This is a genomic window from Sphingomonas sp. OV641, assembly GCF_900109205.1.
Classification (GTDB): domain Bacteria; phylum Pseudomonadota; class Alphaproteobacteria; order Sphingomonadales; family Sphingomonadaceae; genus Sphingomonas.
In genome coordinates, this window is the sequence record NZ_FNZB01000003.1 from 57,672 (window position 1) to 280,485 (window position 222,814).

Below are 222,814 nucleotides of genomic sequence, written 5' to 3' on the forward strand. Positions count from 1 at the left end.
ACCTGAACTTCCGCCGGCTGCTGGCCTTTGTGGCGAGTTGGCAGTTCGCGATCAACTTCGCGACCCCCTTCTTCACCGTGTTCATCGTTCGCCAGCTGGGCTTCGACGTCAGTTTCGTGATGGTGCTCGGCGTAGTCAGCCAGGTCGCCAATATCGGCGCGCTGCGGATGTGGGGAACGCTCAGCGATCGCTATGCCAACAAGTCCGTGCTGGCGGTGTGTGCGCCCACCTATATCATCGCGATCGTGGCGATGATCGGCGCGTCGCAGTTCGGATCGCGCGAGCTGGTCAAGCTATGGCTGGTCGCGCTGCACCTTGTCATGGGTGCGTCGATTGCCGGCGTGACGCTGACCAGCACCAATATCGCGCTGAAGCTGTCGCCCAAGGGATCGGCGACCGCCTATGTCGCGGCGAATGCGATGGTCACCGCGGTTGCGGCGGGCGTGGCGCCGATCGTCGGCGGGCTATTGGCGGAGGTCTTCGCGGCACGGCGCTTCGAGCTGCTGGCGCGCTGGTCGGGGCCGAACGGCGTGCTCTCGCTGCCAATCCTGGTGACCGCTTGGGATTTCTACTTCCTGATCGCCGGGCTGATCGGTCTCTATGCCATTCATCGCCTGTCGCTGGTTGCCGAACATGGCGAGATCGAGCGGCGCGAAATGGTCAATCAGGTGATCAGCGAGACGCGGCGCACGATCCGCAACATATCCTCGGTCGCGGGCCTGCGCGCGGCCACCGACCTGCCGGGCGCGCTGCTGCGTGATGCGCGGCTCGGCGTTCGCCTGCGCCGCGCACGTGCGGGAAAAGCTGCAAGGGATCAGTCGTGATCCATGTTGTTTCGGCAAACGCGCCGAAGGGCCACAACATGCGAGAGGAGATAGCCTGATGGCGGCAGTCGACGAGCGCAAGCAGCAGGACCAGGCGACCGCCGCGGGAGCGCGCATGCGGGGCGCGAGCCTGCACGTCCTTACCCTGCGGGACGAGCTTGCCCGCGGGCTGCGGCAGCTGGGCGCGTTCACGGTCGGCGACTTCGCGGTGGAGGTCGGCGAGGGACACGACTCGATCTGGGCGATCGTGCGCCGGCCGGGGCGCGGCGGGCTGGCGGTGCGCGCCGCCTATGTTCCCGGCGGTTTCGCGCGCGTGCGCCGGGCCAGGCGCCAGCCGGGCGAGGCGCTGCGGCTGGAGGCGGAAAGCGCGATTGGGCGGCATTGCATCACGCTGGAGGGAAGCGGCGCCGACCTGCACCGCCTGCGCGTGCGCAACTGGCTGACCCCGGCCGCGCCGTTGTTGGTGCCGTTTATTCCGCGCGACCTCTACCCGCTCGATGCCGACGACGATCCGCTCGGCGCCACCGGCCTGGTCGAGGCGGCGCAGCGCGGGCCGAATACCGGCCTCATCTATTTCGCGCTGGACGAGCCGGCCTTTGGCCACGTCCTCTACGTGCAGGACCTGACCGGGCTGAACGACTATTTCCGCGCCACGCATACCGCGCCGATGGGCGCGGTAGGCGGCGAGTGGCCGGAGCTGGGCTACCTGCCGCCGACCCCGCCGCAGAGCGGCACGCCGCCGGTCAACCCGCTGCCCGCGGGCGAGGAGGTGATGCTGTCCGATGCGATCCTGGTGCTGCGCGACCTTACCGCCGGCAGCGAGCAGGAGAAGGCGCGCCAGTTCGTCGAGATGCTGGGAGAGGCCTACACCGCGATGCGCCACCCGGCGGTGATCTATCGCGACTGGCACGCGCGGGCGGACAGAACGCTGAAGGACCTGAACCGTGCGCCCGTCGCGACCTGCACCTCCTATGGTCACCGCTACCTGCGACCATATACCGATGCCGAATATCCGGATTCGATGGTGCAGATGACAGTGACGACCGCACTGTACGAATACGGCCGTTGGCGGGGCGAGCCGGTGCCACTTGCCGCCGAGTTCGCGGCCGGCATGGAGAAGTTCTACGACCCCAAGCTGAAGACGCTGCGCCGCTATCTGCCGAACGTGGGCAAGGACAAGGATGCCGATGCGGTCGACAGCTGGTACCTCTACCACCCGCTTCGCAATCTCGCCCAGCTGGCGCTGTTCGGCGAGGAATGGGCCCGCGACCTGTTCCTTCGCTCGGTCGATTACGGCATCCGCGCCGCGCACCATTTCAACTATCTCTGGCCAATCCAGTACAATGTGCGCGACTTCTCGGTCATCACCGCGAAACGCGGAGACGGGACGCACGGGCAGACCGACGTCGGCGGCTTCTATGCCTATGTGATGCTGCTCGGGTTCGAGCTGACCGGCGAGCAGCGCTTCCTGGACGAGGCACGCGCGGCGATCGACGCGGCGAAGGGGATGCGGTTCGACCTCGATTACCAGGCGAACCTCACCGCCTGGGGCGCGGCGGCGTGCATGCGGCTGTGGCGGATCACCGATCGCGGCGACTATCGCGAGCAGGCCTATGTGTATCTCGCGAGCTTCCTGCACAATTGCGAGATCTGGGAATCGCGGATCGGGCATGCCGAGCATTACAGCAACTTCCTCGGCGCGACCGCGCTGCACGACGCCCCGTACATGGCGATGTACGAATGTTTCGACAGCTTCGCCGCATGGGAGCGCTTTCTGCTCGACAGCGGTCCCGAGCTTGACCCCGCAGCGCGGATGCTGGTCAGCGAATATTGCAAATACGTGCTGCACCGCGGCTGGTATTATTATCCCGATGCGGTGCCCGCCGAGATCGTCGCCACCGAATGGCGCAACGGCCATATCGATCACAAGCTTTCCTTCCCGGTGGAGGATCTCTACGCCGACGGGCAGCCGATGGGTCAGGTCGGGCAGGAGATCTACGGCGCCGGCGCGCCCTTTGTGCTCACCGCGCGCGCATTCCACCGCGTCGACGGCGCCGCCTTCGAACTCTATTGCAACCACCTGCTCGTCGCGCAGGACCGGACGGGCGAACGCGCGCGGAGCCTGCAACTGACCGGCGGCGACACCTGCACGGCATTGCTGGCGGTGGTGCGCCGGGGACGCAAGCCGCTGCCCAAGTGCAAGCTGACGCTGGCGGGCGGGGATGGCGTGCGACCGTCGCTGGTGGCCGATGATCGGATCGAGTTCCTGCTGCCGGCGGATGCGCGGGCGGTGCTGACCTGGAGCGACAAGGGGAGCGACGACGCATGACCCTGAAGGACAAGCGGATCCTGCTGACCGGCGGCACCACCGGCATCGGGCGCGCGATGTTGCTGCTTTTCGCGCGCGCCGGCGCACGGGTGCTCACGATGGGGCGCGACGGCGAGGCGCTGGAGGAGGCGCTGAGCGCAGCGCGAGAGCACGGCGGCGCGTTGCACGGCCTGATCGCGGACCTTGGCAAGCGCGAGGACGTCGAACGGATCTTTGCCGCCGTCGACGAGAAGCTGGGCGGGCTCGACATCCTGGTCTCCAATGCCGCGCTCGGTGCCGAACCGATCGACGACATGGCGGATGACGCTTGGCGGTACGTCATCGACGTCAACCTGACCGGCGCGCTCGCCTGCACGCGCGGCGCGCTGGCGCGCTTCCCGAAGGGACAAGGTCAGGTCGTCATCATCGGCTCGATCAGCGCCGATATCCATGCGCCCGGCGAGAGCGTCTATTCCGCGACGAAGGCCGGCCTCCAGGCATTCGCCGAGACGCTGCGCAAGGAAGTGGCGGCACGCGGCGTGCGCGTCAGCCTGGTCGAGCCGGGGTCGGTCGGGTCCGACATGCAGGAGCCCGACGACGACGAGCAACAGGCGATGATCGCGCGCGAGGAGATGCTGCGCGCCGAGGACATCGCGGAGGCCGTCGCGTTCATCCTGACGCGATCGCATCGCGTGGACGTGGTCAGCCTGCGTATCGAGCCGCGTCTCCAGGCGCTGACGTGATCCAGCTGATCGCGGGTGGTTATGATCGCACTCGGCGAGAGAGAACCTCGCCGGCGCGATCGCGATCAATGACGCGGGGGGCCCGCATCTACGTTTCCAATCGCGGGCATGACGGCGTGGGGTGCTGCCAGTCTAACGCGACCCGCACTCTGCACGATGCACGCCGATCTTTGAGGGCAGGGACTTAGCTGGCGAGGATCTGCCACTCTGCCAGGGCGGCAGAGCGGCGTTTCCTGTTGAGTTGGCGGTCGATAAGGTGGCGTTCGAGGCTGAAGTGGTTGTGGATGTTGGCGTGCACCGAGGCGAACTTCTGTAGCGCCTTCATTCGCCTGATGCTGAGCATCGCACGCTCCCTTCGTCGGAACGACAGGTGCTGTTCGCGACCGGTTGTTTGCCCAGCGACCGACCTCCTGCTTCTCCGTGTTGCCCAGCTCTTTCAAAGCTGCACGGCAGGAGCGTAACCCGTCGGTAGTGCTCGCGTCCGGAGAGCCTGGCGCTTCAACGCCTTCTTCATAAAGGTGAGTGCTGCATCCTTGTCGCGGGTTTTCGTCACATGCCCCCGCAGACACGCTGTGGATGCCGTTTGCGGGCAATTTAGAGTATGTTTGCCGGCTGGGCGCCACCATTAAGCCGTGCTGTTTGTCGTTAAGGTCGATATACCATCCATCGATAAGAGAACTCTTCTATGGCCGAACCGCTTGCGTCCGTTCGTGGATTGTACTTCGCGCGCCTAGTCAGAAGCTTGCACGACTCCACGCCCAGCCTCGCATTTCCTTCAAAGGCGAGCGTTGTACAATTTCGTACTCTTCCATCACGCCCCACTATCCAGCCTATGAGAGCCTTTCCGCCCCCTCCATCCCGGACTGGCCCGTGAGAAAAGTCGTCGTTATTGATCCACTCTCTAGGAACCTTCTCCACAAAGCCCCCCGGTGGCGTTGGCGTTGGTTGATTTGGAATGTAACCTATGCGCTTTAGTATGTCAGATGTACAATTATCGATTGCGGCCAGGCCTTTTGTAAATCCTTCCAAGCTAATCTTGTGCCGAGTTTTTCCTGCCAGCGAGACTTCGACATTATTTGTGTTTTGAAGAAACTTGATCTGTCCCGCAGATACTCGCACGCTGTTGTCAAACAGCATTGATTGCGAAGACGGATAGAACTTCGCTTGGATGCTCTCCCCTGATGATTCGCTTCGCAAGACAGCCGTCGCTTCCTTCTTTGGAAGGCCGGATGCTTCAACTAGGACTAAGCTTATCTCTTGCCCTAAAGGCTTCACTTCAACAACAAAGTCTTGCTCATCTGGTCCGCGATTGATTGAATGGAGGTAGCAAAGCATGGGGTCGGCAATGATTTCCCACCGTGCCGTCTTCGATGCAGCCGGTGTTGCAGCGACGGCACTGAACAGCAGCGCGGAAAAAAGCATATTCGCCCCCTCTTTGTTTCGAAGCGCGACCTAGCAAACCTGTGTGCATGATCAAACATAGTCACGCATCGGACCAGCGACGTTGCAGGAAGTACGTGCTTAGCTCGTAAGGGGAGAACAGCGCAGTCTTCTGACAGGCCCTACACGTTGCCCGTATGGACCCGCCCTGATGCGCAAGTTCACCAAGCGACTTTATTCCGCCTACCATAGCTGAAAGGGTGCGGAAGGTGGATCAGAGCGGCAGGGGCAGTTGCGCCTTGTCGTGCACGATCAAAGGACGCTCAAGGCCCCGCGCGATTGTCCGGCGCCATATGCTCCGTTCCCTACTTCGCAAGCAAGAACGGATGCTCGCATACCTTTATTGGGCGCTTTGTGGGGCAAGAAGGCTCGCCTTCGCGAAAACTTCTAACTTTCAACGACTTGAAGCAGCCGGTGGCGGAGCGGGAGGGATTCGAACCCTCGATACGGTTTTGCCGTATACTCACTTTCCAGGCGAGCGCCTTCGACCACTCGGCCACCGCTCCGCATACCTGGGAGTTGCGCGCCCTAAGCTGCTGGCGCGTCCGGCGCAAGCGTTTGCGCGTGTTGTGGTGCAATATGCATGTTTCCGCGTGATCGGCGCCCGCTGCCGAGCCGCGTCACCGCATGTGAGTGCCGATCCGACGCAGCAGCGCGGCGTGAAAGCGCGATCGGCTGCTTCGGACGATGGCGCGCTCCACCAGCCGATCCGCGGCATGAAGGCGATGGCGCCTCAACCACAAGCGCATCTGCCGGAGCCGCACGAACAGCAGCATCGACCCGCTCTGCCCCTCTGCCGCCCGGTGCAGGCTGTGCGCGGCACCGGCAAGGTCACCCGTGATCTCCTGATGGGCGGCATAGGCGATCCGCGCGTGAATGTTGCCGGGCGTGCGCTGCAGGGCGGCGCGGTGCAGCGGCGCGGCGTCCGCCGGTCGCCCCAGGCTGTCGAGGAGCGCGGCCTGGGCGCTCAATATGTGCGACTCAGGCTCGATCGCCGCCGCCCGCTCCAGCAGGCGAAGCGCGGTGGCCGGGCGCCTCGGCGCGCAATGGCGGGCGAGGATGAAATGCTGGTGCTGCGATTGTCGCCGCGCGCGGCGGACTTGCTGGCGCACGGCGGACGGATGGAAGTCGCCGGCGACGATGGCATGGATCGCGCGTTGCAGCGCCCCTGTCTCGACCAGCAGTGGCCCGACGGGATGGCCGCCGAACGGGATGGGGATCGCCGTCGCCGCGCTGCTCGCATCGGCGATCATCGCCGCGTGCCGCGCGTCCAGTGCCTGTCGCGGATCGTAGAACACATAAGCGGTCGGCGCGCCCGCGTAGGGAGGTTCGGCGAAGCGCGTGCGCGCCACATCGGCCTGCCACCGCGTTTCCCACGGTGCGACGCGCGGATCGACGGAGAATTGCGGAGAGAGGGCGATTGCGGTGTCGGCGCCGCACGCAACGGCGTAGCGCAAGGCCGCATAGCCCCCCATGCTGGAGCCATAAGTGATCACCCGGTCATAGCCGCGCGTGGCTACCGCGACGGCGGCAAGGGCGGCCGGCCGCTCGCTATGCTGATACCATCGATTGCGCCGGTTGATGACATGCACGGCGTCCAGCCCGGCCTTGCGGAGGAAGTCCTCGGCAAAGGCCGGGCGGTCGAGCGTGTCTTCGGTGGTGTAGGAGCCGAAGGTGACGATCACCGCGCGGCCCGATGCTCCACTGCGCGGGCCCGGCGTCGCCCCCACGCGCCGGACCAGGAGATTGTCGGAACGGAACAACTCCTCCTGCACTCCGTCCTCGCGCAATCAGCCCTCCGCGCCCGGAGCGTATCGCACCCCGGCGGCATGTCCAGCCGGCGACAGATGGCGCGCGGTCAGTCGTCCTCGTCCTCGAAACCGACCAGCGCCAGCGCGCGCGCCTTGATCTGGCGCATCGCGCACCAATGGATCAGCGCCTCCTCGCGCCCATGCGTCACCCAAACTTCGCGCGGCGCGATCTCCTCGATCGTGTGCGTCAGTTCGTCCCAGTCGGCATGGTCGGACATGATCAGCGGCAGCTCGACCAGCTTCTGCCGTGCGCGCTGGCGCACCCGCATCCAGCCGCTCGCCATGGCGGTGATCGGATCGGGCAGGCGGCGCGACCAGCGATCGTTGAGCGCGCTCGGCGGGCACATCACGACATGGCCCGCCATCGCCGCCTTGGGAACACCGGTCACCGGGATCAGCTCGCCCAGCCGCACGCCATGCTCGGCATAAAGGTCGCACAACCGCTGCAGCGCGCCGTGAAGATAGATCGGCGCCTCATGCCCGCGCTCGCGCAGTTCCGCGATCACGCGCTGCGCCTTGCCAAGCGCATAGGCGCCGACCAGCACGCAGCGTTCCGGGTTGGCGTGCAGCCGCGCGACCAGCTTGTCGATCTCGTCGCCCGTATCCGGGTGGCGGAAGACGGGAAGGCCGAACGTCGCCTCGGTAATGAACACGTCGCAGGCGATCGGCTCGAACGGGGCGCAGGTCGGGTCGGGCCGCCGCTTGTAATCCCCCGAGACCACGATCCGCTCGCCGCGATGCTCCAGCAGGATCTGCGCGGAGCCAAGCACATGGCCCGCCGGCACGAACGTCGCGTCCACCTCACCCAGCCGCACGCTTTCGCCATAAGCCACCGGATGGCCGGCCTGGGCGCCATAGCGCGCGTCCATGATCGCCAGCGTCTCGGGCGTCGCCCATACCGCGCCATGCCCGCCGCGGGCGTGATCGGCATGGCCATGCGTCACCAAAGCGCGCGGCTCGGGCGTGGACGGGTCGATCCAGGCGTCGGCCGGGCGAACATAGATGCCGTGGGGATGAGGTTCGAGCCAGTCGCCAAGCTTGGGCATGCCGGCACTACGCACGAACGGATCGAATCGCCCCACCTCCTCGTTCTGCATTCAAGGAAAAGGAGAGTTCGGCATGGAACATCAGGCAACGGGTGACAGCCTCTGGGCCTTCATCGTCGTCGGCGGGTTCATCATCCTCGGCCTTGCGATCGCCTTTGCGAAGCTGCGCAACAGGGTGTCGCCAGAGCAGGAGCGGCGGACGGAGCAGGCCACGCGCGAGATGTACAAGGAGCAATCGCGAGAGGATGCGGCGCGCGGGTGAGCCGCGCACCTGCGTTCCCGGCGTTACCGTGAATGCGTGCCAGCATAGCGGCGCGCCAGGGAGCAGGCAGAATGGGCGTCTGTTCGCGGCCTCCGATGGTGCCGTCACCCTGAACGCGTTTCAGGGTCCATCTCTCCACGCGGACAGGCGCCGCTTGCGGCACGATGGATGCTGAAACAAGTTCAGCATGACGGCGGCGGGTGGATGGCAGGCCGCGGTCGGGCAGCGCCATTTCACGGCGTCGAGCGCCCCCCTATATCCACCCGTAATGACGCCTGATCTTCCCGCCCCGCTCGCCGCTTGGTTTGCATCCCGGGGCTGGGCGCCGCGCCGTCACCAGCTGGACATGCTGCGCGAGGGGCGCGCCGGCCGTCATGCCTTGCTCGTCGCCGCGACCGGGGCGGGGAAGACGCTGGCGGGCTTTCTCCCGACCCTCGCCGAGTTGATCGATCATCCCGGCGAAGGTCTTCACACCCTGTATGTGTCGCCGCTCAAGGCGCTGGCCGTCGACATCCAACGCAATCTCGTCACCCCGCTCGACGAGATGGGGCTCGACGAATTGGGCGTCGACATCCGCGTGGAGACCCGCACCGGCGACACGCCGTCGGATCGCAAGGCGCGGCAGCGGGCAAAACCACCGCAGATTCTGTTGACGACGCCGGAATCGCTGTCGCTGCTGCTGAGCTATCCGGACAGCTTCACCATGTTTGCCGGCCTCAGGACGATCGTGATCGATGAGGTGCATGCCTTTGCCACCGGCAAGCGCGGGGATCTCCTGTCGCTGTGCATGGCGCGGCTTCAGGCGATCGCGCCCGCCATGCGCCGCGTTGCATTATCCGCCACCGTGGCCGATCCCGACGGCTATCGCGCCTGGCTCGCCCCCGATGGCGACATCGATGCGGTCAGCCTCGTCCAGGGCGAGACCGGCGTCGATCCGAACATCGATATTCTGCTGCCCGAGGATCGCGTCCCTTGGGCGGGCCATTCCGGCCGCTATGCCGCGGCGCAGGTGATGGCGGAGATCGAGACGCACAAGACGACCATCGTCTTTTGCAACACGCGCAGCCTGGCCGAACTGATCTTTCAGGATCTCTGGAAGGAAAATGCCATGCAGCTGCCGATCGGCATCCATCATGGCAGCCTGGAGAAGGAGGCGCGACGCAAGGTGGAGGCGGCAATGGCCGGCGGCCGGCTGCGCGCACTGGTTGCCACCGCCAGCCTCGATCTTGGCGTCGACTGGGGCGATGTGGATTGCGTCATTCAGATGGGCGCGCCCAAGGGCTCCTCGCGCCTGCTTCAGCGGATCGGCCGCAGCAATCACCGGCTGGACGAGCCGTCGGAAGCGATCCTCGTCCCCGGCAACCGCTTCGAATATCTCGAGGCGCGCGCCGCGCTCGATGCGGTGGAGGCGGGTGAGCTGGATACCGACATCTTCCGCATGGGCGCGCTCGACGTGCTGGCGCAGCATGTCATGGCCTGCGCCTGCGCCGCGCCGTTCGATCAGCAGGCGATGCTGGACGAGGTGCGCTCGGCCTTGCCCTATTCGGCGTTGACCGACGAACTGTTCGACAAGGTGCTCGGCTTCATCCGCGACGGCGGCTATTCGCTTCGCGCCTATGACCGCTTCAAGCGGCTGACGCAGGATGCCGACGGATTATGGCGCGTCAGCCACCCCAAATTTGTCGCTCAGCACCGCCTCAACGCCGGCATCATTGTCGAGGCGACCATGCTCAAGGTCCGCTTCCGCAACGGTCGCGCGCTCGGCAAGGTGGAGGAGGCCTTTGCCGCCACGCTGGCGCATGGCGATACCTTCTTCTTCGCCGGCATGAGCCTGGAGGTGGAGAAGATCGACACCGAGGATCTGATCGTCCGCGCTACTGCCCGGCCCGCACGCATCCCGACCTATGGCGGCAGCCGGATGCCCTTGTCGACCAACCTCGCGGATCGCGTGCGCGGCTTTCTCAACACGCCCGCCCAATGGTCGCGCTTTCCCGATGACGTGCGCGAATGGCTGGAGATTCAGGCGCGCCGCTCCGCGCTCCCGCGCCCCGATCAGCTGCTGGTCGAAACCTTCCCGCGCGAAGGGCGCAACTACATGGTCGCCTACAGCTTCGAAGGCTGGAATGCGCACCAGTCGCTCGGCATGCTGATCACGCGGCGCATGGAGACTGCGGGGCTGAAGCCCTTGGGCTTCGTCGCCAATGACTATGCCATTGCGACCTATTCGATCGATCCCGTCACCGATCCGGCCGCGCTGTTCTCGGCCGACATCCTTGAGCATGAGTTTGTCGACTGGGTGCAGCAATCGCACCTTCTGAAACGCGCCTTTCGCGAAGTGGCGGTGATCGGCGGCCTTGTCGAGCGGCAGCACCCCGGCAAGCGAAAGACCGGCAAACAGGTCACTTTCTCGACCGATCTCATCTATGACGTGCTGCGCAAATATGAGCCCGGCCACGTCCTGCTGGAGGCCGCCTGGGCCGACGCCCGCGCCCGCATGACCGATGTCGGCCGCCTCGCCGGGCTGCTCGACCGCGCGGCGGAAACCATGCTGCACGTCGATCTGCCGCGCGTCTCCCCACTCGCCGTGCCGGTGCTGGTCCTGATCGGGCGCGAGCGCGTCGCCACCGGCAGCGCTGACGATGCGCTGCTGATCGAGGCGGAGGCGCTGGCAGGGGAAGCGATGCGGCTGGATGAAACGGAGGCGGTGTAGGCCCCCACAAGTGTCGCCGCCTGTCACCGGTATTTCAGAACGCCCTGATGCGCAGAAGGTCGGTTGGCAGGAGCGTTCGTCAGCCGGGATGACGTGGCAGCGCAAGCTTCCAGACGATGCCGGCGCCGCGCAGCGCGAAGCCGATTGCAGCGGAAACGACGGACGCCCAGCCCTGCGGCACGCCGGCATGGAGAAGAACGACGAAGATCAGGCCCGCCGCCAGCGCCGCCGTGACATACAGTTCGTTGCGCAGCATGATCGAAGGGATCCCTGCCACCATGTCGCGGATGATGCCGCCCAGGCATGCCGTGACGACGCCCATCGCGACCGCCGAAAGCGGTGACGCTCCGTTTCCCAGTGCCTTGGCCGTGCCATAGACGGCGAACGCGGCCAGGCCGGCCGCGTCGAACCAGTCGAGCGCCCTGGTCGGCCAGCGGGTGAGCGGAACCAGCCACACCGCTCCAGCCACCATGATGCAGATGACGATCGGCACTGCATCCTTCATCCAGAACACGGGCGCCGCGATCAGAAGGTCGCGAACCGTCCCGCCGCCCGTCGCGGTCACGACCGCAAAAAAGCCGGCGGCAATGATATCCAGCCGCTGGCGTGCCGCGGCGAGCGCCCCCGAAATCGCAAAAACGGTGATCCCCGCTAGACTGAGAAGGTGAAGCACGGGGGCAGCGGTATGCGGATCCATGGTGATCATGCCGGCAGGCCTAACACAGCCGATCCGGCCTGTGCGCTGATTAGAGGCTGTTCCCGTCCTCTCCGGTTGCGCGCGCCAGCTCTGTCCGCCGCAAAAACCCGGTCTTTGCACGCCCTCTGTGAAGCCTCCTTCGTCACGCCGGGCCCACCGCGCGGCAAACCGCTAGGGTTTGATCCAGGCTCCGGGGAGGAGGATCAATCTGGCTGGATCAAACCCTAAGCTGTTAGGTCACGAAGCAGTGGAGGCAGGGGGCCGTCCTGAGCAATCTCGCAGGCGACCTCGAAAGTGCCGGGCTGACGCGCTCCTTGGTTGAGCAAGCAGGTTCGCAGAGGCCTCGCATCCGACGGAGAGCCGGATCAGGTCGGGTGATCAAGCTCTGCGGTGTTTGACGTAGCGAACCGGCGATGGGGGGGAGACACCCGCCTGTCGGCTTATGGTCATCTGGTCAGCCAACCATTGCCGAACCTCGCGCTATTGTCAGTTCCCTCGCACGCATTGCGCGGCTGCTCGCACGCTTGCGTCGCGCAAAACAAGCTTGGCGATATTCGTTTGACAAAGGTCCGGATCGGGCGCTTCCTGCCGGTATGCGCCGCTGGTTCGCTTTGCCACTCCTCGCGCTGCTCGCCAACATGGAGCCGCAGCAGCCGGTCAATGCGCCGGCCACGGCGAACCTGCCGGTCACGCCAAATCTGCCGATCACGGACGTCGCCGAGCCCAGCCTGGCCGAACAGCTCGCCTTCGGGGACGAAGGGCCGCGGATGACCGTGCCGGTGCAGATTGCCGGCGCCGGGCCGTTCGAGTTCATCATCGACACGGGCGCCCAGCGCACGGTGATCAGCCGCGAACTTGCCGGAAAGCTGAACCTGCCGGGCGGCCGCATGGTGCGGCTGACCGGGATGACGGGCACGCAGGACGTGGGCACCGTCGTCATCCCCTCCATTTCCGTCAGCACGCTGGGCGGCGAGCGGATCGAGGCACCGGCGCTGTCCGCCGCGCATCTCGGCGCGCCCGGCATGCTTGGGATCGATGCCTTGCAGGGCCATGCGCTCGCCATCGATTTCGACAATCAGCGCATGACCGTCACGCCGGCCCGAAAGCGCGGGGAACGGGTCCGCCGCGCGCCGGACGAGATCGTCATCCAGGCGCGCAGCCTGTTCGGCCAATTGGTCGTGACGGACGCCAGGGTAGGCGGCGAGCGGGTGCGCGTGATCCTCGATACCGGCAGCGCGGTGTCGATGGGCAACATGGCGTTGCGCAAGCGGCTGGCGAAGCGCGGCAAGGTCACGCCGATTACGCTCATCAGCGTCACCGGCGGTCAGCTCGTCGCCGATTACGGCACGGTCGGCCTCGTGAAGATCGGCGATGCCGAGATCCATGACATGCCGGTCGCCTTTGCCGATGCGCCGCCGTTCCGCGCCTTCGGCCTCGAAAAGAAACCGGCGATCATGCTTGGCATGGATGTGCTGAAGCTGTTCACCCGCGTCCAGATCGATTTCGCCAACCGCGAATTGCGCCTGCTGCTGCCGCGCGGCGCCTCCCGCCGGGGGTGAGGCCGAGCACCGACTAGGGATGGCCGATTAGTGCCGCCGGGCGGCCGTACCAAGGCTGGCCGGACTGCGTTCACGGCCAGTCGAACATGAAAAGAGGCCCGGTACTTTCGTACCGGGCCTGAGTGTGTCCGCAGGAGGAACATGGTTTGGGTGCCGGCCGCAGCCGGCCCCCAATCTCGTCAATAATTGTAGGCGCGCTCGCCATGCTCGCCGAGGTCGAGGCCTTCGCGCTCCACCTCTTCGCTGACGCGCAGGCCCGTCGCCGCCTTGGCGATGGTGAAGGCGATGCCCGATCCGACCGCTGCCCAGACCACGGAGATCACCACCGCGATGACCTGGGTCATCAGCTGCGGCGCCAGTGCATAATCGGCAGCGCCCGGCCCGCCGAGGCCCGGCAGCATGGTGAAAGCGGTGCCGATCGAGCCGACGATGCCGCCCAGCCCATGGATACCGAAAGCATCAAGCGAGTCGTCCAGGTTCAGCTTCGGCTTCACCGACACCACGAAGAAGGCGCAGACGATCGCCGCGATCGCACCCAGCAGGATGGCGCCGAACGGACCGGAATTGCCGGCCGCCGGGGTGACCGCAACGAGGCCGGCGATCGCACCCGAGCAGGCGCCCAGCAGCGAGCCCTTGTGGCCAAGCGCACGCTCGGTCAGCATCCAGAACAGGACGCCAGCGGCCGTGGCGACGAAGGTGTTGATCATCGCCAGCGCGGCCGAGCCGTTGGCTTCCAGCGCGGAGCCGGCGTTGAAGCCGAACCAGCCCACCCAGAGCAGGCCAGTGCCGATCAGCGTCATGACCAGCGAATGCGGGGCCATGATGTCCTTCTTGTAGCCCAGGCGCGGGCCGAGGATGATCGCACCGACCAGCGCCGAGATACCGGCGTTGATGTGCACCACCGTGCCACCGGCGAAGTCGAGCGCTGCCGGCTCCCAGTTGAAGAGCAGGCCATTGCCCGCCCACACCATGTGCGCGATCGGAAAATAGACGATCGTCAGCCAGATGAGGGCGAACACCATCAGGCCGGCGAACTTCATCCGCTCCACCAAGCCGCCGATCACGAGGCTGACGGTGATGGCGGCGAACGTCATCTGGAAGGCGATGAAGACGAATTCCGGGATCACGACGCCGTCGGTGAAGGTTGCGGCGGTCGAATCCGCGGTCACGCCGGCGAGGAACAGCTTGCCGAAGCCGGAGATGAAGGCATTGCCGCCGTCACCAAACGCCATGGTATAGCCGTAGATCACCCAGATGATCATCGCGAAGCTGGCCACCGCCAGGATCTGCGTCAGCACCGACAACATGTTCTTGGTGCGCACCAGGCCGCCGTAGAACAGCGCCAGTCCCGGCACGATCATGGTCATGACGAGAACGGTGGAAATCATCATCCACGCCGTGTCGCCCTTGTCCGGCACGGGTGTGGCAGCGGTCGCTTCCTGTGCCCAGGCAGGCAGCGCCGCGCATGCGGCGGCGCCAAGTCCGAGGGCGCCGGCAATCTTCAATGCTTGCTTCATGCTCATCCCCCCTCAGAGCGCCGTGTCGTCGGTCTCGCCGGTGCGGATGCGCACGGCCTGCCCGACATCGAGGACGAAGATCTTGCCGTCGCCAATGGCGCCGGTGTTGGCCGAGGATTGGATCGCCTCCACGACCCGGTCCGCCAGATTGGCGGCGCAGACGACCTCGATCTTGATCTTGGGCACCATGTTGGTGCTGTATTCGGCCCCGCGGTAGATTTCGGTCTGGCCCTTCTGCCGCCCAAAACCCTTGACCTCGGTGACCGTCATCCCCGCCACCCCGATCGTGGTGAGCGCTTCTCTCACCTCGTCCAGTTTGAACGGCTTGATGATGGCTATGACCAGTTTCATCGCGCCCCCTTCCCGTTGTCCCGGGAAAGAGCATCGCAACCCCCGTGCCAAATGCCTGACGGACGAGAACAGGGCGCCGACGGGTTAAGGTATGTGTCAGTTTTTGTGCAGATGCGAGCGGCTGCTCAATTATTAGGCAGAATTTGCCACATCCCGGGCGCGATCGAGGTCATCCTCATCCACCATCACCCGCACGGGGATGAGCAGCCAGCTTCCGTCCGCAATCGATGCGCCAGCGTCGAAGGCAAGCGCGGGAATGCCTTCGCTCTTCAATCGCCCGACCAGGATATTGGCGAGGTTGCGATCGTAGCGGCCGAGTTCCACGAGGCTCATGATCATGCAACGTGCCGGCGCGTGGTTCGTGCCGCCGATAGATCAGCCGGGCAGGGCATCGGGCAGGCGCGTCGGCAGGCCATCGATGCTCTTGCCGTCCACCGCGCGCCAATAATCCAGCCGATCCTCGTCGCTATATTTGGCGTTGTACTTGTTCAGCGTCTCGCGCGGATGCTCCAGCGTCATCTGCGGCACGCCCCATCCGCACGATGTCTGCACCTGATCGATCGCGATGACGAAGATCTGGCGCGTGCCCGGCAACGGCGTGAACTGCGCGTGCAGCGCAGTCCATTCGGCATCCTGCGGCAGCACGGCGCGCCCTTTGCCATAGATGCGGAAGATCAGCGCCGGCTGATCGAAGGCGCAGAACATGATGGTGATGCGCCCATCCGCCAGCAGGTGCGCATTGGTTTCATTGCCCGATCCGACCACGTCCAGATAGGCAACGGTGCGATCGTCCAGCACGCGGAAGCTGTCCATGCCCTTGGGACTGAGATTGATCCGCGATCCTTCCGCGGCGGTGGCGACGAAGAAGACGGGTTGGCGTTCGACGAACAGGCGGTGCGCATCGGAGAGGGCGGGGAAGAACTCGGCCATGGTGAATGCTCCTCGCGTTGACGCGTGTCTCTCATGCGTAAATTTCAGGCGCATGAAGCGTGACCCCATCGCCTCCGGAAAGCGGAAGCCGGTCAACATGTCGATCGATACCGGTATCGTCGCCTTCGCGCGAGAGGCGGGCGTCAACCTTTCGCAGGTTAGCGAGCCGGCGATCCGCAAGGCGGCCGAAGCCGTTCGCGCGCGGCGGTGGCAAGAGGAACATCGCGAGTGGATTGATGCGCATAACCGTTGGATCGACGAGAACGGGATTCCGTTGTCGACCCTGCGCGTGCTTTGATGGCGCCATTTGACGTCTACCGGATCAAGGACCACGGCTTCGTTCTCGACTGCCAGAGCGATCTGCTCAGCGGCCTCAGGTCGCGCGTGGTCGCACCCTTGCGCAACGCGGGAGAAGAATGGGCTGGCCCGAGCGCTTGAACCCGCGTTTTGAAATCGACGGGCAGGAACTGCGCATGGCCACCCAGTTCATGAGGGCGGTGGAACGGTCCCAGCTAAGGGACAAGGTTGCTTCACTCGCGGACCGCGATCATGTCATAAAATCTGCGATCGACGGGCTGATCTCCGGATTCTGATCGCCGCCGTCAGGCCGCCGTCCCACCCACGGTCAGACCGCCAACCAGCAGCGTCGGCTGGCCCACGCCGGCGGGTACGCTTTGCCCGCCCTTGCCGCACATGCCCACGCCCTCGTCCAGCGCGAAGTCGTTGCCGACGCCCAGCACCTTGGTCAGAACGGTCGGGCCGTCGCCGATCAGCGTCGCGCCCTTGATCGGAGCGCCGATCTTTCCGTTCTCCACCTTGTACGCCTCGGTGCAGGAAAAGACGAACTTGCCCGATACGATATCGACCTGACCGCCGCCGAAAGATTTGGCGAAAATGCCATTCTTCACGCGGCTGAGCAGCTCGGCAGGATCGTCGTTGCCCGCTTTCATGAAAGTGTTGGTCATGCGCGGCATCGGCGCGTGCGCGAAGCTTTCGCGCCGGCCGTTGCCGGTCGGCTCGACACCCATCAGGCGCGCGTTCAGGCGATCCTGCATATAGCCCTTGAGGAAGCCGTCCTCGATCAGGATCGTCTCGCGCGTCGGCGTGCCCTCGTCGTCAATGGTCAGAGAGCCGCGGCGATCGCGGATCGACCCGTCGTCCACCACCGTCACGCCGCGCGCCGCCACCTGCTCGCCAATCCGGCCGGAGAAGGCGCTGGTGCCCTTGCGGTTGAAATCGCCCTCCAGTCCGTGGCCGATCGCCTCATGAAGCAGCACGCCCGGCCAGCCCGGCCCGAGCAGCACGGTGAACTCGCCCGCCGGCGCGGCAACCGAATCGAGATTGACCAGCGCCTGCGCCAGCGCCTCGTCGATCGCGCGGTTCCAGGTCTTCTCATCGAAAAGGGAGTCGTAAAGGTAGCGCCCGCCGATCCCGAACGTGCCCGTTTCGCGCCGACCATTCTGTTCCACCACGATCGACACGTTCAGCCGCACCAGCGGGCGAACGTCGGTCGCGACAAAGCCATCCGGCCGGACAATCTCGACCACGCTCCAGGTGCCCGACAGACCGACCGAGACCTGCGCCACGCGCGGATCGCGCGCGCGGGCGGTGGCGTCGATCGTCTGGCAGAGGTTCACCTTATCGGCGAACGGCACCAGGTCGAGCGGATCGCCATCGGTATAGAGCCGCTGGTTGGTGCCGGTGGGCGGGCCCGCCTTGGGGCCGCTCGACGGGTCGATCAGCTGCATCGTTTCCGCAGCGCGCTTGATCGCCGCTTCCGAAAGCTCGCTCGCATGCGCAAAGGCGGTCATCTCGCCCGACACCGCGCGCAGGCCGAAGCCGGAATGCGTATCGTAGCTCGCCGTCTTCAGCCGCCCGTCATCGAAGCCGAACGCCTCGGACTTCTTGTACTGAAGGTACAATTCGCCGTCATCGGCACGGCCGAGCGCGTCGGCGGTGAGGACCTTCGCGGCGTCGGGGTCGAGCGAGTCGCGGTACAGGAACGAGCGGGGGTCGGTGGCGGTCATGTCCCTGATGTAGGGTGTTGCAGCGGGATGGCAAAGGCTGCGCCGCCAACAACAAGATCCGTCATTCCCGACCTGATCCGGGATCAATCGCGCGGCGAGCGCTGCCACCCGACTTCCAGGCGCAGCGCGGGCGGAGGATTGGACCCCGGATCAAGTGCGGGGTGACGGCGAAACCTGGATCAACGGCCCGCGCCGTCTCCATGATCCGGCAGGCTCGCCTGGTCCGCACCGTCGGCCGGGCTACCGATCAGCACGAAGCGCCGGTCGCAATAGCCGCAATCGACATAGCCCGTTTCATCGATCTCCAGCCACACGCGCGGATGGCCAAGCGCGGCGGGAATACCGTCATGCGCGCCGTCGCAGGCGACGCGGTGGTGCGAAACTCGGGTGATCTGGGGCGGCGGCAACATGGAACGCGCGTTAGCAAGGCGCAGCGCCGCTAGCAATCATCCCCGCACCCGCCTAATTCGCGAGGCATGACCGACGCAGCGATCGCCATCCAGAACCTCTGCAAGACCTATCAGGGCGGCAAGCGCGCGCTCGACGGGGTGACATTTGATGTGCCGCGCGGCCAGATCTTCGGCCTGCTCGGGCCAAATGGCGCGGGCAAGTCGACGCTGATCAACATCCTGGCCGGCCTCGTCAACAAGACCAGCGGCACGGCGTCGATCTGGGGCTTCGACATCGATGCGCATCCCCGCAATGCCAAGGCGTCGATCGGCATCGTCAATCAGGAGATCCTGTTCGATCCGTTCTTCACGCCGATCGAGACGCTGGAGATCCAGGCCGGCCTCTACGGCATTCCCAAGTCGCAGCGCCGATCGATGGAGCTGCTACGGGCCGTTCACCTCGCCGATAAGGCGGATGCTTATGCCCGCACGTTGTCGGGCGGCATGAAGCGGCGGCTGATGGTGGCCAAGGCGATGGTCCATTCGCCGCCCGTGCTGGTGCTGGACGAGCCTACCGCCGGTGTGGACATTGAGCTTCGCCAGCAGCTCTGGGCCTATGTGCGCGAACTGAACGCTGGCGGGGTCACCGTCGTGCTGACCACCCATTATCTCGAGGAAGCCGAGGAGCTGTGTGATCGCATCGCGATCATCAATCACGGCACGGTGGTGGCGAACGAGCCAACCCGCCAGCTGTTGAGCCGCGCGCAGGAGAAGGTGGTCGAAGTCACGGTGGAGCGCGATGTTTCCACGCTGCCGCAGGCGCCATGCTTCCAGAAGATCGCGCTGAAGGGCGAGCGCACGCTGGAGATCACTTATTCCAAGGATCAGGTGAATGCCGGCGAGGTGCTCGCGGCGGTACAGGGGGCCGGCTTCGCAATCGCGGACGTGTCCACGCGCGAGGCCGATCTGGAGGACGTCTTCCTCAGCCTGACGCGTAGCGCCGCGTAAGGACCCGCATCACCCGCTCCGGCCGCGCGTGGAAGTGGAAGCGCGCGGATAACGAGGCCGCAGGTGACGCCTCAATGCTTCTTCGGCTTGAGGTGAAGCAGCCCGGCGATCACGCCGCCGATCACGAAGCCGAAGACCGCCGACAGCCCCGCATTGACGACCCAAGCCGCCATGCCGCCGATCCCCGGCACTGCATGGCGCGCGGCTTCGGCGGCATGCTCGATCCATTCGGGCAAGGGCGTCAGGTGAAATTCATGCAGGCCGTGGACGATGATCTGCCCGCCCACCCACAGCATTGCCGCCGTGCCGATCGTGCCCAGCGCCTTCAGCACCACCGGCATGGCGGAAACCAGCCCGCGCCCGAGCGCCTGTGTCCCCGCGCCGGGCCGCCGCGCGAGCGACAGGCCGATGTCGTCCATCTTCACGATCAGCGCCACCGCGCCATAGACGCCCGCGGTGATCGCCAGGCCGACCAGCGCCAGCGCGATCGCCTGGTTGACGATGCTCTGGTCCGCCAGTTCCGCCAGCGCGATTGCCATGATCTCGCCCGACAGGATCAGGTCGGTGCGAATCGCCCCCGCGACCTGCCGGTCCTCCAGCTGCTTGGGATCGGTGATCTCGACCGCTTCCTCGCCGTGATGCTCGCCGCTGAGCGCCTCGATGATCTTCTCCGCGCCTTCGAAGCAGAGGAAGGCGCCGCCCGCCATCAGGATCGGGGTGATCGCCCAGGGCGCAAAGGCAGACAGGATCAGCGCGGCGGGCAGCAGGAACAGCAGCTTGTTGCGCAGGCTGCCGAGCGCGATCTTCCAGATGATCGGTAGCTCGCGCGTCGGCGACAGCCCCGTGACGTAGCGCGGGGTGACCGCCGTGTCGTCGATGACGACGCCGACCGCCTTGGATCCGGCCTTGGCCGAGGCGCCGGCTACATCGTCCAGGCTGGCCGCGGCCAGCTTTGCGAGTGCGGCAATGTCGTCGAGCAATGCGACGAGGCCACCGGCCATGTTGTAATCCCCCCTGTGTGACGGTCCCGCCCGCCATTGCCCAGGCTCAGCGCACAGGCAAGCCACTCGTTCCGGCGTTCATGGCACAAAAAAAGGGCCGACCCGCGAGGGATCGGCCATGAAAGTTTTTAGGAGAGGATGCCTGAAAGGCCCGATCCTTGTGCACCGCAACACAACATTCCGCAAGTGCAAAAGGTTTTTGCTCGATTGCAATTACTGCAATCGGCTCAGGTCGACAGAACCGTTGCTGATCGCCACAAAGGAGGAATGACGCTTCCAAAGCCCCCCGTCGCCGCCACTCGCCCCCATCAGTTCACGGCCCATGCCGTCACCATCGATGATCCCTGGGCGTGGCTGAAAGACCCGAACTATCCCGATGTGAACGACAGCGACGTCCTCGACTATCTGAAGGAGGAGAACGCCTATTTCGAGGCCGCCATGGCGCCGCACCGCCCCCTGGTCGACCGGCTCTATGAAGAGATGAAGGCGCGCATCAAGGAAGACGAGTCGTCCGTGCCGCAAAAGGACGGCGACTGGCTGTACTGGACCGCGTTCGAGACCGGCGGCCAGTATCGCAAATGGTGGCGCAAGCCCGTCGCCGGCGGGCCGGGCGAGCTGCTGCTGGACGAGCCGGCGCTGGCGGAGGGCAAGGAATATTTCCGCCTCGGCGCGTTCGCCGTGTCGAACGACGGGATGAAGCTGGCCTATGCCATCGACGATAACGGCTCCGAACGCTTCACCATCCATGTGAAGGATCTCGCCACCGGCACGCTGCTTCCCGATACGATCCCGGGCATGCTGTCCGATATCGTGTGGACCGCGGATGACAGTGGCTTCCTTTACGGCCTCGCCAACAAGGAATGGCGCACGGACAATGCCCGGCTCCACCGGCTCGGCACCGATCCTGCGCAAGATATCGAGCTCTATCACGAGGAAGATGAGGGCTATCGCGTCGCAGTGGCTGAAACCAGCGATCGCCGCTGGATCGTGATCGGGACGGGCGATCACGTGACCAGCGAGGTCCGCCTGCTCCCCGCCACCGATCCGCTGGCCGATCCGATCCTTGTCGCGCCGCGCCAGCCTGGCCGCGAATATGACGTGGACACGCACGGCGACACGTTGTTCATCCACACCAATGACGTGAACTCGATGTGGCGGCTCGTCACGGCGCCGATCAGCGCGCCGGGTGAATGGACCGAACTGATCGGCCCCTCGGCGCATTTCTACATGACGGGCGTCGAATGCTACCGTGACTTCTTCGTCGTGGAGGGGCGCGAGGACGGCCTCGATCAGGTGGCGATCCACCGCTACGACGCGCCGGCGGAGGGCGAACGGATCGCCTTTCCGGAGGCGAGCTATGCCGCTGGCCTCGGCGACAATCCCGAACATGACCAGACCGTCCTGCGCGTCGGCTACGAATCGATGGTCACGCCGGGCACCGTTTATGATTACGACACCGCCACGCGCACCCTGGCGACGCTGAAGGTGCAGGAGATCCCCTGCGGCTATGATGCCGGCCGCTATCGTACCGAGCGGCTGCACATCACTGCGCGCGATGGCACGCAAGTGCCCGTGTCGATTGTCTATCCGGCAGAATTCCCGAAGGACGGCAGCCGTCCGCTGTTCCTTTATGCTTATGGCGCCTACGGCCACGCCATCCCGCCGGGCTTTTCGACCGGGCGGCTGTCGCTGCTCGATCGCGGCTTCGCTTATGCCATCGCGCATATCCGGGGCGGTGATGATCTGGGCCAGCAATGGTATCACGACGGCAAGCTCGAAAAGCGCACCAACACGTTCAACGACTTCGTGGACGTGGCGCGCGGGCTGATCGATCAGCGCTGGACCAGCGAGGGCCGCATCGCCATCGCGGGCCGGTCCGCCGGCGGCGAGCTGATGGGCGCGGTGGTGAATTCCGATCCGGAGCTGTGGGGCGCGGTGATCGCCGACGTTCCGTTCGTCGACGTGCTGAACACGATGATGGACGAAAGCCTGCCGCTCACGCCCGGCGAATGGCCCGAATGGGGCAATCCGATCTCCGATCCCGCCGCCTTCCAGCTGATCCGCAGCTACAGCCCCTATGATAACGTCCGCGCGCAGGCCTATCCGCCGCTGTTCATTTCAGGCGGCCTCAACGATCCGCGCGTCACCTATTGGGAGCCGGCCAAATGGGCCGCGAAGCTGCGCGCGACCAAGACGGACGACAACATCCTGTTGCTGAAGACCAACATGGGCGCCGGTCACGGCGGCAAGTCCGGCCGGTTCGAAAGCCTGCGTGAAGCGGCCGAGGAACATGCCTTTGTCCTGTGGCAACTCGGCGTGGAGGCGTGAGGGGAGCGCCGGCCATGGGCCTCAGGTCCACGTCATGACCATCGAGGCGATCATCGCCCGCTGGGGTGTCGCCGCGGTGTTCGCCGGTACCATGCTGGAGGGGGAGACCGCGGTGATCGCCGGCGGGCTGATCGCGCATCAGGGGCTGATCGCCTGGCCGCTGGCGCTTGCCGCCGGGGCGTTGGGATCGTTCCTGGCGGACCAGTTCTTCTTCGCCGCCGGACGCCGCTACCGCGATCGGCCGTTCGTGCAGCGATGGATGCAGAAGCGCGCTTTTGCCAAGGCGTTGCGGCTGCTGGAGCGTTACCCCGTCGGCTTCATCTTCGCCTTCCGCTTTCTGTACGGCTTCCGCACCGTCAGCCCGCTGGCGATTGGCACCAGCCGCGTACCCGCGACGACCTTTGTCACCATCAACGCGCTTGCCGCGCTGATCTGGGCCAGCCTGTTCACGGCGCTTGGCTATTGGTTCGGTGAAGCGGTGACGGAGCTTGCCGGCCGGCTGCGCCCCAGCCGCCAGACGTTGTTGATGGGCGTGGCCGTGCTCAGCGGCGGATTCGCGATCTTTCAGTTCGTGCGGTGGTGGAAGGAACGATGAGCTTCACGAAGAGCTTCACGGCGCAGGCGGCGGACATCGATGAGCTGGGCCATGTGAACAATGCCGTCTGGGTCCGCTGGATACAGGATCTGGCGGTCGCCCATTGGGAGGCGGTTGCCCCGGCGGACCATCGCACCGCCTACGTCTGGGTCGTGACCCGGCATGAGATCGACTATCGCGGCAATCTGGCGGAGGGCGGCTTCGCCACCGGGGAGACATGGGTGCCCGATCCGCCACGCGGTGCCCGCTTCAACCGCCACTTTCGCTTCGCCGATGGCGCCGGCCGGGTGCTGGTGGAGGGGATCACCACCTGGGCGTTGCTGGACCGCGCGAGCGGGCGGCTGGTGCGCGTCCGGCCGGAGATTGCGGCACCGTTTCTGGCGCCTTGATCGCCAGCTTGGGGAGAGCTTTGCCGATCGAGGCGTTGGGCCTGTCTCATCCGGTGTGAAAGCGAGGGTCGGTGCAGGGCGCGTTGGTGGCAGGGTTCTGGGGGCTGCTGGGCGGGTCCGCGCTTGTGCTGGGTGCCGCCATCGCCTGGGTCGCAACCCTGCCGCAGCGCCTCATCGCCGCGATCATGGCGGTCGGCGCCGGCGTTCTCATCTCCGCCGTGGCCTTTGATCTGATGGACGAGGCCTATCGGCAGGGAGGCTTTACCGCCACCGCGACCGGTTTTCTGGGCGGCGCCCTGGCCTATACGATTGCCAATATCATCGTCTCGCGCCGCGGTGCGCGGCATCGCAAGCGATCCGGCTCCAATCCCGACGAGCGCCAGCATGGCGCGGTGGAAAGCTCCGGCGCGGCGATCGCGATCGGCGCTCTGCTGGACGGGATTCCCGAATCGGTGGTGATCGGGATCAGCCTGCTGGACGGGCGCGGCGTCGATGCGGTGACGGTCGCGGCGGTGTTCCTGTCGAACGTGCCGGAGGGGCTGTCGAGCGCCGCCGGCATGAAGCGCGCAGGGCGAAGCGCGCGCTACGTCTTCGGCGTGTGGGGCGGGATTGCGCTTGCGTCCGGCGTGGCGGCGATGATCGGCAATGTCGCGCTCGCCGGTGCCACGCCCGGAATGATCGCGGCCATCACCGCGCTGGCTGCCGGCGCCATTCTGGCGATGCTGGTCGATACGATGATCCCGGAAGCGACCGAAGCGACACACGATTATTCCGGCCTGATCGCCGTCAGCGGATTCCTGCTGGCCTTTGTCCTGTCGAAGTCTGGCGGCTGACGGCGCAAGGCTTGAATTCACCCTGCGCTTGCGACTAGACCAAGACCACTCGCAAGGACCCGGTGCAACTCCGGGTGGCTATCCCGGCCGCCGATCCGCCGGGCAACTCGCACATGCCCCCATCAGCCCGGCCCTGCATCAGGTGGGGCGGCGTGCGTTGTTCACCACAGGCCCATGACCCTTTTCTCCCGTGTCCGAACCGAATGGTTCGCCAGCGCCGCAGAGGCGCGCCGCGATGTCCTGGCGGGGATCGTTGTCGCCCTCGCGCTGATTCCGGAGGCGATCGGTTTCTCGATCATCGCCGGGGTTGATCCGCGCGTCGGCCTCTACGCCTCGGTGGCGATCGCCATCGTGATCTCGTTCCTTGGCGGGCGGCCTGCCATGATCTCCGCCGCCACCGCCGCCGTTGCCGTCGTGGTGACGCCGCTCGTGCGCGATCATGGCGTCGATTATCTGTTCGCCGCCACCATCCTGATGGCCGCGCTTCAGGTCGCCGCCGGCTTGCTGCGCCTCCACCTCGTCATGCAATTCGTGTCGCGCTCGGTGATCACCGGCTTCGTCAATGCGCTGGCGATCCTGATCTTCATGGCGCAGCTGCCGCAGTTCACCGGCGTCACCTGGCACACCTATGCGATGGTCGCGGCGGGGCTCGCCATCATCTATCTCCTGCCGCGGCTGACCCGCGCGGTGCCGTCGCCGCTGGTTGCAATCCTGGTGCTCGCCGGGGCCGGTGTCGCGCTTGGCCTGCCGGTCCGTACCGTCGGCGACATGGGCCAGCTGCCCCAGGGGTTCCCCAGCCTGACGCTGCCGCAGGTGCCGCTCACGCTGGAAACGCTGCGCATCATCCTCCCTTACTCACTGACCATGGCGGCCGTCGGCCTGCTCGAATCGCTGCTGACCGCGCAGATCGTGGACGACATGACCGATACGGACAGCGACAAGCGCCGCGAATGCATGGGGCAGGGCGGGGCGAATCTCGCCGCCGCGCTGGTCGGCGGCATGGGCGGCTGCGCGATGATCGGCCAATCGGTGATCAACGTCACTTCCGGCGGTCGCAAGCGGCTGTCGACCTTCGTTGCCGGCGCCTTTTTGCTGTTCCTGCTCGCGGTGCTCGGTCCTGTCGTGGGGCAGATCCCGATGCCGGCGCTGGTGGCGGTGATGATCATGGTGTCGATCGGTACCTTCAGCTGGAATTCGATTCCCAACCTGCGCCGACACCCGCCCACCTCCTCGATCGTCATGCTGGTGACGGTCGCGGTGGTCGTCACCACCCGCGATCTGGCGCAGGGGGTGCTGGCCGGTGTGCTGCTGTCGGGCATCTTCTTCGCCGGCAAGGTGCAGCGCATGTTCGCCGTGGTGCGCGAGCCGGACGGCGCGGGCACCACCTACCGGGTGGAGGGGGAGATCTTCTTCGCCTCCGTCGACCGCTTCGCGCGCGCTTTCCGTTCGGAGGAGGGGCGGCCAGTGACGATCGATGTCACCGCCGCGCATTTCTGGGACATTTCCGCCGTCGGTGCGCTCGACAAGATTGTCGCCCGCCTCCGCCGCGAAGGCTCCATCGTGTCCATCATCGGCTACAACAAGGCCAGCGCCGATCTGGTCGATCGCTTCGCCCTGCACGACAAGACTGGGGTGGAGCTGGGTGCCGTGCCGCACTGAGGGAGGGGAAGGGGAGCAACGCAATGTTCCCTTCCATTCGTCGCAAAGTTGATCTGTTATATCACGAAGCCAATTGATCCGACAGCATGGCTGACCTAACCATGGCCATGCCGTATGATGTGATTATGGCCGATCCGGTCCGGCCCCGTGGAGGCGAAAGCCCGCGCTCCTATCCGGAGGCTGATCCGCTGGCGCAGCACCTGCCGGTCCCCATCGTCTATGACGAGGCGGATCCGCTGCCGCTGACCAGGCCAGCTCGTCCGTTGCGGGGCGATACGCCGATCTTCTTCGCCGCTGCGATCATCGATCCTGCGGAACGTCAGCTGCTGCGCCCGTTCCGCTAGGCCTGACACCGCGCCCACCGTCGAGTTTCATCCCGCCGGTGGCGCAGCCGTGCCTCGATCAGCGCATTCGCGCGTGGAACAGCTCTCCGCCTTCCACCACCCAGATGATGCCCAGCACGACAAGGCCGATCGCCAGATAGCCGATCGCCAGCGGGGTGGTCGTCCCGGCATAGGATTGCCCGATCGCCGATCCCACGACGACCGCGCCGATGCTGGTGATGAAGCCCTGCAATGACGAAGCGGTGCCGGCGATATGCCCCACCGGCTCCATCGCCATTGCGCCGAAGTTCGCGCCGCACAGGCCGATGCACGTCATGCTGAGCGCCTGGAAGAAGATGTAGCTCCATAGCGTTTCCACGCCGGTCACCGTCACCGCGACATGCACGATCGACAGCGCGATCAGCCCCAGCACCGCCGTCTGCGAGATCAGGCGCGTGCCAAGCCGTTCGACCAGCTTGGCATTCATGAAGGACGCCGCGCCCATCGCGCAGGCGCAAATGGCGAACAGCAGGGTGAAGCGGTCGCCCGCGCCGAATTCATCGACGAAGATCTGCTGTGACAGCGATACGAAGGCGATGATCCCGCCAAAGGTCAGCGACGCTGCAATGGCATAGCCCAGCGAATATCGGTTGGTGAGCGTCAGCCGGTAGTTGGCGCTGAGCGTCGCCAGCGAGATCGGCACGCGCCGTGCCACCGGCAGCGTTTCCGGCAGGCGCACCAGCGTCCAGGCGAGCACCAGGGCCGCAAAGCCGCCCAACGCGTAGAAGATGAAGCGCCACGGCCCGAACGCCAGCAGCAGCTGCCCCAGCGAGGGCGCCAGGATCGGCACCAGGAAGAAGATCATCTGCGCCACCGACATGGTTCGCGCCATTTGTCGCCCGGATGAACCGTCACGAACGATGGCAACCGCCAGCACCCGTGTCGATGCCGACATCAGCCCCTGCAGCAGCCGCGCGCCCAGCAGCGCGGCGAAGCTCGCCGATCCCGCGGCAAAGATGCTCGCTCCGACGAATCCCGCCAGCGTCAGCGTCAGCACTGGCCGCCGGCCATAACGATCGGCCAGCGGGCCATAGAGCAGCTGCCCGGCGCCAAAGCCGACCATATAGACGGTGATGATCCATTGGCGGTGATTGGCCTGGGTCACGCCCAGTTCGTGCCCGATGTCGGCCAGCGACGGCAGCATCAGGTCCACGCCGAACGCATTCACCGCCATGACGGCGGCGACAAAGGCGACGAATTCGCGGGGATGCATGCCGGGCGGTGCGGGATGGGAAGTCATGCGCCTGCCTATCGGGACAGGAACGCCGCGGCACAAGCGCCGCTTTGCCCGTTGTCAGCCTTCCTCGACCGGCGCGACATCGACGGAGACGCTCATCTCCTGTGCGCCCGACCCCAGGACGACGCCATCAACCGGGGCAATTTCGGCATAGTCGCGGCCCACCGCCACCACGATATGGTCGCTCGCCATCCAGATGCCGTTGGTGGGATCCAGCCCGATCCAGCCGCGCGACGGCCCGCACCACAGCAGGACCCAGGCATGGGTCGCATCGGCGCCGACCAGCCGCTCCTGCCCGGGTGGCGGAATGGTGCGGATATAACCCGAGGCATAGGCCGCCGGCAGCCCGGCGGCGCGCAGCCCGGTGATCATGATCTGCGCGAAATCCTGGCAGACGCCGCGGCGCTTGGCGAAGGCTTCGTGCGGCGGCGTATCCACTAGCGTCGCCGCCGGATCGAACTCGAAATCGCGCTGGATGCGGCGGGCAAGGGCGATGCCCGCATCCAGCGCGTTGCGCCCCGGCTCCAGATCGGGCGCGCAATAAGCGGCAATTTCCCGGTCGAGCGGGATCAGGGGGGAGGGGAACAGATAGCTGGAGGGGCCCGCGGCGGTAAGGTCGCGGCTGTCGCGCGCCATTACCGCTACTTCGCCCAGCGTCGGATCGCCTGTTTCGGGGTTGGGCACCAGCCGGTCCACAGCGATGCGCGCGATGCTTTCGATCGTCAGCCGGCGCACCGGTTCGTCCACCGTCAGCCGCGTGACATTGGCCAGCCCCGCCTCGGCCCGCGCCGGCGTGGTCCGCCCGGCCGGCGACACGCGCAGCATATAGGAGTCCAGCCGTTGGCCGGGCCAGTCGATCGGCTCCAGCCGCAGGTTGCACCGGGCGAACTTGACGTGCGCGCCATAATCGAAGCGCGTGATATGAGCGATGTCGTAGATCATGTTGTCCGGAAAATCGGTGTCGCTCACGCCAGCGTCAGCCCGCCCGCGCGAAGCGGCTCGGCGCCTTGCAGAAAATAGCGCCGCGCGATGGCGTCGGACAGGGTGGAAAGGCGGCGCTCGGTCGTGTTCAGCATGTCGGCGTTGATTGTGGCGGCGCGCGCCACCGACACCATCGCCTTCAGCTCTGTCGCTTCCGCCTGTTGCTCCTCTGCCATGCCATCGTCCTGCAGCACGGGTAGCTCACACAGATGCTCCCAGATCCGCTCGACCTGGAATGCCAGCGCGCGCGGGTTGCCGGGATCGAGCGCGACCAGATCGAGCACCGGCACGCGCGCCAGCCCCGTCAGGTAACGCTGGCGATAGCTGATCTGGCTGTTGGCGAGGTCCAGCAGCGTGGACAGGTCGTCCAGCGATGCGCCGGGCAGGCCAAAGGTGCGGGTCGCGCGAACGATCGCCAGCGCGCGCTCGATCCGCCGGCCCAGATCGTGGAACCGCCAGGCCGCCGTCCGGCTCATATGCTCGGCCGACAGGCCGGCGATCGCGGCATAGCGGCGCTGCAGCGAGCCGGTCCGGTCCAGCATGCCGCGATGCGTGGGGAAGGGCGCATCCAGCAGCCGCACCATGTCCGCCGACAGGCGATCGCGCGAGACATTGCCGATGCGCCGCGCCTGCACGTTCATCTCGGCCACGGACTGCCAGCCAGCACCCACCGATTCCATCGCGGTGCGCGCCATCTGCGTCAGGTCCGGCCGTTTCAGCGCGGTCGGCAGTGGTGCGGCGCCGGCGGCGGCCAGCATCCCGACCAGCCGGCTGACCGTGTCGGGCCCGAGCGCCGCGCCGCCGTCGGCATCGATCGAATTGCCCAGCATCACGCGAATGATCGCCAGCAGTGCTTCGCCGCGCTCGAGATAGCGGCCCAGCCAGAAGAAATTGTCCGCCACCCGGCTCGGCAGCGTGCCGGGGTTGCGGCGCACATGATGCGAATCGGGCGCCGGCAGCAGCGACACCGGGTCGACGGGATCGCGGCCGTAGATCACCACGTCGGCGGACCAATTGCCCTCGCCCATTACCGCCGCGCGCGGATCGGCATGCTCGCCGATCCGGCAGAAGCCGCCCGGGAGCACCGCCCATCGCCCGTCGGGGCCGCGCGCGGCGAACACGCGCAGCGTGAAGGGCCGCGCGACCAGCGCCTCGTCACCCACCACCGGCATGGTCGACAGCCGCACGATCTCCTGCCCGACATAATCCTGCGGGCGCCGCTCCAGATCGGCAAGCAAGGTGGCGCGCTGCGCATCGGTCAGGTCGCCGCCCGAAACCGGGGCGTCGCCCGGCAGGCCAAGGGTGCCGCCGCCGAAGGCGGGGCTGATCAGCAGATTGGCGAGGTCCTCCTCCACGCGCGCGCGCTCGGTCGGCTGGCCGCACCACCAGGTGGCGATATTGGGCAGGCTGAGCCCGGCGCCCGTCAGCCGCGTGCACAATTGCGGCAGAAAGGCATTCCACGCCGGCGCCTCCAGCACGCCCACGCCCGGCGCATTGGCGAGCAGCACGTTGCCGGTGGCATAGGCATCGATCAGGCCCGGAACGCCGATCTTGGAGTGGGTGTCGAACGCCAGCGGATCGAGAAAGCGGGGGTCGAGCCGGCGCCACAGCGCGTCTATCCTCTTCAGCCCGCCGATGGTGCGGACATAGACCCGGTCTTCCAAGGCCGCGAGATCCGCGCCTTCCACCAGCAACAGCCCCAGATATCGCGCGAGATGCGCCTGTTCGGGATAGCTCGGATTGTAGCGCCCCGGCGTCAGCAGCCCGATGCGCGGGTCGGTGCGTGCGCAGGCGGCGGCGAGCCCGTCGCGGAATGCGGCAAAGAAGGGTGCGTGCCGGGCGACGTTGAGCCGCGCCTGCAATCCGCCCAGTGTCCGGCTCACGGCCAGCCGGTTCTCCAGCGCATATCCCGCACCCGTTGGGGATCGCAGGTGGTCGGCCAGGACACGCCATTCGCCGGTGGGGCCGCGCCCCAGGTCCACCGCCACGAAATGCAGATGGTGTCCTCCCGGCGGTGTCAGGCCGACGAGCTGGCGCAGGAAGAAGGGGCTGCCCGTCACCAATGCGGCCGGAACAAGGCCGCGGGCGACAAGCTTCGCCTCGCCATAGAGATCCGCCAGAATCGCCTCGAACAGGTCGGCGCGCTGCACGACGCCGCGCTCGATGTGGCGCCATTCGTCCCCGTCGATCAGCAGCGGCACCGGGGAGAGCGGCCAGGATCGCTCCTCCGTCTCGCCGATGATGCGAAAGCCGGTGCCGATGTCGGCGGCATGGCGTTGGACCCGCTCGCGCGCATGGCCCAGATCGTCGCCGACCAGCGCGGCAAGCTCCTCGAACATCGCCAGCCATGGCGCGTCCTCCGCCGCGCACAGCACGTCGCCGCCGGCGCCCGCATGGGCCCGGTAATCGTCCACCCAGCGACGCGCATGCGTCGCGGCACCGAAAAGGGCCTGTTGTGTTGCCAAGCCGGGCTCCTAAGCGGCGCGGACCCTAGCGGTGCCCGCTGCACGCGCAATATGAAACTGCTTGGCCCGCGCATGTGCTGGCCGCTTGGTGATGGCCCGGGTCAAAGATCGGGCAGAACCTGATCCGCGACGCCCCAGCCGGCGAGTGCCCGGCTGCCCGCGCGCTCGATCAATTCCTGAGTGGCCGAAACGCTCCAGTTTGCGGCCGTTTCGATCTGGCGCAGCTCCGTCCAAGATACGGGCGCGGCCACCGGTGCCCCGGCGCGGGCGCGCGCCGAATATGGCATGATCGCGGTCGCGCCGCGCTGGTTGCGCAGCCAGTCGATGAAGATACGCCCCTTGCGCTTGGCCTTGCTCATGGTCGCGACGAACCGGTCAGGCTCTGCTTGCGCCAGCGCCCGCGCGAACCGGTCGGCGAAGCTTTTCACCGCCGGCCATTCCGCCTCCGGGGTCAGCGGCACGACGACATGCACGCCCTTACCCCCTGAAAGCATGGGGAAACTGGTGAGGCCAAGCTCGGCGAGCTGGTTCTTCAAATGCTCGGCCGCCTTCTTCGTGTCGTCGAAATCCAGTCCCTCGTCGGGGTCGAGATCGAACACCAGCCGGTCCGGCCGTTCGGGATGGTCGACGTTCGATCCCCAGCCGTGGAACTCGATGGTCCCCATCTGGACGCAGGCGACCAGCCCGTCGGCATTATCCACCCACAGGTAATCTTCTGTACTTCCGTCCTTTTCCTTGATCGGCACCTGGTGAACATGCTCGCCGAACGACCCCGCATCATGCTTTTGGAAGAAGCATTTTCGCGCGCGTCCCTGCGGGCAGCGGACCAGGCTGACCGGCCGCCGCGCGACCCACGGCAGCATAATTCCGGAAACGGCTGCATAATAGTCCGCAAGGTCGCCCTTGGTGACGCTGGACTCGGGAAAGATCAGACGGTCGCGGTTGCTGATCTTGATGCTGGTGATCGCCGGCGCGGGCGCCGGCTGCGGCGTCTCGACCACCACATCCTTCGCGCTCTTGTCACCGCGCAGCCCGAGAAAGCTGGGATGCCTCAAGAGCTTGTCGGGTGTCGTCTCCGTAAAGGCGATCTCCGCCACCAGCTTCGGGCTCACCCATCGGGCATTGCGGACGGCCGCGCGCCCGAGGTTCTTGGGCACTTCCACCGTTGGTGTCTTGCGCTCCAGCTTGGCAAGCTTCTCGCCAAGTTCCAGCATGAGCTGGTTCGAAAATCCGGTCCCGACCTTGCCGGCATAGCGCAGCTTGCCATCCTCATGCACGCCCAGCAGCAGGGAGCGAAAGCCGCGCGCCTTGTCCGATGTCGTCCAGCCGACGATCACGAATTCCTGCCGGCGAGTGCATTTGATCTTGAGCCACGCTTTGGTGCGTGACGCGCGATAGGGCGCATCCACCTGTTTGGACACGACACCTTCCAGCCCCTCCTGGCACATGCGCTCCAGCAGCGTTTCACCCGCACCGATCACATGCTCGCTGAACTGCAGGCGGTCGGAACCGGGAACAAGCGCGCGCAGCCGCTCCTTGCGTTGCACGTTGGGGAGGGTGCGGAGGTCCTCACCGTCGAGCTCCAGCAGGTCGAAGGCGAAGAAGGTCATGTCTCCGCCCGCCGAGATGGCGTTCTTCAGGGTGGAAAAGTCCGGCCGGCCGTCCTTGAAGGCGACGATCTCCCCGTCGACCAGGGCGTTGCCGACATCAAGCTGTGCGGCGGCTGCCGCGATCGCGGCGAACTTGTCGGTCCAGTCTAGGCCATTGCGGGTATATACTTTGGCCGTTCCGCCGCCCACCGCGATGAGCGCGCGATAGCCGTCATACTTCATTTCGTGCATCCATCCGGAACCGGATGGCACGGCATCCACCAGGGTGCAGAGCTGGGGCTCCGAGAAGGCCGAAGGCTTCAGCTTGGCGCCGGCACGCCGCTTTCGAGCGGGCGCCGGCGTGGGCGCGCTGGTGTCGACGGCTTTCTTCCCCTTGGCGATCCGCTTTGCGGCTGGTGCCCGCGCGGGCTTGCCCTCGGCGATCTCCTGCATCGTGCGGCCGGTGGAAACACTGGTGAGGCCCGTCTCCACCAACGTGTCAGTCCCGCCGGCCTGCGCATCGTCGATCTTGCGAAGCAGCCAGTTCTCCCGCTTTTCCTTGCCGCGCGGCTTCAATCGGATCAGCAGCCATTCGCCCTTCATCCGTTCGCCATCGAGCACGAAGTGAAGATGGCCTTTTTCCAGATCCTTGGCCGACTTTCCCTTGATGACGGACCAGGTTCCCCGATCCCACAGCATAACGGTGCCGCCGCCATATTCGCCCTTCGGAATGGTGCCTTCGAAGGTCCCGTAGCTGAGCGGATGATCCTCCGTGCGAACCGCCAAGCGTTTTTCATTGGGATCAAGGCTCGGCCCGCGCGTCACGGCCCAGCTCTTCAGCACGCCATCCAGTTCCAGGCGGAAATCCCAGTGCAAACGAGTGGCATCATGCTTCTGGACGATGAAGCTGTTGCCATTTCCGGGCGCCAAGTTGCCGGCAGGCTCGGCCGTCTTCGCGAAATCACGCTTGGCGTTGTACAGCGCGAGGGGATCGGTGCTCATCGTGCGGCTCCGGTGCCATGATGGCGGTCATCAGCGCTTCGGCCCGCGCATGCGGTCCGGCGTGCATCGATGCTGTGGCCCCGCTCAGGCACGTTTTCTCGCGGGCGGCTTCTTGGCCGCGGCTGGCTTGGCGGGCGCTTTCTTGGCAGCGGATTTTTTGGCAGCCGGCTTCTCCGTAGCGGCAGCACTGCCCGACTTTTCCATCGACTTCTTCAAGGCAGCCATCAGGTCGACGACGTTGGATGCCGATCGGCCGCCGCCCTCGTCTTCCTCGATAATCTTGCGGTTCGACTTCTGCTTGCGCTTCCGATCGATTAGGTTTTTCAGCGCATCGACGTAGCGATCGTGAAATTCCTGCGGATCAAACGCCGAGCTTTTTTTCTCGATCAGCGCTTCCGCAAGCTCGAGCAGCTCGGTGTCGGGCTTTTCGTCAGGAATGTCGCGGAAATAGCTCTGGGCGCGGTTGACCTCGTCGGCATAGCGCAGCGTTTCCAGGACCATGCCGCGCCCGCACGGCTTCAGGCTGACCACATATTCGCGCCCGCGCATGGCAAGCTGGCCAAGCCCGACCTTCTTGGTGCGTTTCAGCGCCTCCCGAAGAACGATGAACGCTTCCTCGGCGAGATCGTCGGCGGGCACGACGAAATAGGGCTTTTCGTAATAAAGGACGTCGATGTCGCTCGCATCGACGAACTGGGTAAGCTCAAGCGTCTTCTTGGACTCCAGCTTGACCGAGTCGATCTCATCCTGATCGAGCAGGACGTACTCGTTCTTCTCGATCTCGAACCCCTTCATGATGTCGTCGGGATCGACCGGACCGACCCCCTCCGCCACCTTTTCGTAGTGGATCGGCTTGCCGGTCGGTTCGTGAATCTGACGAAATTTCACGGCGGCGCCGGATTTGGTGGCGGAGTAGATCTCCACCGGGATCGAGACGAGCGCGAGGCGGATCTGTCCCTGCCAGTAAGCGCGAGCGGGCATGGTCGAGCCTTTGTCGTTGCGAGGCCGATTCAAATCCCGGCGCGGGGAGTCGTTCCGCGATTTGTACGGTGCTAAGGGCCGGGCATGACCACAGACCCCTTCACCTTGTTCGACAGCTGGTTCTCCGAGGCCCGGGCGAGCGAGCCGAACGATCCCAATGCCATGGCGCTGGCGACCGCCAATGCGGGTGGACGGCCGGCCGTGCGAATGGTGCTGCTAAAGGGGCACGGGCCCGACGGATTCGTCTTCTATACCAACCGCGGAAGTCGGAAGGCGGAGGATCTGGCGGCGAACGCGCAGGCCGCGCTGCTTTTCCACTGGAAGTCGCTGCGTCGTCAGGTGCGCATCGAAGGCACCGTCAGCCGGGTGTCCGATGCGGAGAGCGACGCGTATTTCGCCTCGCGCGGGCGCGACTCGCAATTGGGCGCCTGGGCATCTGAACAGTCACGGCCACTGGCGGCGCGCTCGATCTTCGAGGCGCGGTTCGAGGCGATGCAATTCCGCTTCGAGGGCGGGGACGTGCCGCGACCCCCGCATTGGGGCGGCTACCGCGTGGTGCCCGACCGGATCGAATTTTGGCAGGACCGCGCACATCGGTTACATGAGCGTCGATTGTTCACGCGCGCCGACGACGATGGCGGCGCAAGCTGGATCGAAGGCCTGTTATATCCATGACGCGGGAAGAACGTCGCCGTTTCGTTCCGTTCGCCATGCGCGCCGCGCTGGCGAGCGTCGCGACGGCCACCTTTCTGTTGGCGCTGAAGGGCTATGCGGCATGGCACACCGGGTCGGTGGCGATGCTGGGCAGCCTGGCGGACACCGGGCTCGACCTGCTCGCCAGCGTCGTCACGCTTTATGGCGTGAAGGTCGCGGCCGAGCCGGCGGATCATGATCATCGCTTCGGCCACGGCAAGGCCGAGGCGCTCGCCGCCTTGTTTCAGGTGGTGCTGATCACGGCCTCAGCCATCGGCATCGCGGCGCGCGCGATCGAGCGCTTCTCCCATCCGCGGGTGAATGAGGATGCCTCGCTCGGCATCGGAGTATCGCTGATCGCGATCGTCGCGACCTTTGCGCTGCTTGCTTATCAACGCAGCATCATCCGCCAGACCGGGTCCGTCGCGATCCTGGCCGATAATGTCCATTATCAATCCGACGTGCTGCTGAACGTGGCCGTTGTCGCCGCGTTGATCCTCGATCAGTTCATGGGCGTGGCCGGGGCAGATCCGGTGTTCGGCATCGCCATCGCGCTTTGGCTCGTCTGGGGCGCGTTCAAGGCGTCGAGTCAGGCGATCGACATGCTGATGGACAAGGAATGGCCCGACGAGCAGCGCGCCGCCTTTATCGAGATCGCGGCGCGCCAGCCGGGCATTCGCGGGATCCATGATTTCCGCACCAGACGGGCCGGCACGCACGATTTCGCGCAATTCCACATGGAGGTGGATCGCAATCTGACGGTCGCGGCGGCGCATGACATCGTAGAGAGCGTGGAGCGGCGCCTGCGGGATGTCTTCCCCCGCGTCGAGGTGCTCATCCACCTAGATCCTGAAGGACATGTGGACACGGACAATCCGCTGGTAGAGGCGGACGTGACACCCCACTGGTTCGGAAAGCGCGTATGAGAATCCCCTTCGCCCAGATTGACGCCTTCGCGGATGCACCGTTCACCGGAAATCCGGCGGCGGTGATGCCTTTGTCGTCGTGGCTGGACGATACGACGCTCCAGGCGATTGCTGCCGAAAACAACCTATCCGAGACCGCTTTTCTGGTACCGGCAGAGGGAGTTGCCGATTTCGAGCTGCGGTGGTTCACGCCTGCGGCAGAAGTTGCGCTGTGCGGCCATGCGACGCTGGCGAGCGGCCATTTCGTGCTGTCATCGGAGCCGAGCCGACACGCCGTCCGCTTCGCCACACGGCAGGCGGGCGTTCTGGAAGTGGCGCGCCATGCAGCGGGCTATGAGATGACATTGCCCGCTTGGGCGCCACAGCCGCGGCCGCTGGACGACATTGTCGCAGCGCTTGGCGTCGAGGCGCGCCAGACCCTGTGGCACGACAAGGGCTATGCACTGGTCATCGTGGACGATGAGGCAGCCGTCCGGGCGGCGGCGCCTGATGCGCGAGCGGTGCGAGCGCTGGGCCCCATCGTCCATATAGTCGCAGCGCAGGGTGAAACGGCGCAGGTGGTGAGCCGCGTGTTCACCGAATATTTCGACATCCCGGAGGACCCGGTGACCGGATCGGCGCACGCGGTCATGGTGCCTTTCTGGGCCCAAGTCCTTGGCACCGACATGTTTTCGGCGTTCCAGGCAAGCGCGAGAGGGGGGCGGATCGGCTGCCGCCTGGATGGCGAGCGCGTGCTGCTGACCGGTTCGTGCGTGACGACGATCGAGGGAATGTTCCTGCTTCCCTGAAGGCTCGCCGGCCTTATGCCGCCAGTGCCGCGCTTTCCGTGTCGGCAATCCATCCACCGCCGAGCACGCGGTCCCCGTCGTACAGCACTGCCGCCTGCCCAGGCGCGACGCCATATTCCGGCGATTCGAACATGAGGCGGTCGCCGTGCAATCGTGCGGGGACCGGCCGCGCCATGGAGCGGACCTTGGCAGTGAGCGGGCCATCCAGCGGGCCTAAGATGTTGAGGTCGGCGAGCCGAGCGACACTGACCGCAAGCGCGGCGCGCGGGCCGACGATCACCCGACGGGACTTCGGCTCCAGCCTGATAACGTACAGTGGCTCCGGCTGGCCGCCGATGTCGAGCCCACGGCGCTGCCCCACGGTGTAGTGGATGATCCCTTCATGGTGGCCGAGAACTCTTCCCGCCAAATCAACGATTTCACCGCCGTCTACAGCCGCCGGGCGCAACTTGCGGACCAGCCCGGCATAGTCGCCATCGGGCACGAAGCAGATGTCCTGGCTGTCCGGCTTGGCAGCGACGCCCAGGCCCATCTCCGCGGCGACCGCCCGCACCCGATCCTTCGGCATGCCGCCGAGCGGGAAGCGGAGGAAATCCAGTTGCGTTCGCGTGGTGGCGAACAGGAAATAGCTCTGGTCACGCGCCGGATCGATCGCCCGATGCAGTTCCGGGCCGTCTTCACCGGCCATTCGGCGAACATAATGGCCAGTTGCGAGACAATCGGCGCCAAGATCGGCCGCAAGGCGGAACAAATCGGTGAATTTCGGCCCCATGTTGCACTGGACACATGGGATCGGCGTCCGGCCAGCCAGATATTCATCCGCGAAGCGGTCGACGACCTGCGTTCGGAAGCTGCTTTCGTGGTCAAAAACGTAATGCGCGATGCCCAACTGATCGCACACGGCGCGGGCATCACGAATGTCTCGCCCGGCACAGCAGGCGCCGGGGCGAGCGGTCGCCTCGCCATGATCGTACAGCTGCAGCGTGACGCCGATCGTCTCGGCGCCGCTCGCCTTGGCAAGCGCGGCAACAACCGAGCTGTCGACTCCGCCCGACATGGCAACGACAATGCGTCGCCCGGCAGCGCTGCCGGGCATCTGGAAATCACCGATATCGATCACGCTGCGGCCATTAGCATGATTTCCGAGACGCGTGAACGCGCGCTTTCGTCGCGGGCTTTACGGACCCTTCACTTCATGGCGCATAAAAGGGTGCTTCCGATGACGAAGCATGATGGACCAGCCAAGGCGTGGATCTGAGTTTTGCCCTTTTTGACCGGCGCGCGCCGCTTGTTGAGCTGCCCAGCGATTTGGCAGTATTGCTTGTGGAGATGACGGCGCGGCAGGCGGCGTCGCCCACGGCCACCATCTATGCGCGTTCGGCCCGTGTGCGGCTCGACTCTCCACTGTTTGCTCCGGTCGATGGCGCGTTCAATGGCCCTGTTGCGAAGGTGATGATGCAGTGGAAGGATGAGTGAACACCTGTTTGCCGCGCGCGTATCATGCGCTTTCAGGCGGTCACCGCACCGTTTTTTGTGAAGTGGAGAGGGGGCGCCCGCCCCGAACCGAGGTTAAACCATGATCGAGAACCAGAAAATTCGTCCGGCCCGCGTGATCGGACCGCTCGGCGAGCCTTTGACGCTCGATACCCTGCCGCCGCCCACCACGACCCGCTGGGTCGTCCGCCGCAAGGCCGAAGTTGTGGCTGCGGTGAACGGTGGTTTGCTGACCGTGGACGAGGTGTGCAACCGCTATGGCCTGACGGTGGAGGAGTTCGCCGGCTGGCAGCGTGCGATCGATCGTTCCGGCATGCCGGGATTACGCGTTACACGTATCCAGCACTACAAGTCCCTGTACGAGCGGCAACAGAAGTTCTGAAGGGACGGGTTACGGCCCCGGAACAAATCCGAGGTGTCAAGAGTCTTTTCCCCAGCGCCCGGCCGTTCGGGCCGTTAACGCAGGGGAGTGAGTCATGGGTATTATTCTCTGGTTGATCGTCGGCGGCGTGATTGGCTGGCTGGCCAGCATCATCATGCGTACCGATGCTCAGCAAGGTATCTTTCTCAATATTGTCGTGGGCATCATTGGCGCGTTCATTGGCGGCCTGATCATTACAGGCGGTTCGATCAACAGCGCGCCGCTGACGCTGACGTCGTTCCTGGTGTCGCTGCTTGGTGCAGTGATCCTGCTTGCGATTGTGAACCTCTTCCGTCGCGGTCGCGTTCGTTAATCGAACGAGTAGGAAATGGAACAGCGGCCGCCCGGTGACGGGCGGCCGTTTTCTATTGGGCCATTTCTATCGCGGCGCGGGCCCACGCCGTCCTATTTCAGCAGGAAGCGAACGGAGACGGTGGCGCTGATCGGCACCTCGCCCGGCAGAACACGGGTCGGTGCGTCCGACGCCATTTCCGCGCGCGCATAAAGCACCGGCGGCCGCGGACCATTGCCACGATCCTCGCCTGCCTCGCCGATCGCGACGATACGATCGACTCGCAGGCCCGCCGCTTCAGCGTAGCGCGCAGCGCGCGCCCGTGCCTGCTTGATCGCCTCGATCCGGGCGGCATCAAGCGCAGCTTCGGGCTTGTCGACCGACATTTCGGGCCCGTTGATCTGATTGGCGCCCGCTTTCACAAGGGCATCAAGCACCGTGCCGCTCTTGGCGACATCACGAAACTTGACCGAGATCGTGTTCGTCGCCTGATACCCGGTGATCACAGGCGGCTGATTTTCGACGTAGCGATGCTGCGGCGAGAGGTTGACGTTCGCTGTCATGATGTCGCGCGGCGCAACGCCAGCCGCGCGCAGCGAGGCGATCACCCGGTCCATCTTTGCGGCATTGTCCGCCAAAGCAGCGGCCGCGGTGGCGGATTGCGTCACCACGCCGGCGCGAATGGTGGCGATATCCGGAACGCGGGACACTTCGCCCGTCGCGACAACATCCAGCACGGCAGCGTCTGGGAGGATCGGCACCGGGGCGGCGGATTGCGCGGCAGCAGGCGCAGCCGTCATCGTGAGCGCGGCCATCGCCAGTGTGGCAATCGTGTAACGCATGATCCGAAATCTCCATTGTGGAACGCTTTGGCGCCTGTGGGGCTCGGTTGATCAACACAGGCTGAACGGCTCGCCGCTTGCTGCGACTCCGCGAATCTGTCATGCGGCATTGGGGCAAAACCGGCGCTTGAGCCCGGTGACTTATTCATATAACACAGCTGCAGATCAATGTAGTGCCGGTCGCCGCAAGCCGCCGGAGCGGGATGTAGGGCGCATGAATTATCAAGTCGGCGGGTTGAGTGGGGACACCGTGCTGATCGAGGGGCCGGAGGATGATGGCGCGCGTCGGCGCCGCCGAATGCTGGTGTTCGCCCTGGTCGCGATCGCTTTGCTCGCCATCGGTGCCTTTTTCCTGACGCGTGGAGGCGAGGCGCCGCAGCAGGCGGGCGCCGCGTCCGATCAGGCGCCGCGTGTCACCGTTGTGGTTCCTGGCCGGGCGGCGCTCGGTCGCACGATCAACGCGAACGGCACGCTGGCCGCCCGGCGCGAAATGCCCGTAGGCGTCGCCGGCGAGGGGGGCATGGTCACGCGCGTGCTCGTAGAGCCGGGGCAGTGGGTGCAGGCCGGTCAGGTGCTGGCGCTGGTCGACCGCTCGGTACAGACGCAAACCGCTCAGAGCCTGGCTGCCCAAGTGAATGTTGCCCAAGCGGATCTGACGCTTGCCCAAGCGGAATTGCAGCGCGCCCAGCAGCTTGTCGACCGCGGCTTCATCAGCCAGGCGGATGTTCAGCGACGGATCGCCACCCGCGATGCGGCCGCGGCCCGCCTCAAGGTCGCGGGAGCGTCTGCGGCGGAGCAGCGCGCGCGCAACCAGCGTCTGGATATTCGTGCGCCCGCCGCCGGCCTGGTGCTTACCCGGCAGGTCGAGCCTGGCCAGATCATCAGTTCAGCGTCCGGCACGCTGTTCCGCATGGCCAAGGGAGGCGAGCTGGAGATGCGCGCGCAGTTGCCGGAGGACGATCTTGCCGCCCTGCCGGTGGGCGCGCGCGCCATGGTGAAGCCGGTCGGCAGCGATCGCGCGTTCGAAGGGCAGATCTGGCAGATCTCTCCGGTGATCGATACGCAGACCCGGCAGGGCATCGCGCGCATCGCGCTGCGCTATGATCCTGCGCTTCGCCCCGGCGGCTTTGCCTCGGCAGTTATCACCAGCGGCGGGGTCAGCATGCCCGGCCTGCCGCAATCCGCGATCCTCAGCGACGAGAAGGGTAATTTCGTCTATGTCGCGGACAAGGACAACATCGTGCGCCGTCGCGATGTGCGGCTTGGCAGCGTGAGCGACGATTCGGTGGCGATCGCATCGGGGCTCGACGGAAGCGAGCGCGTGGTGGTGTCCGCAGGCGCGTTCCTGAATCCGGGGCAGAAGATCGCCCCGGTTCTGGGCAAGCCGGGAGAGTGACGGCATGAACTTCCGCAACATATCGGCATGGTCGATCCGCAATCCGGTCCCGGTCATCGTCCTGTTCGTGATCCTGACGGTCGCCGGCGTCGTCAGCTTCATCCGTATGGACATCAACCGCGAGCCGGATATCGACTTTCCGGCCGTTGCGGTGGAGATCACGCAGCCGGGCGCGGCGCCCAGCGAGCTGGAAACGCAGGTGACGCAGCGCGTCGAAGCTGCGGTGCGGACGGTGGAAGGCGTCGACGAACTGCAGTCCTTCGTCAGCGAAGGCAATTCCACGACCATGGTGCAGCTCGACATCGGCACACCGGTTGACCGCGCCGTCAACGAAGTGCGCGACGCCGTCACGCAGATCCGCTCGAACCTGCCCGAGGGCATTCTCGAGCCGCAGATCAGCCGCGTGAAGATCAACGACGATGATCTCGGCAGCTATTCGGCCATCGCCACCGACATGACGGTGGAACAGCTCAGCTGGTACATCGACAATACGGTCACCAAGGAATTGCTCTCGATCGAGGGCATGGGCGGCGTTGAGCGGAACGGCGGGGTCGATCGCGAGATCCGCGTCATTCTCGATCCGGCGAAGCTTGCAGCCTACGACCTGACGGCGACGCAGATCAACCAGCAGCTGCGACAGGTGAACCTGAATGCGGCGGGTGGCCGTGCCGAAGTGGCCGGTGCCGAACAGTCGGTGCGCGTGCTGGGCAATGCGAGCGACGCTTATGAGCTGGGCGAGACCCAGATCATCGCAGGCAATGGTCGCACCATCAAGCTGAGCGCCGTTGCGACGGTGCGCGATCTTTATGCCGAGCAGCGGACGGCGGCAGGGGTGGATGGCAAGCCGGTCATCACCTTCGATTTCAAGCGCGCCAAGGGCTATTCGGAAGTCACCGTCTTCCGCGAGGCGCAGAAGAAGCTGGCGGAGCTTGAGAAGCGCAATCCGGCAGTCAAGTTTCAGCTGCGCATCGACGGCTCCAAATATGCCGTGGAGCAATATGAGAGCGCGATCCACGCGATGATCGAGGGCGCGGTGCTCGCCGTGTTCATCGTGTTCCTGTTCCTGCGTGACAAGCGCGCGACCTTCATCTCGGCGCTTGCCATCCCGCTGTCGGCGATCCCGGCCTTCTGGTTCATGGACCTGATGGGCTTCACGCTGAACAGCATGACGCTACTCGCGCTCAGCCTTGTGGCGGGCGTGCTGGTCGACGATGCGATCGTGGAGATCGAGAATATCGTTCGCCACATGCGCATGGGCAAATCGGCCTATCAGGCATCGATCGACGCGGCTGACGAGATTGGCCTTGCGGTGCTGGCGACCACCATGGCGATCGTTGCAGTGTTCCTGCCGGTCGGCCTGATGCCGGGCGTGTCGGGGCAGTTCTTCAAGAATTTCGGCCTGACCGTCGTCGTCGCCGTGCTGATGAGCCTGGCGGTGGCGCGCATGATCACGCCGATGATCGCGGCCTATTTCCTCAAGTCCGCAGGCCCCGAATCGCACGGTGAGGGCCGCCTCATGGACCTTTACATGGTCGTGCTGCGCTGGACGCTGGACCCAGGCAAGTCGATGGCCGTGCGCGCGCGCGGCGGGTTTCGGCGGATCACCGGCTATATCTATGATCACCGCATCTGGACGATCGGGATCGGCGGGCTCGCCTTTGTCCTGACTGTGCTGGGCTTTTCCAGCCTGCCCATGCAGTTCCAGCCGTCGGTCGATCAGGAACGTTCCACCGTCACCATCACCATGGCACCGGGCGCGACCCTCAACCAGACGCAGACGGTGGTGAACCAGGTCTATGAGCTGCTGAGCCGTCAGCCCGAAGTGGATACGACCTATACGCGCACCTTTGTCGGCAATGGCCGGGTGACGGTGCAGTTCAAGGAAAAGCCGAGCCTCAACGATCGGATCGCCGCCCTGTTCGGCGGAGACATCAGCGACAAGCGCACCAAGACGTCGACCGAGTTCGAGCGCGCGCTGGCTCCGCAGCTCGCCCGGATTCCGGACGCGCGCGTCAACTTCCAGTCGCAGTTCGGCTGGGGCGACAACAATCGCGACGTGTCGGTCACCCTGGGCAGCGACGATCCCGTCCTGCTGCGCCAGACGGCGGACAAGATCGTCAGTGACATGGCGAAGATCCCTGGCTTCCTGGCGCCCCGCATCGCAGGCGATCTCAATCGGCCGGAAATCGTGATCAAGCCGCGGCTCGATCTGGCGGCCGACCTGGGAGTGACGACGAGCGCGCTGTCCAACGCGATCCGTATCGCGACATTGGGCGACATCGACCAGAACAGCGCACGCTTTTCGCTGAACGATCGCCAGATCCCCATCCGCGTCGCCTTTGACCAATCCTCGCGCACGCGGATGGCGACGATCCGGAACCTGCCGGTGCCGACGCAGAACGGCGGTTCGGTGCCGCTGTCGGTGGTGGCGGAAATCGGCTTCGGTTCAGGCCCGACCAAGATCAACCGGCTGAATCAACAGCGTCAGCTGACCATCGGCGCGGATCTGTCGCCCGGCCTCATCCTGTCCAACGCGATGACGCAGGTGAATGCGCTCCCGTCGATGCAGAACCTGCCGCTCGGTGTGCAGAAGATGAGCGTTGGTCAGGCCAAGTGGCAAATGGAGATGCTGATCAACTTCGTGATCGCTGTGATCGCGGGTGTCTTCCTGGTCTTCTCGGTGCTGGTCCTGCTGTACCGCCGCCTGCTGCCGCCGCTGGTGAACATGGGTTCGTTGCTGCTCGCGCCGCTGGGCGGCGTCCTGGCGCTGATCATCACCGGGCACCCGTTGTCGATGCCGGTGTTCATCGGCCTGCTCATGCTGCTGGGTATCGTCGCCAAGAACTCGATCCTGCTGATCGACTTCGCGCTGGAGGAGATGCACGCGGGCGTGCCGATCTATGACGCGGTGGTCGACGCGGGGCACAAGCGAGCGCAGCCGATCGTGATGACCACGGTGGCGATGGTGGCCGGTATGGTGCCGACCGCGCTGGCGCTGACCGGCGACGGGGCGTGGCGTGCGCCGATGGGTATCGTGGTGATCGGCGGGCTGATCGTGTCCACCCTGCTGACGCTCCTCATCGTTCCGGCCTCATTCAGCCTGTCGATCGGCATCGAGCGGCGCGTGGGTCCGTGGCTTGGCCGCAAGCTGCTGACCTACCAGCCCGGCGACGACGAAGCGCCGGCGATCGATCATGCGGCGACCGGCGGCACGCTGTCGCCGCCACGTGGGCGCATCGGCTATCGCGACGGCGACGTTCCTGCGGAATGACGCTTGAACAAACCCCCGTCTGGGGGATTGTTCGGGCATGATCCCAGTTACGCTGCGGCGCCCATCGGAGACACGTGCGCCGGCCGGTCTGGTGCGGATGCGCGTGATCGCGACCGGGATGCTGGTCGCCATGGCACTGGCATTCCTGCTGGCGCGCGCGCTTGATGAAGTTCACCCGGCGTGGGGCTTCGTGCGAGCGTTCGCCGAAGCGGCGATGGTCGGCGGCCTCGCCGACTGGTTTGCCGTCACCGCTCTGTTCCGCCATCCGCTCGGGCTGCCAATCCCGCACACTGCCATTATTCCGCGCAACAAGGACCGGATCGGCGATCAGCTCGCCACATTCCTGCGCGATTATTTTCTGATCCCCGTCGTGGTGGCGCGCCGGATGCGACGCATGGACGTGGCAAGCGCCGCCGGGCGCTGGCTGGCGAGCCCGTCCGCCGGGAGCCGACGCGTTACCCGCGGCGCCTCTCGGCTGGCGGTCGAGGTGCTCCAGGCGCTCGATCAGGAGCGGCTGGGCGGCATGGTGCGCGGCGCCATGGTCCAGCAGGTGCGCCGGATCGAATTGTCTCCCCTGCTCGGCCGCGCGCTTGAGGCTGCGATGGCGGAGAACCGGCACCAGCCGATCATTGATGGCATCGTTCGCTGGGCCGGCCGCGTGCTGGAGGCGAACCAGCAGGTCGTGCGCAACATGGTGCATGAACGGGCCGGCACGATCCTTCGCTGGACCGGCCTTGATGAGACCATCGCGAACAAGATCATCGACGGGCTGGACAAGATGCTGGTCGACATGGCCGAGCAGCCGGATCACCCCCTGCGCACAAAGGCCGAGGAGGGCCTGGCTACGCTCGCCCGCGATCTTCAGCACAAGCCGGAGATGCAGGAGCGGGTCGAGGCCCTGAAGCTCGCCCTGCTCGAGAACCCTGCGATGCAAGGCTGGATCAACGGCCTTTGGGAGCAGGCGCGCCACGCCATGCTGCGCGCGGCGCGCGATCCGGAGCGGCTGTTGTCGGGCGGCATTGGCGAGATGCTGCGCCAGTTGGGCCAGACGCTGGAGAGCGACGTCCGGCTTCGCAACACGCTGAACCGCTATGTCCGCCGGGTGGCCGTCGGCACGGCTGCGGATTATGGCGACGTGATCGTCGGCCTCGTTTCCGAGACGGTGCGCGGCTGGGACGCGCAGACCATCACCCAGCGCCTAGAGCATTCCGTGGGCAAGGATCTGCAGTTCATCCGCATCAACGGCACGCTGGTGGGCGGGGCGGTGGGGCTTGTGATCCATGCTTTGGATGTCCTGCTCTGAACCGCGACACCGCAGACGGGCGATCCTCGGGCGAGCTCAAGGGCGCCGTTCAGGGTTGTAACAATGCCGCACATGCAACAACCGGACGAACTGTACGTTCATCTTGATGATCTGCGGAGTTTTCCGCAAAGGGTGGGGGATGGGCGCATTGGCCGAATTCAGCGAGGACGGGGGCAGGCTGCGCGTCACCGGCGACCTGCTGCTCTCCCGCTTGGGTGATCTGCCCACGCGTCTCGATTCCCATTCGGGTTCGATCTCGGAGGTTGATCTCTCCGGCATCGGGCGCATGGATACGATCGGTGCGTGGGTGGTGCACCGCTTCGCCAAAAGAAAGGGCGTGCCGGTCACCGGGCTGAAGCCCGAGCTTCAGCATCTGCTCGAGCAGGTGGGAAGCGCCGATCAGCCGGTTTCAACCCGGCCGAACTATGTCAGCCCGTTCAACCGCGTGCTTGGTGAAGTGGGCGAAGCGGTGGTCATGTCCGGCCGCACGTTGCTGGGCCTGCTCGGCTTCTTGGGCGCGACCGTCCTCGCCTTCGTGAATGTCATTCGCCACCCACGACGCTTTCGCTTCAATGCGACCGTTCAGCGGTTCGAGGTGGTGGGCGTATCGGCGCTCGGCATTGTCGGGCTGATGAGCTTTCTGATTGGCATCGTTATCGCACAGCAGGGCGCCGTGCAGCTTCGACAGTTCGGCGCGGAGGTGTTCACGATCAACCTGATCGGCCGCATCACCCTGCGTGAGCTTGGCGTGCTGATGACGGCGATCATGGTGGCGGGGCGATCCGGCTCTGCGTTCGCCGCGCAGCTCGGAACGATGAAGCTGACGGAGGAAGTGGATGCCATGCGAACCATCGGCGTATCGCCGATGGAGGCATTGGTGCTGCCGCGTACCCTTGCCGCCGTCATGCTGATGCCGCTGCTTGGTTTTTATTCCTCGCTCATCGCCATCATCGGGGGTGGGCTGCTGTGCTGGCTGCAGCTCGAGATCCCACCGGTCACCTATGTCGCGCGGCTGCGCGAAGTGGTGCCGATTACCGATCTTTACGTCGGGCTGATCAAGGCGCCGGTCTTTGGCGCGATCATCGCGATCGCAGGGTGCTTTCAGGGCATGCAGGTGGAGGGCGATGCCGAGCAGGTCGGCACCCGGACCACCGCCGCGGTCGTTCAGGCAATCTTCCTTGTCATCGTGCTCGACGCTTTCTTCGCGGTGTTCTTTGAACGGATCGGCTGGATTTGATGAGCAGTTCCGAGAACATCATCGAAGTCCGTGGTCTCAAGAACGCGTTCGGCGACCAGGTCGTCCATGAAAAGCTGGACCTCGACGTACGGCGCGGCGAAATCCTTGGTGTGGTTGGCGGTTCCGGCACGGGCAAATCGGTGCTGATGCGCTCGATCATCGGGCTTCAAAGCCCCGTGGCCGGCGACGTCACAGTGTTCGGCGAGCCCACGATCGGGCGCGAAGAGACGGAAGCGGTCGAGATCCGCAAGCGCTGGGGCGTGCTGTTCCAGGGGGGCGCGCTCTTCTCCACGCTGACCGTGGCGGAGAATGTGCAGGTTCCGCTGCGCGAATTTTACCCGAACCTCGAGCTGACTTTGCTGGACGAAATCGCCTCGTTCAAGGTGATGATGACGGGCCTGCCGGCAGAGGCGGGCCCCAAATATCCGGCCGAGCTTTCCGGCGGCATGAAGAAGCGGGCCGGTCTGGCGCGGGCCTTGGCACTCGATCCCGAGCTCCTCTTTCTGGACGAGCCGACCGCCGGGCTGGACCCGATTGGCGCCGCGGCCTTCGATGATCTGACCAAGTCGCTCCAGAAGACGCTGGGGCTGACGGTCTTCCTCATCACGCATGATCTCGATACGCTTTACGCCATCTGTGATCGGGTTGCCGTGCTGGCGGACAAGCGCGTCATCGCCGTGGGAACGATCGACGAGCTGCTCGCGCTGGATCACCCATGGATTCAAGAATATTTCCGTGGACCCCGGGGACGAGCCGCGGTGGCAACACGAGACGCTGCGGCAGAAGCAACAGCAAAGTCAGGGGCTAAGTGATGGAAACCCGTTCCAACCATGTGCTGGTCGGCGCCGTCGTGCTGATCCTGCTGGCAGTGCTGGCGCTGTTCACCGTCTGGATCGCGCGGCTGGGCGGCGCCACCCAGAACGAATATGATATCTTCTTCAAGCAATCCGTGGATGGGCTCGCGCGTGGCTCGCAGGTCACCTATTCCGGGGTTCCTTCGGGTCAGGTGAAGTCGATCCAGCTGTGGCGCAACGATCCGCAGTTCGTGCGCGTGCGCATCGAGGTGAGCCAGGAAACGCCGATCCTGCAGGGCACGGCGGCGACCATCCAGGGCAGTTTCACGGGGACCAGCACGGTCAGCCTGGATGGCGCTCGCAAGGGCGCACCGCCGATCGTCTGTCCGGAAAACGACAATGGCCAGCAATGTCCCTATGGCGTGCCTGTCATTCCGACGCGTACCGGTGGTCTTGGCGCGATCCTGAATTCCGCACCCCAGCTGCTGGAGCGGCTGTCCACGTTGACGGAGCGCCTGACCGGGCTGCTGACCGACAAGAACCAGGCATCGATCGCCGGCATTCTGGAGAATACCAATCGCCTGACCGATGCGCTGGCCGATCGCGGACCCGAGATCGCCGCCACGCTGGCGCAGACCCGTATCGCCATTCAGCAGGCTGGCAATGCCGCGCAGCAGATCGGCGAACTGGCGGCAACCACCAATGGCGTGCTGGCGGAGGATATTCGGCCAACGATCGTCAACCTGAACGACACGATTCGCTCGGCGAAGCAGAGCGCGGAAACGCTGAATGGCGCGATCCAGGATGCGCGGCCGGGGTTGCAAACATTCTCCAAGCGCACCGTGCCGGAGATCAACCAGCTGGTTCTTGATCTGCGGCAGATGTCGGCGGCGCTGGCGTCGGTGGCGGAGAAGGTAGACCGGCAAGGGGCCGGATCGTTGATCGGGCAGCAGAAGCTGCCGGACTATAAGGGCAAGTGAGGACGGATATGAAGAAGCTCCTGATCAGTCTTGCCCTTCTGCCGCTTGCCGGCTGTGTCAGCTTCGGTGCCAAGCCGCCGGAGTCACTGCTCAGCCTGACGGCGACGGAGCAGGTGCCGGTAGGCCAGGCGCAATCCTCCGCCGGCGCGCGCACGGTTTCGATCCAGGTGCCCGCAGTGCCGCAAGCGCTGGCGAACAATCGCATCCCCGTGCAGGCCAGCGCGACCGACATCGCTTATGTAAAGGATGCGCAATGGGTCGAGCCCCCGGCGCGGCAGTTTGCGCGTCTGCTGTCGGACACCGTGACGGCCCGAACCGGCCGGGTTGTCCTATCCGGCGCGCAGTCGCTGGCTGATCCCGGTGCGCGGCTTGCGGGTGAGTTGCGGATGTTCGGGGTCGATGCCGCCACTTCGGCCGCTGTCGTTACGTACGACGCCGCCTTGGTGCGCGACGAGGGCGGTGCACTGGAGAAGCGTCGCTTCGAGGCGCGGGTACCGGTGTCCGCGGTCGAGCCGGCGCCGGTGGGCGCCGCACTCAACCAGGCTGCCAATCAAGTGGCCAGCGAAGTGGCGGACTGGATCGGCCGGTAAGGGGCCCGTGTGAGGAATGCCGGCAAGGCGCCCTCAATAACGGCAAGTTGATCATTGGTGCAGAGCGATCGTCCTTCCGCCGGAAGGAAGGCTTGCCCGCGAACTCCCCGGCGAGAGACCCGCGGGCATGGCGCTTGCGGCGCTATTGCGCCAGTGTCTTTGCGAGGTCGAAGAGATAGTCGCGTCCTTCATAAAGGGACGTGACACGAATGCGCTCGTTCAGCCCGTGCGTCCCGTTCAGGTCGGGCTCCAGGAAGAGGCCGGGCACGCCGTAAACGGGCATGTTCAGCCTGCCGAAGAAGACGCCATCCGTCGCCCCAGTAGACATCATCGGCACGACCGGAACGCCCGGGAAGTGCTTGGCGGCGAGTGACTGCACCGGGCCCATGATCTTGGGGTCGAGCGGAGGCGGCACTGCAACCGGGCGGACAGGCTGGTTGGCGGTGACCGTCACCTTTGGTCCGGCAAGTTCCTTCAGCTTCGCCAAGGTGCCCTCGACGCTTTCGCCCGGGAAGATGCGGCAATTCACATTCGCCGTCGCCCGCTGCGGCAGGGCATTTTCGGCATGACCCGCGTTGACGAGCGTGGCGACGCAGGTCGTGCGAAGGGTGGAATGCAGCACCTTGTCCCGGCTGACGATCGCGTCGGCACTCTGGTCGGTCGGATCGGCCAGCAGGCGCTGGATGGCGGCTGACGTGGGTGACGGAAGCGCCTTGGCGCTGGCGGCGAAAAAGGCGCGGGTCGTATCCGAAAACTTGATCGGGAACTCATACCCTTGCACTCGCTTGATCGCGTCCGCCAGATCGTAGATCGCGTTCTCCGGTGTCGGAGCGGAACTGTGCCCGCCCGGGTTGGTGGCAACGAACGTGAAGTTCTGCGCGGCCTTCTCCCCGACCTGGATGGCAAGTGCCTGTCGCTTTCCGCGCGCGTCCAGCCGCCCGCCACCACCTTCGTTGAGGACGAAATCGGCGCGAACCAAGTCCGGTCGGTTCTTCGTGAGCCAGTCCGCGCCGTTGAACGCGTAAGTGGTCTCCTCCCCACAGGTGAGCGCCAACCTGATTGTTCGCTTCGGCCGGAAGCTCTGCTGCCTGAAGCGGATCATCGCATCGGCCCAGATCGACGACATGGCCTTGTCGTCGACTGAGCCGCGCGCATAGTAGAAGCCGCCTTCTTCGACGAGCTTGAACGGATCGCGCTGCCAATCCTCGCGCTTGGCAGCGACAACGTCCAGATGGCCGAGCAGCAGCATGGCGCCGAGCGTCGGATCGGACCCGGGGAGCGTGGCGACTAGTCCGCCGTCCTCTGGGTGATCCGGCGTGGAAAAGAGGACCAGGTCGCTGTCCGCATAACCCGCCGCCTTCATCCGGTCTGCAATCTGCCGAGCGGCGCGGGTGCAGCTTCCCTGATCGACCACCGTGTTGGTTTCGACCAGTTCCTTGTAGAGTTCGAAGAATGCTTTCTCGTCCGGTCGCTGCTGCGCGCTGACCGTCGTCGGTACCAGGGCTGAACCAGCCAATCCTGCTGCTATGATCCGCCAGTGACCCTGCATTCTTCTCTCCCGCTTATGTAAGCGGCAATGCTTGCAGGGAAACTTTGCTGAGGCAACGCTGCATTGTGCACGGCGCCCAGTACCGGAGGGAATGCGCCGGCTTCGTCGTCAGCCTTGGGAGTTTTCGGGTGCTGGCGGCACGGGAGCGGGCGGCGACGGCATGGTTTCGGCCGGCTGAGCCGCCTGCGCCGCGCCAGAGACGGTGCCGACGATGGCTGCCGTCTCTAGAATCTCGAGGGCGCGATCGGCGGCGACATAGCGGCGGGCGGCGCTGGTCCAACGCACGGCTTGCGGACCACCGGGAAGCCGCTCCACCTCCTCCAGCGCGGCATCCACCCTGCCGATGTCCACCAGCCGCCGAGCCCGCGTCAGCCGCTCGGATGGGATTGCCGAAGGCATGTTGGCGTCGCGCAGAACCACCAGGTGCCGCAACTCATCGATCAGGCCGTCAAACCAATGCTCAGTTCCCGGATTCAGCAACATGGAGGAGTTCGCCTCCAGTGCTTCACGAAGCCCCTCCAGCGTGACAGGATCACGGCCTACCTGAACGATCGTCTCCACGGCCTGCTGGTGGGTGCCGCCGAACCTTCTACGCAGCTGCTCCTCCAGATAGCCGAGTGGCTTGCCACGTTCGATCGACCGCCGCGCAGCGAAAGCGATAAGTATCGCTTCGGCACGGCCGGCGCGGTCGGCCGAGGCCGTCACGTCCAGCTGCATGCCCGCGGCACGAGCCTCAAGCGCCGCAAGCTGCGCGGCAAGCGCGCTTTCGCGCGTAGCGAGAGTCACCGGATCAAAAGGGCCGAGAACCGGGGCGCCGGCCGGCGCTGGCACCGCTTGGCCGCCAACGGTTGTCGTTGATGACGCACCCGGCGCCGAGCTCTGCTGCCACCAACCCTGGCGGTCACGCACGGACAGCCACATCAGCCCCAGGCCCACGAGGAGCGCGAGCACCACGAGCAAGGTGATAAGGCCAACTCGCGACCGGCGCGGAGCGGGATCGAGCGGCACAGCTTCGTCCATGAGGCCTTATCCCCAGTGGATGGTTAGTGGTCAATCGCGAGCGTGCATGCAGCCTGCACGAGCGCCGCATCGTTCGGCTCCGCGGCAATCAGGCTGCGATCCCAGCCCTTGCCTGCCGCTTGCGCGACGGCATCGCTGATGGCGGCGATCCGCACCGAGGCGAGGGAGGTGTGATCCCGTTCCAGAAGGCGACGAAACAGGGTGGCCGCGCGGGGCGAGTGAAGCAGGGTGACGGCGCTTTTTGCCAGACGCATCGTGCCAGGGGCGGGAATGCGCGGCTCGCTGGCATAAACGGGGATGTCCTCCACACCCGGCAGGGATATTCTGTCGCGCGCCGCAAGGCGAAGGATGCGATGCCAACCATTCCGATGTGCCAGCGAGAGGGCCTGCGCACCGTCACCCTGGCCCACCGCGGCGATCCTGAGGCCCGCGTCCTCGGCGGCGGCGGCCGTGCCAGCTCCAACGGCAATCACGGGCAGATGCCGCAGCACAGCCAGACCGGGCCCGGCGAGACGCGCGGCGTTGGCGCTGGTCAGCAGCAATGCGTCATAGGGATCGTCCGGCGGGGTCCATTCGATTGCAACGATGCCGAAGAGCGGCAGCCGCGCGACGGTCAGCCCCGCCGCTTCCAAACGTCTGGCGGTCGCGGCATTGCCAGGTTCCGGCCGCAGAACCAGCGCCGGCCGGGTCACCCCGCAAACAGCCGCCGGATCGACCCGGGCGCCCGCTCCAGCAGATCCGCCGCGAGCGCCTGGCCCAGCGCTTCGCCGCCATCGCCGCTCATGCTCCCAGAGATATGAGCAGTCCCATCCTCATCCAGCAGCTCGGCCGCCAAGGTCATCTGACCATCCTGCCAGGATGCAAGGGCTGCCACCGGCGAGTGGCACGTGGCGCCTAGGGCTGCCAGCAGCGCGCGTTCAGTCAGCACGCAGCGGTGGGTGTCCGAACAATCGATCGCGCTTACGAGATCGCGCGCAGGCCCCGTGGAAAGCGTTTCCACCCCCACCGCACCCTGGGATGGCGCTGGCAGCGTTGTGTCGAGCGGAAGCGGCGTGCCGGTACCGGGGCGCTCCAGACGCTCAAGGCCCGCCGCAGCGAGCAAGGTCGCATCCACCTCGCCCGCTGCCAGCTTGCCCAGTCGGGAATCCACATTTCCGCGCAGCAGGACAATCTGCAGGTCAGGCCGGCGGCGCAGGAGCTGGGCCCGCCGACGTGGCGAGCTTGTCCCCACCACGGCGCCCTGCGGGAGCGCTTCGATCGATTCCGCGCCAATCAGCCGGTCGCGAACGTCCGCGCGCGGCAGCATGGCCGCCACGACGATCTCCGCAGGCCGGATCGTCTCCACATCCTTCATGGAATGAACGCAGGCATCCACCTCGCCGGCCAGAAGTGCCCGGTCCAGCTCCTTCGTCCACAAAGCTTTGCCGCCGATTTCCGCTAGGGCACGATCCTGTATCCGGTCCCCCGTCGTCCGAACGACAACGATCTCGACATCGTCCCAGCCATGCACGGCCATCAGCGCGTCGCGGACCATGCCCGCCTGCGTGAGCGCAAGCGGGGAGCCGCGCGTGCCGAGCCTGAAGGTGTTTGCCATTGAAACTTCGTACCACTCCGTTCGGGGACGGCTTTATCAGCCCTGGACTGCCCTTCGACAAGCATCCGGCGAGCGGATAAGGGGGACAGATGCTCATTCTTGGCCTGGAATCCTCCTGCGACGAAACGGCGGCAGCGATCGTCACTGGTGATCGGCGAGTGCTGTCCCATCGGCTTGCGGGACAGGAAAGCGACCATCGACCGTTCGGCGGAGTCGTGCCGGAAATCGCCGCGCGGGCGCATGTTGAGGCGCTCGAACCGCTGGTGCAGGCGGCGCTGGCCGACGCTGGCGTCACGCTGGCGGACGTGGACGCGGTGGCGGCGACGGCCGGGCCTGGGCTGATCGGCGGCGTGATGGTGGGACTGGTGACCGGAAAGGCGCTCGCCCACGCGGCCGGCAAGCCGCTGGTCGCCGTCAACCATCTGGAGGGCCATGCCTTGAGCCCAAGGCTGGCCGACCCGGATCTGGAGTTTCCATATCTGCTGCTGCTGGTATCCGGCGGGCATTGTCAGTTGCTGCTGGTCGAGGGGGTGGGCCGCTACCGGCGCCTTGCGACGACCATTGATGATGCTGCGGGAGAGGCATTCGACAAGACGGCGAAGCTGCTGGGGCTGGGCTTTCCGGGCGGGCCGGCCGTGGAACGTGCCGCCCTGAAGGGAAGTCCCGCCGCCGTGCCGCTGCCCCGGCCGTTGCTGCGCTCGCCGGAGCCGCATTTCTCCTTTGCGGGGCTGAAAGCGGCCGTTGCACGCGTGATCCATGACTATTCGCCTGAGGACATCGCCGCGTCCTTCCAGGCGGCGGTGGTGGATTGCCTGCTTGATCGGACGCGCCGGGCGATGGCGCAGGCGAGCGGCGCAACCGCATTGGTGGTGGCCGGTGGTGTCGCGGCGAACGCCGCGGTGCGCGACGCTTTGTCCCGGCTGGCAAGCGAGAGCGATATGCGCTTTGTCGCGCCGCCGCTTTGGCTCTGCACCGATAACGCCGCCATGATCGCTTGGGCGGGCGCCGAGCGTTTTGCCGCCGGGCTGACCGATCCGTTGGATATCCCGGCGCGTGCGCGCTGGCCACTCGACCCCACCGCAGCAGCGGTACGCGGGGCGGGAGTGAAGGCGTGAGGATCGGCGTGATCGGCGGTGGCGCCTGGGGCACGGCCCTGGCGCAAGTGGCGGCGCGTGGCGGCGAGGTGCTGCTCTGGGCACGCGAACCTGAGGTCGTGGAAAGCATCAACGCCCGGCACGAAAACACGACCTTCCTGCCGGGCGTACCGCTCTCGACGCGGATTCGGGCGACTGGCCTTCTGGCCGATCTCGCCGGCAATGACGCGCTGCTGGTGGTCGCGCCGGCGCAGCATGTCGGCGCCGTGCTGGAGGCGACACCGGTCGGCGACACGCCGCTGGTGCTGTGCGCGAAGGGGATCGAGGCGGGGTCGCGTCGGCTGGTGGGCGAAATCGCACAGGCGGTGCATCCTGCCGCGCCGATCGCGGTCCTTTCCGGCCCCACGTTCGCGCATGAGGTAGCGGCAGGCCTGCCGACGGCCGTGACCCTCGCCTGCGCCGATGAAGCGCTTCAGGCGAAGCTTGCCGCCCGGCTCGCCAGCCCGAGTTTTCGCCCCTACGCCTCCGCCGACGTGACCGGCGCGGAGATAGGCGGGGCGGTGAAGAACGTACTCGCCATCGCGTGTGGCGTGGTGGAGGGGGCAGGTTTGGGCCAGAATGCCCGTGCTGCGCTGATCGCCCGCGGTTTTGCCGAAATGACGCGCTTCGGACTGGCGCGCGGCGCACGGGCAGAGACTCTGGCGGGGCTTTCCGGACTGGGCGATCTGGTGCTGACCTGCTCATCCACCAGCAGCCGCAACTTTTCGCTTGGCCTGGGTCTTGGAGGCGGCGCGAGCGCTGCCGACTTGCTTGCGGATCGCCGCACCGTGGCCGAAGGAGCGTTCACCGCGCCCGTTCTGGCCGAAGCGGCGGATGAAGCCGGCATCGATATGCCGATCACAACGGCGGTCTGCCGCCTGCTTCAAGGCGTGTCGGCGCGAGCGGTGATCGAGGATTTGCTCGCACGACCGCTGCGCGAGGAGGGCTGATGCGTCTGGCGGTGCTTGCGCGCGCGATCAACGCGGGCAAGCCGCTGGCGATGGCTGATCTGCGCGCGCTGCTCGAAAGGCAGGGGCTGGGGGATGTCCGCACCATCCTGGCATCCGGCAATGCGGTGTTTTCGTCAAATGAGGATGCAGCGCTCGTCGAGAAGCGTCTGGAACAGGCGGCCCAAAGGGAGCTTAATCTCGAGACTGCGTGGTTTGTCCGCAGCCATGATGAGCTAAGCGCGATCGTTGCTGCAGCGCCCTTCCCGGAGGCGGTCGCCACGCGCCCAAATCATGTCCAAATATTCTTCCACCATGAACCTGTAGATGGCGGTAGGTTGCAGGACCTGACCACGGTGTATGACGGCCCGGAGCGGCTGCTGGCGATCGGGCGCGAACTGTACGTCGACTATCCGGATGGGATCGGCCGCTCCAAGCTGCCGGGACTGTTTGCCAAAGCCGAGCTGCCGCTGTCGACGGGCCGAAACTGGAATACGCTGCTGAAGCTGGTGGAGGCGACGCGCTGAACCGCGGTCAGGCGGCGATGATCATCGCAGCACCTGGCTGCTCAGCGCCTGACAGTCGGCATCCTGCGCAATGGGCTCCTGTCGGCCGCTGATGGCTCGGCCAAGCGCCTTCAACACGTTGCCAACCGACTTCACCTCGCGCGGCACGACCACGTCTGGCTCACTGATCGTTCCGGTCATTGTTGCCGAACCGGGCAGCTTCAGGACGGCATCGTGCTTTGGTGCGCCGGTCAGCCGGATGGCCAGCCGCTCGTCCGGGAAGGAAATCGTGCCCTGGCCGTCCAGGCGGCTTTGCGACGTGTCGACAATGAAGGGACCGGCTTGTCCAACGCCATTGCGCATCGTCAGGCCAACGATCACGCAGCGCAATACCGCGCGATCCTCTCTCCCAGCGAGCAATGTCCCGCCGGCGTCAAAGCCGAGCGCCTCCGCAACCTCTTTCGGGAGCGCCCCGTTGCGGGCGGCCAGACCGATGCGACCACTGGCGTTGCCGACGGCTTCGCGGATCGTGCTCCCACGACCCTCGAGCACCGCACGCGCATCGACCCGCCCGGTTACCGATCCGCCGCCGCCAGCGAGGGCAGGAATGCTGCTGCCAATCAGCCGAAGATCCAGCTTCACCAGCGGAACCGGGCCGTTGTTGCCCTGATCGACCACGGCTGTTCCCGCGATCCGGCCCTGCCTGAGCCCGATTACCATGGGAGAGACCGTCAACACCCGATGATCGAGGGTCAGCGTGCCCGCCATGGAGGTGAGGGAGGAGGGGCCGTGTCGGCTGACGATCCGTGCGACCCGGAAGGTGAGGCGGCCGTCCGTGCGGCCGATCTTGGCAAGATTCACTCGCGTGTCGGGCACGATTCGCGGCCCGATCGCCTGTTTCCGGGCTGCAGCCCGCCTTAAGCCTGCGTCGGAAGACAGGTCATCGAAGTCCAGCTGGCGAGACGAGAATGAGCCTTGCAGCTTGGTTCGATCGCCATCCTTGATGACGGTCAGTTCGCCGGTGAGATCCGATCGGCCGATCCGGCCATTGAGCCGGTCGATCAGCCAGCGGCCTGGCTCACGGCGAACCTTCGCAGACAGCACGACCGGCTGGGTGTGGAACAGACCAGCTTCGATCACAGCGTCGATCAGCTTCAGGTCCCGCGCCCGCGCGGACACCTCAAGCGACATATGCTCCGTGTCGAGCGGGGCTGCCATAGCTCCTTTGGCGTGCATCGACAGGTCGGTTCCGGTCAGCCGGGCATCAAAGGGCCATTTGCCCCTGTGCTCCCCGGAAACCGCCGGTGCGCTGACGGCGATGCGAACCGGAACGTCGCGTATCTCGCCCCTGCCACTCACACGCAGGCCGGCAGATTGATTGGAGAGGAAGTTCAGCGCGAACCAGCGGTCGCGCTTCTCATCCCGATAGGTCAGGCGCGAGTTGCTGACACTGAGCTGATCGAGGCCGCCGCCGCCGGTGCCGCCGCGCCCCGTCGTGCCACGCCAGCTTTCGCGCCCGTCGGCGGCTCGTACGAGATTGAGTTCGGCGCCGGAAATCGTCACGTCGCCGAGCGCCAGCCTGCCGGTCAGAAGCGACAGGGCGCTGAAGCTCACTTCCATTTGGGCAACGCGGGCAAGATCGTGCGGGCCAGCCCATTGTGGGCCTGGAATGCGGACATCGCGCAGCCGGACGGAGGTCGTGAACCCGAAGTGGTCGACCCGTTCCATGGTGCCGATCGTTACCGGTCGGCCGAACCGGGCGGTCATCCGGCTTTCCAGAACTCCCTTCAGCAACCCCCAGGGGAACGCCGCTATCGCAATCGCAACGATGGCGACGATCAGCGTGATGACGGTTGCCGCGATCCGGATACGGGGACGGGACAGCGAACGGAACATTGAAGGTGAGACGCCTGAAATCAGCGTTCGTTCCGGATACGAAAGGAGTGATGCGGCGGCGCTCGGCGCCCCTTCTACTTAGCGCTCCGTGAAACGAGCGCGACCAAGCGTGCCGATCAGAAATCGATCGCGACGCCCTTCTTTTCCCAATCGCCATATCGCACTGGATCGCGGCCGAGCGGATCTTCCGCCGGTCGCTCCATGGGCGCAGGCTGTGGCACGGGCTTGTTGGGGGACAGGTAAGCCGGCGGCTTAACATGAGGAGGGCGTTTTGACATCGGCTCTTCCGGTTGCGTCGTTAAGCCGCCACATGGGCCCGATGCCTTCTCCCGCCAAGCCCCGTTCGTCTTCTGGCCGTCGCCCGGCCGATCCTCCCGGTACCGCGCCGCGCCGCGCGGCCCTGCGCCTGCTGGACGCCGTTCTGCGCCGGGGCGAGCCGCTGGAGGCAGCGCTGCCCAATGCGACCCGTGGTCTGGAAGGCGCTGATCGGGGCCTTGCCCATGCCATCGCGGCCGAAACGCTGCGCCGTTTGCCCGATCTTGATGCCCTGATCGATTCGGCGACGCGCCAACGCCTGCCCGACGATGCGAAGGCGCGAATGGCGCTGCGCGTCGCGCTGGTCCAGACACTGGCGCTTGGCACCCCGCCGCATGCCGCGATCGCCACGGTTCTTCCGCTTGTCGACGGTGGACCGCGCAAGCTGGTTCATGGGGTGTTCGGCGCGTTGAACCGTGGCGGCGCAGAGTTGCCGGAACAGCCGTCGCTTCCGCCGGAGATAGCGGAACGCTGGGGCAGCTACTGGGGCGAGGGCGTGGTCAACGCGGCCGCAAGCGCCATTGCCGCGCCACCGCCGCTCGACCTGACGCTGGCCAAGGCGGACGGACTCGCGCCGGAAGGGGCAAGCTTGGCGCCCGACCACCGCCGTATCGTGGAGGCAGCCCCCGTCACGACGCTTGCCGGCTATGACGAAGGCGCGTGGTGGGTACAGGATGTGGCGGCTTCGCTGCCCGCCCGTCTGCTTGGAGCTGGCGAGGGGCACGTGCTGGACCTGTGCGCTGCTCCTGGCGGGAAAACGATGCAGCTTGCCGCCGCGGGGTGGAATGTCACCGCGCTGGAGATTGCACCATCGCGCGCCGCCCGTTTGCATGAAAACCTGGCCCGGACCGGCCTGCCTGCCCAGGTGGTGATCGCGGACGCGCTGGACTGGGCCCCCGCGGAGCCGCTCGACGCCATCCTGCTTGATGCGCCCTGTAGCGCCACCGGCATCTTCCGGCGGCACCCGGATGTGCTGTACCGTGCACACCCTGGCATCATCGCGGAAATGGCGGCGCTGCAGGCACGCCTGCTTGACCGTGCAGCGGCGTGGGTGCGACCGGGCGGAAGGCTGGTCTACGCCACCTGCTCGCTTGAACCCGCCGAAGGGGAGGAGCAGCTTGCGCGGTTCCTATCCGCTCACCCGGAATATGCCGTGTCGCCGCCGTCCCCCGGGGAGCTCCCGACCGGCATAGCGGCGAACGAAGCCGGCTATGTACGCACGCTGCCGGGCACGCTGGCCGATGTCGGCGGCTGCGACGGCTTTTTCATCGTGCGGCTTGTGCGTGCTTCCGCCTGACCGGATGGAAGGTTAAGGCATTGCCGTTACCCACACCGTTCGGGTCACGCCGATCAGCCATGTTTTCGTCCCTGTGAAGAGACGCAGAATGATCCGGCGCGGCAGAACGAACGAAGTTTGAGCGAGTTATCCGTTGAAGCCAGTCCGTATCGCCCCGTCGATCCTTTCCGCCGATTTTGCCAAGCTGGGCGAGGAGGTCCGCGCCATTGACGCTGCTGGCGCGGACTGGATCCATATCGACGTGATGGACGGCCATTTCGTGCCGAATATCACAATCGGCCCGGCGGTGGTGAAGGCACTACGCCCGCACACGTCCAAGCCCTTCGACGTGCATCTGATGATCTCGCCGATCGACGCCTATCTGGACGCTTTCGCCGAAGCTGGCGCGGACACGATCACCGTTCACCCCGAGGCCGGCCCGCACATCCACCGCTCGCTCCAGCACATCAAATCGCTGGGCAAGCGCGCCGGCGTCGTCCTGAATCCGGCCACGCCGGCCAAGATGCTGGATTACATCATCGATATGGTCGACCTGGTCCTGGTGATGAGCGTGAACCCGGGCTTTGGTGGGCAGAGCTTCATCGACAGCCAGCTGCGCAAGATCGCCGCCATCCGGAAGATGATCGAAGCGAGCGGGCGGGACATCGATCTTGAGGTGGACGGCGGGATCGATCCCGGCACGGCGCGACTGGCGATCGATGCGGGCGCGGACGCTTTGGTGGCAGGAACGGCCACGTTCCGGGGCGGACCGGCTGCGTACGCGGACAACATCCGTGCGTTAAGGGGCGCATGAGCGAACGGACGGACGATCTTCCCACTGCCGACGGGATCGACGAGGGCAAGCGGCTGGTGCGCGTTGGCGGCGACAAGGGATTGTCGCTCGCCGAGCGGCTGACCGACCGCTTTCACCGCCTGACCTGGCGCACGCCGATCCATGGTCTTCGACTGAAGGGTCGCCATCCGCTGAAGCTGATCGCGGTGCCGGAGGATCCGCTGTTCGGGGACGTGCCACGCGGACAGGCGCTGCTTGAGGGGCACATCCTGTTCCGCGGCGAAAGCCACCAGATCACCGGGCTGGACTTGCGCAGCTTCGCGCCATCGCCCGCCTTTGCAGAATTTCTCCATAGCTTTGCGTGGCTTCGCGACCTGTCGAGCGTCGCGACGCGGGCCGAAGGCGCACCGGTCGCCGAGGATCTGATGGAGCGCTGGCTGGCGGCGCACGGGGAACGGATCACCGCGCTGGCCTGGCGGCCGGATCTGTGGGGCCGGCGTATCCTGTTCTGGACGGCGCATGCGCCGCTGATCCTGTCTTCCACGGATTTGGTCTATCGTTCCAAGGTGTTGAACGCGCTGGCGAGGGGCGCGCGGCATCTGGACAGCAGCGCGGACAAAGCGCCGCCGGGGCCTCACCGGGTGGCGGCGTGGTGCGGGGTGATCGCCGCCGGGCTGCTGATCCCGGGTGGTGATCCGCGCAAGAGCTTCGGCGAAGCCGGCCTTTCCAGAGCGCTCGACGGCGCACTTTGGCCTGATGGCGGCCTTGTCAGCCGCTCGCCCGAGTCACTTCTGGAGATTATCGGCCTGCTCGTCATGCTGCGGGAAAATTATGCCGCGCGCCGGCAGGACCTGCCCGAGTTCGCACAGGATGCGCTGGCCCGGATGGTGCCGGCGCTGCTTGGCGCCTGCCACGCGGATCGTGCGCTGGCGAGCTGGCAAGGCGGCGGTCCCGTGCCGGCGGAGCAGGTGGCGCAGATCATCGCGGCGAGCGGCGTGCGCGCACGACCGCTGAAACAGGCGCGGGACTGGGGCTATCAGCGGATGACGGCGGGAACCACGGTGCTGCTGGTCGACGCAGCCCCGCCGCCGATCGCGCGCGTCGTGGAAGGCGGCTGTGCCTCCACCCTGGCGTTCGAGTTTTCGGACGGACCCGCGCGGATCATCGTCAATTGCGGCGGCGCGCGCGCCGCGGTGGCGGCATTGCCGAAAAGCCTGGTGCAGGGGCTGCGGACGACTGCGGCCCATTCCACCCTGACGCTGGCCGACACCAACTCGACCGCAGTCCATCCGGACGGGACGCTGGGCCGCGGCGTCGCCGAGGTAGAAGTCACGCGGCAGGAGTCGGAAAATGCCAGCCGGATCGAGGCAAGCCATGACGGCTATGTCCGTCGCCATGGCTTTGTTCATCGCCGGCAGCTGATCCTCACCGCGGACGGCAGGGAACTGCGCGGTGAGGATGTGCTGCTGCCCCAGGGGCGCCGCCGCCGGGCGGGGGCCGCAGCCTTCGCCATCCGCTTTCACCTGGGTCAGGGGGTGGAAGCCTCGCCCACGGCCGACGGGCTTGGCGCGGTGCTGCGCGTACCCGGCGGCGCGATGTGGCAGTTCCGCACGCGCGGCGACTCGCTGGCGATCGAGGAAAGCCTGTGGATCGACGGCGAGGGACGGCCGATCGCGACTCAGCAGCTGGTGATCGGCGGCGCGGCCGAGGCGGGCGGTGCGACGGTCGGCTGGGCATTGAAGCGCGCGCGCTGATTAAGGCTCCCCTCGCGGCGAGCGAGGGGGTAGGGGAGGCGCGAGCCCGTGCCATGCCCGGCCCCGCCGGCCGTGTCTCACGCAACCTCCACCCACAGCCCTTCCTTGCCGCAACGCAAAAAAGGGCAGCAGGATTATCATGACCGCCATCACCATCCGCCGCGCCCTTCTTTCCGTTTCCGACAAGACGGGGATCGTCGACCTTGCCACCACGCTGGCCGCCAAGGGCGTGGAGCTCGTTTCCACCGGCGGCACGGCCAAGGCGCTGCGTGAAGCGGGGCTGGACGTGCGCGACGTATCCGACCTGACCGGCTTTCCGGAGATGATGGACGGGCGCGTGAAGACGCTGCACCCGATGGTGCACGGCGGGCTGCTGGCGGTGCGCGACGATGCCGCCCATGCCGCCGCGATGCAGGAACATGGCATCGGCGCGATCGACCTGGTCGTGGTGAACCTTTATCCCTTCGCGCAGACGGTGGCGAAGGGCGCAGACCGGCCGGAGGTGATCGAGAATATCGACATCGGGGGCCCGAGCATGGTGCGCTCGGCCGCGAAGAACCATGCCTATGTCGCGATCGTCACCGACCCTGCCGACTATTCCATCGTCGCGCGCGGCGAGACAACGCTGGACGAGCGCAAGCGGCTGGCCGCCAAGGCCTTTGCCGCGACGGCGACCTATGACGGCATGATCGCGAGCTGGTTCGGCCTTTCCGACCAGAACGAGCAGTTCCCGGCGACCCTGCCCTTCACGCTCGAGACACCGACGGTGCTGCGTTACGGCGAAAACCCGCATCAGCAGGCAGCCTTTTACCGCCACGCCGGCCCGTCGACGCCGGGCATCGGCCAGGCGCGCCAAGTGCAGGGCAAGGAACTGAGCTACAACAATCTGAACGATGCCGACGCGGCGCTGGAACTGGTGAGCGAATTTCGCGATGCCGAGCCGACCTGCGTGATCGTGAAGCACGCCAATCCGTGCGGCGTCGCGACCGGCGCCACGCTGGCCGAAGCGTATGAGGCGGCGTTCGCCTGCGACACGGTGTCGGCGTTCGGCGGCATCATCGCACTCAACCGCCCGCTCGACGCCGCGACGGCCAAGGCCATCACCGGCATCTTCACCGAAGTGGTCGTCGCGCCCGATGCCGACGAGGACGCGATCGCGCTGTTCGCGGCGAAGAAGAATTTGCGCCTGCTGCTGACCGGCGCGCTGCCGAATCCGGCGCGTGGCGGTCTGACGGCGAAGACGATCGCTGGTGGCTGGCTGGTGCAGTCGCGCGACAATGGCGTGCTCACCGACGACATGCTGAAGGTGGTGACCAAGCGCCAGCCGACGCCGCAGGAACTGGCGGACTGCCGCTTTGCCTGGACGGTGGCGAAGCACGTGAAGTCCAACGCGATCGTCTATGCCAAGGACGGCAGCACGGCGGGCGTGGGCGCGGGGCAGATGAACCGGCTGGAGTCGGCGCGCATCGCGGCGTGGAAGGCGAAGGATGCCGCGGACAAGGCGGGCTGGACCACGCCGCGCACGATCGGCTCAGCGGTGGCGTCGGATGCGTTCTTCCCGTTTGCGGATGGGCTGCTGGCGGCGGTGGAAGCCGGGGCGACGGCGGTGATCCAGCCGGGCGGCTCGATCCGCGATGCCGAGGTGATTGCGGCGGCCGACGAGGCCGGCCTCGCCATGGTGTTCACGGGGATGCGGCACTTCCGGCATTGAGGGTGCGATCCGCCGCTCGCTGGGGCGGGCGGCGGTACGCTGCGTTAATATTATTACTAGCTTAGACGATCCCTGAATCCGCACGTGGCGTACGCCCCGCTTCGCTGCCGAAATCATCGCCGCAGCAGCTCAGTTTACGCGCCAACCTTTCTTATCTGAAATTGACGGGCGATAAGTGACTCACATCGCGACCGGACGATATTTCCCGGTTGGCGAACATTTCTAACGAGCGTTCCTTGTAGTTGTGTTCCACATCAAGCAGCGCTCGACATTCGTAAGCGTTTGGCTGATCAGTGACACTACAGGGTGCGGAGCATCGGAGGTTGCATGAGAACTCTTGAGCTTGCTTTGATATTGGTCGCGGCTCAAGGCCAGGGCGAGAGCGAGCCGCTCCGCGCACCAACAAACGTCAATCCACCTGTGCTAGTTTCGGGATCAATCGGCCCTGACGATTATCCAAAGGGATCTGATCGTCCATCGGGCACGACGAAGGTGAGTGTCGAAGTCGGTACCGACGGCACAGTGACCGATTGTCAAATTGCGTCCACTAGCGGATCCAAGATCTTGGACGATAAGACCTGTTCCATCTTCAAAGAGCGCATGCGCTACAAACCGGCGACAATGATGGACGGGAAATCAATTCCCTATCGCATCGAGCATAACGTTGGCTGGAGCCTTCCTGGCCCGCCAGAACCTCTCGCGACCATGAAGCCGTTCTGGAATGAGCTGGAATTAATCATTTCACCTGACGGAAAGGTAAAGTCATGCAAAGTTATAAAGGATCAAAAACCATATCCGCATCCGGGTAGTACCCCATGCCTCTGGGCCACTCAAAGTGGAGACTTCAAACCGTTTGAAGGGCCAAGTAACCGCAAGCTGCACTTCCGGTTCTCTTTGGAAGTGGAGGATGTTGCACGGTAGACGCTTAGTTTACGAGGACAGAGCTGATACGGTGACAGTTTTTGCGAGGCTTCCATCTTCAGTGGCGAGCCCCCTTTTCCAGAGCCGCGTTTGCAAAAGAGCGACTGCAATCGCTACTCAGGAGGCCTGAAAACCTCCAAGGCTGCTCGCTACGCTGCGTTGCCGTAAGCCCGAATGATCTTATGCGATTGCACGGCCTAAACCGTGCGAATCGTCGACTTCAAGCCCGCGAGAACCACCAGACGCCGTCGCGCTCCTCGCGGACGGCGCGGCCTTCGAGCTCCAGCCGGCGTAGGTGCGCCAGCGCCTCGCCCGTAGCCATGCCGATGACGTCGAGGCCGATCGGGCGGCGGAAGAGGACCTTGAAGCAATCGACGGCGCGGACGGGGCCGGCGGCCATCAGGTCGACAATCGCGTCCAGGCGGTCGAGGTGTTCGTCGCGCAGCGCGTCGAGGCGGGTGTGGAGGCCGTAGAAGGGGTCGCCGTGGCCGGGCAGGACGAGCAGGTCGTCGGGCAATTGCTTGAACCGCTCGATCGAGCGCAGCCAGTCGCCCAGCGGATCCTCGTTCGTCTGGCTGACGTGCATGGAGACGTTGGAGCTGATCTTGGGCAGCACCTGATCGCCGGCGACCAGCACACGCCGGTCGTAGTCCACCAGACAGGCATGTTCCGGGCTATGGCCGCTGCCGGTGACGACATGCCATTCGCTGCCGCCGATGCGCATCACCTCGCCATCCTGGATGCGGGTGTAGCAGACGGGCATGCGCGAGATCGACTTGCCGAAGCTGGACCAGCCGCGCGCCTTGCCATGCGCCACTTGCTCCTCATTCCACCCGGCGCCTTGCCAGAAGGCGACCTGTTCCTCGGGCACCTCGGGCTGGGCATCGGCGGAGAGCATGCGGACCATCAGCCATTCGGTGCGCGTCATGACGATCGCGGCGTCATCGAACTTGCGCGAGAGCCAGCCGGCGAGCCCGACATGGTCCGGGTGCATATGGGTGCACAGGATGCGACCGATGCGGTTGCCGGCGAGTGGACCGTCGAGGATCGTGCGCCATGCCTCCGTGCACCGTGGGCTCGCGGTGCCGGTGTCGATCGCCAGGAGATCGGGCCCGTCGTCCAGGATCAGGCCGTTGACGTGCTTCAGTGGCCCGGACATCGGCACGCGCCACCAGCGGATGCCGTCCATCAGGCTGAGCAGCTCGCCCGGCTGCGGCCCGCGATCGCCAAAGGGGAAGGTGAGACCGGCGGAGCTGGTGGGTGTCAGCCCCTCATCCCCGATCAGCGTGTGTAGATATGCCGTCGCCATTCCGTGACGGTATCAGCATAACATTCGTTACGTCGAGAGCTTAGTTGCGGGCGGACGCAGCCGAAGCGCGATCCCGGCGGCGAGAAGCGGGAAAAACACGCCAGCCGCCTGCATCCACAAGGGATGCGGGATCATGGTGTAGGACCAGATCGCGCCGGCAATCACCACCGCAGCGACGATCCAGGCCGCCGCCGTCCAACGCGCGACGGTGATGCCGGCCAGCGCCCCGGCCAGCGATCCCAGGAACCACGCCAGCGTCACCCAGATCTTCGCCGGCAACGGGATCAGCGAGACGATCCGGGCGACCTGCGCGGGATCGCGCATGTCGGTGCCCGGTGGGGGCGGGAAGATCAGGTGGCCGATCATCTCGACAATGGTGATGGTGACCATCGCCACCGCCACCCCGACGATCACCCCAAGCACCTTGCGCATGCCCGCCTCTTCCCTGAATTCAGGTCCGAAGCGAGACTATCATGGCGCGCGGCGCACCACCAGCGTCAGCGTCAGCGGCGGAACGGATCGTCGAACAGCGGGCGGTCCTCGCCACCCTCATGCCCGGCAAGCTCCGCACCGCGTGCCGCCTGCTCGCGCTCGGCACGAAGCTGCTCGATCAGCGCGGCCCGATCGCCATCAAGGCGCGTATCGGTCGGCTGCGGCTCGGTGCCCGCGGTCTTGGCGGCCTTGGAGACGGCGGCGTCAAGCTCACGCTGCGTGGTCAGGCCGAGCGTCACCGGATCCTTGGGCGTGATGTTGCCGATGTTCCAATGCGTCCGGTCGCGGATCGCGGCGATCGTCGTGCGGGTGGTGCCGATCAGGTTGGAGATGGCGCCGTCGCTGATTTCCGGGTGATTGCGGATGATCCAGGCGATGCCGTCCGGCTTGTCCTGGCGCTTGGACACCGGCGTGTAGCGCGGGCCCTTCGTGCGGCGGACCTGCTCAGGACCCTTGGTCATCTTCAGGCTGTAGTTGGAATCGGCCTGACCCTTGTCGATTTCGGCCTGCGTCAGCTCGTGCGCGCGCACCGGATCGCGGCCGGTGAGCTTGGTCGCCGCCGTATCATCGGCGATGGCCTGTACCTCAAGGACATGAAGGCCGCAGAATTCAGCGATCTGCTCAAAGGTGAGCGAGGTATTGTCGACCAGCCAGGAAGCGGTCGCGTGGGGCATGAGCGGCTGGGCCATGCGGAGATGCCTTTCGGTATAAACAAATAGGGCCGCCCCTTACCGGAGCGGCCGCTTAACCTGTTGTGACTTAATGTGCCCGGGCGGCTAGGGCAAGCACTGTCCGCCCGGCAGCGTCAGCTTGGCCGTTCGCGGCTGGCGGTGAGCAGGTCGATGAGGTTGTCCAGCACCGGGATATTGTCATCGGCGTGCCAGTGCGCGCGAAGCCGGAAGTCGGCGCGCGCATCGGCAAGCGGCCGGACCACAAGCGACGCCATGCTGGCATCGACCTGGCTCTGGCAGAACAAAGCGACGCCTTCGCCCGCCGCCACCCGCTCCAGCAGCCGATCGTTGCGGGGATCCGCGATGATGCGGGCCGGCGGGGTGCAGGCGAACAGGCGTTCGACCAGAAAACGGTGAAGCTGCGCCCGATTGCGATCGCGGGAGATCAGAAGCACCTGCTCGCGCAGCAGGCCGGCATGGATGGCGGGGGCGGCGGCGAGCGGATGATCCGGGCTCATCGCGACCACCGCATGGTCGATCCAAAGATTGGTGTGCGCCAGCCCCGCCACCGGATCGCACGGACCGATCGCAACGGCGATCCGCCGCGAGCCGGCGGCCGGCAGAAGCTCCCCCAGGCTCATGTCATGAACGCCGACCGCCACCTCCGGATGAGCGGAGGTGAACGCCACCAGCGGCTCGGCCAGCCGGTCCCGACAGAGCGAGGCGAAGCAACCGATCGCCAGCGTGTTGGAGGTATGATCGTGAGCCAGCGAAGAGAACAGAGGGTGCATCGCTGCAAATACTGCCTGAAGGCAGCAGCTTACATGTGCCCGCTGCGACGAGTGCGACGAAATCTCGACCAAAGCGCCAATGGGGGCGCCGGACCGGCTGCGCCCCTATGCGCATTTCGACAAAGTGGTGCTAGGTTGCTGAAAAGCAAAAGGGCGGCGGGGTTCAGGAAAGGGCGGGATGCATGCGGCATGAGATCTTCTTCCGCCATGTTGCCGACGCGATCCGCGATGAAACCGATCCGGCGGCAATACTAGCCACCGTTTCGGACATGCTGCGCCGCCACCTTGGCGTCGCCCGCGTCATCTATAGCGAAAGCGAGCCGGGGCCCGATGGTCCTTTGTTCGACGTGCGCCGGGATCAGGCGGATGGCCTACCCGATGCCACCGGCCGGCATCTGTTTCCGCCCGCGTTCGATGCGCTGTTCGCCCGCTTCGCCGCCGGGGAGACGGTGGTGAGCGACGATTTCGCGGTGATCACTGGACCGATCACGGCCGGATTTCGCGACTACATGGCCGGAATCGGCGTGAATTCCGGACTGGCCGTGCCGCTGGTGAAGGGTGGGCAGCTGCAAGGTGTGCTGACCGTGCAGCACGATGCGCCGCGACGCTGGATGCGGGACGAGATCGCGCTGGTGGAGGCACTGGCGGAGCGTACCTGGGCCACGCTGACCCGCGCCCGCGCCGAGGAAAAGCTGCGCACGCGCGAGCGCGACCAGCAATTCCTGCTGCGCTGGACCGATCGGGTGCGAACGGCCGAGGAGCCGGCGGCGATCATGAACATGACGCTGGCAATGCTGGGCGAGCATCTGCGGGCCACCCGCACCTCCTGCGCCACGATCGAGATCGATCCGGACAAGGCGGACATGGCCGATGCCGGAAGCTATATCATTGTCGCCGAATGGGCGGCCCGAACGCCGGCCGGCGTGGGGCGCACGTTTCCGGCAAGCAACATCCCTGATGTGGTGCGACGCGCCTATCTAGCCGGCGAGATGCTGGTCAGTGCGGATCTGGCGCATGACGAACGGTTCAGCGCCGACGCCCGGCAGCGCTACGCCGAGAATCACATCGGTGCCCGGATCGGCGTGCCGCTGACGCGGGGCGGGGTGGTGCAGGCGATCCTGACGATCGAGCAGGACCGGGAGCGGCATTGGCGCCGCGCGGAAGTAGCGCTGATCGGCGAAGTGGCGGATCGGATGTGGGGGCTGCTGGAACGCGCGCGCACCGAGCAGGCGCTGAAAGCGCGGGAGCGGGACCAGGCCTTTCTGGTGGAATGGTCGGACGCGCTCAGGTCGCTCACCGCTCCCGAAGACATCATGCCGGTGACGATGGAGCGGCTTGGCCGCCATCTCAGCGCCACCCGCGTCACTTATGCCGAGGCGGACGATATCAAGCGAGTGTTCGAGACCTGCTGGGACTGGTGCGACGGCTGCCCCAGCCTGATCGGCACGCGGGTGTCGCTCGACACGATCGGAGAGCAGGCGCAGCGCGAATGGCTGGCGGGCGAAATCGTCCGTTATGATGATGTCACCGCCGACCCGCGCACCGACGCGGGCGACCTGGCCGTCTACGCCACAAGGCAGATCGGCGCGTTCGTCAGCATTCCCCTGATCCGCGATGGCAGGGTGGCCGCGATCCTTTCCGTTCAGTCGCGCGCACCGCGGCACTGGCGCGACCGCGAAATCGCGCTGATCCGCGACATGGGGGATCGCACCTGGAACGCGCTGGAACGCGCCCGGACCCAGGCCGAGCTTGCCAAGCGCGAACGCGACCAGGCCTTTGTGATCGCATGGAGCGACCGGCTGCGCGCCGAAACGTCGGTCGAGGTGATCGTGTCTACCACGCTTGCCGCGCTGGCGACCCACCTTGGCACGGCGCGTGCCAATTTCGCCGAGCCGGTCGCGGGAAGCGGCTTCACCGTTCTTCACGAATGGCGCGACGTGACCGGGAGCACCAGCACGGTGGCGCGCCCTGCCGTCAGCGATGCGGTGGAGACAGCCTATCTGGCGGGAGAGCCGGTGGTGGCCAGGGATGTGGATGCCGACCCCCGCTTCGACATTGACGCGCGCGAACGATATCGCGCGGTGGACGCCGTCACTTTCGCCGCGGTGCCGATGGTGCGCGGCGGAGCGACCCGGGGGCTGCTATCCGTGCAGGATCGGCAGCCGAGGGACTGGTCCGACCGCGAAGTGCAGCTGCTGCGCGAAGTGGCGGACCGGCTATGGACCATGCTGGAACGCGCGCGGGCGGAAGCTTCGCTGCTTCATCGCGAGCGCAATCAGGCGTTTCTGGTGGAATGGAGCGACCAGCTACGCCAGTTGACGACCGCCGATCAGGTGATGGCCGTCACGCTGGAGCGACTGACCGATTATCTCGGCGCGACGCGGACGACCTATTCGGTGGCGTCGGGCGCGGATCGCGAATTCGTCGTGGTGGCGAACTGGTGCGTCGGAGTGAACAGCGTCGTCGGCAGGCGCTTCTCCGTTGCCCAAGTGTCCGAGGCGGTGGCTGCGGAATGGGATGCGGGGCGCATCGTCCGGTACGATGACGTGGTCGGCGACCCGCGCGTTCTGCCGGGCCGCGAAGCCTATTATGATGAAATCGAGGTGCGCGCCTTTGTCACCGTGCCGCTGGTGGTGGAAGGCGAGATGCGAGCCTCTTTATCCGTTCAGTCAGTGCAGCCGCGGCGATGGCGCGACGCGGAGATCCAGCTGATCCGCGACGTATCGGAGCGATTGTGGATCGCGCTGGACCGCGCGCATGCGTTGGCGGAGCTGCGGCAGCGCGAGCGCGACCAGGCGTTCCTGATCGGATGGAGCGACCTGGTACGCGACGAGGGGCGTGCATCGGCGATCCTCTCGATGACGCTGGAGCGGGTGGGCCGATATCTGAATGCATTCCGAGCCAATTACACCGAGAGCGACGAGGCCGGCAGCGCGCTGCACGTGATCCGGGAGTGGACGCAGCAGGGCGTCCCGGCGCTTCTGGGCACGCATTTCCCGCTGTCGGTGCTGGGCGATCGCCTGATGCAAAGCCACCTATCCGGTTCGCCGGTGGTGGTGAGCGACGTCGCCAGTGACGACCGGTTCGACGATCGCAGCCGTCTCCTGTTTGAAAAGCTGGGGATCGGCGCGCTGATCAGCATGCCGCTGGTGCGTGGCGGCCGGGTCGCTGGTGCCCTGTCGTTGCAACAGGCGGAGGCGCGCGAGTGGCGGGCGAGCGAGATCCGGCTGCTGCGCGAGATCGGAGATCGCACCTGGGCCACGCTGGAGCGGGCCCGATCGGAGGAGCGGCTGAACGAAAGCGAGGCGCAGCTTTCGGCGTTCATGGAAAATGCGCCCGTGGCCATGCACCTGAAGGACGGGGAAGGGCGCTATATTCGCGTGAATCCGGAACTGGCGCGCGCGTCCGGGCTGCCGGCGGAACAACTGATCGGCCTGACCGCGGCGGATGTCTTTACCCCCACTCTGGCGCGCGAAGTCAGCAGGCTGGAGCAGCGCGCGCGGGCTGGCGAGACGGCAAGTGCCGAACTGGAGACCGGCCTGTCCGAAGGCTATGCCTCCGTCCTTACCATCAGCTTTCCGGTGCCCGGCGTCAGCGGAACGGCGCGCACCGGCGGCTTCACCATCGACCTGACGCAGCGCAAGCGCGCGGAGGAGGCGCTCGCGCGCAGTCGGGAGGCGCTGTACCAGACCGAGAAGCTGACCGCGCTCGGCTCACTGCTCGCCGGAGTGAGCCATGAGCTCAACAATCCGCTGTCAATCGTCGTGGCGCAGGCGGTGATGATGGAGCGGCAGGCCAAGGGCACCGAACTGGCCGAGCGCGCCTTCAAGATCCGCAAGGCGGCGGACCGATGCGCCCGGATCGTGCAGACATTCCTGGCCATGGCCCGCGCCAAGGAGCCGGAGCGTCGGCCGGTGGACCTGAACCAGGTTGCGATGGCGGCACTCGACCTGGCGGAATATGGCCTGAAAACCGAGGGCGTCCGGGTGGAACGCGGGTTCGATGAGGCCCTGCCGCAGATCGCGGCGGATGCGGACCAGCTGCACCAGATCATCATCAACCTTTTGATCAATGCGCAACATGCTTTGGCCGATCAGGCCGGTGAAAGGGTGGTTCGGATCACGACGGCGCCCGGCCCCGAGCCGATGACGGTCGTTCTGGATGTGGCGGACAATGGCCCAGGCGTACCCGAAGCGATGCGCCGGCGGATCTTCGAACCATTCTTCACGACCAAGACGCAGGGCGAGGGCACTGGCGTCGGGCTTTCCTTCTCCCAAGGGCTGGCAGAAGCGCATGGCGGGCGATTGTCGCTGCTATCCACCAGAAGCGGCGCGACGTTTCGGCTGACGCTGCCCGTCGATCCGCAGCAGACGCTGGGACGGGTGGAGCCCGAGATAACGCGATTGCCGACCGGATTGCCGCGACGCGCGCTGGTCGTGGACGACGAGGCGGAGATTGCGGAATCGCTGGCGGACTTCCTGTCGCTGGAAGGCTTTACCTGTGAAGTCGCCATTGGCGGGCGCGCCGCGCAGGCCCGATTGGCAGCAGGCGATTTCGACCTGATCGTCAGCGACCTGCGGATGCCTGACATGGACGGGCCGGCGCTTTACGCATTTGTACGCGAAACCCGGCCGGACCTTGCCACCCGCATGGCCTTTTCGACCGGCGACACGCTGGGCGTCTCGGCAGCGCGCTTCATCGCCGATGCGCAGCGGCCCGTGCTGGAAAAGCCGTTCGTTCCCGAGGCTGTCCGGCGCTTCCTGAACCAGATGGAGCTGGCATGACCGAAGCAATTCCGCACATCGTGCTGGTTGATGACGAAGAGGATCTGCGCGAGCCGACCGCCGCCTATCTTGCCGATCAGGGGCTGATGGTGTCCGAAGCGAGCGGCGGGCGAGCGCTTGACGTTATCCTGTCGGAGCAGCCCGTGGACCTCGTCGTGCTGGACGTGACCATGCCGGAAGAGGACGGCTTTTCCATCGCGCGGCGGCTGCGGGCGACGGGGCAGCCGCTGGGCATCGTCATGCTGACGGCGCGGCGCGACGTGATCGACCGGGTGGTCGGGCTGGAACTGGGCGCCGACGATTATCTGATGAAGCCGTTTGAACCGCGCGAGCTGCTGGCGCGGATCCGTTCGGTGCTGCGGCGTGCGGGCGCGATGCCGACGTCGGCGCAGGACACGCAAACGGCGCCGGTGAGCGTGCCGGGCGGCGGATACCAGACGGAATTCTGGATCCCCACGGGTCGCGGGCAGGTTCGCGTGGCGGTGGAAGCGATCGAATGGATCGAGGCCGCAAAGGATTACGCGCTGCTCCACACACCGGAGCGAAGCTACATGATCCGCGTGACGATGGGCGCGCTGGAGACGGCGCTGGACCCCGCGCAGCTGATGCGCGTCCACCGCTCCGCCTTTGTGCGGCCCGATGCCGTGCAGGCGATCAATCAGCTTGGCCGGCACACCACATTGGTGCTGAAATCAGGGGCAAGCGTGCGGGTCGGGCCGCAGCATGTGGGCGAGGTGCGACACCGCCTCAAGCGGTGATCAGCGCACCTGCGCGACCGGCGCGCCGGTGACCGGATCCGTCGCCGGAGTGAGGGTGAACAAGCCGATCGCGCCGAGCATGAACCCGCCGGCGAACTGCCACAGGAAGCTGGACTTGAAGAGGCGGGTCATAAGCGTACTCTGTATCTCTTTGCTGGTGGAGCGGACCTAGCCGCTCCGGCCTGAACCAGGGCTTGGCCGGTCGTTCATCGGTCGTTCGGCATGTAGGGCTGGCCGGAAGCCCATTGAATGACCAAGGCGGAAAGCAATCGTTTCCGCCAGGAAACCATTCATGTTCAGCGTTCCCGGTTCCGAACGTCTCGGCGCCCGGACCGGGTGATCGCATCCGACCGGCGCGGACGGTCAGCGCAAGGCGCTACACGCCTGCTGGATGCGGATGCATGCCTCGCGCAGCACTTCGTCGCTGGTCGCATAGCTGATGCGCATGGCGGGCGAGAGGCCGAAGGCCACGCCCTGGACGGCGGCGACACGGGCATCTTCCAGCAGATAGCCGACGAAATCGCTGTCCGTCGCGATCGTCTGTCCCTTGGGAGTCGTCTTGCCGATCAGGCCGGACACTTCGGGATAAACGTAAAAGGCGCCTTCGGGCGTCGGGCAGGTGATGCCCTCCACCGCGTTCAACATGCTGACCACCAGATCGCGGCGCACCTTGAAGGCGGCGTTGCGTTCGGCGAGGAACGACTGGTCGCCGTTCAGCGCCGCGGTCGCTGCCGCCTGCGCGATCGAGCAGGGGTTGCTGGTCGATTGCGACTGAAGCTTTGCCATCGCCTTGATCAGCCATTGCGCGCCACCGGCGAAACCGATGCGCCAGCCGGTCATGGCATAGGCCTTCGAGCAGCCGTTCACCGTCAGCGTCCGCTCGTAGAGCGAGGGGCACACCTGGGCGATCGTGGCGAACTGGAAATCGTCATACACGATATGCTCGTACATATCGTCGGCGAAGATCCACACGTGGGGATGACGCTCCAGCACCTCGCCAAGCGCCTTCAGCTCGGTGGCGGTATAAGCCGCACCGGTCGGGTTGGAGGGCGAGTTCAGGATCAGCCACTTGGTGCGCGGGGTGATCGCCGCCTCCAACATCGCCGGCGTCAGCTTGTAGCCATGTTCCGGGCCGGCCGCGACGACGACGGGCGTGCCGCCGGCGAACTGGACGACATCGGGATAGCTGACCCAGTAAGGCGCCGGCACGATCACCTCGTCGCCAGCCTCCACCGTGGCCACCAGCGCGTTGAACAAGGTGTGCTTGCCACCGACGTTCACGCTGATCTGCGCGGGCGAATAATCGAGGCCATTGTCACGCTTGAACTTCGCGACGATCGCGTCCTTCAGCTCGGGCGTGCCATCGACGTTGGTATATTTGGTCTGGCCGCGGCGGATCGCCTCGATCGCTGCTTCCTTGACGAAGTCGGGCGTGTCGAAGTCGGGTTCGCCGGCACCAAGGCCGATGACGTCAATGCCGGCGCGCTTCAGTTCCTGCACCTTGGTGGTGATCGCCAGCGTGGGCGAGGGGCTGATGCGGTCGAGCGCGGCAGAAGTCTTCATCGGGCGGTTCCTTTCGGCGCCGCGGGCTATAGCTATGCCGTTCCCGCTTTCGCAACCGCAACGAAGGCCGGAATGAGCCCGCGGAGCGCATTTCCGACCAGGAAACCACCTGTGAGGTCCCGCGGCGACAGATCCTGCTCCACCGCCCGGCCGGTTTCGAGCAATTCCGCGCGGAGCACGCCGGGCAGCAGCCCGCGCGCAAGCGGCGGCGTGAGCAGCTTTCCGCCCCGCTCCACGAAAACGCTGGTGAAGCTCCCTTCCGTTATCATGCCGGCGGCGTCCACGAAGACGGCCTCGTCGGCGCCGCTTTGGCGTCGTGCCTCATCATAGAAGGTCCGATTGCTGGTCTTGTGACGCAGCCGAAAGTCCGAGGACGCGACGGGCAATGGCACCAGTGACACGCGGAGCGGCTGCACCAGGGCAGGCGGCAGCGGCGCAATCTCGATCGAGATCCGGCCCAACCGGCTGGCGAGCAAACGGATCCGCGCAGGCTTGCGCAGGCGGAAGGTAGCCGCCTGCAATTCATTGCGCGCGTCATGCCGGTCGAAGATGAAGCCGAAGGCCGCCGCACTCGCCTTCATGCGCGCAAGGTGCCGCTCGAGCAGCGCAATGCCGGCCTCCGGATCGAAGTGCATGGTTTCGATCAGGTCAGGGTCCCGCTGTCCGTGGGTGAGGAAGGCGCCCTTTGCCAGCGCCTCATCCCATTCGCCGTCTGCCTGGCTGTCGGCCACGATCCCGCCGCCCAGGCCGATCACGGCCTGTTCGCCGCCACCTGAGAGATGCAAAGTGCGAATCGCCACGTTGAACTGCGCATCGCCGTCGGGCGCGATATGGCCGATCGCGCCCGTATAGGGGCCGCGGGGCGCGCCTTCGACCTCGCCGATCACCTGCATGGCGCGTACCTTGGGCGCACCGGTGATCGAGCCGCAGGGAAACAGCGCGGACAGGACGTCGATCGCGTCAGCGCCGGGCGACAGCTCGGCCGTGACGGTGGAGGTCATCTGGTGGACCGTGGGATAGGGCTCCACCGCAAAAAGCTCCGGCACGCGGACGCTGCCGGGCACCGCGACGCGCGACAGATCGTTGCGCATCAGATCGACGATCATCAGATTTTCGGCGCGCTGCTTCTCGTCAGCGGCTAGGTCGCGGGCGACCTGAGCGTCGCGACGCGCGTCCTCGTCGCGGCGCGCGGTGCCCTTCATCGGCCGGCAGCGCAGCGCGCGTCCAGCGAGGCTGAAGAACAATTCGGGTGAAAAGGACAGCAACGTATCGGTGCCCGTGGCAACGATCGCACCCCAGCCGGCCTCGGCTCGTTCGCGCACCGCGGCATAGAGCGCGAGCGGATCGCCCAGCAGCCGCGCCGTGGCCCGAATGGTGAGATTGGCCTGGTAGATGTCGCCGGCCGCAATCAGCGAAAGCACCTGCTGTAGCATGCCATCATATTCGTCCCGCGATATCTGAGGGCGAACTTCGCCGATCCAGGCGCCGGCCGCTGGCGGGAGGAGTGCCGGCACGGACGGCACTGGCTCACAACGGTCGAACAGTCCGAACCAGAGCAGCGGCGTCGGGCAGTCGCCGTGCCGGCCGGCGCGCGGTTCGAAGGCGGAGCCCGCCTCATAGGAAAGGAACCCCGCCGCATGCTGCCCTGCCGCGACCGCGGCGCGGATCGACTCCAAGGCCGGCGAGACCTGATCCGGCGTCGTCGCCTGAACAATCCGCACAGGATCCCGGTACAGCCGCGCGGGCGCGCCGCCGGCACGGGCATCGTCGAGCAGCACGAATGGCGCAGCGAGCGGCATACAATCGGCCATGCCTTTCCCTCGGCCTGCGGGCAACCCCGCGCATCCGCCTTGCGGGCCGGGCGAATGGCGCGCTAGCACAGATGCGACGGTGAACAGCCGGGCGGGGCCGGTGCAACAACAGCGCCGCGACCCGATCTGAACAAAGGAACAAGTCAGTGACCGATGCCGCGACCGAACCCGCCCTGCGCGCGATGATCGTGCCGGTCACGCCGATCGAGCAGAATTGCACGATCATCTGGTGCACGAAGACGAAGAAGGGTGCCGTGATCGATCCCGGCGGCGATCTGCCGAAGATCAAGGCCGCGATCGCGCAGGCGGGCATCACCGTGGAAAAGATCCTGCTGACCCATGGCCATATCGATCATGCGGGCGAGGCGAAGCCGCTGGCAGACGACCTGGGGGTCAAGATCGAAGGACCGCAGGAGGAAGATCGCTTCTGGCTGGCGCGGCTGGGCGACGATGGTCGCAACTGGGGCATCCGGGGCGTGCCGTTCGAGCCCGACCGGTGGCTGGTCGACGGCGACACCGTAACGGTCGGCGAGCTGACGCTGGACGTTTATCACACCCCCGGCCACACGGCGGGCCATGTGATCTTTCACCACGCCCCGTCCAAGTTCGCGCAGGTTGGCGATGTGCTGTTCCAGGGATCAGTGGGGCGGACCGACCTTCCGCAGGGCAATCACCAGACGCTGATCAATTCCATCGTCACCAAATTGTGGCCGCTGGGCAACGAGACGGCGTTCATCCCCGGTCATGGCAAGCCTTCCACCTTTGCGCATGAGCGGCAGTGGAACATGTTCGTCAGCGACGAGGCGCTGGAGGCCTGAAGGCGCGGCGTGTTGTCGCAGGGCGCCGAGGGGCAGACGGGATCAACGTCGCCGGTCGGCATAGGGGAGCCAGTCGTTTGACCGAAGCCGAGTTCATCGCGGCGCTGCGCCGCCTGCCGCTGCACAAGGGCGCGCTTGGCCTTGGCGACGATGCCGCGCGGCTCGGCAACCTTGTCGTCACCACGGATACGCTGGTGGAAGGTATCCACTTCCTGTCCGATGATCCGGCCGGCGACGTCGCCTGGAAGCTGGTGGTCGTCAGCCTATCCGACCTGGCGGCCAAGGGGGCGGTGCCCGAGGGGGTGATGCTCAACTACCCGCTGTCCGAAACGGCGTGGGACCGGGCCTTTCTGGCTGGGCTTAATACCTGCCTTGCCGTTTTCGATTGCCCGCTGATCGGCGGGGATACCGTGTCCATGCCAAAGGGCGCGCCGCGCGTCCTGACGGTGACGGCATTCGGGCGCGATGCCGCAGCACCTCCGCGCAGCGGCGCCAGGGCGGGTGATCGCCTGTGGGTGACGGGAACGATCGGCGATGGCGGCGCGGGCCTTGCCGTCGCCCGGGCGGGCAGCGGGCCAGAGGCACTGCTCGCCGCCTATCGTCGCCCCCGTCCGCGTCTTGCCGAGGGTCGCGCCCTTGCGCCGATTGCCCATGCGATGATGGACGTGTCGGACGGTTTGCTGATCGACAGCTGGCGAATGGCGGCCGCGAGTGGGCTTGCCGTATCGATCGCGCTGGATGCCGTGCCGCTGTCCGCCGCGTATCGCGCGTATGCGGGGGACGATCCGATGCCGGCGGTGACCGCGGGGGACGATTACCAGCTGCTCTGTGCCCTGCCGCCCGACCAGCGCCCCACCGGACACGCCACGTGCATCGGCACGTTCGCGCCCGGCGCGGGGCTCTCGCTGACGCGTGCCGGCGTCCCCATTCCCCTGCCCGACCGGCTTGGCTTCGAGCATCGCGCCTGAGCAGAGCCGAGTTGGTTGCGCGGGCGCTGAACCCGGTGAACATCGCAGACTTGCTGCGTCCAGCGCCAAGTGCACGACAAGTTGTCGTAGGAAAGCCGCCGCGCAATACTTGCGCTTTCCCGGGACGTGCGTAGGCTCCCGTTCCAGAACGATAATCATAGGAGACCGGCGGTTACCGCCCGAAGGCGGGGCCGACCGGCCACGTTAGGGGAAGGAACGCGATGACCACGGTCTATATCGCCATCCTCTGCGGCCTGTTGGCCGTGGTCTATGGCATCGTCACCAGCCAGCAAGTTCTACGAGCGTCACCCGGCAATGAGCGGATGCAGGACATCGCTTCCGCTATTCAGGAGGGTGCCAAAGCCTATTTGGGGCGGCAATATACCACCATCGCGATCGTCGGCGTGATCGTCGCAGTGATCCTGTTCGCGACGCTGGGAACATTGTCGACCGCCGGTTTCCTGATCGGCGCGACCCTTTCCGGCGTGGCCGGCTATGTCGGCATGAACATCTCAGTACGCGCGAACGTGCGCACGGCCGAGGCGGCACGCGGCACCTTGCAGGGCGGCCTGACGATGGCCTTCCGCTCCGGCGCGGTGACGGGCATGCTGGTGGCGGGGCTGGGGCTGCTCGCGATTGCAGGGTTCTTCTGGTACCTGACCGGGCCGGCGGGCTATGCGCCCAATGCCCGCGAGATCATCGAGGCGCTGACGGCGCTGGCCTTCGGCGCGTCGCTGATCTCGATCTTCGCCCGGCTTGGCGGCGGCATCTTCACCAAGGCGGCGGACGTGGGCGCGGATCTCGTCGGCAAGGTCGAGGCCGGCATCCCGGAGGACGACCCCCGCAACCCGGCGGTGATCGCGGACAATGTGGGTGACAATGTCGGCGACTGTGCAGGCATGGCCGCCGATCTGTTCGAAACCTATGTCGTGACGCTGGGCGTGACGATGATCTCCATTGCGCTGCTGATCCAGGCGTCGGGCGCGGAGCTGATGAACCTGATGAGCCTGCCGCTGATCGTTGGCGGCGTGTGCATCGTCACCTCCATCATCGGCACGTACATGGTGCGGCTGGGATCCAACGGGTCGATCATGGGCGCGCTCTACAAGGGTTTCTGGACCTCGGCGCTGCTCGCCATCCCGGCGATCTATGTGGCGACGCAGATGACGCTGGGCGATCTCAATGCGCCAATTGGCGCGGCGGGCTTTCTCGACGCGCCGGCCGACGCCGTGACGAGCGGGCTTGGCGATCTGGCCGCCACTGGCGTGACCGGCGCGCCGGCAGCCGACGCCTTTACGGGCATGGACCTGTTCTGGTGCATGCTGATCGGCCTGGCCGTGACCGGCCTGATCGTGTGGATCACCGAATATTATACCGGGACCAACTATCGCCCGGTGAAGTCGATCGCGCGGGCGAGCGAAACCGGCCATGGCACCAACGTGATCCAGGGGCTGGCGATCAGCCTGGAGGCGACCGCGCTGCCAACATTGGTCATCGTCGTCGCAGTGGTGGCGGCGTACAAGCTGGCGGGCATCATCGGCATCGCCTTCGCCGCCACGTCGATGCTGGCGCTTGCCGGCATGGTGGTCGCGCTGGACGCCTATGGGCCCGTCACCGACAATGCCGGCGGCATCGCGGAGATGGCGGGGCTGGAGGATGAGGTCCGGCACAAGACGGATGCGCTGGACGCGGTAGGCAACACAACCAAGGCCGTGACCAAGGGCTATGCCATTGGATCCGCGGGGCTTGCCGCGCTGGTCCTGTTCGGCGCCTATACGACTGATCTGCAGACCTATTTCCCGAACATCCAGGTCGATTTCAGCCTGTCCAACCCCTATGTCATCGTCGGGCTGCTGCTTGGCGCCTTGCTGCCGTACCTCTTTGGCGCGTTCGGCATGACCGCCGTCGGGCGGGCTGCGGGCAGCGTCGTTGAGGAGGTTCGCGGCCAGTTTCGCGACAATCCCGGCATCATGGCGGGTACAAGCCGGCCCAATTACGGCCGCACCGTCGACCTGGTCACCCGCGCCGCGATCCGGGAGATGATCGTGCCCTCGCTGCTCCCCGTCCTGTCGCCGATCGTGCTGTATTTCGTGGTGACGGCCGTGGATGGCCAGGCATCGGGCTTTGCGGCGCTTGGCGCGATGCTGCTGGGCGTGATCGTTTCCGGCCTGTTCGTTGCCTTGTCCATGACGAGCGGGGGCGGCGCCTGGGACAATGCCAAGAAGTTCATCGAGGACGGCAATCACGGCGGCAAGGGATCGGAGGCGCACAAAGCGGCCGTTACCGGTGACACTGTCGGTGATCCTTACAAGGACACCGCCGGCCCGGCGGTGAACCCGATGATCAAGATCACCAACATCGTCGCGCTGCTGCTGCTCGCCGCGCTCGCCGGGGCAGGGTCAGGCGTCGGCTAGCCGCGGGCGCGATATTGCGTCAGGCTGCTGCGCTGCCTATCCCGTGATCAAACAGGAGCAATGCAGCAGCCATGACGACCTTTGACGATCGCGAGCGCGCCTTTGAAACCAAGTTCGCACGGGACGAGGAAATGGCGTTCCGCATCATTGCGCGGCGCAACCGCCTGCTCGGACAATGGGCCGCCGAGCTGATGAAGCTGACGCCGGAAGAGGCGGACGCTTATGCCAAGACGGTGGTTCACGCCGATCTGGAAGAAGCCGGCGACGCCGACGTGGTGCGCAAGCTGGTCGGCGACCTGACCGCGGCGGGCGTGGACATGAGCGAGGCGGAAGTTCGCACCGCACTGGACGAACAGACCGTCGAGGCGCGCCGCCAGTTGCTGGAAGCGCAATAACATGCCGATGGCGGCAGACGAGATCGCGGCATTGATCCGCGAAGGCATCCCCGATGCCGAGGTGGAGATCACCGACCTGGCGGGCGATGGCGACCATTATGCCGCGCGTGTGACTGCGGCTTCCTTTGCGGGCATGCCGCGGGTGAAGCAGCATCAGGCAGTCTATGCCGCGCTGGGCGGCCGGATGGGCGGGGTGCTCCACGCCTTGCAGTTGACCACGGGCGTGCCGAAATAACGCCCAGGCTGCTTTCACGCGAGGACCGACAATGACCGAAGATACCAACGCCCGCATCGACGCGGTGGTGAAGAACAACCCCGTCGTTCTGTTCATGAAGGGCAGCCCGCTATTCCCGCAATGCGGCTTTTCGAGCCGGGCGGTGGCGATCCTCCAGCATCTGAATGCGGAGTTCGAGAGCGTCGACGTGCTGCAGGATCAGGGCATTCGCCAGGGCATCAAGGCCTATTCGGACTGGCCCACCATCCCGCAGCTCTACGTCAACGGCGAGTTCGTCGGCGGATCGGACATCATGATGGAAATGTATGAGAGCGGCGAACTGGCCGAGCTGCTGAAAGATACCGTCAAGGCTGCCTGAAGCCGGCGAAGATCGGGTGCGGGCGGGGTGTCGCGAGATCGAAGAAGCGACACACCCGCCCGACTGAAGCGCATCACTGCGCGATGTCTGTTGTTATGCAGCGCCTATGCCAGACGCGGAGAAGCGCGGATTTGCTCGCGTGTGGAGGTTAACGCACCGAGCAGTGACGGCGCCGCTGTAAAGCGGGCCGACACTTTGATGGCGTTACAGGGATCAGCTCTCGTCCGGCCGGGATCCCTTTGCTTGCGCCTCGTACTTGGAATGTTTTCGTACGACCCTAATCAATCCGTTCTGAGCTTCGCCGGAAGGCGTGTTCAGGGTCCGTCTTTTGACGTGCTAAGTACGGACGGAGTTGATGGACGAGCGCTCCTGGCGGCCCCGCGTGATCTGGAGCACGTTCGCGCCGAAGCCGTAACCTATGCACATCCCACCTCGTCATGCCGGGCTTGTCCCCGCATTCAGGATGGCGAGGAGCCTCAAGCTATCGAGTTTGGGGAATTCCGGACCTCAGCACAGGGCGGGAGTGACGACGCTTTCTGCGGCTTGATACGAGTTCGCCGAAGCCCGACTCTGTTGGGGAGAAAGTCGGCTGGTGCGATCCGCGCGCGCCGTCGTCTGCGGATCTCGGGGGTGGTCCGTCTCGATACTGTTGGACGGCTTGTTGAGCGCACTTTCGAAAAGCGCTCAATACCGGCGCTGATGTTGGATCAACCCATGTGACGGCGAAGCGCGTCGAGGTCGGCAGGCGTGTCGATGTCGGCGAGTTCCGCCGGTGACGCGTCGACCTGGCGGCCAGCGCGGATGAGGTCGCGGGCGCCGTGATCGCCGGTTAGCGTCAGCAAGCGGCCGAACAGATCGCGTCCGAACAGGGCGGGCGGGCGCGGGGGACGGCCGGTGCTGGCTGAGGCGACGACAGCGTCACCTCCCTCGGCAGCGTCGAGCAAGCGGCGGACATGCGCCGCGGTGATGCAGGGCATGTCGGCGAGCGCGACCAATAACGCACCCGCGCCTTGCGCCCGGGCCCACGCCACGCCCAGGCGGAGCGAGGAGGCCATGTCCGCCACCACATCGCGATTTTCGATCACGGCAAAGCCGTGCGCCGCATAGTCGATGCGGCAGCGGCGGACGATCGCGGCACGGGCGCGAAACGGGATGCCGGCCAGTGTCTCCGCCGGGTGCAGCCCCAATGGCCGGCCGGCGAGGGGCTCGTCCAGCTTGCTGCGCTCTCCCCCGAACCGCTGCGACTGGCCGGCGGCGAGCAGGATGAGCGCGGTGTTCTCAGCCGCGATCATGAAAAGCCTTCACCATCGCGCCGGCGATGGAGAGGGCGATTTCAGCCGGGCCGATCGCGCCGATATCGAGGCCGACCGGGCCGTCGATCCGTTCCAGATCGGCGGGCGTGATGCCCGCGGCGGCGAGGCGTTCAAGGCGGGCGGCGTGGCTCCTGCGGCTGCCGAGCGCACCGACATAGCCGGCGTTGGTGGACAGAGCGGCGATCAGCGCCGGATCGTCAATCTTGGTATCGTGGCTGAGCGTCACCACCGCTGTCGAAGGGCCGGGCTTGTAGGCCGTCACGGCTTCGTCAGGCCAGCGATCGTCCAGCACCGTATCAGGGAACCGTTCATCGGTAAGGAAGCGGCCGCGCGGATCGACCACCACCGTCTCAATGCCCAAGGTACGGGCGAGGCCGACCAGCGACTGGGCGATCTGCACCGCACCGACCACGATCAGCCGCCGCGGCGGATCGTAGCGGTTGGCGAAGATCTCTCCCGTCTCGATCGGCCTGAGGTCGCTGTGACCGCTCTCCAGATCGGTGGTGACGGTGAGCGCCTGGCCATCGGCGCGCGCCTCGATGATGCGGTCAAACAATTCGGGGTCGAAGCCTTCGGCCGATACCGGCTGCACCATCACGCTGATCTCGCCGCCGCACGGCAGGCCGACCTCCCAGGCGCTGGCATCGGCGACTCCATATTTCTTGACCGCGAATGGGGCGCCGGCGATGACCTGCGCCGCTGTATCGAGGATGTCGCCCTCGACACAGCCGCCCGAGACGGAGCCTTCAAACCGGCCGTCCTCATGCACCAGCATGTGGCTGCCGCGGGGGCGGGGCGCCGAGCCCCAGGTGGAGACCACCGTGGCAAGGGCCATGCGGTCGCCCTTCCACGTCTGAGCCGCGGAAAGGACGCTGTCGTTATCAGCCATGAATTACACCGGTGGAAGATGAGGGAGAAGTTTGTCGAGCGTCACCGGCATGTCGTAGATGCGCACGCCGGTGGCATTGTGGATGGCGTTGACCACCGCCGCGCCCGAGCCGGCGATGCCAAGCTCGCCCACGCCCTTCGCGCCAACAGGATTGGCCGAATCGTCGATCTCCTCGACGAAATAGGCCTCGATCTGCGGCACGTCGGCATTCACGGCGACATGATATTCGCCGAAATCGGGGTTCACGAAGCGGCCGTTGCGCGGATCGACCACGCCATCTTCGCTCAAGGCATAAGCGAGGCCCCAGACCATGCCGCCGATGATCTGGTTCTTCGCGGTCTTTTCATTGAGCACGCGGCCAATGTCGAACACGCCTAGCATGCGGCGCACGCGCACTTCGCCCGTGACGGCGTTGACCGCGACCTCGGCGAATTGCGCGCCATGGCTCGCCTGGCTGGTCGCCTGAGATTCCTTGCCCGGCGAGGTCTTGCCCCGGGCGCTGATCGGGGAGCCGCGAACGAGATCGGCGAGCGGGTTGCTGCGACCGCCAGCGGTAACCACGCCGTTCTCCAGCTGAAGATCCTCGGGCGCGGCATTCATGCGACGGCCGAGCTCGGCGAGGATGTCCTCGCAGGCGAGCGCGGCGGCGGCGCAGGCGCTGCCCGCCCCGAACGAGCCGCCCGATCCGGCGCTGGGCGGCAGATCGCTGTCGCCGATCACCACATCGATCGCCTCGATCGGCAGGCCGAGCATGTCGCCGACCGTCTGCGCCAGGATCGTGTAAGTGCCGGTGCCGATGTCGGTCATGTCGGTGCGCACGGTCGCGCGGCCGTCATCGGACAGGGTCACCTCCGCCTCAGCGTTGACGGTGAAATTGCCGCGCAAGGCCGCGGCCATGCCCATGCCGATCAGCCATTCGCCTTCTCGCCGGCTGCCGGGCGTCGTCTCGCGCCGATCCCAGCCGAAGCGCCGAGCGCCCTCGTCGTAGCAATCGAGCAGGCGGCGAGTGGAGAAGCGCTTGCCGGTGGTTGGATCCTTCGCCGGTTCGTTGCGGCGGCGAAGCTCGATCGGGTCGAGGCCAAGCTGCTCGGCCAATTCGTCCATCGCGCATTCGACCGCGAAGGTGCCGATCGCCTCGCCCGGCGCGCGCACCGCACCCGTCGCCGGCAGGTCGATCCGCGCGAGATCGGTGCGAAAACGGCGCGCCTCGCCGGCGTAGAGCGGCAATGTGCCGAAGGGTACCGGCTCCAGAAAAGCGCTGTCGTCATTCTGGTAGGCGACGCTTTCGTGGCCGATGGCGCTGATCCGCCCGTCGTGGTCGGCGCCGATGCGCAGGCGCTGCGTCGTGGGGGAGCGATGGTGGACCATATAGGCGGTCTGGCGGCGGGTGAGGGCGACCTTCACCGGGCGGCCAATCCTCTCAGCAGCGATGGCAGCGAAGATCACCTCCGGGCCAACGCCGGTCTTCCCGCCGAAGCCGCCGCCGACATAAGGCGCGAGCACGCGGACGCGATCCGCCTCGATACCGAGCGCGCTGGCGATCGTGCCCTTCGCGCCGCCGATCACCTGATTGCTGGTGCGCACGACAAGCCGGTCACCCTCCCACCAGGCGAGCGTGGCATGCGGCTCGAGCGCGGCGGGGAAGTGGATCGGGGTGGTGTAGGTGCGATCGATCACCACCTCCGCCGCGGCGAGCGCCGTATCCAGATCGCCGCGGTTCACCGGAGGGAGAAAGCCGAGCTTGTGATCGCGCTGGATCTCCACCGCGGCGGCGTCGAAGCGGCCGGGCGCTTCGTCATAGCTGACCCGGACGAGGCGCGCGGCGGCGCGGGCGGCTTCCTGTGTTTCCGCGACGACGATCGCCACGCCCTGGCCGTAGTGGAACACCTCATCCTTGCCGATGGTGGACATGGCGCGCGAATTGCCCTCGCCCGTCGGCATGCGAGGGTCGCCGTGGATCACCGCGATGACGCCGGGCGCAGCCTCCGCCTCGGCCGCATCGATGCCCGTGACGCGCCCACGACCAATGCTTGCCTGAACGATGGCGAGATAGGCGGTGTTTTCCGGGGCCTGCTCAAAGGCGTAGGGCGCGGCGCCGCTGACCTTCTCGCGCGCCTCGTAGCGGTCGAGCGGCTTGCCGAGCAGGCCCTGCCGGGCGCGGTCGAGCGCCGCCGGACGATAGGGCGCGTCCATCGCGAGATCGTTCATGCTGGCTCCGCGGTCAGATCGCGCAGCGCGGCGACGAGCACGCGCCGTGCGAGCGGGATCTTGAAATCATTGTGGCCGAAGCCGCGTGCGTCGCGGAGCAGCGCATCGGCGGCGGCATCGAAGGCTGCCTGCCCTGCCGGCTTGCCGATCAGCGCGGCCTCAACGGCGGGATCGCGCCATGGCTGGTGGGCGAGGCCGCCGAAGGCGAGCGCAGCATGAGTGATCGTGCCGTCCTCAACCGTCACGACCCCCGCGACCGAGACGAGCGCGAAGGCGTAGGAGGCGCGATCGCGTACCTTTCGGTAGAGCTGCCGCGCGCCGGCTGGCGGGGCGGGAAGCGCAATGTGGGTGATCAGCTCGCCCGGCTCCAGCAACGTCTCGATCTGCGGCGTGTCACCGGGCAGGCGGTAAAATTCGCCGAGCGGGATGCGGCGGCGGTCGCCATCGGGCTTCAACGTCACCACTGTCGCGTCGAGCGCCCGCATCGCCACCGGCATGTCGCCCGGGTGGGTGGCGATGCACTGATCGCTGGTGCCGAGGATCGCGTGGATGCGGTTGAACCCGCCCAGCGCGTCGCAACCGCTGCCGGGCAGGCGTTTGTTGCAGGCGGCGTGGGTGTCGTAGAAGAAATAGCAGCGGGTGCGCTGGAGCAGATTGCCGCCGGTCGTCGCCTTGTTGCGCAGCTGGCCCGAGGCGCCGGCGAGCAGCGCACGGCTGAGCGCCGGATAGAGCGCGATGACGCGCGGGTCGGCGGCAAGGTCGCTGTTGGAAACGAGCGCGCCGATCAGCAGGCCGCCATCCTGTTCCTCGATCGTGTTCAGATCGAGCCGGCTGATGTCGACCAGCTTTTCCGGCGTCTCGACCTGCAATTTCATCAGGTCGAGCAAATTGGTGCCGCCGGCGATGAAGCGGCCGCCGGCGCGCACCGCTTCCTCCGGGCTGTGGGCGCGGGCATAATCGAAGGTCTTCATGCCTCCTGCCCCTTCGCGTGAACCTCTCGAATGGCATCGACGATGTTCGGATAAGCGGAGCAGCGGCAGAGATTGCCGCTCATCCGCTCGCTGATTTCGGCCTCGTCGAACACAGGGGCGGAGAGATCATCGCTGACGTGGCTCGGCCAGCCCTTCGCCATTTCATCGAGCATACCGACCGCGGAGCAAATCTGGCCCGGCGTGCAATAACCGCATTGATAACCGTCGTGCCGAACGAACGCCGCTTGCATGGGATGAAGCGTATCGCTGCTGCCAAGACCCTCGATCGTCACGATGTCATCATCCTGATGCATCACCGCGAGCGTGAGACACGCATTGATCCGCCGCCCGTTCACCAGCACCGTACAGGCACCGCACTGGCCATGATCGCAGCCCTTCTTGGTGCCCGTCAGGGCGAACTCCTCACGGAGAACGTCGAGGAGCGAGGCTCGGATATCGGGATCAGCCTCGCGCTTGCTGCCGTTGATGGTGAAGCGCATGGAGGCAATATGCGCCGTTCGTTCATTCGATCCAAGTATGCCGCGATATTTCTTGTTATGGCGCTGGCGGGCGGATGCGCTTCACGGCAAGCAGCGCCGATGCAACCGGCCGATCCGCACTCCGCCCCGCTTTCCGCGCCGATCGTCATCGCGCATCGTGGCGCTTCGGGAGAACGACCGGAGCACACGATCGGGGCGTATGAACTGGCGATCGCGCAGGGCGCTGACGTGATCGAGCCGGATCTGGTGCCGACCAGCGACGGGGTGCTGGTCGCGCGGCACGAAAACGAGATTGGCGAGACAACCGACGTTGCGGCTCATCCCGAGTTCGCCGGCCGGCACACGACCAAGATGATCGACGGCCGCGCGGTGACGGGCTGGTTCACCGAGGATTTCACCCTGGCCGAGTTGAAGACGCTGCGCGCGAGGGAGCGGCTGCCGCAGCTGCGGCCGGGCAATCGCGCGTTCGACGGCCAGGAGACGATCCCGACGCTGGACGAGGTGATCGCGCTGGCCAAGCAGCACAAGGTCGCGATCTATCCGGAAACCAAGCACCCGACCTATTTCGCCGCAATTGGAAAGGGGACCGATGCGCCGCTCGTGGCTGCGCTGCGGCGTGCCGGATGGGACGATGCTCAAGCGCCCGTGTTCATCCAGTCCTTTGAGGTCAAGAACCTCCAGCGGCTGAAATCAATGACGCAGGTGCGGCTGATCCAGTTGATCGATGGCGCCGCCGGGCCTGCCGATGGCGCGGCGCAAAGCTATGCCGACATGGTGACGCCGGAGGGCCTGAAAGCAATTTCGGCCTATGCCTGGGGGATCGGGCCGAGCAAGGCGATGCTTTGGCAAGACGGCGTGCCCAGCGGGATCGTGCGTGATGCCCATGCAGCGGGACTGCGCGTCCACCCCTGGACCTACCGGGCCGAGAACCAGTTCCTGCCCCCTGCTTATCGGCGGGCCGACGATCCTAGGGGACAGGGCGATCTCCATGCCGAGATTTCGGCCGCCCTTGGCCTTGGTATCGACGGATTCTTCACTGATTTCCCTGCTATAGGCGTGCGGGCGCGCAATGGCGCGCGGGGAGCTCAGTGATGCGTAAAGTGCTTGTGATTTCAGCTGCCGCCCTGCTTCCGCTGATTGCGGGCGGGTGCGTGCGAACGGCAGCCAGCGTTGTGACCGCACCGTTCAAGGCAGCAGGGCAGGTCGTCGATTGGACCACGACCAGCCAGGACGAGGCCGATCGCAACTACGGCCGGGAAATGCGCAAGAAGGAAGCGCGCGAGGGCCGCGAGCGGCGCGACTGGGAAAAGCGCTGCCGCAAGGATCCGGAGACTTGTGGTCGGTACGATGGCTATGTTGCCAGCCAGGACAATTGAGGCCTGATCCGGCGACCGTGATCCGCTTCCCCGGTGTTCGCCGGGGAGGTGCTTTGCAACAAAGACAGGGGTTTACGGCAGGCTTTGCTCACCTGTGCCGTTCGTCCCGTGCTTGTCGCCAGGCGTGTTTCGGCCCCTGCGTCGACAAGCTCAGTATGAACGATGATCGTGGTACGAGCCGACGCGTGAGCCTCCGCATGCACCAGTCTGCTTACCTGAGCCGAGCGCCAGCGCCGACGGCGGCGCTTATGCCGCGCGCCGCTGGCCCATTGCGAGGATCGCGCGTGCCGCACGCTGGGCGGTGGCGATTTCGCGTGCCGACATGTCGTCCGCAATTTCCGCCCGCGCGGCCTGAGCGGCAGCGTTGCCGGCGACTGCGGCCAGGTTGAACCATTTGTGCGCTTCAACGAGATCGTAATCGGCACCGTCCGTGCCGGTAGAATAAGCGACGCCCAGATCGTAGCAGGCGTGTCCGTCGCCGCGCATCGCATCCGGCAGCCGGCTGTCAATCAGCAGCTGCGCACCTTTCAGGCTGGTCCCCATGTCGATTGCCCCTGGTTCAAGTTCCCCCAGGCGCAACGTGCAGCGATTCGCGTCACCAAATCGTTAATGGTTAATCCAGCGGTATCGCTATGTTGTCGATAAGCCGGGTCTGCCCCATTCGTGCCGCGGCAAGCAGGCGTCGCGGGCGGTCTGCTGCCGGCGCCTCCGTCAGCGTTTCAGCATCCACCAGCGCGACGTAATCGACCACGAAGCCGGCGGTGACCAGGCTGGCTTGCGCCTCCGCCAGCACGTCGGCGGGTGATGTGCCACGCGCGATTTCCCGCGCCGCGACGCCAAGCGCACGGGGCAGCGCTACCGCCTTGGCCCGTTCCTCCTCGTCGAGGTAGATATTGCGGGAGGACAGGGCGAGGCCGTCATCGTCGCGTTGAGTCGGCACGCCGACAACCTCGATCGGGAAGTTCAGGTCCGTCACCAGGCGACGGATCACCTGCAACTGCTGAAAATCCTTTTCACCGAAATAGGCGGCATCGGGGCCGACCTGATTGAACAGCTTGGCGACAACAGTGGCGACCCCGTCGAAGTGCCCAGGCCGCGCGGCGCCGTCCAGCCCCTCGGTCACGCCGGTAATGCCGATGCTCGTGGCGAAACCGTCCGGGTACATCGCCTCGACCGGCGGCAACCAGAGGAGATCGCACCCGGCCTCCACCAGCATGCGCGAATCCGCCGCCTCGCGCCGCGGGTAGCGCGCGAGATCCTCATTCGGCCCGAACTGCTTGGGATTGACGAAGATGGAGGCGACCACCTTCGTGCCCGGGCGCTTCGCCGCCTCGACCAGTGCGATATGGCCGGCGTGAAGCGCGCCCATGGTGGGGACAAGGGCGACGCGCGCGCCATCCGCGCGGAAGGCAGCGATCGCTGCGCGCAGGTCGTTCAAATCACGCACGGTCTGCACGCGGGCGAAACTCCACTCGAAACCTAACCGGCGGGCATCTATGGGGATCGCTGCACGCGATCAACAAAGGATGCGACGATTTGCCGACCGGTCCCGACAATACCCATGTGATCGTTTTCGCCAATGAGAAGGGCGGGACGGGCAAGTCGACGACGGCGGTGCATGTCGCCATCGCCCTGGCGGTTCGCGGCGCCCGCGTGGCCTGCCTCGATTTGGATCATCGCCAGCGGACCATGGGGCGCTATCTCGACAATCGTACGGAATCGGTACGCCGCACCGGATCGGAACTCGCGATTCCGCGCTATCGCACTGCGCATGAGGATTTCGAGGACGCTTATGCGGAGATGCTGCAGGGCGCGGACTTCCTGGTGATCGATACGCCCGGCCGCGATGATCCCTATGCCCGCGCGGCGGCCACCCGGGCCGACACCTTGGTCACGCCGATGAATGACAGCTTCGTCGATTTCGATCTGATCGGGCAGGTTCACCCTGAAACCTTCAAGGTGACGCGGCCGAGCTTCTATTCCGAGCTGATCTGGGACGCCCGCAAGGCTCGGGCCAAGGCCGACGGATCGACGATCGACTGGGTGGTGCTGCGCAATCGCCTGCAGCATATCGAGGCGCGCAACATGCGGCGCGTGTCGGACGCGCTGGATCAGCTGGCGAAGCGGGTGGGCTTTCGTGTCATCCCCGGGCTTGGCGAGCGCGTGATCTATCGCGAACTCTTCCCTTCAGGCCTTACCATGCTGGATGCCAAGGAGTTCGGCGCAATGGGGCTGGGGCATGTCGCGGCGCGGCAGGAACTGCGCGAAATGATGGCCGGGCTGTCGCTGCCCGAGCCAGCGCTGACCTCAGTCGCATGATGTTCAAGCTGCTGATCGCGCTGCTGGTGGCCTATGCCGGCTGGCGATTGTGGAAGGACGGTATGGGCGGGCGAAAGGTGCGCCAGCGCGCCGTGCCGCAGGAGCCTGGCGATGCGGCCGCCGCACGGCGCCTCCTGGGCGTGGACCGTGCCGCGGACGAAGCGACCATCCGCGCCGCGCATCGGCGGCTGATGGCTGAGGCGCATCCCGATCGTGGCGGCTCGGCGGAAGAGGCGCGGGCGCTGAACGCGGCCCGCGACCTGTTGCTAGATCGGGCGGGATAGGGCCGGAGCGATCCGGCACCCGGCCGCCTCGTGTGTCAGGCCGGCGGCGCCGGATCCTGCTGCGCACGCTCCTGATAGAAACGCTGAACGACCGCCCAGCCCTCAGCAGCGCTTTCGACATAGGTGAAGATGTCGAGATCGCGCTCTGCGATCACGCCCTCCTCCACAAGCGCTTCGAAGTTCACCACCTTTTCCCAGAATTCGCGGCCGAACAGCAGCACCGGGATGGGGGCGACCTTGCCAGTCTGGATCAGCGTGAGCAGTTCGAACAGCTCGTCGAACGTGCCGAAGCCGCCGGGGAACGCGGCGAGCGCACGGGCGCGCAGCAGGAAGTGCATCTTCCTGAGCGCGAAATAGTGGAACTGCATCGACAGCGACGGCGTCACATAGGGATTGGGCGCCTGTTCGTGCGGCAGGACGATGTTCAACCCGATCGATTCGGCATGAACGTCCGCCGCGCCGCGGTTCGCGGCTTCCATGATCGACGGGCCGCCGCCCGAGCAGACCACAAAATGCCGCTTCCCCTGCTCATCACGGGGAAAGTTGCTGGCGAGACGGGCGAGTTCGCGCGCCATGTCGTAATATTTCGACTTGGCGACCAGCTTCTCGGCAATGTGGCGGTGTTCCGGATCCGCCATGTCGAGCATCGCCTGCGCCTTGGCCGGCTCCGGAATGCGGGCCGAGCCATAGACGACAAAGGTGGAGCCGATATGCGCTTCCTCCAGCAGCAGCTCGGGCTTCAATAGCTCGAGCTGGAAGCGGACGGGGCGCAGATCCTCGCGCAGGAGGAAATCCATGTCCTGAAAGGCGAGCTTGTAGGCGGGATTTTCGGTCTGGGGCGTCGAGATGTTGCCCTTGGCCGATTCGGCATCCTGGCGAGCGCGCGGAAAGGTGCGGCTCGGTACGCGAGTTTCTGTCATTTCGTGGGCCTTTAGCGGCAGAAATCGGCCTTGTCGTCCTCCAGATGGAAGTGATTACGGTGCGCGCTGTTATAGTCGGGGCTCAGCACCGTACCGAAGCGCTTGCAGGCGGAGCGATGGATGACCTGCATGAAGCGGCGCACATCGGGATCGGGCGAGTTCCAATCGTTCAGGATCGTGATCCGCCGGCCGTCCTTCAGCTGGAAGCCGCCGATATCCAGCGCATTGGCGATCGAATGGCCCGAGCGGCGCGCGGTGCCGGCGACGTTGCGACAATTGTAGGTGCCCATGCTTTCGACCTTGGCAAGCTCGCTACCGAGGATCTGATATGCGGCAGGAGCGACCGCGTTGCGCGCCCATTGCGCATAGGTGCGCGCCGCGCCGCAGCGGATCGCGCCGAGGTTCGTCGTGGGCACGCCGATGTCGAGCAGCTTCACCGTTCCCACGATGCCACAGCCGGGAGCGAACTGGCGGTCGGGCAGCGCTTCGAATGCGACGCCGAGCGCGCGAAGGTCGCGGTGGCATTGCGCGGTTTCGCGCGACATCGGCCCGTCGATGCGCCGAACGGGCGTGCGCGAATCGGAGCGCGCCGGCGGCTCCGACCGGCCGCACGCGGCAAGCAACGTTGCGAGCGCCAGAAGAAAAAACGAACGCACCAAGCCCCCCCGTTCGCGCCGCGATCGATGACGCGCCCCCTTTTTTACACGATTTCCCACAAGGAAAGCACGGGCGGCGGCAGCCGGGCCGAATGGAGCGTGCGGAAGGCTGAGTCGAGTCGGTGGCACCGTCAGGCGGTTGCCACGTTAGCTCCGGTTGATTAGAGCCGTCGGCGGGCCACGCGGTCCCAACGCCGCGCGTGCTCTCTGTAAGGAGAGTCTTAAATGACTGATACGACGCTCGCCGACGCCACTCTTGCGCCTGCGAAACCCGCCGCAAAGCCGGCGCGACCCTATTTTTCCTCTGGTCCCTGCGCCAAGCCTCCCGGCTGGGATGCCGCCAAGCTGTCCGACGTCTCGCTCGGCCGCTCGCACCGCTCCAAGATCGGCAAGCAGCGCCTCGCTTATTGCATCGATCTGATGCGCGAGCTGCTGAAGCTCCCCGACACGCACCGCATCGGTATCGTTCCCGGTTCGGATACCGGCGCGTTCGAGATGGCGATGTGGACGATGCTGGGCGCCCGCCCAGTCACCGCGCTCGCCTGGGAAAGCTTCGGCGAAGGCTGGGTGACCGATGCGGTCAAGCAGCTCAAGATCGACCCTACCGTGATCCGCGCCGATTACGGCCAGCTGCCCGATCTTGGCGAAGTCGACTGGTCGAACGACGTGCTGTTCACCTGGAACGGCACCACCAGCGGCGTACGCGTCCCGAATGGCGACTGGATCGCGGACGATCGCGAGGGGCTGAGCTTCGCCGACGCAACCAGCGGCGTGTTCGCTTACGACCTGCCGTGGGACAAGATCGATGTCGCCACCTTCTCCTGGCAGAAGGTACTGGGCGGCGAGGGCGCGCATGGCGTGCTGATCCTGGGCCCTCGCGCTGTCGAGCGGCTGGAGTCGTACACCCCGGCGTGGCCGCTGCCGAAGGTGTTCCGCCTCGTTTCCAAGGGCAAGCTCGCCGAGGGCGTGTTCAAGGGCGAGACGATCAATACGCCGTCGATGCTGGCGGTGGAGGACGCGATCTTCAGCCTCGAATGGGCGAAGTCGCTGGGCGCTGGCGGGCTGATCGCGCGCTCCGATGCGAACGCCAAGGCCCTGGACGAGATCGTGCAGGCGCGCGACTGGCTCGGGCATCTGGCGGCTGATCCGGCGTCGCGCTCGACCACCAGCGTGTGCCTGACGGTGGATGCCGACGAAGCGGTGATCAAGAAGATGGTCGCGCTGCTGGAGGCGGAAGGCGCGGCGCTCGACATCGGCGGGTATCGCGATGCACCGCCGGGCTTGCGCATCTGGTGCGGCGCCACGGTGGATACCGCAGATATCGTGGCGCTCGGCCCCTGGCTGGACTGGGCCTACGCGACGGCCAAAGCGGCCGCCTGATTTCTCTCTCTCCCCAGTTTGGGGGAGAGGGCCGGGGAGAGGGGCAGTCCCTCTCCGCTTTTCACAACAATCTTTAGGGTCGGATGCGGGGCTTTTGACTGCCCCTCTCCCCGACCCTCTCCCCGCAAGCGGGGAGAGGGAGACTTCAAAATGCCAAAAGTTCTCATCAGCGACAAAATGGACCCCAAGGCCGCGCAGATCTTCCGCGAGCGCGGCGTGGAAGTGGACGAGATCACCGGCAAGACGCCGGACGAGCTGAAAGCGATCATCGGCCAGTATGACGGCCTCGCCATCCGCAGCTCCACCAAGGTGACCAAGGAGATCCTCGAGCACGCGACCAACCTCAAGGTCGTCGGCCGCGCCGGCATCGGCGTCGACAATGTCGACATCCCCGCGGCCAGCGCGAAGGGCGTGGTCGTCATGAACACCCCGTTCGGCAATTCGATCACCACCGCCGAACATGCCATCGCACTGATGTTCGCGCTGGCACGGGATCTGCCGGAGGCGGATCGCTCCACCCAGGCGGGCAAGTGGGAAAAGAACCGCTTCATGGGCGTCGAGGTCACCGGCAAGACGCTCGGCCTGATCGGCGCGGGCAACATCGGCTCGATCGTCGCCGATCGCGCGCTGGGTCTGAAGATGAAGGTGGTCGCGTTTGATCCGTTCCTCACCGAGGAGCGCGCGATTGAACTGGGCGTGCAGAAGGTGACTCTGGACGAGCTGCTGGCGCGCGCCGATTTCATCACCTTGCACACGCCGCTGACCGACCAGACGCGCAACATCCTGTCGGCCGAGAATCTCGCCAAGACGAAGAAGGGCGTGCGGATCATCAATTGCGCCCGTGGTGGCCTGATCGACGAGGCGGCGCTGAAGCAGGGCCTCGACAGCGGCCATATCGGCGGGGCGGCGCTCGACGTGTTCGTGACCGAGCCGGCCAAGGAAAGCCCGCTGTTCAACACGCCGAACTTCATCTCCACGCCGCACCTCGGCGCATCCACCACCGAGGCGCAGGTCAACGTGGCGATCCAGGTGGCCGAGCAGATGGCCGATTATCTGGTCTCCGGCGGCGTCACCAACGCGCTCAACATGCCAAGCCTCAGCGCCGAGGAAGCCCCCAAGCTGAAGCCGTACATGGGCCTTGCCGAGAAGCTCGGCAGCCTCGTCGGCCAGCTGGCGCATGGCGCGATCGACCGCGTGTCGATCCACTCGGAAGGCGCCGCGGCGGAGCTGAACCCCAAGCCGCTGACCAGCGCGGTGCTGAAGGGCTTCCTCGGCACGCAGACCGACACGGTCAACATGGTCAACGCGCCGGTGCTGGCGCGCGATCGCGGCATGGAAGTGCGCGAGATCCGCACCGAGCGCGAGGGCGATTACCACACGCTGCTGCGCGTATCGGTACGCACCGCGGACGGCGAGCGCTCGGTCGCAGGCACGCTCTTCGGCGATCAGGCGCCGCGCCTGGTGGAGCTGTTCGGCATCAAGGTCGAGGCCGATCTGACCGGCGCGATGCTGTATGTCGTGAACGAGGATGCGCCGGGGTTCATTGGCCGGCTCGGCACGACGCTGGGCGAGGCAGGCGTCAACATCGGGACGTTCCACCTCGGTCGGCGCCAGGCCGGCGGGGAGGCAGTGCTGCTGCTGTCGGTCGACGAGCCGGTGACCGCGGAACTGCTGGCCAAGGTGAAGGCGCTGCCGGGCGTGAAGACCGCCATGGGGCTGCGGTTCTGAGGTGATGCCGATGCTTGTGCCGCTTGCGGGAGGCGAGCGGGACGGGCACCTCTTGTCCCTCTCCCCGCTGGCGGGGAGAGGGCAGGGGAGAGGGGCAGTGGCGAGAACCGATGTTGACCTGCTGAAGCGCGCGAAGGCGATGCGCAGCGAGATGACGTCGGCCGAGGCGCGGCTCTGGTATCACCTGCGCGGCAAAAGGTTCGGCGACGTCAAGTTCAGCCGCCAGGTCGTGATCGGCCGCTATATCGCCGACTTTTGTGCCCGATCGCGCAAGCTGATCATCGAGGTTGACGGCGACACCCACGCAAGCAACGAAGCGCGCGATGCGCAGCGGACGGCTGTGCTGGAACGTGAAGGATATCGTGTGCTGCGTTTCACCAACGCTGACGTCATGCGGAACGAGGCCGGTGTGCTGCAGGCAATCGCTGCTGCGCTTGTGACTGCCCCTCTCCTCGGCCCTCTCCCCGGAGGGGAGAGGGAGATTTTCGCATGACCACGCTGCTTCCCGAAGGGTTTCGTGATCGGCTGCCGCCGCATGCCGATGGGGCCGCAAGCGTCGAGGCACGCGTGCTCGGCCTGGCGCATTCCCATGGCTATGAGCGGGTCGATCCGCCGCTGGCTGAATTCGCCGAGGGGCTTGGCTCGCGATTGAAGGATGGCGGGCTGGCCGATGCGGTGCGCTTCGTCGATCCGGTGAGCCAGCGTACCATGGCGATCCGCCCCGACATCACCGCGCAGGTCGCCCGCATCGCCGCGACCCGCATGGCGCACCATCCGCGCCCCGTTCGCCTGAGCTATGCCGGTTCGGTGCTGAAGCTGCGTGGCGGCGCGCTGCAGCCGGAGCGCGAGGCGCGGCAGATCGGGTGCGAGCTGATCGGTCTCGATACCGTCGCGGCGGCGCGCGAGGTGGTGACGGTGGCGGTCGAGGCACTGGCCGCGGCTGGCGCGACGGGCGTGTCGGTCGACTTCACGCTCCCTGACCTGGTCGATACGCTCGCCGCCGGGCCGCTGCCGGTCGAAGATGTTGATCGTCTGCGCGATCGGCTGGACGCCAAGGATGCCGGCGCGGTTGCAGAGCTCGCGCCAGCCTATCTGCCGCTGATCGAGGCGGCCGGGCCGTTCGAGGCTGCGGTGAAGCGGTTGCGCGCCTTCGATACGAGCAACGTCCTGGCGACGCGGCTTGACGGGCTGGAAGCTATTGCGGCGGCGCTGGGGTCGCGTGCGACGCTGACGCTTGATCCTACCGAGCGGCATGGCTTCGAATATCAGACGTGGCTGGGCTTCTCGCTGTTTGCGCAAGGCGCGACCCGCGAAGTCGGACGCGGCGGCACTTATACGCTGATGCACGAAAACGGCGCGGAGGAGGCGGCGACCGGCTTTTCGCTGTTCGCCGCGGCTGTCGCGGGCAATGACGCAAGCGAGCGCCGCCGCCTGTTCCTGCCGGTCGGCACGCCCGAAGCAGCGGGCGCGGCCATGCGCCGGGACGGCTGGGTGACCGTTGCCGCGCTGGAGCCGGGCGATACGCCGGAGAAACAATTGTGCACGCATCTGCTGGTCGACGGCGAGGCCCGGCCGCTCTGAAAGCGCGCAGGGGTTTGACAGCCACCATCATGCCCCGCTAACCGCGCGGCGCAATTTCTGGCCCTTCCTTGCCGCCGAGTCCTGTCGAAGGGCGGCGAGGATCATCCCGGCAGGGGGAGTATTGTACCCATGGCGAATGTAGCGGTGATCGGTGCCCAGTGGGGCGACGAGGGCAAGGGCAAGATCGTCGACTGGCTGGCCGAGCGCGCCGACATGGTGGTGCGCTTCCAGGGCGGCCACAATGCCGGCCACACGCTGGTGGTGGGCGAGCAGGTGTACAAGCTGTCGCTGCTGCCGTCGGGGATCGTGCGCGGCACGCCCTCCGTCATCGGCAACGGCGTGGTGCTCGATCCCTGGGCCCTGCGCGCGGAAGTGGAGAAACTGTCGGCACAGGGCGTGAAGGTCTCGCCTGACACGCTGCGCATCGCCGACACTTGCGCGCTCATCCTGCCGTTCCATCGCGACCTGGACGGGCTGCGCGAGGATGCGAGCGGCGCGGGGAAGATCGGAACCACGCGGCGCGGCATCGGGCCCGCCTATGAGGACAAGGTCGGCCGTCGCGCCATCCGCGTCTGCGACCTAGCGCATCTGGACGATCTGGATCCGCAACTTGATCGACTGACCGCGCACCATGATGCGCTGCGCGCCGGTTTCGGCGAGCCGCCGATCGATCGTGCGCGGCTGCTGGCCGACCTGCGCGAGATCGCCGATTTCGTTCTGTCCTTTGCCAAGCCGGTGTGGCGCGACCTGAACGACGCGCGCAGCCGTGGTCGCCGCATTCTGTTCGAGGGCGCGCAAGGCGTGCTGCTCGACATCGATCACGGCACCTATCCGTTCGTCACTTCCTCCAACACGATCGCCGGGACGGCGGCGGGTGGTTCCGGCCTCGGACCGGGCGCCGTCGGGTTCGTATTGGGCATTGCCAAGGCGTACACGACGCGTGTCGGCTCCGGCCCGTTCCCGACCGAGCTGGAGGATGAGACCGGCGAGCGGCTGGGCACGCGCGGGCATGAATTCGGCACCGTCACCGGGCGCAAGCGCCGCTGCGGCTGGTTCGATGCCGTGCTGGTGCGCCAGTCCGCCGCTGTCAGCGGTATCACCGGCATCGCGCTGACCAAGCTGGACGTGCTCGACGGCTTCGAGACGATCTCCATCTGCACCGGCTACAAGCTGCGCGGCGAGACGCTTGACTATTTCCCGTCGCATGCGGCGGATCAGGCGGCGGTGGAGCCGATCTACGAAGTAATGGAAGGCTGGTCGCAATCGACCGCCGGTGCGCGCAGCTGGGCCGACCTGCCGGCGCAGGCGATCAAATACATCCGCCGTATCGAGGAACTGATCAACTGCCCGGTCGCGCTGGTTTCCACCAGCCCCGAACGGGAGGACACGATCCTGGTGCGCGACCCGTTCGCTGATTGATCGGATGCCCCCTCCCGGAAGCGGGAGGGGTGAAGCTTGCCTCCGTGTTCAATCCGTCTACCCTCTTCCGAAACATCGGGAGAGGGCGGATGGCCAAAATCGTGCGCATCGGCGGCGCGGGCGGGTTCCTGGGCGATAGCTCGGTCGCAGCGCCGCAGCTGCTGGCTAGCGGCAAGCTTGACTATATGATCCTCGACTACCTGGCCGAGGCGACCATGGCGCCGCTCGGCCAGCTGAAACAGGTCCGCCCCGACCAGGGCTATGCGCGCGATTTCACCGAATGGGTGTGGAAGGACAATCTGCGCGAGTTCAAGGAACAGGGCGTGTGCGTCGTGACCAATGCGGGCGGCGTGAACCCGGAGGCGTGCCGGGCGCGGATGGAGGAAATCGCCGCCGAGGCCGGCATCTCGTTCCGCATCGCGATCATCACCGGCGACGACCTGATCGATCGCGTGCCCGACTTTGCCGCCAATGGCATACTCGAGATGTTCAGTGACCTGCCCTTTCCCGATCCGAAGAAGGTGTGGACCGCCAATGCCTATCTCGGCGGCGGGCCGATCGCGGCGGCGCTCGCTGCCGGCGCGGATGTGGTCATCACCGGCCGGGTGGTGGACAGCGCGCTGACGCTGGGGCCGCTGATGCATGAATTCGGCTGGCAAGCGGACGATCATGACCGGCTTTCCGCCGGATCGCTCGCCGGCCATGTCATCGAATGCGGCGCGCAAGCGACCGGCGGCCTCTTCACCGATTGGGAAAAGGTGCCGGACTGGGCGCACATCGGCTATCCGATCATCGAATGCCACGCCGACGGCGACTTCGTCGTCACCAAGCCGGAGGGGACCGGCGGGCTCGTCTCCCCGGCGGCCGTTTCCGAGCAAATCCTCTACGAGGTCGGTGATCCGCAGGCCTATGCGTTACCGGACGTGGTGTGCGACTTTTCCCAGCTGAGCGTCACCGAGGACGGCGAGGGACGGGTGCGCGTTTCAAATGCGAAGGGATATCCGCCGACGGGCAAGCTCAAGACCTGCGTGACCTTCGAGAACGGGCATCGCTTCATCGGCATCATGCCCGTGGTGGGGCGCGATGCGGCGAGAAAGGCGCAGGCGCAGGCTGAGGCCGTGCTGACCCGAGTGGGCGAAATGCTACGCGGGCGGAACCTGCCGCCGCTGCGCGACATGCGCGTCGAGCTGTTGGGGACGGAGGCGAGCTATGGCGCTCAGGCCAGCCAGGCGCTCTCCGCCACCCGCGAGGTGATCGCCCGCATCGGTGCGGAGCATGAGGATGCCGATGCGCTGAACATCATGATGCGCGAATTCGATTCGCCGACCACGTCGATGAGCGTGGGATCGACCGGCTGGTTCGGGGCGCGGCCGACGATCTCGCCGGTATCGCAGGTCTTCTCGTTCCTGGTCGACGGCGGATCCGTCTCCGCCAAAATTTCGCTGGGAGGGGAGACGATCACCGTGGAAAACCCGGCGCCGGCCACCTCGTTCGACGCGACGATGATCGTCCGGCCGCTAGCGGAGGAGGACGCTGACGCCGCCGAGCATCTGGTGGAGGTGCCGCTGATCCAAGTCGCCTGGGCGCGCTCCGGCGACAAGGGGAACGCCTTCAACGTCGGGGTGATTGCGCGTCGGCCGGAGTTCCTTCCCTGGATCCGCACCGCCCTGACCGAAGACGCGGTGAAGGCGTTCTTCGCCCATGAATTTGAAGGCGCGTCACACCCGGAGGTCCGACGATACGATCTGCCGGGGATGAATGCGATCAACCTCCACTGCATTCAATCCTTGGGCGGGGGGCAATTCGCCAGCCTGCGCCTAGATGCGCTGGCCAAGGGCAAGGGACAGCAGTTGCTGGACATGATGGTGAAAGTGCCACGGGCGCTGCTGGGGTAAGGCGCTCGTTCGCGACGCTCCTCATGTCGGGTGTAACGGCAATGAGGAGCGTTCCGCGAAGGCTGGCGCCGACGAGGAGCGGGCGCTCTCCATAACAGCCATGCCGGCGTTCAGCAGGCATCCGGCCCGCCGCCGACCCGATGGCATGGCGCGCGCGGCACCCTGATTGTCGGCCAAGGGCGGGATTACGGTGGAGGATAGGTCGACGTGACTGTTCGGCAATAGTGCTCGCTGCGCCACGAACCCCGGACGTAGCTCGGGATGGCGGCTGGTGGTGGGCGGTCTACCCGCCGCCCAGCGCGCGCTGACGCCGGCGTTGCACGGAGCTGCCGATCCCCATCGCCTCGCGATATTTCGCGACCGTGCGGCGTGCGATGTCGAAGCCCTTGGCGTTGAGCAGCTCGACCAGCGTGTCGTCGCTCAGGATCTTGGCGCCCTCGTTCGCAATCAGGCCCTTGATGGCGCTCTTCACCGCTTCTGCGGATACTGCGTCGCCGCCGTCGGCCGCTTGAATGGCGGAGGTGAAAAAGTACTTCAGTTCAAAGAGCCCGCGCGCGCAGCTCAGATATTTGTTCGAGGTGACACGGCTGACCGTGGATTCGTGCATCTCGATCGCGTCCGCCACCTGACGCAGCGTCAGCGGGCGCAGGTGCGACACGCCGTGCAGAAAGAACGCCTCCTGCTGCCGCACGATCTCGGTCGCGACGCGGATGATGGTCTTTTGACGTTGGTCGAGCGCCTTCACCAGCCAGTTGGCGCTCGCCAGCATGTCGCCAAGCCACGCCTTTGACGCCTTGTCCTGCGGCCCGGCGGCGAGCTGCGCATGATAGCGGCGATCGACGAGCACGCGCGGCAGCGTCGAACTATCGATCTCCACCACCCAGCCGCCCCGGGTCCGGCGCACGTGGAGATCGGGCGTGACGGCCTGCATCGGCTCGCCGCCGAAGCGGGCGCCGGGCTTGGGATCATAATTGCGCAGCTCGCGGATCATGTCTGCCATGTCCTCGTCATCGACCTGGCAGATGCGCTTGAGACGAGGCAGATCGCCGCGCGCGACGAGATCAAGATGGGCGATCAGCTTGGCCATCGCGGGATCATAGCGATCCGCTTCCCTGGCCTGCAGCGCGATACATTCGGCCAGATCGCGAGCGCCGACGCCTGTCGGATCAAATGTCTGAATAACGCCAAGAACACGCTCGGCCTGCGCGAGTGGTACGCCGAGCCTGGAGGACACCTCCAGCAGATTGGCAGTCAGATAGCCCGCCTCGTCGATCAGGTCGATCAGATGCTGTGCCACGAACAGATCCGCGCCCGTCAGCACCTCGCCGGCCTGTTGCGACAGATGATCGGCCAGCGACGGGGCGGCTGCCGCGAAGGCATCAAGGTCTGGAGCGTCCTCGCCGGGGCCACTGGCCGTACCGTTCAGGCCAAGCCCGTCACCAACGCTGCTGCCGCTGTCCGACGGGGCATCATCGAACCGCTCAGCGGCGATGTCGACGTCCAGTGTTTCGCCAGCGGCCTCTCCGGCAAGGACGAGTTCGTCGGCCGGCGCGGGTTCATCGCGAAGAACCTCGCGCTCACGTTCGGCGAACGGCTCGTCCTCACCGGGCGACACCGCTTCCAGCAGCGGATTCTTCTCCAGCTCCTCCGCAATGACTCCCTCGATCTCGAGGTTCGACAGCGCAAGCAACTTGATCGCCTGCTGCAATTGCGGCGTCATCACCAGCGATTGCGACTGGCGAAGGTCGAGGCGAGGCGCGAGGCTCATCCGGCGAGCATCGGCTTGGCAAGTGGCATGTGGCCAGGCGCGATCCCATCTGTCGCCGGAAAGACGATGATGGTCACCATAGCCATCAACTCAGAGCGAGAACTCTTCGCCGAGATACAGGCGACGCACATTGGGATCGGCAACGAGATCCGCGGGCGCGCCGGTGAACAGCACCCGGCCATCGTAGATGATGTAGCCGCGATCCACGATGTCCAGCGTTTCGCGCACATTGTGATCGGTGATCAGAACGCCGATGCCGCGTTGCTTCAACTGCTTCACCAACGCGCGAATATCCGCGATCGATAGCGGATCGATGCCGGCGAACGGCTCGTCGAGCAGGATGATCGTTGGATCGGCGGCCAAGGCACGGGCAATTTCGGCGCGGCGGCGTTCACCGCCCGAAAGCGCCATTGCGGGGGCATCGCGCAGGCGGGTCAGGCCGAACTCGTCCAGCAAAGTATCAAGCTTGCGCTGCCGTGCGGCGGGATCGGGCTCCGCCAGTTCGAGCACGGTCAGAATGTTCTTCTCGATCGTCAGGCCACGGAAGATCGAGGTTTCCTGCGGCAGATAGCCAAGGCCCAATATGGCGCGCCGGTACATTGGAAGGCCCGTGATGTCCTCTCCGTCCAGCATGATCCGGCCGGCATCCGGCTTCACCAGGCCCATGACGGAGTAGAAGCAGGTCGTCTTGCCGGCGCCGTTCGGGCCGAGCAGGCCGACCACCTCGCCCCGCGCCACCGACACGGAAACGTCGCTCAGCACCACCCTTTTGTCATAGGACTTGGCGATGGAAACGACCTGAAGGCCGCTCAGGATCGGCGCTTCGTGGATCGGCTCCGCATGGGAGAGGGTGGTCGTATCGTCCATCGTTCGTCTGCAGCCTTGCGCTTGCCTGCCGGTACGCTGACGCGATCCGACTTTGGCAGGATTCATGCATGAGCTTGCGGCGCGGCGAAAGCCCCCTTGCGATCAGTTGCGCTTCGGAACGGAGAAGGTGCCCGTCACGCGGCCCGACGGCGCCGTTGTCACATTCCCGCCGCCTGCCGATCCGCCAGCGACCGACGAGCCATCGATCACCGCCCGGCCCGTATCAAGATTGATCGTCAGGCGGCCGCCGTTCACCGTATTGGCGCCCTGTGTCAGGCTGACCGCGCCCACCATGGTGATCACGCGCCGGTTCAGGTCATAAACCGCATATTGGCTGCGCGCCGTCTGATCCGGCCGACGCACGACGACGCCGCCCGCCGCATCCAGACGAGAGACCTGCGGATTTCCGCCGACCACCTGGCCGGTGTAGTTCACTGTCATGCGCGCCGCGTTGAGCGACATTTCCGCCTGACGCACCGCCACGTTGCCCGACAACACCGCGCGGTTGGCGCGATCCTGCAGCTCAATCGTGTCCGCGCCGAAATCAATCGGCGCGTTGGTGTTATGGCGCGTCTGGGCGATCGCGCCGGATGCGAACAGAAGGGCGAGGAGGGCCGCGCGTTTCATGGCGCGCTATCTCGCCCCTCGCGGGTTTACGCGCAAGCGGGCATTGCCGCGTAAAGTAACGGTTCGGGCCTCAAGATCCGCATCAAGCCGATCCGCGCTGAAGTTTCCCTGCGAAACCGTGCCCGTCACGCTGTTCGACGAGCGCAGCGTGCGCGTCTTGAGATCCACCGTCGCATCCTGCGTATCGAGGCTGTAGTTGTTGGGACCGCGGAATGCGATCGGCCCGTCGACCTTCACCCGCTCGCTTTCCATGTCATACCGGCCGGTAGGCGCGGTCAGCGTGGCTGGGCCGTCCTGCAACCGGATCTGCGCCGCCAGCTTGTTGATTTCGACCACCGGCTCCGCCGAGCTGCGCTGTACCGCGGAGCCAGCATTGAGCGTGAATGGCTGTCCCTTCGCATCCGAGCCGCGATATTGTGCGCGCTGAATCTTCAGCCGTTCCTTGGCCACTTCGACCTTGTTCTTGTCGAGCACGAACGACACGTCGCCCGCCGTGGTCAGCGGGGCCATGACCAGAAACGCGGCAAGCACGCCGATCAGCACCGGTAAAAGCCAGTGCGTGGTCGCGATGATGCGGTCATGCCGGCTGCCGGGCGCGGCCCAATGCTGGCGCCGGGATCGTTCCCGGACGGCGATGTCAGACATGGGCGCGCTTTCCTGTGAGTCTGATCGGATGGGCAGACCAGGAGAAACGAGGAAGACGCCAAAAGTTTCGCCCGCCCCGCGCGCGATTCACGTCCGTGACCCGGCCGGGCACGGTCGCGCACAGGACGGCGAAACCCGCATCAGGCATGCGCAAAGATGTCCGTTTCAGCCCAGCCGGCCAGATCCAGTTCGGCACGATGCGGTAGAAAGTCGAAGCAGGCCTGAGCAATCTGCGTGCGCCCTTCGCGTGCCAGCCGCCGATCGAGCTCCTCACGCAGGCGATGGAGATAGCGAACGTCGGAAGCGGCATATTCGCGCTGCGCGTCGCTCAATTCCGGTCCACCCCAATCCGAGGATTGCTGCTGCTTGGAGATTTCCTGCCCGAGCAGTTCGCGCACCAGTTCCTTCAGACCATGACGATCAGTGTACGTGCGGATCAGGCGCGAGGCGATCTTGGTGCAGTAAACCGGAGCGGCAACGATCCCCATGTAATGGCGGATCGCGGCAATATCGAAACGACCAAAATGGTACAGTTTCAGCCTGGCAGGATCAGCCAGCGCGGCGCGCAGATACGGCGCGGCATAATCCGACCCGGGACTGAACCGCACGAGATGTTCGTCGCCAAGCCCGTCCGAGATCTGCACCAGGCAAAGCCGGTCACGCGGGGTGATGAGCCCCATGGTCTCCGTATCGACGGCGAGCGGGGCACCGGGTGCGAACACATCACCCGGAAGATCTTCTTCATGGAAATAAACGGCCATGGGGCACGCCGTAGCGCGCGGCGCCGTCCGGCTCAACAACCGGTGAAAATCAGGTGGGACAAGCGCCCTGACAGCGGTAAGCTGTGCTTTAAGCGCGACAGTTGCGCAATGTTCGTTGCGTAATACTTGCTTTGCGCGACGAATCTGTTCGCAGCAGACGCGCCGATGCGCTATGACGACTCCTGTGGCGCACCAGCTTCCGCGTCACAAAGCCCTGCGCCGGCCGTCCATCGCGCGGGTCTTGAAACTGATTTGCGGGCGGAGCGGGAAGACGAACAGGGTTTATGGGTTACGAAAAAGGTGGCCGCGGCAATCGTGGCGGACGCGGGCGCGACAAGCGTGACGGCTTTGGTGGCGACGATTTCGGCGGCGGAGATTTCGGCGGCGGCGGCTTCAACAGCGGTGGCTTTGGTGGCGGCGGCTTCGGCGGCGGCGGCTTTGGCGGTGACCGCGGCGGCTTCGGCGGCGGCGGCGGCTTCCGTGGCGGCGGCAGTGGCGGCTTCGGCGGCGGCGGCGGCGGGTTCCGCGGCGGCGGCGGTGGTGGCGGCTTTGGCGGTGGTAACCGCATGCCCCCGCAGGTCGTCGGTGAAGGCACCGGCGTTGTAAAGTTCTTCAACGGACAGAAGGGCTTTGGCTTCATCGTTCGCGATGACGGCGGCGAAGACGTGTTCGTGCACATCTCCGCTGTCGAGCAGGCTGGCCTCGCCGGTCTCGCCGAGGGTCAGCCGCTCGGCTTCACGCTGGTTGACCGTGGTGGTCGTATCTCGGCAACCGAGCTGAAGATCGACGGTGAGCCGATGCCGGTTACCGACCGTGCACCGCCGCGCGAAGGCGGCTTCGGTGGCGATCGCGCACCGCGCGGCGCTGGTGCCGGCGCAGGCGCAGGTGGCCCGCAGCGTCAGCTGACCGGCGAAAAGGCGACCGGTACGGTCAAGTTCTTCAACGCGATGAAGGGCTTTGGCTTTATCCAGCGTGACGATGGTCAGCCCGACGCGTTCGTGCACATTTCGGCTGTTGAGCGCGCCGGCATGTCGAGCCTGAACGAGGGCGATCGCCTGTCGTTCGAGCTCGAGGTCGATCGTCGCGGCAAGTACGCTGCCGTGAACCTGTCTTCGTCCAGCTAATTCTCCCCGCTTCGACATAGGAGAGGGAAGGGCCGTCCGGGACAACCGGGCGGCCCAATTTCTTTGCGGGTCTGGCGGTTGCTCCAGCCACTGTGACCCGCTTCATTGTAGAAGGCTGGGCGGAGAAGGACCGAACCAAGCGGAACGGCAATGCCAGCCCGGTCGGTCGGTCATCCGTCAATACTGACGGCGCACTGCAACATCGGCGGGTCAGGCGGCAGTTCAACAAGGTTGAACGCGCCGCGACCATTCGCCCCAGTTCGCGTCGCCGTCCGGCTATCGTGGTGTGACTGGCGGCTTCAGGCCCGTCTTCTGGCAAGCGGCTCTTGAACTGTCTCGGTTAAGCCGGCGCCTCTCACGTTCAAACTTCGGTTGCGCTCACCGAAAGGTGATTTCGCAGCAGCAACGCATTTCAAAACAGGCGCATTGCTGGCATTTGGCGGCTCGCTCCCGATCCGCGGGCAGCTCATTTGAAAGATCCTTCCTTGCGCGCCCTTCTCCCGCTTCTCTTGTCCGCCGCCGCAACGACGCTTTCCGCTGCCAGCGCCACTGCCCAGGTCGCTGCCGCTGCGTCTGCACCTTCCGTCCCTGCCGGTGACACGGCCGTGGAGGGAGCGAAGCTGCGCCAGATCTTCAGTGACAGCGACGAGGCGAGGCTGCGGCGCAATCCGGTGGAGGCGATCTTTCGAGGTGATCTTCGCTATGCCGATCGGCTCGGAGATTACCTCACCCCCGCTTACGAACGGGCGGAGCGGCAGGCGCTGGTGGATGACCTGAAAGCGCTGCAGCGGGTTGACCGTGCCCGCCTCTCCCCGGTGGATCGGATCGCCTTTGACGTATTCAAATCCGATCGCGAGCGCGACTTAAAGGGCTATGCGCCGGAGGTCCTGCGGATCAGCGAAGTGTTGCCGATCAATCATTTTGCCGGCTTGCAGACCTTTTATCCGGAGTTCGCCTCCAGCCAGGGTGCAGCGCCGTTCAAATCGGTGCTCGACTATGAGAACAATCTGAAGCGCAATGCGCAATACGCCCAGGTAGTGGATCGGATGATCGCCCGTGCGCGTGAGGGGATGAAGCGCGGCATCATGCCCCCGCGCCTGGTCGTGCAGAACGTGATCGGCCAGCTGGACAATATTCTGGCAGGCGCATCGGAAGCTTCGCTTTTCTATCAGCCGGTCACCAAATTTCCCGCGGCGGTGGGCGCGGCCGATCGCACGCGCCTGGCAAAGGCCTATGCGCAGCAGGTGCGTGACGTCCTGAACCCGGCGCATCGGCGCCTGCGCGACTTCCTCCAGAGCGAGTATCTGCCCAAAGCGCGCGAGACGGTTGGTTTGTCGGCGCTGCCCGGCGGCCGTGCGCTCTATGACTATCAAATCGAAGCCAGCACGACCCTGCCGCTGAAGGCGGATGCCGTGCACGAACTGGGTCTGAGCGAAGTCGCGCGTATCCTTGCCGAGATGGAAGCGCAGAAGGAGCGTGCCGGCTTCAAGGGGACGTTGCCGGAGTTCTTCCAGCACCTGCGCACCGACCCGCGGTTCCAGCCCAAGTCGGCGGAAGAGATCGCGGCCGGCTATGCCGAAATCGGCAAGAAGGTGGACGCCCGGGTGCGCGAGCAGTTCAGCCTGATCCCCAAGACCCCGCTCGAAATCCGCCCGGTCCCTGCATTTCGCGAGAAGACGGCGGCGGCGGGATCCTATCAGTCGGGAACGCCGGACGGTTCGCGGCCGGGCGTCTTCTACTATAACACCTACGATCTGCCGAACCGGTACCTCTGGGGCATGGAGACGCTGTACCTCCACGAAGCCGTGCCGGGCCACCATTTCCAGATCAGCCTGGCGCAGGAGAATGACAGCCTGCCCGCCTTCATGCGCTTCGGCGGCAACACCGCTTTTTCGGAAGGGTGGGGGCTTTATGCCGAGACGCTCTATCCGGAACTGGGTTTGGAAACCGATCCTTATCAGCGCATGGGCGGTCTGAACGATGAAATGCTGCGCGCCATGCGCCTTGTTGTCGATACCGGCATTCACGCCAAGGGTTGGACCCGCGACCAGGCCGTCCGCTACATGCTCGACAATTCGCCGATGCCGGAAAGCGATGCGGCGGCGGAAGTGGAGCGCTATATCGCCATCCCGGGGCAGGCGCTTGCGTACAAGATCGGACAGCTGACGATCCTGCGGTTGAAGGCAGAGGCGCGCCAGGCGCTCGGCGCTCGTTTCGACCCGCGCGCCTTCCATGCCACCGTTCTGGATACTGGCGCTCTGCCGATGCCGGTGCTCGAGCGGAAGGTGGCCGACTGGATAGCGGGCCAGAGGTAAGCGAACATGGCGCCTGTCTTCCGTGCAGTGCTGGCCGGCGGATCGCTGCGCGATCGGATGATCGCCAGCGCCGGCGGGCTGGCCGGAATCGTCATCACGGCGGCGACGAGCTTTCTGCTGCTGAAGACCACGGCGCCGCTGCCGATGATCGTCGCGCCGATGGGGGCATCCGCCGTCCTGATCTTCGCGGTGCCGGCCAGTCCGCTGGCGCAACCGTGGCCGGTGATCGGCGGCAACATCATATCAGCACTCGTGGGTATCACCGTCGCGCGCCTGGTGCCGGAGGTGGCGCTGGCAGCAGGACTGGCCGTTGGCGCCGCGATCCTGGTCATGTCGCTGCTGCGCTGCCTGCACCCACCCGGCGGCGCGGCGGCACTGACCGCCGTTGTCGGGGGCACGGCGGTCACGTCGGCGGGATATATGTTCGCGCTGGTGCCGGTGGGCATCAACGCCGCGCTTCTCACCCTGGCCGGCTTGTTGTTTCACCGCTTCTCCGGCCATTCCTACCCCCACCGGGCCGGGCCGCTCCCGAAGCCGGCCGATCGCTCGTCCGATCCGCAACCGGAGGACATTGACCGTGCCCTCGATGACCTTGGCGAAACGTTCGACATCAGTCGGGAGGATCTGGCGCTTCTTGTCGCGCGGGTATCGCATCATGCCAAAGCCAGGTCTGCCAAGAGGCCCGAAGCTCGCGTGAAGTAAGCGGCAAGAGCGAAGGAATGGCGTCAGCTGAACCGCAGCGCAGTTGATCAAGCGCTGTGTTCACGCCGCAGGCGGCACGCCCTGTGATCTGTCGCGCGCCGGTGTTTGTGATGAGATTCAGTTTCGGAGAATGGTGCCCCGTAGAGGACAAAGCTGGGCACTCAGATCATTGGGACATTTCCATGCTTCGCTGAACGATCGGCCGGGCCGCGACCTAAAGGTCGTAATCCGGCGCGTCGTCCTCGGGGGGCCAGGGCGGATATACGATCGGCTTCTCGCCGAAGTGTCGCCGAACCGCCCGTGCGCGCCGCTCCACAAGATCCTCTTCGGCATCGATTTCGTCGGGATAGATATAGACTATTTCGAACTTACCGTCGCGAAGCAGATATTCCATTTCCGCCCACCGATCCTCGCCCTCCTGTGCTTCCCACAGGTCAAGCAGCGCGTAAGGCAATCCCTCTATCACCGGCCGCCGATAAAGGATCTGGTTGCCGAGTTCCTTGAAGATCGATTCGCCGACCATGTTCCGATCGAGCTGGGCGTAGAGCAGCGTTGGTTCGACCGGATATTTACGATCCTCCATCAGCAATTGCCCGATCTCGTTGAGCAGCTTCTCGGCCTCATCGTTTGCCACGGTTTCGCTCCGATCGTTCGTTGGGAAATTTCAGGCTCTTCTCGTCGCCTCGACCGTTCACCACACGTCGATCACCGATGGTCGCACGGAATTGCCGCTGAACTGCGGCACAATCCTGACCGTAACAGTCTTTCCGCCTCGCTTCTTTCTCGCCCACTCATCCTCGAGCAAGCGATAGCCGCCCCGATTGAAGTTGGCATCCTGCGCGAAGTGATTGAACGCCTCGGTCGGCCCGTTGAAGCGCGCCGCGATGTAATGGCCGCCATCGTCGCTCGCCCGACGTTCTGCGCCGCCCGCCTGCGCTTGCGAAGCGCGAGAACGGATCGGAACATTGGTAACCGTCAGCGCACCAGAAACGCGCCGCGTGCGCTCGCGCGCGTCGATTTGATAGGTATAGCCGTTGCGCAGATCGTGCGGAATTCTGCGCTGGACGCGCTTGCGGGTCGTGTGGCAGTTTTGTTCGTCTCGGAAGCGCGATCTGAAGACGCAACGGCAGTTACCGCACCCGGTGAATTCTTTGTACGACGGTTTGGATCAGGTGATCCCCACGTACCTGACGCTCCCGCTCCGCCGAAGGTACCGCCGCCGCCTCCCGTGCATCCGCCACCAGTCCATGCGCGTTGAGCGGACGGCTTGTGAGCGGATGACTTTGGAGCCGCGGCATGGTTGCCCTGGGAGGTGCGCGTCCGGTCATTGGAAACGGCGCGGTTTGCCGAATTTTGCGATCTTGGCCGGGATGACCGGGCCGACCAATCTCCTGAACCGGTCGCGCCGCCACCGCCACTCTTACCGCCTCCGCCACCAGGAAACCCACCCGCGCCCCACTGGCCATAATGCCGTCCGGCACCGACGAAGGTGAAACATCCGGTTTCTGGATCATGCCAGGGATTGAGCTTGAGTTCGATCCACTCCGCATTTCTCAAGGAGGGCAACCTGCCTGTCCGCAGCCATATTGAAAAGGCGCGCCGTCGCTCATTGTCCGGTATCGATCATGATGCCCGGCTATCCACGCGGCGAGAACATTTCAGCAACATTTACCAACATGTCAAGCCGAAGTCGGCCGCCGTCTTGCTAGGCACCGCGATGGCGTGCCCATGCTCGTCCTCTATGAGGTGCGATTTCACGAGTGTAGTGCCCCTCAAAGGCCAAAGATGGGCACTCAGATCATTGGAGAATATCGGTTCTGCGTCGAGCGTCCGGAAAGACGTAACTTACAAACCATAGCTTTGAAGTTCGTCTTCCGTGGGTAGAGGCGGGTAGACAATCGGCTTGTCTCCAAAATGCCGCTGCAGCGCACGCTCGCGTCGCTCGGTCACGTCTTCCTGCGGATCGATCTCATCCGGATAGAAGTAGGCGACGTCGAATTTGCCGTCGCGGAGCACATATTCCAGCTCCGACCACCGATTTTGCCCGTCCTGCGCTTCCCACAATTCGAGTAGCGCGTAGGGCAAGCGCTGATTTATCGGCCATCTAAAAAGTAACTGGTTACCAAGTTCCTTGAAGATCGATTCTCCGATCATGTTGTGATCAAGTTGGGCATAGAGCAGCGTAGGCTCAGACGAATATTCACCATCCTCCATCAGCAATCGGCCAATCTCGTTCAACAGCTGCTCTGATTCAGTTTCCGCCACGGCGCTTCTCCGATCGCTCATTGGGAAATCCTAAACTCTTCGTTTTGCCATCAACCGTCCACCACACATTGATCGTCGATGGTCGCACGGAATTGCCGCTGAACTGCGGAACGATCTTCACTGTTACCGCCCGTCCGGCACGCTTGTCCCTGGCCCATTCATCCTCGAGCAGACGGTAGCCACCCCGGTTGAAATTGGCATTCTGCGCGAAGTGGTTGAACGCCTCGGTCGGCCCGTTGAAGCGCGCCGCGATATAGTGGCCACCGTCGTCGCTCGCGCGGCGTTCTGCGCCACCCGCCTGCGCTTGCGAAGCGCGAGAACGGATCGGAACATTGGTACCGTCAGCGCACCAGAAACGCGCCGCGTGCGCTCGCGCGCGTCGATTTGATAGGTATAGCCATTGCGCACGATCGTGCGGAATTCTGCGCTGGACGCGCTTGCGGGTCGTGTGGCAGTTTTGTTCGTCTCGGAAGCGCGATCGGAAGACGCAACGGCAGTTACCGCACCCGGTAAATTCTTTGTACGACGGTTTGGATCAGGTGATCCCCACGTACCTGACGCTCCCGCTCCGCCGAAGCTACCGCCGCCGCCTCCCGTAAATCCGCCACCAGTCCATGCGCGTTGAGCGGACGGCTTGTGAGCGGATGACTTTGGAGCCGCGGCATGGTTGCCCTGGGAGGTGCGCGTCCGGTCATTGGAAACGGCGCGGTTTGCCGAATTTTGCGATCTTGGCCGGGATGACCGGGCCGACCAATCTCCTGAACCCGTCGCGCCGCCACCGCCACTCTTACCGCCTCCGCCACCAGGAAACCCACCCGCGCCCCACTGGCCATAATGCCGTCCGGCACCGACGAAGGTGAAACATCCGGTTTCTGGATCATGCCAGGGATTGAACTTGAGTTCGATCCCCTCCGCATTTCTCAAGGAGGGGAACCTGCCTGTCCGCAGCCATATTGAAAAGGCGCGCCGTCGCTCATTGTCCGGTATATCGATCATGATGCCCCGCTATCCACGCGGCGAGAACATTTGAGCAACATCTGCCAACATGTTAAGTCAAAGTTGGCCGCCGTCTTGCTCGGCACCGCGATGGCGGGCCCATGCTCGTCCTCTATGAGATGCGATTTAACGAGAATGGTGCCGCTTACAGGACTCGAACCTGTGACCCCCGCATTACGAATGCGATGCTCTACCAGCTGAGCTAAAGCGGCATTGGCGCTCTGGTGAGCGCGCTGGAGCGGGGCGCCTAGCAGCCTGTGCGGGCGAGCGCAAGCGGGTCTCGAATTTACGGGCCCTTTACCATGCGGATCGCAGAAGCGGATCAGGGCATGGGCTCAGAGGACGAACATCATGGATATCCGCGGCTTCGATGAGGCGCGTGCCGGGCGGGGCAGTGATCCCACGGAAGGGGGGATCGGCGAAGCGACCAAGGTCATTGGTGGCGATGAGCGGCGCATGCACGTGCGCGCGTACAACCATTGGGTTTCCCTGCTGAAAGGCCGATCCTATCCGGCGATCGAGGATCTGGAGACGGCGGGGCCGACCGACTTCCAGGCTCATGGCGTGCTCCTCGACTTCACGGGCGGCATGGATGATCCCGCGATCAGCGCCATCGGCGAGGCGCTGAGCGAAGAATGCGGCGTGCATCAGGAGATCAGTCGGATCTCGCAGGTGCCTGCCCGATCCTTGCTGTCGCGGCTGACCGATCAATATCTGCAGATCATCGCGAACCGCGCGCCGATCGGCTTCGAGGCGGAGTTTGTCGGCACTCGCGGCCACAACACCCTGTATCGCGGCATATTGATGCCCTTCTCCTCGGACGGGGAGATGATCGACCATGTCTATGGGGTGATCAACTGGAAGGAGATCGTGGGCGCGGCAGAGCAGGCGCAACTTGATGCGGAGCTTGCCGCTGCGGTGCGCAGCCAACCGCGAATGGAGGCCGCGCCCGCCATCTGGGCCGATGGCCCAAGCGCCTCGCGCGACGAGGGACGTCGCCTTGATGATGTCCAGCGTGCCCCATTGGCGACGCTGGCGCTGGATGTGCCGGCGGGCGCGGAGCAACTGGTGGTTCTCCTCGCGCGGGCACGGGGCGACGGCATGTTCGATGTCGTGGGCGCTATCCCCGACGATCAGGATCTCGCGGATCGAGCCGCTGCGGCGCTTTCCTGAGATAGTTGCATCCGAAACAAGGGTTGAGCCGCGCGCGACTCGGGCGCATAGGCTCGCCCATGTCGAAAACCTCGATGAAGGCGCTGACACAGGCGCTCGCTGACCGGCTGACCAAAGGCGCTCTGCCGGGTGAACTAAACGGGTTCGGACCACAGGAGCAGGTTGACGCCGCCGCCTTCCTGGCAGGGACCGCTCAGGTGCGGGCGCCGGGCACCGCTGCGGTCGCGTTGGAGACGCTGCCCGGCGATGGGCCGCAGCGTCGCATGCGGCTGGCGATCGTCAACGATGACATGCCGTTCCTGGTTGATTCGATCGCCGGCGCAATCGGCGATCATGACATCGCCATCGATCGCATCATCCACCCGGTGGTGCCGGTGCGGCGGGACGCGGACGGCGTTCTTGAGGGAGTAGACGACGGCGGCTCACCCGAATCGATGATCTACATCGAAACGGAGCGCGCCGACGCGCGCGATCGGCGCGAGTTGATCGACGCATTGGTCAGTGATCTTGCCAATGTCCGCGCCGCGGTGGCCGACTGGCGCCGGATGCAGGCAACGCTGGCGGCCGATGCGGCAACGATCGAGGATACGGGCGGCGACCATGAGGGCGCGGCGCTGATGCGGTGGTTCCTCGACCGGCATTTCACGCTGCTCGGCCATGAGCGCTGGATGGCGGACGGCGCCGTCGATGGCGAGCCGTTGGGCATCGCGCGCAGCGCGCATGAGCCGCCGCTGCTTGCCGAACGCTCCCGCCGGCTGGCCATTGATTATTTCGCCAGTGGCAAGGCAGCTCCGCTGCTCCTGAAATCCAGCCTCATCTCTCCCGTCCACCGCCGTGTGCCGCTGGACCTGGTTGTGGCGCCGATCCATCGCGGGGCAAAGATTGCCGGCCTGTCGATCCATGCGGGGCTGTGGACATCGGCCGCGCTGAAGGCTCCGCCGCGCAGCGTGCCCGTGCTGCGGCAGCGATTGGCTGATCTGGAGGCGAAGCTGGACTTCGATCCGACCGGCCACACCGGCAAGGCGCTGACCCATGCGATGGCGACACTGCCGCATGACCTGGTGACGGCCGTCTCTGCGGACGCCGTAGAGGAATTGGCGCTGACGGCGATGAGCCTCGCGGATCGGCCCCGGCCGAAGCTGGTGCTGGTCCGATCGGCCCTGGGTCGCCATCTGTTTGCGTTCGTCTGGCTGCCGCGTGATGACGTTTCCACCACCCGGCGCGTCGCGATCGGCGACATGCTGGCGGAGGCGGCGAATGGCAGCATCCTGAACTGGTCGATCGCGCTGGAGGACGGCCGGGTCGCGCTGATCCGCTATACCATCGATCTGCGCCAATCGGGCGTGATGCCCGAAGTAGAGCCGCTGGACGCGCGGCTCGAGAAGATGGTGCGCGGCTGGGAGCGCGAGGTCGAGGCGGCACTGGCGGATCGTATCGCGCCATCGCGTGCGGCACGGCTCGCAATCCGCTGGGCGGGTGCATTCCCGCTCAATTATCGCAACATCTCGACTGCGGAGGAAGCGGCCGAGGACGTGCTTCGGGTGTCCGAGCTCGCCGACGAGAGCGACCGCGCGGTGCACATCTATCCGCCTGCTCCGGGCGCCGATCATCGGCTGAAGATTTACAAATCGCATGGCGCGCTCGCGCTCTCCGAAGCAGTCCCTGTGCTGGAGAATTTCGGTTATCGCGTGATTGGCGAGCTGCCGACGCGACTTCGCGAGGACAGCGACAGCTTCGTTCACGATTTCATCGTTCAGCCGCAAGGTGACGTCGCGAACATCGATCGCGACGTACTGGAAGGCGCCATCACCGCCGTTCTGAAGGGGGCGGCAGAGAACGATTCGCTGAACCGTCTCATGCTGATGGCCGGCCTAACGCCGTCCGCCGTGCTGCTGTATCGGGCCTGGTTCCGTTACTTGCGACAGGCAGGGCTGACCTATGGCCTGACCACTGTTGCGGAGGCGCTTGGCCGCGCACCCATGCTGGCCAAGGCTCTGATCAACCGCTTCACGTTGGCGCACGATCCCAACGCCACGGGCGATGTGGACGCGATCGATGCGGAGATCGCCACCGGGCTCGATGCCGTGACGGCGATCGATGATGATCGTATTCTGCGCGCGTTCAAGGCGGTGATTGGCGCGACTCTGCGGACCAACGCCTTTGCGCCGGCAGCGGCGGAGGCGCTGGCCTTCAAGCTCGACAGCAGCCGCATCCCGGGTCTGCCGGCGCCGCTGCCATGGCGCGAAGTGTGGGTCTATTCGCCGCGCGTGGAAGGTATCCACCTGCGCGCCGGACCGGTCGCGCGCGGGGGCCTGCGCTGGTCCGACCGCAGGGACGATTTCCGGACGGAGATCCTTGGCCTGATGAAGGCTCAGCGCGTCAAAAACGCCGTGATCGTGCCAACCGGTGCCAAGGGCGGGTTCTACCCGAAGCAGCTGCCCAATCCTGCAAGCGATCGCGATGCATGGATGGCGGAGGGAACGGAGAGCTATCGCATCTTCATCCGCACCTTGCTGTCGATCACCGACAATATCGTTGCCGGCAAGGTCGTGCATCCGGAGGGCGTGCGCGTTCACGATGGCGAGGATCCGTATTTCGTCGTGGCGGCGGACAAGGGAACCGCGACGTTCAGCGACGTCGCCAATGCCATCGCGCTGGATCGCGGCTTCTGGCTGGGCGACGCCTTCGCCAGCGGCGGCAGCCAGGGCTATGACCATAAGGCGATGGGCATTACCGCCAAGGGCGCCTGGGTATCCGTGCAGCGTCACTTTGCCGAGCGCGGCGTGGACGTGCAGAAGGACGTCATCCGCGTGGTCGGCTGCGGCGACATGTCGGGCGACGTATTCGGCAACGGCATGCTCCTGTCTCAGACGCTAAAGATCGTCGCAGCGTTTGATCACCGTCACATCTTCCTCGATCCCGATCCCGATCCGTCGAAGAGCTGGACGGAGCGCGCGCGGCTGTTCAGCCTGCCGCGATCGAGCTGGGAAGAATACGACAAGGGCCTGATCTCGGCCGGCGGCGGCGTTTTCCCGCGCAGCGCCAAGACGATCCGTCTGACCCCAGAGGTGAAGGCGGCGCTGGGCGTGAGCGCGGACGAGATGGAGCCGGCGGCGCTGATCTCCGGGATACTCAAGGCACCGGTAGACCTGATCTGGTTCGGTGGCATCGGCACCTATGTGAAGGCGGCGTCGGAGAACAATGCCGCGGTGGGCGATCCGGCCAACGACCGTCTGCGCGTCGATGCGGAGGATGTTCGCGCCACGGCGATCGGCGAGGGCGCGAACCTGGGTGTCACGCAGGCCGCTCGCATCGCGTTCGCGGCACAGGGCGGCCGGATCAACACCGACTTTATCGACAATTCGGCCGGCGTGGATTGTTCAGACAATGAAGTGAACATCAAGATCGCGCTCAATCGCGAAATGGCGGAGGGGCGGCTGTCGTTCGATGATCGCAACGTGCTGCTGGGTGCGATGACGGACGATGTGGCACATCTGGTACTGGAGGATAACCGCCTCCAGACGCTGGCCTTGTCGATTGCCGAGCGTGGCGGTGTGCGTGCCGTGCCCAGCTTCGTGCGGGCGATCGAGATCTTCGAGGCGGCGGGTCGCCTCGATCGCCGTGTCGAGGGGCTGGCGGGCAACGAGGATCTGCTGCGCCGCGCTGCCGAGGGCAAGGGGCTGACCCGGCCCGAACTCGCTGTGCTGCTGTCCACCGCCAAGCTTGCGCTGCAGGATGCGATCGAAGCGGCAGGGCTGGGGGCGGATCCGCTGCTCCAGCCGGATCTTCGCGCCGCTTTCCCGGGCGAAATGCAAGAGCGGTTTGGCAATGCCATCGACCATCACCAGCTGCGCGGCGAGATCGTCGCCACCAAGCTTGCCAACCGTATCGTCAACCGGATCGGTATCCTGAACCCGTTCGAACTGGCCGAAGAGGAAGGCGCGGCGCTGGGCGACGTTGCCGCCATGTTCGTGGTGGTCGAACGGCTGTTCGATCTCGGCACGCTGTGGCGCGACATCGAAACGGGGAGCATGTCCGAGGACGGCCGTATCGCCCTGTTCGACGGTGTGGCGCGCGCCGTACGATCGCAAGTCGCCGACCTGCTGCGCGTGGTCGCGCCCGGCACCTTGCCCAGCGAGGTTCTGGAGCGGATCGGAAAGGGCGTCGCCCGGCTGCAGGGGCAGGCAAGTGAGCTGCTGTTGCAGGAGGCGCGGGCGGAAAGCGCGCGCATGGCCGACAAGCTGGCGGCGGCAGGCGCGCCTGAGTCTCTGGCGGTACGCGTCGTCCGCTTGCACGAGATGGACGGTGCGATCGGTCTGGTCGATCTCAGCGCAAAGTCGCGGACGGACGAGACCGAGCTGACGCGCGCTTATACACGGCTGGGCGAAGCTTTGGGGCTGGACTGGGCGCAGGCGGCGGCGGCGCGGCTGGAGCCGTCCGATCCATGGGAGCGGCTGCTCGTGGCGGGGCTGGTGCGGGACTTCGAGCAGATGCGGCTCGACTTCCTGACGCGCGAAAAACCGCGCGATTCCAGCGCCGCGATCGACGCCTGGCTGGCCGAGAACGAGGCGCCGGTGGCGCGGTTTGCGGCGGTCATCAGCCGGGCGCGGCAGGCGAGCAGCCCGACGGCTGCCATGCTGGCGCAGGTCGCGGGGCAGGCGCGGATGTTGCTGGGACGGTAATCGGGGATCGGCCTCTCTCCGGGCGGGAGGGGCCGATTTGCTCGGCCGCTCGCGATAGCGGCGCGGCCTCTTGTTGGCGACGATTGGCCTGTATGCGGAGGTGATTGGCCTCGGCAGACCGGCGTGCGGCCATGCAGAGGAGAAAGCTGCCGGACCGTCCGGGATGCCGCAGCGATCATGTGGCGACGCCGACGACGATTGCGCCCCTGGTTCCAGCGGCCATGAGCGAGAGCGCCGCGGGCGTCTGTCGGTATCGATCGGCCTGTATGCGGAGAGAAACGGCCTAGAGCGCGAGGCGGCTGGCCTCCGCGCAACTAGGGTTTGAGCCAGCCGGACGGATCCGCCTCCCCGGCCGAGGGCGAAGTCCGGCTGCGCAACAAAGTTGGCAGGCACACCCGCTTTTTCCAATGCCTTCCCACCTGGACCCCGGCCTTCGCCGGGGAGGTGCTTCAAGGAGCCTGGGTCAACTCTCGGAGGTGCCGGGAGCGGCCCGGCACCCTTCCGATCAGTCGGCGACCCGCACGACCAATTTGCCGATCGCGCCGCGACCCTCCATCTTGGCGATCGCCTCGCCGCCCTTTTCGAACGGAAACACTTCCGTCACGCGCGGCGCGATCTTGCCGTCGCGCCACAGATCGAACAGCCGGCGGATATTGGCGCGGTTATGCTCCGGCTCGCGCGCAGCATGAGCGCCCCAGAAGACGCCGCGGATGTCGCAGCTCTTGAGCAGGGTGAGGTTCAGCGCGATCTTCGGGATGCCGGCGGGGAAGCCGATCACCAGATAGCGACCCTCCCAGGCCATGGAGCGGAGCGCCGGCTCGGCATAATCGCCTCCGACCGCGTCATAGACGAGGTCGAAGCCGTTCTTGCCCGCCTTTTCCTTGAACGTGTCGGCCAGTGCCTTGCTCTCGTCCTTCGAAAAGGGCGCGCGGCCGTAGATGATGACGTCGTCGGCGCCGGCATCGCGCACCGCCTGCGCCTTTTCCTCGCTCGACACCGCGCCGACGACGTGCGCGCCGAAGGCCTTGCCGAGTTCGACCGCGGCGAGGCCGACGCCGCCCGCAGCGCCGAGCACCAGCAGCGTCTCGCCCTCCTTGATGTTGCCGCGATCGACCAGCGCGTGAATGGTCGTGCCATAGGTCAGCAGCATGGACGCGCCTTCCTCGAACGATCGCTCGTCAGGAATGGCGTAGATATTGTCGGCCTTCACCGCCAGCCTTTCGACCAGCGCGCCATTGCCGGTGTTGCCCATCACGCGATCGCCCGGCTTCCACGCCGTCACGCCTTCGCCGACGCTCTCGACCACGCCCGACATTTCGCCGCCCGGCGCAAAGGGGCGGGGCGGCTTGAACTGATATTTGTCCTGGATGATCAGCACGTCGGGAAAGTTGATCGCGCAGGCCTTCACGGCGACGATCACTTCGCCGGGCTTCGCGACGGGATCGGGGAGCTCCCCGATCTCCAGCGTTTCAGGTCCGCCCGGCGCCTTCGACAACAGTCCTCGCATCAGTCTCTCCCGCGATCCACGGCCGATGCTCGTCCAGCATCGCCTCGTATTTCGAAATCGCGGTATCCCTTGCCAGCGTCAGCCCGACCTCGTCCAGCCCCTCCATCAGGCATTGGCGACGGAACGGGTCCAACGCGAAGGTGAAGCGATCTTGAAAGGGCGTGGTGACCGTCATCGTCTCGAGGTCGATGGTGATCTCGTCCGTTTTGGCGACCTCGATCAGGCGGTCCACCGCCTCCTGCGGCAGAACAACGGGTACGATCCCGTTCTTGAACGCGTTACCGGAGAAAATGTCGGAGAAGCTGGGCGCGATCACTGCCTTGATGCCCAGATCGCCAAGCGCCCAGGCGGCGTGTTCACGGCTGGAGCCGCAGCCGAAATTGTCACCCGCGATGAGGATCGGGCTGCCGGCATAAGCGGGATCGTCGAAGATATTGCCGGGCTGCGCCCGCACCGTCTCGAACGCACCGCGCCCGAGGCCGGCGCGCGTAATGGTCTTCAGCCAATGCGCCGGGATGATGACATCGGTGTCGATGTTCTTGGCGCCCCAGGGATAAGCCTTGCCCGAGACAGTGCGAACCGGCTCCATCAGCGCTGCCGCACCTTTGCCAGCACGGCCGGCTTGGCAATGGCGGCATAAGCAGCGACACCGCTCAGCAGCGAGCCTGCGATCAGCAGGACGAATACTTTCTTCATGACGCTTTCCCCTTACTTCACTTCGCCTCCCCGGCGAAGGCCGGGGCCCAGCTGCGAAGGCCTAGTAACCTCCCGCAACGCCCATCACCATCGTCTCCCTACTGGACCCCGGCCTTCGCCGGGGAAGTAGGGAAAGGAGCGGTTCATCCTACCCCATCAACTCACGAACATCGGCGAGGTGCCCTGTCACCGCTGCCGCCGCGGCCATCGCGGGGGAGAGCAGGTGGGTGCGTGCGCCAGGACCCTGCCGGCCGACGAAATTGCGGTTCGAGGTGGAGGCGCAGCGTTCGCCCGGCGGTACCTTGTCCGGGTTCATCGCCAGGCACATCGAACAGCCGGGCTCACGCCATTCGAAGCCCGCCGAGGTAAAGATGCGGTCGAGGCCCTCGGCCTCCGCCTGGCGCTTCACCAGGCCGGATCCGGGCACCACCATGGCACGCACGCCAGCGGCGACATGCCGGCCCTCCGCCACGGCAGCCGCTGCCCGCAGATCCTCGATGCGGCTGTTGGTGCACGAGCCGATGAAGACATGCTGCACGGGCACGTCCTGCAATCGCGTGCCCGGCGTCAGGCCCATGTAATCGAGCGACTTGCGCGCGGCTTCCCGCTTGGAGGCGTCGGCGAAGCTTTCCGGTTCGGGCACGGTGCCGGTGATCGACACCACATCCTCCGGGCTGGTGCCCCAGGTGAGCGCGGGGGCGATCTCCGAGGCGTCGATCAGCACGGTGCGGTCATAGGTCGCGCCAGGATCGGTGGCGAGCGTGCGCCACCAGGCGACGGCCTTGTCCCAATCCGCGCCCTTGGGCGCCATCGGCCGACCCTTGATGTATTCGAACGTGGTGTCGTCAGGCGCGATCATGCCGGCGCGCGCGCCAGCCTCGATCGACATGTTGGCGACGGTCAGCCGCCCCTCCAGCGACATTTCGCGAATGACGTTGCCGGTATATTCGATGACATAGCCGGTCCCGCCCGCCGCGCCGATGCGGCCGATGATGGCGAGGATCACGTCCTTTGGCGTGACGCCGAAGCCGAGCGTGCCCTCGACCCGCACTTCCATCGTCTTCGACGGGCTGAGCAGCAGCGTCTGCGTGGCGAGCACATGCTCGACCTCGCTGGTGCCGATCCCGAACGCCAGCGCGCCGAGCGCGCCATGCGCCGAAGTGTGACTGTCACCGCAGACCACGGTTGTGCCGGGCAGGGTGAAGCCCTGTTCCGGGCCGACAACATGAACGATCCCCTGCTCGGCGGCGAGCGCATCGATATAGGGCACGCCGAACGCGGCGACATTCTGGCGCAGCGCCGACAATTGGGTCGCGCTTTCCGGATCGGCGATCGGCAGTTCGCGGCCCTCCGCGTCGACGCGGGGCGTGGTCGGCAGATTGTGGTCCGGGACGGCGAGCGTCAGGTCGGGGCGGCGAACCCGGCGGCCGGCGGCGCGAAGCCCCTCAAACGCTTGCGGGCTGGTAACCTCATGAACGAGGTGGCGATCGATGTAGATCAGGCACGTCCCATCGTCGCGACGTTCGACGACATGGGCGGCCCAGACCTTTTCATACAAAGTAAGCGGACGACTGGCCATAACGAGGCGCGCCTTAGACGAAGTTGCGCAACAAATGGAAGAGTAGAAGCTGTTCGCCGGCACAAAGATTGCGTGGGGTGTCCGTGATTTGGGTGCTTGGGTGAAGCAAGGGGCAGGGGCGCGCTGCGATCGTCCGGCCGGGCTTGTGCCGGCATCCGGCTGACCCGCGAGTCTCACGCTGATCGGAGTTTGCGGCGGTCTGGATGCCGGCACGGAGCCGGCATGACGGGTTGAGGTGGTTGGTGTGCTCTTCGGGTGTCAGCGTTCGCGGGACCTTGGACCCCGGCGCGGGGCCGGGGTGACGGGGTGGTGGTGTATCGGGCTGGGCATTGCTCGTCATGACGGGCTTGTGCCGGCGGTCAGCTGGCCCGCGCTTCTCACGGTGGTCGGAGTGTGCGGAGGTCTGGATGCCGGCACGGGGCCGGCATGACGGGGCGGGGAGGTTGGTGTGCCCCTCGGGTGTCAGCGTTCGCGGGACGTTGGACCCCGGCGCGGCACCGGGGTGACGGGTGGTGGTGTATCGGGTTGGGCATTGCTCGTCATGACGGGCTTGTGCTGGCGGTCAGCTGGCCCGCGCGTCTCACGTTGGTTGGCGTGTGCGGCGGTCTGGATGCCGGCACGGGGCCGGCATGACGGGTTGAGGCGGCTGGTGTGCTCCTGGGGTGTCAGCGTTCGCGGGACCTTGGACCCCGGCGCGGGGCCGGGGTGACGGGGTGGTGGTGTATCGGGCTGCGCATTGCTTGTCATGACGGGCTTGTGCCGGCGGTCAGCTGGCCCGCGCTTCTCACGTTGGTTGGCGTGTGCGGAGGTCTGGATGCCGGCACGGGGCCGGCATGACGGGTTGAGGCGGTTGGTGTGCTCCTCGGGTGTCAGCGTTCGCGGGACGTTGGACCCCGGCGCGGGGCCGGGGTGACGGGGGCGCCGGGGCTCGGAATGTGGCGGTTTTTGCGCGTGATCTATCCAGTTTGATCCACTGCCCGGGCGACGGGCGGAGGCCAGTTGGGGAGCAAGGCTGGCAGCCGTACGGGCCGTTGCCGACGCCTTCCCACCTGGGCCCCGGCCTTCGCCGGGGAGGCGCTTTTCGGAGCGTTGATCAGATCTAGAGCGCGACTTCGTAGGAGGCTGTCGTCTTTGCAGCGATCTCGTCTGCGCTGACGCCGGGGGCCAGCTCCACGAGGCGGAACGCGCTCTGGTGATCCGGGCGCTGGAACACCGCCAGGTCCGTCACGATCATGTCGACCACATTCTTGCCGGTCAGCGGCAGGGTGCAGGCGGGGATGAACTTGGGGCTGCCGTCCTTCGCCACATGCTCCATGACGACGATGATCTTCTTGACGCCGGCGACGAGATCCATCGCGCCGCCCATTCCCTTGATCATCTTGCCAGGGATCATCCAGTTGGCGATGTCGCCATTCTCGGCGACCTCCATTGCGCCCAGCACGGTCAGGTCGATGTGGCCGCCGCGGATCATCGCGAAACTCTGGTCGGAGCCGAAATAGACGCTGCTCGGCAGTTCGCTGATCGTCTGCTTGCCGGCGTTGATGAGATCGGGATCCTCTTCGCCCTCATAGGGGAAGGGGCCGATGCCGAGCATGCCATTCTCGCTTTGCAGCGTGACGGTGATCCCGGCGGGGATGTTGTTCGCCACCAGCGTCGGAATGCCGATGCCGAGGTTGACATAATAGCCGTCGCGCAGCTCCTTCGCGGCGCGCGCCGCCATCTGGTTGCGGTCCCAGCCCCTGGTCTGCCCGGTCATCATGCGTTCTCCCGCGCCCGCGTGGTGCGGAACTCGATCTTCTTGTCATAAGGCGCGCCGACGATCATGCGTTTCACATAGATGCCGGGCAGGTGGATCGAATCCGGGTCAAGGCTGCCGACCGGGACCACCTCCTCGACCTCCGCAACGCAGACCCGGCCGGCAGTGGCCATCGGCTGGTTGAAGTTACGCGCCGTCTTGCGGAACACGAGGTTGCCCGCCTCATCGGCCTTCCAGCCCTTGATGATGCTGAGATCGGCGCGGATGCCGCGTTCGAGGATATATTCCTCTCCGTCGAACAGCTTCACTTCCTTGCCCTCGGCCACCAGGGTGCCGACGCCTGTCTTGGTGTAGAAACCGGGGATGCCCGCGCCACCCGCACGGCAACGCTCGGCAAGCGTGCCCTGGGGGCAGAATTCGACGTCCAGTTCGCCCGACAGATACTGGCGTTCGAATTCCTTGTTCTCGCCCACGTAGGAGGAGATCATCTTCTTCACCTGACGCGTGCGCAGCAGCTTGCCGAGCCCTTCGCCGTCGATGCCGGCATTGTTGCTGGCGATCGTCAGATCCTTCACGCCGGCGGCCTGGATCGCGTCGATCAGCCGCTCGGGGATGCCGCACAGGCCGAAGCCGCCGGCGCAGATCGTCATGCCGTCATGCAGCAGGCCGTCGAGCGCCGAAGCGGCGTCCGGATAGAGCTTGTTCATGCGTGCGCCTTTCGTATCGAACGATACGAGTTAGCGCCCGGGCACGGCAGGGGCAACCGATCTGCCGGAAGCCGGATCTGGTCCGTCAGCCGATCATGCCCGGGGACAGGCGGCAGGATCAGAAGGTGCCGCGTTCCACGCCGAGCGCATCGGCGAGATCGTCCAGCGCCTGCGCCTCGCCCGTCACCTTGATCGCATGCATGCCGAGCGCGGCGGCCGGCTTGCAGTTGATGCCGAGGTCATCGAGGTAGACGCAATTCGCCGCCGGCTTGCCGAGCGTGGTCAGCATCAGTTCGTAGATGCGCGGATCGGGCTTGCGGATGCCGATCTTGCTCGATTCGATCACATAATGGAAGCGGGCCATCACCTCTGCCACCTTGGCGGCCTTTTCGGCGCTGCGCGACATGCCCGCGCCCTCGCCCGCTGGCACGTTGTTGGTGATGCAGCCGATGTGATAGCCGTTGGTCTTCAGCCAATCGAGCGCGTGCACCATGCGCGGACGGATGTCGCCGGAGAGGAGCGAAAGCACGTCCTCGCCGCGCAGCTCATGGCCGAGCACCATGGCTTCCTCGGCGAACTTGGTATCAAAGCCGGCCGCATCGATCTCGGCTCGCTCGAACAGCGCCCAGGCATTGTCGTCCGGGTTGCTGGCATTGATCCGGCGGATCAGGTCATGCGGCAGCCCGCGCTCCCGCTCCAGGCGGTTGAACGCTTCAAACGGCGAGGAGGTGACCACGCCACCAAAATCGAAAATCACGGTATCGCGCATGAAGCGTCCTTAGCGGGGCGAAACGGGATGGCAAATGGATGCCGGCACGATGGCCGGCATGACGGGACGGGAGCGTCAATAAGCGAGCTTCAGGCCCGGTCGGTTCCAGCGGGTCTTCACCAGGCGACCAGTGCCGGAAAGCGTGAGATAGGCATCGCGCATATCCTCGCCGCCGAAGCAGATGTTGGTGGTGAAGACATCGTCCGTCGCGACGAACTCGACCAGCTCGCCCGCAGGCGAGATCACGCTGATGCCGCATTCGCCGATGGTCGCGACGCAGATGTTGCCCGAAGCCTCCACGGCGAGCGAATCGAAGAACTTCCAGCCGGCAGGGCGATAGACCGGCGTTCCCGCACCGCCGACCCCGGCCGACTGATCGACCTTGCCCGGCGCCGTCACGTCGAACCTCATCAGGCGGCACGTATAGGTCTCCGCCGCGTAAAGCGCCTTGCCGTCGGGTGAGAGGCCGCAGCCGTTGGGATTGTTGGACGGGAAGACGACTTCCTCCAGATGGCTGCCGTCCGCCTTGGCATAGAAGATGCCGACGACATCGTGGATGCGCTTCTTGTGATCCATCTTGCCGTGATCGGTGAACCAGAAGCCGCCGTGCGCATCGAACACCAGATCGTTGGGCCCGCGCAGCACGCAGCCGAAATCACCCGATTTGTAGAGCACTTCAACCGTGCCGGTTGCCGGGTCGATCCGCTCGATGCGGCCACCGGAATAGTTGCTGGCAATGCCGCCGGGCGCGAGCATTCCCTGGTTTTCGTGCCAGTCGAAGCCGCCGTTGTTGCAGCAATAGAGCATTCCGTCCGGGCCGAGTGCCAGGCCGTTCGGACCGCCGCCGGGCATGGCGATGACGCTCTTGGCACCGTCCGGCGTAACGCGGGTGATGCGGCCGGGCTCGATCTCGACCAGCACGATGCTGCCATCGGGCATGAACACGGGGCCCTCCGGAAAGCGCAGTCCATCCGTCACCAGCGCGAAGTCGGCCATGATCCTCTCCCTATCGATTTTGCGGCGCAGGATTGTCTAAGGCGATCGACTTATCAACTCTCTTCGATCTTTCGGGGGGTGAAGGAAGGCGCGGGTGCGCGCTGGGGGGGCCATGTCCCTCGACTTCGCTCGGGACGGACGGGGAGGGCGGGTCGCCAGAGACGGTCGGAGAGGGGGGTGCGCGGGTTGAACGGGACGCGCTATCGAAGGGAAGGGTAGTTTCCCCGCCTTCCGCTTCGCTCTACACTCCCGCTCATGAACTCCCCCATCCGCACCGGCGGCCGCATTCTGGTCGATCAACTCGTCGCACAAGGTTGCGACCGGATCTTCACCGTCCCCGGCGAAAGCTTCCTCGCCGTGCTCGACGCGCTGGTGGATACGCCGGAGATCGATGTCGTCACCTGCCGGCAGGAAGGCGGCGTTACCTTCATGGCCTGTGCCGATGGCGCCTTGACGCACCGGCCGGGCGTCGCGTTCGTCACGCGCGGGCCGGGGGCAACCAACGCCGCAATCGGCGTGCACGTGGCGATGCAGGATTCGCAGCCGATGATCCTCTTCATCGGCGATGTGGATCGCGGAACGCGCGACCGGGAAGCGTTTCAGGAAATCGACTTCGCTGCGATGTTCGGGCCGATCGCCAAATGGGCGGCGCGGATCGATGATGCGCGGCGCATCCCGGAATATGTCGCCCGCGCTTATGCGACGGCGATGAACGGACGGCCCGGCCCGGTGGTGCTGGCGCTGCCGGAGGACATGCTGCTGGACGAAATCGAGGCGATCGATCGCCCGCGCGTCGAGCGGGTGGGGCAAGCGCCCGATCCTGACGCAATGGAGCAACTGGCGGACCTGCTGGCGACGGCGGAACGGCCAGTCGCGATTATCGGCGGCGCGGGCTGGGATGCCACTGCCGGTCAGAATGTCGCGGCCTGGGGTGACCGCGCGGGAGTGCCGTTGATCGCGGCATTCCGCCGGCAGGATGCCGTGCCCAACGATTGCCCCGCTTATGCCGGCAACCTGGGCTATGGCCCCAATCCGGCGCTGGTCGACCGGGTCAAGGCGGTCGACCTGCTGCTGGTGATCGGTGCCCGGCTGGGGGAGGCGACGACCGACGGCTATACGCTGATCACCCCCGAGCATCCGGGGCAGCGGCTGGTTCACGTCCACCCCGACCCCGCCGAGCTCGGCATGGCCTATCGCACCGATCTTGCGATCTGCGCCTCCATGACGGCGTTCGGCGAGGCGCTGACGCTGGTGGATGGCCCGAGCCGCTCCCACGATCTGGAAGCGCATGACGATTATTGCGCCTGGTCGACGGCCAGCGAGCGCGAGGGCGTTGCGCTGGACCTTGGGCCATGCGTGATGACGATGCGCGCGGCGTTGCCGGCGGACACGATCATCTGCAACGGCGCGGGCAACTTTTCCGGCTGGTGGCACCGCTTCTGGCGCTACGCCGGACCGGGCACCCAGCTGGCGCCGACCGCGGGGGCGATGGGCTATGGCGTGCCGGCCGCGGTCGCCGCGTCACTGCGCCGTCCGGAGCGGATGGTGGTTGCGGTGGCGGGCGACGGCGATTTCCTGATGAACGGTCAGGAACTGGCCACCGCCATCCAGCATCATTGCGACATGCTGGTCATCGTGGTCGACAACGGCACCTATGGCACGATCCGGATGCACCAGGAGCGGGAGTTTCCCGCACGGCAATCCGCCACGCGCCTGATCAACCCCGATTTCGCACTGCTGGCCCGCGCCTATGGCGCCTGGTCGGAGACGGTGGAGCGAACGGATGATTTCGCCCCGGCGCTGGCGCGCGCCATGGAGGAGAAGGGGGTTCGCCTCCTCCACCTGAAGACGGACGTGGAGCAGATCACCGCCGGCACCACGCTGAGCGCGATACGGGCAAGCAGCAGGCGTCCGGCGTAGCGGGCGGCGCTTGGCGCCTGATCCCCGTGCGCTTTCCCGCGAGGGCTGGAGCCCTAACCGGAACGATATAGTCGCTGCCGGTGCGCCTGGCCGTTTCGTCCTCCACCTGGGCCCCGGCCTTCGCCGGGGAGGTGCTTTCGGGCCGGAGCCTGAAGCATCCCCTAGTCGGACGGAGAGGGGCGCCGTGCGGCGTGGAAGGGCAATCGGGTCAGAGCGAGGCGGCGCCATCAGGCACCACTCAGCCTTTCCCCTTCAGCTTGTCCTTGAGCGCAGCAAGAGCGCCGAACGGGCCGGCCTCCCCCTCGCTCAGCACGCCGGCTTCCTTCAGCGCGGCTTCCGCATTGGGGCCGCGGGGGAAGGGATCGAGCGCGAGCGCCAGCGTTTCGGCCGCGACCTCGCCCAGGTCGATCGCGGCGCCTTCGAGCGGCAGAATGTCAATATCGGTGTCGTCGAGTTCGACCTCCTCGCCCTCGCCGAGATCATCGACGAAGCGCAGACGGGCCTGCTCATCCACCTTCGCGGGGAGCGGCTCGCCGGTGATCGAGCAGGCCTGGGTCGCCGTGGCCGCGACTTGGCCGGTGACGGCGATGCCAGATGCCTCCCGGCGCAGGACAAACGTGCCGGTCAGCCGCTCGATCGCGACCAGGCCGAAGCGCTGGGCAAGGGCGGCGCGCTCCGCCTCGTTGGCCTCGATCGTCTCGCTGCGGTCGCCTTCACCGATCGTGTCGATGCGCACGGGGCGCGAAAACTCGGGCGTCATGCCAGCCGTCCTTCCCGCAATGCTGACAAGGGCACATCGCGCAGCCCGGCGTGGAGACGCTGCAACTGTGTGCTGACATAGGTTGAAGCCGCAGGGGCGGGCGCATCGCCGCGCCACAGATTGCGGATCAGCGGCTCGCTCAGATCGCCGGTGGCCATAGCCGCGCGATAGGCGCCCAGCCGGCCGCCAAGCATTCCCATCATCCGCCCGACATGCTTGCCGACGACGATGTCGCCGAAGCCGATCTGGCGCACCTGGGCATCCATGTCGTCGACGAACCGCTCGGTCACGTCCGTCGAGAGCGCCGCGGCCGCCATGTCGCCCGGCGGCTCGGCCTCGATGCGCAGCATGACCATGGCGAGCACCGCCGCCACCATGTCGAACCGCCCGTCCAATGTGTCGGGCGCGCCACCTTCGAGATACCAGTGCGGCTCGCGCGCCTTTGCGACCACCGCGGCATAGAGCGGGGCCGCCGCATCGCGATCGCGCCGGCGGAATCGGTCAAGAAGTCCCAAGATCGTGTTTGCCTGTCGTGCTTGTGTCGAATGTCTGCCCCGCATATTGAGGGGATTGGCCGGCGGCGCAACGGCGCGCCGCATGCGCCCATGCCTTTTGCCCCCACGCTGTTTGCGGAGTAGCCATGCGTTTTCCCCTCCTGATCGCTGCGGCCATGGCGGTTGCCGCGTCGGCCTGCGCGCCGCTGCGCTCGCATCAGGGCTATGTCGTCGATGCGGACCTGCTGAATGCGGTGCAGCCCGGGGTCGATACGCGCCAGTCGGTGCTGGCCACGCTGGGCCAGCCGAGCTTCGCCAGCCAGTTCAACCAGGGCGACTGGTATTATGTGTCGCGTGACAGCCGCAACTATGCCTTCAACACGCCCAAGGTGCGTGAGCAGGTGACGGTGCAGATCAGCTTCGACCAGAGCGGCAACGTCTCCACGATCCGCAAATGGGGCGCGGAGCAGGTGGCGTCGATCAGCCCGGCGAAGCGCACCACGCCGACGCTGGGGCGTGAGCGCGGCTTCTTCGCCGACCTGTTCGGCAACATCGGCACGGTGGGCGCAGCGGGCGCCGGCGGCGGCGGCGCGGGCGGCACCCGCCCCTGATCCGCGACGTTGCCGCGAGCGGACGTGACGACCGCGTCACGATCCTTTCTGATGGCTGACTGACGCATTCCCCGGCGGTTCAGGCGAATCGCCGCATATCTCCAACCACGGTGTGGTTCCCGGCTCGGGGCCGCGCCCAAGGATGGAGGATTGTATCGTGCGTAAGTTGATCGTTTCCGCGTTGATGGCGGCGACCATTATCCCCGGTGTCGCCGCGGCCCAGTCCTATGGCGAGCTGCAGCGCGGCCGGCAGGAGATCCGCGAGGAGCGGCGCGACCTGCGTGATGCGCAGCGCCGCGGCGACTGGCGCGAGGTGGAGGACGCACGAGGCGATCTGCGCGATGCCCGCCGGGACTATCGCGATGACCTGCGCGATCGTGACCGCCGCTGGGGCCGCGATGACTGGCGTTCCTATCGCTCCAGCCACCGGTCGCTCTATTCGCGCGGCAACTGGCGGGCGCCGTTCCGCTACAACGCCTGGCGACCGGGCGTGCGGATCGCGCCGGTCTATTTCGGCCAGCGTTACTGGATCAATGATCCGTGGCGCTACCGCCTGCCGCCGGCCCGTGCGAACGCGCGCTGGGTTCGCCATTACAACGACGTGATCCTGGTTGATTACCGCCGCGGCATCGTCCTCGACGTGATGCGCAACTTCTACTGGTAAGCGGGAAAAGAAGCGGGCCGGGTGAGTGATCACCCGGCCCGTTTTCGTGCCGACCAGAGCGGCCGCGCCGCAGCTACGCCGGACGCGGCCGGTGCCTGGCTTGGGATCCGGCACTAGTCCCGAAAGGGGGGTGGGACTGGAATCGCGAACGCGCATGTCCAGATTTGGTTCGGCCGCTTGCACCGAAATGGGCCAGGCCGAAAAAATATAGTTAACTGGCCCTTGTGCCGCCCCTTGCAATGGGGAAGATTTGCCCTGCCAGGTCGGGGGGCTGGGGCAATGGGGGAACTCGTCTTGACGGGGCTCGACGCAATCGTGCGCGAGCTTACGCTGTTTGCGGCTGTCGGCTTTCTTGTCGGCGGGATCGACGATCTGTTCGTCGATTGCGCGTGGCTGATCCACCGGCTGCGCCATGGCAGCACGCGGCGGCCGATCGGCAGCCTGCCGGCGCGGGCGCAGCCCGCGGGCCTTGCGATCTTCGTGCCTGCCTGGGACGAGGCGCTGGTCATCGGCGCCATGCTGCGCACCGCGCTCGCGCGATATGTGCATCCGGATTACCGCATCTATGTCGGCTGCTATCCCAACGATCGCGCGACGATCGATGCGGTGGCGGCGGTTGCGGAGCGGGACCCGCGCGTGCGTCTGGTGATCGGCGCGAGGCCCGGTCCGACGACCAAGGCGGACAATCTCAACGCGATGTGGCGCGCGATGCGGCGGGATGTCGCGCAGGGCGAGAAGATCCGCGCGGTGGTGCTTCACGATGCCGAGGACGTGGTCCACGCGGCCGAATTGCGCGTGTTCGACGCCCTGATCGAGCGCCACCCGCTGGTGCAGATCCCCGTGCTGCCGCTGATCGATCCCGACGCCCGGCTGGTATCGGGGCATTACGCCGACGAGTTCGCCGACTCGCACGGGCGCCAGATGGTGCTGCGCGCGGCAGTGGGCGCGGGGCTGCCGCTGTCGGGGGTCGGCTGCGCGATTGCCGTGGAGGTGCTGGACGCGCTGGCGCAGGCGCATGGCGCTCCGTTCGACCAGACCAGCCTGACGGAAGATTACGAGCTTGGCCTGCGGGCAGGGGCGCTTGGCTATCGCGCCTGCTTCGCGCGGGTGGAGGATGACGGCGGCGACCTGGTGGCGGTGCGCGCGTTCTTCCCCTCCACCGTGACGGCCGCGGTGCGCCAGAAAGGGCGGTGGATGACCGGCATCGCCCTTGCCGGCTGGGACCGGATCGGCTGGGCCCGCGCCACGCACCTGGCGGATCACTGGATGCGCATGCGCGACCGTCGCGCGCCGCTGGCGGTGATCGTGCTGGCCGCCGCGTATCTGGCGGCGGTCGGCTGGGGCATGGCGGCGGTGCTGCATGTCATTACCGGCCAGCCACCGATACCGATCGATCCCGGGCTTCGCATCATCCTGTCCATCAACACGGCCCTTCTGGCGTGGCGACTGGCGTGGCGTGCGGCGTCCACGGGGCGCAGCTATGGCTGGCGCGAGGCGCTCTGGTCGCTGCCGCGCGCGGTGGTGGGCAATCTGATCGCGATGTTCGCGGCGATCCGGGCGGCCGGCCAATATGCCCGCCTGCTTGCCGGCGCGCCGCCACGCTGGGACAAGACGACGCATGTCTTTCCCGGCGAGGCGACGTTGCTGTGACCGGGAGTGGACGGCCCCTTCGCTTCCTGGTGGGCCTGCTTGCCCTGTGGGTGGGCCTGCGCGTCGTTCAGCTGTGGCCGGCCGCGCACGAAGTCCGGGTCGCAAGCATTCCGGGGGCCCCGTCGCCAGCGATGGGCGTGCTTCGTGCCACGGAGGCGATTGCGAGCGGGCGTGACGCGGACGGGCTGGTGCCGCAGATGGCGGCAAAGGCGATACGCGTGTCGCAGGGCGTGACGCGATCCTGGGAACGACCGGAGGCGATGGCGGGCGCCGCGCGTCTTTCGGCCGGCGCGATGCTCGCGGCGATCGCCACGCCTGCGATCCTGCCGAAGACGACGTGGTCCAGCGCAAGTCCCGTACCGGCTGCCGGACAGGATAGGCCGGATCCTCGGACGATGTCGCCTCTGCTGATTGCCGGGGCGCCCCTTGCCGGGCCGTCTACCAGGGCAAGGCTGCGCGGGAGCGGGTGGATAATCGTCCGCAACGGCCAGGCAGAACCGTTCGTGCCGCAGCTGGGCGGGAGCCAGGCTGGCGTGCGGCTGACCTATCTGATCGAACGGGCGGCTCGGCTGTCGCTTGCCGGACGCCTCTCCACGGCGCTTGGCGGTCGCCAGCGGGAAGCGGCGATCGGGCTGGACTGGCAGCCGACGCGCCTGCCGGTACATGTGGTGGCCGAACAGCGGATCGGCATCGAACAGGCGCGTGGCGGCCCGTCGCTGGGGCTGGTAGGTGGCTTCGGGCCGGTTGGGATCGCAGAAAAGGTGAGGCTGGACGGCTACGGCCAAGGGGGGGTGATCGCACGCGATGGTGCGGAGGCCTTTGCCGATGGCGCATTGCGCGTGTCGCGCCCGATGAGCCGGATCGGCCCAGCGGTGCTGGAGCTCGGTGTCGGTGCCTGGGGAGCGGCGCAGCGCGGCGCGGCGCGATTCGACGTAGGGCCGTTCGCCAGCGCCGTTCTCCCGGTGGGCGGCGCGAACCTGCGGCTGGCGATCGAGTGGCGCGAGCGACTGGCGGGCGATGCGATGCCTGAGTCGGGTCCAGCAGTGTCGATCGGGACGGATTTCTGATCGCAGATGCTTCCGCCCCGCGCCCGAACGGCATATCGGCAGCGGCATGGATCTCTACCTTCCGATCGCGAACCTTTCGGTCAACGCGCTCGTGATCATCGCCCTTGGCGGTGGCGTGGGGCTTCTGTCGGGCATGTTCGGCGTCGGGGGCGGGTTTCTCACCACGCCGCTGCTGATCGTGTACGGTATTCCGCCGACCGTGGCGGCCGCCAGCGCGGCGAGCCAGGTGACGGGCGCCAGCGTGTCGGGCGTCTCGGCCTATTTCCGGCGCGGCGGCGTGGACGTGAAGATGGGCGGCGTGCTGGTGATCGGGGGAATCCTGGGTTCGCTGTCCGGGGCCTGGCTGTTCCGCCTGCTGCAAGCGTCCGGGCAGATCGATACGGCGATCGCGATCACCTATGTCCTGCTGCTCGCATCGATTGGCGGCCTGATGCTGAAGGAATCGCTGGAGGCGATCGCCGTCAGCCGCGGACGACGGGCTGCGCCGCCGCGTCGGCGACGGCACCACCCGCTGGTCGCGTCGCTGCCGTTCCGCATGCGTTTCTATCGATCGGGGCTGTACATTTCCCCGCTCGCGCCGCTGCTGCTCGGTTTCGGAACCGGCATTCTCACCATCCTGCTGGGTGTGGGCGGCGGCTTCGTGCTGGTGCCGGCGATGATCTATCTGCTGGGCATGGCGACCCAGGTCGTGGTCGGCACGTCGCTGTTCCAGATCCTGTTCGTCACGGCGACGGCGACCATGGTCCATGCGATGACCACCAAGGCGGTGGACATCGTGCTGGCGGGACTGCTGCTGATCGGATCGGTGATCGGCGCGCAGGTCGGCGCACGCTTCGCGGCAAAGGCACGGCCGGAATATCTGCGCCTCGCGCTCGCCCTGATGGTGCTGCTCGTCGCCGGGCGCATCGCGCTGGGGCTGGGATGGCGGCCGGACGAAATCTATTCGATCGAATTGTCGTGAAGCGGATCGCGCTGCTCCTCGCCGCGCCGCTGCTGCTCGCCCAGGCGAAGCCGGTGCTGGTGCCCGACGTGTCGCAGCGCGAGATCCGCATCGCCTATAGCTTCACCGGCGCCGAGCTGCTGCTGTTCGGTGCGATCCTCTACCCCGGCGGCAAGGTGCCGGATGATGAGCATGCCACCGATCTCGTGGTGGTGGTGAAGGGGCCGGTGCAATCGATCACCGTGCGCGAGAAGGAGAAGCTGGCGGGCGTGTGGGTCAATGCCGAGGCGCTGCGCTATCGTTCCGCCCCGAGCTTCTACGCCATCGCATCATCGCGGCCGATCGACCGGATCGTCGATGATCGCACCCGCGCGATCTACGAACTGGGCCTGGACAGCCTGCAACTGTCGCCCGCCTCATCGGCAGCGCCCACGGTGCAGGACCGCTTCGCGCGTGGCCTCGTGGACCTGCGGCGTCGCGCCGGCCTGTATGTCGAGGCGCCGGGTGCGGTGGAGATCACCGAAGGCGTGCTCTATCGCGCACGGGTCAGCATACCGGCGCGCGTACCGGTGGGACAGTTCACCGCCGAGACGTTCCTGATCCGCGACGGCAAGGTGCTGGCGGCAGCGGTGCGCGACATCACCGTCGAGAAGGCCGGTTTCGAACGCTATGTCGCACAGGCGGCGGATCGCAACGCTGTGCCCTATGGCCTGATCGCCGTGGCGATGTCCGTATTGCTGGGCTGGGGCGCAGGGCGGCTGGCGCAGCGCGTGTAAACTATTGCCGGATCGGCAGAATTGTCGATCACGCTCTGTTTACGCTTACGACCTACACCCGCCTCTAATGGTACAAGCCGCGGGAAGCCGACAATGAGTGAAATGCCGACGCAGCAGGCGTTCGAGCAGGCGATCGCCGCTGCCGCAGCAACGCCCAGCCTGGCCGGCCTGGAGCCGATCGGCCTGGTCATGGAGATCGCCGGGTCCTCCAGCCAGGTGATCTTCGATTCCGCGGCCATCGCCGCTTTGTCCAGCCATTCGGACCCTGTCGTCGCCGCGGGCGGCCAGGTCGGCGGGCAGATCAAGGTTCGGGTCGGCCCATCCTGGCTGATCGCGAACGTCCGCTCGCTGCGCATGGAAGACTTGAACACCGGCCGGATCATCGCCTCGATCGACTTCCTCGGGGAAGGAAGCGAAGAAAAGCTGACGGGCAAATTGTACCAGTTCCGGCGCGGCGTGACCCGTTACCCCAGCCCTGGGGCGGAGGTGTATCCGATTTCCACCGCTGACCTGCGCCAGGTCTATGCCGCCGAGGGACGTGCCCATGTGGAGATCGGCAGCGTCTATCCGACGACCGACATTCGCGCCGCGCTGTATGTCGATGCCATGCTGGGCAAGCATTTCGCGCTGCTCGGCTCCACCGGCACCGGCAAGTCGACTTCGGCCGCGCTGATCCTTCACCGGATCTGCGAACTGGCGCCGCAGGGCCATGTGGTGATGATCGACCCGCACGGCGAATATGCCGCCGCGTTCCGTGCTAATGGCGCGATCTACGACGTGTCGAACCTGCAAATGCCGTATTGGCTGATGAATTTCGAGGAACATTGCGAAGTGTTCCTGACCACCGAAGGCGCGGAGCGGCAGGTCGACGCGGACATTCTGGCGAAATGCCTGCTCGCGGCGCGCGCCAAGAGCCGTGTCGGCAGCGAGATTCCGAAGCTGACCGTGGACGCGCCGGTCCCCTATCTGCTCAGCGACCTGACCAACCTGATCCAGCTCGAGATGGGCAAGATGGACAAGGCGTCCAACACCGCCCCCTATCTGCGGCTGAAGGCCAAGATCGACGAGATCCGCGCCGACCCCCGCTACAGTTTCATGTTTTCCGGCATGCTGGTGGCGGACACGATGGGGGACTTCATCCGCCGTGTCTTTCGCCTGCCGGGCGACGGGCGGCCGATCTCGATCATCGACGTGTCGGGCGTTCCGAACGAGATCACGTCGGTGGTGGTCGCGGTGCTCAGCCGGATGGTGTTCGACTTCGCGATCTGGTCCCGCAACGAGCCGCAGCGCCCCATCCTGCTCGTCTGCGAGGAAGCCCACCGTTATATCCCGCGCAACGACGATGGCTCTTCCGTGGGTCGCATCCTGAGCCGGATCGCCAAGGAAGGGCGCAAATACGGCGTGTCGCTAGGCCTCATCACGCAGCGGCCGTCCGATCTGGCGGAGGGCGTGCTGTCGCAATGCGGCACGATCATCGCCATGCGCCTCAACAACGATCGCGACCAGGCGTTCGTGCGCGCCGCCATGCCGGAGGGCGCGCGCGGCTTCCTCGATTCGATCCCGGCGCTGCGCAACCAGGAGTGCATCATCTGCGGCGAGGGCGTGGCGATCCCGATCCGCGTCGCCTTTGACCGGCTGGAGGAGATCAAGCGGCCGGCATCGGCCGATCCGATCTTCTCGCAATTGTGGCGCGACGTGGGGCAGGAGGAGGATATCATCCAGCGCACCATCCAGAAATGGCGGGCGCAGGGCCGGTAAGGTCGCTCGCTTACCGTAATCCGCGTCGCCATCCTGGCCGGGTGTCGAAAGCGATGCTGGAAGAAGGAAGGGTGGCCGCTAGCCCGCCCGATCCTTGCCCGCGACCATCGAGGCGATCGCCAGGTCACCGGTGACGTTGAGCGCGGTGCGGCACATGTCGAGCAGCCGATCCACGCCCAGCACCAGCCCGATGGCGGTCGGCGGCACGCCCACCATGCCAAGGATGATCGCCACCACCGGCAACGAGCCCGCAGGGACGCCGGCCGTGCCGATGCCGCCGAGGATGCAGACCAGCATCACCGTTAGCTGCTGCAGGATGCTGAGTTCCACGCCGAAGAATTGCGCGAGGAAGATCACCGTCACGCCTTCGAAGATGGCGGTGCCGTTCTGGTTCGCGGTGGCGCCGATCGTCAGGACGAAGCGGGCGACCTTGCGCGGCAGCTTCAGCTCGCTTTCGGCGATGCGCAGGCTGGTCGGCAGGGTGGCGTTGGACGAGGCGGTGGAGAAGGCCATCACCATCGCCTCCTGACTGCCACGGAAGAAGGCGAGCGGGCTCATGCCGGCGGCGAGCCAAACGCCGAGCGAATAGACGATCAGCAGCTGGATCAGCAATGCGCCGAGCACCGTCGCCATATAGGCCCCGAGGCGCACCAGAATGTCGGCGCCGAACAGCGCCGCGAGATTGAACATGAAGCAGGCAACCGCGATCGGCGCGAGACGGATGACATAGCCGATCAGCGTCATCGCGACTTCAAGCACGCCCTCGATCGCGCTCTGCAACGTGGCGGTCTTCTCCGAGCCGGTCAGCACGATGCCGACGCCGAAGGCGAGGGCGAAAAACATGACGGCGAGGATGTCGTCGTCCGCCGCAGCGCGGATCACATTGGCGGGAATGATGCCGAGCGCCGAGTCGAGCGCGCCGGGTGCCTCGCGCGATTTCTGCACAATGGAGGCGGCCCCTTGCCCTGCCTGCGCCAGCAGCTCGCGCGCCATCGCCGGATCGACACCTGCGCCCGGGCGCAGCAGATTGACCAGCACCAAGCCGATGGCGACCGACAGGCCGGAAAGGAGAACGGTGAAGATCAGCGTCCGCACGCCGACCCGGCGCAGCGCGGCAATGTCGCCCATCTCCGCGACGCCGGTCACCAGCGCGGCGAACAGCAGGGGGATGACCAACATGAAGAGCAGGCGAAGAAAGATCTGGCCGATCGGCCCGGTGACATAGGTGGTGACGTCCTGCACCCAGCCGGCGTCGCCGGCGGTGAACTTCACCAGCAAGCCGCCGATCAGCCCGATGACGAAGCCGGCCAACATCTGGAGGTGCAGGGGAAATCGTGCCGGTGCCGTATCGTTCATCCCAGTTGAACGCGGCGCAGCGGTATGTGGATGCGCCCCTTCTTCTGCTTCGTCATTCCGGCCTTGATGCGGGGTGACAAACGAGGGGGAAAGCCGAACGCGATTACGGGAGTTATCGCAGGCGGTCGGGTGACGAAGGGATTTACTCTTCGCCCGGACCCAGCGTCGGATCGAGGTCACGCGGGCGGATGAAGCGGGTCAGCGTGCCCGATGCCGGCGCAAGATCCGCCCAATCCGCCACGTCAAAGGTCAGCTCGGCGACCGTGGCGGTGGGATATTTCAGCTCCGCCTCGCGCACGAGCGAAGGATCGCCGCTGCCCATCATCAGCAGCACGAAATCCTCCAGCCCCGGATTGTGCCCGATCATCAGCAGCCGATCGGCATCCGCGGGCGATTCGCGGGCGACATCAAGCAGGGTGGCGGAGGAGGCGAGATACAGGCGCTTGTCCCAAGCCGGCTCGATCGGGGCGCGAAAGCCGGCCGCGACCTCCGCGATGGTCTGCACGACCCGCTCCGCAGGCGACGCGACGATGTGGTCGAAGCTGAGGCCGAGCCGGCGCAGATGCGCGCCTACGACCTGCGCCGCCTTGCGCCCCTTGGCATTCAGCGGGCGATCGAAATCGCGCGCGACCGTATCATCCCAGCCCGATTTGGCGTGGCGCAGCAGCGTCAACGTCTTCAAGCTTGATCTCCGTCAGGGTGCAGGCGCCGCCTCATGCCCCAATGCCGCGTGCGAGGAAAGCCGGGATGCAACCCGGGCGATCGCCTCGTCCAGCGGGACGCGCGCGATCGGCACGCCGGGCGGGAAGGCGTCGAGCAGGCGCGAGGGCGTCGCCGCGGAAAGCAAAACGAACACGCCGCGATCGTCGGCGGAGCGGATGAGGCGGCCGAACGCCTGCGCCATACGGGCGCGCACGATGCGGTCGTCATAGGCGCTGCCCCCGCCGGCGAGCCGGCGCGCGGCATGGAGCACGGTCGGCTTGGGCCAGGGCACGCCCTCCATCACCACCAGCCGCAGCGAATGACCGGGCACGTCCACACCATCCCGAAGGGCGTCGGTGCCGAGCAGGGAGGCGTGCGGATCGTCGCGGAAGATGTCGACCAATGTACCCGTGTCGATCGGATCCACATGCTGCGCCATCAGCGGCAGGCCGGCGCGCGCCAGGCGATCGGCGATGCGCGCATGGACCCCGCGCAGGCGCCGGATGGCGGTGAATAGCCCGAGCGTCCCGCCGCCCGCCGCCTCGATCAGCCGGCCGTAGGCGTTGCTGAGCGCGGGAATGTCGCCGCGCTTCACGTCGGTGACGACCAGCACTTCGGCGCGCGCCGCATAGTCGAACGGGCTTTCCGCCTGGAAGCGCACCGGCGGGCGCAGCAGGTGCGGCGCGCCGACCCGCGCCTCCGCCGTTTCCCATGTGCCGCCCGCCGTCAGCGTCGCCGACGTGACCAGCGCGCCATGCGCGGGCTTAAGGACGATCTCCGCAAAAGGACGGGTCGGATCGAGCCAGTGGCGGTGGAGGCCGATGTCGAACTCGCGCCCCTCGACCCGGTCAACCGCGAGCCAGTCGACGAAATCGGCGCTTGCGGGCCCCCCGACCCGCGCGATCAGCGACAGCCACGCCGCCACCGTCTCTGCGCGCCAGCCAAGCGAGGCGATCGCCCCTTCGACGCGCGCGCGTGCCGGACCATCGAGCCAGTCGGGCGCGTCGGTCAGCACCGCCTCCAGCCTTTTGCCCAATGCGACGAGCGGGCGGTAGAGCGAGTCGAGCGCCTCGGCGGCGGGCGCGGCGGCCTCGATCAGCTCGGGCGAGGGCTCGGCGAGTTCGGTCTCCAGCCCATAGCCGGCATCCTCCGCCCCTTCCGCACGCGCGTAGGTCAGCCCCCGCACGCTGGCGAGCAACGTCTCGATCGGCCCGAACGGCGTGCCTTCCGCGACGCGCTGCAGCCACCCGTCCGAGGCCAGCCCCTGTGCGGCCCGAACCGCATCGGCGATGGCCTGCGCGCCGCCCTCGTCATAGCTCGCGACGTCCGACAGGCGCGCGGCGAGGCCCCGCCGGCGCCCGCGGCTGCCCGCCTCCGGGCCGACGATCCAGCGGCGAAGCTCGATCGTTTCCTGCCCGGTCAGTGCCGTCGCGAACATCGAATCCGCCGCGTCGAACAGGTGATGGCCTTCGTCGAACACATAGCGCGTCGGGCGCGTCGCTAGCTCGCGGCCACGGGCGGCATTGACCATCACCAAGGCGTGATTGGCGATGACGATGTCCGCCTCCGCCGACGCGCGCGCCGCGCGCTCAATGAAGCATTTGCGGTAATGCGGGCAGCCGGCATAGACGCACTCGCCCCGCCGGTCGGTCAGCGCGGTGGAGCCGTTGCGGCGGAACAGGGTGGGGAGCCAGCCGGGCAGATCGCCGCCGACCATGTCGCCATCTGCGGTATAGGCCGCCCAGCGCGCGACCAATTGCGCCAACACCGCCGCGCGGCCGGCGAAGCCGCCCTGCAGCGCATCCTCCAGATTGAGCAGGCACAGATAGTTTTCGCGGCCCTTGCGCGTGACGACCTTTTCCCGCCGCACCGCCTCGTCGGGATAGACGCGCCGCGTCTCATGGCCGAGCTGGCGTTGCAGCGCCTTGGTATAGGTGGAAACCCACACCGGCCCGCCCGCCGCGTGCGACCACAGGCTGGCCGGGGCGAGATAGCCGAGCGTCTTGCCGATCCCGGTGCCCGCCTCCGCCAAAACCAAATTGGGCATCTCGCGCCCGGTGCGCGGGGCAAAGGCGTCCGCGGCGGCGGCGGCGTAGGCGCGCTGCCCCGGCCTGGCCTCCGCTGCGTCACCCACGAGATGGGCGAGCTGCGCCTGAGTCTCGGCCGGATCGAGCGTGATCGTGCGCGGGGCGGGGCGGGGGGCGGCCTCGTCCCATTCGGGCAGCTTGGAGAACAGCCAGCGTTCGTTCTGCGCCGGCTTCTTGAGGCGATCGACCAGCAACGGCGCCCAAGACCAGCGCAGCCGGAACAGCGATTGCGCCGCCGTCCACGCGCCCTCCCGCTCGGGCCAGTCCGCGTCTGGAGTCGCCAGCAGGCGTTCGGCGGCGGCGAGCAGGAACGGGGCGACGCCGGCATCGTCGGCCGGCAGATCCAGCCCGGTGACGGTCGCCAGCCCCTTGGGCGTCGGCACCATGAAGCGCGCGGGGCGCAGAAAGGCGTAGAGCTCCAGCAGGTCGAGCCCGGAGAGGTCGGCATAGCCGAGCCGCTGCCCGACCAAAGGCGCGTTCATCACGATCATCGGCGTGTCCGCCGCCGCCCGGATCGCCTCCCCGCGCGACACCGCGCGCACCTCGCCATCTCGCGCGATCCAGATGCCGGTGTGGCTGGCGTGCAGGGCGGGATAGGGGAGCGGCACGGGGGTCGTATTAGAACAAACGGAAAACTCTATCCAGTCTCCCTCTCCCCGCTGGCGGGGAGAGGGTCGGGGAGAGGGGAAGTCAAAAGCGAGGAGAGCGCCGGTCACGATTGCCCGATCACTGCCCCTCTCCCGACCTCGCCTGCGGCTCGGCCACCCTCTCCCCGCAAGCGGGGAGAGGGAGAGGTCGGCGGCCCGCCATTCCTTGCAGGAGAAGGAGAGGGTCGCCGACGGCGACGGCGCGACCTGCTTACTCGCTTCCCTCGCGTGATCCGGCGTATATGGATCCCCGCCCTCGCGGGGATGACGGATGGACCTGAGGGCAGACGTAACCCGCACGTCCGTCACCCTGAACTCGTTTCAGAGTCCACTTCTCCTCACGCGCGGCGGGCGTTCATGGCGTGGTGGATGCTGAAATAAGTTCAGCATGACGGCACGTATTATATGGCAGCTCTCGCCCCACTTTCGGACATCTCGATCTGTCGCCATCATGGCTCGCATGATACCCGGATCGATCAACACCGCACTGACTTGGGCTGTCTTGCTGTTGATCCCGCCAATCACGGGTTATTTGCTTGCGAAAATTAGATCGCCGCTGGTGCGCGAGCTTCTGCTGGCGCTGTTTCTGCCGACCCCCATCATCATTCTGACGACAGCAATGATCCTTCTGCCATCAGCGCCGCCGAGCGACTTCGGCTGGTGGATGACAGGTATGATCATGATTAGCCCTGCCATCGTAATCTGGGCAATGCTCGGCGGGACCGGATACGTCGTCGGCCGAAGGAACGTCCGCTAACCACCCAAAGCGGCCATGCGTTGGAGAAGCTAACTAGGAGGTGAGTCGAGCTGCCCCGCACGTCTTGTCCGCAAAACTGTTAAAGCTATTGCGAACCACTTGCGTCAGTCGATCGGCCGCAATCATGCCCGATCCCCCGATCAAGGCTGGATTCCCCCGGCCCCCTGTGCTTAAGGCTCCCTGTTTTCGGTTATGGTAAGGCGAGCCAAGGCATGAACATTCACGAATATCAGGCCAAGGAACTGCTGGCGAAGTTCGGCGTCCCTGTCCCTGCGGGCTTTGCGGCGCTCAGCGTCGAGGAAGCGGTGGAAGCGTCGAAGAAGCTTCCCGGGCCGCTGTATGTCGTGAAGGCGCAGATCCACGCCGGCGGCCGCGGCAAGGGCAAGTTCAAGGAACTCGCTCCCGAGGCGAAGGGCGGTGTCCGCCTCGCCAAGACCGAGGACGAGGTTCGCCACGCCGCAACCGAGATGCTCGGCAACACGCTGGTGACGATCCAGACGGGCGATGCGGGCAAGCAGGTCAACCGCCTCTACGTCACCGATGGCGTCGACATCGCCAAGGAATATTACCTCGCGCTGCTGGTCGATCGCGCAACGGGCCGCGTCGCCTTCGTCGTGTCGACCGAGGGTGGCATGGACATCGAGACGGTGGCGCACGACACGCCCGAGAAGATCCACACCTTCTCCGTCGATCCGGCGACCGGTTTCCAGCCGCACCACGGCCGCGCCGTTGCGAACGCGCTCGGCCTCACCGGCGATCTGGCCAAGCAGGCGCAGAGCCTCGCGTCGAAGGTGTATGACGCCTTCCTCGGCACGGACGCCGCGCAGATCGAGATCAACCCGCTCGCCGTGACGGACGACAACAAGCTGATGGTGCTTGACGCCAAGGTCGGCTTCGATGGCAACGCCATGTTCCGCCACAAGGACCTCGCCGAGCTGCGCGACGAGACCGAGGAGGATCCGGCCGAGCTGGAAGCCTCCAAGTACGACCTCGCCTATATCAAACTCGACGGCGACATCGGTTGCATGGTCAACGGCGCCGGCCTCGCCATGGCGACGATGGACATCATCAAGCTGAACGGCATGTTCCCGGCCAACTTCCTCGACGTCGGCGGCGGCGCCTCGAAGGAGAAGGTGACCGCGGCGTTCAAGATCATCCTTGCCGATCCGAACGTGAAGGGCATCCTGGTCAACATCTTCGGCGGCATCATGAAGTGCGACATCATCGCCGACGGCATCGTCGCCGCGGCGAAGGAAGTTAATCTGTCGGTGCCGCTTGTGGTTCGCCTCGAGGGCACCAATGTCGAGAAGGGCAAGGAGATCCTCGCGAACTCCGGCCTCGCCATTGTGCCGGCGAACGACCTGGGCGATGCTGCACAGAAGATCGTCGCCGAGGTGAAGAAGGCGGCGTAACAAGGAGCGACATGGCCGAGTCTGTCGAACATCCGGTTCACGAGCACCTGAGGCAATTTCAGGCCACGCTCGATGACATGGAACGGCAGCTCGGCGACGTGTCGGATCGGAGGGCGGCGATCGACGCCGAGGTCGCTGCCGCCAGCCGACACTTCGGCCAGCTTGCCGCCGCTCGCATGGTTCGACAGAAAGCGTTCGACAACCTCAACAGACGGCTGGACCGGATCGAGCAACGGCTCGGATTGTCCAGCTAGGACGGGAAACGCCCCTCCCCAGGGAAGCGGATCCAAGACTTGGAGAGTGGAATGAAGGTGCTGGTGCCGGTCAAGCGCGTGCTTGACTATAACGTGAAGCCCCGCGTGAAGGCGGACGGGACGGGGGTCGATCTGGCCAACGTCAAGATGAGCATGAACCCGTTCGACGAGATCGCGGTCGAGGAAGCCATCCGCCTGAAGGAAAAGGGCGTGGCGACCGAGATCGTCGTGGTGTCGATCGGCGAGCAGAAGGCGCAGGAAACGCTCCGCACCGCGCTCGCGATGGGTGCCGACCGCGCGATCCTGGTGACCGCGGACGACAAGGTCGAGCCGCTGGCGGTGGCCAAGATCCTGAAGGCCGTTGCCGCCGAGGAACAGCCGCAGCTCGTCATCCTGGGCAAGCAGGCGATCGACGACGACAACAACCAGACCGGCCAGATGCTCGCCGGCCTGCTCGGCTGGGGTCAGGGCACGTTCGCGTCCAAGGTCGAAGTGGCTGGCGAGACGGTGAAGGTCACGCGCGAAGTGGACGGCGGTCTCGAGACCGACACGTTCAAGCTGCCGGCGATCATCACCACCGACCTGCGCCTCAACGAGCCGCGCTACGCCTCGCTGCCGAACATCATGAAGGCGAAGTCCAAGCCGCTCGCGACCAAGACGGCCGCCGATTACGGCGTCGACACCGCGCCGCGCGTGAAGACCGTGAAGGTCGTCGAGCCCGGCAAGCGCCAGGCGGGCGTCAAGGTTGCCGACGTTGATGAGCTGGTGATGAAGCTCAAGGCGATGGGCGTCGCGAAGTAAGGATCGAGCGATCCATTCGCGTTGAACGTGTCGAAGCACGGGTGCCGGGCACGCCCTTCGACAAGCTCAGGGCGAACGGACTGAGAGGATTGGGAATATGAAGACTCTGGTTTGGGTCGAACATGACGGATCGACCGTCAAGGATGCCACGCTCGCCGCGGTGACCGCCGCGTCGAAGCTGGGCGAAGTTCACCTGCTCGTCGCCGGCAAGGGCGTCGATCCGGTGGCGCAGGAAGCCGCCAAGATCGCCGGTGTGGGCAAGGTCCATGTCGCCGACGACGACGCCTTTGCGCATGCGCTGGCGGAGAATGTCGCGCCGCTGGTCGTCGAGCTGATGGGCCATCACGACGCGTTCGTCGCGCCGGCTACCACCTCGGCGAAGAACATCGCGCCGCGCGTCGCCGCGCTGCTCGACGTGATGCAGATCTCCGAAGTGCTGTCGGTCGAGAGCGAGGACACGTTCACGCGCCCGATCTACGCCGGCAACGCCATCGCGACCGTGCAGACGTCGGATGCGAAGAAGGTCCTCACCATCCGCACCACCGCCTTCGAGAAGGCGGCTGCCGAGGGTGGCTCGGGCACCGTCGAGGCGGTCGCGTCGACCGGCGACAAGGGTCTGTCGACCTTCGATGGCCAGGAAATCGCCAAGAGCGAGCGTCCGGAGCTGACCAGCGCGAAGATCATCGTGTCGGGCGGCCGTGCGCTGCAGAATGGTGAGAACTTCACCAAGATCATCGAGCCGCTCGCCGACAAGCTGGGCGCCGGCGTTGGCGCGAGCCGCGCCGCGGTGGACGCCGGCTTCGTGCCGAACGACTATCAGGTCGGCCAGACCGGCAAGATCGTCGCCCCGGAAGTCTATATCGCCGTCGGCATTTCCGGTGCGATCCAGCACCTTGCCGGCATGAAGGACTCCAAGACCATCATCGCCATCAACAAGGACGAGGATGCGCCGATCTTCCAGGTCGCGGACATCGGCCTGGTGGGTGACCTGTTCAAGGTGGTGCCGGAGCTGACCGAAAAGCTCTGACCGGCTGAGGCGAATGGTCCGGTGCCGGTGGTGCCGGCACCATGGCCGCCCGCCAGAAAGTGGTTAGCGTAGCTGGTTCTGCCATCTGCGCGAAGAAAAGGGGCGGCGCTGATGGCAGCGTCGCCCCTTTTTCGTGACCGATGACCGGCGACCAGCGCGCCGGCGAATGTGTGGTGGTCATGAGGCTGACGGGCCGGCCACAAGCCACGGTCCCGGATCAATGCTTGCGGCTGGTCCACAAATCCGCGCGGTGCCAGGCAAGGGCCTGGGCAAGCTCATGCTGTTGCGCCAGCCCCAGATGAGCGGCCTGGGCACGCGTGTCACGGGCACGCAGCGCCGCCCGGCGTTCCGCCACTGCTCGCTCACGGTGATACAGATCCGAGCCATATTCTCCTGACATCTTTGCCGCTCCTTAACGTCTCCCGCTTATGCCTCTCTTGAGGAGACTCCGCAGGGCTCTCGGCATGATGATCGACGGGAAGGTGTAAACGTCTTATCGCGTCGATTTCGATGTTGTTGCCGCAATTTGCGCTGTCCTCGATTGCGCGCTGATCCCTCCGCGTTCGTTAAGTACGTGGCGGTTCGCGCTGCTGGCGCGACAGGATCGTGAACGTCGAGGGCGGGACGGACGAAGCGGTTCCGCAATCGGCGTACAGCCGCTACCACGCCGGCATGATCAACTCTGGCACCAGCCGCGCCCGGGCGGCCGCGCTGGCGACTGTCGCGCTCGCGCTCGCCGGCTGCAGCACCACCCGGTACAGACCCGTCAGCGACACGCCCGTCGTGATCGGCAAGCCTTACACGATAAGGGGCACCACCTATCGCCCTGCCGCGGACGCGAACTTCGACGTTCTTGGCTATGCGAGCTGGTATGGCTCGGAAAGCGGCAATCGCGTGGCGCTCGGAGAGCGGTTTCGGCCCGAGTGGATCACCGCGGCGCATACGACGCTGCCCCTGCCGACCTATGTGGAAGTGACCGCATTGGAGACCGGGCGGACGATCCTGGTGCGGATCAACGATCGTGGGCCGTTCGCACGCGGGCGGATCCTAGATCTCTCGCGGGGCGCGGCAGAACAGCTTGGCATCCGGCGGACCGGCGTGGCGGCAGTGCGTGTGCGGCGCGTGGACCCGCCGGAGAAGGAACGCGCGCGCCTGCGCAAGGGCAGGCAGGTGGCCGAGCGGCCGAGGCTCAGCGACGCCGCGCTGGCCTCCCTGCGCGCGCAATTGGCCGCAGGGGTGCGGCAGGGGCTGGTCCAGGCGCCATGAGCGGCTGATCGGGCGCCGTGCGGTCGGGATCGTCTGCCGCCCTTCGGGAACGGGCGAGGGGCGGGGGGTGACCGAGCGGAGAGCCGATCAGATGCTAGCGGTGCGGAGTGGCAAGCCGCCTTCGGCGCTGTTCTTGCGGTGATAATCGGGCCAGAAATCAAAAACCCCGCCGTCCAACGAACGGCGGGGTTTTAGATGGTGGGCGTGGCAAGGATTGAACTTGCGACCCCTGCGATGTCAACACAGTGCTCTACCACTGAGCTACACGCCCTCCGGGAGCGGCGCCATTAGCCGGGCTGTGACATGGGCGCAAGCCCCGTCATTGCAATTCCTGAAATTCTCCAATCTCGAACATCCGATCGACCTCCATCACGAGGTCGCGCAGGTGGAACGGCTTGGAGAGAACCCGGGCCTGGGGCATGGCCTTGCCCGCCTTCAGCGTCACGGCCGCAAAGCCGGTGATGAACATGACGCGAAGCTTCGGACGGATCTCACCGGCCCGCTGCGCCAGCTCGATCCCATCCATTTCGGGCATCACGATATCCGTCAGCAGGAGATCAAACTCTTCTGCTTCAATCAGGGGCAGCGCAGCTGTCCCGCGGTCAACGGCAGTCACCGCATAGCCGGACTTTTCCAATGCGCGCGCGAGATATTCGCGCATCACCTGGTCGTCCTCAGCCAGCAAGATTCGGATCATTCGTGGTGGGTCCTTGCGATCAGCCGCCAGCATATGTGGAATCCTTTAACGTTTTCCAGCCGATGACGGTGATGGCTGTATCGTATTGCGACAGGTAGACTTACTCCATAGGCTGGAGAGCGATGCAATTGTCCTTCGATGTGGTCGGCCAGCTGCCCCCGGCGAGCCCTGTGGTGCTGTCCGTCCCGCATGCCGGAAGGATCTATCCGCCGTCTCTGCAAGACGCCCTGCGCGTCCCCCTGGCGGCGCTGACGGCGCTTGAGGATCGATACGTCGACGCCGTCGCCCTGGCGGCGCGTCGTGACGAGGCGACCATCATCCAGCGCACCGCGCGCGCGTGGATCGACCTCAATCGTGCAGAGCATGATCGTGATCCGCGGCTCGACGATGGCGCGGCGGCGGGGCACCTCAGCGCCAAGGTGCGTAGCGGGCTTGGCCTGGTGCCGCGCCGCACCAGCGCATCGGGCGAGCTTTGGCGACGGCGCCTTGGCGGTGACGAAGTGATCGCGCGCATCGCAACGACTCACCGTCCGTATCATGAGGCAGTGGCGGTGGCCCTGTCCCAGGCACGGGCGCGCTTCGGCGTCGCGGTGCTGCTCGATATCCATTCGATGCCGCCCATCGCCGGGAGCCGCACCCGCATCGTCCTCGGCGACCGTTTCGGCCGATCCGCAGCGGCGCGTTTCGTGCGGCGCATGGAGATGGTGGCTGCGGGCGGGCAGCAGGAATACAGCCTCAATGTGCCCTATGCCGGCGGCTATATTCTAGAGCGGCACGGTGATCCGATCGGCAACGTCCATGCCATTCAGCTGGAGCTTGATCGCTCGCTTTACCTCGATGCGCGACTGGATCGGCCCGGCAGCGGGTTCGACCGAACGGTCGCGCTGGTGCGCGAGATGATCGATGCGCTGGAGGAAGAGGCGCTCGACCTGCCGACAGCGCTGGCCGCTGAATAAAAAAACCACCTCGGGCGAAGCCCGAGGTGGCCAAGGTTCAGGGAGGAGACACACCCAAGGGTGTGTCATACGGCTCCGCGAAAGGGGGGACACGGAAACCGTACCTGCACAACGTAATGTACGGGCAAGTGGTTTCAACCCTCGGAAGAGGAATAGAGAAAATTCATCGGTGAATGGCCGCAGCGGGCGGGGGGCCGGGCATCTGGCCCCGTGAACCGGGCTCGGCGGAAGGTTGGCGCACAAAAGCAAAGGCGCCACCCCGAACCGATCCGGGATGGCGCCTTTTTCGAACTGCAATGCCGTGGAGGCTGATCAGCCGGCCATGTTCGGCTGCGGCATCTTGCCGAGCCGCACCTGACGCGCGAAAACCTCACGCATCAGCGACAGCGAGAAAAGGTGCGCATAGAGCAGCGGGAGCATGCCGCTCTTGGTCATCTTGCGCAGCTGATCGCCGCGGAGATCCTGCAGCTTCTCTTCGTTGATCATCTGGAAGCCGCGATACACGAAGGGCTGGTCATAGCCTTCGTGCTGGATCGACACTTCGCCGTCCATGAGAAGCTCCGTCTCGCGCAGCTCGTTCATGAATTGCGCGGTGCGGGCGCCGGCCTGCTCGAACTGCTCGTTGAAGGCGAGGATGTTCTTGGTCACTTCGCTCGGCTGGCCGTTCTCGAACAGGGCCTGGCCTTCATCGAACTGACCGATCGTGTCCGAGGTCGGATCGAAGCAGAGCGAAAGTTCCTGCGCGTCCGGGCGCAGGCGGGCGAGGAGATAGGGATAGCGACGGATATAAGCCGGGACGTAGAAGGTGTCGTCGACCAGCTTGCCATCGGCGTCAACGAAGACGTTCACGCCCTCGTTCAGGCCCATCAGCGCGATCGGCACCGAATCTTCGCCGGCGGAGAAGACGATCGGCATGTACCGCTGCACCAGCGCGAACTCGTCGATGGTGATCGGGATCGCATGCTGCAACGCCAGGAACGGCGCGGTCTGCGCGGGACGGATCTTGTAATCGGCGTGCAACTCGCTCGAGAGCGGCTCAAGACCGTTGTAAAAGAGCGGAAGCTGCTGCTGCGGCGCGCTGGCCATCAAATCTCTCCAGATACGGACAAGGAGCGGCGCCGGCCGCCCGAACCCGCGCGCCCTATTCGTCCGCGCGGCTTGGTGCAAGCGTGACGAGCTTGCCCGGATTGAAGATGCCGGCGGGATCGAGCGCCTGTTTAATCGCGCGCAATGCGGCCATGCGCGGCGGGGGCGACAATCTTTCGAGCTCGTGCAGCTTCATCTGCCCGATCCCGTGCTCGGCAGAAATGGAGCCGCCGGCCGCGACCACCAGATCGTCAACGAAGCGCGTCACCAGCGGTGCGTCCTCGGCAAGCCAGCGGCTGCGATCCGCTCCGGCTGGGGCGCGAACGTGGAAATGGACGTTGCCGTCGCCCAGATGGCCAAAGCCGCTCGCGCGTGTGCCGGGGAAGCGAGCGTCGCAGGCGGCGGCAGCTTCGATCAGGAAGCGCGGCATGGCTTCGACCGGCACGGAGATGTCGTGCTGCGCAGCGGGTCCGGTGGCGCGTTCCGCGTCCGAGATCGAATCGCGGATGCGCCAGAAAGCGTCGGCTTGGGCCTCACTGGCGGCAATGACGGCGTCCGCGACGATGCCGTCCGCCATGGCAGGGCCGAGCACCCGTTCCACGAACCCTGTCGGATGCGGCGCCTCGGCATCGCTCGTCACCGCTTCGATCAGGACATGCCAGGAATGCTCGCCGGAGAGGGGCGGGCGGGTGCCGGGTATGTGCGTCAACACGGCATGGAGCGATTCGGCCGGGAGAAGCTCGAAGCTTTCCACGGCGTTGCCGGCGGCCTCGAACCGGCGGAGCAATCGCAGCGCCGCATCGGGCGTGGCGAGGCCGATCCAGGCCACCGCTCGTGCGCTGATCGCCGGGGCGAGGCGCAGCGTTGCTGCCGTGACGATCCCCAGCGTGCCTTCCGCCCCGATCAGCAACTGGTTCAGATCATAGCCGCGATTGTCCTTCTTCAGCGCGGCCAACCCATCATAAAGGCTGCCGTCGGCAAGCACCGCCTCCACACCGACGACGAGGCCGCGCATCGTTCCCCAGCGCAAGACCTGCGTTCCACCAGCGTTGGTGGACACCAGCCCGCCGATCGTCGCGGAGCCACGGCTGCCCAGAGTCAGCGGGAAGCGCCGCGAATCGGCCAGCGCCGCTTCGTGGAGATCGGCAAGGATCACGCCCGCCTCGGCAATCGCCAGCCCGGCGGACGCGTCCAGCGATCGTATGCGGTTGAGCCGCCGCAGCGAAAGGATGGCGGCGGCGCCGGACGCGGGCGGTGTTGCGCCGCCCACCATGGACGTGTTGCCGCCCTGCGGCACCAGTGGCACCTGTTCCCGCGCAGCGACGGCAACGATTTCCTGCACTTGGCCCACCGTAACCGGCTCGAACAGGATAGGAGCATGGCCATGCCAGCGCCCGCGCCAGTCCGTTTCCCAAGGCGCGATCGCCTCCCGATCGGTAACGATTGCACGGGTGGGAAGCCGGGGCGCCAGCGCGTCCAGCATGCGGGTCTGCTGCGGAGTCATTGCCACATGATTGCCGCAATTCATCAAGGGTTCAAACTGTTCGGGGCAGCGCGGGGCTGTTCCACGATGCAGATACGCGCCCGCCCCATCCTTCCGCTGTTGCTTGCCGCGCCGCTTGCGATCTCCGCCAGCGAGCCGGAGGTGCGCTATGCGCAGCTCGCCGTTCGCGAGCGGATCGTGATCCGTATTCCGCGGCTGGCACCGACGCCGCGCCGCTACAGCGTGGCCCCGACCGAATGGGAGGAGAAGAAGGCGGCGAAATGCGTGCCGGCGGACGTGCTCGCGAGCGCCGTTATCTCCAGGGATGGGGACGTGGATCTGATCACCACCGACGGGCGCCGGTTGCGGGCAAAACTGGACGATGATTGCCCGTCGCTGAACTTCTACAGCGGCTTCTACGTCAAGCGTGCGAAGGATGGCATGATTTGCGCCCGCCGTGATGCGCTGCGCACGCGATCCGGCGGACGGTGCGAAATATCGCGGTTTCGCACCCTGAGAGAGAAGAAATAGGCGTAAAAAGCAGCTTGGGGCGCCGTTTACCTTGACAACAAAGGCGTAATCGCGTCTCGCCCGGCTCGTAAAAGGGCGGCATCGACGCGCCTTCTTTTCAGGATTGCCATGAGCTTCGCCGACCTCGGCCTTTCAGAAGAGCTTCTCCGCGCCGTTGGCGACACCGGCTATACGGATCCGACGCCGATCCAAGCCTCGGCGATCCCGAGCGTGCTGATGATGCGCGACATCATCGGCATCGCGCAGACCGGGACGGGCAAGACGGCATCGTTCGTGCTGCCGATGATCGACATCCTTGCGCACGGTCGCGCCCGCGCGCTGATGCCGCGGAGCCTGATCCTGGAGCCGACGCGCGAGCTGGCCGCCCAGGTCGCCGAGAACTTCGAAATTTACGGCAAGTATCACAAGCTTTCCATGGCGCTGCTGATCGGCGGCGTGCAGATGGGCGATCAGGTGAAGGCGCTGGAAAAGGGCGTCGACGTGCTGATCGCCACGCCAGGCCGGCTCATGGACCTGTTCCAGCGGGGCAAGATCCTGCTGAACGGTTGCAGCATGCTGGTGATCGACGAGGCCGACCGCATGCTCGACATGGGGTTCATTCCCGACATCGAGGAAATCTGCACCAAGCTGCCCAAGCAACGGCAGACACTGCTTTTTTCGGCGACCATGCCGCCACCGATCAAGAAGCTGGCCGACAAGTTCCTGGAAAATCCCAAGACGATCGAAGTCGCCCGGCCAGCCACCACCAACACCAACATCACCCAGTGGGTGGTACCGGTGAAGGGCCAGGCTTTCGAGAAGCGGCGGACGCTGCGCCATCTGCTGCGCGAAGAGGGCGTCAGCACGGCGATCATCTTCTGCAACCGCAAGACAACGGTGCGGGAGCTGAACAAGAGCTTGAAGAAGCACGGTTTTGCGGCTGGCGAGATCCATGGCGACATGGAGCAGCCGGCGCGCCTCGCCGAGCTGGACCGGTTCAAGAAGGGCGATATCAACATCCTGGTCGCATCCGACGTTGCGGCGCGTGGGCTCGACATCAAGGGTGTGAGCCACGTGTTCAACTTCGATGCGCCCTGGCATCCGGACGATTATGTGCACCGGATCGGCCGCACGGGCCGTGGCGGGGCGACGGGCGTCGCCTTCACCCTCGTCGCGCCGGACGACGCCGAGAATATCGATAACATCGAAAAGCTTACCGGCCAGAAGATCGACCGCCGCGAAGTGACGGTGGCGGAAGAGGCGAAGCCGGAGCGGCCCAAGCGTGCGCGAGCCGACGAGGAGCGCGCGCCGCGGCGCGAGCACGGGCGCGAGCGTGAGCGTGAGCATGGGCGCGAGCGGGATGCCGAGCGCGAGCGCGGCCGCGGACGGGATGAGTATCGTCGGCGGCGCGATCCGGTCGACGACGGCCCGGATGATGGCTGGAACGGGCCGGTTCCGGCCTTCCTGAGCGTTTCCATCGGCGCCTGACCGTGGTGGCGTGGCGCTACCGGATCGCCGGGCGTGCCATGCGGCTTTACTGGAAGGTCGTTCGACCGCGCACGTTCGGCGTGCGCGCGCTGCTGGTCGATGATGCCGGTCGGATCGCGCTGGTACGGCATCAATATGTCGCCGGATGGTACCTGCCGGGCGGCGGCGTCGACAAGGGCGAGAGCGCGGAGACGGCGATCAGGCGTGAGCTGCGGGAGGAAGTGGGCCTCTCTGAGGTAATCGTCCGCCGGGTGCAGGGCGTCTATCACAATCGCGGGGAGGGAAAGGACGATCATGTCGTCGTTTTCCTTTGCGGGGTGACCGATCCGGCATCCATCGTGATTGCCGACCCGCGCGAGATCGCGGAGGTCGGCTGGTTCGCGCCGGACCAACTGCCAGAGGCCGCCACGCCGGCAACGCGGCGGCGGATCGCCGAACATGCGAAAGGGGCGCAGGGCTGGGGAAACTGGTGAGGTTGCTTACCAGCTTCGCACGCGGCGCTTGCGGGGCGTTTCCACCACGTCCACGCTGTCTGCCTCCACCTCCCAGGTGTGATTTTCGACGATCCACGACCTGACCGGCCGTCCGCGTCCATCGCGGGAAGGGCGGAAGCGGAAGCGCTCGCGGATCAGACGGCAGGTCGTGTCATCCACGGCCGCGTTCCCGCTGGAGCGCGTCACCTCACAGATTGGCACCCGGCCGTCGGTCGCCACCATGTAGCGGACGCCCACGGTGCCGGTGAAGCCGGTGACGAACAGCGCCTCTGGCAGATCGGACGTCCGCATCCGGCCACGAAGGAATTCCGGCCCGGTTTCCTCTCCGCCCCTGCCGCCTGCACCGTCGCCATCGCCGCTGCCGCCGCTGCCGAAGCCGTCGCCAACCCCGCCGGCGCCCGTACCGGGGCCGCGTACCGGCGCAGAACCCGATGTGGGGTCATGGGCGATATAGGGCTTTGGCGCGGCGATTACGGGCGGGGGTGGCGGCGGCGTGACCACGATCGGCTCTGGCGCGGCCACCGCAGTCGCACGGCTGCGGATGTTGCGGGCCGAGGCGCGGCCCTCCGCGCGGCTCTTGGCGGCCTGCGGCTCGGGTATGGTGCGCGGCTGCGCGGGTGGGGGCGGCGGCTCTGCGGAGAAGAGCGTCAGTGTTTCCTCCACGGTGCGGGGAAATGACACGGTGAGTCCGGTGATGAGCGCATAGCCGAGCAGCGCCTGGACCACGATCGCTGCCAGCGCCGCGAGCGCACGCTCGCGCGTCCAGCGGGGGCGGATCGTCGCAGCATAGGCCATGTGCGGCTAAACGCACGGGAGCCATGAAGGGGTGCTGGTGGGCGTTGGCGGGGCGATCGCCTTGCCTTGTTTGTCGTGAGCGCTGGGTTCGCCGTGAGCGCTGCCGGACGCGGTCGTGTTCGGGGCACGTCCTTCGACAAGCTCGATACGGCCGGTGTTGGTAGGCTCAGGCTACAGCCAGGCCTCAGCGGAACCCTCGCTGCTCACTGAGTCGCGTCATTCCGGCTTGGGTCGGGATCCACTGTTCCGCGGAACGCAACAGCTTGAAGTTTGCGGCTTAGTGGAAGCCGGCATGACGAAAGGCGTTCCCCAAGGCTCTCGCCTCAGTCGAAGCGGTTCTATGGAGCTTCAGCTACCGTTGCCGGAGATCAACGCGTCGTCGATCTCGCGGGCGCGGATGGCAGCGGGGCGATCCATGATGCGGGCGAGGTAGCGATCGAATTCGTCCGAGGCAGGAAACGCGCCGAATTGCAGACCCCAGGCGATATGGCTGCCAACATAGACGTCCGCGGCGGTGAATCGCTCGCCGGCGATATAGGTGCTTGCGGTTACAGCGCCTTTCAGCGCGTCCACGACCCGGTCGAGGGTGCCGTAGCCGACCATGCCCTGCTGTTCGGCGGTGGGCGCGACGCCGAGTGCGCGATCGGTGGTGGCCGCCTCCAGCGGGCCCGCGGCAAAGAACATCCAGCGATAAAAGGACGCGCGTTCCTCCGCGCGCGGGGCGAGACCCGCCGCGGGGAAAGTTTCGGCAAGATAGGTGATGATCGCGCCGGCCTCGGTTACCACTTGCCCGCGGTGGATGATGGTGGGCACCTTGGCCATTGGATTGGCGGCGAGGAAATCATCAGGCTTGGCCGTCCAGTCGACCAGCCGGGTGTCATAGGGCTCGCCGACTTCCTCCAGCATCCAGCGCGCGATCCGGCCGCGGGACATGGGGTTCGTGTAGAAGATCAAGTCGCTCATCGTGCCTCTCCCGAGATGTTGCGGATGATTCCAGCGAAGTTCAGCCTCACGCGTCGAGGTGACCGTGGAGGAAGGTGGTGGTGCGTTCCCAGGCGAGATCGGCGGCGGGCTTGTTGTAGCGCGCGGCGGAGGTGTCGTTGTTGAAGGCGTGGTCGACGCCGGAATAGGTGAACGCCTCCACCGGCTTTCCGGCTGCCTTCAGCGCGGCCACCCAGGGCTCGCCCGTCTGGGCGACACGCGTGTCGGTGCCGGCATAATGCAGCATCAGCGGCACGCCTATCTTTGCCGCCTCCGACGGCGCGGGCGCGGGGCCATAATAAGATACGCCGGCGTCGATACCGCCGGCCACCGCCATGCGGTTCACAAAGGCGCCGCCCCAGCAGAAGCCGACGACGCCGACCTTCCCCGAGGCGCGTGACATCCCCCGCGCCTCATCCGCAAAGGCACGCGCCTGGGCGAGTGCGAGATCATAGTTGACCGCGTTGATCAGCTCGCGCGCCTTGTCCTCGTCGGTTGGCGTGCCGCCCTGCGGGGCGAGCAGATCGGGCGCGATCGCCAGAAAGCCGGCAAGCGCGATGCGGCGCGCGACATCCTGAATATGCGGGGTGAGGCCGCGGTTTTCATGAATGACGAGGACGGCCCCGAGCCGCGCCGCGGCCGCTTCCTTCCCCTTGGGCGCGGCGTAATAGGCGCGCGACGGCTGGCCCGCCGCCGTGCCGCTGCGCATCCCGGCATCCAGGCGCTTGTCCGCCGGATCGACGATCGCCGCAGCGGCGGGGGAGGCGGCGATCCCCGCGATCAGCGCTTCCGCCGCCACCACCGAGCCGGCCAGCGCCGTCATCTGGCGAAGCAAGGTCCGCCGATCGCGATGGTCATGGGTGAAGGCGTCATAGAGCTGAACGGCGCGGTCGCGCAGCGAGGGGTCAGTCACCTGTCTCTCCCGAGTCGCCCCAAGGGCATCGGGCGGGAGGCTAGTGCGTGCATTCCCGCGCGGCTAGCGTTCGACCCAGCCGGCCGATCCGCTTCCGAAAGAGGGGGCGAGGTCCAGCTGGAGCGACACCGCTGGCTTAGCGGCTCTCACCCTCGCCTTGCCAACTGTTCGCCAACCTTTGCCGGAGAGGTGTTTCAAAGGACGTGAATCAGACTTCAGCCGCTGCGGAAGGCAGTAGGGATCAGTCGCGACAGTGGCGCCAGCGGCGGAAATGAGGCATAAGGAATCACGGCGAAAATCCGCCAAAGGCGGACCGTCGGCAGACAGGTTGTGGGGGGCACATGGAGGCTTGCCATGACACAGATGAACACTGCGACAATGAGAAACCAGACGGCCGCCGACGAGGCGCACCGGCTGATTTCATCCAACCGGATCGAGGGAACGCCGGTCTATGATCGACGGGCCGAGAAGATCGGCTCCATCCACTCGCTGATGATCGACAAGCACAGCGGGCAGGTGGAACATGCGGTGCTTACCTTCGGCGGGTTCCTCGGCTTCGGCTCGCGCGCCTATCCCTTGCCCTGGTCGATGCTGACCTATGCGCCGGATCTGCGCGGCTTTTACCTGGAACTGACGCGGGAGGACATCGAGGCCGCACCGTATATGACCCTGGACGAGGCGGACCGGCCGCAATTGTCCAAGGAACCGGTGTACCGGCACTGGGACGAGTATCTTTGATGCCGCGTGATGCGCCGCGCTACAGGGCGAGCGTCATGAAGCGGTTGTGCGGGCTTTCGGGATAGCCGCCGAACACGGGGCCATCGACGAAGCCCGCCGCTTCGTACATCCGGTTGGCCGGCTCGAACATCGGCGCGGTGCCGGTTTCCAGGCTGACCCGGCGATAGCCACGCGTGCGGGCAAGCGAGACGAGCTGCGCCAGGATCTGACGCGCAACCCCGCGGCGCAGGTGGCCGGGCGCCGTCCGCATGGACTTTACCTCACCATGATCAGGCGACAGCTCGCGCAGCGCGCCGATGCCGAGTAGCTCCTCCCCCTCCCATGCGCACCAGAAGCTGATGTCGGCCCGGCGCAGACCCTCCGTGCCCATCGCATGGGCATTGTCCTGCGGCGTGGTCGCGCGCGCCTCTGCCTGGTGATGCGCGACGAGGGCGATCACCCGTGGATCATCAAGACCGCCCTCGCGCAATTCCATCACAGGTCCCCGATCATCTCGCTGAGCACTTCCAGGCAGGCGACGCCGAGCTTCGCAGACCGCTCCGGCGACCAGGCAAAGGCCGCATCGGGATTCGCATCATGGTCCTTGAACGGCATTTCCAACGTCACGCTGACCGCGCCGAACCGCTCGGCCAGCTGGTTGGTGGACATGGACAGGTTCGCCCGGCCGGGCTGCGACTTTTCATAGCCAAGTTCCGTCTGGAAATCGGGCGTGTGCGCGGCGAGCCGGCGGCCGAATTCGACGAAGAGGCTGCCACGCTTCTCCGTCCAGGATGGGACGCCTTCGAAGCCGGCAATGAAGTTCGCGGCGATCGCCTCGTCGCCATGAACGTCCATGGCGAAGGCGACACCGGTTTCATCCATCGCATTGCGGACGTGGAGCACCTCCGGGCTGCGATCGGGCGTTGGACTGTGCCATTCGCGGTTGAGGTTCACGCCGGCGGCATTGGTGCGCAAATGGCCCCGGCGCGTGCCATCCGGATTCATGTTGGGCACCACATGGACGGTTGCGGCCTGGAGCAACGAAGCGGCGGCCGTGCTGGTAAGCCAGTCGAGCGCGCCTTCCATCCACCATTCGGCCATGGATTCGCCCGGATGCTGGCGCGCGTAGAGCCAGACCGACTTGGGACCGGTGCCGATGTCGAAACAGTCGATCGCCTGGCCGTCGAGCGTGGTGCCGAGCTCGCGATGGCGCACACCGGGCCGCGCGGCAATCCGCGCGACCAGATCGGCATGCTGCTCCATGGTGTACGGCGCGAAATAGGCGAACCAGACGATTTGCGCGTCACCAACGGCGGCGGCGTCACCCTGCCAGTCGAATTCCAGCACGCCATCGGCGTAGCGCGTCTCCACGGTGCGCCATGCCTTGCGATCGGTCGACGCACGGGTGCGATAGCCGGGCCAGCCGAACGGATAGGCCGAGCCGCCGGCGTTCAGGATGCGGAACGTCAGCCGGCGCCCCGCGACGCCGGCCACCCGGAAATAGAACCATTGGTAGAAATCGGATTGGTAATCCTTGACGATCTCCAGATCGACACGGTCTCCCTCGATCGCGATCAGGCGGATGTTGCCGCTGTCAAAGGCGGCGTTGATGCTGAGATTCATGGCACCTCGATAGTGCGACCGCTTTCCCCGGGAAAGCCGTTGAACAGTGCGCGGGCGAGTCGGGCGGCGACCGCGCCGGTATCTGCATCGGGGGCGCTGAGATCGGTCAACGACTGGGCCTGTCCTTCCCACACAGCATCGGCGCCCTTGCGGATGCGGACGGACAATTCGGTGACGACGCCGGCGCCGGCGCCCGATCCGCCGACCGGGAAGCTGACCCCGCCGCCAAGCCCGACACCGCCGCCGCCACCGCCGCCGCTGAACCCGCCGCCGCCAACGCCGATCGACACGGGCGAGCGGCGCTGCGGCAGCGGCCGGGTGGCGCGGCTGAAGGAAACGGTTGCGAGGAAATCGGGCGCGGCGCCGGGCGCCGGGTTGGTGTAGCCAAGCCGCAGCAATTCCGTCTGAACCGCGGCGGCATAAGTCTTGTATTCAAGGCTTGCGGTGCCGGTGCCGGTCAGCGGTTCCACCGCGATCGTGCCGCGATCCGTCATGGCGTTGAAGTGATAGCGCGTGGTCTGCACCGGGAAGCGCGATGGCCCGGTGGCGCAGCCCGCAAGCGCCGCCGCCAAGCCGACGACGATCAAAAAGCGGCCCATGACTTATCTCCCAGCGTTCGTTACGGTGATTCAACGCTTGTCTCTGTTGGCGGCTCCGTCTTGACTTGCAAGAGCCCTGCCACTAGGCGCGCACCCTTTCCGATCACGCATAAAAGTAGAAGCGAATCCGCCATGAAGATCCGCAACAGCCTCAAGTCGCTCAAGGACCGCCACCGCGACAACCGCGTCATCCGTCGTCGCGGCCGGACCTATGTCATCAACAAGACGAACCGTCGCTTCAAGGCCCGCCAGGGCTGATCTTGATGCGGCCGATTGCCGTTGTCTTCGACATCGGCAACGTCCTGTACGATTGGGACCCTCGGGTCCTCTAGCGGCGCCTCATCACCGATGATGAGGCGTTGGACGTTTTCCTGCGCGATGTCTGCTCCAAGGAGTGGCATTTCCAGCATGACGCCGGCCGTCCCTTCGCGGAGACGTCGGCGGAGCTTTGCGCACGCTTTCCGCAGCATGCGGACCTGATCGCCCAATGGGGCCCACGGTTCTCGGAACAGATTCCAGGGCCGGTGACAGGCATGCCCGAACTGGTGGCCGAGCTGGACGAGGCCGGCGTACCGCTGTTCGCGATCACCAATTTCAGCGACGAATTCTTCGTGCCGTTCCGCACGCAGGAAGCGGCGATGTTCGACCGGTTTCGCGACATCGTGGTGTCCGGGGCGGAGCGACTGGTGAAGCCGGATGCCGCCATTTACCGCCTGGCGCTTGAGCGATTCGGGTTGCAGCCGCACGAGGCGCTGTTCATCGACGACCGGCACGACAATGTGGCCGGCGCAAAAAAGGTGGGGATGCACGCCGTGCCGTTCAGCGACGCCGCGACGCTGCGCGCCGACCTCACCCGATTCGGCCTGCTGGGCTGAAGGGGGCGCGCCGCGCGTCGCGGGCGGCCCCCCTCATGATCAGCCGAAGCCCTTCAGTTCATCGCCGATGATGCCGACCACGTGAAGCACGTTGGTGGCGCCCGGCGTGCGGAAGGGGATGCCGGCCATGATGATCACCCGGTCGCCCGCCTTCACCACGCCCTGACGCAGGGCCATGCGCTTCGCCTTGGCGACCATCTCCTCAAAGGAATCGACATCGCGCGTGTGCACGGCATGGGTGCCCCATAGAAGCCCCAGGCGACGCGCGGTGGAAAGCTTCGGCGTCAGTACCAGCAGCGGTACCGACGGGCGCTCCCGCGCGACGCGGCGCGCGGTGGAGCCGGACGTCGTGAAGCAGATGATCGCCTTGGCGGAGATGGTTGCGGCGATGTTCTTGGCTGCTTCCGCCAGCGCGTCTGCGGTCGTGGGATCGGGGCGGGTGACGGTGAAGCGGACGCGATCCTCGTACATCGGATCACGCTCCACCGATTCGCCGATGGCGTTCATCATCGCCACCGATTCGATCGGCCAATCCCCTGCCGCGCTCTCGGCCGACAGCATGATCGCATCCGCCCCGTCGTAAACGGCAGTGGCGACATCCGAGACCTCCGCGCGGGTGGGCGAGGGAGACTTGATCATCGATTCAAGCATCTGGGTCGCGACCACCACCGGACGGCCGAGCCGGCGCGACGTTTCCACGATCCGCTTCTGCAACGGGGGCACCGTCTGCGGCGGCAGCTCCACGCCAAGATCGCCGCGCGCAACCATGACGCCGTCGCACATCTCCACGATCTCCTCCAGCCGGTCGATCGCGGCGGGTTTTTCGATCTTCGCGAGCAAGGCCGCCTTGCCGCCGATGAGCTTGCGCGCTTCGGCCAGATCCTCCGGACGTTGCACGAAGGACAGCGCGATCCAGTCGACGCCCGCCTCGATGGCGAAGGCGAGGTCGGAACGGTCCTTGTCGGTGAGCGCCGCCATGGGCACCACCACGTCCGGCACGTTCAGCCCCTTGTTGTTGCTGAGTGGGCCGCCGACCTCGACAATGGTGACGATCCGGTCCGCCTCATGCTCGGTGACGCGCAGGACCAGCTTGCCATCGTCCAGCAGCAGCCGGGCGCCCGGCGTGATCGCCTCGAAGATCTCACGATGCGGCAGTTCGACACGGGTCGCATCGCCGGGCGCGGGATCGCGATCGAGCACGAAGGTGGCGCCATGGGCGAGCTGAATCCGCCCTTCGGCGAAGCGCCCGACGCGAAGCTTGGGGCCCTGAAGATCCGCCAGAATGGTGGTGGGGCGGCCGTGGCTCTTCTCCAGCGCGCGGATCGCCTGGATGACCGCGACCTTCGAGGCCTGGTCGCCGTGGCTCATGTTGATGCGAAACGCATCGGCGCCTGCCTCGAACAGCCGGGAGATCATATCCGGCGTGCTGCTGGCCGGGCCCAATGTGGCGAGCACGCGCACCTTGCGGCTGCGGGGGGTGATCGCTCGTGCCATGTAATCGGTTTCCTCGCTTTGCCCGCGCACGCCTACTGCCTATCTGCCAGTGATCAACCTCTGGAGACGATGATGGACCCGATCGATGCGATCGACGACGCGACGGCGGCTGCTGCATTCCGCCGGCTGGTGCACCACCTGCGGCACCGGACCGACGCGCAGAACGTCGATTTGATGGGGCTGGCTGGGTTCTGTCGCAACTGCCTGTCCGATTGGGTGAGCGAAGCGGGCGGCGTGCCGAAGGATGCGGCGCGCGAGGCGATCTACGGCATGCCCTATGCCGAGTGGAAGGCGGAGCATCAGGGCGAGGCGACTCCCGAGCAGCTGAGGCGCATGGAGGAAAGTGTCGCGAAAAACGCGCGCTGATTTCCTGTCGGGCCGCTTGTCCTGGGTGCGGCCCATCTTCTACTCACCTCCCACAACGAAAAGAGCGCGGCGAACGTCGCCGGCGCGATCACGGGGGGTAGGCGATGAAGAAGACGATCCTGGCTGCAGCGATGATGGCGGCGGCCACGCCTGCTCTTGCGCAAACGGCACCGGCAGCCACTGCGGCTGCCGTCACCTATATTCACGCCGGCGCGCTGCTCGACCGACCGGGGCAGGCGCCGCGCGGCAACAGCACGATTATCGTGCGCGACGGCAAGATCGCCGAGGTGCGGGACGGCTTCGTGCGGCCGGAAGCCGGCGCGAAGCTGGTGGCGCTGAACGACAAGTTCGTCCTGCCGGGGCTGATTGACCTGCACGTCCATCTGCTGGGCATCGGCGGCGACCCGATGCGGGCGCGCCTGACCGCGCTGAACACCGAAGTGGCGGATGACGTGCTGTACGGCGCGGGCAATGCGAAGGCGACGCTGAACGCCGGATTCACCACCGTGCGCGACCTTGGCGGCGAGCCGCGCAGCATTCGGGCATTGCGCGACGCGGTGGAGCGCGGCGATGTGATGGGCCCGACGATCGTGAATGCGGGCACGGCAATCTCCGTCACGGGCGGGCATGGCGATCCACTGAACGGCCTGGCGGAGCCTTATGCCCATGCCGTGGCGCAGACGGTGGACAATACCTGCGACGGGCCGGCGGATTGCGTGCGCGCGACGCGGCGGCAGGTTGGCCTGGGCGCGCAGGTGATCAAGATCACCGCGACCGGCGGCGTCCTGTCCAACGTGTCGGGCGGGCTGGGCCGCGCCTTCACGCCGGAGGAGATGAAGGCGATCGTCGACGCGGCACACGGGCTGGGCCGCAAGGTGGCCGCGCACAGCCATGCCGCGGAAGGGACCAAGGCCGCGCTGACGGCGGGTGTCGACACGATCGAGCATGGCAGCTTCATCGACGACGAGACCATCGCGATGTTCAAGAAGACGGGCGCCTATCTGGTACCGACCGAGATCGCGCCAGTCGCCGCGGTTGCGCAGGCGCGCGCGGGCATGCTGCCGCCGGCGGTGCTGCCCAAGGCGGAGGCTGCTGCGGCCGCCATGCAGGAAAGCCATCGCAAGGCCTATAAGGCGGGCGTGAAATTCGCCTTCGGCACCGACAGCGGCGTTTCCAAACATGGCGACAATGGGCAGGAATTCGCGTTGCTGGTGGAAAAGGTGGGCATGACGCCGGCCGAGGCGATCCGAATCGCCACGGTGACGGCGGCCGAGGTGCTGGGGCAGGGCAATGCGATCGGCACGATCGAACCGGGCAAAACGGCGGACATCATCGCGGTGGATTCCTCGCCGCTCGCCGACGTGCGCCAGCTCGAGCGGGTGCGCTTCGTGATGCACAAGGGCGCGGTGGCCAAGCCGCTCGCCGAATAAGGTTTGATCGCTCCGGCGGCTTCCCATAGGAGCCGCCGCCGCAACTGATTTTCCAGTAACCGCGCCGCCCTCCTCGCAGCTGAGTCGGGCGGTGCTTCACATTTGGGGTTGAAACGATGGCTGAGGAACGCGGCGAGGGCATGGGTGGCGGTCAGGTGGCGGCAGAGGAACTGCGCCTGCTGATCGAACGCGCCGAGCGCCTGGAAGAAGAGAAGAAGGGCATCGCCGACGACATCAAGGACGTGATGGCCGAAGCGAAGTCGCGCGGATACGATCCCAAGGCGATCCGCAAGATCATGTCGATCCGCAAGAAGAAGCGGGAAGAATATCAGGAAGAGGAAATGATCCTCGAGACGTACATGCAGGCGCTGGGGATGCTGTGAGCATCGATCCGCAACTGTAACAATTCCGCCTTACGGCAGGTCGCATGAAGCTTCTTCTCCCGCTCGCTCTCCTGCTCCTGCCGACTGCGGCCGCGCACGCCGATGAGGTCGCGCCCGGCAGTTTCTGCAGCCGCATGGCGGCCCAGTTCGACATGAAACCGGTGAAGTCGGCCACCGGCAAGCCGGCCTATGAGGCGCGTGCGCTCAAGGGGCTGGGCATGGCGCTGTTCGGCGGGTCGGCAATGGTCACCATGATGATGAAGCCACCGGCCAGCGGAGACATCGGCGATCCGGCGCGCTACGGCACTGCCTGCGCCATGCAGGCCAATCGCCTCGCCTGCGCCCTGACCGGCCCAGCGGTGTTCGAGATGGCCGTTCGCGACCAGACCGCCAGCACCGAGATCCTCGCCGGAGAGGCGGCGGAGGTGAGCATGGCGAAGAACCGCATCCGCTGCGAGGATCGCTGACCCTCATCGCACTTCGTTCGGCGAGGTCGCAGCGGCAGAGGCGTCAGGTCGCCTCAGCCGCTGCCGTGGTCCAGCCGAGCCGCGCAATGGTGATCGACCGCTTGCCCGACAGATCGGTGCGCGTGACGATCAGGTCGCGGCTTTCGATATAGCCCATCAGACGCCGTACGCGGCCGAGCGAGGACGTGCCGTAGGTTTCCGCCAACGCGGCATCGCTGGGGCAGGGCGCACCCTCCTTGGCGGCCTTGGCGACGAGCAGGAACGGGCCGACCATCTCGTCGGGCAGCGCGCCCGCCAAAGCGACCGCCTCGGCCCATTCGGGATCGGCGGTGTCGAAGATGCCGGCGCGGGCCGACGACAGCCGGCGGGTGAAATCGCTAAGTTCGATGCCGGAACGCGACAGACCCTGCATCCGGCAGCGGACCTGAAAGTCCTGAAACAGCACGGACGCCGGGCGGCCAGCGGATTCGGGATCCTCGACGATCGCGCGCAGCACGTCGGCGATGATCGTGGACACCTCTTCATCCGATCGCTCTGGCTCGGGCGGGAGCGGCGCTGGCCGGGCCATTTCCGAGATGAGCTCCTCCGCCGGCACGCGGCGCGGGCGGGCCTCGAAGGCCATCGGCAGCTGCGGCGCCGCCTCCGGCTCGGGCGCGGCGAAGATCAGGTCCTGAAGATCGGCCGGCGGCGCGGAGGGGAGCGGCGTGAGCTTGGGGCTGCCGGAGCGCGCGCTGGTCTCAACCGCGCCGATCTTTACCGTTTGCGGGCGCCGGCAGACCGCGGGGCCGAGCGCCAGGAACGTGCCGCGCGGGAGATCGCGGATCGTTTCCGCCTGGCGGCGCTCCATGCCGAGCAAATCGGCGGCGCGCGCCATGTCGATGTCGAGAAAGGTGCGGCCCATCAGGAAGTTCGAAGCCTCGGCCGCGACATTCTTGGCGAGCTTCGCCAGCCGCTGCGTCGCGATGACGCCGGCGAGGCCTCGCTTTCGGCCGCGGCACATGAGGTTGGTCATGGCCGACAGCGAGGCACGGCGCACGTCCTCCGCCACTTCGCCGCCGGTTGTGGGCGCGAACAGCTGCGCCTCGTCCACCACGACCAGCGCGGGATACCAATGTTCGCGTGGGGCATCGAACATCGCCGAAAGGAAGGTGGCGGCACAGCGCATCTGCCCCTCCGCCTCCAGCCCCTCGAGGCTCAGCACCACCGAGGCCCGGTGCTCGCGCAGCCGGCCGGCGATTCGCGCGATCTCGCGCTCCGAATAGTCGGTCGCCTCGACCACGACATGGCCGTACGCCGGGCCGAGCGTAACGAAGTCGCCCTCCGGATCGATCACCACCTGTTGCACCTGCCCGGCCGACCGTTCGAGCAGTCGGCGCAGCAGATGCGATTTTCCCGAGCCCGAATTGCCCTGCACGAGCAAGCGGGTGGCGAGCAGTTCCTCAAGGTCGATCAGGACCGGCGCGCCCGAGGTGTCGGCGCCCATGTCCACGGCTATCGTCATGCGGCCGCGTTTGGCCGATGTGCGGGAGTCGGCGCAAGGCTTGATGAAGCGGGGGCCGCGCGCGTATGGCCGCGCGCATGGCAGGTCATTCCAAATTCAAGAACATCATGCACCGCAAGGGTGCGCAGGATAAGAAGCGTTCGGGCATGTTCTCGAAGCTGAGCCGCGAAATCACCGTCGCGGCGAAGATGGGGCTTCCCGATCCCGACATGAACCCGCGCCTGCGCGCGGCGGTGAACGCCGCCAAGGCGCAGTCGATGCCCAAGGACAATATCCAGCGCGCGATCGACAAGGCGAGCCGGGGCGACGCGGAGAATTACGAGGAAATCCGCTACGAGGGCTTTGGCCCCGGCGGTGTGAGCCTGATCATCGAGGCGCTGAGCGACAATCGCAACCGCACCGCCACCAATGTGCGCACCGCGGTGAGCAAGAACGGCGGCAATCTGGGCGCATCCGGATCGGTCAGCCATGGCTTCGATCGACTGGGGCTGATCAACTATCCGGCGAGCGTCGGTGACAGCGAAAAGGTGTTCGAGGCCGCGCTGGAGGCGGGCGCCGAGGATGTGACGTCGAGCGAGGACGGGCACGAGATCTGGACCGCGCAGGCCGACCTCCACGAAGTCGCCAAGGCGCTGGAGCCGGTGCTGGGCGAGGCGGAAAGCGCAAAGCTCGCCTGGCGGCCGCAGACGATGGTCGCGGTGGACGAGAGCGACGCGGCGACGCTGTTCAAGCTGATCGATGCGCTGGACGATGACGACGACGTCCAGCAGGTGTGGGGCAACTACGAAGTGTCGGACGAGGTGATGGCGAAGCTGGGGTAACCTCGGGCTATAAGCTCCTATCCTTCAGGGAAGGGTTGGGTGGGGCAGTGACGAGCGAACGTGAACTGCTCGATCGGGCGAAGGCGATGCGCGGCGATTCCGGTCGTGGGAGAAACGGCCTTGGCGGCACCTCTCCAACAGCGGCGTAGGTGAGAATATCGAGGGTGTGGTGCTGACGATTGTGAACGTCTTGAAGGATCAGCCCGATCGCTGGTCCGGCCCCCACCCCAACTCCTCCCCTGAAGGGGAGGAGCTTTCGTCGTCATGATTATTCTTGGCCTTGATCCGGGACTTGGCACGACCGGCTGGGGGGTGATCGCGGCGGAGGGCAACCGGCTGCGGCATGTCGCCAACGGGCAGATCAAGACTGATACGACCGCACCGCTGCCGCGGCGGCTGGCCAATCTTTACAGCGCATTGATCGACGTAATCCGTGCCGAGCGGCCGGACAGCGCGGCGGTGGAAGAGGTGTTGGGCAACACCAATGCGCAATCGACGCTGAAGCTGGGGCAGGCGCGCGGCGTCGTGCTGCTCGCGGGTGCCGGAGCGGGTCTGACCATCGGCGAATATCACCCCTCGACCGTGAAGAAGGCGGTGGTCGGCACTGGCGGCGCGGAAAAGCGGCAGATCCAGGCGATGATCGGCGTGCTGCTGCCGGGCGCCAAGGTTGCCGGGCCGGACGCTGCGGACGCGCTGGCGGTGGCGATCTGCCATGCGCATCATCAGGCGAGCGCAGCCGGCATGATGCGGCGCGCACAATTATAGACACGCACAACTGGCGGGCGGGGTGATGTCGTTCGCGGAACCTGAACCCCGGGGCATCATCAGGGATGATATTCACTCCGGGGCGACCTGTTGGCTGCGGATCCAAGTCCGGGGTGACGAAGGGGGAAGGGACCTGCTAACGCCGCTCGCATGACGGGGGCCGCACGATGATCGCCTATCTCAAGGGCGTGCTTGCCAGCACCACCGCGGACCATGCGGTGATCGAGGTGAGCGGTGTCGGCTATCTCGTCGGCGCGTCCTCTCGCACCCTGACGGCGCTGGGGCCGGTGGGCGAAGCGGTAATGGTGCACACCGAGATGCTGGTGGGCGAGGATTTCCAGCGACTTGTGGGCTTTGCCAGCGCGGACGAGCGCGACTGGTTCCGACTGCTCACCGGCGTGCAGGGCGTTGGTGCGCGGGTGGCGCTGGCGATCCTGTCCGCGCTGGAGCCGGCCGAACTGAACCGAGCGGTCGCCGCGCAGGACAAGGCGATGGTGGCGCGCGCCAATGGCGTCGGGCCCAAGCTTGCCGAGCGGATCGTGCGCGAACTTAAGGACAAGGCGGGCGGGATCATCCTGGGGCCGGCCGCGGCGGCGCAGGTTGCACCGGTAGGGGCGGGCGCGGACGCGGTCTCGGCGATGCTCAATCTGGGCTTCCGCCCGGCTGAGGCGAGCGCGGCGGTAGCGGCTGCGGAAGAGGAGCTTGGGCCTGGCGCGACGCTGGACGCGCTGGTCCGGCTGGCCTTGCGAAAAGCGGCAAAATGATGCGCCGCGCGACTTCCCGATGCGGGCAGATCGCGCTCACATGTCCGGGCGAACCGGCGCGGATGGTCGTTTGCCGCCGTCCTGATTGCCGGTGCCGCGGCGGCGCGCCGTTCATCGCGCGAGCGGGTGCCTGTGCCGCGACCACCGGCGAGGAGATCGAGCATCATGGCTGAGCGCGCGACGAGCGGGCGAACGACGGCAGTCTACAGCCTGAAAGGCGGCGTGGGAAAGACGACGCTGGCGGTGAACCTGGCCTGGGCGTCCGCAACCTTGTCCGCGCGGCGCACCCTGCTGTGGGATCTCGACGGGCAGGCGGCGTCGACCTGGATCCTTGGTCACGATCCGCATGGGCGCGAGGCGGGAGCGGCGATCCGGCGTGAGGTGAACCCACGTCGCCTGGTGCGCAGCACCGCGATCGAGCGGCTGGACCTGCTGCCCGCGGATGCCTCGCTGCGCGAACTGGATGTCGCCTTTCGCGTGCTGGACAAGAAGAACCGGCTGGCGAGGCTGGTCGAGGAACTGGCGGGCGAATACGACCGTATCGTGATCGACTGCCCGCCCGGCCTGACCGACACGTCCGACCAGATCATGCGCGCGGCGGATCTGGTCGCGGTGCCGGTGATCCCATCCGCCTTGTCGCGCCGCGCACTGGACGAGATCGCGGCGCATGTCGGACGCAAAAAGGGGCCGAAGGTGACGCTGGCGCCCGTCTTCTCGATGGTCGACCGTCGCCGCGCGGTGCATCGCGAGGCGCTGGACCAGCATCCCGACTGGCCGGTGATCCCGATGGCGAGCGCCTTTGAAGCGATGGCCGAGCGCCGCGCGCCGCTGGGCGCCTTCACCTCGCGCCAGGCGCCGGGCGTCGAGGCGGTGGCCGCCTTGTGGCAGCGGATCGAGGCGGCGCTGGCCGGCATGAAGAAGAGCGGCGGCGATTGAGCGGGCAGGGTCAAAGGCATAGGCGGCGCGCCCGTGCGGAGCTAATGGCACATCAGCCATGACCGATACCGACCGACTGATCACCCCGGCCCGCCGCGCCGAAGATGCCGATGCTGCGCTGCGCCCCAAGCGGCTGGACGAATTCGTCGGCCAGGCGGCGGCACGCGACAATCTGCGCGTGTTCATTGAAGCCGCGCGCACGCGCGGCGACGCGCTGGATCATGTGCTGTTCTTCGGTCCGCCGGGGCTTGGCAAGACCACGCTGGCGCAGATCGTGGCGCGCGAGATGGGCGTCGGCTTTCGCGCCACATCGGGGCCGGTGATCGCCAAATCGGGCGATCTGGCGGCGCTGCTCACCAATCTCGAGGACGGCGACGTGCTGTTCATCGACGAGATTCATCGGTTGCAGCCAGCGGTGGAGGAGGTGCTGTACCCGGCGATGGAGGATCGCGCGCTTGATCTGATGATCGGCGAGGGTCCTTCGGCGCGCAGCGTGCGGATCGATCTTCCGCGCTTCACGCTGGTTGGCGCGACGACGCGGCAGGGGCTGCTGACGACGCCGCTGCGCGACCGGTTCGGCATCCCGATCCGGCTGCAATTCTACACCGTCGAGGAACTGACCAGCGTGGTTACGCGTGCGGCGTCGCTGCTCGACCTGCATATCGCGCCGGACGGGGCGGCGGAGATCGCGCGCCGGTCGCGTGGAACGCCGCGTATCGCCGGGCGCCTGCTGCGGCGCGTGCGGGATTTCGCCAATGTCGCCGGTGTGGTGGAGGTGGACGCGGGCGCGGCCGACCGCGCGCTCAACCGGCTGGAGGTGGACAATCTGGGCCTGGACGCGATGGACCGCCGCTACCTGACAATGATCGCAGACATCTACCGCGGCGGGCCGGTGGGCGTGGAGACGCTGGCGGCGGGCCTATCCGAGCCGCGCGACACGATCGAGGAAGTGATCGAGCCGTATCTGATCCAGCTCGGCCTGGTCGCGCGCACGGCGCGGGGACGGATGCTGAACGCCGGCGGGTGGAAGCATCTGGGCCTCAATCCGCCGGCGGGCAGCCAGGATGGGCTGTTCGACTGATCGCTACAGGATGATGCGGGCGGCGATGTCGTCCGGGATAGTGGCGTAGAAAAGCAGGGTCAGATCCGACTGACCGTCGCCGTTCACATCGGCCCGGATCTGCCCATGGGAATCCATTGGCTGAGTAATGACGAGTTCACCGGCCGCGCCGGTGAAGGCATCGACGATACGGAAGGCCTGATCGCCTGCCACACTGGCATCGGCATCGATGGCCGACACATCGATCCGGTCCTCGCCGAGGCCGAAATCCATGATCCAGTCGCCCGTGCCGATCGCATCATAGACGAACAGGTCAGCGCCGGCCCCGCCCTCCAACGTGTCAAGACCGCCGCGACCGATCAGGACATCATCGCCGTCCCGGCCACGCAGGTAATTGCCGTCTGTGCTGTCGCTGCCGATCAGCTTGTCATCATGCGCGGAGCCGAAGAGGAACTCGAAGTCCCAGATCGTGTCCATGCCGGCGCCGCCGGTATCCTGCGCCGCGCCGTTCACGGACAGGTCAACGCGAACGCCGGCCGCCGCGTGACCATAATCGAGTGTATCGGTGCCAGCGCCGCCGCGCATGCGATCACTGCCGCCCGCGCCCTCGATCGTGTCGTCGCCGTCGCCGCCGATGAGCAGATCGTCAAATTGGGAGCCGCGAAGTCCCCTGATCTGATCAAGCGTATCGATCCCCGCGCCGAGCGTGTTCTGCGCGCCGCTGACGGCGAGGCTGACGCGAACCCAGCGGGCCGCATGTTCGTAGCTCGCTAGCCCGGTCCCGTAGGTGCCGGTGAGCAGGTCGTCGCCAAGACCGCCTTCCAGTTCACCCCGCCCGGTCAGATGGTTGTCGCCGGCATTGCCCCGCACGACCCAGGAAGAGGGGGCGAATGCGTCAATGTCGGCCCGACCGCTCAGCTCGACCTGGCCCACGCCGCTTGAGCCCCCGCCTTCCGAATAGCTGACGCTGCTGATGACCCGGTCCGCCTCTTCGGCATCCATGATCCGATCGCCGGCATTGTTGAGGATGAACGTGTCCGCCCCTTCGCCGCCGTAGTAAGTGTCGGGGCCGCGGCCGCCGTCCAGCACGTCATCCCCGGCCAGGCCGTATAGCGTGTCCTTGCCGTCTGTGGGCGTGCGCCCGTAGCGATCGGCCTGCCCGGGCCCGATCCAATCGGCGCCGTCGGTGCCGACACGATAAGCGACCAGCAGATCGGCCATCGAAACGGCGGTCTTGCCGAACTGCACCGTTTCCACGCCGGCGAGATGATATTCCTCATCATAGGAGCCGAAGTCGCGGTAGAGGACCGTACGACCCTCCGACGTGAGGAATACCTTGTAGCTGCCGCGACTGCCGAGCACCTGAACCAGATCCTGGCCATCCCCGCCGTCCACGTCCTTGAAGCCGGAATAGCCCTTCGCCCGCAGATCGATCACGTCGTCGCCCGCGCCGCCGAGCAGCGTGTCGCGCCCCAGGCCGGAAACCAGGCGATCATTGCCGTCGCCGCCCTGCAAACGATCGGCGAAGTCGCTGCCGAACAGCTGATCATCGCCAGCGCCGCCTGCGAGGCGATAGGAGCCGCCAACGATCACGTCGCCGCCGGAGGAGCCGTTGCCGGGTGCGCTGCCCAGCGCGCGGCCGTCGATCACGTCATTGCCGTCGCCGCCATCGACATGATCGCCCAGCGTCGCGCCCGTTGCGAGATTTCCGAGGCGCACGACATCGTCAAAGGCGCTGCCAAAGATCGAGCCGACCCGCTCGAAACCGGCGATGCGACCGGTGCCGAGGCGCGCGGACCCACCTGACGATTGAGTGGCGAAGTTGAGCGTCACGCCCTGATCCGCGGCTGTCAGATCAAGAAACAACGTGTCGACGCCCTCTCCGCCAAGCAGAATGTCGTTATAGCCGCCACCGATGACGTCATCGCCGATGCCGCCGTCCACGCGATCCTGATCCGCGGCGGCATCGAACCGCGCCGGGAGAAAGGCACCGAAGAAATCGACCAGCGCCATGCCGCTGGTGAGAATGTCGGTTCCCGATCCGCCGTAGATTCGATCGGCGCCCAACCCGCCGAACAGTCGATCATTGCCGTCTTCGCCGTTGATTACGTCAATGTCGTCAGTGCCCGAATAATAATCGGCCGCCGAAGTACCGCTGAACAATGCCATGCTGATCCGCCCCCAAGATTATCGATGCGTTGCCGAAATGCCGTGGAGCGTCAAGGCGTTGAACTGCTGATCACAGATGGGGCACCGCCCAGCGACGGGACAGGGAACGGCCTTGGCAGCGCGGCGCTATTTTGCTGAAGCGATGCCCAATGGGACCCGGTGACAGCGGCCGGCGTTCTTCTGTCGCCAACAAGAGGATCAAGATGACGCAGACGCCCCCGGTGCCGCCCGCCAATACCTCGCCTTATCCAATCCAGGAGCCGCCGCACCCGCCAAGCCCGCCTGCGCCACCGCAGAAGTCGGAGGAGGAATGGGCCGAGCCGCGGCGTGGATGGTCCGTGGGACGGATCGTGGGAGCGGCGGCCGGCGTCGGTGCGATCGCGATCGGCGTCGCGGCCGTGCTGTTTCCGCGCGATGGCAAGCCCCAGCCGCCGGCGAAGAAAAAGAAACGCAAGAACTGACATTTCGCTGCAATGCCGCGCAACAAAATGTTGCGTGGCACCCAGCCTGTTCGCCTGCTAGCGACACCTGATGCTGTCCGCTGCCGCCTCTGCCCGCGAAATACTGGTCAACCTTCACGATGTCATGGCGGCCCGCTCCAATGCGCAAGCCAAGCTGAACCAGGTGGTCGAGATCATCGGCGAGGCGCTGAACAGCGAAGTCTGTTCTATATACCTGCTGCGGGAAGGCGTGCTGGAACTGTTCGCGACGCGCGGGCTTTCGGCGGACGCGGTTCATGTCACCAAGCTTGCCATGGGCGAGGGGCTAGTCGGCACCATTGCCGAGAATGGCGAAGTGCTGAACCTGGATGAGGCCGCGAGCCACCCGGATTTCGCCTATAAGCCCGAGACGGGCGAGGATCGGTTCCATAGTTTTGCCGGCGTGCCGATCATCCGGCGCGAGCGTTCGGTGGGCGTTCTGGCAGTGCAGCATGCCGATCCGCGCCGTTATGCCGATATCGAGATCGAGGCGTTGCAGACCGTGGCGATGGTGCTCAGCGAGCTGATCGCCAATGCCGGGCTGATCGACCCTGCAGGGCCGCGCAATCGACCGCAGCAGCCCACCGCCAGCATCCGCCTGACCGGGCAGAAGCTGGTGGAGGGCATGGCGGCAGGTGCCGCGGTGTTCCACCAGCCACGCATTCATATCGAACATACGGTGGCCGAGGACACGGAAGCCGAGCGGCACCGCGTCTATGCCGCATTCGACAAGATGCGCGAGCAGATCGACCGCATGACTCGAGAGGCGGAGTTCGGCGTCGGCGGCGAGCATGAGGAAGTGCTCGAGACCTACAAGATGTTCGCCTATGACGAGGGTTGGGCGCGCCGCATCAACGAGGCGATCGACAGCGGGCTGACCGCGGAAGCGGCGATCGAGCGGGTGCAGCAGCGCACGCGCCAGCGGATGCGGCAGATCGACGACCCGCTGCTGGCCGACCGGATGCACGACCTGGAGGACCTGTCCAACCGGCTGCTGCGCATCGTTTCCGGGCAGATGGGCACGGCGGCGCAGCTTGGCCTGAGGCAGGACACGATCCTGATCGCGCGCAACCTGGGGCCGGCGGAACTGCTGGAATATGATCGCCGGCGGCTGAAGGGCGTGATCCTGGAGGAAGGATCGCTGACCGCGCATGTCACCATCGTGGCGCGCGCCATGGGCGTGCCGGTGCTGGGCCGGGTGCGCGACGTGCGCCGGCAGATCGCCGAGGGCGACATGCTGCTGCTGGACGTGGGCGAGGGATCGGTGGTGGTGCGCCCGTCCAGCTCGATGGAAGAAGCGTTCGAGGCCAAGCTGGCGCTGAGGCAGAAGCGTCGAGCCGCCTATGCGCGGCTGCGCGATGTCGCGCCGGAAACGAAGGACGGCCATCGTGTGACCGTGATGGTCAATGCCGGCCTGCGCGATGACGTGGCGGCACTGGACGTGACCGGCGCGGACGGCATCGGCCTGTTCCGCACCGAATTCCAGTTCCTCGTGTCGGCAACGTTGCCGCAGCGCGAGCGCCAGCAGCGGCTGTACCGCGAAGTGCTGGACGTCGCCGGCGACCGGCCGGTGATTTTTCGCACGGTGGATATCGGCGGGGATAAGGCGCTGCCCTACCTGGCGCAGCATGACGGCGACGAGGAAAACCCGGCCATGGGCTGGCGCGCGCTGAGGCTGGCGCTGGAGCGCAACGGGTTGATGAAGGCGCAAGCCCGTGCCCTGCTGGATGCCGCGGCGGGGCGCACGCTGAACGTGATGTTCCCGATGGTCAGCGAGGCGTGGGAGTTTGCCGAAGCGCGGGCGCTGTTCGAGCAGCAGCGCACCTGGTTGGACTCGCGCAATCGGCGGATGCCGATCGAGATCCGATATGGCGCCATGCTGGAGGTGCCGAGCCTCGCCTATCAGCTGGACCTGTTGCTGCCGCAGGTGGATTTCCTGTCGATCGGCACCAATGATCTGACCCAGTTCCTGTTCGCCGCCGACCGCGCCAATCCGAAGCTGGCGGAGCGGTACGACTGGCTTTCGGCGTCCATCCTGCGCTTCATCGCCAGCGTGCTGGAGCCGTCGCGGGCGGCAGGCGTGCCGGTGGCGATCTGTGGCGAGATGGGCGGACGGCCGCTCGAGGCGCTGGCGCTGATCGGCATCGGTATCGATCGGCTGTCGATCACGCCGGCGGCGGTGGGGCCGATCAAGGCCATGGTGCAATCGCTGAACTATGCGGCAGTACGCGCGGAAATGTCCCGACTCCTGGCCGATCCCCCCCGCGACATGCGTGCGGCACTGGGCACATGGGCGCAGACGAATGGGGTGGAGCTGGGATGAGGACCGGCGACGCCCCGGCAAAGCGAGGGGCGTCGCGGACCAAAAGCGGTGTGGCTCGATTGACACAGATGGCTCGCTCTGGGAGACGTGCCACCGAGGGCGGACGGGGTCGGTTCGCCCGAAGCGGAGAAGCGAATGACTGAGGCCGAGCGCGGCGACAACGCGACGCTCTTCCCGCAACCTGTTGGCGAGAGGCTGCGCGCCGCGCGCGAGCGACACGGCATGTCGCTGGCCGAGATCGGCGCTCGCACCCGCGTGCCGCTGCGTCATCTGGAGGCGATCGAGGCGTCCAATTACGGCGCCCTGCCGTCGCCCACCTATGCCGTCGGGTTCGTGCGCGCTTATGCGCGTGCGGTCGGCGAGGACGAGGTGACGCTGGCGCGGGATGTGCGCGCCGAGGCGAATGACGCGCCGCGCGTGACGCCCAAATACCAGCCCTATGAGGTTGCCGATCCGACGCGTGTGCCCAGCCGCGGGCTGGTGATCGCGGCCGCCGGCGTCGCGCTGGCGATCGTGGTGCTCGCCGTCCTCTGGCTCGGCAGCAGCCTGTTCCGCGGCGGTGACGGAACCCCGGCGCCGGCAGCGCCGTCCGTGGCGGTAGCGGTGCCGGCGGCACAGCCGACAGCTGCGCCCAAGGCAGCGCCGCAGGTGACGTTGACGGCGACGGACGAAGTGTGGCTGCGTGTCTATGACGCAGCGGACAAGACGCTTTACATCGGCACCATGAAGGCGGGTGAGCGGTTCGACGTGCCCGCCGATGCGAACGATCCGATGATCAACGTGGGGCGGCCGGACAAGCTGCGCGTGACGCTGAACGGATCGGTGCTGCCGCCGCTGGGCGATGGCCGGCGTGCGATCAAGGACGTGCGGGTGAGCGCCGACGCGCTGAGCGCGCGGGCTGGCGGCCAGGCCGCGCCTGCCGCTGCTTCTCCTGCCGCTGCCGCGCCCGGCACCACGCCTGCGGCTGCGTCATCCGTTCCGCCTGCGTTTGCCGGGGAATCGACAGCTCCGGTGCGCTGATCGCTGGCCCTTCAGGCTGGCGACAGGCGGGAAGGTGCAGCTATAGCATGGTTGTTAACCCAATCCGGGGGCTGTTGATCAATGCGTAGGTTCCTCATTGCCGTGATTCTCGCCGGGGCGGCGACGCCTGCTGTTGCACAGTCCGGGCTGGAGGGCCGCGTCGGCAAGCTGGAAAGCGAGATGCGCGCGGTGCAACGCAAGGTCTTTCCAGGCGGCGCGGGAGCTTATGTCGAGCCGCAAGTGCGCGCCGCCCCCCAAACGCCGGAAGAGATTGGCGCGCCCGCGTCTAGCGCGATTTATGACCTGACGCAGCGCGTGTCGTCGCTTGAATCCCAGATCGCGTCGATGACGGGGCAGATCGAGCAGACGCAATATCGCATGCGTCAGCTGGAGGATCAGTTCGCCGCCTACAAAAAGGCGACCGACGCGCGCCTGGGCAGCGGTGAGACGCCGGCGGTGGGGAGTGATCTGGGCGCTGGCGAAGGTGGCCCGGTGGTTCCGCCACCGCCGCGCGCCGTCGCGACCCGGCCGGCCCCTGCTTCCGCCGCAGCCGCCCCGGGCGGGCGCGCGGCGCAGGTTGCGGCCGTGGTCAGGCCGGCGACGGGCCAGCCTGACGAGGACGAATATCTCTACGGTTACCGTTTGTGGGACGCCAAATTGTACCCGGAGGCGGCCGAGCAGCTGAAGAAGGTGGTGGCGACATATCCCAAGTCGCGGCGCGCGAGCTTTGCGCAGAACCTGCTTGGGCGGGCGTACCTCGACGATGGCAAGCCAAGCCTCGCGTCCATCGCTTTCTACGACAATTACAAGAAGATGCCGGACGGTGAGCGGGCCGCCGACAGCCTGTATTATCTTGGTCAGTCGCTGATGAAGCTGAACAAGCCGGCCGATGCCTGCAAGGTCTATGGCGAGTTGCTTGACGTCTATGGCGACAAGATCGGCCAGGGCATGAAGGACGACGTCGCGCGGGCGCGCACCTCCGCCAAGTGCAAGTAAGGGCGTGGCCGAGCCGGCCGATGTTGCGCGTTTCCGGCGCGACCTGATCGCGCTGACCCGCGAGGCGCCGTCACGCGAGCGGCCGATCGCGGTTGCGGTTTCCGGCGGTCCTGACAGCATGGCACTGCTGGCGCTGGCAGCCGCGGCGTTTCCCGACGCGGTGATCGCCGCCACCGTGGACCACGGGCTGCGCGAGGCCGCCGCAGAAGAAGCACGGATGGTAGCGCGGGAAGCCGAGACGCTTGGCGTGCCGCATGCCGTGCTGACGGTCGCCGGGCCGATCGCAGGGGCGAGCCTGCAGGCGCGGGCGCGTGACGCGCGCTACGCCCTGCTCGCCGACTGGGCCGAGCAAAGCCGCGCCATGGCAGTGGCGACCGCCCATCATGCCGATGATCAGGCGGAGACGTTCTTGATGCGCGCCTCCCGCGGATCGGGCGTGTCGGGTCTCGCGTCGATCCGGGCGACCACCGTGGTGGCGGGCGCGCCGGTGGTGCGCCCGCTGCTTGCCTGGCGCAGGGCGGCGTTGCGCGCCATCGTGCGGCGGGCCGGGCTGCCTTTCGTGAATGATCCGGCGAACAGCGATCCGCGCCACGACCGGACACGATTTCGCCAGTTGCTGGATGGCAACGAATGGCTTGATCCACCGGCGCTGGCGCGGACGGCGGCGGCCGTCGCGGAGGCGGAGCGCGATCTGGTGGAAATCGCACTGCTGCTGTGGCGCGAGCGGGTGGAGATGACCGGCGACAGCGTGACCCTAGATCCCGCCGGCCTGCCACGCGATCCGCTGCGCCGCATGGTGCGACGCGCGATCGCGACCGTCCGCGCCGCGCATGACATCGTCTCCCCGGCCTTTGACGAATCGGCGAATATCGAGCCGCTGCTGGACACCCTGTTGGCCGGGCGACGGGCGACGCACGGGGGCGTGCTGGCCAGTCCGCGACGCGGCCGCTGGCACTTCAAGGTTGCGCCGTCGCGTCGATCACTCTGAGCGACGAAAATCGGCGGCCGTTCCGTTGCGATTAACGTCAGCTAGCCTACATTGTGGCTGTTGAAAGGTATCGCATGAACGACAACGACAAGCAGTCCGGCGACAATGGCGGCAATGGCCCCAATCCGTGGATGAAGAGCCTCCTGATCTGGGTGGGCATTCTCCTGTCGCTGGCAATCGTCGTGACGATGTTCGACGGCCGCACTGGCGCCGCAACAGGCAATTCGATTGCCTATTCCGCCTTCCTCGACAAGGTGGACGAGGGCACGGTGAAGGACGTGACGATCTCGCGCGAGCAGATCACCGGCACGCTTTCCAGTGGTGACAAATTCCGGACCGATCCGGTTTCCGATCCGCAGCTGACCGATCGCCTGCGCAAGGCCGGCGTGGAGATTTCGGGCAAGCGCGACGAGGGGCCGTCGATCTGGCAATATATGCTCGTCCAGGCGCTGCCGTTCCTGTTGTTCCTGGGCATTGCCTTTTTCGTCGTGCGCCAGATGCAGAAGGGCGGCGGCGCGGGCGGTGCGATGGGCTTCGGCAAGAGCCGCGCGAAGATGCTGACGCAAAAGGAAGGCAAGGTCACCTTTGCCGACGTCGCGGGCATTGACGAAGCGCGCGAGGAGCTGGAGGAAATCGTCGAGTTCCTAAAGGACCCGTCGAAGTTCGCGCGCCTTGGCGGCAAGATCCCGAAGGGCGCGCTGCTGGTCGGTTCGCCGGGCACCGGCAAGACTTTGCTCGCCCGCGCGATCGCAGGTGAGGCTGGCGTGCCGTTCTTCACCATTTCGGGTTCGGACTTCGTGGAGATGTTCGTCGGCGTCGGCGCGAGCCGTGTGCGCGACATGTTCGAGCAGGCCAAGAAGAGCGCGCCGTGCATCGTCTTTATCGACGAGATCGACGCCGTCGGCCGGCATCGCGGCGCGGGCCTTGGCAACGGCAATGACGAGCGCGAGCAGACGCTGAACCAGCTGCTGGTCGAGATGGACGGTTTTGAGGCCAACGAGGGCATCATCATCATCGCGGCAACCAACCGCCCCGACGTGCTTGACCCCGCGTTGTTGCGTCCGGGCCGCTTCGACCGCCAGGTCGTCGTGCCGCGGCCGGACATCGAGGGTCGGGTGAAGATCCTCGAAGTCCACATGAAGAAGGTGCCGCTGGCGCCCGACGTCGACAGCCGCACCATTGCGCGTGGAACCCCGGGCTTCTCGGGCGCCGATCTCGCCAATCTCGTCAACGAGGCGGCGCTGATGGCGGCGCGCAAGTCCAAGCGGCTTGTCGCAATGGCGGAGTTTGAAGAGGCGAAGGACAAGGTCATGATGGGCGCCGAGCGGCGCTCCATGGTGATGACCGAGGACGAGAAGCGGATGACCGCTTATCATGAGGCTGGTCACGCGATCGTCGCGCTGCACGAGCCGGCGTCCGACCCGATCCACAAGGCGACGATCATCCCGCGCGGACGTGCGCTGGGCATGGTGATGCGCCTGCCGGAGCGCGACAGCTACAGCTATCACCGCGACAAGATGTACGCGAACCTGGCGGTGGCGATGGGTGGGCGCGTCGCGGAAGAGATCATCTTCGGCTACGACAAGGTCTCATCGGGCGCGAGCGGCGACATCCAATATGCCACGGGTCTGGCCCGCGACATGGTGACGAAATGGGGCATGTCGGACAAGGTGGGTCCGGTGGACTATGCCCAGCCCGAGGGGGAAAGCTTCCTTGGCTATTCCTCGTCGCAGCCGACGCACATGTCGAACGAGACGGCGCAGCTGATCGATCATGAGATCAAGACGATCGTCGAGGGTGGCTTGGCGCGCGCCAAGACGGTGCTGACCGAGCATAACGACCAGCTTCACCTGCTCGCCGAGGCGCTGCTTGAATATGAGACGCTGTCGGGTGATGAGATTAAGAAGCTGATCGCTGGTGAAGGTATCGGCCGGACTGACCAGCCGAAGAAGGTGTCGATCCCCACGGTGGGCACGTCGATCCCGAAGACGCGGCGTCCGCAGGGCCCGTTCGGCAACCCCTCGCCTGCGGGGGCGTAAACCCCCTTACACATTGGTAGGTCTGCAAAGCGGGATCCCGACGTAAAGTCGGGGTCCCGCTCTTGTTTGTGACGGGCCCGTCTGGACCTTGGGTCGACATAGTCGGCTTAGTGGTGGCCGCGGTTTCCCGAAGCGTGATGCCCTCACCAGCCGTCCAGCCTTAGGCCTTGGTCGTCGATCGTGATGCTTGTCATGTCGAAGGACAAGCTGTCGCCCGTGCCGCCGGATGGCTACGATAGCCTGCGGCTACCGTTCAGGCTTGCCTTCTTGAGCCCGGTTTTCACGTCCCGTGCGTTCAAGCCGCCGGTCAGGTGAGCCGTGACTTGCTCAGGCAAGGCCGAGGTACAGGAGGATCAGGGCGAAGGCGGGGATGATGGCGCTGTGGATCAGCGTGACCAACAGCCCGGTACGGATCAGCGCGCTGGTGCGCCCGAGCATGTAGGTGCCCTTCAACTGGCGATAGATGTGGAACGGCGGGATGATCAGCGCCGCGGTGATCACGACCAAGATCGGCAGACCCAGCGCGTGCAACACCGCCAGAACGATCGTCAGCAGCGACATGAAGGTCAGCGAATAGGTGGTGAACACCGCGTGATCGTAGAGCCCGAAGCGCCGGTTGAACGGGAACAGCAGCCACAGGAACGGGATCGAGATTGGAATCAGCGCCCAGCTATATTTGTACGCTGAGGTCTTGAGCTTGTAGAGCAGGAGCTTCGGGTTCTCCTTGGCCTGCCGGAACTTGGCATCGAGCCAGTTGGTGCTGCTCGCGGACGGCGCGCCGGCCACGTCGAAGGTAGAGGGCACGGGCAGCATCCGTTCGGCCTCCGCGAGATCGGATCGCGCCTTGCTCGCGACCGTTAGTCGCTTCTCCAGCCGTGTGATGCGTTTGGCGTCTGGGTCCGGATCGCGGCGTTCTTCCGCCAGTTCGCGGGTGTAATTGGCCACCTGCGCATCGGCGCGAACCCGTTCCTCGGTCAACTTCGCGCGCGCTTCGGCCATGCCGCCGGTGATGCCCGACTTGAGGAAATCCCCATCGCCGAAGCCCCAGCCGGGCAGGTTTGCGACGATCGCGAACATCAGAAAGACGGTGAACAGGAAGATGGCGAGCGGCGAAACGAAGCGGGCGCGCTCGCCATCGATGTAGCGGCGCGTGAGGTCGCCGGGGCGCGTCACCAGCATGGGGAAGGTGCGCCAGGCCTTGCCCTCGAAATGGAATACCGCGTGGCCAATATCGTGCAGGATCGCGCCGGCCGTGCCATGCACATGGCCGGCCTGGCCGCAGGCATGACAATGCGAGCCGATCAGTTGCGTGCCGCAATTGAGGCAAGCGGTGGGATGATCGTGCGCGGCATGAGTCTCACCCGCGCCCTTCTCGGCCGCGCGGCCGAACAGCCCGCCCGTGACAATATCGGCGCTCGCCTCGATTCCGTCCGCCATTCCGCCCTCCGCCACGGAGCATAGGAGCGTCGCATTTCACGTGGCAAGACGTGTTCGGCGCACCGTTCAGTAGCGGCTGAGCTCCACCGGCAGCTTGCGATAACCATGGACGAAGCAGGCCGACACTCGTTCGGGCGCGCCGACCACGTTCACCCGCATCCGGCGCTTCGCCATTTCTTCCAGCAATATGCCGATCTGAAGTTCGGCCAAGCGGGCGCCGACGCAGCGATGGATACCGTGGCCGAAGGCGAGGTGGCGGCGGGCGTTGGGCCGGTCGACAATCAGCTTATCCGCATCGTCGCCGAACACGCTCTCGTCGCGATTGCCGGAAATGTACCACATGGCCAGCTTGTCACCGGCCCTGATCTGCTGACCCATCAACTCGGTATCCTGCGTCGCGGTGCGGCGCATATGGGCGAGCGGCGTCTGCCAGCGGATGATTTCGCTGACCGCGTTCGGGATGAGCGATGTATCCGCCTCCAGCTTCGCGCGCTGATCGGGATATTTGTCCAGACCATAGGCCAGCCCGGACATGGTGTTACGGGTCGTATCGTTGCCGCCGACGATCAGCAGGATGAGGTTCCCGAGGAACTCATTGTCGTCCATCTCCCGCATGGCATCGGAGTGGATCATCATGCTGATCAGGTCGGGCTGCAGAGGCTTGTCCAGCTTTTCATTCCAAAGCCGGCGGAAATAGGATCCGCATTCATACATGTGCATCAGGCGCTGCTGACGCAGATCCTCGTTCTTGATGATCTCGATATCGCCGGCCCAGTCGGACCAGAAGGTGAGCTTGCGACGATCCTCCCACGGGAAGTCGAACAGGATGGCCAGCATCTGCGTGGTCAATTCGATTGAAACGGTATCGACCCAGTCGAACTGCTCCCCCCAGGGAAGCGTGTCGAGCACCTCCTCCGTCCGGCGGCGGATGTCGGACGACAGACGCGTCATTTCCGATGGCGTGAACGCGGGCGCGACCGTGCGCCGCTGCGCGGTGTGCACCGGGCGATCACGCGCGATGAACATCGGCATCCGCACGGCATTGGGATCATCCACGTCGAAATTGGCGATCGTGATCCCGCCCGCCTCGGAGGAGTAAAGATCGGGCAGCGATTCCACTTCGACGATCGGCTTGTACGACGAGACCGACCAATAGGGGCCGAATTCGGAATCCGGCACATAGTGAACAGGCGCCTCGGCCCGCAGCCGGGCGAACGGCTCTCGCCATGTGTCATCCCGATAGAGTTCGGGCCTGCTGACATCAAAGGGGTCAACCGCTTCGGACACATCCCTGGCAAGGGTCGCCATCATCTCTCTCCCGAGTCTTATGGGACAAGGAAGAACTTCACTGACAATCTTGTCAATACGGCAGTGCGCGGCCCGCCTTGCCTATGCGCCCGAACAGCTTCTTCCAGGCCCCGGCCGGGCTGCCCGACTGGAGGACGCCGCGGCGGAAGAGGCGAGCGCCTACGGCAATGAAGATCGCCACCCACAATATCTGCCATGCCAGCGCAGCGAGATGCGGCCAAAGCACCGACGAATTCGCAGCCCGGCCGGCCATGGCGAACGGAGACGAAAGCGGAAAGATCTCGGCGACCAGCGCCAACGTGCTGCCCGGGTTCGATGCGGCGGCAGAGGCGAGGCCAAACATCGCCACCTGGAGGATCGTGATAGGAAGCGAGAGCATCTGGATTTCACGCATGGTGGATGCTTGCGCACCGACGCCGAGGAAGACCGAGCCCAGCAGCAGGTAAGCGGTCGTGAAATAACAGGCGAAGAGCAGCGCGAAGGGGCCGAATCCGACCGCTGGCGCCAGGCCGGCCAGCCCGCTGTTGGCGGGCAGGAAAAGGCCGATCTGGCTGACCACCAATCCCCAGAAGCCGACGAACAGCACGGCTACGCCGAACATGCCGAGCAGCTTGCCAAGGAAAACGCTTTCCAGCGGCACCGCCGCGGCAAGCACCTCGATCACCTTGTTGTTCCGTTCTTCCGCCATGGTGCCGACCACCTGACCGGACAGGAAGAGGGTCAGGAAGAAGATGCCGAAGACCGCCGCGAAGGCGGCCGTGTTGCGGCCGCCCAGGCTGGGCGCCTCCCGCGCCGTGCGCGTGAAGAGTGGACGGCCGGGCGGCAGCGGCCCCGCCGCGGTGATGCGCATCGCTTGATCGGACAAAGCGGCAAGGTAGCGGGCGTCCCTCCGGCTCTGGCCGAAAAGGATGTGCGGAGCCTGCAATGGGCCGACCATCACCGCCACCACGTCCACGTCGGACGTGTTCAATGCGGCGCGCGCCTGCCCGGCCGGGTCTCCGTGCGGCGCTCGCACCTCCAGCGCGGGCGGCTGAATCTCGCCGGGGAACAACGCGCGAAGCTGCCGGTCGGCGGCGATCAGCGCCTCGGCCTCGCGGGGCGGGGCGATGGCGACGAGCCGCTCACGCTCCGCCGAGCCGGCCGACACGGATGCGGCGCCAAGCCCGCCGATCGCGCCGAACGAACCCATGATCACCGGCGCAAACAGGAAAAGAAGAAAAATGGGGGTGAACACCGTGGCGGTGAAGTCCCGCCGCGCGATGGTGAATGTCTGGCGAAGGCGTCGCCGCAGATTGCCAGCGCTGGTGCTCATGCCGTGCGCTCCAGCGCTGCCTGGCCGACGATGCGGACGAATGCCTCGTGCAAGCCGGGGCGCTCGATCGACAGGCCCGAAATGCCGAAGCCCGCGTCGATCAATCGTTTCAGCAGCGCCTCGATCCCATCACGCGGCAATTCGAAGCGCCATCCGCCGCCTTCTTCGCGGGCGTCGGGCGGGAGGTGATCGCGCAAGCCGGGTTGCGGAAAGTGCGGCACGTAATGAACCTGCTGCGGCAAGGTGCCGCGCGCCTCCGCAACCGTGCCCTCAAAGCGGCGCTTGCCGCCCGCAATGATCGCCAGCCGATCGCACAGGCGCTGAGCATGGGCCATGACATGGGTGGAAAAGAGCACGGTCGCACCACGATCCCGCTCCGCCAGGATGAGCGCTTCGAGCCGTTCCTGATTGACCGGGTCCAGGCCGGAGAACGGCTCGTCCAGCACCAGGAGATCAGGCCGATGGACCACTGAGCCGAGGAGCTGGACGAGCTGTGCCATCCCCTTCGACAGCTTACGGATCTTGTCGTCGGCGGCATGGCCGAGCCCGGCTTGAGTGAGCAACGTGTCGGCGCGGGCGCGCCCTTCCTTCCATGGCAAGCCGCGAAGTGCGCCCATGAAGGCGATCGCCTCGCGTGCCTTCATCGCAGGATACAGCCCGCGCTCTTCCGGCAGGTAGCCGACGCGGTCGCTGGCGCCGCGAGGATGCTGCGAGCCGAGGAGCATGCGTTCGCCCGCGTCCGGCTCGATGATGCCCAGCAACATGCGCAGCGTGGTCGTCTTGCCGGCGCCGTTCGGGCCGAGCACGCCATAGATCATGCCATGCGGCACAATGAGGTCTATCCCGTCAACCACCCGCCTGCCGCCGAAGCGTTTCACCAGACCGCTGGCGACAATGACGGGATCTGCGCTGCTCGCCACGTCCGTTGCCCTGTGATGCGCCGGTGGGCGGCTGCCCCTGGCAAGTGAAGGCGACCACATCGCTTCGCCGCGGCCTTTCGTCACCTGCTACTGGCTCGCTGGCGCACAACACAAGTGTTTTGCGGAGCATGGCCGGGCAGGATCCGGCCTTCGTTCACACTGCTGTCACACTGCTGCAACGCAGCAAAGATTGCTTACATTCCGCATACGCCAGGACATAATCCGCTCCATATATGCTTACCCTCAATCAGAGGAGCCATGTAGATGAGCCAAGAGCCAAAGAAGTCTGAAGGGTCCACTGAAGAACCGATCTGGGCGTCCGTGTTCTTGCTGGCGTTTGGATGTGCCTTGTTGTTGTTCCTGATCGCAATCGAGCACCAGAATTGGTTCGAGCTGAAGCCGGCGACGGGTACGGCCGAGGCGATGACTTATGCCTCATCGGATCGTGGCCATAGAAGCTGACGAAATACTTGGTGGCGCCGGCGCTGGCGCGTTACTTTCCGCCTTCACGCCGGGTCAGCGCGGACACGCAGCTCGCACGATCGATCGCCCGGCCATCGGGCTGGCGCGCATCAACATAAGTGACGCGCGGCTCGGCAGTTCCCTTGGTGTACAGATAAGTGTCGAGCACGCAGATCTGGCTCTGGAACTGCAGCTTGCGCGCATTGCCTTCGCGCACGTCGGCGTCCGGCTCCCCGAACAGCCGCACCAGTCCGTTCGCATTCTGACCAATCACGCGCTCCAGCCCGACGCCGCTATAGGGGATCGGGACGGGCGCGGCGCGCTCCGGTGCGGAGCCGACCGCCGTGGCGCAGCCTGACAGGAGAATGATCGAGAACGGGGCGGCAAGGCGAATCATGAACGGCTCCGGTGGTAAACGTGCGTGGCCAATGCGGCACCGATCACCGGCGCCAGGATGTTGGCAAAGGGCGCCAGGAAGAGGATGGTGACCGCAAGGCCAAGGAGAAATCGGCGCGCCGCCGTTGCCTGACGCCAGTCGCGCATGGCTTCTGGCGGAAGATGTCGCGCCGACACCATGTCGCCCAGATCGCGACCAAGCAGCCAGGCATTGGCGGCCAGGAACAGGGCGGCGGTGCCGATGCCCGTTGCCAAAAGCACCAGGTACAAAGGCGCGAGCATCAGGTTGACGGCGATGAAGCGTCCCGCCGACGCAAGTGCCATGCGCAAGGACCGGCCGAACGGAACATCCCGCGCGGTGGAAAGGGCGGCGGGATAGTGTTCGCGCTCCACCGCGACGACGATCGTATCCGCAAACAGGCCGACGACGGCGACCGCGACAGCCCGGAACAGCAGCCACAGCGCCAGTATCGTGACAACCAGCGATGCCGCAGACGCAAGGGCACCGTGATAGGTCCAGGTGGCGAGCAGCGCATTCACGCCCCACCACACGCCCGCACCAAGAAGCACGAAAAGCGCGAACGTCACGGCCAGGCTTTTCGCCAGCACGCCCAGAACCGCGCGATCCCCGAGTTGTGCGATGCTGAGGACAAACGCAGTAAACATCGCGCGGCGGAATGCGCGCGTGCGCGCAGTTGCGCAAGGCGGGCGTGGCAATTACGGCCGCGCGCAACCCTCACCCTGTCCGGGATCGGAGCCTTTTCGTTTGACCCAGCCCAGCTATGACGTCGTCGCCATCGGCAATGCCATTGTCGACATCCTTTCCCCCGCCACCGACGACTTCGTCGCCGACAACGGCATGACCAAGGGCGCCATGGCGCTGGTCTTCTCGCCGGAGGAAGCCGACGCGCTTTATGCGAAGATGGGTCCGGGGCAGGAAGTGTCCGGCGGCTCGGCGGCGAACACGATTGCCGGCATGGCAGCGCTTGGCAGCAAGTGCGCCTTTATCGGCCAGGTGGCGGACGACCAGCTCGGCACCGTTTTCGCGCATGACATCCGCGCCGCGGGCATCCGTTTCGACACGGAGGCGCGCGCTGGCAGTCCGACCACGGGTCGCTGCCTGATTTTCGTGACGCCGGACGGCCAGCGCACGATGAACACCTTCCTTGGCGCGTCGCACTATCTGCCGGCCGAGGCGCTGGACCGGGACCTGATCGCGGGAGCAAAATATCTGTACCTCGAAGGGTATCTCTGGGATCCCGAAGAGCCCCGCGCGGCAATGCGCGCCGCGATCGAGGTGGCGCGCGCTGCCGGCCGCAAGGTGGCTTTCACGCTTTCTGCGGAATTCGTGATCGACCGGCATCGCGACGCCTTCCACCAACTGATCGATGCCGGCCTGATCGACGTGCTCTTCGCCAACGAAGCGGAGATCGTGTCGCTGACGGAAGCGGCCGATACGGAAGCGGCGATCGCCGCGGTAAAGGCCAAGGTGCCGCTGCTGGTGGTGACCATGAGCGAGCAGGGCGCCTGCGCGATCGCCGGTGACGAGCGAGTCACCGTGCCCGCAGCGCCGGTCGACAAGGTGGTCGATACCACGGGGGCGGGCGATCTGTTCGCCGCTGGCTTCCTGCACGGGCAGGCGCAGGGCTGGGGACTGGAGCGCTCGCTTCGCCTGGGCGCGGTCTGCGCCGCCGAAGTCATCAGCCACTTTGGCGCGCGGCCGATCGCCGACTTGAAGGCGCTGGCGGCCGAAGTCTGAAACTCACTCCGCCATCCCGGCCTCGGCCGGGATGGCGGCGGTTGTGGCGCAATCGAAGCGTCTCGCGGAGGGCGGGCCAACTGTGGTCCCGCAATGAATGAAGGCGGTTGGTGAAGCGGTCGGTGCTGCCGCCTCATCACCCCCGCCAGAGCCGCGCTCCGGATGACGTGAACGAGACGGCCCAGGATCGCGCGGGCAGGAAAGGCGGCGTCAGTCGCCGCAATTGGCCTGCCACTGCGCGTCCATCGCGGCATCAGTATCGAGCTGCGAGGCGAGGGTTACCTTGCCGCCTTTGACGATGAAGCGTTCATAGCCGGTCCGCCCCATGCCGACACTGGCGTTCACTTCGCCGCAGACTGCTTCCCCATGCGCCGCCACGCCCTTGAACTGGGCGGTTTCGGGAAGCTTCAGCTGTTGCCGCACGGTTTCCGTCCCGGCACGCACGCGTTCGACCTCCACCGGATCGGGGCCGACGTCGCAGCCGGCGAGCGCCAGCGCGGCCAGTATCACCCGCCGCTTCATTCCGCGGCACCCGGCTTTAGCAGCTCCAGCGCCGCCGCGGTCATCGCGGTCGCGCCAGTGACGACCACCGGTTCCGGCGTGATCTTGAATAGCGGCGAGTGATGCGAGGCAACTGCAGGGCCGCCGTTACGCGCGGCATCAAGCGCCGCCTTGGGCGTGCCGCCGACGGCGAAGTAATAGCCTTTCACGCCCGTGTCTGGCTGTACGAAATAGGCGAAATCCTCGGCGCCCATGCCCATCTGTTCAAACGGCACGACGTTCGCCGTGCCAAGCGTATTCACCATCACGGCGTTCAGCCGTCGGGCGAGCGGCGTATTGTTGATCGTCGTCGGCGTGCCTTCGATCACCGTCACCTTGGGCATCTTGTCCTTTGGCATGCCGTTCATCACGCCGACGCCTTCGGCCACGCGCTTGATCCCGTTGACGAGCTGCGCCCGCGTGCCTTCATCATTGGCGCGCACAGTGACCTGAAGCTTCGCCTCGTCGGTGATGATGTTGTGCTTCAGCCCGGAATGAAACGAGCCGACGGTGATAACGCCGGGTAGCAGCGGCGCGCGCTCGCGGCTAATCAGGCCCTGCAGCGCGATCACGATCTGCGAGCCCATGTAGACGGGATCCTTGCCGGTGTTCGGGCTGGCACCATGCGCACCGACGCCCGGCACCACGATGTCGATCGAATCGGATGAGGAATATTGGATGGTTTCGCTCGCCGCGACCTTGCCGGCCTCCATGCTGGCATCGACGTGATAGGCAAGCGCGTAATCGGGCTTGGGAAAGCGCGTGAAGAGACCGTCGGCGATCATCGCCTTTGCGCCGCCGATCCGCTCCTCCGCAGGTTGCCCGATGAAGACGATCGTGCCCTGCCACCGGTCCTTCATCGCCGCCAGCCGCCGTGCCGTGGCAATCAGGCCGACAATGTGGGTGTCGTGCCCGCAGGCGTGCATCACCGGCGCTTCCACTCCATCCACGCCGACCTGACGCACCGTGGAGGCATTCGGCAGGCCGGACTTTTCCTGGACCGGCAGGCCATCCATATCGGCGCGGATCAGCACGGTGGGGCCAGCGCCATTCTTCAGCACGCCAACGATGCCGGTCTGGCCGACCTTCTCCGTCACCTGCATGCCGGGGATCTTGCGCAGCTCCGCGGCGATGGCGGCGGCGGTCTTCACCTCACGAAACGACAGTTCGGGATTGCGGTGGAACTGATCCCACAATTTCCCGAGATCGCGGTCCCAATCGGTCTGGATCTGCGCCTGATAGTCAGGCGCCGCCGCCACGGGCGTGGCGACGGCGGCGAGAAGTGCGGCAACAACGATACGGCGCATGCGAATCCCCCTTTGTTGCGCGCAGCATAGCTGGCGAGACGCCGGGGTGAAGGGTGATCGCGTGGTCATGCGCGATGCAGCCAACTCGGCGCAGGCCGGGGCCCAGGCGGGGAGGCGATGGTGGCGAATGCTGTGCGCCGTAAGCTTCGCCTTCCCAACTGGGCCCCGGGCTTCGCCGGAGTGGTCAGGATCAGTCGACGAAGGCGCGCTCAATCACGAACTGGCCGGGGTTGGCGTTGGAGCCTTCGACCAGGCCGGCGGCTTCCAGCAGACCGGCCGTCTCGCGGATCATCGCGGTGGAGCCGCAGAGCATCACGCGGTCGGTTTCCGGATCGAACTTGGCCGGGCCGGTGACGGGGGCGGCGAACAGGCGGCCGTCGGCGATCAGATCGGTGATGCGGCCCTTGCGCTCGAAATCCTCGCGCGTCACGGTCGGGATATAGTGAAGCTGCTCCTGCGCATGTTCGCCGACCAGCGGATCGTCGGCGAGGCGGGCGGTCAGCTCCTCGCGGAAGGCGAGGTCGTCGACACGGCGGGTGCCGTGGACGACAATCACTTGGTTGAAGCGTTCATACACTTCCGGATCGCGCGCCAGGCTGAGGAACGGCGCGAGGCCGGTGCCGGTGGACAGCAGCCACAGCCGCTCACCGCCAAGCAACGCGTCGCACACCAGCGTGCCGGTCGGCTTCTTGCCCATGTAAAGCTGGTCGCCGGGCTGAATCGCCTGCAGACGGCCGGTCAATGGGCCGTCCTGCACCTTGATCGACAGGAATTCGAGCTCGTCGGAATAGGAGGGACTGGCGATCGAATAAGCGCGCATCACCGGCTTGGGATCGTCATTCTCGCCCGGCAGACCGATCATGATGAACTCGCCCGAGCGGAAGCGCAGCGCGGCGGGACGATCCACCGCGAAACTGAACAGATGTTCATTCCAGTGGCGCACCCATTTCACGTTGACCGTCAGAAAGGCCTTGTGGTCAGGGATCAACTTCGGTTCTGCAAGCACGGTCAACGATCTCGCTCCTCGATGACGTTCTGCGCAAGATGCAGCGCCACCCATTCAACGGCAGTCGTCAAACCCGCGACCGCCTCTTCGGTTACCAATGTCGCCGCTATGCGCCGCACCCGATCGGGCGCGCCGGACAGTGCAACCTCGAACAAAGCCAACACGCGAGCCTCGTCCTCAAGCACAGCCAGCCCACCGCGCTGCCCGAAGCGTAGCGTGGTGAGCGCATGGCGATCCAGCGTGCCCATCGCGACGGCAAAGTCCCGCAGCGCGCCTTCGACGTGCAGGTAGGTGAAGCCGGGCGCGAGTGCAACGCACGGGCACTGACCGGCCCGGCTTCGCTGCACCCACAGCCGCATCGACGCGACGACGAATCGATACGGCTCGTCAATCTCCCACAAGGCGCGGTCGAGGAAGCGGTACATGGAGCTTCTCCTGTGCGAATGCCTCGCAATAGCGGTGAAAGCCAGGATAGGTCAACGCCCTTCCGCCGGGCACCGGCGCGCCCCATATCGGAGGCATGGCGATCCAGATCCGCACCACGCTTGCTGAGCCCGAGACGGGCGAGAACTTTGTTCCCCACCGCCCGCAGCGCCCTGAGAAAGTAGAGGGTGGGCGGCCGTTCAAGCTGGTGTCCGACTATCAACCGGCCGGCGATCAGCCGACCGCTATTGCGGAGCTTGTCGCGGCGGCGAAAGCGGGCGAGAAAGATCAGGTGCTGCTCGGCGTCACGGGCTCGGGCAAGACCTTCACCATGGCCAAAGTGATCGAGGAAATGCAGCGCCCGGCGTTGATCCTGGCGCCAAACAAGATCCTCGCGGCGCAGCTCTACGGCGAGTTCAAGTCATTCTTTCCCGAGAATGCCGTAGAATATTTTGTCAGCTATTATGACTATTATCAGCCCGAGGCGTACGTCCCCCGGTCGGACACGTACATCGAAAAGGAAAGCTCGGTGAACGAGGCGATCGACCGGATGCGCCACTCGGCCACCCGCTCGCTGCTGGAGCGCGACGACGTGCTGATCGTCGCCTCGGTGTCGTGCCTCTACGGCATCGGATCGGTCGAGACGTACTCGGCGATGATCTTCGACCTGAAGAAAGGCCAGAGCGTCGACCAGCGCGAGATCGTCCGCAAGCTCGTGGCGCTGCAATACAAGCGCAACGACGCGGCGTTCGCGCGCGGCAATTTCCGGGTGAAGGGGGACAATCTGGAGATCTTCCCGTCCCACCTCGAGGATGCGGCGTGGCGGATCAGCTTCTTCGGCGACGATATCGAGGAGATCGTCGAGTTCGATCCGCTGACCGGCAAGAAGGCGGCGAGCATGAACTCGGTGCGCATCTACGCCAACTCGCACTATGTCACGCCCGGGCCGACGATGAAGCAGGCGACCGAGGCGATCCGCCACGAGCTGACCGAACGGCTCAAGGAGCTGGAGGCGGAGGGCAAGCTGCTGGAGCATCAGCGGCTGGAGCAGCGTACCAATTTCGACCTGGAGATGATCGCGGCGACGGGCAGCTGCAACGGCATCGAGAATTACAGCCGCTTCCTCACCGGCCGCCTGCCGGGCGAACCGCCGCCCACCTTGTTCGAGTATCTGCCCGAGAACGCTTTGCTGTTCGTCGACGAGAGCCACCAGACGGTGCCGCAGATTGGCGCGATGGCGCGCGGCGACCATCGGCGGAAGATCACGCTGGCCGAATATGGCTTCCGCCTGCCGAGCTGCATCGACAATCGCCCGCTGCGCTTCAACGAATGGGATGCGATGCGCCCGCAGACCGTCAGCGTCTCGGCGACGCCGGGCGGCTGGGAGATGGAGCAGACCGGCGGCGTCTTCTCCGAACAGGTGATCCGCCCCACTGGCCTCATCGACCCGCCCGTCGAGATCAAGCCGGTCGAGGAACAGGTGCAGGATTGCATTGTCGAGTGCCGCAAGACCGCTGAGCTTGGTTATCGCACGCTCGTCACCACGCTGACCAAGCGGATGGCGGAGGATCTGACCGAATATATGCACGAGGCGGGCGTGAAGGTCCGCTACATGCACTCCGACGTTGAGACGCTGGAGCGCATCGAGCTGATCCGCGACCTGCGGCTAGGCGTGTACGACGTGCTGATCGGCATCAACCTGCTGCGCGAGGGGCTGGATATCCCCGAATGCGGGCTGGTGTGCATCATGGACGCGGACAAGGAGGGCTTCCTGCGCTCCGAGACGTCGCTGATCCAGACGATCGGCCGCGCCGCGCGCAACGTGGACGGGCGGGTGATCCTCTACGCCGATCGCATCACCGGCTCGATGGAGCGGGCGATGAACGAGACCGCGCGCCGCCGCGAGAAGCAGGAGGAATATAACCGCGAGCACGGCATCACGCCGATGACGGTGCGCAAGAACATCGGCGACATCATTGCGCATGTCTCCTCGCAGGATCAGGTCACCGTGCCGATCGATGACGAGCGCCCGCACATGGTCGGCCACAATCTGCGCGCGTATATCGAGGAGTTGGAGAAGAAGATGCGCAAGGCCGCGTCCGATCTCGAATTCGAGGAAGCCGGCCGCCTGCGCGACGAGATCCGCAATCTGGAGCAAGAGGAGCTTGGCTTGCCCGTGCACGAGCAGAAGGCGCCGCTGATGGGCCGCAGCAACGAGGGCAAGCCGGGCACGCGAAAGACGCGCTTCGGGAAACAGCAGCAGATGCGGATGGGGAAGCGGCGGTAAGCACCGCTTACCGGTTCCGCATCGCCAACAAGCGGCCGGGGAGGCCGTATGCACTCTCCCGGCGATGCGGACGCTCTATCGCAGCGTCAGATCCTCGCCGCCGACGCCGTAGTAACTAGCCACGCGATCGGCATAGGCCTGATCGAAGTGGGGCGCATTGTTGGCCCAGCTCGGACCCCCTTCCAGCATGCGGCGATCGATCGTCACGACATAAAGGTCGCGAACTGAATCGAACTGCAGGAGCGAGAAGGGCAGCGGGTAATAACTTTTGCCCATTCCCAGGAAGCCGCCGAGGCTGAGCACCGCGTGCGTCGCCCGGCCACTGACCTTGTGCACGAGGAAGGCGTGAACCGTGCCGATCTTGTCGCCGTCGCGGCTTTCGAGCCTGACAGTAGCCGACAAGGCGGCTTCGATCAGCGCCAAGGTGGTCTGGGTTTCGTTGCTGGTCATCTCTGTCTCCCTGCCACGCTGAACCGCTCTTGCCGTGCGCTGGTTCCGGTTGAGCCGTGCGGCACAGAGGGGCTAGAACTTGCCCGATGCGCCATTCGCTTTCCCCCGCCGCCCTGCTTGCGCCTGCCCTGCTGGCCCTGACCGTCGGGGGGTGCGTGCCGCCCGCCGCTGCTCCCGCTCCGCCACCTCCGCCGCCGCGCCCGGCACCAGCCCCGGCGCCGACGCCGGCCCCGCTTGCGGGAGACTGGCGCGATTGGCCGCTGACGCCGGGCACATGGCGCTATGGTCGGGACGGGCGCGGAAGCAGGGCGACGTTCGGCGCGGACGGCGGTGGGGCGCGGCTGACCCTCCGCTGCGACACCGCCTCACGCGCCATGCTGCTGTCACGCTCCGGCCAATCGCGGCAACCGCTGACCGTGCGAACGACCAGCACCACTCGCGCGGTGCCCGTGCGGCAGAGCGCCGGGCAGGCAGCCGAGGTCGAGGCGAGCCTGCCGGCGCGGGATCCCTTGCTTGATGCCATGGCGTTCAGCCGCGGACGGTTCGTGATCGAACAGCCGGGCGCCCCAACCCTCGTGGTGCCCGCTTATGCCGAGATCGGAAGGGTGATCGAGGATTGCCGCGCCTGATCGGCGGCAAGGCGGAAGAGAATCGTTCAAAACCGGTCATAAAACAAGGCTTGTTTCGCGATCGCACTACACGCACATTGCTCTCGTGGCCGGTCAGGCCACGCTCGTTATCAACCAGCGAAAGGAGGTGATCCGATGTCTCATGGTTCAGCAATGGGGTCGGTTCAGTTCGTTCGGGGGACGCGCTTCTGAAGATGTAGTGGTTCGGCGGGAGGTATCCTCCTCCAGTCAACGCCGAACCCTGTAGATTTCAGAGGCCCGCATGGTCTCCCGGGCTGGAGCTCTCCGGCCGCTGACCATGTTTAGGGGTTGTCGGACGGTCCTGCAGGATCGTTCGGCAACCTCTTCTCATATCTGGCGCATAACAAGCGCCTTCAGGCGACGTTGCGCGCCGCCGGCTTGGCAGGGCCCTTTCAGGGAGTGGCGCGGCGCTGACGAGCAGGGTAATTTGCCGTGCGATGCCTTTGCTCTTCTTGATTGCCGCCCTGCTTGCAGCCCTCCCCGTCCAGGCCCAGCGCGCGGATCGACCGACACCCGGCTATGTTCGCGTTCGTCTGGAGACCGCGCTTGGCGTGATCGTGCTGGCGCTGGATGCGAAGCGGGCGCCCGCCACCACGGCCAATTTCATGAAATATGTCGACGACGGTCGTTTTGACGGGATTAGCTTTTACCGGGTCGCCCGCCAGAAGCAGGCGCCGCAATTCGGGTTTGTTCAATCCGGCATCCGCACGGACGCGCGGCGCTTCCTTGACATGATCCCGCACGAATCGACGAAGAAGACCGGGATCAAGCATCTCGATATGACGATCTCCATGGCGCGCCGCGGACCGCCGGGCTCAGCCAATGGCAATTGGTTCATCGCGGTCGGGCCGATGCCGTGGATGGACTGGAAGCCCGACAATCCCGGCTATGCCGCTTTTGGCAGGGTGGTTGCAGGGCAGGCCGTGGTGAAGCGCATTCTGGCGCAGCCGACCGGCGGCGCGATGAACGGGACGCTGTTGCTGAAGCCGGTGTACGTCAAGCGGGCGATACGGCTGAACGGCAAGTCCAAACCAACCGGCCGTCCGCGACCATGGCTGCTCGAAGGTCGCAAGGACGGCTGATCGCGCCGCGCAGTGCCGTACCGCGGATTGCCGGCCAGCGGCGCCGTGCGCGGCCCGTCAGAACGCGGGCGAATCAATCAGCGGCATATGCGCGCGAGAGATGATCTGACGGCAGATGCGGCGGAAAGGCCGGGCGGCGATGACGAAGCGAGGGCGGCGGCGGTCACGTGATTGACGGGGAAGTGGCGTTCGCCTCGTCATTGTACACCTTGTCGAGGTAATAACCGGCCAAGGTGTAATGCGCCTTCACCGCTTCGGGCACCTCGGTACGCTGGGCCATTTCAAGCTCGGACTCGGCGCGCTTATAGTAATATTCCTTATCGTCGTTCACCGAAATCACTCCATCTCCCGTCCCGATGCATAGGCGCCGGGCAGAAGTCATCAAATCAACTGGATTAACTCTTCAAGATCCGATGCTTGCGAGCAGCGATAGACTGCACTTCGCGCGCGATATACCCAATCCGTATCGCTCTTTTTGCCTCCCCAAAACAATTCGGCCCCGGCGCGACAAACGACGGGGCTCGGTTGACGCTTGCGCCCGCAACGGGTTTGCAAGACGTTCATGTTGCTCGGTTTCACGCGAGCTTGGATCACAACCCGCGGTTTGCCGGTAAGTTCCTCGGCGCGCCGTGCCTCCCGGAGCTGCCATGTCATTGTTCGCCGTCCTGCTTGCCGCCCAGGCTGCCGCTGCGCCTGCACCCGTCGTTCCTGCGCGCATCACGCGACTGCTGGAGCGGACGCCGGTGATCGACGGACACAATGACCTCGCCTGGGAGATCCGCGAGCGGCACGACGGAAAGGTGGAGGACGTCGATCTGACGCGGGATACGGCGGCGCTTCCCTATCCCCTGCAGACGGATATCCCACGGCTTCGGCAAGGCGGCGTGGGTGGGCAATTCTGGTCCGTCTGGATCCCCGCCGCCGTGACGGGTCCGCGCGCCGTGGAAATGACGCTTGAGCAGATCGACGTCGTCCGCCGGGTCGTGGCGGCCAATCCGGGCAGTTTCACGCTGGTGAAGACCGCCGCCGATGTGCGGAGGGCGCAACAGGCGGGCAAGATCGCGTCAATGATCGGGATCGAGGGCGGGCATCAGATCGATGGCCGATTGTCCGTGCTGCGCCAGATGAAGGAGCTGGGCGTCGGTTACATGACGCTGACGCATGGCAAGAGCATCGATTGGGCAGACTCCTCCACCGATGCACCGCGCGCCAACGGGCTGAGCGCTTTCGGCCGCGACGTGGTCGCCGAGATGAACCGCATCGGCATGATCATCGATGTCAGCCACGTGGCGGATACGACCATGGCTGCGGTGCTTGACCTGTCGAAGGCGCCGGTGATCGCCTCCCATTCCTCCGCGCGGGCGATCGCGAATGTGCCGCGCAACATTCCGGACGATCTGCTGCGGCGGATCGGCGCAGCGGGCGGGGTGGTGATGGTGAACGTCTACCCGGCCTTCCTGTCGACCGAATGGCGCGCGTGGGATCAGGCGCGTACTGCGTTCGGCAAGGCGCAGGGGCTGGCGACCGACGTCTACGGCGCCAAGGCACCCGCGCCGCTGATCGCCTGGGACGCAGCGCACCCAATGCCGCGCGTGACGGCAGCCACGGTGGCGGATCACGTCGAGCATATCGCCCGGATCGCGGGTAAGGGCGCCGTGGGTATCGGCGGCGACTATGACGGCATTGGCGGTACCGCGCCGGAGGACATGGGCGGCGTCGATGGCTATCCGCGGCTGTTCGCAGAGCTGGCGCGGCGCGGATGGAGCGATGGCGACTTGGCCAAGCTGGCGCAGGGCAATGTCCTGCGTGTGATGGAGCAGGTCGAGGCGGTAGCAGCCAACCAGCGCAACCTGCGGCCGGTCGACGCGATCGAACCCGACTGATCAGGAGCGCGGGATCCGGACTGCGGCTGGCGACGCAGTCCGGATGTGAGGAGCGGGTCGCCTTGGCGCCCGGCCTGCGGCGTGCCCCGGTTCAGAAACCGCTCAGCAGGCTGGCGACATTGGCGCCCAGCGCGTCCACCGCGTAGCCGCCCTCCATGACGATAATGGTTGGTAGCCCGAGGCCCGCGATGTCGCGCGCGAGCGTGGCATAATCCGGCGTTCTCAGGGCAAAGTGGCTGATCGGGTCACCCTCCCAAGTGTCGGCGCCGAAGCTCAGCACCAGGAGCGTCGCCCCAAACGTGGTGATCGCATCCAGCGCCTGCGCCTGGGCGGCGCGAAACGCATCGATTGTTGTTCCGTGGGGCAGTGGCAGGTTCAGCGTGGCGCCTGTGCCGTCGCCTTCGCCGGCCTCATCGGCGTGACCCCAGTAGAAGGGATAATCGGTCGCCGGATCGGCATGGACGCTGGCGTAGAACACGTCGCCGCGTTCCCAGAAGATGTCCTGCGTGCCGTTGCCGTGGTGATAGTCGATGTCGAGGATCGCGACGCGCGCGTGCCCGGCGTCCCGCGCCGCCTGAGCGGCGATCGCCGCGACGTTGAGGTGGCAATAGCCCCCGCAATAATCGGCCCCGGCATGGTGGCCAGGCGGCCGACACAGGGCAAAGGCAGCACGTTCCCCGGCCAGCACCGCATGGGTCGCGGCCAGCGCGGACTGTGCGCTTCCATAAGCGCTGTTCCAGGTCGCCGGCGTAATCGGTGTGGTCGCGTCGAAGGCGTAACGGCCCATCAGCGCGTCGATCCGCTCCAGCCGCAAGGGACGGCGTCCGACGATCGGAAAGGCATAAGGGATCGGATCACTCGGTCGCCCGGCCGCAGCCCAGGCAGCAGGCGCTTCCTTCAGAAAGCGAACGTAATCCGTGTCGTGCACCGCGTGAATTGGCGCTTCGCCGTGGTCCGGCGGTGTGTCCGCGCCGCCGATCGCATGAAGGATCCTTTCGGCGCGTGCGGGTATCTCGGCATAGGGCGTGAAGGCACCGTTGTGCAGCTCCAGGGCAGGGGCATGCGCCAGTTGATCGGGAGAGAAGAAGCGCTTCATCAAACCTTGTCCTCGCGTAGAAGATCAGCGTGAGTGCCGAGGTGCGGCGGTGTTGATCACACGGCATGCCGTGTCGCGTAGGCCATTGCCACGGACCTACGCATGGCTGGCTATCGCGCCGGCTCCACCATTAAACTGCCGGCGGGCAGCGGCCGGCACAGATCGCGTGACGGGATGTCGGGATCGAGCCAGGCGGCCCAGTCGCTGCGCCCAAGCACCACCACCTGCCGCGAGTGATAGGGCTGAATATCCGGCCCGGGCTCGCACGTCAGCATGGTGAACGCCTCGCCCACCTCCGCATCCCTGCGCCACAGGCCCGCAATGCAGAACCAGCCATGGTCGACCAGACGGAACGCCCATTTATCCTTGCGCTTCGCCTTTGGATCGGCAGGCCTGGTGAACTCGTAAAAGGCGTCAACGGGTATCAGGCATCGCCCGCGGCGCAGATCACGGCCGTCCGAACGATAATTGTAGATCGGTCGACCGCCGGTTCCGGGCCAGCTCCAGCGCCGGGTGACGCACTCCGCCTGATCTCCCCGCTCATCGACCCCGCGAATGATGATGGTGGGATCGGTGATCCGAAAGCCGTCGAGCGGCGCCATGTTGGGCACGCCTTCGGGGAAGACGAGCGGGATTCGCGTCTCGCCCCAATCGTTGCGCAATTCACCGATGGCGATGCGGCGGGCGGCCTCGTTGCACATGCGCCGGAGGGTAACCGATCGGCATGACTGGCGCCAACCTCCCGCGAGGGAAGTGGCGCCAGCTCTCCACCGCTACTGTGCGGCGAGCGCCTCGGCGATCAGACGGCGGGTGTTCGCCACGCCATACAGCCTGATGAAGCTTCCCATGCGCGGACCCTGGCTGGAGCCCAGCAGGGTTTCGTACAACGCCTTGAACCAGTCGCGCAGCTCGCCGAAGCCGCCGGTCTTGCCGATCTCGTATACCGCGTTCTGGATGTCCTCGGCCGTTGCCTCCTCGCCCAGCGAGGCGAGATCCGCGTCCAGCCGCTGCAACGCTTCCACCTCAACTCCCTCCGGTGCACGGCGCCTCAGCGTGGGGGCGATGAAATCGCGGTGATAAGCAAGGGCATAGCCGATCATGCGATCAAGCTCCGGGTGCGCGGCCGCGCTCGCATCGGGGAGGTAGTTGCCGAGATACCCCCAGACCTGCTCCTTGGAGGCACCTTCGCCCATCACGCCGACGAGGTTCAGCAACAGGCCGAAGGTAACGGGCAGCGTTTCTGGCGGCACCTTTCCGCCGTGGATGTGGTGGACGGGGTTGCCGAGCCGCTCCTTCCAGCCCTGCGCCGGGTAGTTCGCGCGGAACTGCCAGTAATCGTCCACCGCACGCGGGATAAGGCCGAGGTGAAGCGACTTCGCCTTCTTGGGCTCGCGATAGATGTAGAATGCGAGGCTCTCGTCGGGGCCGTAGGTCAGCCATTCCTCGATCGAAAGCCCGTTGCCCTTCGACTTGGAGATCTTCTCGCCCTTGGCGTCCAGGAACAGCTCGTAGATCAGCCCCTCCGGTCGCCGACCGCCGAGCACCTGCGCGATCTTGCCGCCGAGCACGCCTGAATCAATCAGGTCCTTGCCGTACATCTCATAATCGACGCCAAGCGCGGCCCAGCGCATGCCCCAATCGGGCTTCCACTGCAGCTTGGCCTTGCCGCCCAGTATCGACTGTTCGACCGTCTGGCCTTCATCGACGAAGCGAATGATCCCCGCCTCGGCGTCGACGACCTCGACCGGCACCTGGAGAACGATGCCGGATGTCGGGCTGATCGGCAGGACCGGGGAGTAGGTAGCCTGCCGCTCGGCGCGGAGCGTCGGCAGCATGACGGCCATGATCTTGTCGTAGTTGCGCAGGACGTCGCGCAGCTGCTCGTCGAAACGGCCCGAGGTGTAGTATTCGGTCGACGACGCGAATTCATATTCGAAGCCGAAGCGGTCGAGGAAGTCGCGCAGCATCGCATTGTTGTGCGCCGCGAAGCTGTCGAACTTGCCGAACGGATCGGGGATGCGCGACAAGGGCTTGCCGAGATGCTGCGCCAGCATCTCCTTGTTGGGCACGTTGTCGGGCACCTTGCGCAGCCCGTCCATGTCGTCGCTGAACGCGACGAGTCGGGTGGGGCGGCCGGTCATTTCCTCATACGCGCGGCGGACCATGGTGGTGCGCAGCACTTCCTGGAAGGTGCCGATATGCGGCAGACCCGACGGGCCATAGCCTGTTTCGAACAGCATCGGTGCCCCATCCGGCTTGCCATCCGGCCACCGCTTGAGGAGCTTGCGGGCCTCCTCATACGGCCAGGCCTTGGACTCGAGGGCGGCGGAGCGAAGTTCGTCGGTCATGATGGAGTGCGCCGTAGCGATGCGCTTGCCGGATGGCTATATGCGCAGGCCATGTCGTTCTGGACCGGCCTTTTCCTGCTTCTCCTTACCGTCGCCGGTATGGAGGGCTTCGCCTATGTCATGCACCGTTGGGTCATGCATGGGCCGGGCTGGTTCCTGCACGAGAGCCATCATCGGCCGCGGACCGGTCGGTTCGAGCTGAACGATTTATATGGCGTGATCTTCGCCATCCCATCCATCGTGCTGATCTGGGGCGCGGTGCAGGGCGGCTGGTGGGAAGGCTGGGCGTGGATTGGTGCGGGGATAGCGGCCTATGGCGCGATCTACTTCGGCTTTCACGACGTGATCGTGCATGAGCGAGTGCGTACGCGCTATCTGCCCAAGTCCAGCTACATGAAGCGCATCGTCCAGGCACACCGGCTTCATCATGTGGTGAACACGAAGGAGGGCACCGTCAGCTTCGGGTTCCTCATCGCGCCGCGGCCGGAGGAACTAAAGGCCGAGCTGAAGCGACGAGGGCGGGCTGGGGTCCGTGCGCCGGCGCGTCCAAGCGAGATGTTTGCCGAAAAGTAACCTTTCAGCGCGGATAAGGCCGGGCATGGATCACGCCATTCCGCTCCCGAGCCCGGCTGACACGGACGAAAACCGCCGCGCATTGCGCAAGGCGGTGAAGATGCGCGCTCATTTGCGCGACCGTGGCACGACCCGGTTCGAGATCGAAGTGGTCGACCTCTCGACCACGGGTTTCCGGGCGCAGACCAGCTTCACGCTCTGGCCGGGCACGACCGTGTGGCTGACGCTTCCCGGTTTGGCGGGGCTGGAGGCGGTGGTCGCGTGGCGCGACAAATATCGCTACGGCTGCGCCTTCACCAAGCCGCTGCACCCTGCCGTGTTCGACCATATCGTGGCGCTGGGCAACAGCTGACGCTCGGTCCCGATCCGCTTGCACGAAGCTTGTCGACGGGTGCGCCGATTGCCTGATTGCAGTTAGCGCGGGAGGGAAGTCAATCTTTTCGAGAGGACGACACCGCCCTCCCGCAAAACCTCAATCGAACAGCGAAGACACGCTCGACTCGTCCGCGATGCGCCGGATCGCCTCGGCGAGCAGCGGGGCGATCGTCAGGTGGCGGATGCGTCCGGCGCTGCCGATCGCTTCCTGATTGCCGATGGAATCAGTGATGACCAGTTCCCGCAGGGAAGACCCCTCGACACGCGCCACCGCGCCGCCGGACAGGACGCCATGGCTGACATAGGCGACAACGTCCTCCGCGCCCGCTTCACGCAACGCCGCCGCGGCGTTGCAGAGCGTTCCGGCGGAGTCGACGATATCGTCGATGAGGATGCAGAAGCGCCCCTCAACGTCGCCGATGATGTTCATCACTTCCGATTCGCCGGCGCGCTCGCGGCGCTTGTCGACGATCGCGAGCGGCGCATTGTGCAGGCGCTTGGCTAACGCACGGGCGCGGACCACGCCGCCGACGTCCGGCGAGACGACCATCAGGTTCTTGGAGCCGAAACGGGCCAGAATGTCCGCTGACATGACCGGTGCGGCGAACAGATTGTCCGTCGGGATGTCGAAAAAGCCCTGGATCTGGCCGGCGTGCAGGTCGACCGACAAGACGCGATCGGCGCCTGCGGTGGTGATCAGATTGGCGACGAGCTTGGCTGAAATCGGCGTGCGCGGCCCGGGCTTTCGATCCTGACGGGCGTAGCCGAAGTACGGGATCACGGCGGTGATCCGCTTTGCCGAGGCGCGCTTCAGCGCATCGATGCAGATCAGCAGCTCCATCAGATTGTCGTTGACGGGGTAGCTGGTGGACTGAAGCAGGAACACGTCCTCGCCGCGGACATTCTCCATGATCTCGACAAAGATCTCCTCGTCGGCGAATCGCCGGACGAGCGCCTCCGTCAGGGGAATCTCGAGATAGGAGGCGATGTCGCGCGCCAGCGGCAGGTTCGAGTTGCCGGTCATCAATTTCATGGTCGTCGCGCCCTTTCTGCGCGGCCCCCTTAGCGCGAACGGTCCATGTTGCAATCGTGCGACATGGATTGATGAGACAGTTTGCGGATCACGCGAGGCAAGCCTAACCGGCGCTGCATGACCGTGGTTACCCGCTTCGCCCCCTCGCCGACCGGCCGCCTGCACGTCGGAAATATTCGTGCCGCGCTCCACAATTGGATGTTCGCACGATCGCAGGGCGGGCGGTTCCTGCTGCGCATCGACGATACGGATGCCGAGCGCAGCGAGGAGCGATTCGTGGCCGCAATCCGCGATGATCTGGCTTGGCTTGGCCTGCAGCCGGATCAAAGCGTGCGACAGTCGGAGCGTTTTGGCCTGTACGAAAAGCGCTTCGATGAATTGCGCGCGGCCGGGCGAATTTATCCGGCATATGAGACCAGCCAGGAGTTGGACCTCAAGCGCAAGATCCAGCTCGGACGGGGCATGCCCCCCGTTTACGACCGCGCCGCGCTTCAGCTGACCGACGCCGATCGCAATCGCCTGGAGCAGGAGGGCGTCCGGCCGCATTGGCGCTTTCACCTGGATCATGATGCGCCGGTGGAATGGGACGATTTGGTGCGCGGCCACCAAAGGTTCGACCCGCGCACCATGAGCGATCCGGTGATCCGCCGTGCGGATGGATCATGGCTCTATATGTTGCCGTCGGCGATCGACGACATGGACATGGGCATCAGCCATGTGGTGCGCGGCGAGGATCATGTGGCCAATACCGCGTTGCAGATCCAGATGTTCGCGGCGCTCGGCAGCGCGCCGCCCAGCTTCGCGCACACCGCCCTGCTGACCGGAAGCGAGGGCAAGCTTTCCAAGCGGCTGGGCAGCCTTGGCGTCGACCAGTTGCGAGAGGCCGGGATCGAACCGCAGGCGATCCGCGCTTTGCTTGCGCGGCTGGGGACGAGCGATCCCGTCGAGCCCGTCGGCGACATGACGCCCTTGCTCGCGACCTTTGACTTCGGCCGGTTCGGACGTGCGCCGGCGCGATTCGATGAAGCCGAACTGGCGCAGCTGAGCGCGCGAATCATTCACCAGCTTCCTTATGCGGCGGTGGCGGATCGCCTGCCGGCCGGGATGACGGCCGACGCATGGGATGCGGTGAAGCCGAATCTGACGACAGTTGCCGAGGCGGCCGATTGGTGGCGCGTGATCGAGGGACCGGTGGACGCTGCCATCCCCGACGAAGACCGAGCGTTTCTGGTCGAGGCGGCCGATGCGGCGCAGGCGATCACCTGGGAGGGCGATCCCTGGCACCAGCTTGTCGGCGTGCTGAAGGAAAGGACCGGGCGGAAGGGCAAGGCGCTGTTCCTGCCGCTTCGCCTGGCGCTGACCGGGCGCGATCACGGGCCGGACATGGCGGCGCTGCTGCCGCTGATCGGCCGCGACCGGGCCATCTCGCGCCTCCAAAGCGCTTAGCGCGAAGCGGTACAACAGCGCCACGCAATCGCTTGCTCGGCAAAAGGTATGTGGTAACATCACAATACGGACTGAAGCCTTTGAAAGCTTGGGTCCGGAAGGAGAAGCATAAAACGGGAGAGGGTAGATGTACGCGAACCAGCAATATCGATCCGGCATCAATGCAGGCAGCCTGGCCGCTGCCGTCGCCGTCAATGCCGGAGTGATCGGCGCCCTGCTGTTGTCGGCTCCGGTCATCGAGGCGATCCGGCAGCGGACGGTGTTACGCGTCGAAAACATTCCGCTGGCGCCGCCCCCTCCTGAGATCATCAAGCCGGAGACGCCGCGGACGGCGGCGGAGAACAGCGTGGTGACGCCGCCAGAGCGGCCGGATACGTCCATGGCGGTGACAAGCACGGCGTCGTCCGAATTCGCGCTCCCGCCGCTTCCGCTTCCCCCGTTGCCGCCCATCGCCCCAGGCGGTGAGACAGCCACTGCCAGCGAGCCGCCTTTGCCGCCCGTGCTAGTGGACGCGCGCCCGGATCCTCGCTTTGCACGCGACATGCAGCCGGCCTATCCCGCCGGGGAGCGCCGCGCCGAGCGGGAGGGGATGGCAACCGTCCGCATCACCATCGGCACGGATGGCAGAATTGTCGCCGCCGAATGCGTGGCCGCAACCAACGAGGCGTTCTGCCGTGCCACGCGGAGCCAAGCTTTGGCGAAATGGCGCTTCCGGCCAGCAACGCGTGACGGCGTGGCGGTGGAAACGACGCGGGAGATGACCGTGCGCTTCCAGCTTGAATCCTGAGCCATGATGCCGCGCCGGGGAGCCAGCGGCCAGACGGTCAAGCCGGCTTCCCGGCCACAGCATGGCGGGAGGTGGCGGGTGAGGGGCTGGTTTCGGCATCCATGGGCCACTATGTCCAACCGATGCAATTCTTTGCCCGGATGAGCCCGTTTCGCGCGGTGCGCGACCTGCGCCTGTTTCTGCACCAGCGGCAGAAACACGAACTCATCTTCCTCTTCCTCTCCGTGATCCTGACGGGGCTGCTGATCATCGGCTTTGCCAAGGATTCCTCGGTCGAGAAGGTTTACAAGCCCGAGATCGTCTATGTGCAGCAATGGCGGCTTGATCGCACCGATGCGGAGATCCGGGCCCAGCAGGCGATCGACGCGCCCATCAAGCAGAAGCAGATGGACGAGCAGAAGCGCCGCCAGGAAGAGCTGCGCGCGTCATTCCAGAAGGTGGACGACAAGCTGAAGCGATGGGGGCTGTAAACGCCGCCGACGCGCGCTGGATGGGGGCGGCCCTGGCGCTGGCGACGCGGGGCCGTGGACGAACGAGCCCCAATCCGGCGGTCGGATGCGTAATCGTGCGCGATGGCACGGTCGTCGGTCGTGGATGGACCCAGCCGAGTGGCCGTCCCCATGCCGAGGCAATGGCGCTGGGCGCGGCCGGAGACCGGGCGCGAGGCGCCACCGCTTACGTAACGCTGGAGCCATGCGCCCATGTGTCGCCACGCGGGCCGGCATGCGCGGACCTGCTGGTTGCCAGCGAAGTGGCGCGGGTTGTCGTCGCGCTTGGCGATCCGGACCCGCGCACCAATGGCAAGGGGCTGGCGCGACTCGCGGCGGCCGGGATCGACACGGCAGTGGGGGTGAGGGCGGCGGAGGCGCGGGTCAGCATGGCCGGCTTTCTCACCCGGCTGGCGCAGGGGCGCCCGCATGTGACGCTGAAGCTTGCGACCTCGCTGGACGGGTGCATCGCGCGCGGTAATGGCGAAAGCCAGTGGATCACCGGCCCCGAGGCGCGCGCGCATGCGCATGTCGAACGCAGCCGGCACGACATCATCCTGGTCGGGCGCGGGACCTGGGAGATGGACCAGCCAAGGTTGGACGTGCGGCTGCCGGGGCTCGAATCGCGCTCGCCAAGGCGGGTGGTGCTGTCGAGCGCTGGCGTGACCGGGGATGCCGCGTGGATCGACTCGCCAGCGGCGATCGCGAACCTGGGCGGCGATCATGTCTTCATCGAAGGCGGAGCTGGCGCCGCGGCGGCATTCCTGGCCGCCGATCTGGTCGACCGCCTCGTGCTGTATCGCGCGCCGATCCTGATCGGGGGCGGCCGCCCTGCCGTGAACGACATCGGATTGGCGGCACTGAGCGAGGCGCATGGGCGCTGGGTACAGAGTGATGCGCGCCAGCTTGGCAGGGACCGGCTCGAGGTCTACGAGCGTTTGCGATGTTCACCGGGATCATAACCGACGTCGGCCAAATCACGCGCGTGGAAACGCGTGGCGATACGCGCGTGGTGGTTGGCACGAGCTACGAAACGCTGGAGATCGATCTGGGCGCTTCGGTCGCCTGTTCGGGCGTTTGCCTTACCGTCGTCGACAAGGGGCCGGACTGGCTGGCCTTTGACGTATCCGGCGAGACAGTGCAGCGAACGGCGCAGGGCCAGTGGAGCGAGGGGCGCCGGCTGAACCTTGAGCGCGCGATGAAGCTGGGCGACGAACTGGGCGGCCATATCGTGACCGGGCACGTCGACGGCATCGCCGAAGTGATCGGGGTCTGCCCCGATGGCGATTCGAAGCGCGTCGGCTTTCGCGTGTCCAGCGATCTGGCGCCATTCCTGGCGCCCAAGGGATCGGTGACAGTGGATGGCGTGTCGCTGACCGTCAACGAAGTCAGCGATGCCGAGGACGGTTCGACCCACTTCGCGGTCAACATCATACCCCATACCCAAGCGGTGACGACGCTTTCGGATCTGGCGCCGGGCAGCGCCGTCAACATCGAGATCGATGTGCTCGCCCGCTATCTCCAACGGATGGAACATTATCGTGCAAAAGCCCGCTGAACTCGCGCGTTTGCGCCACGCCTTTCTCTCGAGCCCCGAAGAGATCATCGACGAGGCGAAGAACGGCCGAATGTTCATCCTGGTCGATGACGAGGATCGCGAGAATGAAGGCGATCTGGTCATCCCCGCACAGATGGCGACGCCGGAGAAGATCAACTTCATGGCGCGGCACGGGCGCGGCCTGATCTGTCTGGCGATGACCAAGGCGCGCGTCGACGCGCTCGGGCTGGGGCTGATGAGCCGCCATAACGGCACGCGGCACGAGACGGCCTTCACCGTTTCGATCGAGGCGCGCGACGGCGTGACGACCGGCATCTCCGCCGCCGACCGCGCCCGCACGATCGCGGTGGCGATCGACGCGAGCAAGGGGCGCGAGGAGATCGTGACGCCGGGCCATGTATTCCCACTGGTCGCGCGCGATGGCGGCGTGCTGGTGCGTGCGGGTCATACCGAAGCGGCCGTCGACGTGTCGCGCCTCGCCGGCCTCAACCCGTCGGGCGTGATCTGCGAGATCATGAACGAGGACGGGACGATGTCCCGCATGGACGACCTTGTCGCCTTTGCGCAGCTCCACAACCTCAAGATCGGCACGATCCGTGATCTGATCGCCTATCGCCGTCGCTACGATCACTTGGTCGAGAAGAAGGCGGAAATGACCTTCGAATCGCGCTGGGGCGGGCAGTGGAAGGCGGTGACGTTCCACAACAAGGCAACCGGTGACGAGACGATCGCGCTGGTGAAGGGCAAGATTGATCCCGAGAAGCCGACGCTGGTGCGCATGCATACCGCCAGCTTCTTCGTCGACATGTTCGGCGAAGCGTCCGAGCGGTCGGGGCTGCTCTCCACCTCGATGGAGATGATCGCGGAAGAGGGCGCCGGCGTGATCGTGGTGATCAACCGCGCAATGAAGGGCGTGGTGTCGCGCTTCATGCAGCTGCGCGCGGAGGGCAAGGGTGCAGGGGCACCCGAGGTCGAGGAACTGCGCGACTATGGCGTCGGCGCGCAGATCCTGGCCGAACTGGGCGTGGAGGAAATGATCCTCCTGACCAACACGCATCACACGCTGGTCGGCCTCGATGGCTATGGCCTGTCGATCGTCGGTGAGCGGCCGATCACGGGCACTGCCGGCGAATGATGCGCACCGGCGCCGACGAAGCCGCGGCGCCGAAATATGCTCATGTCGAACGCGAGCGGCGGTGGCTGATCGACCCGGCCAGCCGCCCCGCGCCCGGTGCGGCGCATCTGCTGATCGAGGATCGCTACATCGCCGGTACGCGGATGCGCCTTCGCCGAATGACCGACAGCGCCAGCGGCGCCGTCGCGCTGAAGCTGACCAAGAAATATGACGCGGCCGATCCGCTCGCGCGGGCGATCGTCACCGCCTATCTCGACGATGCGGAGTTTGCGCTCCTCGCGGGGCTGCCGGGGGCGATGATCGTCAAGCGACGGTTCGACCTTTGCAGCCATGGCGTCACCTACAGCCTGGACCGGTTTGAAGGCGCGCTGGCCGGCCTGGAGCTTGCCGAGATCGAATGGGCCGACGATGCGGGGCTTCGAGGCTTGCCCGCGCCGCCCGGTGCGATACGGGAGGTCAGCAACGATCCGCGCTACCAAGGGGGCAGCCTGGTCGCAGCCGGCATACCAAAGGAAGAGTGATGGCCAATATCCTCATCGTCGAGGCGCGTTTCTACGATCACCTGAACGACATGCTGGTCGCCGGCGCGCGCGCCGCGATCGAGGCAGCGGGGCACCAGGCAGAGGTGGTGACCGTACCGGGGGCACTGGAAGTGCCGGGCGCGATTGCCATGGCCGCCGAGACGGGGCGCTATGATGCCTATGTCGCGCTTGGCGTGGTGATCCGCGGCGAGACCTATCACTTCGAGATCGTGTCCAACGAAAGCGCGCGCGGGATCATGGCGCTGACTATGGATGGCATTGCGATCGGCAACGGCATCCTGACCACCGAGAATGAGGAACAGGCGATCCGGCGGGCGGATCCGGCGCAGCTCGACAAGGGCGGCGGCGCGGCACAGGCGGCGTTGGCGATGCTGGACCTGCGCGAACGGCTCGGCTGACGCGCGGGTCGTTCCGCTGCCGGACATAATTCGTCACGGAGCCGCGCTAGTGGGTTGCGCGTAGGGTGCGCTACGGCCGCAACGAAGCAACCGTGAGCGTCAATGATCATTTCCTCTACCCCCCGCCTCAACGTCATCATTCAGGAGGTGTGGCGACCGCTGCTTGCCCTGTTCATCTGGGATTGCGTCGTCACCGGGATCTACGTGTTCCAGCCGTTTCGGGCACCCGAACTGCCGTTGACCATCTTCGGTTCGGTGCTGGCGCTGTTTCTCGGGTTCCGCACCAATTCCGCCTATCAGAGATGGTGGGAGTCGCGTGGGCTTTGGGGCCTGATGATCAATGCCTCCCGCAGCCTGGCGCGCACCGCGCGTAACTTCCTGCCGGATGACGAGGCGCGAGACCTGAAGCGAACGATCGTGCTGCGCCATGTCGCCTATGTGAACGCGCTGCGCTGCCAATTGCGCAAGCAGCCCGCCGACGCCGAAGTGCTCCGCTTCCTCTCGCGCGGGGAAGCGGAGCCGGCGCTGCAGCGGACCAATATCGCCAATGGCATCCTGGACGGATCATCCCGCCGCATCGACGATGCGCGCGCCAAGGGGTGGATCGACACCATCCAGCAGACGCATTTCGAAAGCCTGCTGGTCGACATTTCCAATGCGCAAGGCGGCATGGAGCGGATCAAGAACACGCCGCTGCCCAATCAGTACCGCTTCTTTCCGACGTTCTTCACTCGGCTGTTCTGCATCCTTCTGCCGATCGGCCTGGTCGAGACGCTGGGGATCGCCACGCCGGTCGGGTCGACGGTCGCGGGGCTGATGTTCCTGGCGGTGCTGCAGATCGGCGATGATCTGGTTGATCCATTCGCCAACACCATCCACGACGTCCCGCTTTCCGCCATGTGTCGGACGATCGAGATCGACCTGCTCCAGGCGATCGGCGACGAGGCCCCGCCGCCGTTGCAGCCGGTGAAGGGCGTGTTGTGGTGAGCGCAAGCGCTCATCGCGGCTGACCCGCCGCGCGGGAATGCTTGGCAAGACCGCTCGATCTTACTTATACTGATGTAAGTAGGATTGGAGAGAATCGCCCATGGCTCACGCGCACACGCTGGCGGGCAACCCGCACTGGCTGCCCGCCAATCCGCCCTCAGTGCTGAAGGACATCCCCGGCAGCCGCGGCTTGCCCTTTGTCGGCAACACCTTCGCCGTGCTGAAGGACCCGATCGGTTTCACCGATCGCATGGTCGCCAAATATGGCCCGGTCTATCGCAACCGCACCTTTGGCGGCGATGGCGTGATCCTGCTGGGCCCGGAAGCGAACGAGCTGGTCCTGTTCGACAAGGAAAAGAACTTCTCCTCCGAACAGGGATGGGGGCCGATTCTCAATCTCGTGTTTCCCCGTGGCCTGATGCTGATGGACTTCGAGAAGCATCGCGCGGATCGCAAGGCGCTGTCGGTGGCGTTCAAGCCGGAACCGATGCGCCATTATGCGGCGGAGCTGAACGCGGGCATCGCCGAACAGGTCGGCGGCTGGGCGAACAAGACCTTGCCTTTCTACAGCGCGATCAAGGCGTTGAGCCTGGACCTGGCGGCGACCAGTTTCCTCGGCGTTCCGCTGGGCCCAGAGGCGTCACGCATCAACCAGGCGTTTGTCGATGAAGTGCAGGCGTCCGTATCGCCCGTCCGCTCGCCCCTGCCGGGCACGTCGATGCGGCGGGGCGTGAAGGCGCGGGAGTATCTGGTCGACTATTTCACGCGAGAGATCCCGAACCGACGCCATGGCGAGGGTCAGGATTTCTTCTCGCAATTCTGCCGCGCCACCGACGAGGAAGGGCGCCCGCTCGCGGACGATGCCATTGTCGACCACATGAACTTTCTGATGATGGCGGCGCATGACACCATCACGTCATCGGCCACCAGCCTGGTCATGCTGCTCGGCAAGCATGTGGACTGGCAGGAGAAGCTGCGTGAGGAAGTGCAGGGGCTCGGCAGCAACGATGGCAGCGTGCCGTATGAACAGCTCGACCGACTGGTGCTGACGGAATGGGCATTCAAGGAATCGCTGAGGCTGATGCCGCCGGTGCCATCGATCCCGCGCCGGGCGATGCGCGACTTCACCTTTGGCGGGTACCACATTCCGGCGGGCACGTTCGTCGGCGTCAACACGGCCTACACCCATCACATGGCGGAGCATTGGCCCGATCCGAAGCGGTTCGACCCGACCCGCTTCTCCCCCGAATCGTCCAAGGGGCGGCATCGCTTCGCCTGGGTGCCGTTCGGCGGGGGCGCGCATATGTGCATCGGACTGCACTTCGCCACCATGCAGATCCGCATCCTCGTCGCGCATCTGCTCAGCCGCTACCACATCGAACTGTCGCCGGGCGCTGGCGCCGATTGGCAGATCTTCCCGATCCCGCGACCAAAGGACGGGCTGCCGGTGACGTTCAAGCCGTTGTAAAAGCTACACGTGCGTCGCGGCACCGGGTTTTCGTTGCCGCGGCGGCGCAGCCATGGTCTGAATTGGACCATGCTGGCTTATTCACAAGGTGTTCAATCCTTTATCGCTACGTCGCGGGCATGCGGATGTGCATTGCCTTGATCCTGCTGGCCCTTCCTGCGCCCGTTCCGGCGCAGCCGGGCGAGCAGCAGCGCGACGGCGTGGCCGCCTGGCGCGCGCTGCGCGAAGGCCGGATCCTGTCCATCAAGGAAATCGAACGCCGTGTGATCCCGACGATGCGGGATGCGCAATATATCGGATTCGATTTCGAGATGCCGAGTGCCGTTTACACGCTGAAATTCCTTCGCGACGGCACCGTGATCTGGGTAGATGTGGACGGCCGCTCCGGACAGGTGATCGGGCGGACGGGCAAGTGACCGCACCTTTTTCCGCGCGCCTGCCGGTGCTAATCAGCGCTGTTTATATGTGGGAGTGACCATGCGCGTCCTGATCGTCGAGGATGAGCCCAACCTGGGCCAGCAGCTGAAGAACACGCTGGAGGGTGCGGGCTATGCCATCGATCTCGCCACGGACGGCGAAGAGGGCCACTTCCTAGGCTCGACGGAAAACTATGACGCCATTGTTCTCGATCTCGGGTTGCCGGAGATCGATGGGCTGACGGTGCTCGATCGCTGGCGCAAGGAAGGCAAGACCATGCCGGTGCTGGTGCTGACGGCGCGCGACAGCTGGTCCGACAAGGTGGCCGGCCTGGACGCTGGCGCGGACGATTATGTCGCCAAGCCCTTCCAGACCGAAGAGCTGATCGCCCGGCTGCGCGCGCTTATCCGCCGTGCCTCGGGCAATGCCTCGTCCGAGCTGACCGCAGGCGACGTTCGCCTCGATACGCGATCGGGGAAGGTGACGCGGGCGGGCGAGCCGGTGAAGCTGACCGCGCAGGAGTACAAGCTGCTGTCATACCTGTTGCACCACAAGGGCAAGGTGGTCAGCCGTACCGAGCTGATCGAGCATATCTACGACCAGGATTTCGACCGCGATTCAAACACGATCGAGGTGTTCGTGACGCGCATCCGAAAGAAGCTGGGGCAGGATGTGATCACCACCATCCGTGGCCTTGGCTACAGCCTGGAAGATCCCGCAGCCTGAAGCATTTCGGCGCGCGGCTGCTCCCACAAACCAATGCGATCATATCCCGCCTCGCGCCAGGTATCCGCCACCATCTGCGGCTCGGCCCGTTCGATCGCGGGCGGGGAAGCATAGGCGGGGACGATGCCGGCGATCGTCCATGACGCAATCAGGAAGCCTGTCACCAGACTGACGAGCAGGCCTGCCACGCCCGCCAAGGCCATCACCGGAAAGGTACGCAACACGACGGCTCTCCTTTCGTTGAAGGTGAACAGCAAAGCGCCAGCATGGTTCCGATGCGCGACGAAGTGACGAGCAGCAGCGAGGGCCGGCTGGTCCATACCGGATCGCTGACCCGCCGCATGATCGTGATTGCGGCGGTGTGGATCACGCTGTTGCTGGCTGGCGGCGGGTTCGCGCTGGACCGCGTGCTGACCGCGGCCGTGACGCAGAATTTCGACGACCAGCTGGAATATGTGCTGCGATCGCTGCTCGTGTCTGCCGAGATCGGCCCGGAAGGCGAGGTGATCTTCAACCGCGAACCGGCCGACCAGCGTTTTCTGGAACCCTATTCCGGCCTGTATTGGCAGGTCTCAGGCGCGGGACGCGAGGCGTTCCCCTCGCGATCGCTATGGGACCGGCAACTCGCCCATACCGAGACGCATAACGACCGCGGCGTCCATATCTACAACAGCGATCAGTTCGGGACGGAGAAGCTGCGGGTCGTCGAGCGTGATGTGAAGCTGCCGGGTTCGGAGGTGCGCTGGCGCTTTCAGGTGGCGCAAAGTCGCGAGGGGTTGGATGCCCAGATCGGAGCGCTGCGCCGGACGCTGGTGCGCAGCTTCCTGCTGCTCGGTCTGGGGCTGATGGTGCTGGCCGCGTTGCAGACCTTTTACGGGCTTCTGCCGCTGCGCAAGCTTCGGCTGGAGATTGCGCGGATGCGGGGCGGCCGCACCAACCGGATCGCCGGGCCGTTGCCAGTCGAGGTGGCGCCGCTGGTGGAGGAACTGAACGCGCTGGTCGCCCATAATGAAACGCAGGCGGAGGAGGCGCGCCGCCATGCCGGCAACCTTGCCCATGCGCTGAAGACGCCGCTGACCGTGATCATGAATGCCGCCACCGCGCAATCGGACGACCTGGCCGATACCGTGGTGCGCGAGGCGCGGACGATGCGGCGGCAGGTCGACCACCATCTTGCACGCGCGCGGGCGGTGGGGCGGCGCGGATCGGCGCATAGCCGCGCCGAGGTGTGGCCGAGCGTGGAATCGGTCGAGCGCGCGGTACAACGGCTGTACCCTCATGTCCGCATCGACATGGACGGGCCAAAAGATCTGGTCGCCCATATCGAACGCCAGGATCTGGACGAGATCATGGGCAATCTGGTGGAGAATGCCGCCAAATATGGCGGTGGCAGCGTATTCGTGACGGTAAGCGCGCAGGCCGGCTTCGTGGAGATCATGGTCGAGGATGACGGCATGGGCATCCCTGAGGCCGATCGCATCCGGATCTTCGATCGCGGCGTGCGGTTGGATACGGGCAAGCCGGGCACGGGATTGGGGCTGGCGATCGTGCGCGACGTGGCAGAGATCTATGAAGGCACGGTGAGCCTGGAGGAAAGCGAGGATCTCGGCGGGCTGCTGGTGCGGCTGCGCCTGCCGATGGCGACCTGAAGAAGTCCTACCCGTAGATCCACGCAGTGGCAGCGCTTAACGGGGGCGCGGCTCGGCAGTGAGGCGGGAGATCAGCGCGGCGCTGCGCAGTGCCTGACGCGGCAGGCTCTTCAAGTCCACCCATTCGCCCACCGCATGGGCGCCGCCGCCCGATACGCCCATGCCACCCAGCGTGACCGCGTCTGCGGCGACGAAGCTGGAGTCCGCCGCGCCGCGCTTGGCCGGATCCATCTCCTGCATTTCAGGAAGGCCGAGATCGCGGTTCACCTGGTTGAGCTTGCCCATCAGAGCGCGGTTGCCAGCCGTAGGCGGCATCGACGGATAGCCTTCGAAGAAGCGGATCGACCCGTCGGTGCCGGGCAGGTGCTTGGCGACGATCGCCTCCATCGCGGCCTTGATGCGCGCGTCCTGCTCGGGCGAGAGGCTGCGCAGATCGCCGCGCGCCACCGCGCGCGCGGGAATGACGTTGGTCTTTCCCTCTGCCGTGCCCTTCACGCCTGGCTCGTCCAGCGATGCCGGCGTTCCACCGACCACGACACTCGCGTTGAAGGTGAGGTTCGGCTCGGGCAAGGTGCGGCGGAATTCATCGAGGATGCGCGCGAGCTCGTACACCGCGCCATACCCCATGGATTCGTTGAAGATGCCACTGGAATGGCCGGTGCGGCCGGTGGTGACGATTTCCCAATTGGTGGAGCTGCGCCGGGCGGTGGTGGCAAATTCCTGGCTGCCCATGACGGCAAGGTTCTCATATTCAAGAGCCACGTCCGCCCATTTGCCCGCCTCCACCAGGTCCTTGCGCGCGAGCTCAAGCGGAGCGCCGGTCTTTTCCTCGTCGCCGGTCAGGACGACCTTCAGATCCGCATTCTTGAGCGTGCCCGCTGCCTGCATCGCGCGCAGCGTGGCGACGATCACGACCAGACCGCCCTTGTCATCGCCTACGCCCGGCCCGGTCACACGATCCTCCTCGCGCGACCAGCCGGTGAACGGGCTATCGGGTTCGAACACCGTGTCGAGATGGCCGATCAGCAACACGCGCTGTCCACGGCCGTTGCCCTTGTGGGTGGCGATCAGATGACCCGCTCGGCCGGTGGCGGTCATGTCGAACCATTGGACGGTGAAGCCGAGCGGTTCGAGCTCCGCGCGCATCATTTCGCCCACCGCCTTCACCCCGGCGAGGTTGAGGCTGCCGGAATTCTGCCGGACGAGCTTTTCCAGCAGCGCTTCATGGCGCGGCGCCTCCTGCGCGATCACGTCCTTCATTCGTGTCTCGGGCCCGCTGGCGGCGGCGCTGAGAAGGAGCGCGAGCGCAGGTGCGGCGATGAAGGTGCGGGCGAAGCGGGGACGGCTGAGGAGCATCCGTTCAGGCTAGGGCAGCGGAATCTGGATGAACAGGGCATCATGTCAAATCATTGCGGCTTTGCCGGTGCATTGATCGCGAGGCCGGGTTCAGCCATTCGCAAAGCGCCGCGCAGGTCGGCGCGGTCACGCGAGCGGGCGAAAAAGTCCGCCGCACAGGCAGGAGACCGAACATGAACCTTTTCATCACCGCCGGGCTGCTGCTCGGCGCGCAAGCGGCCGACGCGCATCGTGTCGCGGTCGATCATCGCGGACAGCGCGTGGACGTGACGTACCGCAGCGATCTGAACGTCATTCACAAGCAGGTCGGCACCACCGGACCGGGCGGCCGCGCCAACACCTTGCGCTGCGCGTGGAAGGCGACGGTAAGCGTCAATCGCGAAGCGCGCAGCGCGGCGGGACACGTGCTGACCCGGACCATCGCGAGCGAAACGCCGATCGAAGGCAGCCGGCCGGGTTGGTGCGCAGGGCAGCGATCGGCGATCGCACAGGAAGTGGCGGCGCGGAGTAGCGCGGTGCGCGAGCATCTGCTTGCCGTGGCGGAGCAGGACCGCGAGGCGCTGGCGCTGGAACTGGATGCCGCTCACATGCCGGTACGCAGCTGACGTGAAGCTGATTCACATCATGGTCGCCGCGGCATGGAGCGCCGCGGCCCTTCCGGCATTCGCTCAGGCCGATCTGGGCGCCAGTGTCGAAGTAGCGACGGACGAGCGGCGGCGCGGCATCAGCTGGAGCGACGGGGAGCTTGCCCCGGCGGCGAGCGTCCGCGCCGGCGTGCCGTTCGGCCTTGATCTGAGCGCGCGGATCACCGGCACGCGCGGCGATCCGCGCCATGGCGGCGCCGACGCGGTGGTCGACGTGACAGGCGGCTTCGCCCGCGATATCGGTGGCGGCCTTCGGCTCGACGGGTTCGTTACCGGGCATCTGTTCACCGGGGCGGCGGAGGCCTTCGATTACGTCGAGGTGGGGGCGGGCGCCAGCTATGCGCTGGGCCCGGCCGAGATCGGGATCGACGCCCGCTATGCGCCGGATCAGGCCGCGATCGGCGGCGACAACCTGTGGTTCGGCGCGCGTGCCAGAGTGGGCGTGCCGGCGACGCCGTTCACCGTGAACGCTTCGCTTGGCCGTTCCACCGGCAGCGTCGATGACTGGCGGCGGGCGGCGCGCCTTCGTCCTGGCGGCGACTATACCGATTGGTCGCTGGGCGTGGACCATATCACCGGCCCGGTGAGCCTTGGCCTGGTGTATAGCGGCACCGATATCGAACAGGTGGCGGACTCCCCCTTCGCCAATGCGCGCCACACGGGTGACAAGGTGACGGCGCGGCTCGCCATCAGCTTCTAACGGGACGGTCGCACCGCGCCCTGCCCGGGCACGGTGCGACCTGAAGGGCAGCAGCCCCCGCCTCTTCCTTTTCCTTCGTCGACCCGCCAGAAGACGGGCAAACAAGATGGGAGAGGGACCATGAAGTCACCGATTTGCGCGATGCTGGGCATCGATTTCCCGCTGCTCGCATTCAGCCATTGCCGCGACGTGGTGGCCGCGGTGAGCCGGGCGGGTGGCTTCGGGGTGCTGGGCGCGACCGGGCACACGCTGGAGAGCCTGGAGACGGAGCTCGCCTGGATCGATGCGCATGTCGACGGCAAGCCTTACGGGCTGGACGTGTTGATTCCCGAAAATCTGGCGACTGGCGGTGCGAAAGGGCTGACGCGTGCGTCGATCATGGACAAGGTGCCGCCCGAACATCGTGCGTTCGTCGGACAGCTGGCGGAAAAGCACCATTTCGCCATGCCGGAGGAGCGGGCCGACTCTGATGCGCCGGCCCCGTTCGACCCCAATCTTGCGCTCGAAATGCTCAACGTCGCCTTTCGCCATCCCATCAAGCTGATCGCCAACGCGCTTGGCGTGCCGCCCAAGGCGATGATCGACATGGGGCGCGAGCGCGGCGTGCCGGTCGCGGCGCTGGTCGGCGCCAAGGAACATGCCATCCGCCAGGTGGAGGCAGGCGTCGACATCCTGGTGGTGCAGGGCGGCGAGGCCGGCGGCCATTGCGGAGAAGTTTCGACCATGGTGCTGGTGCCCGAAGTGATCCGGGCGCTGGAAGCGCGCGGCCAGCGTGTGCCGGTGCTGGCTGCCGGCGGGATCATGACCGGCGGGCAGATGGCGGCATCCATGGCAATGGGCGCCGACGGCGTTTGGACCGGATCGGTTTGGCTAGCGACGCCTGAAAGCGAATGTTCGGACGTCTTTCGCGACAAGATGGTTGAGGCCAGTTCGCGCGACACGGTGCGCTCCAAGAGCCGCACGGGGAAGCCATCGCGGCAGCTCCGCTCGGCCTGGACCGATGCTTGGGAGGGGCCAGAATCGCCTGGGCCACTGCCGATGCCGTACCAGAGCCTGATCAGCGAGCCGGCAATCCGCGCCTGCGACCTCGCCGCGCAAAAGGGCGATCCTGCCGCGCGTGAGATGGTGACTTACTTCGTCGGCCAAGGCGTTGGTCTGGTCGATCAGGTTCGTCCTGCGGGACAGGTGGTGCAGGACTTCAAACTGGAGTTCGCCGAGGCAGTGGAGCGCATGACCAACCTGATCGGCGACTGACTCGTCTCATCCGATTAGGGCGCATCTTCATCGCGCCGCTAACATTTAGGTAACGCCCTCTTCCCCAGGTCGTCCCGGCATGCCGCAGTCGCGCGGCGTGGACATACTGGGGGCAACGAGCCATGCGCTTGTATCTTGCAAGCTCGTTCATTTTCCCGCGCAGCCTGCAGTTGCGGCTGTTTGCGGTCTGTTTCGTCGGCACGCACCTGCCGCTTGCCGCTTTTCTGGCGTGGGCCGCGACGACGAGCCGGCTGGACTGGCCGGGGGCCATTGTCGTGACAGTGGCCACGCTGCTTGGGACGGTGATCGCGGTCGGCGGCATCTATGCGCTGCTGGCCCCGATCGACGTTGCGGCACGTGCGTTGAACGATGCCGGCGATGGGGAGATCACCCCGGTACCGCAGCTGTCGGGCAGCGACCTTGCCGCGCGTCTCTTCGCCGGGGTCAACCGGGCGGCCGGAGCGACGGCGGAACGGATGCGCAAGCTGAGCCGGGAGGCGATCAGCGACCCGCTGACCGGCGTGTTGAACCGCCGCGGCTTGCTCCAGCGGCTGGACGTGCTGTCGGAGCATGAAACGACCGGGGCGCTGGCGCTGGTCGACATGGATCATTTCAAGCTGGTGAACGACCTGCTCGGTCATGAGACGGGCGACCGGGTGCTGCAGGATTTCGCCAAGGTGCTGGCCGGCACGGTCCGGCATACGGACCTGGTGGCACGCTGGGGCGGCGAGGAGTTTCTGGTCTTCTTTCGAGGCGCGACCGAGGCGCAGGCCCAATCGGTGCTGATGCGCATTGCCGAGCGGATCCGCAACGAACCGCTGGCGCATGTCGGCGAACGGCCGCTGACCTTCTCGGCCGGGACAACGGCGGCGTCCCGGCGTACGCTGGAGGAGGCGCTGCGCCGCGCCGATGGCGCGCTCTACGAGGCGAAGCACCGCGGCCGGGCTCGGATCCTGAGCAGTGCGGAGATACAGTCCTGATCGCGCGAAGGTCGACCGCCTGCGCTCAATAATCAGATCCCCTCGGCGAACACCTTGTGACCGGCGGCCTCGAGCGCCGTGGTGAGATCGGCGATGCAGGCGTCCACCGCCGCGCCATCCGGCGAGCGAACGACGAAATTCGCCCCGGTGCGCCCCTCCCGAAAGAACGGGTAGCTGCCGATCGCGACGCCTTCATGCGTGCGCTCCGCATCGCGCAGCACGTCGGCGATCTCGCTTTCGGCGACCCAGCAGCCGATCTGCCGGCTGATCACCGGGTGGCCACCCTGGAGCGTACCGGTGAGGGAATCGAGCATGCCGGCAGTGATGTGGGGCACGCCGGCCATGATGAAGACATTGCCGATGTGGATGCCGGGCGCGCCCGACATCCGGTTCTCGATCAGCTCTGCGCCTTCCGGCACGCGCGCCATGCGCAGCCGAGCCTCACTCGCGCCGCCACGCGTAGCGTAATAACGCTCCAGCACGGCCACGGCGGCGGGATGATGAACGACCCCGACCCCGAGCGCGGCGGCGATGGCGTCCACCGTGATGTCGTCATGGGTAGGGCCGATACCACCGGTGGTGAAGAGATAGTCGTTGCGGGCGCGCAACGTATTCACCGCCTCAACGATGGCTTCTTCCCGATCGGGCACGACGCGCACCTCGACCAGGCGGATGCCCTGAACATTCAACCATTGCGCGATCTGCGCGACGTTCTTGTCCTGCGTTCGGCCGGAGAGGATCTCGTCACCGATCACGACGAGGGCGGCGGTCCAGATGCGTTCGCTTTCCATGCGAGCCCCGGCATAGCCTCGCAAAACTACCCTCGTCACGCTATATCGGTCGCCATGACCGAATATGTTACCGTCACCAGCGATGCGCCGCTGGGCCGCAACGGCGCCATCAAGCTGCATGGCCCCGAAGCCTTCACCGGGATGCACGCCGCTGGCCAGCTTGCCGCCGAAACGCTCGACATGATCGTGCCGCACATGGTGCCCGGCGTGACCACCGCCGAGATCGACCGCCTGGTGTACGACTTTATCAAGAGCCGTGGCGGTGTGCCCGCGACGCTTGGCTACCGCGGCTATACGCACAGCTGCTGTATCTCGATCAATCACGTCGTATGCCACGGCATTCCGAGCGAGAAGGCACTGAAATCGGGCGATATCGTCAATGTCGACGTGACGCCGATCCTCGACGGCTGGCATGGCGATTCTTCT

214 protein-coding genes, 3 tRNA genes, 1 pseudogene and 1 other annotated feature (2 of these 219 only partly in view) are annotated in these 222,814 nt (G+C 66.0%); of the genes and pseudogenes, 121 read left to right on the forward strand and 97 right to left on the reverse strand.

Translation table 11 applies throughout. The features are described 5' to 3' along the window. The 3 genes in view from BMX36_RS14235 to BMX36_RS14245 are tightly spaced (at most 58 nt apart) and all read left to right on the forward strand, a layout consistent with a single transcriptional unit that may run on beyond the window. On the forward strand, positions 1 to 824 hold the 3' portion of the coding sequence (locus tag BMX36_RS14235; protein ID WP_093066543.1) for an MFS transporter. The gene continues 691 nt to the left of window position 1, outside the view; the window shows 824 of its 1,515 coding nt (coding positions 692–1,515); its start codon lies beyond the left edge, outside the window; the stop codon is at positions 822 to 824. 58 nt (positions 825 to 882) lie between these two features. Then, entirely contained in the window at positions 883 to 3,153 is a 2,271-nt protein-coding gene (locus BMX36_RS14240) for a hypothetical protein (protein WP_256210821.1), read from the forward strand. Beyond that, positions 3,150 to 3,875, forward strand: a complete 726-nt coding sequence (locus BMX36_RS14245; protein WP_093066545.1) for an SDR family oxidoreductase — start codon at positions 3,150 to 3,152, stop codon at positions 3,873 to 3,875. The genes BMX36_RS14240 and BMX36_RS14245 overlap by 4 nt, the downstream gene beginning before the upstream one ends. Before the next feature lie 184 nt (positions 3,876 to 4,059). On the opposite strand, the gene BMX36_RS21735 is transcribed toward BMX36_RS14245, so the two are convergent. The 5 genes from BMX36_RS21735 to BMX36_RS14260 all read right to left on the reverse strand — a co-directional run bounded on the left by BMX36_RS21735 (position 4,060) and on the right by BMX36_RS14260 (position 8,172). Beyond that, complete coding sequence (locus BMX36_RS21735; protein WP_177179158.1) at positions 4,060 to 4,218, reverse strand: hypothetical protein; 159 nt, start codon at positions 4,216 to 4,218, stop codon at positions 4,060 to 4,062. Between the two features lie 302 nt (positions 4,219 to 4,520). Beyond that, positions 4,521 to 5,297, reverse strand: a complete 777-nt coding sequence (locus tag BMX36_RS21340) for a hypothetical protein (RefSeq protein ID WP_143058575.1) — start codon at positions 5,295 to 5,297, stop codon at positions 4,521 to 4,523. A gap of 433 nt (positions 5,298 to 5,730) precedes the next feature. Further along, positions 5,731 to 5,821, reverse strand: a tRNA-Ser gene (locus BMX36_RS14250). Positions 5,822 to 5,935: 114 nt separating this feature from the next. Continuing rightward, the gene (locus BMX36_RS14255; RefSeq protein ID WP_143058576.1) at positions 5,936 to 7,105 is read right to left on the reverse strand and encodes a hypothetical protein; all 1,170 of its coding nucleotides are present in this window, start codon (positions 7,103 to 7,105) and stop codon (positions 5,936 to 5,938) included. 68 nt (positions 7,106 to 7,173) lie between these two features. Further along, positions 7,174 to 8,172, reverse strand: coding sequence for a ligase-associated DNA damage response exonuclease (locus BMX36_RS14260; protein WP_093066967.1), 999 nt, complete (start codon positions 8,170 to 8,172; stop codon positions 7,174 to 7,176). A 73-nt stretch (positions 8,173 to 8,245) separates the two neighbouring features. Between BMX36_RS14260 and BMX36_RS14265 the strand changes: the two genes are divergently transcribed. Together BMX36_RS14265 and BMX36_RS14270 are read left to right on the forward strand one after the other, a co-directional pair. Continuing rightward, on the forward strand, positions 8,246 to 8,434 hold the full coding sequence (locus tag BMX36_RS14265) for a hypothetical protein (protein ID WP_066781915.1): 189 nt from the start codon (positions 8,246 to 8,248) through the stop codon (positions 8,432 to 8,434). Between the two features lie 268 nt (positions 8,435 to 8,702). Beyond that, on the forward strand, positions 8,703 to 11,144 hold the full coding sequence (locus tag BMX36_RS14270; RefSeq protein ID WP_093066549.1) for a ligase-associated DNA damage response DEXH box helicase: 2,442 nt from the start codon (positions 8,703 to 8,705) through the stop codon (positions 11,142 to 11,144). Positions 11,145 to 11,223: 79 nt separating this feature from the next. On the opposite strand, the gene BMX36_RS14275 is transcribed toward BMX36_RS14270, so the two are convergent. After that, a complete protein-coding gene (locus BMX36_RS14275; RefSeq protein ID WP_093066969.1) occupies positions 11,224 to 11,841 on the reverse strand; it encodes a trimeric intracellular cation channel family protein in 618 nt (205 codons plus the stop codon). Between the two features lie 593 nt (positions 11,842 to 12,434). Here BMX36_RS14275 and BMX36_RS14280 point away from each other — a divergent pair. Then, a complete protein-coding gene (locus BMX36_RS14280) occupies positions 12,435 to 13,400 on the forward strand; it encodes a retropepsin-like aspartic protease (protein WP_177179159.1) in 966 nt (321 codons plus the stop codon). Between the two features lie 179 nt (positions 13,401 to 13,579). Here the strand turns inward: BMX36_RS14280 and BMX36_RS14285 are convergent, their stop codons facing one another. From BMX36_RS14285 to BMX36_RS14300, 4 genes are all read right to left on the reverse strand, one after another. Next, positions 13,580 to 14,917: an ammonium transporter gene (locus BMX36_RS14285; RefSeq protein ID WP_066781917.1), complete on the reverse strand. Its 1,338-nt coding sequence runs from the start codon at positions 14,915 to 14,917 to the stop codon at positions 13,580 to 13,582. A gap of 12 nt (positions 14,918 to 14,929) precedes the next feature. Next, a complete protein-coding gene (locus tag BMX36_RS14290; protein WP_066781918.1) occupies positions 14,930 to 15,268 on the reverse strand; it encodes a P-II family nitrogen regulator in 339 nt (112 codons plus the stop codon). 132 nt (positions 15,269 to 15,400) lie between these two features. Beyond that, positions 15,401 to 15,601 carry a putative signal transducing protein gene (locus BMX36_RS14295; protein ID WP_093066971.1) on the reverse strand — a complete coding sequence of 67 codons (201 nt, stop codon included), beginning with the start codon at positions 15,599 to 15,601 and terminating at the stop codon, positions 15,401 to 15,403. A gap of 42 nt (positions 15,602 to 15,643) precedes the next feature. Beyond that, positions 15,644 to 16,198 (reverse strand): pyridoxamine 5'-phosphate oxidase family protein, encoded by a 555-nt coding sequence (locus BMX36_RS14300; RefSeq protein ID WP_066781919.1) that lies wholly within the window; start codon positions 16,196 to 16,198, stop codon positions 15,644 to 15,646. A gap of 52 nt (positions 16,199 to 16,250) precedes the next feature. On the opposite strand from BMX36_RS14300, the gene BMX36_RS14305 reads away from it, so the two are divergent. Both BMX36_RS14305 and BMX36_RS21945 read left to right on the forward strand, forming a co-directional pair. After that, a complete protein-coding gene (locus BMX36_RS14305; protein ID WP_093066553.1) occupies positions 16,251 to 16,496 on the forward strand; it encodes a type II toxin-antitoxin system CcdA family antitoxin in 246 nt (81 codons plus the stop codon). Between the two features lie 118 nt (positions 16,497 to 16,614). After that, on the forward strand, positions 16,615 to 16,791 hold the full coding sequence (locus BMX36_RS21945) for a CcdB family protein (RefSeq protein WP_218142178.1): 177 nt from the start codon (positions 16,615 to 16,617) through the stop codon (positions 16,789 to 16,791). Between the two features lie 9 nt (positions 16,792 to 16,800). Here BMX36_RS21945 and tldD read toward each other — a convergent pair whose 3' ends face one another. Together tldD and BMX36_RS14320 are read right to left on the reverse strand one after the other, a co-directional pair. Further along, positions 16,801 to 18,225: a metalloprotease TldD gene (tldD, locus tag BMX36_RS14315; protein ID WP_093066555.1), complete on the reverse strand. Its 1,425-nt coding sequence runs from the start codon at positions 18,223 to 18,225 to the stop codon at positions 16,801 to 16,803. Positions 18,226 to 18,404: 179 nt separating this feature from the next. Beyond that, on the reverse strand, positions 18,405 to 18,635 hold the full coding sequence (locus tag BMX36_RS14320) for a zinc-finger domain-containing protein (RefSeq protein WP_066781922.1): 231 nt from the start codon (positions 18,633 to 18,635) through the stop codon (positions 18,405 to 18,407). A gap of 66 nt (positions 18,636 to 18,701) precedes the next feature. Between BMX36_RS14320 and BMX36_RS14325 the strand changes: the two genes are divergently transcribed. Further along, positions 18,702 to 19,622 carry an ABC transporter ATP-binding protein gene (locus BMX36_RS14325; RefSeq protein WP_066781923.1) on the forward strand — a complete coding sequence of 307 codons (921 nt, stop codon included), beginning with the start codon at positions 18,702 to 18,704 and terminating at the stop codon, positions 19,620 to 19,622. Positions 19,623 to 19,693: 71 nt separating this feature from the next. Here BMX36_RS14325 and BMX36_RS14330 read toward each other — a convergent pair whose 3' ends face one another. After that, positions 19,694 to 20,623, reverse strand: a complete 930-nt coding sequence (locus tag BMX36_RS14330; RefSeq protein ID WP_093066557.1) for a DUF808 domain-containing protein — start codon at positions 20,621 to 20,623, stop codon at positions 19,694 to 19,696. A gap of 267 nt (positions 20,624 to 20,890) precedes the next feature. Here BMX36_RS14330 and BMX36_RS14335 point away from each other — a divergent pair, with 267 nt between their 5' ends. The 6 genes from BMX36_RS14335 (at position 20,891) to BMX36_RS14360 (ending at position 26,771) form a co-directional block, all read left to right on the forward strand. Then, the gene (locus BMX36_RS14335) at positions 20,891 to 22,951 is read left to right on the forward strand and encodes a S9 family peptidase (protein WP_093066559.1); all 2,061 of its coding nucleotides are present in this window, start codon (positions 20,891 to 20,893) and stop codon (positions 22,949 to 22,951) included. 34 nt (positions 22,952 to 22,985) lie between these two features. Beyond that, positions 22,986 to 23,546 (forward strand): DedA family protein, encoded by a 561-nt coding sequence (locus BMX36_RS14340; RefSeq protein ID WP_093066561.1) that lies wholly within the window; start codon positions 22,986 to 22,988, stop codon positions 23,544 to 23,546. Continuing rightward, entirely contained in the window at positions 23,543 to 23,935 is a 393-nt protein-coding gene (locus BMX36_RS14345) for an acyl-CoA thioesterase (RefSeq protein ID WP_093066563.1), read from the forward strand. Before BMX36_RS14340 ends, BMX36_RS14345 begins: the two co-directional genes overlap by 4 nt. A gap of 71 nt (positions 23,936 to 24,006) precedes the next feature. Next, on the forward strand, positions 24,007 to 24,768 hold the full coding sequence (locus tag BMX36_RS14350; protein ID WP_066781928.1) for a ZIP family metal transporter: 762 nt from the start codon (positions 24,007 to 24,009) through the stop codon (positions 24,766 to 24,768). Between the two features lie 52 nt (positions 24,769 to 24,820). After that, positions 24,821 to 24,876 (forward strand) — a sequence feature (sul1 is cis-regulatory element that is thought to sense ions involved in sulfur or methionine metabolism; They are found in Alphaproteobacteria). Positions 24,877 to 24,942: 66 nt separating this feature from the next. Beyond that, the gene (locus BMX36_RS14355) at positions 24,943 to 26,427 is read left to right on the forward strand and encodes a SulP family inorganic anion transporter (RefSeq protein WP_093066565.1); all 1,485 of its coding nucleotides are present in this window, start codon (positions 24,943 to 24,945) and stop codon (positions 26,425 to 26,427) included. An 86-nt stretch (positions 26,428 to 26,513) separates the two neighbouring features. After that, positions 26,514 to 26,771: a hypothetical protein gene (locus tag BMX36_RS14360; RefSeq protein ID WP_143058577.1), complete on the forward strand. Its 258-nt coding sequence runs from the start codon at positions 26,514 to 26,516 to the stop codon at positions 26,769 to 26,771. A 58-nt stretch (positions 26,772 to 26,829) separates the two neighbouring features. Here BMX36_RS14360 and BMX36_RS14365 read toward each other — a convergent pair whose 3' ends face one another. From BMX36_RS14365 to BMX36_RS14385, 5 genes are all read right to left on the reverse strand, one after another. Further along, positions 26,830 to 28,023, reverse strand: coding sequence for a multidrug effflux MFS transporter (locus tag BMX36_RS14365; protein ID WP_066781931.1), 1,194 nt, complete (start codon positions 28,021 to 28,023; stop codon positions 26,830 to 26,832). An 81-nt stretch (positions 28,024 to 28,104) separates the two neighbouring features. Continuing rightward, positions 28,105 to 28,989, reverse strand: a complete 885-nt coding sequence (locus BMX36_RS14370; protein ID WP_093066973.1) for a transglutaminase family protein — start codon at positions 28,987 to 28,989, stop codon at positions 28,105 to 28,107. 23 nt (positions 28,990 to 29,012) lie between these two features. Next, the gene (locus BMX36_RS14375) at positions 29,013 to 31,493 is read right to left on the reverse strand and encodes a circularly permuted type 2 ATP-grasp protein (protein ID WP_093066569.1); all 2,481 of its coding nucleotides are present in this window, start codon (positions 31,491 to 31,493) and stop codon (positions 29,013 to 29,015) included. Between the two features lie 101 nt (positions 31,494 to 31,594). Beyond that, complete coding sequence (gene ligD / locus BMX36_RS14380) at positions 31,595 to 34,084, reverse strand: DNA ligase D (RefSeq protein WP_093066571.1); 2,490 nt, start codon at positions 34,082 to 34,084, stop codon at positions 31,595 to 31,597. 84 nt (positions 34,085 to 34,168) lie between these two features. Continuing rightward, positions 34,169 to 35,065 carry a non-homologous end joining protein Ku gene (locus BMX36_RS14385; protein ID WP_093066573.1) on the reverse strand — a complete coding sequence of 299 codons (897 nt, stop codon included), beginning with the start codon at positions 35,063 to 35,065 and terminating at the stop codon, positions 34,169 to 34,171. A gap of 84 nt (positions 35,066 to 35,149) precedes the next feature. On the opposite strand from BMX36_RS14385, the gene pdxH reads away from it, so the two are divergent. The 3 genes from pdxH to BMX36_RS14400 are packed head-to-tail and all read left to right on the forward strand — an operon-like array spanning position 35,150 to position 37,472. Continuing rightward, complete coding sequence (gene pdxH, locus BMX36_RS14390) at positions 35,150 to 35,740, forward strand: pyridoxamine 5'-phosphate oxidase (protein WP_093066575.1); 591 nt, start codon at positions 35,150 to 35,152, stop codon at positions 35,738 to 35,740. Next, positions 35,737 to 36,684: a cation diffusion facilitator family transporter gene (locus tag BMX36_RS14395; RefSeq protein ID WP_066781936.1), complete on the forward strand. Its 948-nt coding sequence runs from the start codon at positions 35,737 to 35,739 to the stop codon at positions 36,682 to 36,684. Before pdxH ends, BMX36_RS14395 begins: the two co-directional genes overlap by 4 nt. Continuing rightward, positions 36,681 to 37,472 (forward strand): PhzF family phenazine biosynthesis protein, encoded by a 792-nt coding sequence (locus BMX36_RS14400; protein WP_093066577.1) that lies wholly within the window; start codon positions 36,681 to 36,683, stop codon positions 37,470 to 37,472. The genes BMX36_RS14395 and BMX36_RS14400 overlap by 4 nt, the downstream gene beginning before the upstream one ends. Positions 37,473 to 37,485: 13 nt before the next feature. On the opposite strand, the gene mnmA is transcribed toward BMX36_RS14400, so the two are convergent. Beyond that, positions 37,486 to 38,589 (reverse strand): tRNA 2-thiouridine(34) synthase MnmA, encoded by a 1,104-nt coding sequence (gene mnmA / locus BMX36_RS14405; protein WP_093066975.1) that lies wholly within the window; start codon positions 38,587 to 38,589, stop codon positions 37,486 to 37,488. 131 nt (positions 38,590 to 38,720) lie between these two features. Between mnmA and BMX36_RS14410 the strand changes: the two genes are divergently transcribed. The 3 genes from BMX36_RS14410 to BMX36_RS14420 all read left to right on the forward strand — a co-directional run bounded on the left by BMX36_RS14410 (position 38,721) and on the right by BMX36_RS14420 (position 39,700). Continuing rightward, a complete protein-coding gene (locus BMX36_RS14410; RefSeq protein WP_066781938.1) occupies positions 38,721 to 38,948 on the forward strand; it encodes a hypothetical protein in 228 nt (75 codons plus the stop codon). Between the two features lie 100 nt (positions 38,949 to 39,048). Next, positions 39,049 to 39,348: a CtrA inhibitor SciP gene (locus BMX36_RS14415; protein ID WP_066781939.1), complete on the forward strand. Its 300-nt coding sequence runs from the start codon at positions 39,049 to 39,051 to the stop codon at positions 39,346 to 39,348. Positions 39,349 to 39,442: 94 nt separating this feature from the next. After that, positions 39,443 to 39,700, forward strand: a complete 258-nt coding sequence (locus tag BMX36_RS14420) for a GlsB/YeaQ/YmgE family stress response membrane protein (RefSeq protein WP_066781940.1) — start codon at positions 39,443 to 39,445, stop codon at positions 39,698 to 39,700. A 92-nt stretch (positions 39,701 to 39,792) separates the two neighbouring features. On the opposite strand, the gene BMX36_RS14425 is transcribed toward BMX36_RS14420, so the two are convergent. Next, entirely contained in the window at positions 39,793 to 40,521 is a 729-nt protein-coding gene (locus tag BMX36_RS14425) for an SIMPL domain-containing protein (RefSeq protein ID WP_093066579.1), read from the reverse strand. Positions 40,522 to 40,735: 214 nt separating this feature from the next. Here BMX36_RS14425 and BMX36_RS14430 point away from each other — a divergent pair, with 214 nt between their 5' ends. The 7 genes from BMX36_RS14430 (at position 40,736) to BMX36_RS14460 (ending at position 50,092) form a co-directional block, all read left to right on the forward strand. Next, on the forward strand, positions 40,736 to 41,917 hold the full coding sequence (locus tag BMX36_RS14430; protein ID WP_066781942.1) for an efflux RND transporter periplasmic adaptor subunit: 1,182 nt from the start codon (positions 40,736 to 40,738) through the stop codon (positions 41,915 to 41,917). 4 nt (positions 41,918 to 41,921) lie between these two features. Next, on the forward strand, positions 41,922 to 45,188 hold the full coding sequence (locus BMX36_RS14435) for an efflux RND transporter permease subunit (RefSeq protein ID WP_093066581.1): 3,267 nt from the start codon (positions 41,922 to 41,924) through the stop codon (positions 45,186 to 45,188). A gap of 37 nt (positions 45,189 to 45,225) precedes the next feature. Next, positions 45,226 to 46,491 carry a DUF445 domain-containing protein gene (locus BMX36_RS14440; RefSeq protein WP_256210823.1) on the forward strand — a complete coding sequence of 422 codons (1,266 nt, stop codon included), beginning with the start codon at positions 45,226 to 45,228 and terminating at the stop codon, positions 46,489 to 46,491. Positions 46,492 to 46,630: 139 nt separating this feature from the next. Next, on the forward strand, positions 46,631 to 47,728 hold the full coding sequence (locus BMX36_RS14445; protein ID WP_093066585.1) for an ABC transporter permease: 1,098 nt from the start codon (positions 46,631 to 46,633) through the stop codon (positions 47,726 to 47,728). Beyond that, on the forward strand, positions 47,728 to 48,540 hold the full coding sequence (locus tag BMX36_RS14450; protein ID WP_093066587.1) for an ABC transporter ATP-binding protein: 813 nt from the start codon (positions 47,728 to 47,730) through the stop codon (positions 48,538 to 48,540). Before BMX36_RS14445 ends, BMX36_RS14450 begins: the two co-directional genes overlap by 1 nt. Beyond that, positions 48,540 to 49,502, forward strand: a complete 963-nt coding sequence (locus BMX36_RS14455) for an MlaD family protein (protein WP_066781961.1) — start codon at positions 48,540 to 48,542, stop codon at positions 49,500 to 49,502. Before BMX36_RS14450 ends, BMX36_RS14455 begins: the two co-directional genes overlap by 1 nt. An 8-nt stretch (positions 49,503 to 49,510) precedes the next feature. After that, complete coding sequence (locus tag BMX36_RS14460; RefSeq protein ID WP_093066977.1) at positions 49,511 to 50,092, forward strand: ABC-type transport auxiliary lipoprotein family protein; 582 nt, start codon at positions 49,511 to 49,513, stop codon at positions 50,090 to 50,092. 142 nt (positions 50,093 to 50,234) lie between these two features. On the opposite strand, the gene BMX36_RS14465 is transcribed toward BMX36_RS14460, so the two are convergent. The 4 genes from BMX36_RS14465 to hemC form a co-directional block, all read right to left on the reverse strand. Further along, positions 50,235 to 51,641: a M20/M25/M40 family metallo-hydrolase gene (locus BMX36_RS14465; RefSeq protein WP_093066589.1), complete on the reverse strand. Its 1,407-nt coding sequence runs from the start codon at positions 51,639 to 51,641 to the stop codon at positions 50,235 to 50,237. A 108-nt stretch (positions 51,642 to 51,749) separates the two neighbouring features. Further along, the gene (locus tag BMX36_RS14470; RefSeq protein ID WP_093066591.1) at positions 51,750 to 52,661 is read right to left on the reverse strand and encodes a hypothetical protein; all 912 of its coding nucleotides are present in this window, start codon (positions 52,659 to 52,661) and stop codon (positions 51,750 to 51,752) included. A 23-nt stretch (positions 52,662 to 52,684) separates the two neighbouring features. Next, a complete protein-coding gene (locus tag BMX36_RS14475) occupies positions 52,685 to 53,353 on the reverse strand; it encodes a uroporphyrinogen-III synthase (protein WP_093066593.1) in 669 nt (222 codons plus the stop codon). Next, positions 53,350 to 54,255: a hydroxymethylbilane synthase gene (hemC, locus tag BMX36_RS14480; RefSeq protein WP_093066595.1), complete on the reverse strand. Its 906-nt coding sequence runs from the start codon at positions 54,253 to 54,255 to the stop codon at positions 53,350 to 53,352. Before hemC ends, BMX36_RS14475 begins: the two co-directional genes overlap by 4 nt. Positions 54,256 to 54,344: 89 nt before the next feature. Here hemC and tsaD point away from each other — a divergent pair, with 89 nt between their 5' ends. Genes tsaD through BMX36_RS14495 form a run of 3 tightly spaced genes read left to right on the forward strand, consistent with a single transcriptional unit; the run spans position 54,345 to position 56,862 of the window. Beyond that, the gene (gene tsaD / locus BMX36_RS14485; RefSeq protein ID WP_093066597.1) at positions 54,345 to 55,370 is read left to right on the forward strand and encodes a tRNA (adenosine(37)-N6)-threonylcarbamoyltransferase complex transferase subunit TsaD; all 1,026 of its coding nucleotides are present in this window, start codon (positions 54,345 to 54,347) and stop codon (positions 55,368 to 55,370) included. Beyond that, the gene (locus tag BMX36_RS14490; RefSeq protein ID WP_093066599.1) at positions 55,367 to 56,338 is read left to right on the forward strand and encodes an NAD(P)H-dependent glycerol-3-phosphate dehydrogenase; all 972 of its coding nucleotides are present in this window, start codon (positions 55,367 to 55,369) and stop codon (positions 56,336 to 56,338) included. The genes tsaD and BMX36_RS14490 overlap by 4 nt, the downstream gene beginning before the upstream one ends. Further along, positions 56,338 to 56,862, forward strand: a complete 525-nt coding sequence (locus BMX36_RS14495) for a DUF1697 domain-containing protein (protein ID WP_093066601.1) — start codon at positions 56,338 to 56,340, stop codon at positions 56,860 to 56,862. The genes BMX36_RS14490 and BMX36_RS14495 overlap by 1 nt, the downstream gene beginning before the upstream one ends. A gap of 21 nt (positions 56,863 to 56,883) precedes the next feature. On the opposite strand, the gene BMX36_RS14500 is transcribed toward BMX36_RS14495, so the two are convergent. Next, entirely contained in the window at positions 56,884 to 58,737 is a 1,854-nt protein-coding gene (locus BMX36_RS14500) for an AsmA family protein (RefSeq protein ID WP_093066603.1), read from the reverse strand. Between the two features lie 116 nt (positions 58,738 to 58,853). Further along, positions 58,854 to 59,015: a DUF1674 domain-containing protein gene (locus tag BMX36_RS14505; protein WP_082746362.1), complete on the reverse strand. Its 162-nt coding sequence runs from the start codon at positions 59,013 to 59,015 to the stop codon at positions 58,854 to 58,856. Between the two features lie 41 nt (positions 59,016 to 59,056). Between BMX36_RS14505 and BMX36_RS14510 the strand changes: the two genes are divergently transcribed. The 5 genes from BMX36_RS14510 (at position 59,057) to BMX36_RS14530 (ending at position 65,507) form a co-directional block, all read left to right on the forward strand. Further along, positions 59,057 to 60,349 (forward strand): RsmB/NOP family class I SAM-dependent RNA methyltransferase, encoded by a 1,293-nt coding sequence (locus BMX36_RS14510; protein WP_093066979.1) that lies wholly within the window; start codon positions 59,057 to 59,059, stop codon positions 60,347 to 60,349. A gap of 133 nt (positions 60,350 to 60,482) precedes the next feature. Next, positions 60,483 to 61,142 (forward strand): ribulose-phosphate 3-epimerase, encoded by a 660-nt coding sequence (gene rpe, locus BMX36_RS14515; RefSeq protein ID WP_066781953.1) that lies wholly within the window; start codon positions 60,483 to 60,485, stop codon positions 61,140 to 61,142. Further along, positions 61,139 to 62,875, forward strand: coding sequence for a heparinase II/III family protein (locus BMX36_RS14520; protein WP_093066605.1), 1,737 nt, complete (start codon positions 61,139 to 61,141; stop codon positions 62,873 to 62,875). The genes rpe and BMX36_RS14520 overlap by 4 nt, the downstream gene beginning before the upstream one ends. A 139-nt stretch (positions 62,876 to 63,014) precedes the next feature. Beyond that, entirely contained in the window at positions 63,015 to 64,586 is a 1,572-nt protein-coding gene (gene purH / locus BMX36_RS14525; RefSeq protein ID WP_093066607.1) for a bifunctional phosphoribosylaminoimidazolecarboxamide formyltransferase/IMP cyclohydrolase, read from the forward strand. Positions 64,587 to 64,913: 327 nt separating this feature from the next. Beyond that, positions 64,914 to 65,507 (forward strand): TonB family protein, encoded by a 594-nt coding sequence (locus BMX36_RS14530; RefSeq protein ID WP_093066609.1) that lies wholly within the window; start codon positions 64,914 to 64,916, stop codon positions 65,505 to 65,507. Positions 65,508 to 65,727: 220 nt separating this feature from the next. On the opposite strand, the gene BMX36_RS14535 is transcribed toward BMX36_RS14530, so the two are convergent. From BMX36_RS14535 to BMX36_RS14550, 4 genes are all read right to left on the reverse strand, one after another. Further along, positions 65,728 to 66,816, reverse strand: coding sequence for an MBL fold metallo-hydrolase (locus tag BMX36_RS14535; RefSeq protein ID WP_093066611.1), 1,089 nt, complete (start codon positions 66,814 to 66,816; stop codon positions 65,728 to 65,730). A gap of 27 nt (positions 66,817 to 66,843) precedes the next feature. Beyond that, a complete protein-coding gene (locus BMX36_RS14540) occupies positions 66,844 to 67,248 on the reverse strand; it encodes a hypothetical protein (protein ID WP_093066613.1) in 405 nt (134 codons plus the stop codon). Positions 67,249 to 67,319: 71 nt separating this feature from the next. After that, complete coding sequence (locus BMX36_RS14545) at positions 67,320 to 67,997, reverse strand: DUF1013 domain-containing protein (RefSeq protein WP_066775378.1); 678 nt, start codon at positions 67,995 to 67,997, stop codon at positions 67,320 to 67,322. A gap of 116 nt (positions 67,998 to 68,113) precedes the next feature. After that, complete coding sequence (locus BMX36_RS14550) at positions 68,114 to 68,770, reverse strand: LysR family substrate-binding domain-containing protein (RefSeq protein WP_093066615.1); 657 nt, start codon at positions 68,768 to 68,770, stop codon at positions 68,114 to 68,116. A gap of 182 nt (positions 68,771 to 68,952) precedes the next feature. Between BMX36_RS14550 and BMX36_RS14555 the strand changes: the two genes are divergently transcribed. Together BMX36_RS14555 and BMX36_RS21740 are read left to right on the forward strand one after the other, a co-directional pair. Next, positions 68,953 to 73,554 carry a GAF domain-containing protein gene (locus BMX36_RS14555; protein ID WP_093066617.1) on the forward strand — a complete coding sequence of 1,534 codons (4,602 nt, stop codon included), beginning with the start codon at positions 68,953 to 68,955 and terminating at the stop codon, positions 73,552 to 73,554. Further along, positions 73,551 to 74,312 (forward strand): LytR/AlgR family response regulator transcription factor, encoded by a 762-nt coding sequence (locus BMX36_RS21740; protein ID WP_177179161.1) that lies wholly within the window; start codon positions 73,551 to 73,553, stop codon positions 74,310 to 74,312. The genes BMX36_RS14555 and BMX36_RS21740 overlap by 4 nt, the downstream gene beginning before the upstream one ends. Here BMX36_RS21740 and BMX36_RS22160 read toward each other — a convergent pair whose 3' ends face one another. The 3 genes from BMX36_RS22160 to pabB form a co-directional block, all read right to left on the reverse strand. Next, on the reverse strand, positions 74,313 to 74,444 hold the full coding sequence (locus BMX36_RS22160; protein ID WP_256210825.1) for a hypothetical protein: 132 nt from the start codon (positions 74,442 to 74,444) through the stop codon (positions 74,313 to 74,315). A gap of 231 nt (positions 74,445 to 74,675) precedes the next feature. After that, complete coding sequence (locus BMX36_RS14565; RefSeq protein WP_066775392.1) at positions 74,676 to 75,875, reverse strand: pyridoxal phosphate-dependent aminotransferase; 1,200 nt, start codon at positions 75,873 to 75,875, stop codon at positions 74,676 to 74,678. 32 nt (positions 75,876 to 75,907) lie between these two features. Continuing rightward, positions 75,908 to 77,686 (reverse strand): aminodeoxychorismate synthase component I, encoded by a 1,779-nt coding sequence (gene pabB, locus BMX36_RS14570; RefSeq protein WP_256210826.1) that lies wholly within the window; start codon positions 77,684 to 77,686, stop codon positions 75,908 to 75,910. A 182-nt stretch (positions 77,687 to 77,868) separates the two neighbouring features. On the opposite strand from pabB, the gene BMX36_RS14575 reads away from it, so the two are divergent. The 6 genes from BMX36_RS14575 to grxD all read left to right on the forward strand — a co-directional run bounded on the left by BMX36_RS14575 (position 77,869) and on the right by grxD (position 82,874). Next, on the forward strand, positions 77,869 to 78,504 hold the full coding sequence (locus BMX36_RS14575; protein ID WP_066775411.1) for an MBL fold metallo-hydrolase: 636 nt from the start codon (positions 77,869 to 77,871) through the stop codon (positions 78,502 to 78,504). A gap of 77 nt (positions 78,505 to 78,581) precedes the next feature. After that, complete coding sequence (gene thiL / locus BMX36_RS14580; RefSeq protein WP_093066621.1) at positions 78,582 to 79,472, forward strand: thiamine-phosphate kinase; 891 nt, start codon at positions 78,582 to 78,584, stop codon at positions 79,470 to 79,472. Between the two features lie 221 nt (positions 79,473 to 79,693). Next, complete coding sequence (locus BMX36_RS14585) at positions 79,694 to 81,886, forward strand: sodium-translocating pyrophosphatase (RefSeq protein ID WP_093066623.1); 2,193 nt, start codon at positions 79,694 to 79,696, stop codon at positions 81,884 to 81,886. A 71-nt stretch (positions 81,887 to 81,957) separates the two neighbouring features. Then, positions 81,958 to 82,281: a DUF1476 domain-containing protein gene (locus BMX36_RS14590; protein ID WP_066775403.1), complete on the forward strand. Its 324-nt coding sequence runs from the start codon at positions 81,958 to 81,960 to the stop codon at positions 82,279 to 82,281. A gap of 1 nt (position 82,282) precedes the next feature. Further along, positions 82,283 to 82,516 carry a BolA/IbaG family iron-sulfur metabolism protein gene (locus BMX36_RS14595; RefSeq protein WP_093066625.1) on the forward strand — a complete coding sequence of 78 codons (234 nt, stop codon included), beginning with the start codon at positions 82,283 to 82,285 and terminating at the stop codon, positions 82,514 to 82,516. 31 nt (positions 82,517 to 82,547) lie between these two features. After that, a complete protein-coding gene (gene grxD, locus BMX36_RS14600; protein WP_066775409.1) occupies positions 82,548 to 82,874 on the forward strand; it encodes a Grx4 family monothiol glutaredoxin in 327 nt (108 codons plus the stop codon). Between the two features lie 707 nt (positions 82,875 to 83,581). Here the strand turns inward: grxD and BMX36_RS14605 are convergent. Genes BMX36_RS14605 through BMX36_RS14625 form a run of 5 tightly spaced genes read right to left on the reverse strand, consistent with a single transcriptional unit; the run spans position 83,582 to position 88,755 of the window. Further along, a complete protein-coding gene (locus BMX36_RS14605; protein ID WP_093066627.1) occupies positions 83,582 to 84,166 on the reverse strand; it encodes a nucleotidyltransferase family protein in 585 nt (194 codons plus the stop codon). Further along, positions 84,153 to 85,076: an XdhC family protein gene (locus tag BMX36_RS14610; protein WP_093066629.1), complete on the reverse strand. Its 924-nt coding sequence runs from the start codon at positions 85,074 to 85,076 to the stop codon at positions 84,153 to 84,155. Before BMX36_RS14610 ends, BMX36_RS14605 begins: the two co-directional genes overlap by 14 nt. 3 nt (positions 85,077 to 85,079) lie before the next feature. Next, a complete protein-coding gene (locus BMX36_RS14615; protein WP_093066631.1) occupies positions 85,080 to 87,284 on the reverse strand; it encodes a xanthine dehydrogenase family protein molybdopterin-binding subunit in 2,205 nt (734 codons plus the stop codon). Further along, positions 87,281 to 88,255, reverse strand: coding sequence for an FAD binding domain-containing protein (locus tag BMX36_RS14620; protein ID WP_093066633.1), 975 nt, complete (start codon positions 88,253 to 88,255; stop codon positions 87,281 to 87,283). The genes BMX36_RS14615 and BMX36_RS14620 overlap by 4 nt, the downstream gene beginning before the upstream one ends. Further along, on the reverse strand, positions 88,252 to 88,755 hold the full coding sequence (locus tag BMX36_RS14625; protein WP_093066635.1) for a 2Fe-2S iron-sulfur cluster-binding protein: 504 nt from the start codon (positions 88,753 to 88,755) through the stop codon (positions 88,252 to 88,254). Before BMX36_RS14625 ends, BMX36_RS14620 begins: the two co-directional genes overlap by 4 nt. A 99-nt stretch (positions 88,756 to 88,854) precedes the next feature. Between BMX36_RS14625 and BMX36_RS14630 the strand changes: the two genes are divergently transcribed. Both BMX36_RS14630 and BMX36_RS14635 read left to right on the forward strand, forming a co-directional pair. After that, the gene (locus BMX36_RS14630) at positions 88,855 to 89,847 is read left to right on the forward strand and encodes a glycerophosphodiester phosphodiesterase (RefSeq protein ID WP_256210827.1); all 993 of its coding nucleotides are present in this window, start codon (positions 88,855 to 88,857) and stop codon (positions 89,845 to 89,847) included. Continuing rightward, complete coding sequence (locus BMX36_RS14635; RefSeq protein ID WP_066775887.1) at positions 89,847 to 90,131, forward strand: hypothetical protein; 285 nt, start codon at positions 89,847 to 89,849, stop codon at positions 90,129 to 90,131. The genes BMX36_RS14630 and BMX36_RS14635 overlap by 1 nt, the downstream gene beginning before the upstream one ends. 246 nt (positions 90,132 to 90,377) lie before the next feature. Here the strand turns inward: BMX36_RS14635 and BMX36_RS14640 are convergent, their stop codons facing one another. Then, positions 90,378 to 90,674: a hypothetical protein gene (locus tag BMX36_RS14640; protein WP_066775885.1), complete on the reverse strand. Its 297-nt coding sequence runs from the start codon at positions 90,672 to 90,674 to the stop codon at positions 90,378 to 90,380. A gap of 70 nt (positions 90,675 to 90,744) precedes the next feature. Further along, on the reverse strand, positions 90,745 to 91,587 hold the full coding sequence (panC, locus tag BMX36_RS14645; protein WP_066775883.1) for a pantoate--beta-alanine ligase: 843 nt from the start codon (positions 91,585 to 91,587) through the stop codon (positions 90,745 to 90,747). An 80-nt stretch (positions 91,588 to 91,667) separates the two neighbouring features. Between panC and BMX36_RS14650 the strand changes: the two genes are divergently transcribed. Continuing rightward, on the forward strand, positions 91,668 to 92,450 hold the full coding sequence (locus tag BMX36_RS14650) for a division plane positioning ATPase MipZ (RefSeq protein WP_066775881.1): 783 nt from the start codon (positions 91,668 to 91,670) through the stop codon (positions 92,448 to 92,450). Further along, positions 92,447 to 92,734 carry a J domain-containing protein gene (locus BMX36_RS14655; protein WP_256210828.1) on the forward strand — a complete coding sequence of 96 codons (288 nt, stop codon included), beginning with the start codon at positions 92,447 to 92,449 and terminating at the stop codon, positions 92,732 to 92,734. Before BMX36_RS14650 ends, BMX36_RS14655 begins: the two co-directional genes overlap by 4 nt. 35 nt (positions 92,735 to 92,769) lie before the next feature. Here BMX36_RS14655 and BMX36_RS14660 read toward each other — a convergent pair whose 3' ends face one another. Both BMX36_RS14660 and BMX36_RS14665 read right to left on the reverse strand, forming a co-directional pair. After that, positions 92,770 to 93,654, reverse strand: a complete 885-nt coding sequence (locus tag BMX36_RS14660) for an LOG family protein (protein WP_066775880.1) — start codon at positions 93,652 to 93,654, stop codon at positions 92,770 to 92,772. 11 nt (positions 93,655 to 93,665) lie between these two features. Further along, on the reverse strand, positions 93,666 to 94,313 hold the full coding sequence (locus tag BMX36_RS14665) for an extensin family protein (protein ID WP_093066639.1): 648 nt from the start codon (positions 94,311 to 94,313) through the stop codon (positions 93,666 to 93,668). Between the two features lie 222 nt (positions 94,314 to 94,535). Here BMX36_RS14665 and BMX36_RS14670 point away from each other — a divergent pair, with 222 nt between their 5' ends. The 6 genes from BMX36_RS14670 to BMX36_RS14695 all read left to right on the forward strand — a co-directional run bounded on the left by BMX36_RS14670 (position 94,536) and on the right by BMX36_RS14695 (position 102,313). Beyond that, on the forward strand, positions 94,536 to 95,690 hold the full coding sequence (locus BMX36_RS14670; RefSeq protein WP_093066641.1) for a phosphoserine transaminase: 1,155 nt from the start codon (positions 94,536 to 94,538) through the stop codon (positions 95,688 to 95,690). A gap of 150 nt (positions 95,691 to 95,840) precedes the next feature. Then, entirely contained in the window at positions 95,841 to 97,418 is a 1,578-nt protein-coding gene (serA, locus tag BMX36_RS14675; protein WP_066775875.1) for a phosphoglycerate dehydrogenase, read from the forward strand. A 97-nt stretch (positions 97,419 to 97,515) separates the two neighbouring features. After that, positions 97,516 to 97,911 carry an endonuclease domain-containing protein gene (locus tag BMX36_RS14680; protein WP_371262906.1) on the forward strand — a complete coding sequence of 132 codons (396 nt, stop codon included), beginning with the start codon at positions 97,516 to 97,518 and terminating at the stop codon, positions 97,909 to 97,911. Then, entirely contained in the window at positions 97,908 to 98,999 is a 1,092-nt protein-coding gene (locus tag BMX36_RS14685; protein WP_093066643.1) for an ATP phosphoribosyltransferase regulatory subunit, read from the forward strand. The genes BMX36_RS14680 and BMX36_RS14685 overlap by 4 nt, the downstream gene beginning before the upstream one ends. A gap of 129 nt (positions 99,000 to 99,128) precedes the next feature. Beyond that, the gene (locus tag BMX36_RS14690) at positions 99,129 to 100,418 is read left to right on the forward strand and encodes an adenylosuccinate synthase (protein ID WP_066775871.1); all 1,290 of its coding nucleotides are present in this window, start codon (positions 99,129 to 99,131) and stop codon (positions 100,416 to 100,418) included. 89 nt (positions 100,419 to 100,507) lie between these two features. Beyond that, a complete protein-coding gene (locus tag BMX36_RS14695; RefSeq protein WP_093066645.1) occupies positions 100,508 to 102,313 on the forward strand; it encodes an acyclic terpene utilization AtuA family protein in 1,806 nt (601 codons plus the stop codon). Positions 102,314 to 102,596: 283 nt separating this feature from the next. On the opposite strand, the gene rpoN is transcribed toward BMX36_RS14695, so the two are convergent. The 5 genes from rpoN to BMX36_RS14720 all read right to left on the reverse strand — a co-directional run bounded on the left by rpoN (position 102,597) and on the right by BMX36_RS14720 (position 106,981). After that, on the reverse strand, positions 102,597 to 104,081 hold the full coding sequence (rpoN, locus tag BMX36_RS14700) for an RNA polymerase factor sigma-54 (RefSeq protein WP_093066647.1): 1,485 nt from the start codon (positions 104,079 to 104,081) through the stop codon (positions 102,597 to 102,599). Positions 104,082 to 104,171: 90 nt separating this feature from the next. Next, positions 104,172 to 104,948: an LPS export ABC transporter ATP-binding protein gene (gene lptB / locus BMX36_RS14705; RefSeq protein WP_177179163.1), complete on the reverse strand. Its 777-nt coding sequence runs from the start codon at positions 104,946 to 104,948 to the stop codon at positions 104,172 to 104,174. 102 nt (positions 104,949 to 105,050) lie between these two features. After that, complete coding sequence (locus BMX36_RS14710) at positions 105,051 to 105,575, reverse strand: LptA/OstA family protein (protein ID WP_066775863.1); 525 nt, start codon at positions 105,573 to 105,575, stop codon at positions 105,051 to 105,053. A 6-nt stretch (positions 105,576 to 105,581) separates the two neighbouring features. Next, complete coding sequence (gene lptC / locus BMX36_RS14715) at positions 105,582 to 106,220, reverse strand: LPS export ABC transporter periplasmic protein LptC (protein ID WP_066775861.1); 639 nt, start codon at positions 106,218 to 106,220, stop codon at positions 105,582 to 105,584. Positions 106,221 to 106,360: 140 nt separating this feature from the next. After that, positions 106,361 to 106,981 carry a ribonuclease D gene (locus tag BMX36_RS14720; RefSeq protein WP_093066648.1) on the reverse strand — a complete coding sequence of 207 codons (621 nt, stop codon included), beginning with the start codon at positions 106,979 to 106,981 and terminating at the stop codon, positions 106,361 to 106,363. 284 nt (positions 106,982 to 107,265) lie between these two features. Between BMX36_RS14720 and BMX36_RS22310 the strand changes: the two genes are divergently transcribed. The 3 genes from BMX36_RS22310 to BMX36_RS14735 all read left to right on the forward strand — a co-directional run bounded on the left by BMX36_RS22310 (position 107,266) and on the right by BMX36_RS14735 (position 111,122). Next, positions 107,266 to 108,105, forward strand: coding sequence for a cold-shock protein (locus BMX36_RS22310; RefSeq protein ID WP_093066649.1), 840 nt, complete (start codon positions 107,266 to 107,268; stop codon positions 108,103 to 108,105). Between the two features lie 485 nt (positions 108,106 to 108,590). Further along, complete coding sequence (locus BMX36_RS14730; protein ID WP_177179164.1) at positions 108,591 to 110,420, forward strand: DUF885 domain-containing protein; 1,830 nt, start codon at positions 108,591 to 108,593, stop codon at positions 110,418 to 110,420. A gap of 6 nt (positions 110,421 to 110,426) precedes the next feature. Continuing rightward, the gene (locus BMX36_RS14735; protein WP_066782243.1) at positions 110,427 to 111,122 is read left to right on the forward strand and encodes an HPP family protein; all 696 of its coding nucleotides are present in this window, start codon (positions 110,427 to 110,429) and stop codon (positions 111,120 to 111,122) included. A 214-nt stretch (positions 111,123 to 111,336) separates the two neighbouring features. On the opposite strand, the gene BMX36_RS14740 is transcribed toward BMX36_RS14735, so the two are convergent. From BMX36_RS14740 to BMX36_RS14770, 5 genes are all read right to left on the reverse strand, one after another. Next, positions 111,337 to 111,756, reverse strand: coding sequence for a hypothetical protein (locus BMX36_RS14740; RefSeq protein WP_256210829.1), 420 nt, complete (start codon positions 111,754 to 111,756; stop codon positions 111,337 to 111,339). A gap of 57 nt (positions 111,757 to 111,813) precedes the next feature. After that, positions 111,814 to 112,176 carry a DNA/RNA non-specific endonuclease gene (locus tag BMX36_RS14745; protein ID WP_371262920.1) on the reverse strand — a complete coding sequence of 121 codons (363 nt, stop codon included), beginning with the start codon at positions 112,174 to 112,176 and terminating at the stop codon, positions 111,814 to 111,816. 791 nt (positions 112,177 to 112,967) lie between these two features. Beyond that, positions 112,968 to 113,408 (reverse strand): hypothetical protein, encoded by a 441-nt coding sequence (locus BMX36_RS14755; RefSeq protein WP_093066652.1) that lies wholly within the window; start codon positions 113,406 to 113,408, stop codon positions 112,968 to 112,970. Continuing rightward, positions 113,374 to 113,808, reverse strand: coding sequence for a DNA/RNA non-specific endonuclease (locus BMX36_RS14760; protein ID WP_093066654.1), 435 nt, complete (start codon positions 113,806 to 113,808; stop codon positions 113,374 to 113,376). The genes BMX36_RS14755 and BMX36_RS14760 overlap by 35 nt, the downstream gene beginning before the upstream one ends. A 711-nt stretch (positions 113,809 to 114,519) precedes the next feature. Continuing rightward, positions 114,520 to 114,595: transfer RNA gene (locus BMX36_RS14770), tRNA-Thr, on the reverse strand. Positions 114,596 to 114,734: 139 nt separating this feature from the next. Here BMX36_RS14770 and BMX36_RS21745 point away from each other — a divergent pair. Continuing rightward, positions 114,735 to 115,556, forward strand: a complete 822-nt coding sequence (locus tag BMX36_RS21745) for a PAS domain-containing protein (RefSeq protein ID WP_066779014.1) — start codon at positions 114,735 to 114,737, stop codon at positions 115,554 to 115,556. Between the two features lie 59 nt (positions 115,557 to 115,615). Beyond that, the gene (locus BMX36_RS14780; protein ID WP_093066656.1) at positions 115,616 to 120,238 is read left to right on the forward strand and encodes an NAD-glutamate dehydrogenase; all 4,623 of its coding nucleotides are present in this window, start codon (positions 115,616 to 115,618) and stop codon (positions 120,236 to 120,238) included. 505 nt (positions 120,239 to 120,743) lie between these two features. Here BMX36_RS14780 and BMX36_RS14785 read toward each other — a convergent pair. The 7 genes from BMX36_RS14785 to BMX36_RS14815 form a co-directional block, all read right to left on the reverse strand. Beyond that, positions 120,744 to 121,745 carry an NADPH:quinone oxidoreductase family protein gene (locus tag BMX36_RS14785; protein WP_093066658.1) on the reverse strand — a complete coding sequence of 334 codons (1,002 nt, stop codon included), beginning with the start codon at positions 121,743 to 121,745 and terminating at the stop codon, positions 120,744 to 120,746. Continuing rightward, positions 121,708 to 122,334, reverse strand: coding sequence for a 3-isopropylmalate dehydratase small subunit (leuD, locus tag BMX36_RS14790; protein ID WP_093066660.1), 627 nt, complete (start codon positions 122,332 to 122,334; stop codon positions 121,708 to 121,710). Before leuD ends, BMX36_RS14785 begins: the two co-directional genes overlap by 38 nt. Before the next feature lie 255 nt (positions 122,335 to 122,589). Then, a complete protein-coding gene (gene leuC / locus BMX36_RS14795) occupies positions 122,590 to 124,020 on the reverse strand; it encodes a 3-isopropylmalate dehydratase large subunit (protein ID WP_093066662.1) in 1,431 nt (476 codons plus the stop codon). A gap of 1,099 nt (positions 124,021 to 125,119) precedes the next feature. After that, positions 125,120 to 125,779: a CoA transferase subunit B gene (locus tag BMX36_RS14800; protein WP_371262907.1), complete on the reverse strand. Its 660-nt coding sequence runs from the start codon at positions 125,777 to 125,779 to the stop codon at positions 125,120 to 125,122. Beyond that, complete coding sequence (locus tag BMX36_RS14805) at positions 125,776 to 126,483, reverse strand: CoA transferase subunit A (protein ID WP_093066664.1); 708 nt, start codon at positions 126,481 to 126,483, stop codon at positions 125,776 to 125,778. The genes BMX36_RS14800 and BMX36_RS14805 overlap by 4 nt, the downstream gene beginning before the upstream one ends. A gap of 118 nt (positions 126,484 to 126,601) precedes the next feature. After that, the gene (locus BMX36_RS14810; protein WP_093066667.1) at positions 126,602 to 127,252 is read right to left on the reverse strand and encodes an HAD-IA family hydrolase; all 651 of its coding nucleotides are present in this window, start codon (positions 127,250 to 127,252) and stop codon (positions 126,602 to 126,604) included. A gap of 75 nt (positions 127,253 to 127,327) precedes the next feature. Continuing rightward, positions 127,328 to 128,248: an SMP-30/gluconolactonase/LRE family protein gene (locus tag BMX36_RS14815; protein ID WP_093066669.1), complete on the reverse strand. Its 921-nt coding sequence runs from the start codon at positions 128,246 to 128,248 to the stop codon at positions 127,328 to 127,330. A gap of 255 nt (positions 128,249 to 128,503) precedes the next feature. Between BMX36_RS14815 and BMX36_RS14820 the strand changes: the two genes are divergently transcribed. Beyond that, a complete protein-coding gene (locus BMX36_RS14820; protein WP_093066671.1) occupies positions 128,504 to 130,168 on the forward strand; it encodes a thiamine pyrophosphate-binding protein in 1,665 nt (554 codons plus the stop codon). Between the two features lie 238 nt (positions 130,169 to 130,406). On the opposite strand, the gene BMX36_RS14825 is transcribed toward BMX36_RS14820, so the two are convergent. Together BMX36_RS14825 and BMX36_RS14830 are read right to left on the reverse strand one after the other, a co-directional pair. Then, entirely contained in the window at positions 130,407 to 130,928 is a 522-nt protein-coding gene (locus tag BMX36_RS14825) for a YceD family protein (RefSeq protein ID WP_093066673.1), read from the reverse strand. After that, entirely contained in the window at positions 130,925 to 131,443 is a 519-nt protein-coding gene (locus tag BMX36_RS14830) for a ubiquinol-cytochrome C chaperone family protein (protein WP_256210830.1), read from the reverse strand. Before BMX36_RS14830 ends, BMX36_RS14825 begins: the two co-directional genes overlap by 4 nt. A gap of 125 nt (positions 131,444 to 131,568) precedes the next feature. Between BMX36_RS14830 and BMX36_RS14835 the strand changes: the two genes are divergently transcribed. From BMX36_RS14835 to BMX36_RS14865, 7 genes are all read left to right on the forward strand, one after another. Continuing rightward, a complete protein-coding gene (locus tag BMX36_RS14835; protein ID WP_093066675.1) occupies positions 131,569 to 132,033 on the forward strand; it encodes an outer membrane protein assembly factor BamE in 465 nt (154 codons plus the stop codon). Between the two features lie 157 nt (positions 132,034 to 132,190). After that, positions 132,191 to 132,697: an RcnB family protein gene (locus BMX36_RS14840; RefSeq protein ID WP_093066991.1), complete on the forward strand. Its 507-nt coding sequence runs from the start codon at positions 132,191 to 132,193 to the stop codon at positions 132,695 to 132,697. A 279-nt stretch (positions 132,698 to 132,976) separates the two neighbouring features. Next, on the forward strand, positions 132,977 to 134,347 hold the full coding sequence (locus BMX36_RS14845) for a glycosyl transferase family protein (protein ID WP_093066677.1): 1,371 nt from the start codon (positions 132,977 to 132,979) through the stop codon (positions 134,345 to 134,347). Next, on the forward strand, positions 134,344 to 135,414 hold the full coding sequence (locus BMX36_RS14850) for a hypothetical protein (RefSeq protein ID WP_218142179.1): 1,071 nt from the start codon (positions 134,344 to 134,346) through the stop codon (positions 135,412 to 135,414). Before BMX36_RS14845 ends, BMX36_RS14850 begins: the two co-directional genes overlap by 4 nt. A 46-nt stretch (positions 135,415 to 135,460) precedes the next feature. Further along, on the forward strand, positions 135,461 to 136,375 hold the full coding sequence (locus BMX36_RS14855) for a sulfite exporter TauE/SafE family protein (RefSeq protein WP_093066681.1): 915 nt from the start codon (positions 135,461 to 135,463) through the stop codon (positions 136,373 to 136,375). Beyond that, positions 136,372 to 137,130 carry a TIGR02186 family protein gene (locus tag BMX36_RS14860; protein ID WP_066781765.1) on the forward strand — a complete coding sequence of 253 codons (759 nt, stop codon included), beginning with the start codon at positions 136,372 to 136,374 and terminating at the stop codon, positions 137,128 to 137,130. Before BMX36_RS14855 ends, BMX36_RS14860 begins: the two co-directional genes overlap by 4 nt. A 93-nt stretch (positions 137,131 to 137,223) precedes the next feature. Continuing rightward, positions 137,224 to 138,888 (forward strand): ATP-binding protein, encoded by a 1,665-nt coding sequence (locus tag BMX36_RS14865; RefSeq protein ID WP_093066683.1) that lies wholly within the window; start codon positions 137,224 to 137,226, stop codon positions 138,886 to 138,888. A gap of 78 nt (positions 138,889 to 138,966) precedes the next feature. Here the strand turns inward: BMX36_RS14865 and BMX36_RS14870 are convergent, their stop codons facing one another. The 3 genes from BMX36_RS14870 to BMX36_RS14880 form a co-directional block, all read right to left on the reverse strand. Next, complete coding sequence (locus BMX36_RS14870) at positions 138,967 to 140,244, reverse strand: dicarboxylate/amino acid:cation symporter (RefSeq protein WP_256210831.1); 1,278 nt, start codon at positions 140,242 to 140,244, stop codon at positions 138,967 to 138,969. Positions 140,245 to 140,386: 142 nt separating this feature from the next. Continuing rightward, positions 140,387 to 140,926 (reverse strand): SixA phosphatase family protein, encoded by a 540-nt coding sequence (locus BMX36_RS14875; protein ID WP_093066685.1) that lies wholly within the window; start codon positions 140,924 to 140,926, stop codon positions 140,387 to 140,389. 12 nt (positions 140,927 to 140,938) lie between these two features. After that, the gene (locus BMX36_RS14880; RefSeq protein WP_093066687.1) at positions 140,939 to 143,641 is read right to left on the reverse strand and encodes an ATP-dependent DNA helicase; all 2,703 of its coding nucleotides are present in this window, start codon (positions 143,639 to 143,641) and stop codon (positions 140,939 to 140,941) included. 427 nt (positions 143,642 to 144,068) lie between these two features. Here BMX36_RS14880 and BMX36_RS14885 point away from each other — a divergent pair, with 427 nt between their 5' ends. The 5 genes from BMX36_RS14885 (at position 144,069) to BMX36_RS14905 (ending at position 147,931) form a co-directional block, all read left to right on the forward strand. After that, positions 144,069 to 144,437, forward strand: a complete 369-nt coding sequence (locus tag BMX36_RS14885; protein ID WP_218142180.1) for a hypothetical protein — start codon at positions 144,069 to 144,071, stop codon at positions 144,435 to 144,437. 212 nt (positions 144,438 to 144,649) lie between these two features. Further along, complete coding sequence (sucC, locus tag BMX36_RS14890) at positions 144,650 to 145,849, forward strand: ADP-forming succinate--CoA ligase subunit beta (protein WP_066775608.1); 1,200 nt, start codon at positions 144,650 to 144,652, stop codon at positions 145,847 to 145,849. 11 nt (positions 145,850 to 145,860) lie between these two features. After that, positions 145,861 to 146,103, forward strand: a complete 243-nt coding sequence (locus BMX36_RS14895) for a hypothetical protein (protein WP_066775609.1) — start codon at positions 145,861 to 145,863, stop codon at positions 146,101 to 146,103. A gap of 51 nt (positions 146,104 to 146,154) precedes the next feature. After that, the gene (locus BMX36_RS14900) at positions 146,155 to 146,904 is read left to right on the forward strand and encodes an electron transfer flavoprotein subunit beta/FixA family protein (RefSeq protein WP_066775610.1); all 750 of its coding nucleotides are present in this window, start codon (positions 146,155 to 146,157) and stop codon (positions 146,902 to 146,904) included. A 97-nt stretch (positions 146,905 to 147,001) separates the two neighbouring features. Beyond that, positions 147,002 to 147,931, forward strand: coding sequence for an electron transfer flavoprotein subunit alpha/FixB family protein (locus BMX36_RS14905; RefSeq protein WP_093066691.1), 930 nt, complete (start codon positions 147,002 to 147,004; stop codon positions 147,929 to 147,931). 217 nt (positions 147,932 to 148,148) lie between these two features. On the opposite strand, the gene BMX36_RS21345 is transcribed toward BMX36_RS14905, so the two are convergent. Next, positions 148,149 to 148,331, reverse strand: a complete 183-nt coding sequence (locus tag BMX36_RS21345) for a hypothetical protein (RefSeq protein ID WP_143058579.1) — start codon at positions 148,329 to 148,331, stop codon at positions 148,149 to 148,151. Between the two features lie 272 nt (positions 148,332 to 148,603). Here BMX36_RS21345 and BMX36_RS14910 point away from each other — a divergent pair, with 272 nt between their 5' ends. Then, a complete protein-coding gene (locus BMX36_RS14910; protein WP_093066995.1) occupies positions 148,604 to 149,197 on the forward strand; it encodes a septal ring lytic transglycosylase RlpA family protein in 594 nt (197 codons plus the stop codon). A 196-nt stretch (positions 149,198 to 149,393) separates the two neighbouring features. Here BMX36_RS14910 and BMX36_RS14915 read toward each other — a convergent pair. Continuing rightward, positions 149,394 to 149,468: transfer RNA gene (locus BMX36_RS14915), tRNA-Val, on the reverse strand. Positions 149,469 to 149,516: 48 nt separating this feature from the next. Next, a complete protein-coding gene (gene cpdR / locus BMX36_RS14920) occupies positions 149,517 to 149,894 on the reverse strand; it encodes a cell cycle two-component system response regulator CpdR (protein WP_093066996.1) in 378 nt (125 codons plus the stop codon). Between the two features lie 122 nt (positions 149,895 to 150,016). On the opposite strand from cpdR, the gene BMX36_RS14925 reads away from it, so the two are divergent. Then, a complete protein-coding gene (locus BMX36_RS14925) occupies positions 150,017 to 150,850 on the forward strand; it encodes an N-formylglutamate amidohydrolase (protein ID WP_093066693.1) in 834 nt (277 codons plus the stop codon). A gap of 312 nt (positions 150,851 to 151,162) precedes the next feature. On the opposite strand, the gene BMX36_RS14930 is transcribed toward BMX36_RS14925, so the two are convergent. Both BMX36_RS14930 and BMX36_RS14935 read right to left on the reverse strand, forming a co-directional pair. Then, positions 151,163 to 151,936 carry a SapC family protein gene (locus BMX36_RS14930; protein WP_066775619.1) on the reverse strand — a complete coding sequence of 258 codons (774 nt, stop codon included), beginning with the start codon at positions 151,934 to 151,936 and terminating at the stop codon, positions 151,163 to 151,165. Positions 151,937 to 151,991: 55 nt separating this feature from the next. Further along, positions 151,992 to 153,440 carry an FAD-binding oxidoreductase gene (locus BMX36_RS14935; RefSeq protein WP_177179167.1) on the reverse strand — a complete coding sequence of 483 codons (1,449 nt, stop codon included), beginning with the start codon at positions 153,438 to 153,440 and terminating at the stop codon, positions 151,992 to 151,994. Between the two features lie 66 nt (positions 153,441 to 153,506). Here BMX36_RS14935 and BMX36_RS14940 point away from each other — a divergent pair, with 66 nt between their 5' ends. The 3 genes from BMX36_RS14940 (at position 153,507) to BMX36_RS14950 (ending at position 155,890) form a co-directional block, all read left to right on the forward strand. Next, positions 153,507 to 153,950 carry a hypothetical protein gene (locus BMX36_RS14940; RefSeq protein WP_066775620.1) on the forward strand — a complete coding sequence of 148 codons (444 nt, stop codon included), beginning with the start codon at positions 153,507 to 153,509 and terminating at the stop codon, positions 153,948 to 153,950. A gap of 108 nt (positions 153,951 to 154,058) precedes the next feature. Then, positions 154,059 to 155,417: a DEAD/DEAH box helicase gene (locus BMX36_RS14945; RefSeq protein ID WP_093066695.1), complete on the forward strand. Its 1,359-nt coding sequence runs from the start codon at positions 154,059 to 154,061 to the stop codon at positions 155,415 to 155,417. Between the two features lie 2 nt (positions 155,418 to 155,419). Continuing rightward, positions 155,420 to 155,890, forward strand: a complete 471-nt coding sequence (locus BMX36_RS14950) for an NUDIX domain-containing protein (RefSeq protein ID WP_066776715.1) — start codon at positions 155,420 to 155,422, stop codon at positions 155,888 to 155,890. 6 nt (positions 155,891 to 155,896) lie between these two features. Here the strand turns inward: BMX36_RS14950 and BMX36_RS14955 are convergent, their stop codons facing one another. From BMX36_RS14955 to BMX36_RS14965, 3 genes are all read right to left on the reverse strand, one after another. Continuing rightward, complete coding sequence (locus tag BMX36_RS14955; RefSeq protein WP_256210833.1) at positions 155,897 to 156,706, reverse strand: energy transducer TonB; 810 nt, start codon at positions 156,704 to 156,706, stop codon at positions 155,897 to 155,899. A gap of 348 nt (positions 156,707 to 157,054) precedes the next feature. Beyond that, positions 157,055 to 157,669: a glutathione S-transferase family protein gene (locus tag BMX36_RS14960; RefSeq protein ID WP_093066697.1), complete on the reverse strand. Its 615-nt coding sequence runs from the start codon at positions 157,667 to 157,669 to the stop codon at positions 157,055 to 157,057. A gap of 46 nt (positions 157,670 to 157,715) precedes the next feature. Then, positions 157,716 to 158,600: a dienelactone hydrolase family protein gene (locus tag BMX36_RS14965; protein ID WP_256210834.1), complete on the reverse strand. Its 885-nt coding sequence runs from the start codon at positions 158,598 to 158,600 to the stop codon at positions 157,716 to 157,718. A 354-nt stretch (positions 158,601 to 158,954) separates the two neighbouring features. Here BMX36_RS14965 and BMX36_RS14970 point away from each other — a divergent pair, with 354 nt between their 5' ends. Then, positions 158,955 to 159,338: a PRC-barrel domain-containing protein gene (locus tag BMX36_RS14970; protein WP_066780906.1), complete on the forward strand. Its 384-nt coding sequence runs from the start codon at positions 158,955 to 158,957 to the stop codon at positions 159,336 to 159,338. Between the two features lie 19 nt (positions 159,339 to 159,357). Here BMX36_RS14970 and BMX36_RS14975 read toward each other — a convergent pair whose 3' ends face one another. The 3 genes from BMX36_RS14975 to BMX36_RS14985 are packed head-to-tail and all read right to left on the reverse strand — an operon-like array spanning position 159,358 to position 161,539. After that, positions 159,358 to 159,813 (reverse strand): GNAT family N-acetyltransferase, encoded by a 456-nt coding sequence (locus tag BMX36_RS14975; protein WP_177179168.1) that lies wholly within the window; start codon positions 159,811 to 159,813, stop codon positions 159,358 to 159,360. Further along, on the reverse strand, positions 159,813 to 160,940 hold the full coding sequence (locus tag BMX36_RS14980; protein WP_093066701.1) for a M14 family metallopeptidase: 1,128 nt from the start codon (positions 160,938 to 160,940) through the stop codon (positions 159,813 to 159,815). Before BMX36_RS14980 ends, BMX36_RS14975 begins: the two co-directional genes overlap by 1 nt. Further along, complete coding sequence (locus BMX36_RS14985) at positions 160,937 to 161,539, reverse strand: DUF4136 domain-containing protein (protein ID WP_066780912.1); 603 nt, start codon at positions 161,537 to 161,539, stop codon at positions 160,937 to 160,939. The genes BMX36_RS14980 and BMX36_RS14985 overlap by 4 nt, the downstream gene beginning before the upstream one ends. A gap of 132 nt (positions 161,540 to 161,671) precedes the next feature. On the opposite strand from BMX36_RS14985, the gene ykgO reads away from it, so the two are divergent. Next, positions 161,672 to 161,797 carry a type B 50S ribosomal protein L36 gene (gene ykgO / locus BMX36_RS14990; protein ID WP_003046794.1) on the forward strand — a complete coding sequence of 42 codons (126 nt, stop codon included), beginning with the start codon at positions 161,672 to 161,674 and terminating at the stop codon, positions 161,795 to 161,797. Positions 161,798 to 161,802: 5 nt separating this feature from the next. Next, positions 161,803 to 162,414 (forward strand): annotated as a pseudogene (locus tag BMX36_RS14995) (HAD family hydrolase). A gap of 39 nt (positions 162,415 to 162,453) precedes the next feature. Here BMX36_RS14995 and pyk read toward each other — a convergent pair. Beyond that, positions 162,454 to 163,908, reverse strand: a complete 1,455-nt coding sequence (gene pyk / locus BMX36_RS15000) for a pyruvate kinase (protein WP_093067005.1) — start codon at positions 163,906 to 163,908, stop codon at positions 162,454 to 162,456. A gap of 72 nt (positions 163,909 to 163,980) precedes the next feature. Between pyk and BMX36_RS15005 the strand changes: the two genes are divergently transcribed. The 4 genes from BMX36_RS15005 to BMX36_RS15020 all read left to right on the forward strand — a co-directional run bounded on the left by BMX36_RS15005 (position 163,981) and on the right by BMX36_RS15020 (position 166,554). Next, on the forward strand, positions 163,981 to 164,274 hold the full coding sequence (locus BMX36_RS15005; RefSeq protein WP_093067007.1) for a DUF1244 domain-containing protein: 294 nt from the start codon (positions 163,981 to 163,983) through the stop codon (positions 164,272 to 164,274). Between the two features lie 104 nt (positions 164,275 to 164,378). After that, complete coding sequence (locus BMX36_RS15010) at positions 164,379 to 165,704, forward strand: metal-dependent hydrolase family protein (RefSeq protein ID WP_093066703.1); 1,326 nt, start codon at positions 164,379 to 164,381, stop codon at positions 165,702 to 165,704. A gap of 116 nt (positions 165,705 to 165,820) precedes the next feature. After that, positions 165,821 to 166,087: a DUF2312 domain-containing protein gene (locus BMX36_RS15015; RefSeq protein ID WP_066780916.1), complete on the forward strand. Its 267-nt coding sequence runs from the start codon at positions 165,821 to 165,823 to the stop codon at positions 166,085 to 166,087. A 44-nt stretch (positions 166,088 to 166,131) separates the two neighbouring features. Next, positions 166,132 to 166,554: a hypothetical protein gene (locus BMX36_RS15020; RefSeq protein WP_093066705.1), complete on the forward strand. Its 423-nt coding sequence runs from the start codon at positions 166,132 to 166,134 to the stop codon at positions 166,552 to 166,554. A 43-nt stretch (positions 166,555 to 166,597) separates the two neighbouring features. Here BMX36_RS15020 and BMX36_RS15025 read toward each other — a convergent pair whose 3' ends face one another. Continuing rightward, complete coding sequence (locus tag BMX36_RS15025) at positions 166,598 to 168,055, reverse strand: helicase HerA domain-containing protein (protein ID WP_093066707.1); 1,458 nt, start codon at positions 168,053 to 168,055, stop codon at positions 166,598 to 166,600. A gap of 77 nt (positions 168,056 to 168,132) precedes the next feature. Here BMX36_RS15025 and BMX36_RS15030 point away from each other — a divergent pair, with 77 nt between their 5' ends. From BMX36_RS15030 to ruvB, 5 genes are all read left to right on the forward strand, one after another. Next, positions 168,133 to 168,876 carry a YebC/PmpR family DNA-binding transcriptional regulator gene (locus tag BMX36_RS15030; RefSeq protein WP_066780923.1) on the forward strand — a complete coding sequence of 248 codons (744 nt, stop codon included), beginning with the start codon at positions 168,133 to 168,135 and terminating at the stop codon, positions 168,874 to 168,876. Between the two features lie 264 nt (positions 168,877 to 169,140). Further along, positions 169,141 to 169,641 (forward strand): crossover junction endodeoxyribonuclease RuvC, encoded by a 501-nt coding sequence (gene ruvC, locus BMX36_RS15035; protein ID WP_066781106.1) that lies wholly within the window; start codon positions 169,141 to 169,143, stop codon positions 169,639 to 169,641. Positions 169,642 to 169,808: 167 nt separating this feature from the next. After that, the gene (ruvA, locus tag BMX36_RS15040) at positions 169,809 to 170,405 is read left to right on the forward strand and encodes a Holliday junction branch migration protein RuvA (protein ID WP_093066709.1); all 597 of its coding nucleotides are present in this window, start codon (positions 169,809 to 169,811) and stop codon (positions 170,403 to 170,405) included. 165 nt (positions 170,406 to 170,570) lie between these two features. Beyond that, on the forward strand, positions 170,571 to 171,341 hold the full coding sequence (locus tag BMX36_RS15045) for a ParA family protein (protein WP_066781110.1): 771 nt from the start codon (positions 170,571 to 170,573) through the stop codon (positions 171,339 to 171,341). A gap of 58 nt (positions 171,342 to 171,399) precedes the next feature. Beyond that, positions 171,400 to 172,422 carry a Holliday junction branch migration DNA helicase RuvB gene (gene ruvB / locus BMX36_RS15050; protein WP_093066711.1) on the forward strand — a complete coding sequence of 341 codons (1,023 nt, stop codon included), beginning with the start codon at positions 171,400 to 171,402 and terminating at the stop codon, positions 172,420 to 172,422. A 3-nt stretch (positions 172,423 to 172,425) separates the two neighbouring features. Here the strand turns inward: ruvB and BMX36_RS15055 are convergent, their stop codons facing one another. After that, positions 172,426 to 174,570: a calcium-binding protein gene (locus tag BMX36_RS15055; protein WP_093066713.1), complete on the reverse strand. Its 2,145-nt coding sequence runs from the start codon at positions 174,568 to 174,570 to the stop codon at positions 172,426 to 172,428. A gap of 203 nt (positions 174,571 to 174,773) precedes the next feature. Between BMX36_RS15055 and BMX36_RS15060 the strand changes: the two genes are divergently transcribed. From BMX36_RS15060 to ftsH, 6 genes are all read left to right on the forward strand, one after another. Further along, a complete protein-coding gene (locus tag BMX36_RS15060) occupies positions 174,774 to 175,031 on the forward strand; it encodes a hypothetical protein (protein ID WP_143058580.1) in 258 nt (85 codons plus the stop codon). Positions 175,032 to 175,101: 70 nt separating this feature from the next. Then, the gene (gene ptsP / locus BMX36_RS15065; protein ID WP_093066717.1) at positions 175,102 to 177,372 is read left to right on the forward strand and encodes a phosphoenolpyruvate--protein phosphotransferase; all 2,271 of its coding nucleotides are present in this window, start codon (positions 175,102 to 175,104) and stop codon (positions 177,370 to 177,372) included. 135 nt (positions 177,373 to 177,507) lie between these two features. Continuing rightward, entirely contained in the window at positions 177,508 to 178,392 is an 885-nt protein-coding gene (locus tag BMX36_RS15070) for a helix-turn-helix domain-containing protein (protein ID WP_093066719.1), read from the forward strand. Positions 178,393 to 178,473: 81 nt separating this feature from the next. Further along, positions 178,474 to 179,388 (forward strand): tetratricopeptide repeat protein, encoded by a 915-nt coding sequence (locus BMX36_RS15075; RefSeq protein ID WP_093066721.1) that lies wholly within the window; start codon positions 178,474 to 178,476, stop codon positions 179,386 to 179,388. A 4-nt stretch (positions 179,389 to 179,392) separates the two neighbouring features. Beyond that, complete coding sequence (gene tilS / locus BMX36_RS15080) at positions 179,393 to 180,376, forward strand: tRNA lysidine(34) synthetase TilS (protein ID WP_093066723.1); 984 nt, start codon at positions 179,393 to 179,395, stop codon at positions 180,374 to 180,376. A 74-nt stretch (positions 180,377 to 180,450) separates the two neighbouring features. After that, positions 180,451 to 182,415 (forward strand): ATP-dependent zinc metalloprotease FtsH, encoded by a 1,965-nt coding sequence (ftsH, locus tag BMX36_RS15085; RefSeq protein ID WP_066782115.1) that lies wholly within the window; start codon positions 180,451 to 180,453, stop codon positions 182,413 to 182,415. Positions 182,416 to 182,742: 327 nt separating this feature from the next. Here the strand turns inward: ftsH and BMX36_RS15090 are convergent, their stop codons facing one another. The 4 genes from BMX36_RS15090 to BMX36_RS15105 all read right to left on the reverse strand — a co-directional run bounded on the left by BMX36_RS15090 (position 182,743) and on the right by BMX36_RS15105 (position 187,392). After that, complete coding sequence (locus BMX36_RS15090) at positions 182,743 to 183,852, reverse strand: DUF3667 domain-containing protein (protein ID WP_093066725.1); 1,110 nt, start codon at positions 183,850 to 183,852, stop codon at positions 182,743 to 182,745. 66 nt (positions 183,853 to 183,918) lie between these two features. Beyond that, on the reverse strand, positions 183,919 to 185,160 hold the full coding sequence (locus BMX36_RS15095) for a cytochrome P450 (protein WP_093067009.1): 1,242 nt from the start codon (positions 185,158 to 185,160) through the stop codon (positions 183,919 to 183,921). Between the two features lie 52 nt (positions 185,161 to 185,212). Beyond that, complete coding sequence (locus tag BMX36_RS15100) at positions 185,213 to 186,472, reverse strand: ABC transporter permease (protein WP_093066727.1); 1,260 nt, start codon at positions 186,470 to 186,472, stop codon at positions 185,213 to 185,215. Beyond that, positions 186,469 to 187,392, reverse strand: coding sequence for an ABC transporter ATP-binding protein (locus BMX36_RS15105; protein WP_256210835.1), 924 nt, complete (start codon positions 187,390 to 187,392; stop codon positions 186,469 to 186,471). Before BMX36_RS15105 ends, BMX36_RS15100 begins: the two co-directional genes overlap by 4 nt. 264 nt (positions 187,393 to 187,656) lie before the next feature. Between BMX36_RS15105 and BMX36_RS15110 the strand changes: the two genes are divergently transcribed. Further along, complete coding sequence (locus BMX36_RS15110; protein ID WP_093066729.1) at positions 187,657 to 187,854, forward strand: hypothetical protein; 198 nt, start codon at positions 187,657 to 187,659, stop codon at positions 187,852 to 187,854. Between the two features lie 31 nt (positions 187,855 to 187,885). Here BMX36_RS15110 and BMX36_RS15115 read toward each other — a convergent pair whose 3' ends face one another. After that, the gene (locus BMX36_RS15115) at positions 187,886 to 188,251 is read right to left on the reverse strand and encodes a hypothetical protein (protein WP_093066731.1); all 366 of its coding nucleotides are present in this window, start codon (positions 188,249 to 188,251) and stop codon (positions 187,886 to 187,888) included. Beyond that, entirely contained in the window at positions 188,248 to 188,916 is a 669-nt protein-coding gene (locus tag BMX36_RS15120; protein ID WP_093066733.1) for an EI24 domain-containing protein, read from the reverse strand. The genes BMX36_RS15115 and BMX36_RS15120 overlap by 4 nt, the downstream gene beginning before the upstream one ends. A 100-nt stretch (positions 188,917 to 189,016) precedes the next feature. Between BMX36_RS15120 and BMX36_RS15125 the strand changes: the two genes are divergently transcribed. Further along, positions 189,017 to 190,009 carry an adenosine kinase gene (locus BMX36_RS15125; protein WP_093066735.1) on the forward strand — a complete coding sequence of 331 codons (993 nt, stop codon included), beginning with the start codon at positions 189,017 to 189,019 and terminating at the stop codon, positions 190,007 to 190,009. A gap of 210 nt (positions 190,010 to 190,219) precedes the next feature. Here BMX36_RS15125 and BMX36_RS15130 read toward each other — a convergent pair whose 3' ends face one another. The 4 genes from BMX36_RS15130 to BMX36_RS15145 form a co-directional block, all read right to left on the reverse strand. Continuing rightward, positions 190,220 to 190,531, reverse strand: a complete 312-nt coding sequence (locus BMX36_RS15130; RefSeq protein WP_093066737.1) for a hypothetical protein — start codon at positions 190,529 to 190,531, stop codon at positions 190,220 to 190,222. Continuing rightward, positions 190,528 to 191,856 carry a M20 metallopeptidase family protein gene (locus tag BMX36_RS15135; protein ID WP_093066739.1) on the reverse strand — a complete coding sequence of 443 codons (1,329 nt, stop codon included), beginning with the start codon at positions 191,854 to 191,856 and terminating at the stop codon, positions 190,528 to 190,530. The genes BMX36_RS15130 and BMX36_RS15135 overlap by 4 nt, the downstream gene beginning before the upstream one ends. Before the next feature lie 190 nt (positions 191,857 to 192,046). After that, positions 192,047 to 192,868 (reverse strand): ferredoxin--NADP reductase, encoded by an 822-nt coding sequence (locus tag BMX36_RS15140; protein WP_066782107.1) that lies wholly within the window; start codon positions 192,866 to 192,868, stop codon positions 192,047 to 192,049. Continuing rightward, entirely contained in the window at positions 192,865 to 193,287 is a 423-nt protein-coding gene (locus BMX36_RS15145; RefSeq protein WP_093066741.1) for a hypothetical protein, read from the reverse strand. Before BMX36_RS15145 ends, BMX36_RS15140 begins: the two co-directional genes overlap by 4 nt. 95 nt (positions 193,288 to 193,382) lie before the next feature. Between BMX36_RS15145 and uvrB the strand changes: the two genes are divergently transcribed. Further along, entirely contained in the window at positions 193,383 to 195,572 is a 2,190-nt protein-coding gene (uvrB, locus tag BMX36_RS15150) for an excinuclease ABC subunit UvrB (protein ID WP_093066743.1), read from the forward strand. Between the two features lie 75 nt (positions 195,573 to 195,647). Here the strand turns inward: uvrB and BMX36_RS15155 are convergent, their stop codons facing one another. After that, the gene (locus BMX36_RS15155; protein WP_093066745.1) at positions 195,648 to 196,022 is read right to left on the reverse strand and encodes a PRC-barrel domain-containing protein; all 375 of its coding nucleotides are present in this window, start codon (positions 196,020 to 196,022) and stop codon (positions 195,648 to 195,650) included. 86 nt (positions 196,023 to 196,108) lie between these two features. Here BMX36_RS15155 and BMX36_RS15160 point away from each other — a divergent pair, with 86 nt between their 5' ends. Further along, entirely contained in the window at positions 196,109 to 196,651 is a 543-nt protein-coding gene (locus BMX36_RS15160; protein WP_093066747.1) for a hypothetical protein, read from the forward strand. Positions 196,652 to 197,109: 458 nt separating this feature from the next. Beyond that, on the forward strand, positions 197,110 to 197,754 hold the full coding sequence (locus tag BMX36_RS15165) for a peptidylprolyl isomerase (protein WP_093066749.1): 645 nt from the start codon (positions 197,110 to 197,112) through the stop codon (positions 197,752 to 197,754). Between the two features lie 163 nt (positions 197,755 to 197,917). Here the strand turns inward: BMX36_RS15165 and BMX36_RS21750 are convergent, their stop codons facing one another. Beyond that, positions 197,918 to 198,085 (reverse strand): hypothetical protein, encoded by a 168-nt coding sequence (locus BMX36_RS21750; RefSeq protein WP_177179169.1) that lies wholly within the window; start codon positions 198,083 to 198,085, stop codon positions 197,918 to 197,920. Positions 198,086 to 198,401: 316 nt separating this feature from the next. Here BMX36_RS21750 and BMX36_RS15170 point away from each other — a divergent pair, with 316 nt between their 5' ends. Then, complete coding sequence (locus BMX36_RS15170) at positions 198,402 to 199,637, forward strand: dipeptidase (protein ID WP_093066751.1); 1,236 nt, start codon at positions 198,402 to 198,404, stop codon at positions 199,635 to 199,637. Between the two features lie 91 nt (positions 199,638 to 199,728). Here the strand turns inward: BMX36_RS15170 and BMX36_RS15175 are convergent, their stop codons facing one another. The 3 genes from BMX36_RS15175 to BMX36_RS15185 all read right to left on the reverse strand — a co-directional run bounded on the left by BMX36_RS15175 (position 199,729) and on the right by BMX36_RS15185 (position 203,081). Next, a complete protein-coding gene (locus BMX36_RS15175) occupies positions 199,729 to 200,733 on the reverse strand; it encodes a histone deacetylase family protein (RefSeq protein ID WP_093066753.1) in 1,005 nt (334 codons plus the stop codon). A 110-nt stretch (positions 200,734 to 200,843) separates the two neighbouring features. After that, complete coding sequence (locus tag BMX36_RS15180; protein ID WP_093066755.1) at positions 200,844 to 201,434, reverse strand: SOS response-associated peptidase family protein; 591 nt, start codon at positions 201,432 to 201,434, stop codon at positions 200,844 to 200,846. A 72-nt stretch (positions 201,435 to 201,506) separates the two neighbouring features. Beyond that, a complete protein-coding gene (locus BMX36_RS15185; protein WP_093066757.1) occupies positions 201,507 to 203,081 on the reverse strand; it encodes a lysine--tRNA ligase in 1,575 nt (524 codons plus the stop codon). A 51-nt stretch (positions 203,082 to 203,132) separates the two neighbouring features. On the opposite strand from BMX36_RS15185, the gene BMX36_RS15190 reads away from it, so the two are divergent. Both BMX36_RS15190 and BMX36_RS15195 read left to right on the forward strand, forming a co-directional pair. After that, on the forward strand, positions 203,133 to 203,654 hold the full coding sequence (locus BMX36_RS15190) for a sterol desaturase family protein (RefSeq protein WP_093067013.1): 522 nt from the start codon (positions 203,133 to 203,135) through the stop codon (positions 203,652 to 203,654). 100 nt (positions 203,655 to 203,754) lie between these two features. Continuing rightward, complete coding sequence (locus tag BMX36_RS15195) at positions 203,755 to 204,006, forward strand: PilZ domain-containing protein (protein ID WP_231731744.1); 252 nt, start codon at positions 203,755 to 203,757, stop codon at positions 204,004 to 204,006. A 120-nt stretch (positions 204,007 to 204,126) separates the two neighbouring features. Here BMX36_RS15195 and BMX36_RS15200 read toward each other — a convergent pair whose 3' ends face one another. Next, entirely contained in the window at positions 204,127 to 205,062 is a 936-nt protein-coding gene (locus BMX36_RS15200; RefSeq protein WP_066777381.1) for a ribose-phosphate pyrophosphokinase, read from the reverse strand. Between the two features lie 117 nt (positions 205,063 to 205,179). Here BMX36_RS15200 and gltX point away from each other — a divergent pair, with 117 nt between their 5' ends. From gltX to BMX36_RS15260, 12 genes are all read left to right on the forward strand, one after another. Further along, entirely contained in the window at positions 205,180 to 206,508 is a 1,329-nt protein-coding gene (gltX, locus tag BMX36_RS15205; protein ID WP_093066759.1) for a glutamate--tRNA ligase, read from the forward strand. Between the two features lie 127 nt (positions 206,509 to 206,635). Next, complete coding sequence (locus tag BMX36_RS22175) at positions 206,636 to 207,295, forward strand: energy transducer TonB (protein WP_256210836.1); 660 nt, start codon at positions 206,636 to 206,638, stop codon at positions 207,293 to 207,295. Between the two features lie 122 nt (positions 207,296 to 207,417). Then, entirely contained in the window at positions 207,418 to 207,765 is a 348-nt protein-coding gene (locus tag BMX36_RS15215; RefSeq protein ID WP_066777417.1) for a hypothetical protein, read from the forward strand. A gap of 20 nt (positions 207,766 to 207,785) precedes the next feature. Beyond that, positions 207,786 to 208,745: a bifunctional diaminohydroxyphosphoribosylaminopyrimidine deaminase/5-amino-6-(5-phosphoribosylamino)uracil reductase RibD gene (ribD, locus tag BMX36_RS15220; RefSeq protein WP_093067017.1), complete on the forward strand. Its 960-nt coding sequence runs from the start codon at positions 207,786 to 207,788 to the stop codon at positions 208,743 to 208,745. After that, positions 208,727 to 209,341 (forward strand): riboflavin synthase, encoded by a 615-nt coding sequence (locus tag BMX36_RS15225; protein WP_093066761.1) that lies wholly within the window; start codon positions 208,727 to 208,729, stop codon positions 209,339 to 209,341. Before ribD ends, BMX36_RS15225 begins: the two co-directional genes overlap by 19 nt. Then, positions 209,286 to 210,476: a 3,4-dihydroxy-2-butanone-4-phosphate synthase gene (gene ribB / locus BMX36_RS15230; protein WP_066777366.1), complete on the forward strand. Its 1,191-nt coding sequence runs from the start codon at positions 209,286 to 209,288 to the stop codon at positions 210,474 to 210,476. The genes BMX36_RS15225 and ribB overlap by 56 nt, the downstream gene beginning before the upstream one ends. Then, the gene (locus tag BMX36_RS15235) at positions 210,476 to 210,997 is read left to right on the forward strand and encodes a CYTH domain-containing protein (RefSeq protein ID WP_093067019.1); all 522 of its coding nucleotides are present in this window, start codon (positions 210,476 to 210,478) and stop codon (positions 210,995 to 210,997) included. Before ribB ends, BMX36_RS15235 begins: the two co-directional genes overlap by 1 nt. Beyond that, positions 210,997 to 211,416 carry a 6,7-dimethyl-8-ribityllumazine synthase gene (gene ribH, locus BMX36_RS15240; RefSeq protein WP_093066763.1) on the forward strand — a complete coding sequence of 140 codons (420 nt, stop codon included), beginning with the start codon at positions 210,997 to 210,999 and terminating at the stop codon, positions 211,414 to 211,416. Before BMX36_RS15235 ends, ribH begins: the two co-directional genes overlap by 1 nt. A gap of 102 nt (positions 211,417 to 211,518) precedes the next feature. Next, complete coding sequence (locus BMX36_RS15245; protein ID WP_066777354.1) at positions 211,519 to 212,403, forward strand: bestrophin family protein; 885 nt, start codon at positions 211,519 to 211,521, stop codon at positions 212,401 to 212,403. Positions 212,404 to 212,503: 100 nt separating this feature from the next. Beyond that, the gene (locus BMX36_RS15250) at positions 212,504 to 213,871 is read left to right on the forward strand and encodes a cytochrome P450 (RefSeq protein ID WP_093066765.1); all 1,368 of its coding nucleotides are present in this window, start codon (positions 212,504 to 212,506) and stop codon (positions 213,869 to 213,871) included. Between the two features lie 125 nt (positions 213,872 to 213,996). Then, positions 213,997 to 214,287 (forward strand): hypothetical protein, encoded by a 291-nt coding sequence (locus BMX36_RS15255; protein WP_371262909.1) that lies wholly within the window; start codon positions 213,997 to 213,999, stop codon positions 214,285 to 214,287. A 61-nt stretch (positions 214,288 to 214,348) separates the two neighbouring features. Next, the gene (locus tag BMX36_RS15260) at positions 214,349 to 215,014 is read left to right on the forward strand and encodes a response regulator transcription factor (RefSeq protein WP_066777344.1); all 666 of its coding nucleotides are present in this window, start codon (positions 214,349 to 214,351) and stop codon (positions 215,012 to 215,014) included. On the opposite strand, the gene BMX36_RS15265 is transcribed toward BMX36_RS15260, so the two are convergent. Then, on the reverse strand, positions 214,987 to 215,238 hold the full coding sequence (locus BMX36_RS15265; RefSeq protein ID WP_143058581.1) for a hypothetical protein: 252 nt from the start codon (positions 215,236 to 215,238) through the stop codon (positions 214,987 to 214,989). The genes BMX36_RS15260 and BMX36_RS15265 overlap by 28 nt on opposite strands. Positions 215,239 to 215,280: 42 nt before the next feature. Here BMX36_RS15265 and BMX36_RS15270 point away from each other — a divergent pair, with 42 nt between their 5' ends. Beyond that, positions 215,281 to 216,663 (forward strand): sensor histidine kinase, encoded by a 1,383-nt coding sequence (locus BMX36_RS15270; RefSeq protein WP_231731742.1) that lies wholly within the window; start codon positions 215,281 to 215,283, stop codon positions 216,661 to 216,663. A 36-nt stretch (positions 216,664 to 216,699) separates the two neighbouring features. Here the strand turns inward: BMX36_RS15270 and BMX36_RS15275 are convergent, their stop codons facing one another. Beyond that, the gene (locus BMX36_RS15275; RefSeq protein WP_093066769.1) at positions 216,700 to 218,019 is read right to left on the reverse strand and encodes a M20/M25/M40 family metallo-hydrolase; all 1,320 of its coding nucleotides are present in this window, start codon (positions 218,017 to 218,019) and stop codon (positions 216,700 to 216,702) included. A 173-nt stretch (positions 218,020 to 218,192) separates the two neighbouring features. On the opposite strand from BMX36_RS15275, the gene BMX36_RS15280 reads away from it, so the two are divergent. From BMX36_RS15280 to BMX36_RS15295, 4 genes are all read left to right on the forward strand, one after another. Further along, positions 218,193 to 218,624, forward strand: a complete 432-nt coding sequence (locus BMX36_RS15280) for a hypothetical protein (RefSeq protein ID WP_143058582.1) — start codon at positions 218,193 to 218,195, stop codon at positions 218,622 to 218,624. A 1-nt stretch (position 218,625) separates the two neighbouring features. After that, positions 218,626 to 219,363: a TorF family putative porin gene (locus tag BMX36_RS15285; protein WP_256210838.1), complete on the forward strand. Its 738-nt coding sequence runs from the start codon at positions 218,626 to 218,628 to the stop codon at positions 219,361 to 219,363. 120 nt (positions 219,364 to 219,483) lie between these two features. After that, the gene (locus BMX36_RS15290; protein ID WP_093066773.1) at positions 219,484 to 220,617 is read left to right on the forward strand and encodes an NAD(P)H-dependent flavin oxidoreductase; all 1,134 of its coding nucleotides are present in this window, start codon (positions 219,484 to 219,486) and stop codon (positions 220,615 to 220,617) included. Positions 220,618 to 220,739: 122 nt separating this feature from the next. Beyond that, entirely contained in the window at positions 220,740 to 221,597 is an 858-nt protein-coding gene (locus BMX36_RS15295; RefSeq protein ID WP_093066775.1) for a GGDEF domain-containing protein, read from the forward strand. A 32-nt stretch (positions 221,598 to 221,629) separates the two neighbouring features. Here the strand turns inward: BMX36_RS15295 and BMX36_RS15300 are convergent, their stop codons facing one another. Next, entirely contained in the window at positions 221,630 to 222,388 is a 759-nt protein-coding gene (locus tag BMX36_RS15300) for a competence/damage-inducible protein A (protein WP_093066777.1), read from the reverse strand. 54 nt (positions 222,389 to 222,442) lie between these two features. Between BMX36_RS15300 and map the strand changes: the two genes are divergently transcribed. Then, positions 222,443 to 222,814: the beginning of a type I methionyl aminopeptidase gene (map, locus tag BMX36_RS15305; protein WP_093066779.1), read on the forward strand. The gene runs 456 nt beyond the window's last position; 372 of the gene's 828 nt are visible here — the first part of the coding sequence; its start codon is at positions 222,443 to 222,445; its stop codon lies beyond the right edge, outside the window.

What these genes read in the sequence shown, in the direction of transcription:
- BMX36_RS14240 (WP_256210821.1), top strand. Translation starts at nt 883, where the DNA reads ATGGCGGCAGTCGACGAGCGCAAGCAGCAGGACCAGGCGACCGCCGCG.
- BMX36_RS14245 (WP_093066545.1), top strand. Translation starts at nt 3,150, where the DNA reads ATGACCCTGAAGGACAAGCGGATCCTGCTGACCGGCGGCACCACCGGC.
- BMX36_RS21735 (WP_177179158.1), bottom strand. Translation starts at nt 4,218, where the DNA reads ATGCTCAGCATCAGGCGAATGAAGGCGCTACAGAAGTTCGCCTCGGTG.
- BMX36_RS21340 (WP_143058575.1), bottom strand. Translation starts at nt 5,297, where the DNA reads ATGCTTTTTTCCGCGCTGCTGTTCAGTGCCGTCGCTGCAACACCGGCT.
- BMX36_RS14260 (WP_093066967.1), bottom strand. Translation starts at nt 8,172, where the DNA reads ATGCCCAAGCTTGGCGACTGGCTCGAACCTCATCCCCACGGCATCTAT.
- BMX36_RS14265 (WP_066781915.1), top strand. Translation starts at nt 8,246, where the DNA reads ATGGAACATCAGGCAACGGGTGACAGCCTCTGGGCCTTCATCGTCGTC.
- BMX36_RS14270 (WP_093066549.1), top strand. Translation starts at nt 8,703, where the DNA reads ATGACGCCTGATCTTCCCGCCCCGCTCGCCGCTTGGTTTGCATCCCGG.
- BMX36_RS14275 (WP_093066969.1), bottom strand. Translation starts at nt 11,841, where the DNA reads ATGGATCCGCATACCGCTGCCCCCGTGCTTCACCTTCTCAGTCTAGCG.
- BMX36_RS14280 (WP_177179159.1), top strand. Translation starts at nt 12,435, where the DNA reads ATGCGCCGCTGGTTCGCTTTGCCACTCCTCGCGCTGCTCGCCAACATG.
- BMX36_RS14285 (WP_066781917.1), bottom strand. Translation starts at nt 14,917, where the DNA reads ATGAAGCAAGCATTGAAGATTGCCGGCGCCCTCGGACTTGGCGCCGCC.
- BMX36_RS14290 (WP_066781918.1), bottom strand. Translation starts at nt 15,268, where the DNA reads ATGAAACTGGTCATAGCCATCATCAAGCCGTTCAAACTGGACGAGGTG.
- BMX36_RS14295 (WP_093066971.1), bottom strand. Translation starts at nt 15,601, where the DNA reads ATGAGCCTCGTGGAACTCGGCCGCTACGATCGCAACCTCGCCAATATC.
- BMX36_RS14300 (WP_066781919.1), bottom strand. Translation starts at nt 16,198, where the DNA reads ATGGCCGAGTTCTTCCCCGCCCTCTCCGATGCGCACCGCCTGTTCGTC.
- BMX36_RS14305 (WP_093066553.1), top strand. Translation starts at nt 16,251, where the DNA reads ATGAAGCGTGACCCCATCGCCTCCGGAAAGCGGAAGCCGGTCAACATG.
- BMX36_RS21945 (WP_218142178.1), top strand. Translation starts at nt 16,615, where the DNA reads ATGGGCTGGCCCGAGCGCTTGAACCCGCGTTTTGAAATCGACGGGCAG.
- tldD (WP_093066555.1), bottom strand. Translation starts at nt 18,225, where the DNA reads ATGACCGCCACCGACCCCCGCTCGTTCCTGTACCGCGACTCGCTCGAC.
- BMX36_RS14320 (WP_066781922.1), bottom strand. Translation starts at nt 18,635, where the DNA reads ATGTTGCCGCCGCCCCAGATCACCCGAGTTTCGCACCACCGCGTCGCC.
- BMX36_RS14325 (WP_066781923.1), top strand. Translation starts at nt 18,702, where the DNA reads ATGACCGACGCAGCGATCGCCATCCAGAACCTCTGCAAGACCTATCAG.
- BMX36_RS14330 (WP_093066557.1), bottom strand. Translation starts at nt 20,623, where the DNA reads ATGGCCGGTGGCCTCGTCGCATTGCTCGACGACATTGCCGCACTCGCA.
- BMX36_RS14335 (WP_093066559.1), top strand. Translation starts at nt 20,891, where the DNA reads ATGACGCTTCCAAAGCCCCCCGTCGCCGCCACTCGCCCCCATCAGTTC.
- BMX36_RS14340 (WP_093066561.1), top strand. Translation starts at nt 22,986, where the DNA reads ATGACCATCGAGGCGATCATCGCCCGCTGGGGTGTCGCCGCGGTGTTC.
- BMX36_RS14345 (WP_093066563.1), top strand. Translation starts at nt 23,543, where the DNA reads ATGAGCTTCACGAAGAGCTTCACGGCGCAGGCGGCGGACATCGATGAG.
- BMX36_RS14355 (WP_093066565.1), top strand. Translation starts at nt 24,943, where the DNA reads ATGACCCTTTTCTCCCGTGTCCGAACCGAATGGTTCGCCAGCGCCGCA.
- BMX36_RS14360 (WP_143058577.1), top strand. Translation starts at nt 26,514, where the DNA reads ATGGCTGACCTAACCATGGCCATGCCGTATGATGTGATTATGGCCGAT.
- BMX36_RS14365 (WP_066781931.1), bottom strand. Translation starts at nt 28,023, where the DNA reads ATGCATCCCCGCGAATTCGTCGCCTTTGTCGCCGCCGTCATGGCGGTG.
- BMX36_RS14370 (WP_093066973.1), bottom strand. Translation starts at nt 28,989, where the DNA reads ATGATCTACGACATCGCTCATATCACGCGCTTCGATTATGGCGCGCAC.
- ligD (WP_093066571.1), bottom strand. Translation starts at nt 34,084, where the DNA reads ATGAGCACCGATCCCCTCGCGCTGTACAACGCCAAGCGTGATTTCGCG.
- BMX36_RS14385 (WP_093066573.1), bottom strand. Translation starts at nt 35,065, where the DNA reads ATGCCCGCTCGCGCTTACTGGCAGGGACAGATCCGCCTCGCGCTCGTC.
- pdxH (WP_093066575.1), top strand. Translation starts at nt 35,150, where the DNA reads ATGACCACAGACCCCTTCACCTTGTTCGACAGCTGGTTCTCCGAGGCC.
- BMX36_RS14395 (WP_066781936.1), top strand. Translation starts at nt 35,737, where the DNA reads ATGACGCGGGAAGAACGTCGCCGTTTCGTTCCGTTCGCCATGCGCGCC.
- BMX36_RS14400 (WP_093066577.1), top strand. Translation starts at nt 36,681, where the DNA reads ATGAGAATCCCCTTCGCCCAGATTGACGCCTTCGCGGATGCACCGTTC.
- BMX36_RS14415 (WP_066781939.1), top strand. Translation starts at nt 39,049, where the DNA reads ATGATCGAGAACCAGAAAATTCGTCCGGCCCGCGTGATCGGACCGCTC.
- BMX36_RS14420 (WP_066781940.1), top strand. Translation starts at nt 39,443, where the DNA reads ATGGGTATTATTCTCTGGTTGATCGTCGGCGGCGTGATTGGCTGGCTG.
- BMX36_RS14425 (WP_093066579.1), bottom strand. Translation starts at nt 40,521, where the DNA reads ATGCGTTACACGATTGCCACACTGGCGATGGCCGCGCTCACGATGACG.
- BMX36_RS14430 (WP_066781942.1), top strand. Translation starts at nt 40,736, where the DNA reads ATGAATTATCAAGTCGGCGGGTTGAGTGGGGACACCGTGCTGATCGAG.
- BMX36_RS14435 (WP_093066581.1), top strand. Translation starts at nt 41,922, where the DNA reads ATGAACTTCCGCAACATATCGGCATGGTCGATCCGCAATCCGGTCCCG.
- BMX36_RS14440 (WP_256210823.1), top strand. Translation starts at nt 45,226, where the DNA reads ATGATCCCAGTTACGCTGCGGCGCCCATCGGAGACACGTGCGCCGGCC.
- BMX36_RS14445 (WP_093066585.1), top strand. Translation starts at nt 46,631, where the DNA reads ATGGGCGCATTGGCCGAATTCAGCGAGGACGGGGGCAGGCTGCGCGTC.
- BMX36_RS14450 (WP_093066587.1), top strand. Translation starts at nt 47,728, where the DNA reads ATGAGCAGTTCCGAGAACATCATCGAAGTCCGTGGTCTCAAGAACGCG.
- BMX36_RS14455 (WP_066781961.1), top strand. Translation starts at nt 48,540, where the DNA reads ATGGAAACCCGTTCCAACCATGTGCTGGTCGGCGCCGTCGTGCTGATC.
- BMX36_RS14460 (WP_093066977.1), top strand. Translation starts at nt 49,511, where the DNA reads ATGAAGAAGCTCCTGATCAGTCTTGCCCTTCTGCCGCTTGCCGGCTGT.
- BMX36_RS14465 (WP_093066589.1), bottom strand. Translation starts at nt 51,641, where the DNA reads ATGCAGGGTCACTGGCGGATCATAGCAGCAGGATTGGCTGGTTCAGCC.
- BMX36_RS14470 (WP_093066591.1), bottom strand. Translation starts at nt 52,661, where the DNA reads ATGGACGAAGCTGTGCCGCTCGATCCCGCTCCGCGCCGGTCGCGAGTT.
- hemC (WP_093066595.1), bottom strand. Translation starts at nt 54,255, where the DNA reads ATGGCAAACACCTTCAGGCTCGGCACGCGCGGCTCCCCGCTTGCGCTC.
- tsaD (WP_093066597.1), top strand. Translation starts at nt 54,345, where the DNA reads ATGCTCATTCTTGGCCTGGAATCCTCCTGCGACGAAACGGCGGCAGCG.
- BMX36_RS14495 (WP_093066601.1), top strand. Translation starts at nt 56,338, where the DNA reads ATGCGTCTGGCGGTGCTTGCGCGCGCGATCAACGCGGGCAAGCCGCTG.
- BMX36_RS14500 (WP_093066603.1), bottom strand. Translation starts at nt 58,737, where the DNA reads ATGTTCCGTTCGCTGTCCCGTCCCCGTATCCGGATCGCGGCAACCGTC.
- BMX36_RS14505 (WP_082746362.1), bottom strand. Translation starts at nt 59,015, where the DNA reads ATGTCAAAACGCCCTCCTCATGTTAAGCCGCCGGCTTACCTGTCCCCC.
- BMX36_RS14510 (WP_093066979.1), top strand. Translation starts at nt 59,057, where the DNA reads ATGCCTTCTCCCGCCAAGCCCCGTTCGTCTTCTGGCCGTCGCCCGGCC.
- BMX36_RS14520 (WP_093066605.1), top strand. Translation starts at nt 61,139, where the DNA reads ATGAGCGAACGGACGGACGATCTTCCCACTGCCGACGGGATCGACGAG.
- purH (WP_093066607.1), top strand. Translation starts at nt 63,015, where the DNA reads ATGACCGCCATCACCATCCGCCGCGCCCTTCTTTCCGTTTCCGACAAG.
- BMX36_RS14530 (WP_093066609.1), top strand. Translation starts at nt 64,914, where the DNA reads ATGAGAACTCTTGAGCTTGCTTTGATATTGGTCGCGGCTCAAGGCCAG.
- BMX36_RS14535 (WP_093066611.1), bottom strand. Translation starts at nt 66,816, where the DNA reads ATGGCGACGGCATATCTACACACGCTGATCGGGGATGAGGGGCTGACA.
- BMX36_RS14540 (WP_093066613.1), bottom strand. Translation starts at nt 67,248, where the DNA reads ATGCGCAAGGTGCTTGGGGTGATCGTCGGGGTGGCGGTGGCGATGGTC.
- BMX36_RS14545 (WP_066775378.1), bottom strand. Translation starts at nt 67,997, where the DNA reads ATGGCCCAGCCGCTCATGCCCCACGCGACCGCTTCCTGGCTGGTCGAC.
- BMX36_RS14550 (WP_093066615.1), bottom strand. Translation starts at nt 68,770, where the DNA reads ATGCACCCTCTGTTCTCTTCGCTGGCTCACGATCATACCTCCAACACG.
- BMX36_RS14555 (WP_093066617.1), top strand. Translation starts at nt 68,953, where the DNA reads ATGCGGCATGAGATCTTCTTCCGCCATGTTGCCGACGCGATCCGCGAT.
- BMX36_RS21740 (WP_177179161.1), top strand. Translation starts at nt 73,551, where the DNA reads ATGACCGAAGCAATTCCGCACATCGTGCTGGTTGATGACGAAGAGGAT.
- BMX36_RS22160 (WP_256210825.1), bottom strand. Translation starts at nt 74,444, where the DNA reads ATGACCCGCCTCTTCAAGTCCAGCTTCCTGTGGCAGTTCGCCGGCGGG.
- BMX36_RS14565 (WP_066775392.1), bottom strand. Translation starts at nt 75,875, where the DNA reads ATGAAGACTTCTGCCGCGCTCGACCGCATCAGCCCCTCGCCCACGCTG.
- pabB (WP_256210826.1), bottom strand. Translation starts at nt 77,686, where the DNA reads ATGGCCGATTGTATGCCGCTCGCTGCGCCATTCGTGCTGCTCGACGAT.
- BMX36_RS14575 (WP_066775411.1), top strand. Translation starts at nt 77,869, where the DNA reads ATGATCGTGCCGGTCACGCCGATCGAGCAGAATTGCACGATCATCTGG.
- BMX36_RS14585 (WP_093066623.1), top strand. Translation starts at nt 79,694, where the DNA reads ATGACCACGGTCTATATCGCCATCCTCTGCGGCCTGTTGGCCGTGGTC.
- BMX36_RS14590 (WP_066775403.1), top strand. Translation starts at nt 81,958, where the DNA reads ATGACGACCTTTGACGATCGCGAGCGCGCCTTTGAAACCAAGTTCGCA.
- BMX36_RS14595 (WP_093066625.1), top strand. Translation starts at nt 82,283, where the DNA reads ATGCCGATGGCGGCAGACGAGATCGCGGCATTGATCCGCGAAGGCATC.
- grxD (WP_066775409.1), top strand. Translation starts at nt 82,548, where the DNA reads ATGACCGAAGATACCAACGCCCGCATCGACGCGGTGGTGAAGAACAAC.
- BMX36_RS14605 (WP_093066627.1), bottom strand. Translation starts at nt 84,166, where the DNA reads ATGATCGCGGCTGAGAACACCGCGCTCATCCTGCTCGCCGCCGGCCAG.
- BMX36_RS14610 (WP_093066629.1), bottom strand. Translation starts at nt 85,076, where the DNA reads ATGGCTGATAACGACAGCGTCCTTTCCGCGGCTCAGACGTGGAAGGGC.
- BMX36_RS14615 (WP_093066631.1), bottom strand. Translation starts at nt 87,284, where the DNA reads ATGAACGATCTCGCGATGGACGCGCCCTATCGTCCGGCGGCGCTCGAC.
- BMX36_RS14620 (WP_093066633.1), bottom strand. Translation starts at nt 88,255, where the DNA reads ATGAAGACCTTCGATTATGCCCGCGCCCACAGCCCGGAGGAAGCGGTG.
- BMX36_RS14625 (WP_093066635.1), bottom strand. Translation starts at nt 88,755, where the DNA reads ATGCGCTTCACCATCAACGGCAGCAAGCGCGAGGCTGATCCCGATATC.
- BMX36_RS14630 (WP_256210827.1), top strand. Translation starts at nt 88,855, where the DNA reads ATGCAACCGGCCGATCCGCACTCCGCCCCGCTTTCCGCGCCGATCGTC.
- BMX36_RS14635 (WP_066775887.1), top strand. Translation starts at nt 89,847, where the DNA reads ATGCGTAAAGTGCTTGTGATTTCAGCTGCCGCCCTGCTTCCGCTGATT.
- BMX36_RS14640 (WP_066775885.1), bottom strand. Translation starts at nt 90,674, where the DNA reads ATGGGGACCAGCCTGAAAGGTGCGCAGCTGCTGATTGACAGCCGGCTG.
- BMX36_RS14655 (WP_256210828.1), top strand. Translation starts at nt 92,447, where the DNA reads ATGATGTTCAAGCTGCTGATCGCGCTGCTGGTGGCCTATGCCGGCTGG.
- BMX36_RS14660 (WP_066775880.1), bottom strand. Translation starts at nt 93,654, where the DNA reads ATGACAGAAACTCGCGTACCGAGCCGCACCTTTCCGCGCGCTCGCCAG.
- BMX36_RS14670 (WP_093066641.1), top strand. Translation starts at nt 94,536, where the DNA reads ATGACTGATACGACGCTCGCCGACGCCACTCTTGCGCCTGCGAAACCC.
- serA (WP_066775875.1), top strand. Translation starts at nt 95,841, where the DNA reads ATGCCAAAAGTTCTCATCAGCGACAAAATGGACCCCAAGGCCGCGCAG.
- BMX36_RS14685 (WP_093066643.1), top strand. Translation starts at nt 97,908, where the DNA reads ATGACCACGCTGCTTCCCGAAGGGTTTCGTGATCGGCTGCCGCCGCAT.
- BMX36_RS14690 (WP_066775871.1), top strand. Translation starts at nt 99,129, where the DNA reads ATGGCGAATGTAGCGGTGATCGGTGCCCAGTGGGGCGACGAGGGCAAG.
- BMX36_RS14695 (WP_093066645.1), top strand. Translation starts at nt 100,508, where the DNA reads ATGGCCAAAATCGTGCGCATCGGCGGCGCGGGCGGGTTCCTGGGCGAT.
- rpoN (WP_093066647.1), bottom strand. Translation starts at nt 104,081, where the DNA reads ATGAGCCTCGCGCCTCGCCTCGACCTTCGCCAGTCGCAATCGCTGGTG.
- lptB (WP_177179163.1), bottom strand. Translation starts at nt 104,948, where the DNA reads ATGGACGATACGACCACCCTCTCCCATGCGGAGCCGATCCACGAAGCG.
- BMX36_RS14710 (WP_066775863.1), bottom strand. Translation starts at nt 105,575, where the DNA reads ATGAAACGCGCGGCCCTCCTCGCCCTTCTGTTCGCATCCGGCGCGATC.
- lptC (WP_066775861.1), bottom strand. Translation starts at nt 106,220, where the DNA reads ATGTCTGACATCGCCGTCCGGGAACGATCCCGGCGCCAGCATTGGGCC.
- BMX36_RS14720 (WP_093066648.1), bottom strand. Translation starts at nt 106,981, where the DNA reads ATGGCCGTTTATTTCCATGAAGAAGATCTTCCGGGTGATGTGTTCGCA.
- BMX36_RS22310 (WP_093066649.1), top strand. Translation starts at nt 107,266, where the DNA reads ATGGGTTACGAAAAAGGTGGCCGCGGCAATCGTGGCGGACGCGGGCGC.
- BMX36_RS14735 (WP_066782243.1), top strand. Translation starts at nt 110,427, where the DNA reads ATGGCGCCTGTCTTCCGTGCAGTGCTGGCCGGCGGATCGCTGCGCGAT.
- BMX36_RS14755 (WP_093066652.1), bottom strand. Translation starts at nt 113,408, where the DNA reads ATGAGCGATCGGAGAAGCGCCGTGGCGGAAACTGAATCAGAGCAGCTG.
- BMX36_RS21745 (WP_066779014.1), top strand. Translation starts at nt 114,735, where the DNA reads ATGGATATCCGCGGCTTCGATGAGGCGCGTGCCGGGCGGGGCAGTGAT.
- BMX36_RS14780 (WP_093066656.1), top strand. Translation starts at nt 115,616, where the DNA reads ATGTCGAAAACCTCGATGAAGGCGCTGACACAGGCGCTCGCTGACCGG.
- BMX36_RS14785 (WP_093066658.1), bottom strand. Translation starts at nt 121,745, where the DNA reads ATGCGAGGACTGTTGTCGAAGGCGCCGGGCGGACCTGAAACGCTGGAG.
- leuD (WP_093066660.1), bottom strand. Translation starts at nt 122,334, where the DNA reads ATGGAGCCGGTTCGCACTGTCTCGGGCAAGGCTTATCCCTGGGGCGCC.
- leuC (WP_093066662.1), bottom strand. Translation starts at nt 124,020, where the DNA reads ATGGCCAGTCGTCCGCTTACTTTGTATGAAAAGGTCTGGGCCGCCCAT.
- BMX36_RS14800 (WP_371262907.1), bottom strand. Translation starts at nt 125,779, where the DNA reads ATGATGACCGGGCAGACCAGGGGCTGGGACCGCAACCAGATGGCGGCG.
- BMX36_RS14805 (WP_093066664.1), bottom strand. Translation starts at nt 126,483, where the DNA reads ATGAACAAGCTCTATCCGGACGCCGCTTCGGCGCTCGACGGCCTGCTG.
- BMX36_RS14810 (WP_093066667.1), bottom strand. Translation starts at nt 127,252, where the DNA reads ATGCGCGATACCGTGATTTTCGATTTTGGTGGCGTGGTCACCTCCTCG.
- BMX36_RS14815 (WP_093066669.1), bottom strand. Translation starts at nt 128,248, where the DNA reads ATGGCCGACTTCGCGCTGGTGACGGATGGACTGCGCTTTCCGGAGGGC.
- BMX36_RS14820 (WP_093066671.1), top strand. Translation starts at nt 128,504, where the DNA reads ATGAACTCCCCCATCCGCACCGGCGGCCGCATTCTGGTCGATCAACTC.
- BMX36_RS14825 (WP_093066673.1), bottom strand. Translation starts at nt 130,928, where the DNA reads ATGACGCCCGAGTTTTCGCGCCCCGTGCGCATCGACACGATCGGTGAA.
- BMX36_RS14835 (WP_093066675.1), top strand. Translation starts at nt 131,569, where the DNA reads ATGCGTTTTCCCCTCCTGATCGCTGCGGCCATGGCGGTTGCCGCGTCG.
- BMX36_RS14845 (WP_093066677.1), top strand. Translation starts at nt 132,977, where the DNA reads ATGGGGGAACTCGTCTTGACGGGGCTCGACGCAATCGTGCGCGAGCTT.
- BMX36_RS14855 (WP_093066681.1), top strand. Translation starts at nt 135,461, where the DNA reads ATGGATCTCTACCTTCCGATCGCGAACCTTTCGGTCAACGCGCTCGTG.
- BMX36_RS14865 (WP_093066683.1), top strand. Translation starts at nt 137,224, where the DNA reads ATGAGTGAAATGCCGACGCAGCAGGCGTTCGAGCAGGCGATCGCCGCT.
- BMX36_RS14870 (WP_256210831.1), bottom strand. Translation starts at nt 140,244, where the DNA reads ATGAACGATACGGCACCGGCACGATTTCCCCTGCACCTCCAGATGTTG.
- BMX36_RS14885 (WP_218142180.1), top strand. Translation starts at nt 144,069, where the DNA reads ATGACGGCACGTATTATATGGCAGCTCTCGCCCCACTTTCGGACATCT.
- sucC (WP_066775608.1), top strand. Translation starts at nt 144,650, where the DNA reads ATGAACATTCACGAATATCAGGCCAAGGAACTGCTGGCGAAGTTCGGC.
- BMX36_RS14895 (WP_066775609.1), top strand. Translation starts at nt 145,861, where the DNA reads ATGGCCGAGTCTGTCGAACATCCGGTTCACGAGCACCTGAGGCAATTT.
- BMX36_RS14900 (WP_066775610.1), top strand. Translation starts at nt 146,155, where the DNA reads ATGAAGGTGCTGGTGCCGGTCAAGCGCGTGCTTGACTATAACGTGAAG.
- BMX36_RS14905 (WP_093066691.1), top strand. Translation starts at nt 147,002, where the DNA reads ATGAAGACTCTGGTTTGGGTCGAACATGACGGATCGACCGTCAAGGAT.
- BMX36_RS21345 (WP_143058579.1), bottom strand. Translation starts at nt 148,331, where the DNA reads ATGTCAGGAGAATATGGCTCGGATCTGTATCACCGTGAGCGAGCAGTG.
- BMX36_RS14910 (WP_093066995.1), top strand. Translation starts at nt 148,604, where the DNA reads ATGATCAACTCTGGCACCAGCCGCGCCCGGGCGGCCGCGCTGGCGACT.
- cpdR (WP_093066996.1), bottom strand. Translation starts at nt 149,894, where the DNA reads ATGATCCGAATCTTGCTGGCTGAGGACGACCAGGTGATGCGCGAATAT.
- BMX36_RS14925 (WP_093066693.1), top strand. Translation starts at nt 150,017, where the DNA reads ATGCAATTGTCCTTCGATGTGGTCGGCCAGCTGCCCCCGGCGAGCCCT.
- BMX36_RS14930 (WP_066775619.1), bottom strand. Translation starts at nt 151,936, where the DNA reads ATGGCCAGCGCGCCGCAGCAGCAGCTTCCGCTCTTTTACAACGGTCTT.
- BMX36_RS14935 (WP_177179167.1), bottom strand. Translation starts at nt 153,440, where the DNA reads ATGACTCCGCAGCAGACCCGCATGCTGGACGCGCTGGCGCCCCGGCTT.
- BMX36_RS14940 (WP_066775620.1), top strand. Translation starts at nt 153,507, where the DNA reads ATGCAGATACGCGCCCGCCCCATCCTTCCGCTGTTGCTTGCCGCGCCG.
- BMX36_RS14945 (WP_093066695.1), top strand. Translation starts at nt 154,059, where the DNA reads ATGAGCTTCGCCGACCTCGGCCTTTCAGAAGAGCTTCTCCGCGCCGTT.
- BMX36_RS14955 (WP_256210833.1), bottom strand. Translation starts at nt 156,706, where the DNA reads ATGGCCTATGCTGCGACGATCCGCCCCCGCTGGACGCGCGAGCGTGCG.
- BMX36_RS14960 (WP_093066697.1), bottom strand. Translation starts at nt 157,669, where the DNA reads ATGAGCGACTTGATCTTCTACACGAACCCCATGTCCCGCGGCCGGATC.
- BMX36_RS14970 (WP_066780906.1), top strand. Translation starts at nt 158,955, where the DNA reads ATGACACAGATGAACACTGCGACAATGAGAAACCAGACGGCCGCCGAC.
- BMX36_RS14975 (WP_177179168.1), bottom strand. Translation starts at nt 159,813, where the DNA reads ATGGAATTGCGCGAGGGCGGTCTTGATGATCCACGGGTGATCGCCCTC.
- BMX36_RS14980 (WP_093066701.1), bottom strand. Translation starts at nt 160,940, where the DNA reads ATGAATCTCAGCATCAACGCCGCCTTTGACAGCGGCAACATCCGCCTG.
- BMX36_RS14985 (WP_066780912.1), bottom strand. Translation starts at nt 161,539, where the DNA reads ATGGGCCGCTTTTTGATCGTCGTCGGCTTGGCGGCGGCGCTTGCGGGC.
- ykgO (WP_003046794.1), top strand. Translation starts at nt 161,672, where the DNA reads ATGAAGATCCGCAACAGCCTCAAGTCGCTCAAGGACCGCCACCGCGAC.
- pyk (WP_093067005.1), bottom strand. Translation starts at nt 163,908, where the DNA reads ATGGCACGAGCGATCACCCCCCGCAGCCGCAAGGTGCGCGTGCTCGCC.
- BMX36_RS15005 (WP_093067007.1), top strand. Translation starts at nt 163,981, where the DNA reads ATGGACCCGATCGATGCGATCGACGACGCGACGGCGGCTGCTGCATTC.
- BMX36_RS15010 (WP_093066703.1), top strand. Translation starts at nt 164,379, where the DNA reads ATGAAGAAGACGATCCTGGCTGCAGCGATGATGGCGGCGGCCACGCCT.
- BMX36_RS15015 (WP_066780916.1), top strand. Translation starts at nt 165,821, where the DNA reads ATGGCTGAGGAACGCGGCGAGGGCATGGGTGGCGGTCAGGTGGCGGCA.
- BMX36_RS15020 (WP_093066705.1), top strand. Translation starts at nt 166,132, where the DNA reads ATGAAGCTTCTTCTCCCGCTCGCTCTCCTGCTCCTGCCGACTGCGGCC.
- BMX36_RS15025 (WP_093066707.1), bottom strand. Translation starts at nt 168,055, where the DNA reads ATGACGATAGCCGTGGACATGGGCGCCGACACCTCGGGCGCGCCGGTC.
- BMX36_RS15030 (WP_066780923.1), top strand. Translation starts at nt 168,133, where the DNA reads ATGGCAGGTCATTCCAAATTCAAGAACATCATGCACCGCAAGGGTGCG.
- ruvC (WP_066781106.1), top strand. Translation starts at nt 169,141, where the DNA reads ATGATTATTCTTGGCCTTGATCCGGGACTTGGCACGACCGGCTGGGGG.
- ruvA (WP_093066709.1), top strand. Translation starts at nt 169,809, where the DNA reads ATGATCGCCTATCTCAAGGGCGTGCTTGCCAGCACCACCGCGGACCAT.
- BMX36_RS15045 (WP_066781110.1), top strand. Translation starts at nt 170,571, where the DNA reads ATGGCTGAGCGCGCGACGAGCGGGCGAACGACGGCAGTCTACAGCCTG.
- ruvB (WP_093066711.1), top strand. Translation starts at nt 171,400, where the DNA reads ATGACCGATACCGACCGACTGATCACCCCGGCCCGCCGCGCCGAAGAT.
- BMX36_RS15055 (WP_093066713.1), bottom strand. Translation starts at nt 174,570, where the DNA reads ATGGCATTGTTCAGCGGTACTTCGGCGGCCGATTATTATTCGGGCACT.
- BMX36_RS15060 (WP_143058580.1), top strand. Translation starts at nt 174,774, where the DNA reads ATGACGCAGACGCCCCCGGTGCCGCCCGCCAATACCTCGCCTTATCCA.
- ptsP (WP_093066717.1), top strand. Translation starts at nt 175,102, where the DNA reads ATGCTGTCCGCTGCCGCCTCTGCCCGCGAAATACTGGTCAACCTTCAC.
- BMX36_RS15070 (WP_093066719.1), top strand. Translation starts at nt 177,508, where the DNA reads ATGACTGAGGCCGAGCGCGGCGACAACGCGACGCTCTTCCCGCAACCT.
- BMX36_RS15075 (WP_093066721.1), top strand. Translation starts at nt 178,474, where the DNA reads ATGCGTAGGTTCCTCATTGCCGTGATTCTCGCCGGGGCGGCGACGCCT.
- ftsH (WP_066782115.1), top strand. Translation starts at nt 180,451, where the DNA reads ATGAACGACAACGACAAGCAGTCCGGCGACAATGGCGGCAATGGCCCC.
- BMX36_RS15090 (WP_093066725.1), bottom strand. Translation starts at nt 183,852, where the DNA reads ATGGCGGACGGAATCGAGGCGAGCGCCGATATTGTCACGGGCGGGCTG.
- BMX36_RS15095 (WP_093067009.1), bottom strand. Translation starts at nt 185,160, where the DNA reads ATGGCGACCCTTGCCAGGGATGTGTCCGAAGCGGTTGACCCCTTTGAT.
- BMX36_RS15100 (WP_093066727.1), bottom strand. Translation starts at nt 186,472, where the DNA reads ATGAGCACCAGCGCTGGCAATCTGCGGCGACGCCTTCGCCAGACATTC.
- BMX36_RS15110 (WP_093066729.1), top strand. Translation starts at nt 187,657, where the DNA reads ATGAGCCAAGAGCCAAAGAAGTCTGAAGGGTCCACTGAAGAACCGATC.
- BMX36_RS15115 (WP_093066731.1), bottom strand. Translation starts at nt 188,251, where the DNA reads ATGATTCGCCTTGCCGCCCCGTTCTCGATCATTCTCCTGTCAGGCTGC.
- BMX36_RS15120 (WP_093066733.1), bottom strand. Translation starts at nt 188,916, where the DNA reads ATGTTTACTGCGTTTGTCCTCAGCATCGCACAACTCGGGGATCGCGCG.
- BMX36_RS15130 (WP_093066737.1), bottom strand. Translation starts at nt 190,531, where the DNA reads ATGAAGCGGCGGGTGATACTGGCCGCGCTGGCGCTCGCCGGCTGCGAC.
- BMX36_RS15135 (WP_093066739.1), bottom strand. Translation starts at nt 191,856, where the DNA reads ATGCGCCGTATCGTTGTTGCCGCACTTCTCGCCGCCGTCGCCACGCCC.
- BMX36_RS15145 (WP_093066741.1), bottom strand. Translation starts at nt 193,287, where the DNA reads ATGTACCGCTTCCTCGACCGCGCCTTGTGGGAGATTGACGAGCCGTAT.
- uvrB (WP_093066743.1), top strand. Translation starts at nt 193,383, where the DNA reads ATGGCGATCCAGATCCGCACCACGCTTGCTGAGCCCGAGACGGGCGAG.
- BMX36_RS15155 (WP_093066745.1), bottom strand. Translation starts at nt 196,022, where the DNA reads ATGACCAGCAACGAAACCCAGACCACCTTGGCGCTGATCGAAGCCGCC.
- BMX36_RS15160 (WP_093066747.1), top strand. Translation starts at nt 196,109, where the DNA reads ATGCGCCATTCGCTTTCCCCCGCCGCCCTGCTTGCGCCTGCCCTGCTG.
- BMX36_RS15165 (WP_093066749.1), top strand. Translation starts at nt 197,110, where the DNA reads ATGCCTTTGCTCTTCTTGATTGCCGCCCTGCTTGCAGCCCTCCCCGTC.
- BMX36_RS15170 (WP_093066751.1), top strand. Translation starts at nt 198,402, where the DNA reads ATGTCATTGTTCGCCGTCCTGCTTGCCGCCCAGGCTGCCGCTGCGCCT.
- BMX36_RS15175 (WP_093066753.1), bottom strand. Translation starts at nt 200,733, where the DNA reads ATGAAGCGCTTCTTCTCTCCCGATCAACTGGCGCATGCCCCTGCCCTG.
- BMX36_RS15180 (WP_093066755.1), bottom strand. Translation starts at nt 201,434, where the DNA reads ATGTGCAACGAGGCCGCCCGCCGCATCGCCATCGGTGAATTGCGCAAC.
- BMX36_RS15185 (WP_093066757.1), bottom strand. Translation starts at nt 203,081, where the DNA reads ATGACCGACGAACTTCGCTCCGCCGCCCTCGAGTCCAAGGCCTGGCCG.
- BMX36_RS15190 (WP_093067013.1), top strand. Translation starts at nt 203,133, where the DNA reads ATGTCGTTCTGGACCGGCCTTTTCCTGCTTCTCCTTACCGTCGCCGGT.
- BMX36_RS15195 (WP_231731744.1), top strand. Translation starts at nt 203,755, where the DNA reads ATGCGCGCTCATTTGCGCGACCGTGGCACGACCCGGTTCGAGATCGAA.
- BMX36_RS15200 (WP_066777381.1), bottom strand. Translation starts at nt 205,062, where the DNA reads ATGAAATTGATGACCGGCAACTCGAACCTGCCGCTGGCGCGCGACATC.
- gltX (WP_093066759.1), top strand. Translation starts at nt 205,180, where the DNA reads ATGACCGTGGTTACCCGCTTCGCCCCCTCGCCGACCGGCCGCCTGCAC.
- BMX36_RS22175 (WP_256210836.1), top strand. Translation starts at nt 206,636, where the DNA reads ATGTACGCGAACCAGCAATATCGATCCGGCATCAATGCAGGCAGCCTG.
- BMX36_RS15215 (WP_066777417.1), top strand. Translation starts at nt 207,418, where the DNA reads ATGCAATTCTTTGCCCGGATGAGCCCGTTTCGCGCGGTGCGCGACCTG.
- ribD (WP_093067017.1), top strand. Translation starts at nt 207,786, where the DNA reads ATGGGGGCGGCCCTGGCGCTGGCGACGCGGGGCCGTGGACGAACGAGC.
- BMX36_RS15225 (WP_093066761.1), top strand. Translation starts at nt 208,727, where the DNA reads ATGTTCACCGGGATCATAACCGACGTCGGCCAAATCACGCGCGTGGAA.
- ribB (WP_066777366.1), top strand. Translation starts at nt 209,286, where the DNA reads ATGTGCTCGCCCGCTATCTCCAACGGATGGAACATTATCGTGCAAAAG.
- BMX36_RS15235 (WP_093067019.1), top strand. Translation starts at nt 210,476, where the DNA reads ATGCGCACCGGCGCCGACGAAGCCGCGGCGCCGAAATATGCTCATGTC.
- ribH (WP_093066763.1), top strand. Translation starts at nt 210,997, where the DNA reads ATGGCCAATATCCTCATCGTCGAGGCGCGTTTCTACGATCACCTGAAC.
- BMX36_RS15245 (WP_066777354.1), top strand. Translation starts at nt 211,519, where the DNA reads ATGATCATTTCCTCTACCCCCCGCCTCAACGTCATCATTCAGGAGGTG.
- BMX36_RS15250 (WP_093066765.1), top strand. Translation starts at nt 212,504, where the DNA reads ATGGCTCACGCGCACACGCTGGCGGGCAACCCGCACTGGCTGCCCGCC.
- BMX36_RS15255 (WP_371262909.1), top strand. Translation starts at nt 213,997, where the DNA reads ATGTGCATTGCCTTGATCCTGCTGGCCCTTCCTGCGCCCGTTCCGGCG.
- BMX36_RS15260 (WP_066777344.1), top strand. Translation starts at nt 214,349, where the DNA reads ATGCGCGTCCTGATCGTCGAGGATGAGCCCAACCTGGGCCAGCAGCTG.
- BMX36_RS15270 (WP_231731742.1), top strand. Translation starts at nt 215,281, where the DNA reads ATGGTTCCGATGCGCGACGAAGTGACGAGCAGCAGCGAGGGCCGGCTG.
- BMX36_RS15275 (WP_093066769.1), bottom strand. Translation starts at nt 218,019, where the DNA reads ATGCTCCTCAGCCGTCCCCGCTTCGCCCGCACCTTCATCGCCGCACCT.
- BMX36_RS15280 (WP_143058582.1), top strand. Translation starts at nt 218,193, where the DNA reads ATGAACCTTTTCATCACCGCCGGGCTGCTGCTCGGCGCGCAAGCGGCC.
- BMX36_RS15290 (WP_093066773.1), top strand. Translation starts at nt 219,484, where the DNA reads ATGAAGTCACCGATTTGCGCGATGCTGGGCATCGATTTCCCGCTGCTC.
- BMX36_RS15295 (WP_093066775.1), top strand. Translation starts at nt 220,740, where the DNA reads ATGCGCTTGTATCTTGCAAGCTCGTTCATTTTCCCGCGCAGCCTGCAG.
- BMX36_RS15300 (WP_093066777.1), bottom strand. Translation starts at nt 222,388, where the DNA reads ATGGAAAGCGAACGCATCTGGACCGCCGCCCTCGTCGTGATCGGTGAC.